Source organism: Aequorivita todarodis, assembly GCF_028561335.1.
Classification (GTDB): Bacteria; Bacteroidota; Bacteroidia; order Flavobacteriales; family Flavobacteriaceae; genus Aequorivita; species Aequorivita todarodis.
The window spans coordinates 1-192,179 of record NZ_JAQQTG010000051.1 but is presented as its reverse complement, the minus strand read 5'-3'; the positions used below and the strand labels follow the sequence as shown (position 1 = coordinate 192,179).

Annotated in this window: 176 protein-coding genes, 2 tRNA genes and 2 pseudogenes; 64 read left to right on the top strand and 116 right to left on the bottom strand. The window is 40.6% G+C overall.

Annotation, left to right across the window (positions count from 1 at the left end):
- Nucleotides 1–560, bottom strand: a pseudogene (locus POV26_RS15315) (hypothetical protein); the annotation flags it as partial.
- 1,119 nt (nucleotides 561–1,679) lie between these two features.
- Here POV26_RS15315 and POV26_RS15310 point away from each other — a divergent pair.
- A complete protein-coding gene (locus tag POV26_RS15310; RefSeq protein ID WP_272857341.1) occupies nucleotides 1,680–2,921 on the top strand; it encodes a peptidase U32 family protein in 1,242 nt (413 codons plus the stop codon).
- Nucleotide 2,922: 1 nt separating this feature from the next.
- Entirely contained in the window at nucleotides 2,923–3,153 is a 231-nt protein-coding gene (locus tag POV26_RS15305; RefSeq protein WP_272857337.1) for a ferredoxin, read from the top strand.
- A 4-nt stretch (nucleotides 3,154–3,157) separates the two neighbouring features.
- Here POV26_RS15305 and POV26_RS15300 read toward each other — a convergent pair whose 3' ends face one another.
- The 6 genes from POV26_RS15300 to POV26_RS15275 all read right to left on the bottom strand — a co-directional run bounded on the left by POV26_RS15300 (nucleotide 3,158) and on the right by POV26_RS15275 (nucleotide 12,990).
- On the bottom strand, nucleotides 3,158–4,039 hold the full coding sequence (locus POV26_RS15300; RefSeq protein ID WP_272857336.1) for a DMT family transporter: 882 nt from the start codon (nucleotides 4,037–4,039) through the stop codon (nucleotides 3,158–3,160).
- Nucleotides 4,040–4,137: 98 nt separating this feature from the next.
- Nucleotides 4,138–6,288: a Tex family protein gene (locus tag POV26_RS15295; protein WP_272857335.1), complete on the bottom strand. Its 2,151-nt coding sequence runs from the start codon at nucleotides 6,286–6,288 to the stop codon at nucleotides 4,138–4,140.
- 569 nt (nucleotides 6,289–6,857) lie between these two features.
- Nucleotides 6,858–7,310: an IS200/IS605 family transposase gene (gene tnpA / locus POV26_RS15290; RefSeq protein ID WP_272857334.1), complete on the bottom strand. Its 453-nt coding sequence runs from the start codon at nucleotides 7,308–7,310 to the stop codon at nucleotides 6,858–6,860.
- A 258-nt stretch (nucleotides 7,311–7,568) separates the two neighbouring features.
- On the bottom strand, nucleotides 7,569–9,707 hold the full coding sequence (gene metG, locus POV26_RS15285; protein ID WP_272857333.1) for a methionine--tRNA ligase: 2,139 nt from the start codon (nucleotides 9,705–9,707) through the stop codon (nucleotides 7,569–7,571).
- Between the two features lie 188 nt (nucleotides 9,708–9,895).
- Nucleotides 9,896–11,515: a DUF1501 domain-containing protein gene (locus POV26_RS15280; RefSeq protein ID WP_272857332.1), complete on the bottom strand. Its 1,620-nt coding sequence runs from the start codon at nucleotides 11,513–11,515 to the stop codon at nucleotides 9,896–9,898.
- 8 nt (nucleotides 11,516–11,523) lie between these two features.
- Nucleotides 11,524–12,990 (bottom strand): DUF1800 domain-containing protein, encoded by a 1,467-nt coding sequence (locus tag POV26_RS15275; RefSeq protein ID WP_272857331.1) that lies wholly within the window; start codon nucleotides 12,988–12,990, stop codon nucleotides 11,524–11,526.
- A 488-nt stretch (nucleotides 12,991–13,478) separates the two neighbouring features.
- On the opposite strand from POV26_RS15275, the gene POV26_RS15270 reads away from it, so the two are divergent.
- A complete protein-coding gene (locus POV26_RS15270; RefSeq protein ID WP_272857330.1) occupies nucleotides 13,479–14,399 on the top strand; it encodes a S66 peptidase family protein in 921 nt (306 codons plus the stop codon).
- Between the two features lie 27 nt (nucleotides 14,400–14,426).
- The gene (locus POV26_RS15265) at nucleotides 14,427–14,789 is read left to right on the top strand and encodes a YraN family protein (RefSeq protein WP_272857329.1); all 363 of its coding nucleotides are present in this window, start codon (nucleotides 14,427–14,429) and stop codon (nucleotides 14,787–14,789) included.
- 114 nt (nucleotides 14,790–14,903) lie between these two features.
- Here the strand turns inward: POV26_RS15265 and POV26_RS15260 are convergent, their stop codons facing one another.
- The gene (locus tag POV26_RS15260; protein ID WP_272857328.1) at nucleotides 14,904–15,716 is read right to left on the bottom strand and encodes a helix-turn-helix domain-containing protein; all 813 of its coding nucleotides are present in this window, start codon (nucleotides 15,714–15,716) and stop codon (nucleotides 14,904–14,906) included.
- A 323-nt stretch (nucleotides 15,717–16,039) separates the two neighbouring features.
- Here POV26_RS15260 and POV26_RS15255 point away from each other — a divergent pair, with 323 nt between their 5' ends.
- Complete coding sequence (locus POV26_RS15255) at nucleotides 16,040–17,167, top strand: helix-turn-helix domain-containing protein (protein WP_272857327.1); 1,128 nt, start codon at nucleotides 16,040–16,042, stop codon at nucleotides 17,165–17,167.
- 83 nt (nucleotides 17,168–17,250) lie between these two features.
- On the top strand, nucleotides 17,251–18,366 hold the full coding sequence (locus POV26_RS15250; RefSeq protein ID WP_272857326.1) for a virginiamycin B lyase family protein: 1,116 nt from the start codon (nucleotides 17,251–17,253) through the stop codon (nucleotides 18,364–18,366).
- A gap of 30 nt (nucleotides 18,367–18,396) precedes the next feature.
- Here POV26_RS15250 and mfd read toward each other — a convergent pair whose 3' ends face one another.
- Together mfd and POV26_RS15240 are read right to left on the bottom strand one after the other, a co-directional pair.
- Entirely contained in the window at nucleotides 18,397–21,777 is a 3,381-nt protein-coding gene (gene mfd, locus POV26_RS15245) for a transcription-repair coupling factor (protein ID WP_272857325.1), read from the bottom strand.
- A gap of 69 nt (nucleotides 21,778–21,846) precedes the next feature.
- Complete coding sequence (locus POV26_RS15240) at nucleotides 21,847–22,644, bottom strand: tryptophan-rich sensory protein (protein ID WP_272857324.1); 798 nt, start codon at nucleotides 22,642–22,644, stop codon at nucleotides 21,847–21,849.
- A gap of 146 nt (nucleotides 22,645–22,790) precedes the next feature.
- Between POV26_RS15240 and POV26_RS15235 the strand changes: the two genes are divergently transcribed.
- Nucleotides 22,791–23,216 (top strand): tellurite resistance TerB family protein, encoded by a 426-nt coding sequence (locus POV26_RS15235; protein ID WP_272857323.1) that lies wholly within the window; start codon nucleotides 22,791–22,793, stop codon nucleotides 23,214–23,216.
- 103 nt (nucleotides 23,217–23,319) lie between these two features.
- Here POV26_RS15235 and fbp read toward each other — a convergent pair whose 3' ends face one another.
- Entirely contained in the window at nucleotides 23,320–24,324 is a 1,005-nt protein-coding gene (fbp, locus tag POV26_RS15230; RefSeq protein ID WP_272857322.1) for a class 1 fructose-bisphosphatase, read from the bottom strand.
- Between fbp and POV26_RS15225 the strand changes: the two genes are divergently transcribed.
- From POV26_RS15225 to POV26_RS15210, 4 genes are all read left to right on the top strand, one after another.
- A complete protein-coding gene (locus tag POV26_RS15225; protein WP_336375906.1) occupies nucleotides 24,307–24,981 on the top strand; it encodes a GNAT family N-acetyltransferase in 675 nt (224 codons plus the stop codon). The two genes, fbp and POV26_RS15225, sit on opposite strands and share 18 nt — an antisense overlap.
- 68 nt (nucleotides 24,982–25,049) lie before the next feature.
- Nucleotides 25,050–26,309, top strand: a complete 1,260-nt coding sequence (locus POV26_RS15220; RefSeq protein WP_272857321.1) for an aspartate kinase — start codon at nucleotides 25,050–25,052, stop codon at nucleotides 26,307–26,309.
- Between the two features lie 114 nt (nucleotides 26,310–26,423).
- Nucleotides 26,424–28,274 carry a lysophospholipid acyltransferase family protein gene (locus POV26_RS15215; RefSeq protein WP_272857320.1) on the top strand — a complete coding sequence of 617 codons (1,851 nt, stop codon included), beginning with the start codon at nucleotides 26,424–26,426 and terminating at the stop codon, nucleotides 28,272–28,274.
- Nucleotides 28,275–28,297: 23 nt separating this feature from the next.
- Nucleotides 28,298–29,050 (top strand): DUF5995 family protein, encoded by a 753-nt coding sequence (locus tag POV26_RS15210; RefSeq protein WP_272857319.1) that lies wholly within the window; start codon nucleotides 28,298–28,300, stop codon nucleotides 29,048–29,050.
- On the opposite strand, the gene POV26_RS15205 is transcribed toward POV26_RS15210, so the two are convergent.
- The 18 genes from POV26_RS15205 to porW all read right to left on the bottom strand — a co-directional run bounded on the left by POV26_RS15205 (nucleotide 29,047) and on the right by porW (nucleotide 42,261).
- On the bottom strand, nucleotides 29,047–29,430 hold the full coding sequence (locus POV26_RS15205; protein ID WP_272857318.1) for a DoxX family protein: 384 nt from the start codon (nucleotides 29,428–29,430) through the stop codon (nucleotides 29,047–29,049). The genes POV26_RS15210 and POV26_RS15205 overlap by 4 nt on opposite strands.
- Before the next feature lie 6 nt (nucleotides 29,431–29,436).
- Nucleotides 29,437–29,853, bottom strand: coding sequence for a VOC family protein (locus POV26_RS15200; protein ID WP_272857317.1), 417 nt, complete (start codon nucleotides 29,851–29,853; stop codon nucleotides 29,437–29,439).
- A 65-nt stretch (nucleotides 29,854–29,918) separates the two neighbouring features.
- Nucleotides 29,919–30,200, bottom strand: coding sequence for a TM2 domain-containing protein (locus POV26_RS15195; protein ID WP_272857316.1), 282 nt, complete (start codon nucleotides 30,198–30,200; stop codon nucleotides 29,919–29,921).
- A 42-nt stretch (nucleotides 30,201–30,242) separates the two neighbouring features.
- Nucleotides 30,243–30,629 (bottom strand): VOC family protein, encoded by a 387-nt coding sequence (locus POV26_RS15190; RefSeq protein WP_272857315.1) that lies wholly within the window; start codon nucleotides 30,627–30,629, stop codon nucleotides 30,243–30,245.
- Between the two features lie 26 nt (nucleotides 30,630–30,655).
- Complete coding sequence (locus tag POV26_RS15185; protein ID WP_272857314.1) at nucleotides 30,656–31,597, bottom strand: 2-hydroxyacid dehydrogenase; 942 nt, start codon at nucleotides 31,595–31,597, stop codon at nucleotides 30,656–30,658.
- A gap of 3 nt (nucleotides 31,598–31,600) precedes the next feature.
- A complete protein-coding gene (locus POV26_RS15180) occupies nucleotides 31,601–31,966 on the bottom strand; it encodes a cupin domain-containing protein (RefSeq protein ID WP_272857313.1) in 366 nt (121 codons plus the stop codon).
- Between the two features lie 2 nt (nucleotides 31,967–31,968).
- Nucleotides 31,969–32,493, bottom strand: a complete 525-nt coding sequence (locus tag POV26_RS15175) for a hypothetical protein (protein WP_272857312.1) — start codon at nucleotides 32,491–32,493, stop codon at nucleotides 31,969–31,971.
- A gap of 71 nt (nucleotides 32,494–32,564) precedes the next feature.
- Complete coding sequence (locus POV26_RS15170; protein ID WP_272857311.1) at nucleotides 32,565–33,098, bottom strand: hypothetical protein; 534 nt, start codon at nucleotides 33,096–33,098, stop codon at nucleotides 32,565–32,567.
- Between the two features lie 129 nt (nucleotides 33,099–33,227).
- Nucleotides 33,228–34,103: an ATP synthase F1 subunit gamma gene (gene atpG / locus POV26_RS15165; protein WP_272857310.1), complete on the bottom strand. Its 876-nt coding sequence runs from the start codon at nucleotides 34,101–34,103 to the stop codon at nucleotides 33,228–33,230.
- 79 nt (nucleotides 34,104–34,182) lie between these two features.
- On the bottom strand, nucleotides 34,183–35,763 hold the full coding sequence (gene atpA, locus POV26_RS15160) for a F0F1 ATP synthase subunit alpha (RefSeq protein ID WP_272857309.1): 1,581 nt from the start codon (nucleotides 35,761–35,763) through the stop codon (nucleotides 34,183–34,185).
- Between the two features lie 69 nt (nucleotides 35,764–35,832).
- Nucleotides 35,833–36,369 carry an ATP synthase F1 subunit delta gene (gene atpH, locus POV26_RS15155; RefSeq protein ID WP_272857308.1) on the bottom strand — a complete coding sequence of 179 codons (537 nt, stop codon included), beginning with the start codon at nucleotides 36,367–36,369 and terminating at the stop codon, nucleotides 35,833–35,835.
- 50 nt (nucleotides 36,370–36,419) lie between these two features.
- A complete protein-coding gene (locus tag POV26_RS15150) occupies nucleotides 36,420–36,920 on the bottom strand; it encodes a F0F1 ATP synthase subunit B (RefSeq protein ID WP_272857307.1) in 501 nt (166 codons plus the stop codon).
- Nucleotides 36,921–37,028: 108 nt separating this feature from the next.
- Nucleotides 37,029–37,220 (bottom strand): ATP synthase F0 subunit C, encoded by a 192-nt coding sequence (atpE, locus tag POV26_RS15145; RefSeq protein WP_272857306.1) that lies wholly within the window; start codon nucleotides 37,218–37,220, stop codon nucleotides 37,029–37,031.
- Nucleotides 37,221–37,299: 79 nt separating this feature from the next.
- Nucleotides 37,300–38,460 (bottom strand): F0F1 ATP synthase subunit A, encoded by a 1,161-nt coding sequence (atpB, locus tag POV26_RS15140; RefSeq protein ID WP_272857305.1) that lies wholly within the window; start codon nucleotides 38,458–38,460, stop codon nucleotides 37,300–37,302.
- 101 nt (nucleotides 38,461–38,561) lie between these two features.
- Nucleotides 38,562–38,951 (bottom strand): DUF6168 family protein, encoded by a 390-nt coding sequence (locus POV26_RS15135; RefSeq protein ID WP_272857304.1) that lies wholly within the window; start codon nucleotides 38,949–38,951, stop codon nucleotides 38,562–38,564.
- A 7-nt stretch (nucleotides 38,952–38,958) separates the two neighbouring features.
- Nucleotides 38,959–39,177: an AtpZ/AtpI family protein gene (locus POV26_RS15130; protein ID WP_272857303.1), complete on the bottom strand. Its 219-nt coding sequence runs from the start codon at nucleotides 39,175–39,177 to the stop codon at nucleotides 38,959–38,961.
- 11 nt (nucleotides 39,178–39,188) lie between these two features.
- On the bottom strand, nucleotides 39,189–39,665 hold the full coding sequence (locus POV26_RS15125) for a bactofilin family protein (protein ID WP_272857302.1): 477 nt from the start codon (nucleotides 39,663–39,665) through the stop codon (nucleotides 39,189–39,191).
- A gap of 49 nt (nucleotides 39,666–39,714) precedes the next feature.
- Entirely contained in the window at nucleotides 39,715–42,261 is a 2,547-nt protein-coding gene (porW, locus tag POV26_RS15120) for a type IX secretion system periplasmic lipoprotein PorW/SprE (RefSeq protein WP_272857301.1), read from the bottom strand.
- A gap of 193 nt (nucleotides 42,262–42,454) precedes the next feature.
- Here porW and POV26_RS15115 point away from each other — a divergent pair, with 193 nt between their 5' ends.
- The gene (locus tag POV26_RS15115; protein ID WP_272857300.1) at nucleotides 42,455–43,495 is read left to right on the top strand and encodes a ferredoxin--NADP reductase; all 1,041 of its coding nucleotides are present in this window, start codon (nucleotides 42,455–42,457) and stop codon (nucleotides 43,493–43,495) included.
- Between the two features lie 156 nt (nucleotides 43,496–43,651).
- On the opposite strand, the gene POV26_RS15110 is transcribed toward POV26_RS15115, so the two are convergent.
- From POV26_RS15110 to POV26_RS15070, 9 genes are all read right to left on the bottom strand, one after another.
- A complete protein-coding gene (locus POV26_RS15110) occupies nucleotides 43,652–43,885 on the bottom strand; it encodes a DUF2442 domain-containing protein (protein ID WP_272857299.1) in 234 nt (77 codons plus the stop codon).
- A complete protein-coding gene (locus POV26_RS15105; RefSeq protein ID WP_272857298.1) occupies nucleotides 43,866–44,099 on the bottom strand; it encodes a DUF4160 domain-containing protein in 234 nt (77 codons plus the stop codon). Before POV26_RS15105 ends, POV26_RS15110 begins: the two co-directional genes overlap by 20 nt.
- A 130-nt stretch (nucleotides 44,100–44,229) precedes the next feature.
- Entirely contained in the window at nucleotides 44,230–45,264 is a 1,035-nt protein-coding gene (locus tag POV26_RS15100; RefSeq protein WP_272857297.1) for a glycosyltransferase family 9 protein, read from the bottom strand.
- A 53-nt stretch (nucleotides 45,265–45,317) separates the two neighbouring features.
- Nucleotides 45,318–45,926, bottom strand: a complete 609-nt coding sequence (locus tag POV26_RS15095; protein WP_272857296.1) for a DUF4254 domain-containing protein — start codon at nucleotides 45,924–45,926, stop codon at nucleotides 45,318–45,320.
- Nucleotides 45,927–45,982: 56 nt separating this feature from the next.
- On the bottom strand, nucleotides 45,983–47,017 hold the full coding sequence (locus tag POV26_RS15090; protein ID WP_272857295.1) for a DNA adenine methylase: 1,035 nt from the start codon (nucleotides 47,015–47,017) through the stop codon (nucleotides 45,983–45,985).
- The gene (locus POV26_RS15085; protein WP_272857294.1) at nucleotides 47,017–47,475 is read right to left on the bottom strand and encodes a PIN domain-containing protein; all 459 of its coding nucleotides are present in this window, start codon (nucleotides 47,473–47,475) and stop codon (nucleotides 47,017–47,019) included. Before POV26_RS15085 ends, POV26_RS15090 begins: the two co-directional genes overlap by 1 nt.
- The gene (locus tag POV26_RS15080) at nucleotides 47,468–47,695 is read right to left on the bottom strand and encodes a UPF0175 family protein (RefSeq protein WP_045080429.1); all 228 of its coding nucleotides are present in this window, start codon (nucleotides 47,693–47,695) and stop codon (nucleotides 47,468–47,470) included. The genes POV26_RS15085 and POV26_RS15080 overlap by 8 nt, the downstream gene beginning before the upstream one ends.
- Nucleotides 47,696–47,796: 101 nt before the next feature.
- Nucleotides 47,797–48,441, bottom strand: coding sequence for a hypothetical protein (locus POV26_RS15075; RefSeq protein ID WP_272857293.1), 645 nt, complete (start codon nucleotides 48,439–48,441; stop codon nucleotides 47,797–47,799).
- The gene (locus POV26_RS15070; RefSeq protein ID WP_272857292.1) at nucleotides 48,438–49,391 is read right to left on the bottom strand and encodes a DUF6427 family protein; all 954 of its coding nucleotides are present in this window, start codon (nucleotides 49,389–49,391) and stop codon (nucleotides 48,438–48,440) included. The genes POV26_RS15075 and POV26_RS15070 overlap by 4 nt, the downstream gene beginning before the upstream one ends.
- A gap of 41 nt (nucleotides 49,392–49,432) precedes the next feature.
- Between POV26_RS15070 and POV26_RS15065 the strand changes: the two genes are divergently transcribed.
- A complete protein-coding gene (locus tag POV26_RS15065) occupies nucleotides 49,433–49,660 on the top strand; it encodes a DUF6341 family protein (protein WP_272857291.1) in 228 nt (75 codons plus the stop codon).
- A 62-nt stretch (nucleotides 49,661–49,722) separates the two neighbouring features.
- Here POV26_RS15065 and purD read toward each other — a convergent pair whose 3' ends face one another.
- A complete protein-coding gene (gene purD, locus POV26_RS15060; RefSeq protein ID WP_272857290.1) occupies nucleotides 49,723–50,994 on the bottom strand; it encodes a phosphoribosylamine--glycine ligase in 1,272 nt (423 codons plus the stop codon).
- Between the two features lie 276 nt (nucleotides 50,995–51,270).
- Between purD and POV26_RS15055 the strand changes: the two genes are divergently transcribed.
- Together POV26_RS15055 and POV26_RS15050 are read left to right on the top strand one after the other, a co-directional pair.
- Nucleotides 51,271–52,581, top strand: a complete 1,311-nt coding sequence (locus POV26_RS15055) for a phenylacetate--CoA ligase family protein (RefSeq protein WP_272857289.1) — start codon at nucleotides 51,271–51,273, stop codon at nucleotides 52,579–52,581.
- A 13-nt stretch (nucleotides 52,582–52,594) separates the two neighbouring features.
- A complete protein-coding gene (locus POV26_RS15050; RefSeq protein WP_272857288.1) occupies nucleotides 52,595–53,779 on the top strand; it encodes a glycosyltransferase family 4 protein in 1,185 nt (394 codons plus the stop codon).
- Here POV26_RS15050 and POV26_RS15045 read toward each other — a convergent pair.
- From POV26_RS15045 to POV26_RS14985, 13 genes and pseudogenes are all read right to left on the bottom strand, one after another.
- Nucleotides 53,776–55,128, bottom strand: a complete 1,353-nt coding sequence (locus POV26_RS15045; RefSeq protein WP_272857287.1) for an exopolysaccharide biosynthesis polyprenyl glycosylphosphotransferase — start codon at nucleotides 55,126–55,128, stop codon at nucleotides 53,776–53,778. The genes POV26_RS15050 and POV26_RS15045 overlap by 4 nt on opposite strands.
- A 6-nt stretch (nucleotides 55,129–55,134) precedes the next feature.
- A complete protein-coding gene (locus POV26_RS15040) occupies nucleotides 55,135–56,121 on the bottom strand; it encodes a UDP-glucuronic acid decarboxylase family protein (protein WP_272857286.1) in 987 nt (328 codons plus the stop codon).
- A complete protein-coding gene (locus POV26_RS15035; RefSeq protein ID WP_272857285.1) occupies nucleotides 56,118–57,431 on the bottom strand; it encodes a UDP-glucose dehydrogenase family protein in 1,314 nt (437 codons plus the stop codon). The genes POV26_RS15040 and POV26_RS15035 overlap by 4 nt, the downstream gene beginning before the upstream one ends.
- A 66-nt stretch (nucleotides 57,432–57,497) precedes the next feature.
- Nucleotides 57,498–58,718, bottom strand: a complete 1,221-nt coding sequence (locus tag POV26_RS15030; protein ID WP_272857284.1) for an O-antigen ligase family protein — start codon at nucleotides 58,716–58,718, stop codon at nucleotides 57,498–57,500.
- A 275-nt stretch (nucleotides 58,719–58,993) separates the two neighbouring features.
- Nucleotides 58,994–59,740 (bottom strand): WecB/TagA/CpsF family glycosyltransferase, encoded by a 747-nt coding sequence (locus POV26_RS15025; protein WP_272857283.1) that lies wholly within the window; start codon nucleotides 59,738–59,740, stop codon nucleotides 58,994–58,996.
- Nucleotides 59,741–59,778: 38 nt separating this feature from the next.
- Nucleotides 59,779–61,248 carry an IPT/TIG domain-containing protein gene (locus POV26_RS15020; RefSeq protein WP_272857282.1) on the bottom strand — a complete coding sequence of 490 codons (1,470 nt, stop codon included), beginning with the start codon at nucleotides 61,246–61,248 and terminating at the stop codon, nucleotides 59,779–59,781.
- Nucleotides 61,249–61,342: 94 nt separating this feature from the next.
- Nucleotides 61,343–62,038 (bottom strand): sialate O-acetylesterase, encoded by a 696-nt coding sequence (locus tag POV26_RS15015; RefSeq protein WP_272857281.1) that lies wholly within the window; start codon nucleotides 62,036–62,038, stop codon nucleotides 61,343–61,345.
- A gap of 2 nt (nucleotides 62,039–62,040) precedes the next feature.
- Nucleotides 62,041–62,196: pseudogene (locus POV26_RS15415) on the bottom strand (DapH/DapD/GlmU-related protein); the annotation flags it as partial.
- 338 nt (nucleotides 62,197–62,534) lie between these two features.
- Nucleotides 62,535–63,617 (bottom strand): glycosyltransferase family 4 protein, encoded by a 1,083-nt coding sequence (locus POV26_RS15005; RefSeq protein WP_272857279.1) that lies wholly within the window; start codon nucleotides 63,615–63,617, stop codon nucleotides 62,535–62,537.
- Nucleotides 63,618–63,632: 15 nt separating this feature from the next.
- Nucleotides 63,633–65,465: an asparagine synthase (glutamine-hydrolyzing) gene (asnB, locus tag POV26_RS15000; RefSeq protein ID WP_272857278.1), complete on the bottom strand. Its 1,833-nt coding sequence runs from the start codon at nucleotides 65,463–65,465 to the stop codon at nucleotides 63,633–63,635.
- Nucleotides 65,453–66,727 (bottom strand): O-antigen ligase family protein, encoded by a 1,275-nt coding sequence (locus POV26_RS14995; protein WP_272857277.1) that lies wholly within the window; start codon nucleotides 66,725–66,727, stop codon nucleotides 65,453–65,455. The genes asnB and POV26_RS14995 overlap by 13 nt, the downstream gene beginning before the upstream one ends.
- On the bottom strand, nucleotides 66,693–67,694 hold the full coding sequence (locus tag POV26_RS14990; RefSeq protein WP_272857276.1) for a glycosyltransferase family protein: 1,002 nt from the start codon (nucleotides 67,692–67,694) through the stop codon (nucleotides 66,693–66,695). The genes POV26_RS14995 and POV26_RS14990 overlap by 35 nt, the downstream gene beginning before the upstream one ends.
- On the bottom strand, nucleotides 67,684–68,829 hold the full coding sequence (locus POV26_RS14985) for a hypothetical protein (RefSeq protein ID WP_272857275.1): 1,146 nt from the start codon (nucleotides 68,827–68,829) through the stop codon (nucleotides 67,684–67,686). Before POV26_RS14985 ends, POV26_RS14990 begins: the two co-directional genes overlap by 11 nt.
- A gap of 186 nt (nucleotides 68,830–69,015) precedes the next feature.
- On the opposite strand from POV26_RS14985, the gene POV26_RS14980 reads away from it, so the two are divergent.
- The 4 genes from POV26_RS14980 to POV26_RS14965 all read left to right on the top strand — a co-directional run bounded on the left by POV26_RS14980 (nucleotide 69,016) and on the right by POV26_RS14965 (nucleotide 73,771).
- On the top strand, nucleotides 69,016–69,696 hold the full coding sequence (locus tag POV26_RS14980; RefSeq protein WP_272857274.1) for a class I SAM-dependent methyltransferase: 681 nt from the start codon (nucleotides 69,016–69,018) through the stop codon (nucleotides 69,694–69,696).
- A gap of 98 nt (nucleotides 69,697–69,794) precedes the next feature.
- The gene (locus tag POV26_RS14975) at nucleotides 69,795–71,609 is read left to right on the top strand and encodes a heparinase II/III domain-containing protein (protein WP_272857273.1); all 1,815 of its coding nucleotides are present in this window, start codon (nucleotides 69,795–69,797) and stop codon (nucleotides 71,607–71,609) included.
- A 64-nt stretch (nucleotides 71,610–71,673) separates the two neighbouring features.
- Nucleotides 71,674–72,603 (top strand): T9SS type A sorting domain-containing protein, encoded by a 930-nt coding sequence (locus POV26_RS14970; protein ID WP_272857272.1) that lies wholly within the window; start codon nucleotides 71,674–71,676, stop codon nucleotides 72,601–72,603.
- A 40-nt stretch (nucleotides 72,604–72,643) separates the two neighbouring features.
- The gene (locus tag POV26_RS14965; protein ID WP_272857271.1) at nucleotides 72,644–73,771 is read left to right on the top strand and encodes a fibronectin type III domain-containing protein; all 1,128 of its coding nucleotides are present in this window, start codon (nucleotides 72,644–72,646) and stop codon (nucleotides 73,769–73,771) included.
- A 57-nt stretch (nucleotides 73,772–73,828) separates the two neighbouring features.
- Here the strand turns inward: POV26_RS14965 and POV26_RS14960 are convergent, their stop codons facing one another.
- From POV26_RS14960 to POV26_RS14905, 12 genes are all read right to left on the bottom strand, one after another.
- Nucleotides 73,829–75,124, bottom strand: a complete 1,296-nt coding sequence (locus tag POV26_RS14960) for an MOP flippase family protein (protein ID WP_272857270.1) — start codon at nucleotides 75,122–75,124, stop codon at nucleotides 73,829–73,831.
- Nucleotides 75,111–76,259 (bottom strand): glycosyltransferase, encoded by a 1,149-nt coding sequence (locus POV26_RS14955; protein ID WP_272857269.1) that lies wholly within the window; start codon nucleotides 76,257–76,259, stop codon nucleotides 75,111–75,113. The genes POV26_RS14960 and POV26_RS14955 overlap by 14 nt, the downstream gene beginning before the upstream one ends.
- A gap of 10 nt (nucleotides 76,260–76,269) precedes the next feature.
- A complete protein-coding gene (gene wecC / locus POV26_RS14950) occupies nucleotides 76,270–77,481 on the bottom strand; it encodes a UDP-N-acetyl-D-mannosamine dehydrogenase (RefSeq protein WP_272857268.1) in 1,212 nt (403 codons plus the stop codon).
- 1 nt (nucleotide 77,482) lies between these two features.
- Nucleotides 77,483–78,607: a non-hydrolyzing UDP-N-acetylglucosamine 2-epimerase gene (gene wecB / locus POV26_RS14945; protein ID WP_272857267.1), complete on the bottom strand. Its 1,125-nt coding sequence runs from the start codon at nucleotides 78,605–78,607 to the stop codon at nucleotides 77,483–77,485.
- Nucleotides 78,608–78,666: 59 nt separating this feature from the next.
- On the bottom strand, nucleotides 78,667–79,629 hold the full coding sequence (locus POV26_RS14940; RefSeq protein WP_272857266.1) for a hypothetical protein: 963 nt from the start codon (nucleotides 79,627–79,629) through the stop codon (nucleotides 78,667–78,669).
- Between the two features lie 11 nt (nucleotides 79,630–79,640).
- Nucleotides 79,641–80,504, bottom strand: coding sequence for a dTDP-4-dehydrorhamnose reductase (rfbD, locus tag POV26_RS14935; protein ID WP_272857265.1), 864 nt, complete (start codon nucleotides 80,502–80,504; stop codon nucleotides 79,641–79,643).
- Between the two features lie 125 nt (nucleotides 80,505–80,629).
- On the bottom strand, nucleotides 80,630–81,190 hold the full coding sequence (gene rfbC / locus POV26_RS14930) for a dTDP-4-dehydrorhamnose 3,5-epimerase (protein WP_272857264.1): 561 nt from the start codon (nucleotides 81,188–81,190) through the stop codon (nucleotides 80,630–80,632).
- 2 nt (nucleotides 81,191–81,192) lie between these two features.
- A complete protein-coding gene (gene rfbA / locus POV26_RS14925; protein WP_272857263.1) occupies nucleotides 81,193–82,050 on the bottom strand; it encodes a glucose-1-phosphate thymidylyltransferase RfbA in 858 nt (285 codons plus the stop codon).
- A gap of 66 nt (nucleotides 82,051–82,116) precedes the next feature.
- Entirely contained in the window at nucleotides 82,117–83,127 is a 1,011-nt protein-coding gene (gene rfbB / locus POV26_RS14920; protein WP_272857262.1) for a dTDP-glucose 4,6-dehydratase, read from the bottom strand.
- A 2-nt stretch (nucleotides 83,128–83,129) separates the two neighbouring features.
- Nucleotides 83,130–84,830, bottom strand: coding sequence for a DUF6909 family protein (locus POV26_RS14915; protein ID WP_272857261.1), 1,701 nt, complete (start codon nucleotides 84,828–84,830; stop codon nucleotides 83,130–83,132).
- A 17-nt stretch (nucleotides 84,831–84,847) separates the two neighbouring features.
- A complete protein-coding gene (locus POV26_RS14910; protein WP_272857260.1) occupies nucleotides 84,848–86,350 on the bottom strand; it encodes a GH3 auxin-responsive promoter family protein in 1,503 nt (500 codons plus the stop codon).
- Nucleotides 86,351–86,356: 6 nt separating this feature from the next.
- On the bottom strand, nucleotides 86,357–87,220 hold the full coding sequence (locus POV26_RS14905; RefSeq protein ID WP_272857259.1) for a M23 family metallopeptidase: 864 nt from the start codon (nucleotides 87,218–87,220) through the stop codon (nucleotides 86,357–86,359).
- 118 nt (nucleotides 87,221–87,338) lie between these two features.
- Between POV26_RS14905 and tatA the strand changes: the two genes are divergently transcribed.
- Nucleotides 87,339–87,530, top strand: a complete 192-nt coding sequence (tatA, locus tag POV26_RS14900; protein WP_272857258.1) for a twin-arginine translocase TatA/TatE family subunit — start codon at nucleotides 87,339–87,341, stop codon at nucleotides 87,528–87,530.
- A gap of 100 nt (nucleotides 87,531–87,630) precedes the next feature.
- Here tatA and POV26_RS14895 read toward each other — a convergent pair whose 3' ends face one another.
- The 3 genes from POV26_RS14895 to POV26_RS14885 all read right to left on the bottom strand — a co-directional run bounded on the left by POV26_RS14895 (nucleotide 87,631) and on the right by POV26_RS14885 (nucleotide 91,567).
- A complete protein-coding gene (locus POV26_RS14895) occupies nucleotides 87,631–88,608 on the bottom strand; it encodes a DUF4837 family protein (RefSeq protein ID WP_272857257.1) in 978 nt (325 codons plus the stop codon).
- Nucleotides 88,609–88,629: 21 nt separating this feature from the next.
- Entirely contained in the window at nucleotides 88,630–90,195 is a 1,566-nt protein-coding gene (locus POV26_RS14890; RefSeq protein WP_272857256.1) for a lytic transglycosylase domain-containing protein, read from the bottom strand.
- A gap of 187 nt (nucleotides 90,196–90,382) precedes the next feature.
- A complete protein-coding gene (locus POV26_RS14885; protein WP_272857255.1) occupies nucleotides 90,383–91,567 on the bottom strand; it encodes a phosphoglycerate kinase in 1,185 nt (394 codons plus the stop codon).
- Nucleotides 91,568–91,716: 149 nt separating this feature from the next.
- Here POV26_RS14885 and POV26_RS14880 point away from each other — a divergent pair, with 149 nt between their 5' ends.
- Nucleotides 91,717–92,871, top strand: coding sequence for a DNA polymerase III subunit (locus tag POV26_RS14880; RefSeq protein WP_272857254.1), 1,155 nt, complete (start codon nucleotides 91,717–91,719; stop codon nucleotides 92,869–92,871).
- A gap of 142 nt (nucleotides 92,872–93,013) precedes the next feature.
- On the opposite strand, the gene POV26_RS14875 is transcribed toward POV26_RS14880, so the two are convergent.
- The 4 genes from POV26_RS14875 to POV26_RS14860 form a co-directional block, all read right to left on the bottom strand.
- Complete coding sequence (locus POV26_RS14875) at nucleotides 93,014–93,859, bottom strand: class I SAM-dependent methyltransferase (protein WP_272857253.1); 846 nt, start codon at nucleotides 93,857–93,859, stop codon at nucleotides 93,014–93,016.
- 79 nt (nucleotides 93,860–93,938) lie between these two features.
- Nucleotides 93,939–95,810 (bottom strand): tRNA uridine-5-carboxymethylaminomethyl(34) synthesis enzyme MnmG, encoded by a 1,872-nt coding sequence (mnmG, locus tag POV26_RS14870; protein WP_272857252.1) that lies wholly within the window; start codon nucleotides 95,808–95,810, stop codon nucleotides 93,939–93,941.
- A 114-nt stretch (nucleotides 95,811–95,924) separates the two neighbouring features.
- Complete coding sequence (gene ybeY / locus POV26_RS14865; protein ID WP_272857251.1) at nucleotides 95,925–96,341, bottom strand: rRNA maturation RNase YbeY; 417 nt, start codon at nucleotides 96,339–96,341, stop codon at nucleotides 95,925–95,927.
- Complete coding sequence (locus tag POV26_RS14860; RefSeq protein WP_272857250.1) at nucleotides 96,334–99,711, bottom strand: DUF4175 family protein; 3,378 nt, start codon at nucleotides 99,709–99,711, stop codon at nucleotides 96,334–96,336. Before POV26_RS14860 ends, ybeY begins: the two co-directional genes overlap by 8 nt.
- Before the next feature lie 162 nt (nucleotides 99,712–99,873).
- Here POV26_RS14860 and gltX point away from each other — a divergent pair, with 162 nt between their 5' ends.
- Nucleotides 99,874–101,412: a glutamate--tRNA ligase gene (gene gltX, locus POV26_RS14855; protein ID WP_272857249.1), complete on the top strand. Its 1,539-nt coding sequence runs from the start codon at nucleotides 99,874–99,876 to the stop codon at nucleotides 101,410–101,412.
- Here the strand turns inward: gltX and POV26_RS14850 are convergent.
- Entirely contained in the window at nucleotides 101,409–102,068 is a 660-nt protein-coding gene (locus POV26_RS14850) for an outer membrane beta-barrel protein (protein WP_272857248.1), read from the bottom strand. The two genes, gltX and POV26_RS14850, sit on opposite strands and share 4 nt — an antisense overlap.
- 82 nt (nucleotides 102,069–102,150) lie before the next feature.
- Between POV26_RS14850 and POV26_RS14845 the strand changes: the two genes are divergently transcribed.
- Nucleotides 102,151–103,143, top strand: coding sequence for an SPFH domain-containing protein (locus tag POV26_RS14845; RefSeq protein WP_272857247.1), 993 nt, complete (start codon nucleotides 102,151–102,153; stop codon nucleotides 103,141–103,143).
- 81 nt (nucleotides 103,144–103,224) lie between these two features.
- Here POV26_RS14845 and POV26_RS14840 read toward each other — a convergent pair whose 3' ends face one another.
- From POV26_RS14840 to POV26_RS14825, 4 genes are all read right to left on the bottom strand, one after another.
- Nucleotides 103,225–103,485 (bottom strand): DUF6327 family protein, encoded by a 261-nt coding sequence (locus POV26_RS14840; RefSeq protein ID WP_272857246.1) that lies wholly within the window; start codon nucleotides 103,483–103,485, stop codon nucleotides 103,225–103,227.
- A 5-nt stretch (nucleotides 103,486–103,490) separates the two neighbouring features.
- Nucleotides 103,491–103,937 carry a hypothetical protein gene (locus POV26_RS14835; RefSeq protein WP_272857245.1) on the bottom strand — a complete coding sequence of 149 codons (447 nt, stop codon included), beginning with the start codon at nucleotides 103,935–103,937 and terminating at the stop codon, nucleotides 103,491–103,493.
- A 1-nt stretch (nucleotide 103,938) separates the two neighbouring features.
- Nucleotides 103,939–104,316, bottom strand: a complete 378-nt coding sequence (locus tag POV26_RS14830; RefSeq protein WP_272857244.1) for a YtxH domain-containing protein — start codon at nucleotides 104,314–104,316, stop codon at nucleotides 103,939–103,941.
- Nucleotides 104,317–104,483: 167 nt separating this feature from the next.
- Nucleotides 104,484–106,163, bottom strand: a complete 1,680-nt coding sequence (locus tag POV26_RS14825) for a glutamine--tRNA ligase/YqeY domain fusion protein (RefSeq protein WP_272857243.1) — start codon at nucleotides 106,161–106,163, stop codon at nucleotides 104,484–104,486.
- 108 nt (nucleotides 106,164–106,271) lie between these two features.
- Between POV26_RS14825 and folB the strand changes: the two genes are divergently transcribed.
- Nucleotides 106,272–106,628, top strand: a complete 357-nt coding sequence (gene folB, locus POV26_RS14820) for a dihydroneopterin aldolase (protein ID WP_045080382.1) — start codon at nucleotides 106,272–106,274, stop codon at nucleotides 106,626–106,628.
- A gap of 57 nt (nucleotides 106,629–106,685) precedes the next feature.
- Nucleotides 106,686–106,756: transfer RNA gene (locus POV26_RS14815), tRNA-Cys, on the top strand.
- A gap of 116 nt (nucleotides 106,757–106,872) precedes the next feature.
- On the opposite strand, the gene POV26_RS14810 is transcribed toward POV26_RS14815, so the two are convergent.
- Together POV26_RS14810 and rnr are read right to left on the bottom strand one after the other, a co-directional pair.
- Nucleotides 106,873–107,619 (bottom strand): LysE family translocator, encoded by a 747-nt coding sequence (locus POV26_RS14810; RefSeq protein WP_336375905.1) that lies wholly within the window; start codon nucleotides 107,617–107,619, stop codon nucleotides 106,873–106,875.
- 12 nt (nucleotides 107,620–107,631) lie between these two features.
- Nucleotides 107,632–109,839: a ribonuclease R gene (rnr, locus tag POV26_RS14805; protein WP_272857242.1), complete on the bottom strand. Its 2,208-nt coding sequence runs from the start codon at nucleotides 109,837–109,839 to the stop codon at nucleotides 107,632–107,634.
- Between the two features lie 223 nt (nucleotides 109,840–110,062).
- Between rnr and POV26_RS14800 the strand changes: the two genes are divergently transcribed.
- From POV26_RS14800 to POV26_RS14785, 4 genes are all read left to right on the top strand, one after another.
- Nucleotides 110,063–110,302: a DUF2007 domain-containing protein gene (locus tag POV26_RS14800; protein WP_272857241.1), complete on the top strand. Its 240-nt coding sequence runs from the start codon at nucleotides 110,063–110,065 to the stop codon at nucleotides 110,300–110,302.
- Nucleotides 110,303–111,052: 750 nt separating this feature from the next.
- Entirely contained in the window at nucleotides 111,053–111,484 is a 432-nt protein-coding gene (rpiB, locus tag POV26_RS14795; protein WP_045080378.1) for a ribose 5-phosphate isomerase B, read from the top strand.
- Nucleotides 111,485–111,493: 9 nt separating this feature from the next.
- Nucleotides 111,494–112,423 carry a cation diffusion facilitator family transporter gene (locus tag POV26_RS14790; RefSeq protein ID WP_272857240.1) on the top strand — a complete coding sequence of 310 codons (930 nt, stop codon included), beginning with the start codon at nucleotides 111,494–111,496 and terminating at the stop codon, nucleotides 112,421–112,423.
- Nucleotides 112,424–112,438: 15 nt separating this feature from the next.
- Nucleotides 112,439–112,879: a GNAT family N-acetyltransferase gene (locus POV26_RS14785; RefSeq protein WP_272857239.1), complete on the top strand. Its 441-nt coding sequence runs from the start codon at nucleotides 112,439–112,441 to the stop codon at nucleotides 112,877–112,879.
- A gap of 69 nt (nucleotides 112,880–112,948) precedes the next feature.
- Here POV26_RS14785 and POV26_RS14780 read toward each other — a convergent pair whose 3' ends face one another.
- The 6 genes from POV26_RS14780 to rnpA all read right to left on the bottom strand — a co-directional run bounded on the left by POV26_RS14780 (nucleotide 112,949) and on the right by rnpA (nucleotide 117,971).
- On the bottom strand, nucleotides 112,949–113,320 hold the full coding sequence (locus tag POV26_RS14780; RefSeq protein ID WP_068762074.1) for a hypothetical protein: 372 nt from the start codon (nucleotides 113,318–113,320) through the stop codon (nucleotides 112,949–112,951).
- A 67-nt stretch (nucleotides 113,321–113,387) separates the two neighbouring features.
- Nucleotides 113,388–114,212: a sterol desaturase family protein gene (locus POV26_RS14775; protein WP_272857238.1), complete on the bottom strand. Its 825-nt coding sequence runs from the start codon at nucleotides 114,210–114,212 to the stop codon at nucleotides 113,388–113,390.
- Between the two features lie 12 nt (nucleotides 114,213–114,224).
- Complete coding sequence (gene dinD, locus POV26_RS14770) at nucleotides 114,225–115,064, bottom strand: DNA damage-inducible protein D (RefSeq protein ID WP_272857237.1); 840 nt, start codon at nucleotides 115,062–115,064, stop codon at nucleotides 114,225–114,227.
- Between the two features lie 65 nt (nucleotides 115,065–115,129).
- Nucleotides 115,130–116,752, bottom strand: a complete 1,623-nt coding sequence (locus POV26_RS14765; RefSeq protein WP_272857236.1) for a S41 family peptidase — start codon at nucleotides 116,750–116,752, stop codon at nucleotides 115,130–115,132.
- Between the two features lie 51 nt (nucleotides 116,753–116,803).
- On the bottom strand, nucleotides 116,804–117,619 hold the full coding sequence (locus tag POV26_RS14760) for a DUF4349 domain-containing protein (RefSeq protein ID WP_272857235.1): 816 nt from the start codon (nucleotides 117,617–117,619) through the stop codon (nucleotides 116,804–116,806).
- On the bottom strand, nucleotides 117,606–117,971 hold the full coding sequence (rnpA, locus tag POV26_RS14755) for a ribonuclease P protein component (RefSeq protein ID WP_272857234.1): 366 nt from the start codon (nucleotides 117,969–117,971) through the stop codon (nucleotides 117,606–117,608). The genes POV26_RS14760 and rnpA overlap by 14 nt, the downstream gene beginning before the upstream one ends.
- Nucleotides 117,972–118,124: 153 nt before the next feature.
- On the opposite strand from rnpA, the gene POV26_RS14750 reads away from it, so the two are divergent.
- Nucleotides 118,125–118,667, top strand: coding sequence for a transposase (locus tag POV26_RS14750; protein ID WP_272857233.1), 543 nt, complete (start codon nucleotides 118,125–118,127; stop codon nucleotides 118,665–118,667).
- Nucleotides 118,668–118,708: 41 nt separating this feature from the next.
- Here the strand turns inward: POV26_RS14750 and POV26_RS14745 are convergent, their stop codons facing one another.
- From POV26_RS14745 to POV26_RS14735, 3 genes are read right to left on the bottom strand one after another with little or no spacing between them, the layout of a single operon-like run.
- Nucleotides 118,709–120,544 carry a M1 family metallopeptidase gene (locus POV26_RS14745; protein ID WP_272857232.1) on the bottom strand — a complete coding sequence of 612 codons (1,836 nt, stop codon included), beginning with the start codon at nucleotides 120,542–120,544 and terminating at the stop codon, nucleotides 118,709–118,711.
- Entirely contained in the window at nucleotides 120,541–122,211 is a 1,671-nt protein-coding gene (locus POV26_RS14740; protein WP_272857231.1) for a S8 family peptidase, read from the bottom strand. Before POV26_RS14740 ends, POV26_RS14745 begins: the two co-directional genes overlap by 4 nt.
- 17 nt (nucleotides 122,212–122,228) lie before the next feature.
- Nucleotides 122,229–123,089 carry an MBL fold metallo-hydrolase gene (locus tag POV26_RS14735; protein WP_272857230.1) on the bottom strand — a complete coding sequence of 287 codons (861 nt, stop codon included), beginning with the start codon at nucleotides 123,087–123,089 and terminating at the stop codon, nucleotides 122,229–122,231.
- A 139-nt stretch (nucleotides 123,090–123,228) separates the two neighbouring features.
- Between POV26_RS14735 and POV26_RS14730 the strand changes: the two genes are divergently transcribed.
- Both POV26_RS14730 and POV26_RS14725 read left to right on the top strand, forming a co-directional pair.
- Entirely contained in the window at nucleotides 123,229–125,097 is a 1,869-nt protein-coding gene (locus tag POV26_RS14730; RefSeq protein WP_272857229.1) for a cation:proton antiporter, read from the top strand.
- 37 nt (nucleotides 125,098–125,134) lie between these two features.
- A complete protein-coding gene (locus POV26_RS14725) occupies nucleotides 125,135–125,362 on the top strand; it encodes a hypothetical protein (protein ID WP_272857228.1) in 228 nt (75 codons plus the stop codon).
- A gap of 34 nt (nucleotides 125,363–125,396) precedes the next feature.
- On the opposite strand, the gene POV26_RS15410 is transcribed toward POV26_RS14725, so the two are convergent.
- The 3 genes from POV26_RS15410 to lepA all read right to left on the bottom strand — a co-directional run bounded on the left by POV26_RS15410 (nucleotide 125,397) and on the right by lepA (nucleotide 127,778).
- Entirely contained in the window at nucleotides 125,397–125,624 is a 228-nt protein-coding gene (locus POV26_RS15410) for a type II toxin-antitoxin system PemK/MazF family toxin (protein ID WP_419180023.1), read from the bottom strand.
- Between the two features lie 96 nt (nucleotides 125,625–125,720).
- Nucleotides 125,721–125,945: a hypothetical protein gene (locus POV26_RS14720; RefSeq protein ID WP_272857227.1), complete on the bottom strand. Its 225-nt coding sequence runs from the start codon at nucleotides 125,943–125,945 to the stop codon at nucleotides 125,721–125,723.
- Between the two features lie 36 nt (nucleotides 125,946–125,981).
- Nucleotides 125,982–127,778 (bottom strand): translation elongation factor 4, encoded by a 1,797-nt coding sequence (gene lepA / locus POV26_RS14715; RefSeq protein ID WP_272857226.1) that lies wholly within the window; start codon nucleotides 127,776–127,778, stop codon nucleotides 125,982–125,984.
- 218 nt (nucleotides 127,779–127,996) lie between these two features.
- On the opposite strand from lepA, the gene POV26_RS14710 reads away from it, so the two are divergent.
- The 3 genes from POV26_RS14710 to POV26_RS14700 all read left to right on the top strand — a co-directional run bounded on the left by POV26_RS14710 (nucleotide 127,997) and on the right by POV26_RS14700 (nucleotide 132,210).
- Nucleotides 127,997–130,417: a TonB-dependent receptor domain-containing protein gene (locus tag POV26_RS14710; RefSeq protein ID WP_272857225.1), complete on the top strand. Its 2,421-nt coding sequence runs from the start codon at nucleotides 127,997–127,999 to the stop codon at nucleotides 130,415–130,417.
- Between the two features lie 78 nt (nucleotides 130,418–130,495).
- Nucleotides 130,496–131,488, top strand: coding sequence for a tRNA dihydrouridine synthase DusB (gene dusB, locus POV26_RS14705; RefSeq protein WP_272857224.1), 993 nt, complete (start codon nucleotides 130,496–130,498; stop codon nucleotides 131,486–131,488).
- Between the two features lie 65 nt (nucleotides 131,489–131,553).
- A complete protein-coding gene (locus tag POV26_RS14700) occupies nucleotides 131,554–132,210 on the top strand; it encodes a ferredoxin reductase domain-containing protein (protein ID WP_272857223.1) in 657 nt (218 codons plus the stop codon).
- A gap of 16 nt (nucleotides 132,211–132,226) precedes the next feature.
- On the opposite strand, the gene POV26_RS14695 is transcribed toward POV26_RS14700, so the two are convergent.
- Nucleotides 132,227–133,432, bottom strand: a complete 1,206-nt coding sequence (locus POV26_RS14695) for an ABC transporter permease (RefSeq protein ID WP_272857222.1) — start codon at nucleotides 133,430–133,432, stop codon at nucleotides 132,227–132,229.
- 1 nt (nucleotide 133,433) lies between these two features.
- Complete coding sequence (gene rbfA / locus POV26_RS14690; RefSeq protein ID WP_272857338.1) at nucleotides 133,434–133,829, bottom strand: 30S ribosome-binding factor RbfA; 396 nt, start codon at nucleotides 133,827–133,829, stop codon at nucleotides 133,434–133,436.
- Between the two features lie 107 nt (nucleotides 133,830–133,936).
- Here rbfA and mce point away from each other — a divergent pair, with 107 nt between their 5' ends.
- Both mce and POV26_RS14680 read left to right on the top strand, forming a co-directional pair.
- On the top strand, nucleotides 133,937–134,350 hold the full coding sequence (gene mce, locus POV26_RS14685; protein WP_272857221.1) for a methylmalonyl-CoA epimerase: 414 nt from the start codon (nucleotides 133,937–133,939) through the stop codon (nucleotides 134,348–134,350).
- A gap of 112 nt (nucleotides 134,351–134,462) precedes the next feature.
- Nucleotides 134,463–134,536, top strand: a tRNA-Ile gene (locus tag POV26_RS14680).
- Between the two features lie 535 nt (nucleotides 134,537–135,071).
- Here the strand turns inward: POV26_RS14680 and POV26_RS14675 are convergent.
- On the bottom strand, nucleotides 135,072–135,659 hold the full coding sequence (locus POV26_RS14675; protein ID WP_272857220.1) for a riboflavin synthase: 588 nt from the start codon (nucleotides 135,657–135,659) through the stop codon (nucleotides 135,072–135,074).
- A 56-nt stretch (nucleotides 135,660–135,715) separates the two neighbouring features.
- Here POV26_RS14675 and pdxA point away from each other — a divergent pair, with 56 nt between their 5' ends.
- From pdxA to POV26_RS14630, 9 genes are all read left to right on the top strand, one after another.
- Entirely contained in the window at nucleotides 135,716–136,777 is a 1,062-nt protein-coding gene (gene pdxA, locus POV26_RS14670; RefSeq protein WP_272857219.1) for a 4-hydroxythreonine-4-phosphate dehydrogenase PdxA, read from the top strand.
- 81 nt (nucleotides 136,778–136,858) lie between these two features.
- Nucleotides 136,859–137,404 (top strand): YceD family protein, encoded by a 546-nt coding sequence (locus POV26_RS14665; RefSeq protein ID WP_272857218.1) that lies wholly within the window; start codon nucleotides 136,859–136,861, stop codon nucleotides 137,402–137,404.
- A 9-nt stretch (nucleotides 137,405–137,413) separates the two neighbouring features.
- The gene (gene rpmF, locus POV26_RS14660; RefSeq protein WP_111843057.1) at nucleotides 137,414–137,611 is read left to right on the top strand and encodes a 50S ribosomal protein L32; all 198 of its coding nucleotides are present in this window, start codon (nucleotides 137,414–137,416) and stop codon (nucleotides 137,609–137,611) included.
- Nucleotides 137,612–137,782: 171 nt separating this feature from the next.
- A complete protein-coding gene (locus POV26_RS14655) occupies nucleotides 137,783–138,781 on the top strand; it encodes a beta-ketoacyl-ACP synthase III (protein WP_272857217.1) in 999 nt (332 codons plus the stop codon).
- A gap of 33 nt (nucleotides 138,782–138,814) precedes the next feature.
- Nucleotides 138,815–139,300: an acetyl-CoA carboxylase biotin carboxyl carrier protein gene (gene accB, locus POV26_RS14650; RefSeq protein WP_272857216.1), complete on the top strand. Its 486-nt coding sequence runs from the start codon at nucleotides 138,815–138,817 to the stop codon at nucleotides 139,298–139,300.
- A gap of 75 nt (nucleotides 139,301–139,375) precedes the next feature.
- On the top strand, nucleotides 139,376–140,728 hold the full coding sequence (gene accC, locus POV26_RS14645; protein ID WP_272857215.1) for an acetyl-CoA carboxylase biotin carboxylase subunit: 1,353 nt from the start codon (nucleotides 139,376–139,378) through the stop codon (nucleotides 140,726–140,728).
- 158 nt (nucleotides 140,729–140,886) lie between these two features.
- The gene (locus POV26_RS14640; protein ID WP_272857214.1) at nucleotides 140,887–142,026 is read left to right on the top strand and encodes an NAD(P)/FAD-dependent oxidoreductase; all 1,140 of its coding nucleotides are present in this window, start codon (nucleotides 140,887–140,889) and stop codon (nucleotides 142,024–142,026) included.
- Nucleotides 142,027–142,079: 53 nt separating this feature from the next.
- Complete coding sequence (gene mtgA / locus POV26_RS14635) at nucleotides 142,080–142,799, top strand: monofunctional biosynthetic peptidoglycan transglycosylase (RefSeq protein WP_272857213.1); 720 nt, start codon at nucleotides 142,080–142,082, stop codon at nucleotides 142,797–142,799.
- Nucleotides 142,796–143,254, top strand: coding sequence for a 3-oxoacyl-ACP synthase (locus POV26_RS14630; protein WP_272857212.1), 459 nt, complete (start codon nucleotides 142,796–142,798; stop codon nucleotides 143,252–143,254). Before mtgA ends, POV26_RS14630 begins: the two co-directional genes overlap by 4 nt.
- 8 nt (nucleotides 143,255–143,262) lie before the next feature.
- Here the strand turns inward: POV26_RS14630 and POV26_RS14625 are convergent, their stop codons facing one another.
- On the bottom strand, nucleotides 143,263–145,497 hold the full coding sequence (locus tag POV26_RS14625; RefSeq protein ID WP_272857211.1) for an FUSC family protein: 2,235 nt from the start codon (nucleotides 145,495–145,497) through the stop codon (nucleotides 143,263–143,265).
- 165 nt (nucleotides 145,498–145,662) lie between these two features.
- Between POV26_RS14625 and POV26_RS14620 the strand changes: the two genes are divergently transcribed.
- On the top strand, nucleotides 145,663–146,658 hold the full coding sequence (locus POV26_RS14620; RefSeq protein WP_272857210.1) for an NADP-dependent oxidoreductase: 996 nt from the start codon (nucleotides 145,663–145,665) through the stop codon (nucleotides 146,656–146,658).
- An 18-nt stretch (nucleotides 146,659–146,676) separates the two neighbouring features.
- Here the strand turns inward: POV26_RS14620 and cls are convergent, their stop codons facing one another.
- From cls to POV26_RS14575, 9 genes are all read right to left on the bottom strand, one after another.
- Nucleotides 146,677–148,134 (bottom strand): cardiolipin synthase, encoded by a 1,458-nt coding sequence (cls, locus tag POV26_RS14615; protein WP_272857209.1) that lies wholly within the window; start codon nucleotides 148,132–148,134, stop codon nucleotides 146,677–146,679.
- Nucleotides 148,135–148,229: 95 nt separating this feature from the next.
- Nucleotides 148,230–149,174, bottom strand: a complete 945-nt coding sequence (locus POV26_RS14610) for an ABC transporter ATP-binding protein (protein WP_272857208.1) — start codon at nucleotides 149,172–149,174, stop codon at nucleotides 148,230–148,232.
- A gap of 117 nt (nucleotides 149,175–149,291) precedes the next feature.
- Nucleotides 149,292–149,687: a hypothetical protein gene (locus tag POV26_RS14605; RefSeq protein ID WP_272857207.1), complete on the bottom strand. Its 396-nt coding sequence runs from the start codon at nucleotides 149,685–149,687 to the stop codon at nucleotides 149,292–149,294.
- Nucleotides 149,688–149,689: 2 nt separating this feature from the next.
- Complete coding sequence (locus tag POV26_RS14600; protein ID WP_272857206.1) at nucleotides 149,690–149,854, bottom strand: hypothetical protein; 165 nt, start codon at nucleotides 149,852–149,854, stop codon at nucleotides 149,690–149,692.
- Between the two features lie 50 nt (nucleotides 149,855–149,904).
- Entirely contained in the window at nucleotides 149,905–150,924 is a 1,020-nt protein-coding gene (gene pheS / locus POV26_RS14595) for a phenylalanine--tRNA ligase subunit alpha (protein WP_272857205.1), read from the bottom strand.
- Nucleotides 150,925–150,980: 56 nt separating this feature from the next.
- Entirely contained in the window at nucleotides 150,981–151,352 is a 372-nt protein-coding gene (locus POV26_RS14590; RefSeq protein ID WP_272857204.1) for a helix-turn-helix domain-containing protein, read from the bottom strand.
- A 10-nt stretch (nucleotides 151,353–151,362) separates the two neighbouring features.
- Nucleotides 151,363–151,659, bottom strand: a complete 297-nt coding sequence (locus POV26_RS14585; protein WP_272857203.1) for a type II toxin-antitoxin system HigB family toxin — start codon at nucleotides 151,657–151,659, stop codon at nucleotides 151,363–151,365.
- Nucleotides 151,660–151,795: 136 nt separating this feature from the next.
- Nucleotides 151,796–152,836, bottom strand: a complete 1,041-nt coding sequence (locus POV26_RS14580; RefSeq protein ID WP_272857202.1) for a PDDEXK nuclease domain-containing protein — start codon at nucleotides 152,834–152,836, stop codon at nucleotides 151,796–151,798.
- A 50-nt stretch (nucleotides 152,837–152,886) separates the two neighbouring features.
- Nucleotides 152,887–153,243: a hypothetical protein gene (locus POV26_RS14575; protein ID WP_272857201.1), complete on the bottom strand. Its 357-nt coding sequence runs from the start codon at nucleotides 153,241–153,243 to the stop codon at nucleotides 152,887–152,889.
- Between the two features lie 167 nt (nucleotides 153,244–153,410).
- Here POV26_RS14575 and POV26_RS14570 point away from each other — a divergent pair, with 167 nt between their 5' ends.
- Nucleotides 153,411–153,959 (top strand): CvpA family protein, encoded by a 549-nt coding sequence (locus tag POV26_RS14570; protein WP_272857200.1) that lies wholly within the window; start codon nucleotides 153,411–153,413, stop codon nucleotides 153,957–153,959.
- A gap of 63 nt (nucleotides 153,960–154,022) precedes the next feature.
- On the opposite strand, the gene POV26_RS14565 is transcribed toward POV26_RS14570, so the two are convergent.
- The 8 genes from POV26_RS14565 to POV26_RS14530 all read right to left on the bottom strand — a co-directional run bounded on the left by POV26_RS14565 (nucleotide 154,023) and on the right by POV26_RS14530 (nucleotide 163,452).
- Nucleotides 154,023–154,805, bottom strand: coding sequence for a tetratricopeptide repeat protein (locus tag POV26_RS14565; protein ID WP_272857199.1), 783 nt, complete (start codon nucleotides 154,803–154,805; stop codon nucleotides 154,023–154,025).
- Nucleotides 154,806–154,852: 47 nt separating this feature from the next.
- Nucleotides 154,853–156,625 (bottom strand): BatD family protein, encoded by a 1,773-nt coding sequence (locus POV26_RS14560; RefSeq protein ID WP_272857198.1) that lies wholly within the window; start codon nucleotides 156,623–156,625, stop codon nucleotides 154,853–154,855.
- A 172-nt stretch (nucleotides 156,626–156,797) separates the two neighbouring features.
- Nucleotides 156,798–157,703 carry a tetratricopeptide repeat protein gene (locus POV26_RS14555; protein WP_272857197.1) on the bottom strand — a complete coding sequence of 302 codons (906 nt, stop codon included), beginning with the start codon at nucleotides 157,701–157,703 and terminating at the stop codon, nucleotides 156,798–156,800.
- Nucleotides 157,684–158,733: a VWA domain-containing protein gene (locus POV26_RS14550; RefSeq protein WP_272857196.1), complete on the bottom strand. Its 1,050-nt coding sequence runs from the start codon at nucleotides 158,731–158,733 to the stop codon at nucleotides 157,684–157,686. Before POV26_RS14550 ends, POV26_RS14555 begins: the two co-directional genes overlap by 20 nt.
- A 2-nt stretch (nucleotides 158,734–158,735) precedes the next feature.
- Complete coding sequence (locus tag POV26_RS14545) at nucleotides 158,736–159,740, bottom strand: vWA domain-containing protein (RefSeq protein WP_272857195.1); 1,005 nt, start codon at nucleotides 159,738–159,740, stop codon at nucleotides 158,736–158,738.
- Entirely contained in the window at nucleotides 159,730–161,403 is a 1,674-nt protein-coding gene (locus POV26_RS14540; RefSeq protein ID WP_272857194.1) for a DUF4381 domain-containing protein, read from the bottom strand. Before POV26_RS14540 ends, POV26_RS14545 begins: the two co-directional genes overlap by 11 nt.
- 44 nt (nucleotides 161,404–161,447) lie before the next feature.
- On the bottom strand, nucleotides 161,448–162,311 hold the full coding sequence (locus POV26_RS14535; protein ID WP_272857193.1) for a DUF58 domain-containing protein: 864 nt from the start codon (nucleotides 162,309–162,311) through the stop codon (nucleotides 161,448–161,450).
- Between the two features lie 136 nt (nucleotides 162,312–162,447).
- Nucleotides 162,448–163,452 (bottom strand): AAA family ATPase, encoded by a 1,005-nt coding sequence (locus POV26_RS14530; protein WP_045080334.1) that lies wholly within the window; start codon nucleotides 163,450–163,452, stop codon nucleotides 162,448–162,450.
- 276 nt (nucleotides 163,453–163,728) lie between these two features.
- Between POV26_RS14530 and POV26_RS14525 the strand changes: the two genes are divergently transcribed.
- The 7 genes from POV26_RS14525 to POV26_RS14495 all read left to right on the top strand — a co-directional run bounded on the left by POV26_RS14525 (nucleotide 163,729) and on the right by POV26_RS14495 (nucleotide 170,307).
- Entirely contained in the window at nucleotides 163,729–164,487 is a 759-nt protein-coding gene (locus tag POV26_RS14525) for an SDR family NAD(P)-dependent oxidoreductase (RefSeq protein ID WP_272857192.1), read from the top strand.
- Between the two features lie 37 nt (nucleotides 164,488–164,524).
- Nucleotides 164,525–164,914 (top strand): four helix bundle protein, encoded by a 390-nt coding sequence (locus tag POV26_RS14520; RefSeq protein ID WP_272857191.1) that lies wholly within the window; start codon nucleotides 164,525–164,527, stop codon nucleotides 164,912–164,914.
- A gap of 53 nt (nucleotides 164,915–164,967) precedes the next feature.
- Nucleotides 164,968–166,104 carry an ATP-binding protein gene (locus POV26_RS14515; RefSeq protein ID WP_272857190.1) on the top strand — a complete coding sequence of 379 codons (1,137 nt, stop codon included), beginning with the start codon at nucleotides 164,968–164,970 and terminating at the stop codon, nucleotides 166,102–166,104.
- 57 nt (nucleotides 166,105–166,161) lie between these two features.
- Complete coding sequence (locus POV26_RS14510; RefSeq protein WP_272857189.1) at nucleotides 166,162–167,301, top strand: SPFH domain-containing protein; 1,140 nt, start codon at nucleotides 166,162–166,164, stop codon at nucleotides 167,299–167,301.
- Between the two features lie 139 nt (nucleotides 167,302–167,440).
- Nucleotides 167,441–168,532, top strand: a complete 1,092-nt coding sequence (locus tag POV26_RS14505) for a TFIIB-type zinc ribbon-containing protein (RefSeq protein ID WP_272857188.1) — start codon at nucleotides 167,441–167,443, stop codon at nucleotides 168,530–168,532.
- Nucleotides 168,529–169,254 carry a metallophosphoesterase family protein gene (locus POV26_RS14500; RefSeq protein WP_272857187.1) on the top strand — a complete coding sequence of 242 codons (726 nt, stop codon included), beginning with the start codon at nucleotides 168,529–168,531 and terminating at the stop codon, nucleotides 169,252–169,254. The genes POV26_RS14505 and POV26_RS14500 overlap by 4 nt, the downstream gene beginning before the upstream one ends.
- 63 nt (nucleotides 169,255–169,317) lie before the next feature.
- Nucleotides 169,318–170,307, top strand: a complete 990-nt coding sequence (locus tag POV26_RS14495; protein ID WP_272857186.1) for an acyl-ACP desaturase — start codon at nucleotides 169,318–169,320, stop codon at nucleotides 170,305–170,307.
- Between the two features lie 146 nt (nucleotides 170,308–170,453).
- Here POV26_RS14495 and amaB read toward each other — a convergent pair whose 3' ends face one another.
- From amaB to POV26_RS14480, 3 genes are all read right to left on the bottom strand, one after another.
- Complete coding sequence (gene amaB / locus POV26_RS14490) at nucleotides 170,454–172,013, bottom strand: L-piperidine-6-carboxylate dehydrogenase (protein ID WP_272857185.1); 1,560 nt, start codon at nucleotides 172,011–172,013, stop codon at nucleotides 170,454–170,456.
- Nucleotides 172,014–172,248: 235 nt separating this feature from the next.
- Entirely contained in the window at nucleotides 172,249–172,785 is a 537-nt protein-coding gene (locus tag POV26_RS14485) for a 3-hydroxyanthranilate 3,4-dioxygenase (RefSeq protein WP_272857184.1), read from the bottom strand.
- 64 nt (nucleotides 172,786–172,849) lie between these two features.
- Nucleotides 172,850–173,359 carry a CAP domain-containing protein gene (locus POV26_RS14480; RefSeq protein WP_272857183.1) on the bottom strand — a complete coding sequence of 170 codons (510 nt, stop codon included), beginning with the start codon at nucleotides 173,357–173,359 and terminating at the stop codon, nucleotides 172,850–172,852.
- Between the two features lie 201 nt (nucleotides 173,360–173,560).
- Here POV26_RS14480 and POV26_RS14475 point away from each other — a divergent pair, with 201 nt between their 5' ends.
- From POV26_RS14475 to pbpC, 5 genes are all read left to right on the top strand, one after another.
- Entirely contained in the window at nucleotides 173,561–174,625 is a 1,065-nt protein-coding gene (locus POV26_RS14475) for an isoaspartyl peptidase/L-asparaginase family protein (RefSeq protein WP_272857182.1), read from the top strand.
- Nucleotides 174,625–174,924 carry an antibiotic biosynthesis monooxygenase family protein gene (locus POV26_RS14470; protein ID WP_272857181.1) on the top strand — a complete coding sequence of 100 codons (300 nt, stop codon included), beginning with the start codon at nucleotides 174,625–174,627 and terminating at the stop codon, nucleotides 174,922–174,924. The genes POV26_RS14475 and POV26_RS14470 overlap by 1 nt, the downstream gene beginning before the upstream one ends.
- A 201-nt stretch (nucleotides 174,925–175,125) precedes the next feature.
- Nucleotides 175,126–180,741, top strand: a complete 5,616-nt coding sequence (locus tag POV26_RS14465; RefSeq protein WP_272857180.1) for an alpha-2-macroglobulin family protein — start codon at nucleotides 175,126–175,128, stop codon at nucleotides 180,739–180,741.
- 210 nt (nucleotides 180,742–180,951) lie between these two features.
- On the top strand, nucleotides 180,952–181,521 hold the full coding sequence (locus tag POV26_RS14460; RefSeq protein ID WP_272857179.1) for a hypothetical protein: 570 nt from the start codon (nucleotides 180,952–180,954) through the stop codon (nucleotides 181,519–181,521).
- A 3-nt stretch (nucleotides 181,522–181,524) separates the two neighbouring features.
- Nucleotides 181,525–183,894 carry a penicillin-binding protein 1C gene (gene pbpC / locus POV26_RS14455; RefSeq protein ID WP_272857178.1) on the top strand — a complete coding sequence of 790 codons (2,370 nt, stop codon included), beginning with the start codon at nucleotides 181,525–181,527 and terminating at the stop codon, nucleotides 183,892–183,894.
- A 74-nt stretch (nucleotides 183,895–183,968) separates the two neighbouring features.
- Here pbpC and POV26_RS14450 read toward each other — a convergent pair whose 3' ends face one another.
- Both POV26_RS14450 and POV26_RS14445 read right to left on the bottom strand, forming a co-directional pair.
- Nucleotides 183,969–185,180 (bottom strand): T9SS type A sorting domain-containing protein, encoded by a 1,212-nt coding sequence (locus POV26_RS14450; protein WP_272857177.1) that lies wholly within the window; start codon nucleotides 185,178–185,180, stop codon nucleotides 183,969–183,971.
- Nucleotides 185,181–185,206: 26 nt separating this feature from the next.
- A complete protein-coding gene (locus POV26_RS14445) occupies nucleotides 185,207–185,491 on the bottom strand; it encodes an NHL repeat-containing protein (RefSeq protein ID WP_272857176.1) in 285 nt (94 codons plus the stop codon).
- Between the two features lie 338 nt (nucleotides 185,492–185,829).
- Between POV26_RS14445 and POV26_RS14440 the strand changes: the two genes are divergently transcribed.
- The 4 genes from POV26_RS14440 to POV26_RS14425 are packed head-to-tail and all read left to right on the top strand — an operon-like array spanning nucleotide 185,830 to nucleotide 192,014.
- On the top strand, nucleotides 185,830–186,318 hold the full coding sequence (locus POV26_RS14440; protein WP_272857175.1) for a GbsR/MarR family transcriptional regulator: 489 nt from the start codon (nucleotides 185,830–185,832) through the stop codon (nucleotides 186,316–186,318).
- A gap of 11 nt (nucleotides 186,319–186,329) precedes the next feature.
- Nucleotides 186,330–187,469, top strand: a complete 1,140-nt coding sequence (locus POV26_RS14435) for an efflux RND transporter periplasmic adaptor subunit (protein ID WP_272857174.1) — start codon at nucleotides 186,330–186,332, stop codon at nucleotides 187,467–187,469.
- A gap of 5 nt (nucleotides 187,470–187,474) precedes the next feature.
- Nucleotides 187,475–190,633 carry an efflux RND transporter permease subunit gene (locus POV26_RS14430; protein WP_272857173.1) on the top strand — a complete coding sequence of 1,053 codons (3,159 nt, stop codon included), beginning with the start codon at nucleotides 187,475–187,477 and terminating at the stop codon, nucleotides 190,631–190,633.
- Nucleotides 190,620–192,014: an efflux transporter outer membrane subunit gene (locus tag POV26_RS14425; RefSeq protein WP_272857172.1), complete on the top strand. Its 1,395-nt coding sequence runs from the start codon at nucleotides 190,620–190,622 to the stop codon at nucleotides 192,012–192,014. Before POV26_RS14430 ends, POV26_RS14425 begins: the two co-directional genes overlap by 14 nt.
- Nucleotides 192,015–192,179: the final 165 nt, after the last annotated feature.

The window sequence follows — 192,179 nt, the reverse complement described above, 5'->3', positions numbered from 1 at the left end:
CCCAGGTCAAGGTCGGTGGCCACGCCATCCTCATCGTTGTAGGTAAGGATACCGGTCGTAGGGTCGAAAGTAACGGAAGTTAAGGTTTCCAACGCATCAATGATTGAATATAGATCTATAATGGTGTCATTTCCATCTTCATCTGTATACACCAAGGTATTGTTGGTATCATCATACTTCAAAAACGTAAGCGTTTCCTCAAGTTCATTATCTCCTGAAGCTATAATTCGTTTCCAACTATTTTGAAACCAATAATAGTATCCCGGTCTAATATGGCTATTGTTAGTAGTATTAAACACCAAAAGACTTTCCTCGTTCCCATTTGTTATGGTTGTTTGATCGCTTGTGTCTGTAAGCCCTATCCTAGGAATCATAATTCCTCGGTTTGAAGCTACAACATCCAATTGTGTCGATTCATTCGGCATTGGAGTACCTACTCCCAACTGACCATACATACTATAGGTTATACCTAAAAGTGCAATAAATAGTAATCTTAATTTCATATTGTTACTGTTTTGAATGTATTGTTTGTTTTTAAAATATTTTCCTATTTTGAACATTAGGGTTGTTACTCAATAATTCCTTTTTTGTAAAAAAGTTCCAACTGTCAGACATTAATGGAATGGTTTACTGGAAGTAGAATCATTTATAGTTAATAATTAAATTCGTTCGTTATACAATAATTTTTCAATAACTTGTTGAGATCTTCCTTTCTATGCCTTACATTTTATTTGAAGAATACCATTTCTCCCGGTAAAATTTATTCACTGTACTTTATTTCCATTTCTATTGTATCTTTGTCCAGTACTGTGTACATAATGGGTTGCTTTTAAATTATTTACGCTTCGCAACTCAAATATCGGCAACCCGTTTTTTATCTCTATAAAAAGTTAAAATCAGTTTATCATATTATTACCAACTTTTAAAACTGAAGATATTAAAGTCAATCTTATAAGGAGATGATTTAATTAACCAGAATTCGCACATCTATAAGTGTGTATTTCTGATTGCAAAGCTATATTAGAATCATTAGTTTTTGTTAAAACTCCCTTACCATCCTTAGACTTTCATGGCATTATTTCCGAAAAAATGTGTTTTTATAAAACGCTTATTCTACTGTTATCCAGTTCTTTAATAGAGGTGTAGAGACGAGGTTGAATAATGGCACTAATCAGACATTATAAAGAGTAGTTTTTAACATTTTCCGGTTAAATGACGAGAAATTGGTCGTATAGCAATCGGTAATTTGTAGAAATACTTACTTTTTAGATTTTATTTCTTCCGAAGAAAATAAAATGATAAAAGAGGCGAAAGAAACAATCGAAAACTCCGATACCCTAGAAACCCTATTTTGAATATTTTGAGGAAAAGATACCGTACTGGAAGATAAAAATGGGACTTTATTTAAGCGTGCAAACTTAGGGCAGCAAACCGCTGTTGGCGCTCTTCTTCAGAGAAATCAAAACAGGGGCAGCGCCTACAACGTTTATGCTCCCCTTTTTTGAGGTGTTTTTCGCAACAATCTATTTTTAGGGTCCGCTTTTTTTCCTTTTTCTTCTTTCCCATATTATGCAATTGACTATCAGGACGCAGTTAAAGGTTATCAAAACCTAACAAATATCATATTTTATAAAGAAGGGATGCCCGACTTTTGTGGCAATTTTCAATTTTTAAAGCAAATGACTTCCTCCGGAAAAATAGAACTGATGGCTCCGGCCGGTAATTTTGAATCGTTACAGGCCGCGTTGGACAATGGTGCGGATTCGATATATTTTGGGGTCGAGCAGCTTAATATGCGGGCCCGGGCGAGTATCAATTTCACGATTGCCGACTTGCCCGAAATTGCGAAACGCTGCAAAAAGAAAGGCGTGCGCACCTATCTTACGCTGAACACCATTATTTACGACCACGACCTGTCGCTGATCAAAACCCTATTGGATGCCGCAAAAGCAGCAGATTTAACTGCCGTAATCGCGATGGACCAGGCCGTGATTGCCTATGCCCGGCAAATTGAGATGGAAATTCACATTTCAACCCAAATAAATATTACCAATATTGAAACGGTAAAATTCTATTCGCTGTTCGCCGATACTATGGTGATGAGCCGCGAGTTGAGCCTTCGGCAAATAAAGAAAATTACAGAACAGATAGAAAAGGAACAGGTAAAAGGACCTTCCGGCAATTTGGTGGAAGTGGAAATTTTTGGCCACGGCGCGCTTTGTATGGCCGTTTCGGGGAAGTGTTATTTGAGTCTGCATTCACACAATTCCTCTGCAAACCGTGGCGCCTGCAAGCAGAATTGTCGAAAAAAATACACGGTAATCGATCAAGAAACGGGCTTTGAGATTGAACTGGACAACGAATATATGATGTCGCCCAAAGACCTTTGTACCGTAAATTTTCTGGATGAAGTGATTGAAACGGGCGTAAAAGTCCTCAAAATTGAAGGTCGTGGCCGCGCCCCGGAATATGTGGCGACCGTAACCAAAACCTATCGCGAAGCTATTGACTCGTATTACGACGGAAGCTATTCCGAAGAAAAAGTGGAACAGTGGATGGCCGAATTGGCCAAAGTGTATAACCGCGGATTTTGGGGCGGCTATTATCTGGGCCAAAAGCTAGGCGAATGGAGCAATACCGACGGCTCGCAGGCCACGCAGAAAAAGGTGTATATTGGCAAGGGCGCGCATTATTTCCCAAAAACCAAAATCGCCGAATTCAAAATTGAAGCCTTCGATTTAAACTTGGGCGACAAAGTTTTAGTTACCGGGCCAACTACCGGCGCCAAAGAGTTTGAGCTTTCGGAAATGCTTGTAAATGATGAGTCGCTTTCCACGGCAAAAAAAGGCGATTCCTGCACCATTCCCACGCCTTTCCGCGTGCGGCCTTCCGATAAACTTTACAAAATAGTTGCTACATAAAATGGTGGTAGTAACCCTGCAACGGAACAAGTGCATTGGCTGCAACTATTGCGTAGAGCTGGCGCCGACCTATTTCAGAATGTCGAAAAAAGACGGAAAAACCGTTTTGTTGCACGCCGAGGAAAAACGGGGTTTCCACACCCTAAAAGTTACAGACAATGAAGCCTTGGAAAGCTGTGAGCAGGCCGCCAAGGCTTGTCCGGTGAAGATAATTTCCGTGAAATTGCTATAGAGGTCTATGCCTTTGCTTTTCGGGCAAAGGAAAGCATTGGCTTCTCATAAAAAGTGATGCGGATTCCCAGTAAAAGAATGACGCCCCCCAAGAGCATTTGCCAGGTAATTTCCTCAGAAAGAAAGACCCAAGCCAGCAAAGCAGTAAGCGCAACCTGCCCCAACAAACTCACCGAAACCCGCGTGGCCCGCATATGTTTGGTAGCATAGCCCAGCAGCAACCACGCCAGCAATTGACAGACAAGCCCCTGTGTTAAAAACACGGCCCAGCCCGTAGCGTTATACCCCAAAAATGGTTCGTTGTTCAGATAGGTCATGCATGCCAAAATGACTGCCGAGGTCACCGTGCTCAGGGTGATGAAAGGAAACACTTCCATTTCATAAAGCACGTATTTGCTCACCAGCATATAAACGGCGTAAAACATACCCGATAGGATGGCAAACACAAAAGCAAGGTCGAAGTCGAGATCCAAAAAGAAATGGAATCCCACTAAGGTAACCATTCCGAAAAGCGCCACAAGCGTGCCCAGCCAGAAATTGGAGGTAGGTTTGTTCTTCAGGAAAAAGAAGGCGCCCAGCCCTACCCAAACGGGTGAGAGATTGGTGAGCAGGGTAGCTTGGGTTGCCGTGGAAAGTTGAATGGAAATGTTCCAAACGGCCACATCGAGCGCAAAGATGATCCCGCAGACCACGGTGAGCCAAAACATTTTTATGGAGGGGATCTTAAATTTTCCCGTGAGCAAGGCTGCGGGTAGTAACAGTGCCCCCGCTACGGCCATACGGTAGAAAGCCGAAACGAGCGGTGGGGCCGTTTCCAGTTTTACAAGTACCGGAAAGATGGAAATACACACAATGCCTATTACGAGCGCTATTCTGGGCTTGGTCATACGGCTGGAATTAAGCGGTTTAAAAAAGTGCAAAAGTATGCCGAAACCACGATTGGCACGGCATAAATTTGAATTTTAAACAAAAATTAACGCAGGAGTTATTGGTGCAGTTTTAATTGGATCCGCTTTCGATCCACGTCCACATCCAGCACTTTTACGACCACTTGCTGGTGCAGATGCACGTGCTCATTGACGTCCTTAACGAACGTGTCGGAAAGGTTGGAAACGTGGATGAGCCCGCTTTCCTTGATCCCAATGTCCACAAAGGCCCCAAAATTGGTGATGTTATTCACAATTCCGGGCAGCAATTGGCCTTCCCGCAGATCGTTGATGGTTTTTATGTTTTGGTTGAAAGTGAAGACTTTGGCTTCCTCGCGAATGTCAAGACCGGGTTTTTCAAGTTCCTTTATAATATCTTTTAAAGTGGGTAGCCCAGTTTTTTCTGAAATGTATTTTTCGAGATTTATTTTCTGTAGCAGCGCCTTGTTTCCTATCAATTCTGAAATTTTCGCCTTTTCATCTTTCGCCATTTTCGAAACAACTTTATAGGTTTCGGGATGCACCGAAGAATCATCCAGCGGATTTTTTCCATTTTTTATCCGAAGAAATCCAGCGGCCTGCTCAAAGGCTTTTTCGCCCAAGCGCGGTACACTTTTTATTTCTTCCCGGGAATTGAATGCGCCGTTTTCCTCGCGATATTTCACAATATTCTCCGCCAGTTTTGGACCGATGCCCGAAACATAACTCAGCAGCGGAACGCTCGCGGTATTTATGTTTACGCCCACGGCATTTACACACAATTCCACCGTTGTATCCAGCGAACTTTTAAGTTTTGACTGGTCCACATCGTGCTGATATTGCCCAACCCCGATGGATTTAGCGTCGATCTTTACCAACTCCGCCAGCGGATCCTGCAATCGGCGACCGATGGAAACCGCGCCGCGCACGGTAACATCGTAATTTGGGAATTCATCTCTCGCAATTTTTGAAGCCGAATAAATAGATGCGCCGGCTTCGCTTACCACAAAAACCTGTATCGGATTTTTAAAGTGGATTCGTTTTACGAATTGTTCCGTTTCGCGCGAAGCTGTTCCGTTTCCGATTGCTATTGCCTCAATTTTATGGGCATCGGCCAGCGAACTTATCTTTTTCATCGCAGTGGAAGTATCATTTTTTGGCGGATGCGGAAAGATGGTTTCGTTGTGTTGCAGGTTTCCCTGGGCATCGAGACAAACCACTTTGCAGCCTGTTCTAAAACCTGGGTCAATGGCCAAAACCCGCTTTTCACCCAAAGGCGATCCCAACAAAAGTTGCTTTAGGTTTTTTGCGAAAACGTTGATGGCGGTTTCATCTGCCTTGTCTTTGGCGGCAGTTAAAATTTCATTGGAAAGCGCCGGAAACATTAGGCGTTTGTAGCTATCTTCAATAGCGAGATTTATCTGTTTTGAAGCCGCATCGTTAGATTTTAGAATGCGATCTTTAATTTTTGAAAGTATCCGAAAATTGTCATCCCGATGCATATCGGGATCTATTTTATTTCGAATAAATCCTTCGGAAGTTGCGCGCAGAATTGCCAACAATCTATGCGAAGGGATTTTGTTTAACGCTTCATTCCAATCAAAATAATCGCGGAATTTTTGGGCTTTTTCATCATCTTCAAATTTCTTTACCACTTTGGTGGAAATGGTTGCGAAACGTTCCAATTGATTTCGAAGCATATTCCGGATATCGGTTCGCTCATTAATCCATTCGGCAATAATGTGTCGCGCGCCTTCCAAAGCTTCTTCTTCGGAATGTATTTCGTCTTTTATATATTTTGAAGCTAAAGTTGAAATTTCAGAAGTATTGAAACTTCGGGACTGGCTCATTAAAATTTTCGCCAAAGGTTCCAAACCGTTTTCGCGAGCTGTATCTGCCTTTGTTTTTCGCTTCTTTTTATACGGCAAATACAAATCTTCCAACGCAATCATGTCCGTTGCTTCTTCAATTTTCTTTTGAAGTTCGGCGGTCAAAACTTCTTGCTCTTCCAAGGATTTTAAAACGGCAATTTTTCGCTTCTCCAGAGCTTCAAACTGCTCTTTGAATTTTACGATTTCGCCAATTTGAACCTCATCGAGATTGCCCGTCAGTTCCTTTCGGTATCGGGAAATGAAGGGAATGGTGCAGTCTTCGTTTAAAAGTTTTACGGTGTTTTCAACGCTTTTTTCGGGAAGCTGGGTTTGGGAGGATATAAAGTTTATAAGAGCCACAGAAACTGAAATTATGGGGAATGGATTTGAATAAATTTATGACAAAAATAAGGATTCCAGAGACTATATGACCTTTAATGATATTTCTTCGGAATAAAAAAAGTGTATCGCCCTTTCAGGGCTTTTAAGTTTTGTGAACATCTTTACTACAAACGATGGGCGAATGCCCATCGTTATGGCACGTCGCCCTTTCAGGGCTTTTGGATTTGGCATTTTCCTTTCATAACGATGGGCATTAACCCATCGTTCAGGCATATCGCCCTTTCAGGGCTAAGGCACAGAAAAAGCAAACTCTTCTATCCGATAAGGCGGATACGCATTGTGGAGTTATATCCCTTCCGAGGCTGAACTTTCATTTAATAAGCATGAATAGATTCATAACCTAATACCAGCCCTGAAAGGGCAAAATCCCACAACAAAAGGCAGAGCACTTTTGCAAGGCACACTCAAAAACCCAAGCCCTGAAAGGGCGATACCCCCGAACAAGGGGCGCAGCCCTTTGGAGCAGAAGGAAGAGGTAACCGCATCCAAGCCCTGAAAGGGCGAAATATCAAGTCTCGAACAGCATCCTAATCCCAAACATAACGCTCATCATAATCAACTTTATACTTCTTCAAAAATGCTCGGAACTCATCTTGATAAGTCTTTTTTCTATGATGTTCATGCTGATTGGCGATGTAAGCAATTACAGTATCTACCTGAGAGGGATTTACCGAAAAAGCGCCATAACCGTCTTGCCAATAAAAGTTTTCATAAGCTTTTCCCTTTGCTTTGATCCATTTGGAAGAATTTGACTTTACAACCTCTACCAGTTTCATTAAAGCTATCTTTTTGGAGAGCTTACAGAGCATATGGACATGATCGGTATAGCCACCTACTTTTATAACTTGGGAATCAAGATTATTACAGATTCCACCGAGATAGCTATGTAGTTCTTCCTCCACCGGAGGATAGATCATTGGGGTTCGATACTTAGTGCTGAATACGATGTGGATGTAATTTTTTACGAGTGATTGTCCCATATTGATTCGTATTACGGCCCTTTCAGGGCTTTGGTTCTTATGTGTGCTTAGCGATGGGCTTTGTTTGCCACAGTCGAGGGGCTGCGCCGCAGTCGATGGGCTGTGCCGCAGTCGATGGGCTGTGCCGCAGTCGATGGGCTGTGCCGCATCGTTGAGGGATGACGCCCTTTCAGGGCTAGACCATAATCCCAAAATTCCTCCTATATCGAAGCTCTGCAAGGGCGATATCATCTACCTAACCAAGGGTATCCCTTTAGCTTAATTTATAGTCGCCCCATTGGCAACCCCTTCTTCCCCCGGATTCATAAAAACAAGTTTCCCGTTAGCATTTTCAGTCATTAAAATCATTCCCTGACTTTCTACACCACGAAGCGTGCGTGGGGCAAGGTTTGCCAAAACAGTAACTTTTTTACCGATGATTTCCTCTGGTTTAAAACTTTCCGCAATACCGGAAACTATGGTGCGAACGTCAATTCCTGTATCGATTTTTAAAACCAAAAGTTTGTCCGCTTTAGGCATTTTTTCGGCTTCCAAAATTGTTCCCACTCGCATATCGAGTTTAGCGAAATCATCGTATTGGATTGTTGGCTTCTGCGAGGCTATTTCAGCCGAAGCAGTCTGTCCGTCGTTTTGTGAAACGTCACTTGATTTATCAGTTACTTTTTCCACTTTATTATCCATTTTGGTTTGTTTCAATTTTTCTAATTGGGCTTCAATCTGCTCGTCTTCTATTTTGCTGAAAAGCAATTCGGCCTTTCCAATTTTGTGTCCACCTCTGCCTAAAGGCATCTCCCCCGAAGGGGGAGAAAGTGTGGCTATATTTTGCCACGTAGGTTGTATTTTTAAGGCTTGGAAATTCAACATATTTTTCAACTTTTCTGAAGTAAACGGCAAAAACGGTTCGCTTAAAACTGCCAAGGCCGAAGCAATTTGCAACGCAACATACATTACGGTTTTTGTGCGTTCTTCATCTGTTTTTATGGTTTTCCACGGCTCTTCGTCGGCAAGATATTTGTTCCCGAGGCGGGCGACGTTCATCAATTCTGCCTGCGCTTCGCGGAAACGGTAACGCTCAATTGAACTTGCAATTACCTCGGGATATGCTTTCAATTCATTTAAAGTCTGCTCGTCAATTTCTGAAAAAGTTGCTGGTTCCGGAACAATTCCGCCGTAATATTTATCGGTCAAAACTAGTACGCGGTTTATAAAATTTCCGAAGATGGCAACCAATTCATTATTATTTCGGGCTTGAAAATCTGCCCACGTAAAATCGTTATCCTTTGTTTCCGGGGCGTTTGCGGTTAAAGTGTATCGCAACACATCCTGCTGGTTCGGAAAATCCTCCAAATATTCGTGCAGCCAAACCGCCCAGTTTTTACTGGTTGAAATTTTGTTGCCTTCAAGATTCAAAAATTCGTTCGCGGGAACGTTTTCCGGTAGAATATAACTTCCCTCAGCTTTCAGCATCGCAGGGAAAATAATACAATGGAAAACGATGTTGTCTTTCCCAATAAAGTGAAGCATTTTTGTTTTTTCGTCCTTCCAATAATCTTCCCAATTTTTGCCTTCACGCGCCGCCCATTCCTTAGTAGAAGAAATATAACCGATGGGCGCATCAAACCAAACATAAAGTACTTTTCCCTCCGCTCCTTCCACCGGCACGGGAATTCCCCAGTCCAAATCGCGGGTGACGGCTCGCGGACGCAGACCATCGTCGATCCAACTTTTGCATTGGCCGTAAACGTTGGTTTTCCAATCTTTTTTATGGTCCACAAGTATCCATTGCTTCAGAAAATCTTCGTATTCGTTCAAAGGCAAAAACCAGTGTTTTGTTTCTTTTAAAATAGGTTTATTCCCAGAAATGGTGCTTTTTGGATTTATTAGTTCCGTAGCGTTTAAACTGGAGCCACATTTTTCGCATTGGTCGCCATAGGCTTCTTCATTTCCGCATTTAGGACAAGTTCCCGTGATATATCGGTCTGCTAAAAACTGATTGGCTTCTTCATCGTATAATTGTTCGGTAACCGCTTCGGTAAATTTTCCGCCTTCATATAATTTTTTGAAAAATTCCGACGCCGTTTTATGATGGATTTCCGCAGAAGTGCGCGAATAGTTATCAAAGGAAATTCCAAAATCCTCAAAGCTTTTTTTGATGATTCCGTGGTATTTATCCACTACTTGCTGTGGCGTAACTCCTTCTTTTTTTGCTTTAATGGTAATTGGCACCCCGTGTTCATCACTGCCGCAAATAAAGGCCACGTCTTTATTTTGAAGTCTTTGGAAACGTGCATAAATATCTGCTGGCACATAAACCCCTGCCAAATGACCGATGTGAACGGGGCCATTGGTATAGGGCAAAGCGGCGGTAATAGTATAGCGTTTTGGGTCTTGATCCATATCTTTTTTAAAACCTGGGTTAATTAATTTGGAAGGCACAAAAATAGGGATTTTATCTTCGGAAACAATTGCCCTGTTTTACATTCCTTAGGTTGTTGGAGAGATAGGATTTTCACTGATGGAAAATTTCAAAATAAAAAAGCTTCCCAAAATACAGGAAGCTTTTCATTAAAAGGGCTTATGAAATATTACCTGATCTGTATGGATTTACTATAAAATTGTCCTCCGGTTGAAATACGGTAAATATACTGTCCATAGGAAAGACGTGTCTTGATTTTTTCCTTAACATCTATACTGTGCTTTCCAGGATATAATATTTTGTTTTCCAACGTGCCTACTTCCCTTCCCATCATATCATACAACCTGATGTCCACATTTGCCGTATTGGGCATGTTTATTTCAATAAGGGTGCGGTCGTTTTGGTAAATGGGTACATGCACAAACCGAGTAGTGTTACTAAAATCGGTATTTGAAAGCGCCTGACAGGTGATTCCCATATTCAAAGTTTGATAGTTTTGGTTAAGCAAAATGGAACTTACCACAGAAGGGTCCAAACAAAACCACTCCGTTAAAACCGTGGAATACACATCACGGAAATCGGTTGTTGGTATTAGATTGTCATCAGCGTCCCATTCGGTAAGGTTTGGGTGGTTGCCCACAAATCCATTTCCGTCAAGCCCCGCACCAAATAACATAACTGGGGAAGCGGCGCCGTGGTCGGTACCGTTTGAGCCGTTTTCATAGGGCCTGCGCCCAAATTCTGAAATGGTCATGGTCAAAACTTTGTTGTCCATTCCCGTGGCTGCAAGGTCATCATAAAAATCCTTGATGGAATCTGAAAGATCTTCAAGCAATGCCCGCTGGTCGCCTACTTGGTTGGCGTGAGTGTCAAAACCATCCAAGGTAACCATAAATACTTTGGTGCCCAGGTTTCCCTTTATCAATCTGGCAACAATGGCCAACTGTTTTGCAAGGGCTTCATCACTATAGGAAGAGCTGTTGCTTGAAGCCATATAGGCATTATTGATTACGGAGGAATACCGAACGGTTGTGTTTGTAGTGGCGCGCATGAACAAGAGTTTATCACCGTAAACACAATCCGGTAAATTAGTTACATCGTGCTGAACCCCATTTTGTGCCACATTGGCCAATTGTTCGGTATTGGCCACAGAAAAGGCATAGTTACTGTCGTTGCCTTCAAAAATAAGGTCTCCAATGCTTCCTATTTGTACCGCTGGTGGAATCTGTGGCGGATTTATCAAATAATCTGGATAGAGATCTTCATAGTAACGGCCCCACCAACCCGTATTTTCCACATTTATATCATCTGTGGAAGCCCAGATTGCTGCGGACCGGAAATGGGATAGATTTTGCTGCGGATAGCCCACTCCGTGGATCACCTTCATTTTTCCATCGCCCCAAACAGATTCGAGACCGCCCATATAGTTTGGAATGGCAAAATCTGCGTTTAAATTTATCAAATTGTTTTGTTGATGGCGAATGTTAGGTCGCAAATTGGCATAGGTTGCATAGTCATAAATTGGAACGATGGTATTGAGGCCGTCATTTCCACCTTTTAGACGGACAATGACCAAAATATTTTCGTTTTCACTTGCTGCCAAAGCTACCGAAAGCGGGGATGGCTTGGAAGCAGTAACAGAGGCATGGCCCAACATGATGCCGCCGGCGCCGGCCAAACCCAAAGCCTGAATAAAAGAGCGCCTGTTCCAGGTGGAATGCTCTTTATCGTGAATGCTTTTTTCGACTTTTGAAGTATTTTTTTGGGGGATAGTATGATTTTTACACATGTGGTTGCTTATTTAAGTTGAAATTCGGGCATTCTTGCAATATGTTTCAGAAGAATTAGGATTTGATAGGGAGCGCTATTGAAGTCTAAATCCCAAATACCCTGATCATAGTAATTCTGTGGCACTTCCCATTTAAAAATGTCAGTTGCAATATCATAATCTGAAAGCGTATATAATTCCTTGCACATGAAATGATCCACAAGAGTTTTGGTAATAAAGTATGGATCCTTGCTATTGTTGGTAAGTGTCTTCGCAAAGTCCACAAAGATGCTGTCGTAACCATTTTGGTCCAGGTAGTCTAAAAATTCATCTATTAATGCCCAGCGACCGGTAAGTGTTGAGGCGTTTATCCATGATTCATCACGTTGCCAGCCAGCTACATCAACGGGATCGTAAATTTCCTGTCCCACAAGCCCCGTGTAATAGATTAGGGCATTGAGTATGGTGTCATTGTAATAAAAGTCTGTTTCTTTCAAAAAATTCAAAACCACATCAAAAGGGCTTTTAATTACAACGCCCACGGCATGCTCATCAAAAAAATGTTGGCTCTTGAATAGTTTTTTCAACATTGGAACCATCTCAAAATTACTGTTGACCAGCGTTTGCGCTAATTCTTGGATAATGGTCGGCCCAATGTTGTCCGTAGCTGGACTCACAAAAAATTTGTAGAGCTTTTCACATATATAATATGCAATTTCAGAACCTCTTTCCTGAAAAAGAATGTTAACAACATCATCATAGCCCCAGTTTCCGGTTTGTCCAAAAATGGTCTTTACACCATCGTCAAAAGTCTCGGGGTTAAAATATATCTCGCCATTTTCTTCCGGCCAGTCGTTATAGCCCGTTAAAGCTCTTGCCGATTCGGTTATATCGTTTTGGGTATAGCCATTTCCCTCACCCAATGTAAAAAGTTCAAATTGTTCTCGGGCGTAGTTTTCATTGGGGCTGTCTTTTGTGTTTTCAACACCATTCAGAAAAACAAGCATTGCCGGGTCTAGCCCAATGGCCCTGGTAAATTCCTTAAAATTTCCTAAGGCGTGTACTTGTATTGTATGGTAATACTGAAATGCATAGGGGGCATGAAAATAGACTCCAAAACGGGTTACGAAGTGGTTCATCCAAAAGAACGCAAGCCTCCCACGAAGGTTTTCCTCCAGAAGATCTTTGGTAGTCTGTAACCGCCATTGGTCAAAAAATTCGAAGTTCTGGGTCTCGTAATCAGAAAAATCATCGTTGGAATAATAACCCCAATATGGCGCCGGGGTTGGCGGCATATTGTGTGCTGTATCTACAAGTGAGTTAATGAATTGTCCCGGGGTCAGCGAGAGTGCAGCATCCACATCATCTTGTGAAGCCCCAAAACCTAAGCGGCGGTACACGTGATTAACCTTACGTGTATCCCACGGATTTTGGGAAGATGGCTCATAGGGAGCAAGTGTGGATGTATTGCAAGTGGGGGTAGCAATTATTTCCATTCTAAAAAGTTTTCATTAGGTTTGGCGCCAAATGTATGTATTTAATCCAATTAACAGTACCATTCAACTGATTTTTTAACTCAATATTTTGATTATTAGTATTTTGGGGAAACAAAATTCGTGAACGATTATTCCTACCAGTAAAAATTAAGCGCATTTTTAATCTATTTTAAATGGAATTTGAAAAGTGATCCAGCAATTTAAAAAATATAATATATCGCTGATATATAGACACTTACAAAACATAGATTTCGTAAATTGTTTAATCAAATCAAACCTTCGATTTATGAAATGCGCAATGCCATCGGCCATATGACTATATTATAAACGCAATGGCAATAAGATCAATTTATTAGCATTGTAACTGCATTGCTAATGTTAAGTTTGTTGCTCTAAATTTGTAGATTATCTATTTTTTATCCGTAGTTCGTTATAATTTTAATTCAAAAGTCAAGTTTTCAATAATTTAAAAACTTTCAATCAGATTTATGGGCACACCTCCATTTTTACAAAAGGGCGATACGGTTGGCATCGTTTCCACCGCACGGAAAATTTCAAAAGAAGAACTAACGCCCGCGCTTAAATTACTTGAAAAATGGGGATTGAAAGCCGTTTTGGGAAAAACCATCGGCACCGTGGAAAACCAGTTTGCAGGCAGTGACGATTTGCGCACTTCAGATTTTCAGCAAATGCTGGACGGCCCAAAAGTGAAAGCCATTTGGTGCGCGCGTGGCGGTTACGGCACGGTGAGGATTATCGATAAACTTGACTTTTCGGCTTTCAAAAAAAACCCGAAATGGATTGTTGGCTACAGCGATGTTACGGTTTTGCACTCGCATATCCATAATTTTGGAATCGAAACATTGCACGCGCAGATGTGTTTGGAGATTGAAAATAAAACAGAGGAAGCCAGGGAATCCATTCGGAGAGTTTTGTTTGGGGAAGCATATACTTTAGATTTTACAGGAAACGGTCCCGCAATAAATGCGGGAGCCCAAAATATAAAAGGGGAATTGATTGGCGGAAATCTTTCGGTACTTTATTCGCTTGTTGGAAGTACTTCGGAAATGAACACCGATGGCAAGATTCTTTTCATCGAAGATTTGGACGAAATGCTCTACCACGTTGATAGAATGATGATGAATTTAAAGCGAAGTGGTTATCTGAAAAATCTGAAAGCGCTTATCATTGGCGGAATGACGGAGATGAAGGACAACAAGGTTTACTTCGGAAAAACCGCTGAGGAAATAATCGTGGATTTGGTGAAAGAATACAATTATCCAGTGATTTTAAATTTTCCCGCTGGGCATATTGCGGATAATCGGGCTTTGATTTTGGGAAGGGAAGTTGAAATAAATGTTCAATCTTCAACTATCAATATTCAATTTTCAACCTCAAGAAAATCGTAAATCGGCAATCATAAATCGTAAATCAAAATGGCCTCACACAACGAACTCGGAAAAATAGGGGAAGAAATAGCCGCGCAATATTTGCTTCGCAACGGTTATAAAATCCTGCGCCGAAACTTTTATTTTGACAAAGCCGAAATAGATATCATCGCCCAAAAGGAAGAAGGCACGGTTGTCATCGTTGAGGTAAAAACCCGTAACAGCGATTTCTTTGGCGATCCGCAGAGTTTTGTAACCCCTTCAAAAATCAAGCTTTTGGTAAAGGCCGCCAATGAATATATCGTTTCAAACGAACTAAATGTGGAAGTACGGTTTGATATAATTGCTATTCTAAAAAACCAAAAAGTAGAAAAGCTGGAGCATTTTGAAAATGCCTTTTATCATTTTTAATCCTGATTCAAACCCAACTTTGACAAAGTTTTAAACTTTGTCAAAGTTAATTCGCAGAAGGTCTCAAAGCCCGTAGCGCTTTATCGGCCGAAGAAATCCCTTCAAAAGTCTAAATCACATTATTTCTTTCGTGCCTTCCCTTTTCAAAAACTCCTCAATTTTATAGAGCAAAATTATCTGCAAAATCATTGCAGGAATCAAAAAGGCAAGCCCCAGCCATCCCATAAAAACTATAACAAATAGGATTCCGCTCACAACTTCAAAACCACCGGCTATTCCCGGGATTTTACCAAAGGGATTTTCCAATCGCATCACAGCCAAGCCAAAAATAATACTGCCAATTCCACAGAAAATGGATTGTATAGTTATAACATATTCGGTGTAAAATGGTTCAAAGTAGAGTGAAGCCATATCGTACCCGTAAAATAAAATGGTAGTGCCAATTAAAAAGAAAGCGCCGATTTTCAACAAATAATTATTGAAAATTTTGCCGCTCAAAACAAAGCCCCATAAAAAATAAATAAACGTCAGCATCACTATAAATTTCATACTGATGTATGCGGCTTTTGGAATTATCAATTCATCTTCCTGAAATCGGGCATAGTCCACGGCAAATTCCACGAAACCGGAAAGGAAATAAATGATACCGCAAATCCATGCCAATTTTATGTAAAAAATAGAAAAACCAATATCTTTTAAATTGAAATTTTCAAAAGGGGAAGTTTCGGATTCTTGCAAGTTTTCCAAATCTTCGCCCAAGGCATTCAAAATTGTTTTCAACGTAAAACTTCGGGGCGTTACTTCGCCAGCTTCAATACGTTGAATGGTCCGCACGTTAATGTTGCACTGCTCCACAAGTTCTTCCTGTGTTAAGCCTTTTTGCTTTCGGAGTTCTAAAATTTTTCGACCGAGTTCTGGTTGTTTCATTTGTCTATCATATTTGTTTCTAAAATGTCAAATGGAACATCCTATTAGATATTTTGCCGTTGATTAGAAAAAGTTAGTGGATGTTTCATTTTCTAAAAATTTATGAAGCAATAGTACGATGGCAGTAAAGATAGTGCAATATTTTCAAGTGAATTTCACCCGACATTTACCCGACACTTTGAAATTTTCCTCTTATAAATCACATCTAATCAATTTAATACCGATATAAATCATTTTCTTTTTTCTGTCATTTTTAGGTACGGCTGTACCCAAATACACCTTTTTTAAAAGCTACCGTTTATCTTTGTGGCAACGTGAAGTTTATGGAAATTACCTTCAAACTTATAGACCTAATTATTGTTATTGGCATTTGCCAAGGTATTTTCCTTTCGTTAACACTCCAGCGAATTTCCAATAACAACCAAAAGGCAAATAGCGTGCTTTCCTATTTAATCGCACTTGCAACGCTAATGCTTATCGGCAGGTTTTTCTATTTTCGTTTTTTGACTCCTTGGGTTTTTCAATGGAGCATTGCGGTGGATTCCTTGGTTTTTCTCTTTGGGCCACTTATCTTTTTGTATGTAAAAAGGCTTCTGTTTAAGAAAGAGAATACGTATTCGCTGTCGATAATTCATTTTCTTCCCTTTATTGGAATGCTTTTTTTCGCTTTCTTCTATATCATAAATTACACTCCAAAAGCGTATTACGAATTTTTTTTAAAGGGAAATCTACTGATGTATTTCAGGATTATTTCAGTAATCATGATTGTATTTAATATGTTTTATGTGCTGAAATCTTTTCAGTTGCTCGCAAAATTCAAACAAACGGAAAAGGAGGTTTTTTCCTTTGAACAAAGTCCCATTGTCTATCTCAAATTTTTTCTCTTTTCTGTATTAGCGTGTTTACTGGCTTGGACTTTCAGTTTGTTGAACACAACTATATTCAACAAAACCATTCCTTTTATTGGTTATGATAGTATTTGGGTGGCAATTCCATTGTTTATTTATGTAATAGGATATTTCAGTTTAAAACAGCCGGAGCTTTTTAGGATTTCAGAAGAAAAACAAAAAAGCAGTTCAAAAAAAGAACGTCTTCCCGAAGCCGAAGCTCAATTGTTAAAAACCAAATTGGACAGTTTAATGATCAATGAAAAGGTTTTTCTGCAAAGCGATTTGACCTTGGCCGATGTTTCTGAAATGCTCCAAACCTCAACAAACAATGTTTCCTGGCTTTTAAACCAGGTTTACAAAACCACCTTTTATGATTTTATAAATCAATACCGCGTTAAGGAGTTTTTAAAAAAAGTGGAAAACAAAGAACACCTAAAACACACCATTTTGGCTCTTTCCATGGATGTGGGCTTCAATTCAAAATCTACCTTTAACAAAGCCTTCAAAAATACGATGCACGAAACTCCCAGCAATTATATAAAAAAACAGTTGGCTGCATAGGTTTTGCGTTCGGCTGTACGCAAACGGTCGATTCCTGCTTATTCTGAAAATAGATTTGTAGTAAACTTTAAAATTTTCAGATTATGAAAAACCTATTCCTTTTTACCGCAGCCTTTTTATTCGGGCATTTATTTTTAAGCGCACAAACGGTTACCACCTTTACCGAAGGCACCCCAGACGATGCCATTGTTTTGGATAATGATGGAAACATTTACTGTTCCAATTATGTAGGCGATACCGTTTTTAAATTCTCCCCAACTGGAGAAGCAACCGCGTTCATCACAGGTTTGAATACCCCAAACGGACTGGCTTTCAATTCCAATCAGGAATTGTACGTGTGTGACGGCCAGGGAGATAAAATATACAAATATGACCTTGCCGGGAATCTTTTGGCAACCTATCCAGTTTCGGGCCATCCTTCGGGAATTGTAAAATCCTTCGATGACGATTCCATGATTTTTACCCTTTACTTAGGAAATCTTATCAAAAAGATTGCCCCCGACGGAACCATTACCACTGTTTCCTCATCCACAGAATTGAGTGGTCCGGTAGGAATTGTGTATGACGAAAACGGAAACCTATTCGTTGGAAATTATACAGACCGAAAAATCTTCAAAATAGAAGAAAATGGCGATCTGGAATATGTTGCGCAACTTCCATCCGAGGGAGGCCCATATCCTAATTTGGGGTTTATTAGCTACGGTCAAGGAAAGCTTTGGGGAACTATTATGGGCAACCATAAAATTTATTCCATCAATCCCAATGCGGTTGATGATTACACCTTATTTGCTGGCAGCATTCGGGGAAATAATGATGGCGATATTTCAGTTGCTACTTTTAATATTCCCAACGGAATTTATTTTGATGAAGGCGCTGGCACCATGTACATTACGGATTTCGGAAGCAAAAACTTGAGGATTATTTCAGGAATAACTTTGGGAAACGATGAATTTTCGGAAGCAGAAAATCATCTAATTATAGCCCCAAATCCTGCAAAAAATTATGTTGAAATTCAATTTTCGGGCAAGCAGTTCGCAACTTTTGAATTGAAGGTTTACGATGCTACGGGAAAATTGGTCTATGAAAATAAGCATCAGGAAATTTTCCATAAAATTGATACAAGCAGTTGGACAAATGGACTTTATCTATTAGAAATAACCACGGAAGAAAGTACGCTGCGAAAAAGATTGCTAAAATAAAAAATAAGGGCCGAAGCTCAGTTTCGGCTCTTATTCAAACTTTTCTAAAGCGGTTAGGGCCTTATCGACAGATGAAATTCCTTCAAAAGTAAGCAACAATCGCAAGCCATTTCGGGTTTGTTTTTCCTTCATCGTTACTTTTTGGGGATGGGTTTGTACGTATTGCAGCACTTTGGTAAAAGCATCGCTTTGGTAAAAAGCACTTTGCTGATCCGCCACAAAATAACCGACCATTTTTTTCTGTTTCATCACAAGGCGTTCAAGACCCATGGAAATGGCAATCCATTTTATACGCACGCTGTTCAGCAAATCCTCGGCCTGTTTTGGCAACTCGCCAAAGCGGTCCAAAAGTTCTTTTTCAAATTTCTGAAGTTCGGCTTCAGTTTTCAGCTCGTTCAATTTGGTGTACAGATTTAGCCGTTCGGTAATGTTGTTTACGTAATCATCGGGGAACAGCAATTCGAAATCGGTATCGATCGTCATTTCCTTTACGAAATTTTTCTTCGGCCCTTCCGTTTCATCGTAAAGATTTTTGAATTCTTTTTCTTTCAGTTCCTCAATGGCTTCGGAAAGGATTTTTTGATAGGTTTCAAAACCTATTTCGTTGATAAACCCGCTCTGTTCTCCGCCCAATAAATCGCCCGCGCCACGAATTTCCAGATCCTTCATTGCGATGTTTATCCCGCTGCCCAATTCTGAAAATTGTTCCAGAGCAGTGATCCGTTTTCGCGCTTCGTCCGTCATCGCCGAATATTCCGGAGTGATGAAATAACAGAACGCTTTTTTGTTACTTCGGCCCACACGACCCCGCATCTGATGGAGGTCTGAAAGCCCAAAATTATTGGCATTATTAATAAATATTGTATTTGCATTTGGAACGTCCAGTCCACTTTCAATGATGGTTGTGGAAACGAGAACATCGAATTCATTGTTCATAAACCGAAGCATTAAATCCTCCAATTTCTTTCCGTCCATTTGCCCGTGACCAATACCTATTTTCGCATCGGGAACCAACCTTTGAATCAATCCAGCGACTTCTTTTATGTTTTCAATCCTGTTGTGGACAAAGAAAACCTGTCCACCGCGCGAAATTTCATAGCGAATGGCATCGCGAATGCTTTCTTCCCCAAAACGAATGACGTGCGTTTCTACCGGATAACGGTTTGGCGGTGGCGTGGTAATTACCGAAAGATCACGGGCTGCCATTAAACTAAATTGTAACGTACGTGGAATGGGCGTTGCGGTTAATGTGAGCGTGTCCACATTTTCTTTGATGGTCTTTAATTTATCTTTTACGGCTACTCCAAATTTCTGTTCCTCGTCAATAATCAAAAGGCCCAAATCCTTAAATTCCACCGATTTGTTGACCAATTGATGCGTGCCGATTACGATATCGAGTTTTCCGTCTTTCAGTCCGTCCAAAACGGTTCTCCGCTCTTTTGCGGTGCGGAAACGGTTGAGATAATCAACGTTTACGGGCATTTCTGCAAGCCGTTCCGTAAAAGTTTTAAAATGCTGAAAGGCCAAAATGGTGGTCGGCACCAAAACGGCAACTTGCTTTCCATTGTCAACCGCTTTAAAAGCTGCGCGAATAGCGACTTCCGTTTTCCCGAAACCTACGTCGCCACAGACCAAACGGTCCATGGGGCGTTCGTTTTCCATGTCTTTTTTTACGTCTTCGGTCGCCGTGCTTTGGTCCGGCGTATCTTCATAAATAAAAGACGATTCCAGTTCGGCCTGTAAATAACTGTCCGGATCAAATGCAAAACCTTTCAGCGTACGACGTTTCGCATATAATTCAATTAAATTAAAGGCAATTTCCTTTACGCGAGTTTTGGTTTTTTGTTTCAGTTTTTTCCACGCGTCGCTGCCCAATTTGTAGATTTTGGGCTCCTTTCCATCCTTGCCGTTATATTTTGAAATCTTGTGAAGACTATGGATGCTGAGGTACAAAATATCGCGTTCGCCATAAAAAAGTTTGATGGCCTCCTGCATTTTTCCTTCCACTTCAATTTTCTGCAAGCCGCCAAATTTCCCAATCCCGTGGTCAATATGGGTAACGTAATCGCCCACTTCCAGATTGGTAATTTCCTTTAAAGTAATCGCTTGCTTTTTGGCGTAACCATTTTTCAGTTGAAATTTATGATATCGTTCAAAAATTTGATGATCGGTATAGCAAACTATTTTTAAATCGTCATCGACAAAACCTTGAAACAGTGGAAAGACGATGGTTTTAAATTGTTCCACATTTTGTTGGGCATCTTCAAAAATGTCGTGAAAACGTTTTGCCTGTTGCTCGCTACTGCAGAAAATGTAGTTTTTATAACCCTTTTCAGTATTGTCATTCAAATTTTCAATCAGTAAATTGAATTGTTTGTTGAATGATGGTTGTGGTTTTGTATTAAAATTTATGTAGGCGCGCGATTCATCGCGAGCAATAGACGAATTTTTTAAATGAACCGTTGTAAATTCGGAAAGTTGTGTTTTCAATAATTCCGAAGTACAGAACAATTCCGAAGGTTTTGCGCGTTTTACTTCAGAATTAATTGCTTCAAATGCTTCAGTTGCTTTTTTGAAAAGATTGTCGATGGCACTACTAAAAAGTTCTTCATTTTTTAGAAAAACTACGGTTTTGGACGCGATATATTTCAGAAAACTTTCACGGTTTTCATCCACCATTTTATTTTCCACATTTGGGATGATTGAAACTTTTTTAACCTGTTCCAACGAAAGCTGTGTTTCCACATCAAAAGTACGAATACTGTCAACCTCATCGCCAAAAAATTCAATTCGGTACGGTTCGTCATTGCTAAAACTGAACACGTCCAAAATCCCCCCGCGCACTGAAAATTCGCCCGGTTCGGTAACAAAATCGGTGCGTTTGAAGCGGTACTCAAATAAAACCTCGTTTACAAAATCGATGGAAAGTTGGTCGTTTACTGCAATTTTCAGTGTGTTTCGCTCCAATTCCTTTCTGGTAACGACTTTTTCAAAAAGCGCTTCGGGATAGGTTACGATCAGCGCAGGTTTTTTTCGGGAATTGATTCGGTTTAAAACCTCGCTTCGCAGCAAAACATTGGCGTTATCAGTCTCTTCAATTTGATACGGCCGCCGATAACTTCCAGGATAGAAAAGCACATTTTGGTCACCCAACAAATTTTCGAGATCGTTTAAATGGTAAGCCGCTTCTTCTTTGTCATTAAAAATTAAAAGAAAAGGCAATTCTGAAGTGCCAAAAACCTCAGCAATTACCAATGAAACCGAGGAGCCGACCAGGCCTGAAACGGTTATATCGCTATTGGAATTTTGTGGATTGTCATCCTGAGCTCGTCGAAGAAGAGCAATGGCATCCCCCAGTTTTCGTGTTTGCGAAGACCGTGAATAAAGTGAAGTAACGAGTGTTTTGCTCATTGGGCGGCAAAGGTAAATCAAAAACCAATTATCCTACAAGCTATTAAAGCTGATAAAAAAGTGAAGTATCTATTTCCTAAAATATTCCCTGCATTTGTTTGCCGGACTGGTTCCGCGATTTTTAAATGCGTGATAACCGCTACTTACAAAAAGCACTGCCGAAACTGCAATGGCTGCATAGGCAACGGTTTGGCTCACGTCCCAATTGGCAACAGCAATCGCTGCCAAAGCCCAAGCACCCACTAATGCGAACTCACGCATATTGCGTTTCCAAGTAACGGCAAGATTTATTATTCCTGCTATTACAATCATAGTTACGGCCCAGAAAACTTCACTGTAACCCCAAGCACTCCATTCGATACTTGTTAAATATGCAGCGACATTTGCAATGCTGGCAACAGTAACCCAACCACTGTAAAACACAAAAGGCCACCAAAGAAAAGCAATGACGGATATTGGCGCGTCCCAAAGCTCCATCCGGTTGTTCATCACAATTTTTAAAAGTGAAAAGAGCAGTACAAAAATGGCAAGGATGGAATATTCCATAAACCCGTACAGCCAAAAAGTAATCCACAAAACATTGGCAACACAGGAAAGCACGAACCACCAACCTGTTTTTAGAATAAATTCATCATCGCGTACTTTTGTGAAAAGGCTTCTGCTTTGGTAAATTACAAAGCCCAAAAGCAACAGATAGATCAGTCCCCAAATGGCAAATGCATAACCCGCCGGGGTAAAAAGATTTTTGTTAGCGTCAGAAATTTCGCCAATGGTCGTACTGTTTATGGCTCCCGTATTGGAAAGATAGTTTACGAAAACCGTTGCCGTAAAGGCAATGATATTTGCGATTTGTAATGTCTTTTTCATAAAAATATTTAATTCACTATAAATTTATGGTTTTGCGAGTGAATCTTTTGGCAATTAAGAAAATTTTAAAACGGTGCGTTTTTCAAAAGAAATAAGGCTTCAAAAATGAATTACAAACTTTATATTTGTAGCATAAAAACCAAATTATGTCATTTACAGATTTATTCGAAAGTGGGGAGCATTCCCGAAATTTAGGGCACTTTGCATCTATTGCAAATATGGCTTCCATTGATGGGGAAATAGGGCCGGAAGAAGAAAAAATGTTGAAGCGTTTTGCGCGCAAGCTGGATATTGAGGAAACTGAATACAATGAGGTTTTAAAAAATCCGGGCAAATATCCAATCAATCCACCCAATGATGCCGAAAGACGTTTGGAGCGGATCCACGATCTTTTCGAAATGATTTTTGCCGATAACGAAATTGACGACCACGAACGTTTTTTAATCGAAAAATACGCGATCGGCCTTGGCTATACCGCTGAGATTGCGCAGGATTTGATAAAAAGGTCTATCGCCATATACAGCGGCGGCCTAAGCCTTGAGGATTACCGGTATTTGCTGAATAGAAAATAAAAGCCCCCTAACCCCCGAAGGGGGAACTCTTACTCGAACCCAATAAAAATGCTCCAAATGGAGCTTTTTTATTATTTACAATTATGGAATTCCCCTTCGGGGGTTAGGGGGCCTTCATAAATTCCTCCGCCTTTTCCACCATTTTTTTACTGCCAGCGAAAAAGGGAACCCGTTGATGCAATGAAGTTGGCTGAATTTCCAAAATCCGTTCAAACCCATTACTGGCCTTTCCTCCCGCCTGTTCGGCAATCATTGCCATAGGGTTGCACTCGTACAAAAGACGCAATTTTCCGTTTGGATCTTTTGAAGTATTTGGATAAATATAGATGCCGCCTTTTATCATATTTCGGTGGAAATCGGAAACCAAGGAACCTATATAGCGCGAAGTATAGGGACGATCATCCTCTTCTTTTTGGCAGTATTTAATGTAATCTTTCACGCCCTGTGGAAAGTGAACGTAATTGCCTTCGTTTACGGAATAGATATTTCCGTTTTCGGGAAAGCGCATATTCGGGTGCGAAAGGTAATAGGTGCCAATGGCAGGATTCAAAGTAAAACCATTAACCCCGTGGCCCGTGGTGTAAACGATCATCGTTGAGGTACCATAAACAATATACCCAGCAGCCACCTGATTAACTCCCGGCTGCAGAAAATCCTCGATTGTTACGGGAGTTCCCGAAGGTGTAATTCTTCTGAAAATAGAAAAAATGGTTCCTACGGAAACATTCACGTCTATGTTTGAAGAACCGTCCAACGGATCCATCAACACCACATATTTATTGTCGTTTTTCTCGTTTCGGCCTTTTATGGTGATAAAATCGTCTTCTTCCTCGCTGGCAATTCCGCAGACAATTTCACGATTAGTGAGCGTGTTGATGAAAACTTCATTTGCAAAAACATCCAGTTTTTGTTGGTCCTCGCCCTGTATATTGCTGTTCCCGGCGGTTCCCAAAATATCGACCAATCCGGCTTTGTTCACCTTGTGGTTTACCACTTTTGCCGCCAAACGGATGGAATTGATTAATCGGGAAAGTTCGCCCGAAGAATATTTGAACTCGCTTTGGTTTTCAATTATAAACTCGCCGAGGGATTGATTTATTTTTGCCATGGGGTTGAAGGGATTCCTGAATTTGTGGCAAATATCGGGATTTTTAAGAAATTGAACCGATATTTGCGCAGGGAAAACCATCCCGATAGCTATCGGGATGAAATCGAAATAGAAATAGAAATCGAAGATGAAGTTGAAGTTGAAGTTGAAGTTGAAGTTGAAGTTGAAAAAATTATGAAAGTAAGAGAAGCCGTTAAAGAAGATATGCCGCAAGTCTTGGAACTTATAAAAGAACTTGCCATTTTTGAAAAAGAACCCGATGCGGTGGAAATTTCCGTGGCAGATTTGGAGCGCGAAGGTTTTGGCGAAAATCCACTGTTTACGTGCTTTGTTGCAGAATCGGAGAGTGAAATTTTTGGCGCGGCTCTGGTCTATTTTCGCTTTTCAACTTGGAAAGGACGCACCCTTCATTTGGAAGATTTAATAGTACAGGAATCCGAACGCGGAAAAGGCATCGGCGAAGCGCTATACAAAAAAGTAATGCAATTTGCCTTCGATCGTGGATTGAAGCGTGTTGCATGGGACGTTTTGGACTGGAATACCGGGGCCATCCGTTTTTACGAACGCAGCGGCGCCAAAGTGTTGAGTACTTGGCGCGTTGTTCATATGGACGAAAAGGGATTAAGGAATTATATTGAAAAATCAGGTGTAAAATAAATTTGACCACGAATACACGAATGTTATTATAAAAATTTATTCGTGTATTCGTGGTAAACTTTTTATTTATGAAAATATTCAAATTCGGAGGGGCCTCAATTAAAGATGCCGACGGCGTAAAAAATGTTGCCGAAGTACTGAAAATTACCAACGGGAAAAATTTGGTAATCGTGGTTTCGGCAATGGGAAAAACTACCAATCTGCTCGAAAAAGTAGTTGCGGAATACCTAAATGACGACCGCGCCAAATGCAAGGAACACGTTTCGGAATTTAAAAACTATCACCTCGAAATTTTAGAAGGTCTTTTTGAAAATAGGAACCATCCCGTTTTTGAAGATGTTTCGAAACTGTTTGGGAAAATGGCTTCTTTTTTAGACGTGAACAAATCCAAAAACCACGCCTTTGTGTATGACCAAGTGGTAAGTTTCGGCGAAATGGTTTCCTGCACGATCGTCTCCGCATATCTTTCCGAAACTGGTTTGAAGAATGAATTATTGGACGTTCGCAAGTGCATCAAGACCGATGCAAACTACCGCGATGCAAACGTGGATTGGGAAGCCACCCAGAAAAAAATCCTAAAAAAAGTAAGTCCATCCGGCATTACAATTACACAGGGATTTTTGGGTTCCGAAACCACAAATAACTTTACCACTACCCTCGGTCGCGAGGGCAGTGATTACACGGCGGCAATTTTTGCATACTGTCTAAATGCCGAAAATGTTACCATTTGGAAAGACGTTCCCGGCGTATTGAATGCCGATCCGCGCTATTTTACCCAAACCCAATTGCTAAACCACATAAGCTACCGCGAGGCGATTGAGCTTGCATTTTACGGCGCTTCGGTGATTCACCCAAAAACGCTACAGCCATTGCAGCGCAAGGAAATTCCACTTTTTGTAAAATCATTTCTAAACCCGACCGCGCCCGGAACCTGTGTGGGGAAAGGCGTTACGCTGGATCCACAGACTTCGTGTTTTATCCTGAAAAAGGGTCAGGTTTTAATTTCACTTTCTTCGCTAGACTTCTCGTTTATGATGGAAGACAACATTGGCGATGTTTTCAAATGGCTGCATAAATACAAAATGAAAGTGGAGATGATCCAAAATTCAGCCATTAGCTTTTCAGTCTGTGTGAACGATAAATTCAACAATTTGGAGGCTTTGCTGGCGAAGCTTCGCGAAAAATTCAGCGTAAAATGTAACGAAAATGTAACGCTTTACACCATTCGCCATTTTAACCCCGCTGAGATAAAGGCCCTTGCGGAAAACAAAAACGTGCTTTTGAAACAGGAAAGCAAGGAAACGGTACAGTTGGTAATTAAGGAATAAGCCCTACTTACCCATAAAGGAAGAGATTGGACGAAACATGCCCATAAACAGAAAACAAACCCACAACGAATATCTTTCGCTATATTTGTTGGATACAAAAAACCGAAATATTTCATGGGATTAGTTAATGCAAAGGAAGTTGCAAAAGCCATAAACGTCGATAAATTCGGGTTTCTGGGTACTTTTGTGGGCTGGTCCTTGATGAAAATTCTGAACATTACTACGCTCAACAAAATTTACGATAAAAACAAGCACCTTCACGATCTGGAATTTATCAATGCCCTGATCGACGCGTTTGAAATAAAGTTTGAAATCCCAGAGGAAGATCTCCGGAGAATCCCGAAAACAGGTGCTTTTATAACCATTTCGAACCATCCGTTGGGTGGAATTGACGGTATCCTTCTTCTGAAATTACTGTTGGAGCAACGCCCCGATTTTAAGATCGTTGCCAATTTCCTTCTGCACAGAATAGAACCCCTGAAACCGTATGTAATGCCGGTAAATCCCTTTGAGGATAGGAAAGATGTAAAATCGAGCATCGTCGGTTTTAAATCTGCGCTGAAACATTTGCAGGAGGGCCACCCCTTGGGCATTTTCCCTGCTGGCGAAGTTTCAACGTATCGGGATGACAAATTATTGGTTGACAGACCGTGGGAAGAAGCCGCAATGAAATTGGTTAAAAAAGCCGAAGTACCCGTTGTTCCCATCTATTTTCACGCTAAAAACAGCAAGCTTTTCTATCGTTTGGCGAAGATGAGCGACACCTTGCGGACCGCAAAATTGCCTTCGGAATTGCTTACCCAAAAAGAGCGTTTGATAAAAGTGCGGATAGGCAATGCCATTTCGGTGGAAGACCAAAAGGAGCACGAGGCACTGCCTGTTTTTACCGAATTTCTTCGGAAGAAAACCTATATGCTTTCCAATGCTTTTCAAAAGAAAAAATTGCTGGACAACATCCCGAAAACGTTGAAATTTCCCAAACCGCCGAAGAAAATTGCAGGTCCCATTCCGCTGAAAGCAATGGAGGCTGAGATTGAAAAGCTTCGGGAGGATGACAAACGCCTGCTTATCAGCAAAAATTATGAAGTGTTTTTGGCGCGGGCCAATACCATTCCTTATATACTTCAAGAAATAGGGAGGCTGCGCGAAATTACCTTCCGCGAAGTTGGCGAAGGCACCAATAATAGCACAGATTTGGACAAATTTGACAGCTACTACCACCACATGTTTTTGTGGGATAATGATGCGCGAAAAATGGCGGGAGCCTATAGAATGGGGCTTGGTTCGGAGATTTTTCCGCGCTTTGGAATTGATGGATTTTATCTTCAAGATCTGTTTCGTTTTGAGCCCGAATTATATGAAATGATGAGCAAGTCCATAGAAATGGGCCGCGCTTTCATTATTAAGGAATACCAGCTTCGCCCGATGCCGCTTTTTCTTCTTTGGAAAGGAATCGTCCACACAACCCTGCGCTATCCCGAACACCGTTATTTAATTGGCGGCGTAAGCATCAGCAACAAGTTTTCGGAATTCTCCAAAGGTTTGATGATCGAGTTTATGAAATCAAACTATTACGACCCCTATGTGGCGCAATACATCAACCCAAAGAAGGAATACAAGGTAAAACTGAAAGATGCCGACAAGGATTTCATTTTTGACGAAAGTGAGGCCGACCTCAATAAATTCGATAAAATAATTGACGAGGTGGAGCCGGGAAGCCTTCGTTTGCCGGTGCTTATCAAAAAATACATCAAACAGAATGCAAAGGTTGTGGCCTTCAACGTAGATCCGCTTTTCAACAATGCGGTGGACGGCTTGATGTACATCCGAATAGCCGATTTGCCCGAAAGCACTGTAAAGCCTGTAATGGAGGAATTTCAGGCTGAACTTGAAAAAAAATATTCCGATAGAAATGGCGACAGTGCCGATTCGGAAACTTCAAACGAAAAAGTAAATCCCGATTAATTCGATTCTAAAAACTGTTCGATATGGCGGCAAAAACTATTGATGAGGTTATAGCGCGATTGGACAATATTATCGAAGTGGAATGCGCCAACAATTCCTGTATGGCGTATTTCCCCATTCTTTACAGAAAAGTTACCGTTCGCATCAAAGAAGGAATCCGCAACAATGAATTCGAAAACAATCCACGAATGGAAAAGCTGGACGTGCTTTTCGCGAACAGATACATAGCTGCCTACGAATGTTTAGGCAATAATCAACCTTTTACGAAAAGTTGGAAAAACGCATTCGAAGCCGCGAAAACAGGAAAACTGCTCATTATGCAGCATCTGCTTTTGGGTATCAATGCACATATAAATCTGGATTTGGGAATCGCGGTTGCGGAAACCATTGGCGACGATGGCGAACTGCTGGATTTTGAGAATGATTTCAACAAAATCAATGAAATTCTGGGTTCGATGATCGCGAATGTGGAAGCGAAAATTATTTCGGTTTCCCCATTATTTGGTTTGCTGGATAGGTTTGGGAAAGGCCGCGAGGATAAACTGGTCAGTTTTAGTATAAACGTGGCGCGTGATGGGGCTTGGCTTTTTGCGAACCAATACCATATTTCGCCAAATAAAGCGGATGAGCTGAATAGCCGCGATACAATCATTGCCAAACTCGCAGAAAAACTGATAACCCAAAAAAGTTGGCTGCTGAAATATTTGGTAAAAACCATTTACTTTTTTGAAAAGAAAGATGTGCCGCAAATTGTGGCTGTGCTTAAAAAAGATTAAAACAGTATTAAATTTCCGCCGTGGGTGGCAAAAATTACGAAGGCGCCAAGAAACAAAAGAAGGTCGTAATGCCAACCGTAGCCTTTGTCTTCGTAAAAACCCGTTTTCCAAACAAAGATTTTTTTGTACATCGCGCCCAACATGGCGCCCATAAGTAGCAGCGCGCCAATTTGCGTAAAAATTCCAAAGGCGATGGAAATGGCGCCGATTATTTCAGCCAAACCCAAAATGGTAGTTGCAGCGGGCGACATGCCGATGCTCTCGCCGCGTTCCTTTGGTTTCTGCACGTGGCTCTTCCCGCTGGAGAAAAAGACGATTGCAATTATTATCCGAAGCAATAAAAGTGCAAATCCCGCAAGAAAGGCTGTGTCAAAATTCATCTTTTTCTATTTTGATTCGAAAGGATTATAGCTTCCAAAGCTCCAAATATTTCCTTCGGGATCTTTACAGCTGTAACCGCGGCCGCCATAGTCTTCATCCTTAATGTCCATCACTATTTGGGCTCCATTCGCTTTTGCTTTTTGATAATGTTCATCAACATGCTCGATTATAAAATAAGGCGTTTGAGTGTTATAGCCGTCAAGGTTTTTGGGAAGGTTGAGCATTTTACCGAATGCGGTGTCGGGATTGAATGGATTTACCATTACCAAAGCCTTGCCCAATATTAGTTGTGCGTGAAATATGTTGCCGTTGTCGTCTTTATAAACCCCGTGCTCCTTAAACCCGAACGCCTTTTTCAAAAATGAAACCGCGGCATTGGCATCGCTATAAATTAAATTGGGGATTGCGCCGTAGTTGCTCATGTATCTTACTTTTAATGTGATAAAACAAAAAAGCCTTTGAAAAAATTTCCAAAGGCCTATATTTTTTAAAACCATCCTTTTTTACCTACTTGATAGGTTTGGTAAAATTCCTCATCGCTTTTGGTAAGGTAGATAATGCCCTCTATCAGGCCGATAATGCTTCCTATACCACAGGTTACAATAGTAATTACGATCTGAATAATGCCCTCTTGGGTGTAACCCAAAATAAATTTGTGAATGCCAAAGCCTCCAAGTAAAATACCCAGAATGCCCGCCAGAACTTTCTTGTTTTCTTGCTGATATGGTTGTGAGGACTGATTCCAGTTTTCGGTTGTTTGTTGTTCCATTTTTTTTGATTGGTTTAAAAATTAGTTTAAATGTAATTAAATTTATAGAAATGCTTCGTCCACCGGTTCCCAAAGTTCAATTTTGTTTCCATCGGGATCGAGTATCCAGCCGAATTTTCCGTAATCATAGGTCTGCATTTCGCCCACAATTGTTACACCTTCTTCTTTCAAAACTTTTAGTAATTCTTCCAAGTTTTCCACCCGGTAGTTAACCATAAATTCTTTTTCGCTTGGCGAAAAGTAGTTGGTATCTGCATCAAATGGGCTCCATTGCGTTGAGCATTTATTGCCGTTTTCGTCCTGCCACCAAAACGTACAGCCGTAATTATCAGTGTTCAGTCCCAAGTGGTTTTTATACCATTCCTTGGTTTTATCGGGATCTTTGGTCTTAAAAAATATGCCGCCAATTCCAGTTACTCTCTTTTTCATAATATTGCCCGCGCAGGCGGGTATCTTTAGTTTTGAAATTTTTGAATTATTTTTTCGGCAATCACTTTTGCCAGTTTTTCCTTGCTTTCCACCGTCCAACCGGCAATGTGCGGACTTAAAATTACATTGTCCATCGCGAACAGTTCTTTTAAGGAATTCGGAAGGTGATCAGAATCGAAAAGCGTTTCAAAAGAACCTTTTTCAAATTCCAAAACATCCAATCCCGCACCGAGAATTTTTCCAGCTTTTAATGCCGAAACCAAATCGGCCGTGACCACACTTTTACCGCGGGCGGTATTTATGAGCCAAAACGGTTTTGAAAACGAATTGATAAATTCTGAATTTACCATTTTGTCCGTCAACGGCGTCCACGGGGTGTGAAGGCTCAATACATCTGAGTTGTGCTGAAGTTCTTTAAGCGAAACCTGTTTTGCGTTTTCATCGCCCACATTTTCTTTTATATCGAAACAAATTATCTCGCAGTCAAAGCCGCGAAGTTTTTTTGCGAACGCTTTGCCCATATTGCCGTACCCGATGATTCCAACGGTTTTTCCGTCCAGTTCTATCCCGCGGTTGGATTCGCGGTTCCAAAGGCCATTTTTAACTTCGCTGTCGGCTTTGTTTAGGTTGTTGAATAGCGAAAGAAGCATCCCGAGCGCATGTTCGCCCACAGCGTTTCTATTGCCTTCGGGCGCGGCGATTAATTTAATCCCCAGTTTTTCGGCATATTCGGTATCGATGCTTTCCAGACCGGCGCCAACTCGGGCAATAAATTTCAGGTTTTTGGCTGCATTGAGAAATTGTTTGTCAATGTTGAAACGGCTTCGGATCACGATTCCATCGTAATTCGAAATAATTTCCTCTATTTCAGCTTTTGAGGCTTTGTAGTTTTCATCATTTGAAAACCCTGCGCCCTCAAGCATTTTCAACAATAATGGATGGTTGCTATCGAGGTGAAGAATTTTCATATTTTATATTTTTGGGTATTCGGAAACGGTTTTTTCCGAAGTTACATTCCCAGTGTGTTTTGTGGAAAGCTTTTCAAAAAGAAGGACGTGCACCTCTTCGCCGTTTTGGGTTTTCGGGCAATGCTCCACACCTTTTGGAACCACGATCAGTTCGCCTTCGGCAATGATTTCAACTTTATCGCGAAAGTGCATTTCCAACGTTCCCTTTTGCACAAAAAACAATTCATCTTCTTCCTCGTGCTTGTGCCATACAAATTCGTCCTTCAACTTCGCCAAAAGCACTTGCATATTGTCCACAACGGCTATTTGGTGCGGGTGCCAATATTTTTTAAAAGTTGAAAACTTTTCTTTTAGATTGATAGTCTGCATAACTATTCGTGTTGGTTTGGATTCGCCTGCGGATATGGAATCATTTCCTTTTCCGAAAGATTAGAAATTTTGAAATAATGCTTTTTTCCTTCAAACCAATACTCCAAAACAGCTTGATTGTTTTCCAACTTAAACGGAAATGCTTTGGATGGAGTATTTTGGGCTTCTTTCATCGGGTCGGCATCCATAATAACATCGCGTTGGGACTCGTTTTTAAGATAGCCCACAAATTGTTTTGGCTCGTTTATATTGCCTTTTGCCTCAAGAATATGATTTCTGAAATATATATTCTGAATAACCACATCGGGTTGGATTTCGCTGAAGATGATGTGCACGTTGGTGCCAGATCCGCCGTCCTTTACGCCCGCAACCCAATTTTGGTAATATGCTTCGGAAATTTTAAAGGGAGGATTTTGTTCAAAAGACGTTTTTGGACCGTCTGCTTTTGCTCCGCCACAGTTTGAAAAACTAAGGAGAAAGAAAGGAACGGTCAAAATAATAGCTATCGTTTTCATATTTGTTTTCATTTACGAAATTTACGAATAATATGGAATAATAAACCTGACCGGTTTTAAAAACCTGTCAGGTTTGGATATAATCAAAATTTAAAACCGAGACCCAAAAACCCTGCAATGCCATCAGCTGCATCTACGTTTAACGTAATATTCCGGGCATTGAAATAGGGCAGCAGCAACTTTAAATATAATTTTTCGCCAATGCGATAATGCGCGCCGGGACCAATGTTATAGATGGTCAAGGCACTGTTTTCAATATATCCCTGCGTTTGGTCCTCGAACCCGAAGCCGTAACCCGCCTGTGCAAAAACGTTCCACTTTTCCTTGTTTACAAAGTAATAATGTATGGACGGAACAAAACCGTATGAATGGATCGTTACGCCGCTATTATCCTTGATTAACGTGTTATTTGAAGTGAAAAAACTTCCGGAAAGGGAAACCTTATCGGAAACGAAAAACTCAAAACTGGCCAGCCCGATGGCTCCAAAATCATCTTCATTATTCGTTGTCGTTGGATAGGGTGAAACCGCAACTGAAAGAATCATTGTCCCTTTTTGGTTTTGGGAAACTGAAAGGAATGGAATTATAAAACAGATGAATAATGCGAGGGTTTTCATTATTTGGATTTAAAATGAAGATACTTAAAAAATTGCAATAAAAAACCCCAAAGGTCTTTGAGACCTTTGGGGTTTGAAATTATTAATCTCAACACAAATTAATGCGCAGATTGCTTCGTTCCTCGCAATTTATCCCGCCAAGGCATTGGCGCCACCAACAATCTCAAGGATTTCATTGGTAATTGCAGCTTGACGCGCTTTGTTGTATTGTAGTTTCAACGCATCGCGAAGTTCGGTTGCGTTGTCGGTTGCTTTGTGCATCGCGGTCATACGTGCGCCGTGTTCGCTGGCCACACTGTCGCGAAGGGCTTTGAACAATTGTGTTTTCAAGCTCTTTGGAATCAACGCCTCAACAATTTCTTCCTTTGAAGGTTCAAAAATATAGAAGGTTTCACTGGTCTTTGCTTCTTGGCCTTCAATGGGTTTGGGAGGCATAATTGGCAAAAACTGCTCGGTCATCACAATTTGCGTAGCTGCATTTTTGAAATTGTTGTACACCAAAACAATCTTGTCATATTTCCCTTCGGAAAAAAGACCCATCAGTTTTTCGGCAATTTCAGAAGTATTCTCAAAAGAAAGATCGTCAAAGATAGCGTTGTTGTTTTCAAGAATAGTTCCGGTTTTTTTCAGAATATCATTTCCCTTTTTCCCAAGGGTCATAAAATCCACTTGCTTGCCGCCGTAGGTATTGGCCGCCAAATTGCGGGCTTCCTTAATGATATTGCTATTAAAAGCCCCCGCCAAACCACGGTTACTGGTAATGGCAACCACCAAGACTTTGTTTACCTCGCGCTGGTCTGAATATTTGCTGCCGGTATCGGCATCAAGGGTGGCGCTTAGGTTTTGCAAAAGTTCGGTAAGTTTTTCAGAATAGGGGCGCATTGCCGTAATAGCATCCTGGGCCTTCTTCAACTTTGCGGCAGAAACCATTTTCATGGCACTGGTAATCTGCATCGTTGAGCTTACGGATGATATTCTGTTTCTAATTTCCTTAAGATTCGCCATGTTCTATTATTAACTCTGCGTTCTCTGCGTCTTTGCGGTAAAAGATATCACCGCAGAGACGCAAAGGTCGCAAAGAGTTTTACTTTTTATATTTCGCTGAAAGATCTGCTGCAACAGATGTCATTACATCAATTGCCTCATCTGTAAGTTTACCTGCTTTCAAGTCATTTAGCGTGTCTCTGTGCTTTGCGTTGAGCATTTCAAGGTAATCTCTTTCAAATTCCTTTACTTTTTCAACAGGCACGTTACGCATCAGGTTTTTTGAACCTGCATAGATAACTGCAATTTGATCTTCAACCGTATAAGGATCGTTTTCAGATTGCTTCAAAATTTCTACGTTACGTTTTCCTTTTTCAATTACATTTAAGGTTGCAGCATCTAGATCTGAACCGAATTTTGCAAACGCTTCCAATTCACGGAAAGCTGCTTGATCCAGTTTTAAGGTACCTGCTACTTTTTTCATCGATTTAATCTGCGCGTTACCACCTACACGAGATACCGAAATACCCACGTTAATAGCTGGACGAACACCCGCGTTGAACAAATCTCCATCCAAGAAGATCTGACCATCGGTAATCGAAATTACGTTTGTGGGGATATACGCCGAAACATCGCCCGCTTGTGTTTCAATAATAGGAAGTGCAGTCAATGAACCGCCACCTTTTACCATTCCTTTCAAGGATTCGGGAAGGTCGTTCATTTCTTTCGCAATATCATCATCGTTAATGATTTTTGCGGAACGCTCCAACAGACGGGAGTGAAGGTAGAAAACGTCTCCAGGATACGCCTCACGTCCCGGTGGACGACGAAGCAAAAGCGAAACCTCACGGTAGGCTACCGCTTGTTTTGAAAGATCATCATAAACGATAAGTGCCGGACGGCCCGTATCGCGGAAATATTCTCCAATGGCAGCACCTGCAAAGGGAGCGTACACCTGCATTGGCGCAGGATCTGATGCGTTTGCTGCTACGATAGTGGTGTAGGCCAATGCACCTTTTTCTTCCAAAACCTGCGCAATGTTCGCTACGGTTGAAGCTTTTTGCCCCACGGCAACATAGATACAATATACAGGCTCGCCTGCATCGTAAAATTCTTTTTGGTTCAAAATGGTATCGATACAAACGGTAGATTTACCTGTTTGACGGTCACCAATAACAAGCTCACGCTGGCCACGGCCCACGGGAATCATTGCATCGATAGACTTAATACCTGTTTGAAGTGGCTCGGTTACCGGCTGACGGTAAATTACACCTGGCGCCTTACGCTCCAGCGGCATTTCGTAAGTTTCACCAGTGATAGGCCCTTTACCGTCGATAGGCTGGCCCAAGGTATTTACCACACGGCCCACGATGCCTTCGCCTACTTTAAGCGAAGCGATACGCTGGGTACGCTTTACGGTGGAACCTTCCTTAATTTCTTTTGAAGGTCCCAAAAGTACGATACCTACGTTGTCTTCCTCAAGGTTCAATACAATACCTTCAAGACCGCTTTCAAAGGCTACCAATTCGCCGTACTGGGCGTTTGAGAGTCCGTATGCACGCACAATCCCGTCGCCCACGGTTAAAACAGTTCCTACTTCGTCCAGGGAAGCGGTAGCTTCAAAGCCTGTAAGTTGTTGCTTTAATATTGCTGATACTTCAGCTGGTTTTACTTCTGCCATAATATTGCCCGCGAAGGCGGGTATCTTTTGGTTAAACTTTATTGCCCGCGATAAATCGCGGGCCTACAATTATATTGATTTACTGAATTCTCTTTTTAAATTTCCTAACTGGTTTGCGATGCTCGCGTTGTACTGAATATCGCCAACGCGAAGAACGAATCCTCCTATTATTGCCGGGTCAACTTCGTTTTTAAGTGTTACCTTTTCGCTTCCGGTCAATTCTTTTATTTTGGCCATCACTTTGCTTTCCAATTCTGAAGAAAGGGGAACGGCCGTAATTACGGTCGCAACTTTAACGCCTTGTTCGTCATTGTAAAGGTCGATATAGCTTTTGGCCACATTCCCCAATAATGAAGTACGTTTGTTAGCTACCAAAATATTGATAAGCGAATGCGTAGCCTCAGATTGTCCACTAAAAATTTTCAACAAAGCCTCTTTTTTGTCATTGGCCTTGATTATCGGACTTTGAAGCACATTCTGCAATTCGCGGCTGCCTTCAATGGTGTTGTAAACAGATTGCATATCACCAAAAACAACAGCTTCTGTGTTGTTTTCGTTTGCCTTCTGCAAAATTGCTTTCGCGTATCGTATCGCTGCTCTGCTCATATCAATGCCCGCGCAGGCGGGTATCTTTTATATGGTTATTCTAAGTTTTCTTAGTTTAATTTGGCGTCGCCCAACATTTCGTCAACAAGTTTCAATTGCTTGTCCTTATCGGAAAGTTCGTGTTTTACTACTTTTTCGGCAATTTCCAAAGAAAGCTCTGCCACTTGTTGTTTCAATTCTGCGATTGCCGATTTCTTTTCGCTTTCAATAGCTGCCTGCGCCTGTGCGATGGTTTTATCTGCTTCGGCCTTAGCCTCCTCTTTTGCGTCTGAAATCATTTTTGCCTTTATCTCACGGGCTTCTTTCATCATTACCTCGCGCTCTGCACGGGCTTCCTGCAATAATTTTTCGTTGTCTGCCTGAAGGTTCTGCATTTCCAATTTTGCTTTTTCAGCGGAATCCAATGCGTTCTTGATTCCTTCTTCACGCTCATTAACGGCGTTCAGGATTGGTTTCCAAGCATATTTTCTCAATAAAATAAGTAACAAGACAAAGATGATTATTTGCCAGAAGAAAAGTCCGAATGAAAAGTCGTTAACTAATTTTTCCATATCAATGGCCGCCGAGGCGGGTATTTATTTAATTTAACTTTATGCTCAATTTTAATTTTAACAAACAGCCGTAACCAACCGTCACGGCCGTTTGTCAATTTTTTTTGATTACCCAGCGAAAATCGCGGCGAAACCAATACCTTCAATAAGCGCCGCTGCAATAAGCATTGCTGTTTGAATTTTTCCGTAAGCCTCAGGCTGACGTGCGATAGCTTCCATAGCTTTCCCACCGATCATACCGATACCGATACCGGCACCGATTACTGCTAAACCTGCTCCTACAATACTTGGAATTGTCATAATATATATATTAAAAATTAAACACTCAATTTAACTGTGAAAGACTTCGACAAGCTCAGCCTTGCACCATTTTCATTTATTATAAATGTTGGATTTCGCCTTCGTGCGCTTCGTGCTCTGCGTGCGTTTCGCTTGCAAAACCGAAATACAGCGCGGCCAACATTGTGAAAATATATGCTTGTAGCAATGCTACCAATAATTCAATAAGGGAAATGGCAAATGAAAGCCCGAAGGACAACGGTCCGCCAATCCAGCTTTTGAAAATAAATATCAACCCGATCAAGCTCATCAATACCACGTGGCCCGCCGTCATGTTTGCGTACAAACGGATAAGCAGGGCGAACGGCTTAATGAACAATCCTAAAATCTCGATGGGAACAAGAATGATGTAGATCAAAATTTTTCCGGCCCAAGGCATTCCGCTGCCCAATGGGTCAAAAATGTGCTTCCAGTAATCTTTGGTTCCGGTGAAAGTGGTTATCAAGAAAACGATAATTGCCAAAGCTGTGGTAACCGCAATGTTTCCAGTTACGTTTACACCCAGCGGCGTAAGGCCGAACATATTCAAAAACCATATAAAGAAAAATATGGTCAACAGGAACGGCAGGTATTTTTTGTATTTGTGCTCGCCGATGTTTGCGATTGCAATATCGTCGCGAATGTAAAGCACGATTGGCTCAAAGAAACGGCCAATTCCTTTTGGGAGGCTTCCGTTTTTGGCGTAGCTTTTTGCAAGGCTTCGGAACAACCAAATAAGCAAAAGACCGACCACGAGCATCATAACAACGCTTTTGGTTATTGAAAAATCCAAAGGGCGAACGTTTGTTGGATGGTCGCCGTGTTCCGCATCATAATTTAATGTGCCTTGGGCGTCTGTTCTATAGATTTTTTCGTGATGTAGGGCGTAGTATTTTCCGTTTGACTCAACAATTTCGTCGCCGTGGCCAAATTCAGAGGACATAAACGTATGCAGTCCTTCGTCCCAAATAATTACAGGAAGTGGGAAACCGTAGTGATGCGTTTCGCCAGTTTCTTCATCGGTGGAACCAAACAGGTTGAAACTATGGGAGTCCAACAAGTGATGGTTTATAAATTCCTTTATTTCTTCTTTTTTGGTTTTATTGCCCTCTTTCCCCGGAGCAATTTCCTTCACGTCCATGCCGTGGTCTTGGGCTACGGCAGAAAAAGAACCAATAAACAATAAGACTGAAAGTATTCTAACCAATGTTTTTCTTTGCATCTTTGAACAAATAACGGTGTCCTTAAAATCGGTGCAAAAATACATTTCTTTCTGAGAAAGAAAAAACTATTTTTTGTGTTTTTTTCTTCGGAAGAAATCTGCTAAAAATCCTGATTATTAAGCTGTTTTGAAAGAAATGCCACTTCCAAAATCAAACAGGTGGCGTAGGGAACAAAAAAAGCAGCAAATTCCGTAGTTGACATCGTTCCGTCTTCCTTATAAAAAGGATAGAAAACCAAAAAGAAAACCAGGAATTTAAGGCCGCTGCCTGCAAGAAAAATAAAGCCTGTGTGGGAGGATTTCTTGTTGAATTTTGATTGGATGAAGATTAAAATGGTCGCCGCCATGGCGTAATTCAATATATAGGAGAGTACAATGCTATCCGCAAAAATGGGCAGTTCCAAGTTTTGAAGTATAAATAGGTGTAGCGCAAAAACCCCCATTATCACCAATAAAAGAACCGTCAAAAATTTGAGAGTAGTTTTTTTCATTAAAAAATCAGGAATTCAACTTATTGGTCTGTTTTATGACCAAAAACAAGGAAGCGCCAACGCCAACGAGCGTGCAAATGATAAGAAAAGCTTTTCCGCCGTCGGAATACTTGCCGTCCAGCCATTGGCCCAGTTTCACAAAAAGATAGATGATAACGCCCATCTGTATGCCGATGCCGGACAGAATGGCCCATCGTTTCAATCCATTGTCTTTTTTATCGGCCATTTTAGAAAGATTTAATCGTCAAGATCGGTCTCAACGGCAGTTTTTTTAATACGCTGTTGCCGATCGAAGGGATGTGCTTTTGTGCCTTCAGCGGTAGCTTGGTGTGAAGCGGAAGTGCTTTTTGGCTTCCCGTCCTGCATCACGCAAGAAGCGTTCATTGTGGCTCCAGGTTCAACAGCCAATTTGCCCACGGTTACATCGCCTTCAATTACTGCTGTTGCTCGTAACGATAGTGTTCCGGAGACCTGAAGGTTGCCCTCAAACCTACCTTCTATATCGGCGTTTTCACAAGTAAGTGTGCCTATAATAACACCCGTTTTACCCAAGACTACTTTAGATGGAGTTTTTACATTGCCTTCAACAATACCATCAATTCTAAAAAATCCGGTGGAGGAAACATCGCCTTTTAGCTTGGTGCCTTCGTTGATCCTGTTTTGGGCAGAACCCGGTTCGGCAACAATTCGTTTTTCTTTTTTGTCTGAAAACATAGCAGTTGGTTTTAAAGGTTACTATTCTGTTGTTCGGTTTGTCAGTTGGCTATTGTTGGGGCTGCTCCTTCTGTAAATATTCGTCCAGATTTTTATGGATTTGAATGATTTTATAGTTGGGGGACGAAATTTCGAAATATGGATTTTTGACCTTATATTTCTTATTCTCTTTTAAAACTTCCCCAAATCCACGGGCGCCCAACTTGGTTTTCAGGCCGTGAACGATTACAAATTTGGTCTGTGGGTCGTAATAATCAATGCTGGTAACCATATCTGTATAATAGTAATCGGCAATGGCCTTGTCCAATTGTTCTTTCAATTTTTGGGCAGCTTCATCTTCCTCATTTGTGAATTTATAAACCAGTTTCCAACTGTCGGATTCTGCATCGGGAACAAAATCCGTCGCAGCAATTAAAGGAAGGACATTGCTGTATATTTGCTGCGCCTGCTTGCCTTCTTCAGTACTCGGATAGTTAAGTGAAACGAAATTCAAGGCTTTTTTATAGGCCTCAAAACCTTGTTGGCGGCCAATGGCGGTTGCTTTTAGCAATTCAAACTTTGGAATAATATCATTGCCGTTGTAAACCATCATATATTCATCGCATTTTTGGATGACCTCGGCATATTTTGCAGCTTCAAATTCTTTATAGAGCTCTTTGTATTTAAATTCTGGGCTTGACTCATCCGTAGGCAACTGCGAATTTGGATTGCGGAGAATTTCAGCATAACGCGTATCGGCGTGGTTGGTTAGAATATCATTTCGGTATTTATCGGCTTCGGAAGGATTTTCCAAAATTTCATAAATCTTAACCAAATTGTATTTTGCTGGCACCACCAATCGCGCTTCGGGATTGTAGGTAAGCAGTTTTTCGAGCCTATTAGCGGCCAGGTTGTATTCCTTAAATTTTTCTTTGTAAATCAAGCCTAATTGGTAGTATGCAAAGTTCCTGTCTTTTGCCAAACTGTCTATTGCTTTTTCGTCAGTAGGTATTCTGCTGATGTAGGTTTCCGGCTTGTATAGTTCGTTTTCTGCTATCGGCGTTACGGCCACCACCTCCTCATCCTTAGTGATCAGGGAACTTTGCTTGCTGGAAAGCCTCCAGTTGTCCTCCAATTTTCTGTCGCCCCAAATTTTTCGGAACTCCCCTTTTCCGTAAGCTACTGTGGAAGTATTGTAAAAATAGAATGTGCTGCCGCCTTTGTTTGGGCCCGAAACGGTCTTACCCTTTTCGTAAAACTCCTTGTTGGCGATTTTCTGCTCTATTTTAACAGCTTCCAACGAATCCTTTATTGCTTGTTCCTTCAATTTTGAAGTGTAATCCGTGAAAAAGGCAAGCTGTTCCGCCTCGGTCATTTTGGTCAATTTAAGGATGCTGTCATTAGTAGCAGCAATGTCTTCGTATTTTATTACATCGTCAAGGTTTTCGCGCTTCTTCGTTATGCGGCGCCATTGGCGGCTATTTTCTTCAAGAAATGTTAACGTACTGTCGTAATAAGCTCCTGCATTTTTATATTCGGCATTGTCAAAGTTTATTTCTGCAAGGGTTTGATAATTTACTGCCTGAAGAACTTTGTCCTGTTTAAAGGCCTTTATGGATTTGTTGTAGTATTTAACGGCCGTTTCAATACTGTCGCTATTGCGGTAATAATCGCCAAACTGATTGTAGATTCTGTCCAGGAACGGACGGTTTTCACGGTTTTTTTCGAGATCCCGCAACAGTTCCAAAAACGCGGTTCGGTCTCCTTTTTCGTAATCGAAATTTTTTCCCTTTTCCAAATAAGCATTGATCAGATAGGCCCGGGAAGTCTTGCGGTTCATTGCAATAACCTCATCAAAAGCAAGGTTGGCACTGTCCTTCTCGCCAAGGCGGTTGTAAAGTTGGCCTTTTATGAAGGTGTATCTTCCCTTTAATTCTTTATCCTTTACATTTTCGGAAGCCATTTTTATGTATTCCAACGCAGGCTGCAGCGAATCCAGGTTAATGAACGCCTGTGCCATCATTGCGGCGCCATCGGCAATTTCTTCTTCACTCAAATCGGCTGTCTCAAACATTTTTTTGAGATTTTCTATAGCGAATTCCTCATTTTTTAGACGGATGTTGGTTTTTGCCTTCCACACTTTCGCAACGTTAATGTTGTTGCTGGTAGGATAGCGGTCCAAAATAAAGTTGAAGGCATCCAAAGCAGGAATAAAACGGCCGTCGTAGTAGCGCGCTTTTCCAAGCAACATATAAGCCTCGTCTATCTGTGGGTTGTATTCCTTGCCGTCAATGTACATGGAATGTTTTTGGATTGCCTTTGCGGCTTTCTCCTCGGCACGGTTGAATTCGGAATTTTTAGAGGCACCGGGGGTTTTTGTCTCTGCTTCCTCAATATTGATGCGTTCTACGGGAAGGATTTCCCAAAAATTATCGCGAAAACCATACGCCAGTTGCTCCTTTCCGTCCGCAAACGCCATATCGCCATTGTAAAGCGTATTAAATTCGGTAGTTACTGCGTGGACATTGCGGTTTAAAAAGGTGTTTTTTTTGCGTGAACAGGCTGCCAAAAAAACAACAGCCAGAATAAATAATGTAATTTTATATGTGCCCTTCAAAATGCTTTCAGTTTATATAATATTGTAACTTAAAAGGTTCTATTTTAGTATGTAGAATCGCTAAAGAGCGGTAAAAATACATTTCTTTTTAATATCTGCTTAATGAAACGCCCAAAAAATGCTTCACTTTAAAGCTTTTGAAGCTTTGTTTCCTTGATTTCATTTGTACTTTTGCAAAAAAATAATCAAGATCATGAGCGAGTTCCATACGCTTACCGTTTCCGAAGTAAAAAAAGAAACTCCAAATTCCGTTTCCGTTACTTTTAAAGTTCCCGAAAATCTAAAAAATACCTTTGCATTTAAGGCTGGGCAATATATTACCATAAAACATCAAAAAGACGGCAAGGAGCTGCGCCGGGCGTATTCCATTTGTAGTTCACCCAAGAGCGGCCTGCTGAAGGTTGCCGTGAAAAAGGTGGAAAAAGGAGCCTTCTCAGAATATGCAAACAAAGACCTGAAAGCGGGCGATACGCTGCAAGTGATGCCGCCCACGGGAAAATTTATTTTGGAGCCAAATCTTAAAAATTACGTGGCCTTTGCCGCAGGAAGCGGGATAACTCCCGTGCTTTCGTTGATAAAAAGCACTTTGGAAGAAATGCCCCAAAGTTCGTTTTTACTTATTTACGGCAATCAGAACAAAAAGGAAACCATGTTTTATGACGAAATCGTTCAGTTGCAGGATAAATTTCCGGAGCGGTTTGATGTTGAATTTGTCTATAGTCGAGAAAAGTGGGACGATGCGCAATTTGGAAGAATAGGTCGCTCCCTGGTTAATTTTTACCTGAAAAATAAGTACGGGCAGATAACTTTTGAAGCCTTTTATTTGTGCGGCCCCGAACAGATGATTGACGAAGTTTCCGCAACCTTGAAGCACAACGGAATCAATTCAAAACAAATACATCACGAGCTTTTCTCTACTGCCGAAAAAGGGCTTTTGGTTGAAAAACACGACGGCAATACCAGCATTACGGTAATTCTTGATGACGAAGAGGAAGTTTTTGAAATGCCGCAGACCAAAAGTATTCTTGAAGCTGCGCTGGACGAGGGTTTAGACCCACCCTATTCCTGTCAAGGCGGAATTTGCAGTACCTGTATCGCCCGCCTGAAAGAAGGAAAGGCCGAAATGCGCAAAAACCAAATCCTCACCGAAGCCGAGATTGCGGATGGTTTGATACTTACCTGCCAAGCGCATCCTACAACTGCGAAAGTTGTTGTGGATTATGATGATGTGTAGCTTCGGCTCAGCTCAGCTACCAGAACCAGGTCATTGAGCGAAGTGGAAATGATTCCTTTGATAAAAATGCATGTTTGTTGAAAGACTAGTTCAAAATTCCATCGAGATAGCTATCGGAACCAAAAAAACTTGGAGTATTTTTAGGTGCTAAAGATTTTATTTTTTGAATTCAAAGAAGCCCCTAAAACTTAAATCCTCATCAAGGGTTGGCCAATGTATCCCGAAAGGAGAAAGTTCGTAGTCGTTTTTCTCTTCCTCGCTTGCATTTTTCAACTTTGGAAACCAGGATAATGGATGGTCTAACTTCTGTCCATCGAGGGTTTCGATACATATTTTTGAGTCTGTAAACCAGAGTCTTTTAATTTCTATATTATTTTCTAAAGTGTTCATTCCATTTTTGAATTATAAGCTCCCTATTTTCCTCAATTAAAGCTTCAGCCAATTTAATATCTCTGTTTTTTAAGCCCTTGTTTGAAATTAATTTAATTTCTTCAACTGCAAACCTTGCCTCACCGTCAGCATTTCTAACGTGTATATGTATTGGAAGATGTTCGTTTGAATAAAAGAAAAATCTAAGACCGAAAACGATAAATAAGGTCGGCATACCCATTTGCTTTAGTGCAAGTTAGTGAATTTATCCGAAATCATCTTTGAAAATCCAAAAGACCCAAAGGTTTTCCTCCTCCGGCGGACAGGTTAAAACCTTTGGGGTCTGAATACGATTCAATAATCAGTTATACTAAGATTTCTTTAATTTTTGAAACAACCGTTTCAGGTGAAATAGTCTTCATCACTTCTTCGTACCCTTTCGGAAATTTATTTCCATAAACAGAAGTGGGAATCAACGGATATTCTTTGCGGTCTGAAAGAAGTTGATTGCTTTCCGGCTGGTTGAAGGGTACAAATCCGGCAAACGGATGCGTGACACCCCAAAGCGTAATTACCGGCACACCGAACATAGCCGCCAAATGCCCGTTGCCGCTATCCATGGATACCATCAAATCCAGATTTGAAATCAGCGCGAGTTCTTCCTCAAAAGTGAGTTTTCCGGCCACATTGGTCACGTTGGCGAAAGGATTTTCAAGTTGTTGAAGTTGCTTTATTTCCTTCTTTCCGCCACCAAAAAGAAATATACGGTATTTGTCGGTTTTATCCAATTCGCGGATTACTTCAGCCATTAAGCTTAAAGGATACATTTTGCTTTGATGGGCGGCAAAGGGAGCAATGCCGATGAGTTTTTTTGGTTCTACGCCAATCAGGCCATTGAGTTTTGGCGTCAACCGTTTTTTGGGCGGGACGGTAAATGTGTTTAAGTTTAACGGAAAACCGAGCTTTTCAAAAACATCCGCATAGCGCTGGTGTGTAGTTTTTAATTGTGAAATATTTTCGCCTTTGGCAGCAATCAACTGTTTCTTTTCTGAGCGGCCTTTATCGATAGTCGCTGTTTCTAAACCCTTAAATTTTAAATATTTCGTGATTATTTTGGAACGAATTACGTTGTGAAGGTCTGCTACGGCGCCAATTCCCAAATCATTTGCTTGGTTTGCCAATTTAATCAATCCGAAGCGTTTGTGTTCGCCATATACATCAGCTTCCAAAAAATCGAGGTTGGGAATTTCTTCAAAAAAAGGTTTGAAAAATGGGCGGGAAAGCACCGTGATTTTTAGTTCGGGATAGGTTTGCGCCAAAATGCGAAGTACGGGAACGGTCATTGCCACATCGCCCATGGCGGAGAGGCGGATTACCAATATGTGTATGGGTTTGGCCATTGGAATTTTAAAAACCTAACAGGTTTTGAAAACCTGTTAGGTTTAAAATAATATTATTTCTTTCCGCGAAGCACCGGGTTTAGCTCGTCATCGTTGTACATTTTCATCTGCTTATAGACTTTCATATACTTTCTGCCGTGGGCAATATCGTCCAACAATTGGTTGATGGCGGTGCTTAAATCTACTCGTTGTTCCAAAAGCACGTTCAATTTTGCTTTACAAGCCATTTGGTGCTCTTGGGAAGCATCGGTTCGGGTAGCCTCTTCGTTCATATGATAAATTTTCAGTGCCAAAATTGAAAGCCTGTCAATGCCCCACGCGGGACTTTCGGTGTTGATGGTTGCATCATCCTTCACCTTTACGTCCTTGAATTTCTCAAGGAAATAGCTGTCAATGTATTCCACCATATCGGTGCGGTCCTGATTGGAAGCGTCTATTTGGCGCTTGAGTTTCAGTGCCGCTACCGGATCAATATTCGGGTCGCGGATGATGTCTTCATAATGCCACTGAACCGTATCTATCCAGCATTTTCGGTATAGCAAGTGTTCAATCAATTGACTGTCTTTATCGTACGGATTGCTGAAAGGTTGGTCCACGGTATTCACCTCGTGGTACTTATTTATAACTTCTGCGAAGATTTTGTTGGCCTTGTCTGAGAACATTATCTATTGTTTATTGTTATTTTTTATTTGTGTCTTCGGCTCCGCTCAGACACCGATCATTGAGCGGAGCCGAAATGCTTTTCTAAAATATGCAAATACTCAAAAGTTTCGGTGGCTTTGTGGTTTCGGTTTTCGGTTTTATCTGCTTTAAAACGTTGGTATTTTTTGGTTTTCAACGTATATTTTCCGAAGCGTTCCATCACCTTTTGCACTTCCTTTTGGCCCATCAATCCCTCGTTGTTGTAACTCAGAAAAATGTAGGGAAATTGTGCGTTTTCAATCAATTCCGCAAAACTTTTCAGTACTTCGCCGGTTTTGCACCAATCACTTTTATAGTAATCGCGCAGGCCGGTTTTGCCCTTGGGTACAAAGGTATCATATTTTGCGATAGTATTCAGCAAATGATAGTTGGCGCCGTACTGGCGGGCGTTATAGGGCGGATCCAGATAAAGGATGTCGCCTTTTATTTCCTTGATAAGCTGAATGGCGTCCTTTTGGAAAATTTGGTTTTTTTGCAAGGGCAAGACTTCGGAAAACAGATCTTTTTCTATCAGTGCGGGTTGAATTACCATCGTTTTTGCCGCCGATCTTTTTATGTGCTTTAGATAGGCTCCATAAACCGAAGCTGTATTAGCCACTTTATCGGCACTTTCAAGTAAAGAGGCGAGCAGGAAAAAATATTGGTCTTCCGTAATTGTTGAAGCTTCTTTCCAATTTTCTATTTGAATACGAACAGCGTCAATTTTCTGCCCGTTTTCTGAAGTAAAATAGTTTCTTTTAGCTTTTCCTCCTTCGGAATAATTTTCAAAAATGAAGCCTTTTTTGCCTTTTAAAGCGTTCAATTCATTTAGGAATGCTTCGTAATCGAATTCAAAATTATTACCGATATAGTTTCGGTTCAGCACATAGCTGTAATATTCCACATCGTTGGCGATTACCTGTTTTACGTGTGGCTTAAAGTTTCGGCCAACGATTCCGGTGCCTGCAAAAAGGTCGCAAAATGTTTTTTGCGAAAGCCCATTTCCGCAGGTTTCGGTAACCGTTTCAAAAATGAAGGAGGAGAGTTTGTGTTTGGAGCCTATGTAGTTCATTAAGGCAGTTCTTTTGCTTGGCCAAGAGCTTCCGTTTCAAGTTCAAGAGAAATTCGGAAATCTGTTTGCTTTAATTTTTTCAAGATTGGTTTTATTGAAGGAATAACCCCCTTCAGTTTTGCTTTTACTACTCCAATAGTTCCAGTATAGGATATTCCCAAATGTTCAGCCATTTTTCTATCCTTTAGGTCATCTAAAATAACTGTGCTGGTTTCAATTTCCAAAGCTAAAGCTATTGCACTGGATTCGCCCTTGTCTATTTGAACTTCTAAAATAGCCTGACGATAGTAGTCTGTTGCCGATTTTATAATTACCCATGCTGGCAGTGGCTCTCCGAATTCTGACGCCACTTCAGGTGTAGTTATTACTTCCCCATAAACTTTCCGCAAAATATCCAATTCCCCAATGTTTGTAAGTATAATAAAACAGCTGGTATCGGAAATAATAGTTTTAGGCATTGGCAACATCCTTTGCTAAATCTGAAGCGGGATAATTGAAGATGGAAACATTGTAATGCCCCAGAAGTTCGGCAAAAGTGCGTTTTGTTAGGCCTGCCATTTCAGCTGCCTGGCCCAACGACAACTTACCATTTTCATAAAGGCGAGATGCCACGAATATTGCAAGTTCGCTTGGCCCTATATCAAGGCCGTCAGGTATGTTTAAAGATAATGTTTTCATATTTCAAAGATAGTGAAATTCTTGTTGCCAATCTGGTTTAAAAAGAGTGCTTAAATTTTCAAAAATGAAATTGGAGAGTTTGTGTTTGGAGCCTATGTAGTTCATTTGGAAACCCAGATAATATCGCTTAAAGTTTGCTGTCCGTCAACAAAAGTAAATGATTGCAACTGCTCCGGCCGGAAAGTAGCAATATATTTTTGAATAGCATTTTTTAGCAAACCGATTTCAGCCTTGAGTTTCCAATGCTCCCCATTTTCAGCATAAACCACGATAAAAAGTCGGTTTTTAAAATGGTGCCGCTTTTGGCTGCTTTGGTTTTTGTAGAACCATTGGATCAGTTCCCCTTTATGGCTTTGGGCGTATTCTAAGGTTTTGTTGAACTGTTTTGGAAAGACCGAAGTTTTATGGTCAAAGGGAATTCCGAAGAGATAAAAATCCTTTTCGGAATCCTTGGTTTCGGCTACCTTTTCCACATTTTCAGTTTCAGAAAAAATATGTTCCACCGCCACGGCGCTCCAGAAATTGTACCAGCGGTTGGCGGTGTAATTGAACAAACTTCGTTTATCGAGTTTATGTTCTGCAATTGCCTGCTTCATTTTCAAGATTAACCCCGCCCACTCCTGTGTGCTGTAAATAAAGTTGGTATAGCGGTCCCATTCATCATTTTGTTTTTGGCCCCAACTGTAATGATACGGAAGCCTGCGCTTTAGTTCTTTTTCAATATTTTCGAGATTCACCGCAATCATAAAAACAGAAATACAAACGGCAAAACGACCACCAGCCAAAGCATGATTTCCTTAAACCAAAATTCGGCCATATCCTTTTCCACATAACGATCCGTTTCAAATCCTTCAATATAATTGGCTGCAATAATTGAAATGGGAGCCAAGACAAAAAGAATTTCGGCCCCCGTTTTTTCCGGGCCCATTATGGCTACAAACAAACTGGTTATGCTTACATATAATAACAGCAGATAATTGGATTTTTCCTTTAAGGAAACTGCGGAAAGCCTTAAAATTCGGTACACCCCCGTCCAAATATAAAAAGCGAGAATTACGGTAACAGGTACTAAAACGGAAGCAAAATGGTATTTTGAAAAATCGAAACTTATAGGTTCCCTCCAATTAAAAAACCATGCAAACGAATCATATACAAGCAGTTGGACTGCGGTATTTATGATCAAGACAGCAGCAAAACCCGTGAAAGGAACGAGCATCTGCTTATAGTCTGAATTCGGCTTTTGTATTATGGCAATCCAAAGTGGGATAAAAAACAACAGGCTCCAAAAATAGAACAGGGAGGCGAGGGTAATCCAAATACTGGCATCGAGAATTTTTTTAGAAGAATTTTTATCACTTCTCAAACTCATTATCCTTCGCAGGGCAAGTATGAGAAACGCATTGGCCAAAAGTATTTTATGCTGAAGAAAAATAACCGGCAGCATTACCATAAAACAAGTAAAAAAGAAGATAGCGAAGGTATTGGTTTTGGTTAGATGGTTTTTTCGGATAATAAAATCCAAAAGCAACATAATCAACACACTAAGAACTATAAAAGCACCATGGACAAAAAGCAAATAAGGGGTAATGACCACCGCAGATCCTGAAATTGCGCCAAATAAATAGCCCGCAACAATAAAAACACTGAGAATTAAATAATTTAAAGGAATGGATTTTCCAAAAAAGCTTGTCAGCATACGGGGTATTTTTATACTTTTGTCTTCTAAAGATTAAAGATATGACTTGGAAAGGTTTTTGGGAAGGAATAGCTTCCCTTTTTGAAAATGTTCTTTTTATCCCTTACGATGCTTTGATGAAAGTAGAGCTTGATAGTTGGTGGCTTGCAAACATTGTTTCCTGGGTATTCTTACTTACCGGTGCTGTCGCGTTCATTTATTGGATGCGTAAGCTTAAAGAATTTAACGAAAGCACTGAAAGCAATTATACATTCGACGAAACTCCTTAAATTGGAGCTGCCCCGAATTTAAAAAATATTCAAGATTGCCTCCTCCCCTTTAGGGCTGGTGGTCAAAGATCAAAACCGATATCCTTACGATACTGCATCCTATCAAAACTTAGTTTTTCTATGTTATGATAGGATTTTTTTAGTGCCTTTCTGAAATCATCATCCAAGGAAGTTATTGCCAAAACACGGCCGCCATTGGTACGGATTTTGCCGTTTTCGAATTTTGTGCCCGCGTGAAAAACGATGGAACCTTCCACATTTTCCAACCCTAAAATTTCCTTCCCTTTTTCGTAAGCTTCGGGATACCCACCCGATACAAGCATTACTGTAGCAGCACTTCTTTCGTCAATTTCAATAGTTACAGTGTTGAGTTTTTGATGATATGCAGCTTCCAATAAATCAACCAAATCGGTTTTAATGCGCGGCAAAACGACCTCCGTCTCGGGATCGCCCATCCGTACATTGTATTCTATCACGTAGGGTTCGTTATCCACTTTTATCAACCCGATGAAAACAAAACCTTTGTAATCAATTTGCTCTTCTGAAAGACCGTTCACGGTTGGTTTCACGATTCGGTCCTCAATTGTTTTCATCAAAACTTCATCTGCAAATGGTACCGGGGAAACGGCGCCCATTCCGCCGGTATTTAAACCTGTATCGCCTTCGCCAATGCGTTTGTAATCTTTTGCCGTGGGAAGGATTTTGTAATTTTTTCCATCGGTTAGTACAAAAACGCTTAACTCAATTCCGTCCAAAAATTCCTCGATGACCACTTTGGAACTCGCTTCACCAAACTTGCTGTGCGTAAGCATGTTTTCGAGCTCCTGTTTGGCTTCTTCTAAATCCTTCAAAATCAAAACACCTTTTCCGGCGGCCAGTCCGTCTGCTTTCAAAACATAGGGTGGCTTTAATTTTTCCAAAAATGCCTTTCCGGCTTCCAAAGATTCCGCGGTGAAACTCTCATAGGCTGCCGTAGGAATGTTGTGCTGCATCATAAACTCCTTTGCGCGCTGTTTACTGCCTTCCAGCAAGGCTCCGTGTTTTGAGGGACCAATTAGCATTACGTTTTTTAATGCCGAAGTTTCGGCAAAATAATCGGCTATTCCGTGCACCAACGGGTCTTCGGGACCAACCACTACCATTTCTATATTATTTTCAACAACGCATTTTTTCACCGCCCCAAAATCGGTTACCTTTAGATCCACATTTGTTGCAATGGAAGCTGTACCCGCATTTCCGGGCGCTACGAAAAGTTTTTCGCAGCGGTTGCTCTGCGCAATTTTGTATGCAAAAGTATGTTCGCGGCCGCCGGAACCCAGGATGAGTATGTTCATTTTATAGCTTTTTGAAACCTACAAGGTCTTAAAGACCTTGCAGGAAGTTTTGTTTCGGTGTCAAAAATAATTCATTTTAAGGCTAAAACAAGGCAATAGCAAATAAAAGGTCCCGCAATTCAGCGGGATTTCTTCAACTAACATTTTCCGACAGGTTTTATTCTAAAACTTTCGGAAAATGAGTTTCAGTAAATTTGTACCTTGAACCGCTAATTTATTTGAAGCGAATTTGTCTTTGGAAAAATTTGTTTTCGATTTAAAAATTAAAGTAAGCTTTTGAGACTTTTCGATATTTCCCTTTTTCTGAAACGGTTTCCCATTAAAAGGGCCAAGGAGGAATTGCTTCAAATTTCTGAAATTAAGGAAGCGGACTACGAGGCATTTTTGAATGTGAAAAAGGCCGAAATTGCAACCTATCATTTAAAAAATAATCCTTTTTATCGCCAGAAAGTGAAGGGCGATTTTTCAACTTGGGAATCGCTGCCTATTTTGAAAAAAGCAGATTATCAAATTCCGCTGAAGGAACGGCTTTCAAAAGGCTTTTCGGAAAAAAATGTTTACGTAAACAAAACCTCGGGTTCCAGCGGCAATCCCATCCGCTTTGCGAAGGACAAGTATAGCCACGCCATCACTTGGGCTTACCATATGGAGCGGTTCGGGTGGTTCGGGATAAACTTCAATACTTCGTTCCAGGCGCGGTATTACGGAATTCCGTTGGATACAATTGAAAACAAAACCGTAAAGCTAAAGGATTTTCTGGCCAACCGCCATCGGTTTTCGATACTTGATCTTTCTGAAAAAGCATTGGACGACATGTTGGAGGTTTACAAAAGGAAACCTTTCGATTATATAAACGGTTACACCAGCAGCATCGTGCTTTTTGCGAAGTATTTGAAGGGGAAAAACATTGTTTTAAAAGATGTTTGCCCCTCATTGAAAGTCTGCATCGTCACTTCCGAAATGCTTTTTGAGGCTGATAAAATTTTGCTTGAAAAACAACTTGGGGTTCCCGTAGTCAATGAATACGGCTGCTCAGAGGTGGGCGTCATTGCGTTTACCAATTTAGAAGGCGAATGGGAAGTAGATTCCAAAACGCTCTTTATGGAAATTTTGGATGAAAACGATAAGCCGCTTCCCTTGGGAAAAGAAGGGCGAATAGTCATTACTTCCTTGCACAACAAGGCACATCCGTTTATTCGTTATGAAATTGGCGACTACGGTGCCTTGAGCGAAAGAAGCACTCCCAAAAAGCCTATCTTGAAAAAACTATTGGGCAGAACCAACGATTTTGCCATACTTCCAAGCGGAAAAAAAGCTGCGGGCATGACTTTTTATGTTATCACCAAAAAAATAATGGAGGAGAGCGGAACCATGAAGGAATTTAAAGTGATACAAACAAAGATGGATACCTTTGAAGTAAATTATGTGAGCGAAGAGGCATTAACGGAGGAAAAGAAAAGCTTTATTGCAGAAACACTTGAGCAATTTTTAGAGCCGGGTTTAACTTTTAACTTCAACCGAAAGGAACAACTGGACAGGACCGAAAGTGGCAAATTGAAGCAGTTTGTTTCGTTGGTTGAAAATTAATCACAATCAAAGCGTGCAAAAGGAAATTCTTTTAATAACCAACTATTTTCCTCCCGAAAAAGGTGCGGCGGCCAACCGAATGCACAGTATAGTAGAAGGTTTGGGCAAAGCTAATTATTCGGTACGGGTAGTTTGTCCGTTGCCCAATTATCCCAATGGAAAAATTTTTGAAGGTTACCGGGGAAGGGTATCAATTTCAGAAAATACCTTTTTTGGAAAAATATCGCGGTTGTGGGTCTGGCCCAGCAATTCTGCCAATAAATTTGTACGGTTGCTTTCAATGCTTTCGTTTTCGCTGAGCTTGGTATTTTTCTTCATTTTCAACAAAACACCAAAAAAGATATTTATTCAGTATTCCCCCGTTTTTGTGGGCTTTACTGCGGTGGTGTTGGGGCGGTTGTTTTCAAACCTGCCTGCCGGCAAGGCAGGAAAAATAATTCTGAATGTTTCAGACCTCTGGCCGCTGGCGGGGCTGGAAATGGGGATTTTGAAAAAGGGTTGGTACTATGCACTCTTGTTGAAAATGGAGCGTTTTTGTTATCGAAATTCAGATTTAATAATTGGGCAGTCTGAAGAAATTCTTCAACATACTTCAAATTTTGAAAAAGAAAAGCCTTCTTTTTTGTATCGAAACATTCCAAATTTTGATGCCCCTACACTAAAAGAGAAACCCACATCCAAAGAAATCAAAATCGTTTATGCGGGGCTGCTGGGAATGGCGCAGGGAATTCTTGAAATATGCAAACGGATTTCATTTCCGGAAAACGTGAGTCTTCACCTGTATGGCGCGGGGCCCGAGGCCGAAAAGCTAAGGGGGCTGCAAAAACAAAACATCTTTTTTTATGGCGAATTGGATAGGGATTCGCTTCACAAAGCACTTCAAGAATATGATATTGCCTTTATTCCGTTAATCAATAGAATTTATGGTTCCGTCCCTTCAAAAATATTTGAATTTACACGGTTGGGACTGCCGGTTCTTTACTTCGCTGGAGGGGAAGGTGGTCAAATTATAAAAACGGAATCTTTGGGATGGGTTGTTCCCGTAAACGATTTCTCAGCATTGCAAGGTTTTATTGATACCCTTTCAGAAAAAGAATTAGAGCAGTTTCCGAAACAAACGGTTCAGAAAAAAGCCATTGCAGCCTTTAATTTTGACAGGCAGTTTGAAGCCTTTATCACTTCAATTGAAGCTGTTTAGTACGCCTTTTCTTCACCACGAAGCGCGTTGAAGATGGTTTGGAAGACAATCTTTATATCGAGAAAAAGACTCCAGTTTTCGAGATAAAAAATATCGTACTTCACTCTATTGATAATATGGCTCTCGCTTTCCACCTCACCGCGGAAACCGCTTACCTGGGCCAATCCCGTGATTCCCGGTTTTATAAAATGGCGCACCATAAACTTGTCAATCCGTTCGGCGTACATATGGGTATGACTTACCATATGGGGTCTTGGGCCCACAACGCTCATTTCGCCCTTAAGAACATTGATAAACTGCGGCAGCTCATCGATACTCGTCTTGCGGATTATGCGCCCAACCCTCGTTACACGCTCGTCTCCTTTTCTTATTTGGTGTAAGTGTGCCATTGGGTTTGGTATCATACTGCGAAATTTATAACAATAAAATTCTTTATAATCCAGACCATTCCTTTTTTGCTTAAAAAACACTGGACCTTTAGATTCAAGTTTTATAAGTATTCCTAGCAAAGGTGTTAGCCAAGATAATATTCCGATTATTATTATAAGTGATAGTACAATATCAAAACTTCGTTTTAAAAATTTATTAAAGGGCTCGTCTATAGGAATTTTTCGCAGGGACAGGATGGGAAGAACCCCATAATAAGTGAAATCCAGTTTTTTGCTATAAATCTCTTTGTTGTCCGGAAGGAATTTTAGGATCTTGAGGTTGTTGTCCACAAAATCAATCAGTTTTATAAGGTCTTTATTCCCAATTTCCGCTACGGAGGAATAGACCTCATCTATCTCTTCTTCCAAAATATAATCCATACATTCCTCTATGGAAACTTTATTGGGCCCTTTTAAATCAAAAGTCTTATAGAGCTTATAGCCATACACCGGGTTATTGGTAAAAAACTTCCGGAGCAGATCTGTTTTTTGGTTTAGGCCAATTATAACAACCTTACGGACGTTTCCGCCCAGATGCAAACGGTATTTTTTGAGAAGAAAGAAAACGCCCAATTTCACAATGGTAATGCAGCCCATCACCAAAAGAATGTATTTAAATATCGTGGATGCCGAGGTGGACAACTCGTTATAAAAGCCGAAAAAGGAAAAAACAATCAGTACAAAAATAACGCCCTGTTTTCCTACCAAGGACATTATTTTTGAGAGATGGGTAAAGCGATATATTTCATAAAAACCCGATCGCAACGAAAGCAATACCCAAGCAACGGTCAAAAAGACAATATAATTGAAATACGGAAAAGGGGTTCCGAAAAATTCAAAGGCAAGATAATGGATAAGGAAAAGATCTATTCCATAAGAAATAGGCCGCAACCATCCCGAATATCTTCCGCTTTTAAACATTATTTTTTATCTATTGTGCTTTGAAAAATCTTTATGTTCGCTTTTAAAAAGTTCCTCTTTTGATAGGTTTTTAAAATATTCAAAGGTTTTTTTCATTCCTTCCTCTCTCGAAACTTTCGGTTCCCAGCCTAATATTTCCTTTGCTTTGGAAATATCCGGCTCGCGCTGCATAGGGTCATCCTGTGGCAGCGGCTTGAAAACTATTTTTTGCGCTGTTCCCGTTAACTTGATTATTTCCTTTGCAAAGTCAAGAATTGTAATTTCTTCGGGATTGCCAATGTTTACCGGGAGCGGATAATCGCTTAGCAACAAACGGTACAATCCTTCCACCTCATCGTCAACATAGCAAAAAGAACGCGTTTGCATTCCATCCCCGAATACGGTTAAATCTTCGCCTCGAAGTGATTGCCCAATAAATGCCGGGATTACGCGGCCGTCATTCAGTCTCATCCGCGGGCCGTAGGTATTGAAAATACGCGCAATGCGGGTATCCAAACCGTGGAATCTATGATACGCCATGGTAATGGATTCCTGAAAGCGCTTTGCCTCGTCATAAACCCCGCGTGGGCCAATGGTGTTTACGTTTCCGAAATACTCTTCAGTTTGCGGGTGCACCAATGGATCTCCATAAACCTCGGAAGTAGAGGCTATCAAGATACGGGCGTTTTTCTCCTTAGCCAATCCCAAAAGATTGTGCGTTCCCAAGGAGCCTACTTTTAGGGTTTGTATGGGTATTTTAAGATAATCTATCGGGCTTGCTGGGGAAGCGAAATGAAGAATGTAATCTATCTTTCCCGGCACGTGTACAAATTTGGTAATATCGTGGTGATAGAACTCAAAGGCTTCCAACTTAAAAAGATGGGCAATGTTTTTAAGATCGCCCGTAATAAGGTTGTCCATCGCAATAACGTGGAAATCTTCGGCAATAAATTTATCGCAAAGGTGCGAGCCTAAAAATCCAGCGGCACCGGTAATTAGGACGCGTTTCTTCATAAGTTTACAGACTTTCTTCCCACGGAAACATAGGTAAACCCTTCTGTTTCCATATCATTTACATTGTATAGGTTTCTTCCGTCAAAAACAACTGGATTTTTCAACAATTGTTTCAATTTGTCATAATCTGGTGTCCGGAATATACTCCATTCGGTGCAGATTAACAAAGCATCAGCGCCATCAAGCGCGGCGTACATAGAATCTGCATAATTCAATTTATCGCCAAAACGTTTTTGAATATTCGGCATCGCTTCGGGGTCAAAGACTTGGAGATTTGCACCTTTCTTCAGCATGGCTTCCATCATATCTATGGACGGTGCTTCGCGAATATCGTCTGTTTCGGGCTTAAACGCCAATCCCCAAACGGCGATCGTTTTTCCTTTTAAATCGTTTTTGAAATACTCTTCAATTTTAGGCAGCAAGATTGTTTTTTGTGCCGAATTGACTTCGATTACGGAATTCAAAATCCTGAAATCGTAGTTTTCATCTTTTCCTGCTTTTTTTAGTGCTTTCACGTCTTTCGGAAAACAAGAGCCGCCATAACCGATTCCCGGGAAGAGGAAACGTTTGCCAATACGGCTGTCGCTGCCCATTCCGATACGGACCATATCTACATCGGCGCCTACTTTTTCGCAATAGTTGGCTATTTCATTCATAAAAGTAATCTTTGTTGCCAAGAAAGAATTGGCCGCATATTTTGTAAGCTCGGCGGATTTTTCGTCCATCACAATGATTGGGTTTCCCGAACGCACAAATGGACTGTAGAGTTTTTGCATTAATGCGGTCGCTCTTTCACTACTTGAACCAATAACGATTCGTTCGGGTTTCATAAAATCATCAACTGCGAAGCCTTCCCTTAAAAACTCGGGATTGGATACCACGTCGAATTCGCAGGAAGCATTTTTGGCGATAACGCGGCGCACTTTTTCCGCCGTGCCCACGGGTACGGTACTTTTGTCCACGATTACTTTGTAGGTCTTTATTTTTTTTCCAATTTCTTCGGAAACATTCAAAACATAGGAAAGATCTGCTGATCCATCCTCATCTTCAGGTGTTGGAAGGGCCAGAAAAATGATTTCGCCATGTTCCAGGCCTGCTTCGAGCGAGGTGGTAAATTTTAAGCGGTTTGCCTTAATGTTTCTTTCAAAAAGCACATCCAAATGCGGCTCATAGATTGGCACTTCGCCGTTGCGCATTTTTTCTACTTTTGCCTTGTCTATGTCAACACATATTACTTCATTTCCTGTTTCGGCCAAACAGGTTCCCGTTACAAGGCCTACGTAGCCTGTTCCTATTACTGAAATTCTCATACACATGCCCGCACAGGCGGTTATCTTTTAATTTAACGATTGCAAAAGTACAATTTGCAATTCTTTTTATATCTTTTTTATGCTGTTGTTTTCCGCGGGTTTCGCAGTTGTCATTAGCACGATCAGAATGAAGCCTACATAATAAGCCCCAATCTGTCTGTAAAATAAATTTTCGACCAAACAGTACATTATCAATACTGCCAACATGGCCGTGGGGAAAAATTGTTTTCGCGTTGAAAAAATACTGACAACAATAAAGGCCACAAAAAGCAACAAGGCTATAAAGCCCGCGCTTAGGTAAAAATCCAAAAACTGGTTGTGGGTATTATAACGTTCCGAAACAAATTTTTCCCTTTTCTTTGGATTGGAAATTTGGGTTTCGTAGCAAGAAACCAACTTCTCTTTTGTGGTGTCGAAACCCATGCCCGTTAAAGAAAACCCTTCTTCGTCAATTATGTTTTGAGCACACTTCCAAACCACTGCCCTTAATTCATACGTCATCGATTTTTCAATAAAGGCAGGAGGGGTTTGATGGCTTTCTTGGCTGAACTGAATGCTTTTTTCATTTTTAATAATAAAGAACAATCCCACAACCGCTGCGATTGCACCTATGGCAATTATAGCCTTCCAGATTTTCCGTTGGCCATAAAACTGTCTGATCAATAGCAATACAAACAACGAAACAACGGCAATTTTTGAAGCGATTAAGATAATGAACAGTGCATTTACAAAAATATTGGCCAAATAATAATTGTTGTTTGGATGGTATTTTTTTTGAATTGCCTGAAAGGAAATCAAAATACTGAAAGTGCTGAGAAGCCCAAGATAAAGCCTATCAATCAATAGTGATTCTATTACCTGCGGAGAATCGCCGAGGGCAAAACTTCCCGTAGCGTCGGTTATTAGCACAAAATTATAGACCGAAAAAATGATAGCTGCCAAGGATGAAAAAATAATGGCGCTGTTGATTTTCCTGACATCGGCCACCGGAATGTAAAGGATGGCCAGGCCGACTGCAATAAGCACTTTTTTGATGATATTGAAATCATCCTGCAACCTACCGCTTCCAAAAGAGTCAATCAACAAATAGGCAAAAAGGCCGAGGAAAATAGCTATAGGCAGCGATTTGAGCTTTTTGAAATCTTCCTTTTTAACAATAAAAGGGAAGGCAACCACCAAAATTGCCATAAGAATATTGGGCAAGGCCCGAATGTAATTATCAAAAGGGATAATGAGGTATAGCAGCAGGAAGGCATAAGGGTATATGGCAGCGAGCAGGATCCTCATGGGGGAAAATTTGTGTTTTTTTAAATTTTAGGGGAAGATAGAAAACTCTGGGCAAATTTTAGAGGGTAGCGGGGAGTTATTAGTGTTCAGTGTTCAGTGTTCAGTGTTCAGTGTTCAGTGTTCAAAATTAAGAAATTCCAAAATACAAGCACCAAATTCCAAATAAACTCAAAAACACAAATAACATATCCAGAATATCTTTGCGTTCTCCGCGACTTTGCGGTAAACTAAGAAGGATAAACGAGTAGTCAGTAGCGGATTGAGAAAGCTTTGGATTATTTTGAAAATCGCTCTTTTAAAACCAAAAAAATAAATTTCGAATTTCCTACCAAATAGCGTTTCCACATACGTCTTGGCTCCTGTGCAAAGCGATAAAACCATTCCAGGCCTGCATTTTGCATCCAGGAAGGGGCGCGTTTTGTTTTTCCGGCAATTACATCAAAACTGCCGCCTACGCCCATAATCAGGTTTACGTTTTTTAGGATGTCGCGATATTTGTAGAGAAAATTTTCCTTGATGGGTGAGGAGATTGCCACAAACAGCATTTGGGTGCCGCTATCTGCTATTTGTTTTGCTATTGCCTCTTCTTCGGAAGGCGTAAAGTACCCATTGCGATATCCTGCTATAATTTCAGGGCTGTAGATTTCGGAGTATTTTTCAACCACTTCTTTTACGATTTCTTCCTTAGCGCCAAAAAGGAAGATTTTGTTGTTGTTTTTATGCGCCATTTCCACAAGGCTGGTCATTAGGTCTATCCCAGCAACACGCTCTTTAAGGGGTTTCCCTAAAAACCTTGATGCCCAAACAACGGATTGACCGTCTGCATTGATAATATGGCATTGGTTTACGCTGTGGCGCAGTTCCAGATCCTTTTGCATGGCCACAACTTTTCCGGCGTTTACTACAACGTGATGCACTTGTTCGCCGGCATGAATTTTTTCCTGCACCAGAGCAAGGGTTTCTTGCATGGAGAGGTTGTCTATGGTGGTGTTTAGGATTTTTATCCTTTTATGGATACTCACAATTAATTTTTAGCGAGCAAAGATAGTATTTATTAAACCTAATTGTTTAAGTAGATGCCTTCAAAATCTTTATGTTGATTTTGCTGATCGAGCGGAGTAGTTGCTGATGTGCCAGTAGTAAGATTTAATTTATAAAGGTACTGTTCATTATAAGCCTCTTCAAGTAATGCAAAAATACTATTTGAAGATAGGGAATAATCTATATTTTTAACATTTCTGACTGAAACAGTAGCTAGTGGTGATAAAATATTTCCAGAGCCTTTGTCTATCTCAACAATTTCATGCTCCTCTCCTCCTAAATCTTTTACCCCAAATATTCTTTCAGTTTTAGTTATGAAAATTTTGGAATAAATTTCGGAAACATTAGAAGTGTAAAGTGTGGAAGTCTGTACATTAAACCTCATAAAAATCGGTTGACCCGATTCATTTTTTGTGAAAAAAACCACCTCATTTGTTGAAGGCAAAAATCCTGAGTTTTTTATGTCATAAATAAAATCTGTTGGAAATTCATAAATTGTTGAAACATTGGAGTTATTTAAATTGGCAGACCTTATTTCATAAATATCATCAATACTATCATAATAACGATATATGTAATATATTTTATTATTATGGGCAGCTAAAATACTACCATCATAATCTGCACCATCGCTTAGAGTCCAACCAGTTATTTCTCCACTAGTTAAATTTACAATCGTGCAAGCCTTGCCATATGGCGATCCTTGACCGTAACGGGTAGTGTATGTATGTACAAAGATATTTCCTTCCCTGTAAAAATTTGAAGAAAGGTAGGAATAGCAAGATTGATTATGGAGTAGTGCAATTTCATCCAGTAATTCTCCTGTGTTAATATTTAAGTTATGTATTTTTAAAACATCACAATCTGCACCTTCAATAGGCAAATAGCCATACAATTTATCGAGCTCTTCAATAATTTCAATTGCACCCACAGTTGTTGATATATCTTCATAAGAAATTACTATTTCTCCAGAAGTGGCTCCTTGGGGAACAATGGCCACGATTTCAGTTTCGGTAACATTGGTAGTTTCACCTTCAATACCATTAAAAGAAACCAGATAAGTAATTGCAGGGTTAATATTTTCGCCCACAAATGTAACCTCATCTCCTGTAAAGGCCGTAGTAGGGGAAAAACTGGTGATTATCAGCTGTGGTTCTTCAATGATTACAAGTTCACCAACATTTAAACTTTTACCATCATATTTTATTACAATTTCACCTGTAGTGGCATCGGTGGGAACAATTGCTTTAATTTCTGTAGGGAAGTTTTGAACCTCTGTTGACGCAATTCCATTAAAAAGTATAGTATATTCTTTTGAGACATCAATATTCTCCCCTACAAAAGTTATTTCATCTCCAGCCATTGCAGCTATAGGAGAATAACTAGTAATGATAAGGTTTTTTGGAGTTTCCTGAGTAGGATTTTCATCATTATTGGAGCACCCAATTACCATGAAGATCATCATTAAATATTTGAAAAGTGATTTCATACGTAGAAGTGATTTCTAAAAATTAAGTCTCTTTGAAATTTACAAAAATTTATATAAGTGTTTGAGCTAAACTTTGAAAATTCTTTTTAGGTACTTAGTCGATCCCATTTTCAACTATAAATTTAACCAACTTCTCCCCAATATCATTCAAAGCCTCTTTGTTATAATGAACTGGGTCCCTTAACCATTTTCTGTCAATAAAATCCTTGGTTTCATTATAACCTATATAGGTGTGTTCATCTTCTTCGGCTACCTCCTCTTGAATTTTTCGAACAACAGCATATCCTTCGTCACATTCCTTACAAGTTGCATGTCTTCCAGTTTCAATGATAATAAAGGGCAAAGCAGAACCGTATCTCTTTCTAAATTTTGAAATTAAGCTTTTTAAATCTCCTTTATATTCGGCAGCAGTTAAACTACCTTTTCCTATAGCTTCTCCATCATTTTCTCCCTGAGACCAAATAATAGCGGCAATATTTTTTTCTTTATTGTAAGGAGGATAAATAATAGAAAGTCGTTTATCTATTTCATCAAAACATTCATTTAATAAAGAGCCCGTAGAGCTCCAGTTTCCCCAACTATTTGTTTCCGCTTTTGCGTTGAGTGCACTTCCCGCTTTTGCACATTGTATAATATATACTTCATTACCTGTTAATTTTGTATAGTTATAGGCAAGTGTATCCTTTAATGGGACCGCATTGCTCTGTCCCGCAAGCGCAATCATAACTTTGGGCTTCGAACAAGAAGCAGAAAATAAAAGGAAAAAAAATATGATCCATATTTTTTTCATTTTCTGTATTTTATGAGTTTGGCAGGAACACCGCCCATTATTGAAAAAGGCGCGACATTTTTTGTTACCACAGCACCCGCTGCAATAATAGACCCTGTTCCTATCTTAATTCCTGGCATTACCACTACATTTCTTCCTAACCAAACGTCATCGGCTATAATTGGTGGGTTAGGAGGCGTTTCGCCTTGATGTATCATAGGAATTTCAGTGTTTTTGTAGTTATGGGAAGTACTTAACAATGAAACATTTGGGGCGATCATTACATTATTCCCGATATACCCACCTTGGATAAATACGTTTTCGTTTATATGGCAATTATACCCAATTTTCATATGCTTGCCATTGGAAAGATATACGCCGTATTCCACAAAACTATTTTTATCATAAGGCATAAGATTTAAGATTTTTGAAATATACCAAACACGCAAAGCCCTTGTAAAAGATGCAAATCTTGAGTGTGGCAAGTTGTAGAAAATGCCGTAATAAATTGCCAACGTCAGTTTTTTGTACATACTTTAATAAGTTGATCCAACAGTTTTTGCATAACATGTTCGGTTTCGTATTCTTTGGCGGTTTCATAAGCCGCCTTTCTCATATCCTCTTTTTCTTGTGGGGAAAAATTAAGATATTTTTCAATACACTTGGCTAATTCGTCAATATTTCCGGGTTCAAATAATATTCCGTTTCGGTTATTTTCAATGTATGTCTTTAATCCCGCTATATCGCCGCCAATTACGGGCGTTTTGCAGCTCATTGCTTCAAGGCCAACAAGGCCCAAGCTTTCCGCTTCGCGCTTTGTGGGAAACACCAGAACCTCCATTTTATTGTAAAGGTGAACCAATTGTTCCTGATTTACAAGCCCCAAGAATTCCACATTCCTTTCAAGGCCCAAATTGGCAATCAAGGTTTTCATTTCAGTTTCCTGAAGCCCTTGTCCTGCAATTATAGCTTTGAAAGAGACGGCCTTATCCTTTAATTTCTTTAAAGCTTTCAAAAAATCGTCCCACCCTTTGCCAGCATCAATTCTTGAAATCATTCCCAAAATCGGGATTTCATCACTAGTTTTTTCCATCGGATAAAATCTTTTGGAATCTATACCGCCTGAAGGAGAAACGAAAATTTGTTCCGGTTTTAGAAATGGATAATTTTCCATCATCATATCCTTAAAATAGACGGAAGGGGTTACCACTAAATCTGTCTTTTTGATGATATATTTATTCAATACATCAATTTTTCTTCCTTTCGAATGGGTAACATCATCCCCGTGGACATTTATTACCAAAGGTTTTCTTTTCTTAAACAGAAAAAACAAAAATGCAAGTACCGGGGCATTGTGCGACATAAAATGAACATACAAAAGGTCGTATTTTTTGAAAACAAAATTGTATAAAATGGAGCAATAGTAGCTTAAATATGAAATTGCTTTACTCAAATTATTTGACCGTTTCCCTTTTATTACCGATACTGCTGAAAAATCAACTCCCATTTTCTCCAGTTGTAACCTAAAGTTCTTCACAAACACGCCAAAAAGCGAATCTTTTGAAGAAGGGTACATATTTGAAATCAGGAATATTTTCATCTTCGGCATTTAAAGTTAACGGTTATCCTGCAACCAATAATAAATACTCAACAAAAGGAATATCTGCTTTTCGCGGTTGTACCCTTTTACATGTTCGTTCAAAAGTTTGTTCAGGGCATCGGTGTTAAAAATTTCCGTGAAAATTCCAGGTTTTAAGAGCAGTTCCTTGATTTGATCGTTATGGTTTTTGAACCATATTTTTGTGGGCGATTGAAAAGCAAACTTTTTCCGATTGATAATACGCTGGGGTAAAATTTTCTTTGCGTATTCTTTGTGTATAATTTTGGTCTTCCTTATTGCCAACCTTTCCCATGCTGGTAGGGTTTCTATATATTTTATTAATTCCGTATCCAACATGGGGACCCTACATTCCAAGGAAAAGTTCATGGTAATTTTGTCGGTATATAGCAAAAGATCATCCGGAAGGTTCATTCGTACATCAATGGCCATCATCCGCTCTGCAGCGGTTTTTTTAAGTTTGCAATTAAGAACTTCATAAAAATACGATATTAAACCAAGTGCCTTTTCCTCCTTTACACGCAACAGCTTCATTATATCGTCTTGATTAAAAATGGAATACACGTTCAAAAATCGTTGTACATCGTCTTTTTCACCCAAAGCACTTACCGAGCGCAGAATACGTTCATTCTTCACACCAATATATGGGATAATTTTATTTGAGGAATAAATAAGTCCGCGCGGAATTTTTTCTGAAATAACCTCACCTTGATATCTTTGATAGCCTCCCAAAGGTTCATCGGCACCCTGGCCGGTAAGTACAACTTTTACATATTTGGAAGCCAATTGCGAAAGATAATACATTGGGATGACTGAGGTGGTAGCTAAAGGCTCCTCGATAATCCGTGTAGTTTCCTTAAAAATGGAAAGAAAGTTGTCGAAATTTATTTTAGTTGAAAAATGTTCCAGTCCCAAAATTTCTGCGGTTTCCTTTGCCGCATCTATTTCATCTTCTTTGTGGATGCCTTCAAAACCAACAGTAAAAGCTTTAAGTTTTTTCTCGGAATGTTTCTGGGCCAATGCCGCGACTACTGCCGAATCTATCCCACCGCTCAGCAAAACACCTATCTCCACATCGGCCATTAATTGTCTTTTAACAGCGTTTTCAATATGGGTTTCATAACTTTTCAGGGCATTCCCCTTATTAGTATTTACCTTTATTTGATGTGCTTTAACAAAGTATTTTTCTGAATACTGCAATATTTCCGAAGCCAAATCCACTTCAATATAATGACCCGGTCTTAATTTCTGGATGTTTTTGTGCAACGTTAAAGGCGAAGGAAGATACCGCAGGCGGAGCAATGTGGGCAGATTATCAAAATCAGGCTCTGAGTTTTCCTGTAAATTTTTTACAGGTCGAATTTCAGAAGAGAAAACAAAGCTTTTTTCATCCTTAAAGTAATAAACTGGTTTCACGCCAAAATGGTCCCGGGCCAGATAAAGCTTTTCATTTTCAATATCCAAAAAGGAAAATCCAAAAATTCCGTTTAAATCTACCACACTATCAATACCAAATTTTCTCAGATAGTAAAGAATGGTTTCGGTATCGGAATGGCCTTTAAAATCTACCTCGGGAAGTTTTTCCCTTAAATCGAGATGGTTGTAAATTTCGCCATTAAAGGTAATGGCGAATTTTCCGCACGAGGAAATCATAGGCTGACGGCCGGCTTCGGAAAGTTCAACGATGGCCAACCGCACAAGACCCAACCAAATGTCGTTCTGGGCAACTTTAAAGCATTCAATTTCAGAAGCGTCAGGTCCTCGGTGCTCAATGAGTTTAAGAGTGCCTAAGTTATACGATTTGTTTATTGATCCAATTATTCCACACATAAGCGCTCTTTTGCTTCGTTTTGATTAAGTTTTAAGCTTTTCCCGGAATACCAAAGAACAAAGAAAGAATAGAAAAACGCAAAAATGAAAACACCTTTGCTTATTCCGAAAATGCTTTCTGAAAATGAAAATAGCGTTATTATTATGAAAAAGCTCATCGCTTCTCCTTTTAAATTTGTTTTCCAAAGAAAAAACAGTAATGCCATACTATAAATGAATATTCCTAAAATACCGTTTGAGACAAGAAACTCCAAATATTGGTTGTGTGCGTTATAGTGGTTGTTGAGAGCTATGGTGAAGTTTCCCTTGCTATAGGATAGATCGTAAAGAGCTTGGGCATCCCCTGTTCCTATTCCCAAAACCCAATTTCCACGCTCCTTGAATTCTGAAAGAATGGCTATCCAGCGCGGGTACCTATCCAACGTTACATTTCCTTGAGTGTCAACGACCATGGCAAACTTGGAGCCTAAATAGTCAAATTTTATGGAAAGTATTGCCAATAATGCTACAAAGCCAATTAAATAAAATATTTTTTTTAATTCGAGTTTTCTGAATATTGTTACAGCTATCATCACAATTAAACAGATAAGGCCAATCCGGCTACTGGTTTCTATCAAAAAAAGAAAGAAAGGCGCAAGCAGCAGGATAAGTTTCAGTTTATTCTTCCTTAAATGGATGAATTCTGGCATTCTTATAACCCCAAGAATAAAAATTACCAACATTACGGCAAAATAGCTCGGATGTCCATCCAACGGTTTTAAGGCATTCCAGCCATTATATATCCATTTAAAAAAATATCCTGCCTGTACCCAAGGCGTGGCATTGGTCAAAATGGATTCAATAATATATGCCCAGCAAATTACCATTCCAATAAAAAGCCCAGTACCAAATGATATATAAATTCTCTTTAGGTTAAAATCTTCTCGTTTATGGGAAAGTATTATGAACGGGATCAAAACCAAGGTCAAGGTACGTTCCATGTCCCTAAGTGCATCTTTTACGTTGGTCGAAAAAACCCAACCCAAAATGAACAACAAATACAAAGCAACTAAAAAGTAAAAAGCAATTTTGTTTTTTTTTAGGTTTTGTAGGCGCACTTTGGGACTTAGCAAGAAAATTGATGAGGCCACAAAAAACCACAGTACAATAGTGTTCAAATTATCCCATAAGGGCAGGGTGGCGACAAATAGATAAGTGCTGGTCTCAAAAAATATCCGCCTTGGCGTATTATTGTTCCAGTAACTTTTTATACCTTTTATCATACGTATTGTTAATGGCTATTTTTTTTAGGGATTGGAGCAATTCCATATATTCTTCCGGATGTATGCTTTGAATTTTTTGGTGTACTTGATCCAAGTTATCAAAAGATGCAAATAGAGGATAATCGTTGCTTAAAAGATTTGCCAGTGGAATGTGCCTTTCAGTAAAAAAAGGAAGCTGGAAACTCAAAAAATCAAACACTTTAATAGGAAACGTCAGATCGTCATACATATTTCGTGGTCGCGTGTGGAGTGCATAGGCTATATTATTATTCTGAATAAAGGCAGCAATTTCTGCACGCGGTATTTTTGAAGCTTTAAGTGTTGTTCCCTGAACTATTTCGTTAATATTTAATGCACCGGAAAGCACAAAAAAATTATAGTTTTCACGATATTTTTGGGCAAAAGCAATAAAATTTTCAAACCCCGAGTTTTTATAATCTATACTCCCCAAATACAAAAGCCCCAGTTTTTTTGTAAAATCTGGGAGAACCACATTTTCCGTAATGTCATGGGTCCCAGGTGGCAAATCAGAAAAGGGGCGTTTAGGGAAAAATTTGTTTCTCTGAAAAAATACTTCGCCCATTTCCAATGTAGGGAATACCATAGAAGTTGAGACCCAAGTAAGATAAAAATTGCTCAACTTATTTAAGAAATATGTTATGTTTTTTCGGAAACCACGATAATCTTCTGGAAAAAGCTCAATATAAATATCCCGGATAAAAACGATTACTTTCCGGGAATTGAACTTTAAAAAGAATAGCGGCAATATGTCTATTAAGCCAATTCTATTGGTGGCCGATTCTATATAACACATATCACGTTTCTGAAATATCGATTTTAGCTTATTCTCTTCTGCTATTATTTGGCCTCCCTCTTTATTAAAAGCTTTTTTAAACAAATTGATTCTAGTAATTGGGCCGCCGGTAACTTTCTTCAGGTTTGGAACAATGTATAAGCTATTCTTCATTATCTATATTTTGAGGTAGATACTTTCTTCCGCGAACCTCTGTTTCAAGTATTAAAAAAGGAACCAATAAATAAAACACGTTCGTAAAATAATGGATAGAAAGTAGATTCGTAAAAACAACCAAAGCTATAAAACCAAGTTTTGCCTTCATAGAAGGGATTCTATAAATGAGATATATATGTGCTATCAAGAATAAAAACAGTAGCAAGAATCCACCTCGGTGATAAATATAATAAAATCCGTTGTCTATTTCCTGAAAGGTGAATTTTCCACTAAAAAACTGTGCTATTTTGTTTTCACGATATACCGTTGTATTTGCCCCAAAACCTTCCCCTATAATTTTTTCGGTCCACGTGAAATTTTCTGTCAGCAAAGCCGTGTTTAAATCCTGTATGCGGATTTGCAAACTCGCATACTCCCAAGGTTTTAAAACATAGGGCAATTTTTCCTTAATTGCCTCCGGGGCATACTTCGAGTTAAAAAATGCTACGGAAATAACCACCATTAATGAGAAACCGATAATAAACCCTGGTTGAAAAAGTTTCCTTATATTTATTATTATTAACAAGAGCAAGACTCCAGCGGTAACAAGATTCATCAAGTTTGACGTAAGAAACAAATATACCAATGCAAGCAGCCAAGATATGCCAAGTTTCAAATCAAAAGCCATTCTGTTGTATAGATAATAAAACCCGATAAGAACTATTGGTATTATGGACGGTCCGTAAACGCGCCCCCCTTTTCCGGTTATATCCTCGTTCCAAAGACTGGGCACAAACCCCAGGTAGATAAAAACATAAACAATGCACACCACTGCGTTTAAAACAAAGAGCAAACGCAGTATGTTGAGATCCTTAACATTTACTAGGAACAAGTAGAAAATAAGCCCATAAAACTGATATTTTATATCAATCGTGGCGTTTGGATGTTGATTTATCAAGCCCAATATTAAAAAAGGAATGTAAAAGCAGGCTACCACTATAACATAATGTGGAACTTTTAGTTTTCCCTTTTTTGTGATTACCCAAGTCCCGCCTATCAACAACAATAAACAAGCTGCCATTAGGCTACTTAAGGTAAGCGTGCTAATGGACAGGAAAAGTATAATCAATAGTATTTGATAAATATATTTCAATTCAAAAATTTGAGTTTATATCAAAAAAGATTTTACGTTCGCAAAGCTACTGTTTTTTAAATTTTATAATAAGAAGTGAATATAAATTCGTAGCATTATTATAGCTTTGCCAGCATAGTACAATATCTTTTAAGGAGTTTAATTTTAGATTTAAACTGAAATAAAAATAACCAACCATGATATATTATGTCATTCATTAACGATCTTGCCAATTACAATAATCAAAAATCTTTAGCCAATAAATTCAGAAACAAAAGATTTCATTTTTTTGAAAGTCAATTAATAAAGCTGGATAATGGAAAAATTATTACGATCCTCGATGTGGGTGGTACAGAGTCCTTCTGGGTAAACAGGGGCTATCATGAAAAACCAAATGTGAAGATTACACTTCTAAATCTTACCAAATTTGAGACCCATTATCCCAATATGATTTCGGTAAAAGGAAATGCCTGTGATCTGTCTGAATATAAAGAGGATGAATTCGATCTTGTTTTTTCCAATTCAGTTATCGAACATCTTTACAATAATGAAAACCAAAAACTGATGGCGCAGGAAGTACAACGTGTGGGGAAAAACCATTATATCCAAACTCCCTACAAATACTTTTTTGTAGAGCCCCATTATTTGTTGCCCTATTTTCAGTTTTTGCCCAAAAAAGCCAAGATTTTTATTTTAAGCAAAACAAAGCTTTCCAGGGGCACAAAAATTTCTACCGAAGAGGCAAAGGACCAAGCTGAGCAAATAGTGCTAGTATCAAAAAAGCGGATGAAACAGTTGTTCCCCGGGTCAAAGATATATAAAGAAAAGTTCCTGGGAATGACAAAGTCGTTGACGGCATATTCTGTAAAGAAATCATCAATTTCTTAGAAAACTCTATTTAAATATGAAGCTTTATATTATCAGGGAATACAGCATCTTAGTAAAGTAAAATATCTAATTTTACCGTTTCTAAATCCTAAGAAACAATGAGAATATTCTGCCTATCCATTTTCTTTTTAATTTTTTTATTATCCTGTTCAGCTAACGATAAAGCAGAAAGATTAAAAGATACGGCCATTAAAATAAAAATAGACAGCACTAATTATGCAATCAGTTTATACGATATTTCAAAAGCGATCGATTTTGAGGAAATACCTAGAACGGTTCCGTATGATTCCATACAAACAAAGAAATATGCTGATTTGATTTTAAAGGATTCCATAGTTGTTCTACATTCCTTTAAACCCCAATACATTCCGCTTGAAAAAATTACTTGGACAGAAAATCCATTGAATAACAAAACATGGCAAGCATATTACGAAAATCTATTTTTTGTATCCATCTTGAACCACACCTATCACAGTTATGGTGCTAAGCAATACCACGAAAAAGCGAAAGCCTATGTTTTAAGTTATGTAAAAGCGCATAATTCCCTTGCAGAAAAAACCTCAGATCAAACTTGGGAAGAGGGTGCTATTGGTCATAGAACCGGACATCTGATGCAAACAATCTATAATGAACTACAACAAGACAATCCTGACACCGAGTTTATCCAAAAAGTATTTGACCACATATCTCTGAATGCCACTTTTATGCTAGACCCTGCACATTATGAGCAAAACAATCATTCATTGATAATGGACAGAAGCCTTTTGGCGTTGGCAAAAATAACCAAATCCAATCCGTCACTTCATGCAGCTATTTACGAGCCTACGGTTGCCCGTGCGTTAAAAAATATTGATTATATAATTGATGATAGCGGCTTGGCAAAGGAACACGCAACAACATACCATATTTATAACCACAATCTGGATAGAAAAATTATAGAGCTTATTGAAAAAGAAGACATCAACCCTGCTTTTCAGCTTAAATTACTGAAAAAGAACGATGTACTCCTTCAACTGGTAAAACCAGACCTCACTTTTCCTATTTGGGGAGATAGTGGCATTGAGTTTTTAAATGCACATTTGGCAGAGAGTTTTGGCAATGACCAACGTGTTTTGAACGTCATGGCCGGAAAAAGATTGCCGTCCATGGTTAATTTTGAGAACAATATTGCCACTTTGCGAACCCAGGCCGATGATAGCAGTTATGTAGCGCTTTTTGCAAATTATTATTCCCGCACCCACAAACACAATGATGATTTACAATTCATATTTCAAACACTTGGAGTTGATATTTTAACAGATCAAGGGTATTATGGCTACGAAGATACCCACAGACCGTTCTTAATGTCAGTCTTTGCCCACAATTCAATAGCTATAAATGACAGTGACTATGTTTTAGGGAAAGAGGGTCAGTACTCTAAACTTACGGAATACCTTAGAAGCGACGACATTGAGATTGTTTCTGGCGAGCATACTATGTACGACTCTATTATCGTTAAGCGGAAGCTGTATTTTATAAAACCAAATGTTATCGTGCTTCAGGATTGGGCAGAATCCAAGGACGCAAATCGTGTTAAGAGCATAAGCCAACAATTTAATTTTGGAGAAAAAGCCAATCTTGATGTTGCTATTTCAGAAAACAGTGCAACAGTTTTGTTTCCAAAAAACATTAAAGCCATTGTAAAATCTTTTACTGATCATGATAAGATAACCACCAAAGAGGTTTCCCGATCTCGGATTCAGTACTCAATCATTCCCATTCCACAAGTAAAAGTACGTAAAGAAGGCGATAGGTTAACTACGGTAATTGAAGTACAGTCAGATTTATATAAAAATGCTGTTTCCAATATCCAGATAAAGGACGGCATAATTCATTTTTCAAAAGATGGAAAAAAATTTAATTTAGCTTTGTAACTCACAAAAGATGCATTCATTAGTATTAAAGTATTTTGTATATTGATACTAAAATTTAAGTGTTATGAAACATCAGTACACAATTCTTCTACTCTTATTTCCTTTTTTAATATTAAAAGCACAAAACACCTATGTGCCCGATGACAATTTTGAACAACGATTAATTGTTTTGGGTTTAGATGACGTACTAGACAATTACGTAATAACAAGTAACATTTCAAATGTGTTTACGTTGGATCTTCAAAATCAAAATATTAGTGATTTGACTGGCCTTGAGGATTTTTCTAGTTTAGTTTGTTTGGATTCTGGCAATAATCATTTTTCCATTATTCCTTTGCACCCCAATGTTAATCTATCTTGTTTGACCTGTAGTAATAATCAATTAACAGAATTAGATTTAAGCCAACACACAAATTTAACTGAACTTTCTTGTGCAAATAATAATATTACAAATTTAGATTTAAGTCAAAATACAAGTTTAAGGTATTTAACTTGTGGAGATAATTCCTTTCCTGAACTTCAGTTATCAAACCATCCAAATCTTAGGGAAGTCCGACTTTTTGGTCAAAATACATCTCTAGAAAATGTCGATATAAGAAACGGTAATAACACTATAATCCAAGAATTTGCTATAATAAACAGCCCAAACCTACCATATATTTATGTTGATGATTGTGGCTATAGCACCACAAACTGGACAAGTATAGATCCAACCACAATCTTTATTGAATTGGAAGGTCAAACCGAATGTACTTTAGGAATTGAAGAACAAACTTCTTCGGATATCAAATTTTATCCAAATCCCGCAAAAGATTTTTTATATATAGATTCTCAATTTCCTTATGATTTAGTTAGTATTTATTCTTTAACAGGTAGTCTTATAAAACAATCATCAAATTCCAGAATAAATGTTTCTAATTTGTCTAAGGGTTTATATTTTGCAAAGATTTCTATAAAAGGTAGAACTATTACCAAAAAGTTTATGAAATTATAATGAAAACAGAAAAAAAATTAAACTACTGCTATCATTCGCTTTGTTATTAATTGTATTAGGTTGTAATAAAGACGATACAGACGACAATCCAGATCCCATTAACAATGCTCCAAGTGATTTTGAAATATCTGTTACCGATATAACTCCAAGCTCTGCCAATTTAAATTGGACGGCTTCCACAAGTGTTGAGCCAACAACAATGGTGTATGCTGTCTATTTGAATGATTCCTTATTAGCAGAAAACCTTACAGAAACCTTTTATGATTTATCCAATTTAGATGATTCAACAAATTACACTGTGAAAATAGAAGCAGTTAATGAATTTGGCATAGCACAAGCAACAACTGTTTTTACTACCGCTGAATTAAACAATTTGCGACTCAAGGAATATCTCTATGAAGATGGGAGAAGTATAAAAATCCAATATAACGAAGATGACCAGGTAAATCTTAAATATATGTTTGATTTCCTGCAAACCATATATACATATACAAATGGTAAAATTATTTCAGAAAATCGTTATAACCAAACTTGGGGCAATGTATATGTTGACTACACTTATAATCAAAATCAAGAGTTAGTCCATTTAAAAACCAGTGAATATTATTTCTATTCAAGCGATCATTACACCTACAATTTTGATTCCACAACAAATTATACCTATACGCATCGACGCTATGTAGATTATGATACGTATACTTATAATTATAGTGTAAATATTATTCTAAACGACGATGGAAATATTGTAAATTATGAAGAGTTAAACTTAGATACATCTGAATTATTAATTACGACTTTTGAATATACGAACGGGAATATGACTAAATTGGTAACACCAGATGGTAACGTTTTGGAAATAGTTTATGACGATAAAAAAAGTTTTCATACCTATAAAAGTAGGTTTCCTCAATACCCGAAACCGATAGGGGAGATATTTGATGCAACTGGACTAATATATATTGACAGTATTCCTGTTTATTCTAGGGCCAAGTTTATTCCTCAATTTTATGATTACGTAAATAAGAACAACCCGCTTGAATATAAGCTAGACGGACAAGTAAAAACTACCTTCGAGTATGTATATAATGAAGATGATTACCCAAGTAGCCTTAAAGCTAATTTCCAAGACGGCACTTCAACGGGAGTGGTAAATCTTAACTATGAATAAATTTAATCGAATTCTATATTTTCTAAAAACCAATTGAAAGACAAAAAAGATATTTTATTAAGAAAAAGCCTTTTTAATTTCACGAATATACAATTTTGGAATCACCGCTTTCGAAAATTCCAATAAAGAAGCCCCAGTCAACCGTTTTACCAATATCCACCAATTGGGGATGTACAGCGCAATGATCCCCGCCAGCATCGCGTATGCCACAGCTTCGGTGGAATATTGTACTCCAATAAAAATAAAGGCCGGCATTACCAAAAGGGAAAATACATTCCATAGCAAGGAAAGATCGGTCCTGCCCGTGGCAATTACCAAACTTCCAATTGGGTTGCCAATACTGCGTATGTACATATAAGCCGAGAGGATGCGAACTAAATCTACAATGTTTCCGTATTCACTTCCGTAGAGTATTTGCACTATTATTGGAGCAAATATAAATACCAATAGATACACAAAGAAATTTACAGAAGAAACAATGTTTATCAATTTTAAATACTTTTCCTTCAAAACTTTGAGGTCATACTGATAAGTTGCCAATAAAGGGTTTGAAATTTTTGTAATAATGGGGTTAATAATCTGTGCAGGCTTAAATACCAATTGTTTTGCCAAGCTATAACCACCCAATAATTCTGGGCTAAACACTTTTCCAATGATTATAATGTCCATATCACGGTTGAAATAATTGACCAATTGACTGCCCACTTCAAAAACCCCAATTCTTAAAAACAGCAGAGATTCCTTTAGATTAAAATGAAATAATATTGGATCATTTATCCAACCCCTTAAAAAGAAGAATATATTGGGCAAGGCATATTGAATAAGTGCAGAAATAACCAAAGCATAAATACCAAAGCCTTTTACCGCCATAACTATAGCCACAACAAGCGATATAATAGAGCTTATCAGTTCCGCCAAGGCAATTATCTTAAAATTCAAATGCTTTTGTTCAACAGTCCTATATTGGCTTCCCAGACCCGCAAATATTACTGTTGTGGACATAATAATAATTAAGCTGCTCAATAATGCACTGTCATAAAAATCAGCAATAAAAGGCGCTATAATTACAATAATCAAAAAGACCAAAATCCCGAAAACTAAGTTTATCCAATAGAGACTTGAGTATTCTTTTTTTGAAATTTCCTGTCTGTGAAATATTGCCGATGTAAGGCCCATATCCATGAAAAGCGTCAAAATTCCTAAAACAAACAATACCAAAGCCATTAACCCAAAATCTTCCCTGTCTAAGAAACGTGCTAATATTGATAATCTTAAAAGAGAACATACAGCGACGCCAATAGTACCCACAGACGTCCACTTTACTCCCTTTATCAGACCGCTATTTTCTTTCATTATGCGCAATTAGCTTTTCAAATAGAGAAACAATATTAAGGGTATTATTCTTTAAGTTGAATTTTTCAATTATAATATTTCTTGGGTCAATAAACAATGATTTTATATCAGTAAATGCCTGTGCCATTGCATCCACATCCCTTTCTTCAACTAAAATTCCATTTTTGCTATTTTCAATTATTTCCGGAATACCTGAATGAAAGGTTGAAATACATGGAAGATCCATGGCCATTGCCTCCATCAAAACCGTTGGTAAACCTTCGGTATCGCCATTAGCGGCAGTTACGCTGTGATGGACAAAAAAGTGGGCGTTTTCCATCAATTCCTTTACCCGAAACCGATCTATCAGGCCCTTAAAAACAATATTATTTTCCAGGTTAAATTTTTTTGTGAGTGAGACCATTTCATCATAAAGTGGTCCAGTACCACCGAATATTAATACATCATTACTCCCGGTTTTATCTAGATATTTTCTAAAAGCCCTAATGGTATATTGATGCCCTTTTTTTTCAACGAAATTGGAAATCTGCAAAAAGGTGGCTGGTTCATTTTTTTTAAAATTCCTAGGCAAACTTCTTTTGAAAAATTCCAAATCCACTCCAAGATAATCTACTTTTATTTTTTCAGAAGGAAGTCCAATGTTCAAAAGATTGTTTTTTATTGCCTGCGAAACTGCTGTTCCAAAGACCAAGGGGTTTTTGAAAGCATTGCGCAGACCTTCGCAATAAGTTTGATCTGTCAATGCCTGGGAGGCATCATATCCGTGAAAGGTTATTATTGTGGGAATAGGGCTTTTTTCAAAATAATTTCCCAGCCGAAAAAAATGCGTTCCAAAATGGCAGTGAATGATATCTGGATTAAATTCTGCAACAAAATTTTCGAATTTTTGAGAAAAACTTGTGCTGAAGAAAGTATATTCAATGCCAAGTTTTCTTTTAAAAGCAGAAAGAATATAGTTTAAATCCTTCGTTTCCCTATAAATGGTTACATTATCAAAAGGGAAAAGTTCTTCATTTAATAAAGCGCAAGCTACAACTTCTACTTTATGCCCATGCTCCTGAAATGCTTTTATCTGATTATAAACGAAAGTCATGGAAGGCGTTAAGAAGCCATGACAAGTTACCAGTATTTTCATTTATTGTTTTTTACAGTTGTCCAATTCCACAGAAATCAATAACAAGTTTTTCGTTTTCAAACTCCAGACTTTTAAATTCTTTATGAGCAACTAAGAATACTATAATGTCAGCATTTTCTTCAACTTCATTTATTTGAGTCAAAATATATTTTTTATGTTTATTCAAATTTGGTTCAACAAACAAAATTTTAAATTTATCTGTATATAATTGTTCAGCCACTTCAAGTGCTGGGGATTCACGTAAATCATCAATATTCGGTTTAAAAGCCAGACCCATACAGGCTATAATTGCATCCCTGCCATTTTCCATTTTAAATTGAAGCGCAGCATTTTTCACTTTTTCTATAGCCCATTCCGTTTTGTAATTATTGATCTCGCGCGCCGAACGAATTATTTTTGATTCTTCCGGAAATTCGGAAACAATAAACCACGGATCAACGGCTATACAGTGACCGCCAACGCCTGTTCCTGGTTGTAGAATATTAACTCGGGGATGTTTGTTTGCCAAACGGATCAATTCCCAAACGTTGATGTTTGCCTTATCGCAAATCATGGAAAGCTCATTGGCAAAAGCTATCTGTACATCTCGGGAGGAATTTTCGACCAACTTACACATCTCAGCGGTTTGCGAATTTGTTTTGTGAAGTTCCCCTTTCACAAAATGCTTATAAAACCAAACTGCCTTTTCGGTGGATTCATCATCTATCCCACCAATGGCACGATCGTTTTGTTCCAGTTCGTAAATTACATTTCCGGGCAAAACGCGCTCTGGACAATAGGCAATAAAGATTTCACCTTTTAAGTCTGGTCGTTCCTCAAAAATCAGTTCTTGAACTTTTTGGGTTGTTCCAACTGGGCTGGTAGATTCCAGGATGACCAAAGCACCTTTCTGTAGTGTAGGAATAATATTTCTTACGGCACTTTCTACATAAGACAGGTCAGGCACGTGATTGTCCTTAAATGGGGTGGGTACAGCTATTAAATACACATTGGCCTTTACGGGCTTTGATGCGGCCTTTAAATAGCCTTCTTTAACCACGTAATGCACCAAGCCATCGAGTTCGGGTTCTACAATGTGAATTTTGCCTTCGTTTATGGTATCTACTACGTGTTGGGAAATATCAACACCCGTTACATTCAATCCTTTACTGGCTATTAAGGCCGCCGTGGGCAAGCCTATATAGCCAAGGCCCATCATTACCACCGTGGGTTTATTTTCCATTTTATAACGCTTCAATAAAATTTACAATCCGTTCTGCTGATTTTCCATCTCCGTAAGGGTTGTGCAACATGCTCATGCCCTTGTAATAATCAGCATCTGTCAATAATTTTTCGGTTTCTTCAACTATTCTTTCGGTATTTGTTCCCAATAAAATTACGGTGCCTTCCTCAACCGCTTCGGGGCGCTCGGTTGTGGTTCTGGTTACCAAAACCGGTTTTCCCAAACTTGGTGCTTCTTCTTGTATTCCACCACTATCCGTAATGATTAGATATGATTTTTCCATCAACCAAATAAACGCGGGATAGGCCAATGGAGACACTAAATGTATATTTTCGATTCCCCCGAGAAGTTCATTTACAGGTCCTATTACGTTCGGATTGAGGTGAACGGGATATATAATTTCCACATCGGGATTATTCTCTGCGATAGTTTTCAATGCAGCACAAATACTGATAAGTCCATCTCCGTGATTTTCTCTTCGATGGCCTGTTACGAGTATTATTTTTTTTTGAAAATTTAAAAGGGTTTTTAAATTTTCAATTTCCACATCCTTAAAATTTTGGGCATTTACCTTTTCAATTCCGCAGAGCAGGGCATCGATAACGGTGTTTCCCGTAACCAAGATGTTTTCTTCTTTAGTGTTTTCAGCTAAAAGATATTTCTTGGAAAGTTCGGTAGGCGCAAAGTGATAATCGGCAATTTTTCCGGTGAGCTGACGGTTGAATTCTTCGGGGAATGGATATTGCCTGTCAAAAGTCCGTAAGCCAGCTTCTACATGGCATATTTTTGCACCGCTGTAAAAAGCGGCAATCCCAACAGCCATTGAGGTTGTGGTATCTCCGTGAACATACACGTAATCTGGCTTAACCTCATCTAAGACGGGTTTCATGTTTTCGATTATGGTGGCTGTTAGGGAGTAAAGATTTTGGTTTGGCCGCATTAAGTCCAGATCAAAATCCGGGATTATTTCGAAAAAATCCAGAACCTGATCCAGCATTTCGCGATGCTGGGCGGTAACGCAGACTTTAGTATTAAAATTTTCATTCTTTAAAAATTTCTGGACCAAGGGAGCCATTTTTATGGCTTCGGGGCGGGTTCCAAAAACTATCAGATTATTTTTCTTCATTAAATTTTTCTTTGAAAGAAATAGTCGACATACTATACACGGTAAACAGATTTACTATTTTAGGGTGTTGCTGCGTATTTTTTTATTTTCTTGAAAATATATATAATTAGGAACAACAAGGAGAACAACAAGACAAAAAGGAGCGGGAATTTAATTTTATTTGATATTTGAAGAATTTTTTCCGGCCTCAAGTTATAATCGGCACTTACCTTTTTAATGGGTGCAGAATAGTCAATGGTTTCCATTTTTAGTTGTACAAGATCCTTCACCAATTGTTTTTTTCTGTCAATTAAATTAAAAAGGTCGGTTCCATTATTGATAGCAACATTTGCGGTCATGGTACTCAAATTATAATTTGCCTTTAAAAGAGAATCTATTTGCGCTATCATTAAGTAATGCTCTTCAATATCGAGCTTATTGTTTTCCCTATAAATTGATTTATAATCATTAAAATGTTCGTTAGAATTTAAAAACCCAAATAAATCATTTATAATTTTTTCGGGCGAATCATTTCCGCTAATAGAAACTTTCATACGATGGTACTTATAATACTTACTAGTGGAGAGATCTTCCGCATATTTCGAAAAATCTTGTTTTTCAGCTATTAGCCTTAATACATCGTAATTTCTGTATGATTTTGATACAAAATTGTAGATATCCACTATTGGCTCTAATTCAATCGCATTCAATTTGTGGTAATTGCTGCCAAATATTTTTTGCAGGTATAAGGTATCATTTTGTGCAATTTTTAAATTAATAGCCTTTACTCTGCCATATAGATAATCGACACTCTCAAAATTGGGAATTATTATAATCTCATTGTCGTAGGCTTCAACAGAATTATAATCTTTGTAGTAGCCATATCCAAAACCAATAATTATTAAAATAATCAATATAACAAAATATCTTTTCAGAAAATCGAGAGCCTGGACAAATGCTATTGCCAAGCTCTTGAAAAAATTGTTCGATTTCTTTAATAAATATCCCAAATCAATCTCCTCCGATGAATTCTGCTGTGCCATAAAAACTATTATTAAAAATTAATGACTGTCTTTTTTATTACAGATTGTAAGCTTTCCCGCCAATCTATATAATTTAATTTTAACTTATTCTGTGCCTTTGTGTTATCCAAAACACTATACTCGGGCCGTGCGGCAAAAGTACGGTAATGGTTGGTTTTTGCAAGATTTGCATCTTTTAATTTTTCGGTTTGTTTAAGTATCTCCTCGGCAAAGCCGAACCAAGTGGTTTCACCGCCATTGCTATAATGGTAAACGCCGTAATCCTTGGAATCTTGTGCAATTATTTGCAACAGGGCTTTCGCCAAATCATTTGCATTTGTGGGCGTTCCCGTTTGTTCGGTGGTAATAGTGAGCGGTTTTCCTGCTTCGGCATGTTTTAAGATGGTTTTGAAGAAATTATGCCCGTATTGCGAATAAAGCCACGAAGTCCTTAAAATAAAGTGTTTTTCAGTAATTTTCTGGGTGTATTGCTCTCCCTTTAGCTTGGAAGCCCCGTAAACATTGATGGGGTTTGTAGGGTCGGTTTCCAAATAGGGTGTTTGTTTTTTTCCATCAAAAACATAATCTGTGGAAATGTGAAGCAAAACAACATCATTCTCTTTACTTGAAATCGCTACGTTTTTTACGGCTTCGGCATTGATGGCAAAAGCTTTTTCAGGTTCACTTTCCGCATTTTCAACGTTGGTGTATGCTGCAGTATTGATGCAATGTGTAAAGGAATTTTTGCTGAAGAAATCTAGAAGCAAGTCCGAATTTTCTATATCGAGTTCTTCCTTTGAAACGAAGACAAATTCAAGGTCGGGAAAACTGGCAGCTGCATCTTTTATGCATCTTCCCAATTGTCCGTTTGCGCCTGTTACCAGTATTTTTTTCATATCCCCTAAATCCCCAAAGGGGACTTTTACCCTGTCATTATAAAATTACTATCTAAATAAAATAAAGCAATTTCCATTATATATAACTCAATTGTTGCTCCCTTCCGCTTGGGAAGTCCCGATAGCTATCGGGAGGGAATGGACTTTACTGCTTCCTCAAAACCGGGAAGTTCCAAATCTTTTGCTGAAATAATAAATTCTTCCTTTGGAAGATACCAATCCAAGGCTAAGGTTGCGTCATTATAGATGATTCCGCTTTCCGAAGCTTTATCGTAATAATTATCACATTTATATGAAAAAATGGATTGCTCCGAAAGTGTAATAAAACCATGTGCAAAGCCTCTCGGCACAAAGAGTTGCAGGTGCTCCATATCGTCCAAAACAACGGAAAAGGATTTTCCGAAAGTCGCAGAATCTTTCCGAATATCCACAACAATGTCCAAAACCTTCCCTTTTACAACGCGAACCAACTTGGCCTGGGCCATTTCACCCCTTTGAAAATGGAGCCCTCGCAAAACGCCTTTTGAAGAAACCGATTGATTATCCTGCACAAAATCAACATTGAGTCCAGTAGTTTTTTCAAAAACCTTTTGGTTATAAGTTTCATAGAAAAGTCCGCGCTCGTCCCGAAAAACGTTCGGTTTCAGTATAAAACAATCTTTTAATGGTGTTTTTTGTAGTTCCAAATCTAATCCAGTTGAAGTAAATGTTTTCCATAGCCGCTTTTCAGTAAAGGTTCGGCCAAAGCCACTAATTGTTCTTTTGAAATATAACCCATTTCATACGCAGCTTCCTCGATGGCGCCAATTTTCAGGCCCTGTCTTTCCTCAATAACCTCAACAAATTGGGCAGCCTGCATCAAAGAAGCGAAAGTTCCGGTATCCAACCAAGCAGTACCTTTGTCCAGTATGCTGACGCTCAGTTTTCCCTTTTTTAAATATTCGTTGTTCACATCGGTTATTTCCAGTTCGCCACGGGCGCTGGGTTTTATGTTTGCCGCAATTTCCACAACGCTATTGTCGTAAAAATAGATTCCGGGAACTGCATAATTGGATTTTGGGCTTTTCGGCTTTTCCTCAATGGAAAGCGCTTTTCCGCCTTTATCAAATTCTACAACGCCATATCTTTCGGGGTCTAAAACGTGGTATGCATAAATCACGCCGCCGTCGGGATTGTTGTTTGATTGCAACAATTCCTTTAAACCAGAACCGTAAAAAATATTGTCGCCAAGTATCAATGCCACTTTATCATTTCCTATAAAATCCTTTCCAATAATAAAGGCTTCCGCAAGGCCGTTTGGATTTGCCTGTTCAGCGTATTGAAAATTACAGCCCAATTTTTTACCATCGCCCAAAAGTTGTTTAAAAAGCGGCAAATCCTGCGGGGTGGAGATAATCAAAATATCGCGAATGCCCGCATACATAAGTGTTGACAGCGGATAATAAATCATCGGCTTATCATAAACCGGCATTAATTGCTTGCTCACGGCCAAGGTAATTGGGTGCAAACGTGTGCCCGAACCTCCTGCTAAAATTATTCCTTTCATTCTGTGTTTATTTTGCCCCGATTTTACGAATAATCGCAAAAAATATTCGTGTATCCGTGGTTTAAATTACAATCTATCTCGGTTCTTTAAATACCAAGCAATCGTTTTCTGAATTCCCGTTTCAAAATTTTCCTTCGCCTTCCAGCCCAGCCCGTTTTCTATTTTTGAAGCGTCAATGGCGTATCTAAAATCGTGGCCGGGACGGTCTTTTACAAAAGTTATTTGTTTTTTATACGAAATTTTCTTCGGAAGCATTTCACCCAATAATTCACAGATAACATTCGCAATATATAGGTTTTCGCGTTCGTTGCGGCCGCCAATGTTGTAGGTTTCGCCGAGCTTTCCGTTTTCCAAAGCCAAATAAATGCCGCTGCAATGGTCCATCACATAAAGCCAATCGCGCACGTTTTTTCCGTCGCCGTAAATGGGGATGGGTTCTCCGGAAATTGCCTTGCGAATAATGGTTGGAATCAGTTTTTCCTTATGCTGGTTTGGCCCATAATTATTGGAACAATTGGTGGTTACAACCGGCAATCCATAGGTGTGAAAATAACTGCGCACAATAAAATCTGATGAAGCCTTTGAAGCACTGTACGGACTATTCGGAGCATAAGGGGTTTCTTCCGTAAAAAGTCCCGTTTCTCCCAACGTACCATAAACTTCATCTGTGGAAATGTGCAGAAATCGGGCATTCTTGAATTCATCTTTCAAATCATTCGGGCCGTTCATCCACGTTTTATAGGCACTTTGAAGCAAATTGAAGGTGCCCACTATATTTGTTTGAATAAATTCCGAAGGCCCCGAAATGGAATTGTCAACGTGGCTTTCCGCAGCAAAATGGACTACTTTTTGAAACTGATGTTCGGCAAATAAATTTTGAACCAATTCAGCATCGCAAATATCTCCTTTTATGAAGGTGATTTTATCTGAAACTGCTTCCAAATTCTTCAAATTTCCGGCATAGGTTAGCTTGTCCAGCACGAAAATTTCGTCTTCTGAATTTTTAAGGACGTATTCCACATAATTGGAACCTATAAACCCTGCGCCTCCGGTAATCAGTACTTTATCGTTTTTCAAAATTAATTTTTAGAAGTGTCTAAAATCTGTTTTAACATCTTTTCGGTAATCAAATAGGTCGGTTTTACCCCTGTGGTGCCCAAGCCGCCCGAAGCCAAAGTGCTTCCGGTTTCCAATGGATTATCCGAAGCGTAATAGGCGTAGCGCACCTTCACTTTTGGGCTAATGCTGCGCCTAATTTTGGAAGCCGCCTGAATCGCTTTTTGATAATGCGCGCCTTCCATTTCCAGCCCGATCACATTCCACGTGGAATTGTGAAAAAACTTAAGCACATCCCTATTTTGGAGCGAAGTTCCCAAAACCGAAATCATGGTTCCGGTATAAACCTTTACATCATCATCTTTAAAGAGCGATTTGTCTATTTGGTTCTTGAACGGATAATTGTCGGCAGTGCCCTCAAAAACGTGGGCGGACGGAATCATGATATCGCCCTTTCCACCTTCCAAAATTCCTGCCTTTCCCATGATGGAAACAGACACGACGTTTAAAAAATGGCGGTTTTTATTGCTGTCCACAAACGGTTTTAGCAGCTCATCCATCGTTTCGTACGCCTGCTCGCCAAAGGCGTAATCCATCACGATAATCACAGGTTTTTTTGAATCGTCAAGTTCTGTCAAGCCTTCTGAGTAAGGGCTTTCCTTTATTTGGGCGGTATCTATAATCTGAATATCGATATTTGTCCCACTTTGGTCTTCAAGAAAAATCATCCCTTCTGCCAAAGCCGTTTTCGTAACTTTTTCACGCAGTTTTATGTTCGTGGGGCTGCTCAAGGCCTCAAAAACTTCCAAGGATTTCTTTTTTGAAAATTCTGCCGCAAGTGCCTTCGGGCCGTAAAGACTGTTCATCACACTGTGCATATTGGCACTGATGATGTGCAGCGGTCGCTCCAACAAACCATTGTTTTGAAGCGTCTGTTTAATGTGAAACGCCCACAATTCACCGTGAATGTGATGGCCCAAACGCTCCCGCAGTACGGGGCTGAAAGTAATTATGCGTTTGTTGTCCGCAATAACCTCGTCTATGGCAAGTTTGCCCAAATAGTAGATTATGTTAAAGAAACGGTTTTCGTTCTTTTCACTTGCAAAAAAGGGATATACGCTTTTAACTTCTTCAAAAGTTCTTCCCAGGAAATTTGCAGTGTGCGTAAGCGCCACTTCCTTTTCTTCTTGTGAAAGTTTGCCTTTTTTTAGAACTGCCTGCTCCAGTTTTTTCCAATCGCGAATCACTTCCCCGCTCTCATTTATGAGCACTTGCTTCATAATTTTATGCGATTCAATAAAAAGAAACGTTAAGTGCGTAAGTATATCATAGATTTCCGAACGGCCGCGGGTGATTTCAATATTCATCTGTTCCGAATCTATCCGGTAACAGTTTCGGCGGCGTTTTAGCGGAATTATGGGCTCGAAATGCGAATTTTTATAGCCCTCATCACTCGTTAAATTGATAAACCTGCATTCCTCTATTCCGTAAGGCAAACGGTCCATAACATATAATAGGCCTTGCAATTCAATCTTGTCTTCCTTTATGGAGCCGTAAATCTCGGGGCGAAGGGTTAAAAGGGATTCCCGTAGCGTTTCTCCCGAAACGCCCATAGGTTTATAAAACCCACGGTTAAAGAGATGGCGCATGGTGATGTAAAGTCGCTCAATGGCCTGCGTGCTCTCTTGGGCACGTGTTCTGGTATGTGATTTCAATTTATTCATTGGGTGCAAAGATAACACTAATTTTGGGGCTGTATTTGAAGTAATGCATCTGCAATTTTACGGTCGTTGGAAAGGCGCGGTACCTTGTTTTGGCCACCCAGCTTGCCTTCAGATTTCATAAATTCTTGGAAACTGTCCTTTTTAAGTGAAGAAATTTTTAAGGGTTGAAGCACTTTCCCTTCTATTAAATCGAAATAATAGGAGTTTTGCCGTTGCATTTCGGCATCCAAAAACTCAGCGACCTTTTGAAGGTCATCGGGAGCATTTTCAAACTCTATAAGCCATTCGTGGTACGGCAGTTTTTCTTCGGAAGGCGTTATCTCTGGCGCCACGGTGAATTCGGTAATGGAAAAATTGAATTTTGAAATGGCTTTGTTCATCGCCTCTTCCACCTCTTTGCCAATCACGTGCTCGCCAAAGGCGGAAATGAAATGTTTTATTCTTCCCGAAACAATTACGCGATACGGTTTTGTTGAAGTAAATTGGACAGTATCGCCCAAATTATAGGCCCAAAGTCCGGCGTTGGTTGAAATTATCATCACGTAATTGACGCCAGTTTCCACTTCACCAATGGTCAATCGTTTTGGATTTTCGTCAAAAAAACTACTTGCTTCCACAAATTCATAAAAAATTCCCGAATTCAAAAGCAGCAACATTCCTTTTTCCTTTTGGCTGTCCTGAAAGGCGAAAAAGCCTTCGCTGGCCGGAAACAGCTCGATGCTGTCCACTTTTCTTCCTATTAAATTTTCAAATTTGGCGCGATAGGGCTCATAGTTTACGCCGCCGTAAATAAACAGGTTGAAGTTTTTGAAAAGGTCGCCCACTTTCTTCCCGGTATTTTGTTGAAGTCTTTCAAAATACATCTGCACCCACGATGGTATGCCGCTGATAACGGTCATATCCTCATTTTTGGTTTCCTCGACAATAGCGTCCACTTTGGTTTCCCAATCCTCGATGCAGTTGGTTTCCCAGCTCGGTAAACGGTTTTTTTGAAGATAGGCGGGCACGTAATGTGCCACGATTCCGGACAGCCGACCTAATTTAATACCGTTCTTTTCCTGCATTTCGGGGCTTCCCTGCAGAAAAATCATTTTGCCGTCCACAAAATCTGCGTTTCCGGTTTCGTTAATGTAGCAAAGAATTGCGTTGCGCGCAGCCTCTATATGGTGGGGCATGGATTCCTTGGTAAGCGGAATATATTTTGCGCCCGAGGTTGTACCGGAAGTTTTGGCAAAATAGAGCGGCTTGCCGGGCCACAATATGTTTTCTTCCCCTGAAACCACGCGATCTACATAAGGTTTCAATTCTTCGTAATCGCGAATGGGGACTTTCGCCGCAAAATCTTCAAATGAAGTTATGTTTTTAAAATCGTGGTCTTTCCCGAAAGCAGTATTCTTTGCTTCTGTAATTAATTTTTCAAAAACCTTTTGCTGGGTTTCAACGGGATTTTTGGCCCACTTTTGAATTCGGAGCGCGACAATTTTCGAGAATATTTTAGCTGAAACGGATTTTAGGGACATAGGGTATCAATCAAAATCGATGAAACTGGTAGGGTTGATGGGGTATCCATCGCGCCAAAGCTCAAAATGAAGGTGCGGGCCCGTGGTTAATTCGCCTGTATTTCCTACGATTGCGATCACTTCGCCTGCCTTTACGATTTCGCCCTGTTCCTTGGTGAGCATAGCATTGTGTTTATAGACCGAAATTAGGCTGTTGTTGTGCTTTAGAATAATAACATAGCCGGTAGCAGCCGTCCATTCCGCAAAAATAACAGTGCCTTCCGCAACAGCTTTTACCGGTGAATCCTTTGCGGTTACCACATCTACGGCATAGTGTTTTGTTTTGGAATCATAAGGTTCTGAAATGGTTCCCTTAACAGGGGCGAACAAGGCATATTCCTGTACTTGGGGCGAAATAAGCGGATTGTATTTATCTTCCTTTGCCACTTGTTGGCGCAAAAGTGAATCTTTTCTGGAGGTTCTAATCAAAACTGAAGGATCGGTCTTGGCTACCTCAATGATAGAATCTTTGTTGAATTCTACTGTTTTTACATCGCCCGTAAGCACTTTTTTAATTGAAATAAGATACTGCTCATTAATATCGAGCATCTTTTGTAACGAATCGGTTTGATAGGCCAACTGCGTGGCTTTCTTTTTTAAGGTAGTGGACGAATACCCGGGAATGTACTCGCGGAGCGGTGTAAAGGCAATGATAAAGGTAGTTGCCAAAATAAGAAATAGCGCAAAAAGGGTGCTGAAAACAAATACGTTCAATCTGTTGAGCTTAAACGAAAAACGCTCTTCGAAGGTTTCTTCGTTTAGAACTACCAATCGGTATTTGTGCAATAACTTTCTTTTGAACCGTTTGGTGCCTTTTTCCTTGTTTGTCATATTGCGCAATTCCTTTTTGCAAATATAAAATAAACTAAAGCCATACAAGCTAAAGTTACTGTCAAAACGTTGTATCTAAACATTTCTTGTTACCTTTGCGTAATTAAATTTAGAAATTATGAACGCATTATTTATTCCCTTAGGTGTAGTTGGCCCTTGGCAGATTGTATTGATTGTAGTAATTGTATTACTGCTTTTTGGCGGAAAGAAAATTCCAGAGCTTATGCGCGGTCTGGGTAGCGGCCTTAAGGAATTTAAGGATGCTTCCAAAGATGATCCTACCGATAAAAAAATTGACGATACTAAATAGTTTTCGTTTAGCTATTTACGAAAGGCCCCTTTCAATTTTAAAATTGAAAGGGGCCTTTGTTTTTAAACCTTACATAATTAAAAGGGTTATTGTTTATGGGTCATTCCAGCTTGGCCGTATTCAATATAGACTCCAACTCAAACTGAAGATCTCTTTTTGCTGCGCTGGGGGCATATGTAAAACCTTCCAGGATTAAATAGCGGTTGTTTTTTTCGTCCCGAATAGCATAGTTTATAAAGGGGCCGCCCATCCAGGCGTCTTTCACTTCCCAAGTGCCTTTGGTTTTGTAGGCAAATCTACCGTCTATTTCTGTTTTGAAAATATACGGAGCATAGGCATCTTCAGTAATAAACTGACCATCATCCTCAACCGGCAGCAGTTTGCTTCCTATGGAATCGCGGATTTTAATAATATCGCCAACTGCGGTACTGTCGTCTTTAATCATAGTTAGAGGGACTTCATACACCAGAATATTGGTGGTTCCGTCTTTCAAATCCTTTCGCATCCAAAAGAAACTGTCAGTGGCTTTAGCTATTCTATACGCACTTGGAATTTGCAAACTCACGCCCATTACCTTTTTCAAAGAATCGTTTTTCATCAATGAAATAGCGGTCCTGCGCTGTCTTTCCTTAATTTCGGAAGCGTGAAATGCTTCAATTATTTTTGGAGCATTCTTATTGATAAGCTCCACAAGTTTTTCTTCGGAAGTAGCCTTTATGACCGCTCCCGTCTGTGGTTTTGCATATTCGTCTTTGGCTATGGTAACTTTGTCCTCATCGCTAAGAACAACATATAAAAACAGCCTATTGCTTCGCGCGAAACCAGTAAAAGCTTCCGGCGGCATTTGGTTCATGGAAAATAGCGGCTCGTCTTGGGGGAGGCCATCTACAGGTGCGGCAAAATTATTTCGAATTGCTTCACCCACAATGCCGTTCCATAAATCGTTGGGTATGACAATCTGAAGGGAGTTAATATTTCCTACGGAATCCGGAAGAAGGGTCTTATCTCTTTTTCCGCCGTTATTGCAAGAGGTAAATGCAAAAAACAACGAAAACAATACAACGTAAATGGGTTTCATTAAAAGGATGTTTTTGCGGAACTATCCTTTATAAATTTTTAGTTTAGTTCCGGGCTTTAAGTTAGTGCCACTAATATCGTTCCATTTTTTGATATTCTGTACCGAAACTCCAGGAAATTTTTGCGAAATGCTCCATAAAGAATCGCCACTGCGAACAGTGTAAGTTCTTTCTGAGGAACTACTGCTTTGGGAAGGTGCGCTGCTCGCAATATCCTGTGAGCTCTTTTTGGGGTAGATAATTAAGTTTTGACCTACTTTAACGGTATTGCTTCGCATACTATTCCAGTTTTTTATTTGGCTCACGCCCACGCCGTATCTTTCCGCAATTCTGCCCAAATAATCGCCTCTCTTTACACGGTAGCGGATTTTTTCGGGTTGTTCATACAATTCGGGCATTGTTTTTTCCGCTTCTTCTTGCTCCTCCTGCACGAAAGAGTAAATGGCCTCCTCGTTGTTCACAAAAGTACCAACGGCAGTAAGCGGAAGGCGCAACATATAATTTTCGTCTTTAATAACCGGAATGATTCCCAGTTTATAGGAAGGGTTCAAAAACTCCAATTCTTCTCTGTCGAGATTGGTGAGTTTGGCCACTTGGTCCAGCGTTATTTGCTGTTTCACTTTAATAGTGTCCGTAGCAACGTAAGGAATTCTTGCGCTTTGCTTTTTAAAACCATGTTCCGTTGCATATTCAAAAATGTACATAGTTGCCAAAAATGCAGGTACATAGCCAGCGGTTTCACGTGGAAGATATTCGCGGAGGTTCCAATAATTTGTTTTCCCGCCTGAACGGCGAATAGCTTTTGAAACGTTCCCGGGCCCTGAATTATAGGCTGCAAGTGCCAAATCCCAATCATTGAAGCTATTGTTAAGACTTTTCAGATATTTACAGGCCGCTTCCGTGGCCATAATTGGGTCTGAACGTTCATCAACATAGGAGCTTACATCCAAACCAAACATTTTGCCCGTAGGGTACATAAATTGCCATAGACCCGTAGCGCCAACTCTTGATTGTGCGCGTGGATTTAGCGCCGATTCTATTACGGCCAAATATTTTAACTCCAGTGGAAGATTGTTTTTGTCGAGCTCCTGCTCAAACATTGGGAAGTAATATTCGCTCAAGCCCATCAAACGCTCTAGGGTTCCTCTTCGGTTTTTAAGGTATTGTTTGATCACACTTTCCAAAGAAGGATTGTATTCAACTTTAAAGGGAGTGCGGGCATCGAGCTCTTTGAGGCGTTGTTTCAAAACTTCGGTAGGAAGTTCATCATAGTCAACCATTCCATATTCTTGATTTGTAACGCTGTTATATACATCTTCAAAAAGATCGGACTTATAGAGTTCTTTCAGCCAAAGACTGTCCTTTTTTCTGGCCAGGGCCATGTCCTTCAAATCGAATATAACCGTGTCTTTAATGCCTGTAGCGACCACAGTAGAAGGCAATTCTTCAGCAATTTTAGAAACTTTTATTGAGTCAACCACTTGAACTTTTTTAGTGTTCAGTTTTTTGACATTCTTTTTACCCTGTTGGGCAAAACTCATACTGCAGGCCAGCAACAGCATAAGGGGGAGGATTTTGTTCAGTTTCATCAGCTTATTTATTGCGTTTGGGGATTAAGGCAAATTCGCCTGATTAATACTTTTTTATTAGGAAACAGGGGCAATTGCTTAGGAATTGTAACGCCTTTTCAAATAAAAAATTTTATCAAAAATAATGATTTTGCAAAATTATGCAAATTTTCAATCCAAAAGACTAATATACAGATATTTAACGTTTCTACAACAATGCTGCTATTCCAGGCAGGGTTTTGCCTTCAAGCATTTCGAGCATTGCGCCTCCGCCTGTGGACACATAACTTACCTTATCTGTAAGATTAAATTTATGTACCGCAGCAACGGAATCGCCGCCGCCCACCAATGAAAAAGCGCCATTCTGGGTGGCTTTAGCTATATTTTGCCCCAAAGCTTTTGTTCCCTCGGCAAACTTCTCCATTTCAAAAACGCCTACGGGTCCGTTCCACAAAATGGTTTTGGACCCGGTCAATACTCCTGCAAAAATTTCGTTGGTTTTTGGACCCACATCTAACCCCATCCAACCGTCTGGAATATTGTTGATGGTTTCAATTTGAGTATTGGCCGTCTCGGAAAAAGCATCGGCTATTACAGCATCAACGGGTAAGTGGACGGCAACGTTTTTCTTTCTTGCTTCCTCCAAAATTTCAAGGGCAAGCCCTTGCTTGTCTTCCTCAACCAGCGAATTTCCTATCTTCCCGCCTTGCGCTTTTATAAAGGTGAAAGCCATTCCGCCGCCAATAATCAAATGGTCAATTTTATCGAGTATATTTTCAATAATGGTAATTTTTGAGGAAACCTTCGCCCCGCCAATAATTGCGGTAACGGGCTTTTCGCTGGTTTCCAATACTTTTTTCACGCTTTCAACCTCTGAGGCAAGTAGCAAGCCAAAGCATTTGTTTTCCAGAAAAAAATCTGCAATAATCGCGGTTGAAGCGTGCGCGCGATGGGCCGTTCCGAAGGCGTCATTCACATAAATATCGCCAAGTTTTGACAATTTTTCGGCAAAATGGCGGTCGCCTTTAGTCTCTTCTTCATAATAACGAAGATTTTCCAGTAAAAGAATTTCACCGGATTTTAAACTTTCCACAGCTTCAGTAACTTTTGGGCCAATACAGTCGTCAACAAACTTCACTTGTATCCCGAGAATATCGGACAACGGTTTTACGATGTGCTTCAATGAAAATTCCGCTTCTCTGTTTTTTGGTCTTCCCAAGTGCGACATCAAAATACAGCTGCCGCCGTCTTCCAAAATTTTCAAAATAGTGGGTTTGGCAGCACAAATGCGGGTATCGTCAGTTACTTTGAAATCGTCATCCAACGGCACGTTAAAATCTACGCGGATCAATGCTTTTTTTCCTTTAAAATCTATATTGTTTACTGTTTTCATCTTCAAAATTTTATCGTGCAAATATACTTCTTTTGATGTTTATTCGGCCCCGTGTTTTGGAGACATTAAATCGTATTTTCAAGACAGGCCAATAAACCCCCAAAAGATTTCGCCCGCGAAAAAACCCGTAAAATTGTTTAGATTTGCGGATGGATTTTTCACAAGTAATAGGGCAAAAACACTTAAAGGCGCACCTTTCAAAAACCATTGAAAATGGCCGTATCCCGCACGCACAGCTATTTTCTGGGGTTAACGGCAGCGGTTTGTTGCCAATGGCAATCGCCTATGCTTCCGAAATTTTGTGCAGCCAATACAAAAAAGAAAGTCCTGAATATTTGGCTTGCAAAAGCAAGGTCGCCAAATTAGCCCATCCAGATCTGCACTTCGTCTATCCGGTAAACACAAGTGATGATGTAAAAAAGAATGCCATTTCGGATAATTATGCCGAAGGATGGCGCAGTTTTGTCCTGAACAATCCGTATGCCTCTCTTTTTGAATGGTTGCAGAGCATCGGCATCGAAAAAAAGCAAGGAAACATAAGCAAATTTGAGGCTGAGAATATTTCGAAAAAATTATCGCTGAAAGCTTATGAGGGCGGCTACAAAGTGATGATTATTTGGATGGCGGACAATATGAACGGCGAGTGCGCCAACAAAATCCTTAAATTGGTTGAGGAACCCACTGAAAAAACCGTGCTGCTTTTGTTGACCGAAAAAGAGCAGCAAATAATCACAACCATTCGTTCCCGTTGCCAAAAACTAACTTTTCCGCTACTTTCTGAAGCCGATATTGCAGAAAGTTTGATTAAAACCCGGCAAATAAAAGAACCATTGGCGCTCCAAACGGCCCGAAGATCGCAGGGCGATTATAACAAAGCCCTGCAATTACTGGAAGAAACTGGAGAGGATGAAGTTTTTGAGAAATGGTTTATCAGTTGGGTACGCACCGCTTTTCGGGCAAAAGGCAACAAAACAGCAATCAATAATCTACTGGATTGGAGCGATGCACTTGCCGGACAAGGACGCGAAACGCAAAAGAAATTTTTATCGTATTGTATCGAGGTGTTTAGGCAAGCGCTTTTAAAAAATTACGAAACGGATGCACTTTTGTTTTTTGAAACGAAGGACAAAACTTTTTCATTGCAAAAATTTGCGCCCTTTGTGCATCAAAATAATATTTTTGAAATCAACTCGGCTTTGGAGGATGCGTCTTATCACATTGAACGAAACGGGAATGCCAAAATAATTTTTACGGATCTTTCTATAAAATTAACCCGCCTAATTCACAAACCAGAATTGGTATAATCAATTTTTATATTGTTTTAAATAAAATAGACTGCGTCTATTTTAACCCTGCTTTTTAACTTTGATTTGTCAAAGACTTTTGGAAAAGCCAAGGGAAAGTTCCATTTTCACTACTAACTGCCTTAAAAGCGCTAAAAATAGCTTATTTCACTTTTCTGAAACAATAACTATGGGAAGAATATTCTTTCGTATGCTTAGCTCTTAAATTTGATTTAAAACCTATCCAAATTGCTTTTAGCGAAAATTTGTTTCCTGTTTTATATTTTTCGGAAAGTAAACTCACATAGAAAGAATCAAATAGCATTGGATCAACTTTTTCAAGTTCAAAATTTCCAGCAAAAAGCCTTTTGATAGCATCTTTTGAAAAATGCCAAAGATGGCGCGGCACATCAAAAGCAGCCCAAAATTTTCCGTAATGCTTCGCGTCGAAACTTTTGAAATTTGGAACTGCGATAATTAAGGTACCATATGGTTTCACTAAAGCTGCCAATTTTGAAATCGTTTCTTCCAAGTTTGGAATGTGTTCCAAAACATGCCAAAGTGTAACCACGTCAAATTGCTTTCCTTCAAAATCATTTAAGGAAGCTTTCAAGTCAATGCCTTTTTCCAAAGCTAATTTCGCGGCATTTTTGTTTGGCTCCATTCCGTGAACCTGCCAACCTTTTTCTTTTGCAACTTTTAAAAAATCTCCAGTACCGGCACCGACATCCAACAAAGAACCAACTTCCCCATGCTGTTGTAAAATCAATTTAGCCTTTTTTTGAAGGGACCATTTTTTAACCAATTGGTAAAGGCTCAAAAACAAACCGCGCTTTTCATCAGTATGCGAAATGTATTCCTGGCTCTCGTAATATTTAGGCAGTTCTTCAGCCTTAGGCTGCGGAAAGGTTTTCAGAAAATCCAAATCGGTATCGTGTACCAACTCAAACGTTTCTCCGGAAACCAAGTAATCCTTAACCGATAAATATTTCTTTTCGTGATTTTGCAAGCAGAAAGGTTTAATTTATTAAATAGATTTAATGAAGCTCCGGGATCAGAAGGAAAGTGTTCCACGTGAAACAATGGCCCTAACGCCCCATATACACCAAAAGAACCGAAACATCATTTGGTGAGACACCACTTATTCTTGATGCCTGCGAAACGGTTGCGGGTTTAATTTTTGTGAGTTTTTCACGGGCCTCAAAGGAAAGCGACTTTAATTTTGAATAATCAAAGGAAGCGGGGATTTTTAAACCTTCCAGCCTATTTAATTTGTCTGCATTGTTCTTTTCCTTATCAATATACCCTGAATACTTAACTTGGATTTCGGCTTGTTCAATCATTTCAGTGTCCAAACCGTTTTCCTCAATATACTTTTTTACCGAAGGAATCTTCTTCATATCCTCCATCGTTACTTCAGGCCGAGAAAAGAATTTGAACATCTTGTCACTTTGATCTACCAAGGCAGATTCACGCGCAAGAAATATCGGGTTGATTTCTTCCGGAGCTGCACTGGTTTCTTTAAAAAATTGAACAAAAGCACTTGCCTTTTCTTTCTTCTTTTCCATTTTACGCATACGCTGTTCACTTGCCAATCCAATTTCAAATGCCTTCGGCGTTAACCTAAAATCGGCATTATCTTGTCGCAATAAAGTTCTGTATTCCGCACGCGAAGTAAACATTCGGTAGGGTTCTTCCGTTCCCTTGGTAATAAGGTCATCAATCAACACGCCTATATAAGCCTCATTCCTTTGAAGTATAAAAGGTTCCTTTTCACGAACTTTTAAATGTGCATTTATTCCTGCCATCAAACCTTGGGAAGCTGCTTCTTCATAGCCTGTGGTACCATTGATCTGTCCGGCAAAATACAAGCCTGAGACCACTTTTGTTTCCAAAGTGTGTTTCAATTGCGTTGGCGGAAAATAATCGTACTCAATAGCGTAACCGGGGCGAAAAAACTTCACGTTTTCAAAACCGGCAACTTGACGCAAGGCTTTAAACTGAATATCCTCCGGCAAGGAGGTTGAAAATCCATTAATATAATATTCTACCGTGTCCCATCCTTCTGGCTCTACAAAAAGTTGGTGCCTGTCCTTATCCGCAAAACGATTTATTTTATCTTCAATGGAGGGGCAATATCGTGGGCCAATACTCTTGATTGCACCGTTGAACATTGGCGATCTGTCAAAACCTTCGCGTAAAATATCGTGAACTGTAAGGCTCGTGTGGCTCATATGACAGGACCGTTGTTGCATTAAGGGCTTGGTTTCATCCGAAAAGGAGAATTTCTCCGGCGCTTCATCCCCCGGCTGTTCTATCATTTTAGAAAAATCCAAGGAACGTCCGTCAACTCTTGGAGGAGTTCCTGTTTTCATTCTTCCTGCTTCAAATCCCAAATCAATTAAATCCTGGGTAATTCCTGTTGAAGCCTTTTCACCAGCACGTCCTCCTCCAAATTGTTTATCCCCAATATGGATCAACCCATTTAAAAAAGTGCCATTTGTAAGTACAACGCTTTTTCCTTTAATCTCCAGACCAAGGGAAGTTCTTACACCGTTAATCTTACCATTTTCCACTATAATTCCAGAAATCATTTCCTGATAAAAATCAAGGCTTGGGGTTTGTTCAAGCATCAGCCTCCAAGTTTCGGCAAAACGCATACGGTCGCTTTGGACCCTTGGACTCCACATTGCCGGCCCCTTTGATTTGTTGAGCATCTTGAACTGAATGGCCGACTTGTCAGAAACGATACCACTATAACCGCCCATCGCGTCGATCTCCCGCACAATTTGTCCTTTGGCGATGCCACCCATAGCAGGATTGCAGCTCATTTGTGCAATTGTTTGCAAATTCATAGTAACCAATAGGGTTTTCGAGCCCAAATTTGCCGCAGCAGCTGCAGCTTCTGAACCTGCATGACCAGCGCCAACCACAATTACATCATACTCTTTTGGAAACATAAAATCATTTTAATTGTTCCACGTGGAACATTTGTTTTTATCAAATTTTTTTAGGGACGCGAAATTACAATAAATATCTAACTTTAAGGTAATTAAGTAGCTGAAATTATAGTTTTAAAGTGTGGCAAGCTTTTTAAGAGCCTCATCCTCCTTTGAACGCATAGCATCTTCCTCTAAAACAGTCTTATCTTTATAGCCACAAAAATGAAGTATGCCATGAATCATAACCCGATGCAATTCATCTTCGACATTTGTTTTGAAATCTTTCGAATTTTCGGCAACACGTTCAACGGAAATGTAAATTTCGCCATTAATTTGCTTTCCGGCCTTATAGTCAAAACTGATAATATCAGTTAATGTATCGTGGCCCAAAAACGTTACGTTCAGTTTATGCAGATATTCGTCATCACAAAAAACATAAAGTACTTCACCCTCTTCAAATCCTTCTGAAATGATGATTTCGGAAATCCACTTTTGGATTTTCATCCGGCTTTTTAACTCAAAATCAGTTTCAAAATTAAACTCAATCATTACCTTCCTTAAAATATTCCTGAACCTTGTTTTTGTAATCTTGGCGCAAAGGTAAGGCCTCACGGTTCAAAATTTCAGTTGTGTTGAAGTATTTTTTTATGTCTTCGGGAGAAAGTTGTGTATTGTTCTGAAAATCCCTTCTATTCGTTCGGGACTCCCTTCGGCTTTCTTCTCCTTGCTCAAGATCGGCTTTGTCAAGTTTCAACAATTCATATTTAAGATTGAGCATTTGCTGAAGCGTATTTTGATTAAACCCCTTGTCCAGCAACTGCTGCTCTATGCCTTCCATTTTCTTTAATATCTCTCCGCCATTTCCATTTAAACCCTCCTTGCTCAACCTATCCTGAAGTTGATTTCGCAGCTCTTGTTGTTGTTTGTATATCTCGAATAGCTCGCCATTTATGTCCTCGCTGTTTCCCTGGCCATCCTTTTCCCCGCCTTTTTCATTTCCTTTCTGTCCGTCCCTGCCATTCTCACCATTTTGGCCATTTCCATCACCGCTTCCATCACCTTCACCCTCGCCTTTTTCTTTACCTTTTTTTCCGTTTTTTCCTTTCTCCATTCCTTCTTTCATCTTTTCGCCAAGGCCTTCCTGTTTTTGAATAATATCAGGCAATTGAAATCCGGAACCCGGCATTGGATTTCCCTTACCAGAACCAGAACCCATGGACATCTGCATCTGCATTTGCATGTTGCTCAAAATATCACTTAGTATGACCGCCAAATCATTTGCCCCTGTAATTGTATATTGTTGATTTCCAATGCCTTGTCTTGTTTCATTTTGCGCCAATCGCTCCAATGATTTGTCAATATTATATTGGATTTCAGTAAGAGAGGTATTTATTTGGGACCCGATCATTGGTTGACGAAGCGATAGCGCAAATATACTGTCGTCTATATGTTCAAAATTTATTTTAAGGTCGTTTTGAATATTCAATTTCTTTCCGAATATAGGATTGCCGTATTCAATTTTTTTGAAAGCTTCCATCAAATCCTCTTGTTGAAAAGAAAAAACAACCAAATTATCCACAATCTGACGTAGCATTTTTACATCTTCCTCTATGGTTTCCATTTGTCCAGCCTGCATCTGCATTTGCATACCTTTGCTCATCTGTTTCATTTTCTGTCCAGCTTTCTTTTGGTTTTTACCAGCCTCGTTCGGCTTTTGTTCCCCAAGTTTATCGGTAGCTTTTTGCTGTTCCTCATCAATCTGTTGCTCGGCCGGTTTATCTTCGGGAATGTCCAAGGGCTTCTTTAAACCTTGGTTCTCCTTCTGAAGCTCTCCCATCTGCTTTTTATATTCTTCAAACTTTTCGTTTAGCTCCTCTTGGGCCTCCTTTGTGTTTTCATCATCAGGTTTATCAGCTAACTTTTCTTGCTCTTCGCCAAGATCATAAAGTTCCTCGGCAAGTTTTTCGGCTTTCTTTTCAACGTAATATCTTTTGGTCAACTCTAGCAATTGCTCAAGATTTTTCTCTTGGTTCTTGTTCTGTTTTGAAAGCTTTTCAAGCTTCTCGGTCAATTCCTCCTTTTGAATTTTGTCCTGCAACTTCTCAAGTTCATCCAACAATTTTTCATTCTTCTTAAGTTGTTCCTCATTTTCTTCCAATCTTTTTTGAAGATCTTCCTTGAAAGGATCTTTCTCCTTGTTTTCCGGTTGGAAATTTTCGAGTTCCTCTTTCATTTCCTTTGAAAAATTCTTCATCATTTCCTCCTGCTTTTGCTGGCGCTGGATGAAGTTTTCGAGCTTCTTTTTGTCGTTGTAATTAAGTTCGTTCTTTTCTTTTTGGGTTCGCGAAAGTTCTTCCAAAGTTTGCTTTCGGTCTTTTAATTCTTCCAACGATTTATCCAACCCTTTAATCGCTTCCTGCTGATTTTGAAGCTGTTCTTCCTCTAATTCATTCTTCGTTAATTTTCTGAAAGAATAAATTCCAGACTTCGAGGATTTATAATTGTGAATGGTATCGTTATCAAAAACCTCAAAATAATATTCATAAGCTACGCCTTCATCCAATGGAAGGTTCCCGGGAAAAGTATAAGTGAATTGATCAAAATTGGTCTTATTCAATGGTAAAGCCTGTGTTTTAGCCTGCTTTTCATCGCCTTCGGGAAAATAGACCAGCCGAAGTTTTGTAAGCCCGTAATCGTCCGAAATCTGGCCCAAAAAGAAAATCCGTTGCGTATTTGTACTGTCCTGCTTTGATTGCACCTCAATTTCGGGGAATTGATCCTTTACTACATTCAGCGTGAAGGCAAGGTTTTCATAATCCTTCAGTTTTTCGTTAGAAGTGGTAATGGCGTAATCAAGTTTGTCATAAATTCCTTTTTCAAAATTAAAGTTTTCACCTTTTGCATCGAATGAAAAGGAAGTATCGGTGGTTTTTAGAGTAACTGCCTCTGTATTTTTAGTAGCGACATTCCATTTTACCCGCGTTCCTTCGGGAATGGTAGCATTTCCGGTACTTTTAAGGGTTTCATCTCTTTTCCCCGTATAGGAAGGATAATCCAAAATCATTTCAAAATTGAGCAATGAAGGGGTTTTTACAACATCCAAGGTATATTCCCGGGAAGTCACTTTATTTGCCTTTAAGCTGAAATCGATAGATTCCATAGGTTGTTGAAACGTATATTCAAACAAACCTGGCGCGGTCTGCTGCATATAATAGGTTTCAGCGTTGTAATTGATGCTTGCATTTTCGGGAATCGCAGTGCCTTCGGTTCTAATTTTTAAATTGAAGGGTTTGTTTTCTACTGCATTCAAATCGTCGTTCATCACAATAAAAGTGAAGGGTGCGGGCGGCTCAAAGGCAGTGTCGTAATGTACCACACGTTTATAGCTGCTCGAAAAAATATCCATTCCGCCCAAAGCGCTAAACAATAAAAATATCAATACCGGAATGGCCGCGTATTTTAAATATTTTGCGTTCTTTTTAAAATTTACGGCACTTTTGAAAGGTACTGGCTGCAGTTCGGTAGCTTTTTGGTCAATGCTTGCTGCCAGCAATTCGCTCTCGCGCCGGTTTTGGTTTAGCTGGATTACGTTGAGCAATTTATCGTTTACCTGCGGAAAATGGTTGCCAATGATTTTTGAAGCTTCTTCATAATTAATTCCCTTTTGAAGTTTGAAAAGTTTGGCAAGCGGAAAAGCGATAAACCGAACAAACAAGCCCAGTTCCACGATTACAAACGCCCAAAACAGCACTCGCCTTCCCAACGGATTGAGCCAAAGGAAATATTCAACGAGCAGCGTTATCAACAAATACAGCAGCCCAATGGCGAAGAAAAGGATAGCTCCTTTTATAAGCTCATTGGTGTAGTATTTCTTGATAAATTCCTCCAGTTTTTGCTGGATGATGTTAAAAGTGCTCATAATTTTTTTCCCGTGTATTCAAAACTTCTAAAATACAATAATATTTTGTGCTAACCACGCCACAAAGATTGCTCCAAAAAAGGAAAAAACCACCCTGTGCAATAACTTTAGAATGCGGCTTCTAAATTGTACCTTTGCCAATTCATAAAAAGAATGCAGATTATGTCTCAAAAAGTTCGGGTTCGTTTTGCCCCAAGTCCAACTGGACCACTACATATCGGCGGTGTTCGCACTGCTTTGTTCAATTATCTATTCGCAAAAAAACACGGCGGCGATTTTCTACTGCGAATAGAGGATACCGACCAAAACCGATATGTGGAAGGCGCCGAGGCATATATTATTGAAGCTTTGAATTGGCTGAATATACCCTACGACGAGGGTCCGGGCAAAGAAAAAGACTGCGGCCCATACCGCCAAAGCGAGCGTAAAGACCTATATAGACAATACGCCGATGCGTTGATAGATTCGGGAAATGCGTATTACGCGTTTGATACTTCCGAAGAACTTGACGCGCACCGAAAAGACCACGAGGCAAAAGGAAAAACCTTTATTTACAATTGGCACAACCGTTTAAAACTGAAAAATTCGTTGGTTTTTTCTTCGGAAGAAACCCAGCAGAAAATAGCAAATGGCGAAGAATACGTAATCCGTTTTAAATCGCCCGAAGATGAAACGCTTCATTTAAACGATATAATCCGCGGCGAGATGCAGGTGGAAACAAGCATTCTCGACGATAAGGTTCTCTTCAAAAGCGATGAAATGCCAACCTACCATTTGGCAAATATTGTGGACGACCATTTAATGAAAATTACCCACGTGATCCGTGGTGAAGAATGGTTGCCATCTTTAGCGCTTCACGTTTTGTTGTATCGCGCTTTTGGCTGGGAGGCGCCACAATTTGCGCATTTACCGTTGATTTTGAAACCAACTGGCAATGGAAAACTCAGCAAACGCGATGGTGATAAAATGGGTTTCCCGGTATTTCCTTTGGAATGGAAAACCGCGGAAGGAGATGTGTTTTCAGGTTATCGCGAAGACGGCTATTTGCCCGAGGCTGTTTTAAATATGCTCGCTTTTTTAGGCTGGAACCCCGGAACGGAGCAGGAAATTTTCAGCCTGGAGGAATTGGTTGATGCTTTTGAGTTGGAAAGAGTCAACAAGGCAGGGGCAAAATTCGACCCCGACAAAACCAAATGGTTTCAGCACCAATATTTCCAAAAGATTGATGACGCAGTATTGGCAAGCGAATTTGAAAGATATTTAAAAAAATTATCGGTGGAGAGACAGGGCAATGCCCTGTCTCAACCACCAATAGAAACAATAATAAAAATCGTTTCCATTTTAAAAGAACGCGCCACCTTCGTGAGCGACCTTTGGGAACAGGGAAGTTTCTTTTTTGAAGCCCCAAAAAATTATGATGCAAAAGCCGCTGAAAAAGCCTTCAAAACTGAAACACCGGAATTACTTCAGAAAGTGGTTTCTATTTTAAAATCTTCCGAAGAATTTTCCGCAGGAAACCTTTCGGAACAAGTGAAAGGTTGGATTACTTCAGAAAACATAGGCTTCGGAAAAGTGATGATGCCGCTCCGATTGGCGCTCGTAGGAGAAATGAAAGGTCCCGAAGTGTTTGATATTCTTTCAATTTTAGGAAAAGAGGAAAGCGTTTCCCGAATTGAAAAAGCGATTGATTTTATTGGCTAAAAGTAAATCACGCCTGACACAATAATGGTGGAGCTATTGCCTTTAAAGTTATCGTTTTCCAGATCATTTCCATTTAATTCGCCCAACATGTTTGTAAGGCCGTATTGATATTGTGCGCCTATTCTGAAATGCTCCAAACCGGTGGTAAGACCCGCGGCAAGCCGGACGTTGAACCTGGAAATATCCTGAATATCCTTTGCCGTAAGTGTATTATAGCCTGTTAAAACATAATTTTCATATTCGCCCCTGTCAAGTTTCATTTTTCCATTTATGCTGAAAACTGGGCCAAATTCAACGCTCAAATGCTTCATGACAATGTTATAACTTCCCATGAAATTGATTTGCGCTCCCTGAATGGTGTACCCAATATTTTGGGTATCCGTTCCCAAGGGGCTACTTCCTTCCACCCCAACGGACTCGCTTTGGAAACTAATTCCATATATTAAATCAAAATCATTTCTAAAACCGCCACGAGTAGTAAAACCCGCTATGAAACCCTCTTTCTGCTGGGTTACCAAATCATCTGTCTGAATGTCGAAGAAAGATATTCCGCCGTGAATTCCCAGAAAATTATAGCCTTCATAGTTGCGCTGGGCAAAGGCTTTCTGAAAAAAGAAAAGACAAAAGAAAATAAAAATTAGTTGTTTAAAATTCATAGTCGGGGATATTTTGAGGGCGTGAAAATAGGTTTTATTTTTTGTATCTTCCACAACGTTTAATCATTAATAATTAAAAATTATGGGAGGGTTTATTTTTGTACCGCTGCTGATTGTTGGCTTTTTTATTCTATTGGCAGGATTTTTTACCGTAAAACAGCAAACTGCCGCAATAGTAGAACGCTTCGGAAAGTTCCAAAGTATAAGACATTCGGGATTGCAGTTAAAAATTCCGTTGATCGATCGGATTGCGGGACGTATCAATTTGAAAATCCAACAGTTGGATGTAATTGTTGAAACCAAAACGAAGGACGATGTTTTTGTCCGGTTGAAAATTTCGGTACAGTTTCAGGTACTACAGCAGAAGGTTTATGACGCTTTTTATAAGCTTCAAAACCCACACGACCAAATCACTTCCTACGTTTTTGACGTAGTTCGCGCCGAAGTCCCAAAAATGAAACTCGATGATGTTTTTGAAAGAAAAGACGACGTGGCAATAGCCGTAAAAGCTGAATTGAACGAAGCGATGAGCACCTATGGTTACGATATCATCAAAACGCTGGTTACAGATATTGACCCGGACATACAGGTAAAAGCAGCAATGAACCGTATAAACGCAGCCGAGCGTGAAAAAGTAGCCGCTGAGTTTGAAGCCGAAGCCGAGCGTATAAAAATTGTGGCAAAAGCCCGTGCAGAGGCAGAGAGCAAGCGTTTACAGGGGCAGGGTATTGCCGACCAGCGCCGTGAAATTGCACGCGGTTTGGAAGAAAGTGTGGATGTGCTGAACAACGTGGGCATCAATAGTCAAGAAGCATCGGCATTGATTGTGGTTACGCAACATTACGATACGCTGCAATCCATTGGTGAGGCAACGAATACGAACCTTATTCTTTTACCGAATTCGCCACAGGCCGGTAGCGACATGCTAAACAATATGATTGCCTCCTTCGTGGCGAGCAACCAAATTGGGGAAGAGATGAAAAAACAAAACATTGAAAAAGGAATTGTGCCTAAAAAACGACCAAAACGCCAAGCACCGCCAAGACCGGAGGAAGGAGAAGATTTGAATTATTAGCAACTAAGCACCCATAAAAACGAAGCCCTCCTAAAATTTAGGGGGGCTTTGTTTTCCAATCAATCGAAGTTTAAGCAAGATTTATAAATGCTCATCATCTTCGTATTCTTTTTTCTTCACTGGTTTTATGCCAATAAGTTTGTCCACTACCTTTAAAACGAAAGCTTTTTTTACAATAGAAGCTACCGTGCTTGCAATCAAATTTATTGGGGAAAAAGTTTCACTAATGGTTTCCTTGCTTTGGTGAATGCCCAGTTTTACTTCTTCCAGGTCAATCTGCGATTTAAGCCGAAGGTATTTCAAATCGCGGTCTATTTCTTCAAAAGTAGTATATCGCTTCATAAATGTTATTTTGAAATATCTGCTTTCTGTAAAGCCTCCTCCTTAATGGTTTGTTCGTACTCTCCTATCTCCTCCTCCACTAACGTTTTGGGATCCAAATCATCGTCATCATATAATACGCCGGAGAATTTGTGGAGCATTTTCCGCTCTATAATTTTTCTTCCGAAGATAAACATGAAGATTAAAATAATTCCATAAAAAGCGCCAATCAACAAAAAGCCAGCGTAAACGTTTTCAAAAAAAGAGGCCAGCCAAAATGCTGCGCCAAGCGACAGAAAAAGAAGTACAAAGAGAAACAGACTTCCATAAACCAAAAGGTTTACAAGGGAAATACTCCCTTTCATTACAGATTTAAACAGGCGGAGTTTGTAGTACTCCGCCATGCTCAAACTATAATCTTCTATTCTGTCCGTAACCTTGTGCAGGCTGTCCGTTAGGCCTTTAAATGCCATATTATGCAGTTACTTTTTTGGCAGTTGCTTTTGCTTTGTCCACTTTGGAATCAATTTGAAGTTTTGCGTTTTGTTTTCTTAAAGCTTCCAATTTGTCTTCCATTGCCAACAAAATATCGTCAGCTTTATAGCTTGCTGAGGATAAAGTTTCATTCAGTTTTTGCTCAAAGCTATACTTAGCTTGCTGTGCTTTTTCGCTTAATGTGTGGCTAGTTTCTTTAATTTGCTTGTTCAATTTTTTTTGGGCTTTCTTAGCTTCTTTGCTAAGTTTATCTCTTGTTTTTGAACCTTTGTCCGGTGCATAAAGTATTCCCAATCCCGCTCCAATTGCGGCTCCGGTTAATAATGCGATAAGGGTTTGACCTGTATTTGATGCCATTGTTTTTTGTTTTATTAGTTAATAATTTCAAAGATAGACAACGGCTCTTTGGTTTGCTGTTAACAACCGGTTAATAGTTAATTTTCAATCCATAAATTTGTCATAAAAAGAAGAAATTATTGCCAATTTCTCTTAAAAAAACAAATATTTCTGGCTATTTATGTTAATTATTCCGCCAATTTGGCCCAAGAGTCACGCAAGGGAACGGTACGGTTGAAAACCAATTTTTCAGAAGTCGAATCCCTATCAACCACAAAATATCCCAAACGCTGAAACTGGAATTTATCTTCGGGGTTGGAGTCTTTCACACTTGGCTCTGCATACCCGGTTATTACCTGCAAAGAGTCTGGATTTATGAATTCCATAAAATCTTTCTCTTTGTGGGTATCGGGCGAGGCTTCGGTGAAAAGGCGATCGTACAAACGCACTTCAACTGGCAAGGCGTGTTCAGCAGAAACCCAATGGAGCGTACCCTTTACTTTTCGTAAGGATGCTTCGGAACCGCTGCCACTCTTACTTTCGGGATCGTAGGTGCAGTGTATTTGGATAATGTTTCCTTCGGAATCTTTTACTACACTTTCGCCCTTAATGATATAGGCATTCTTTAAACGCACCTCTTTTCCAAGAGTCAATCTAAAAAACTTACGGTTTGCTTCCTCAAGAAAATCATCCCTTTCAATTAAAAGTTCTTTTGCAAAGGGTACTTGGCGACTTCCGGCAGTTTCATCCTCTGGATTGTTTTCGGCTTCAAGCCATTCTGTTTTTCCTTCGGGATAATTGTCTATTATCAACTTCACGGGATCCAAAACCACCATGATGCGCGGCGCTTTTTTGTTGAGATCTTCACGAACGTTGAATTCTAAATGCGACACATCTATCAAATTTTCACGTTTTCCAACGCCAATACTGTCGGCAAAATTTTTAATGGAATCCGGCGTATAACCTCTTCGGCGCAGCCCGGAAATGGTGGGCATTCGCGGGTCGTCCCATCCTGTAACAACGCCACTGCTTACCAACTGCGCAAGTTTTCGTTTGCTGACAACCGTGTGACTTAAATTTCTACGGGCAAATTCGCGCTGTTTTGGGCGCAATTTCTTGGGATCGACTACTTGGTCCAAAAACCAATCGTAAAGCTCTCTGTGCGGCAGAAATTCAAGCGTACAGAAAGAATGAGATACTTGCTCAATATAATCGCTTTCGCCGTGGGTCCAATCGTACATGGGGAAGATTTTCCAATCGGTTCCCGTGCGGTGGTGGTGCTTGTTGATGGTTCGGTACATCACCGGGTCGCGCATCAACATGTTCGGCGATTCCATATTTATTTTGGCACGGAGCACGTGCTCGCCTTCCTTGGTTTCACCGTTTTTCATTTTTTCGAACAAATCCAAATTCTCTTCAACGGAACGGTTTCTGAACGGGCTTGGCTTTCCGGGCGTATTCGGCGTTCCCTTTTGTTCCGCAATAGCTTCCGAAGTTTGGGAATCTACATACGCTTTTCCATCCTTTACCAGTTGAACCGCCCAATCATACAATTGCTGAAAATAATCAGAGGCATAGCATTCGGTAGCCCATTCATAGCCCAACCAGGAAATGTCGCGCTTTATGGCGTCCACAAATTCCTGTTCTTCCTTTGCAGGGTTGGTATCATCAAAACGAAGATTTACCGGGGCGTTGTAACGCTCGCCCAAACCGAAATTCAAACAGATTGAAGAGGCGTGGCCAATGTGAAGATAGCCATTGGGTTCCGGCGGAAAACGGAAACACAATTGTTCCTTTGTATAGCCCTTGGTAAGGTCTTCTTCAATAATGTGTTCTATAAAATTCAGCGGCGCGGCTTCGTTACCCATATACATATTTTTTATGAAGTGCAAAGGTAACCAATTAACTGAAAAAGAAACAGGTTTCCACTGAGCCCAACCCAACATTCTCTTATTATCTTTGTCAAAATTATTCTTATGGGAACCATCCGCTTAAAAAATATAAAGATTTACGCCTATCACGGCTGTTTAATTGAAGAAGGACAGATAGGCTCCGATTATTTGGTAAACCTTTCGGTAAAGGCAGATTTAAAGAACGCCTCCGAAACCGACGAACTTGCCGATACCGTGGATTACGTGATGCTTCAAAAAATTGTGAGGGAAGAAATGGCGGTGCGAGCCAAGCTTTTGGAACACGTGGCAAAGCGCATTATCGACTCCATTTTATTAAAAGTTGAAATGGTGAACGAAGTGAAAGTTACCGTAGCCAAAAGGAATCCACCCATTGGGGGCGATGTGGCAGAAGTGAGCGTGACGATGAAAAGGAAAAGGTAATTTGCTTTTTAAATAGGATTTTTAAGTTTAATTTTTTTACATTTGCAAGCCTAATAGGGCATCGTGGCCGAGTGGCTAGGCTCAGCTCTGCAAAAGCTGCTACAGCGGTTCGAATCCGCTCGATGCCTCTTAAAACCTTCAACTTTATGTTGAGGGTTTTTTATTTTTAAAAAAATTCAAAACGGTTCTTCCGAAGCTTTCATATTAAATAGTGATTCAAAGGCTTCCAAATTTTACAGTACTTTTATAAAGGTTCCTCAACCGGCGGAATCGGCCTTTCTACCGGATGTTTTTGCCCGGGAATTTTCTCCAGCCCTGCTTCCACACCCTTTGGAAAAATACCTTGGATCAGCAATAAAACACCAAAGGCCAATATTAAAATGCTTACCCACTTCTTGGTCCTGAAAATAAATCGTGGGGTCATTTTGTTTTTAAGTTTTTTCGCCAAGAGCATTTTTAAAAGATCGGTAAGAAAAAAAGTTGCCAATACGGTGGAAATAAAAAGAAAAACACCGTTATCTGAAGTAGTGAGCGCGTTTGCCATAATCAAAGTGCCAATCCAGCCAGCCAAAACGCCGAAGTTTACAAAATTTAAAAGGAAACCTTTCAGAAATAATCCGCCGAGGTTCTTTTTCACTTTTACGGCGTAATGCTCCCTTACAATTTTAAAAATTGATTTGTTGGTGCGTATGTATGAAATGATACCGTAAGCGATGAGAATGGCACCTCCAAAAATGAGCAGACCCGGATCGTGTTTTACCTTTTCTAAAATTCTGTTGGTGCTGAAAAAAGCAATCAGTATAAAAATTACATCGGCGAACAGCGCGCCGAGATCGAAGAATATAGCCGCTCTTATGCCTTTGGTAATGGCGGTCTCGATCAATGTGAAAAAGACGGGACCCACGGCAAAGGCCAATAGAAAACCGTAAAATGCTGCGTAGAGTAAACCGTCAAACATAGTAGGGTAAAAATACAAATTACTTTTACCCACAATGGTAAAATTTTAATTTTTATAATCCTTTCGGTGGCCTAACATCGTAAAATCCAAATGCTTTTTCACTAAATCTGCATTCTTCACTTTTACATAAACTTCATCACCAAGTTGGTACACATTTTTCGTGCGTTGGCCAATGACGGCATATTCCTCTCTGTCAAATTCGTAGCGATCATCGTTCAAATCCTGTAAACGGACCATGCCCTCGCATTTGTTTGATATAATTTCAACATAGATTCCCCATTCTGTAACTCCTGAAATTACTCCCAAAAATTCCTGATCTTGGTGATCCTGCATATACTTCACCTGCATATACTTGATGCTATCGCGCTCTGCATTGGTGGCTAGATTTTCCATATCGCTGCTGTGGCCGCATTTTTCTTCGTATTCCTCTTCCTTAGCAGATTTTCCTCCGTCCAAATAATGCTGCAGCAATCGATGCACCATCACATCGGGATAACGGCGGATTGGCGAAGTGAAATGTGTGTAATAATCAAAAGCGAGACCGTAATGGCCTATGTTATGGGTTGTGTACATTGCCTTGCTCATACTGCGGATGGCGAGTGTATCAATTAAATTCTGCTCTTTTTTGCCCTGTACATCCTTTAAAAGTTTGTTCATGGATTGAGCGGTGGAATAACGGTCCTTGGTGTTCAGTTTATAGCCGAAACGCTTTATTATATTTTCCAAAGCGGCAATCTTTTCATCGTCCGGTTCGTCGTGAACCCTGTAAACAAACGTCTTTTTAGGTTCCTGTTTTCCTATAAATTCGGCAACACTTCTGTTTGCCAAAAGCATAAATTCCTCAATCAGTTTGTTGGCATCCTTGCTTTCCTTGAAATAAACTCCTTCGGGATTATTATTTTCATCGAGAATGAATTTCACTTCCACTTTATCGAAAGAAATGGCACCGGCACGCATACGTTTTGTCCGCAACGTTTTTGCAAGACGGTCCATTTCCAGAATGGCCTCGGCAATTTCTGGTTTAACCGTATATTCCTTATCCGTGATTGAAATTTTTGAGGGAATTGTATGTGTTTCATCCTTCGGATTTTCAATTATGTGCTGCGCCTCTTCATAAGCAAAGCGGGCATCGCTGTACGTTACGGTTCTTCCGAACCATTGCTTTTTTACTTCCGCTTTGGGCGTTATTTCGAAAACTGCAGAGAACGTATATTTTTCTTCATTGGGCCGAAGCGAACAAGCGTTGTTTGAAAGAATTTCCGGGAGCATCGGCACTACCCTATCAACCAAATAGACCGAAGTTGCGCGTTCGTATGCTTCGTCATCCAGTTCGTTACCGGGGGTTACGTAATGTGAAACATCTGCAATATGGATTCCTATTTCGAAATTTCCGTTTTCCAGTTTTTCAAAGGAAAGCGCATCGTCAAAATCCTTTGCGTCCTTTGGATCTATCGTAAATGTGAGAACGTCGCGCATATCGCGACGTTTTTTTATTTCTGAAGCTTTTATGGAAGTGTCAATTTTATTGGCAAAATCCTCCACTTCCTTTGGAAATTCATACGGAAGACCGTACTGCGCCAAAATGGAATGGATCTCGGTATTGTGTTCGCCCGGCATTCCGAGTACTTTGATTACCCTTCCGTAAGGAGAATCGGCTTTTTCGGGCCATTCCTCCATTGCAACCAATACTTTTTCACCATTTTTTGCACCGTTTATTTTATTCTTCGGAACAAAAATATCGGTGTACATTTTATAATCGGTAACGTCCACAAAGGCAAAGTTTTCCTGCACTTGAATGGTACCTACAAATTCGGTTCGTTTTCGCTCTAAAATTTTGGTTACTTCTCCTTCGGTCTTTCCGCCCTTTTTGCGTTTAAAAACATACACTTCAACAATATCGCCGTTTAAGGCTTTGTTCAGGTTTTTGCTTTTCACATAAATATCGTCCTCCAAATCCTCGACGATAATATAACCTTGGCCTCGGCCGGCAATATCCACTCTTCCGGTATAGTAATTTTGTGAAGGGGTAAGTATATATTTGCCGCGCTCAATTTCCTGTATGCTTCCCTTGCCCTGCAGATCCTTTAGTTTTTTCACTATTTGGTTTCTGCTGCTGGGGTCGTCAAGTTGCAGTTTTGCGGCAATTTGTTTGTAATTGAATGCTTGTGAATGATCTTTCCGAAGAATGTTCAGTATGGTTTGGGAAAGATTTTCAATTTTATTGTTTTTCTTTTTTCTTTTATTTTTTGGCATAGTTGTTTTTGTAATTGGCGTAAAAGTACTACTTCTCAAAGAATGACGTGTTTACATTAGGAAAGATTTAGTACCTTGGTAATAGTTATTGGGTTATTAAGTTATTAGTTATTTGAAGGTTACGTATTAATAACTCAGTAACTCAATAACTGTGAGTTCATTTCTAAAAAAATACATTGTTTAATGTAACTTCATATCATTCCAAAACATAGAAACAAACACAATGAAGCACTTTAAAACCATAGCTATTTTTTCATACCCTGCGGAATATGCGGTGCTTCAGCTTTTGTTTGACCAGGCGGAGATTCGGTACATATTTCAAAATGAAACCATGATCAGCGTTTTTCCGTTCTATTCCAACGCCGTTGGCGGGATTCGGCTGCAGGTTCATATAGAAGACGTTGCAGAGGCTGAGGAAATTATCAAAAATCTAGACCATCCTTCCAATTTGAAAATAGTTTAAAAATGACGTAAGACTTTTTGACGTAAGACATAAGACTATTTTTTTAGTCCTACGTCTTATGTCCCTTAGTCCTAAGTCATTTTTTTAATGTTATCAACAACTATTTATACATCATTTCTTTTTTTGAAATTTTTAAAATAAAAAATGGTGATGATGATAGGGTGTTAATATGTACAATAACTTTTTGAGGTTTTGTTTTGAAATGAATTTATTGCCATTTAATAAAACGTTGTTAACATATATTTAAGATTTAAAAGCCTTGGAAATAACGAAATAGCAGAAGTAGTTAACAATGGTGGATAACGTATTTTGACAACTAAAATCTTATAAGTTTTTATAGAAATGTTGTTTGAAACGAAAGAAATGTTGCTCATAAATTGCAAGTAAAAAATGGTTTACTTTTTTTGAGTTCTGTAAATTTTAAACCTATTGTAAATAATCCCCACACTTGCAATTTTACTTGTCGAAATTCCATTAACAAATATCAACAAGGTTGTTAACTGAATGATGACGGTAGCGTTAAGAAATCGTTATCAATTGATTTTCAGCTAAGAAAATATAAATCCCCAGCACTTCGGGGAATTACCCCCAACCCCTAAAGGGGAGAAAATAATTATTAGAAACTCAAGTAGAAGTTTTAATATGACTCCCTTTAGGGTCGGAGTATTACATCTCCTTTGCTTCTTTATTTTAAGTGTAGTAAGAAATTTTCTGCTTCTTAAATCATTATCTTTGAAAAAAATATTAGTTATGAAAATCTCCATCGGCAACGACCACGCAGGTACTGAGTATAAATTTGAAATCATTTCCTATTTGGAAAAAGAAGGACACACCGTTATCAACCACGGAACCGATAGCGAAGCAAGTGTGGATTACCCTGATTTTATACATCCCGTCGCTGCGGATGTTGAAAACGGAAAAGTGGATTTAGGAATCATAATCTGCGGAAGTGGAAACGGTGCAAATATGACCGCCAACAAACACCAAAAAGTGCGTTCCGCACTTTGTTGGACCAAAGAAATTACTGAGCTCGCCCGTCAGCACAACGATGCCAATATTTTAAGCATTCCCGCACGTTTCACAAGCAAACCACAAGCTGTTGAAATGGTAAAAACTTTTCTTAAAACCGAATTTGAAGGCGGCCGCCACAAAAATCGCGTTGAAAAAATAGCCTGTTCATAACCCAATAAAATGGCGCATAACCACGCACATTCCCCTAACGATTCGCATGGGCATTCGCATCCCGATTTAAAGGGAAGGAAGCTGTTGCTTTCCATTCTTTTGAACATAGGTATTACCGTGGCACAAGCAATCGGCGGGGTAATTTCCGGGAGTTTGTCGCTGCTTTCGGACGCGCTTCACAATTTTAGCGATGTGCTTTCACTGGTTGTGAGTTACATTGCCGATAGATATTCAAAAAAAGATGCTTCGGTTACCAAAACCTTCGGCTACAAACGTGCGGAAATTATTGCGGCATTTGTGAATTCCGCCACTTTGATTGTAGTGGCAATTTATCTTATTTACGAAGCTGTTCTTCGTTTTTTCAATCCCCATACTATTGAAAGTGGCCTGGTTATTTGGCTGGCTGTTTTGGGTATTGTTTTCAATGGTTTCAGTGTTTTACTTCTTTTTAAGGATTCAAAAAGCAATATGAACATGCGCTCCGCCTATCTGCATTTGTTTACCGATATGGCAGCTTCCGTGGCCGTTTTGATCGGCGGTCTGCTTATGAAATATTACGAATGGTTTTGGGTCGATAGCTTGTTGACCGTTTTGATTGCACTTTATTTATTGATAATGGGTTACGATTTGTTGAAAAGCTCTTTTAAGGTTTTGATGCTTTTTACTCCCGATGACTTAAATTTGGAAGTAATTAATAAAGCTGTTTGCAAAATTCCCGAGATAAAAAATATGCACCATATCCATATTTGGCAATTGAATGAGCAGGAAACACATTTGGAAGCGCACGTGGAATTTCACGAGGACATAACCTTAACCCAGTTTGATGAGGCTTTAACCAAGGTAGAGGAAATGCTGTATCACGACTTCGGAATAAACCACGTAACCATCCAGCCCGAACACCAAAAGGACGACCCAAAGGATATTATTGTGCAGGATTGATTTATTTAAAAAACTATGGAAATTGAAGTAAAGAATTTCGGTGAATTGAGCACAAAGGAATTGTACGACGTTTTACAATTGCGGAGCGAGGTTTTTGTGGTGGAGCAGGATTGTGTATATCAAGATATTGATGGAAAGGACGAACGTGCCTTGCACATTATGGGGTGGGAAGACGGTAATTTAGTAGCCTACGCGCGCTGTTTCAAAGCGGGTGATTATTTTGACGAAGCTGCCATAGGAAGGGTTTTGGTGCGTGAAAACTACCGAAAACTGGGCTATGGCCACGCCATCACCAAAGCGTCAATAGAAGCCATTAAAACAAACTATAAAGCCGATAAAATAAAGATATCGGCCCAAGTGTATTTGGTAATTTTTTACGAAAGCCACGGGTTTAAAACCATCGGCGATCGTTATATGGAAGATGGCATTCCGCATATTGCGATGCTTAGAGTTTAAAAAATATTTCCTCCTCTTTTCCCTTTAGGGTTAGGGTAAAAAAGGAGGAAATTTTCAAGTATAAACTGATTACAGTTTAATAAGATTTTTCTCCAGATTAAGGTCTTTCAGCATTTCGTCCGTAAACTTATAATGCCCTCGGCGGGTAATGATTTTAAAACGCTGGTTCCGCATACGAGTCAACGTATCCAAAAACTGCCATTTGGATTTTAGCAATCGCGGTTTTTCAGATTTTAGACTGATTTCAAAATAGTGCTTTATCCCGGCACGATCTGCTACTATGTCTGGAGTAATTACCACATCGCTATCTTTTTTGTGATAGGATTTTGGGGTTTCATAACCTTCCACATCGGCCTGGATGTGTTCAAAACCCCGGTTCTCTAAATAGGCCACAGATTCCTTAAGAATCTCCTTGTTTTCGTCTCTTTCTGATTGTACCATAAACGCTAAGATACAACAGCATTGATAAACAGGCGGTTAACTTTATGTTAACTAAATAATGATAGTGTTAAAATCGTTTTTTATAACGAATGGATCCGTCAAAAGGAAGTTTCAGTTGTTGCAAAATATTTTTATCATCGCGATGGTCGGCAATGTCCAGTCCGTATTTAATATCCGCAGTTTTTCCGTACACAAACGTTCCGAAGAGGCGGTCCCAAATTGAGAACATATTTCCAAAGTTGCTATCCGTCCACGGCATTTGATAATGATGGTGGAATTTGTGCATATTCGGGGTTACAATTATGTAGCTGAGCGCTTTGTCCAGTTGCTTTGGAAGCGAAATATTGGCGTGGGTGAAATAGGTAAAAAGCACGCTCAAAATTCTGTAAAAAAGATAGAAAGCAATTGGCATTCCCATAATCACAACGGCAATCAAAGCAAACGTTTCCCGAATAATAAAGTCGAAAGGATGGTGGCGCGTGCCCGTGGTCACGTCCACATTTTTATCACTATGGTGCACGGTGTGCAGCCGCCACATCCACTTTACTTTGTGAAGTAGATAGTGCACGAAATACTGCGCAATCAAATCCAAAACCAGGATGGAAAGCAGTAATTCTAACCAAACAGGCCCATCAAAAAGATGTAGTAATCCAAAATTTGAATTGTTTAACCAAAGAAAAATACCAACGGTCGCAATCCCGAAAACCACGTTTATCAACATCACAAAGGCCAGCAGGATTAAATTGGTTTTTGCGTGCCGCCATTTGTTGTATTTGGTAAAAACGAGTGTGTAATACCCTTCAAGAATCCAGAAAATGGTAAGCACAAAAAACACCCAACCTGCTTTCATCCAAACGGGCATAGTTTCGAAGAAGGTTAGGAAGGAGTGCATTGTTAAATACAATTACTTCAATTTATCAGGATTTTTACCAAGCTTTTTAGATTCTGAAATTACCCTACGTTCCAATTTTTTAATATCCTCTTCGGCTGGCAATTCCTCAGGTTTTATGCCTCTACTAAGTAGAATTTTTCTAACGGAACGATTATTGGTTATATGCTCAGTCGATATTTGTCTTTCGTTTTTTAAATTTTTGTCTTTTGTGTTGAAAACAGTAATCTCTGTTGCAAAATCTTTGGCTTTTATCGTGATTGTTGGTAGAAAATCGGCTAATGCCCTTCCTTTGGGAACATTGAGTTTATTTTTCATTTGTTGTGTGGTCTTCCCAAAAAGTGCTTGATCCCCCTTACTTCTTATTAATCCAAAATTTTTATCATTCCCCGTCTGCTCATAAATGAGCTCGGATAACTCTTTCTCAGAGAGCGTTAATTTTTGTCTTGCTTGAAGTCTTTCCCAATCTTTGATTCTTTTTTCAATTTCTTCAAATTTTCTTGTTTGTATTGCAAAATAATTCTGTGCAAAAGCAATTTGCTCTTTTTTAGGATCTCCATTTTGGGCAATTAAATAGCAAGCATACCTTGTGAGCATTATATCATCAATTTCTCGCTCACTCCCAGAACCGAGTTGTACCATTTTGTTGACGTCAACAAAATGGTCTAAAATATCATTACCCGTGGCTTCACAAGATATTTTAGCCTTGGTAATGACCTTTTGAAAATTTCTCCATTCTGAATAACCCAATAAATGTTGAATATCTCTTGCAAACCAAAATTCTATTCCATTCTCTGTAGTTTGTGAGTGGTCTTCAAAATTATTTGATAAGGATTTTATTATATCAGATTTCATTTGATGAATTTAAATAATTATATGGTTTTTGAAAAGATGTTCAATCAATATTTTGAGCGTATTTATCACTTCAAAATTTTCCTATACCTTCCTTCATCATTCAAAACAGCAACCGCCTCCAAAATCTCGGGATTGTGCTCTATTTGGTAATTGTACAAACCTTCGCGATAGAAATAGCGCTTTAAAATTTCATCGGTCAACAACGATTCTATTTCTACTTTTTTATCAACGATAGCTTTGTCTTTGGCATTATCAATTGCAGCCATAAGCTGGTTGTAACTTGCTGAAATATCCTTGCTCATATCGTCATCTTCCGAGATTTTTAAACCTTCGGCAAACTTCTTTTCGGTTTCGGTTTCGTATTCGAAATTGTTGTCTTTTAAAAATTTCAGAAAATCCTGAAAATCGGCTTCGGTAAACTTAAAATTTTTCCAGTCTGTCATTTGATGGCTGTAGTAATATTTTGTTGCAAAATCGAAAATGGCGTTGTCCTTTAGCAAAGCCGTGGTTATAGGGCTAAAAACCGCAGATTTCAATTCCACATCGGGCAAAATCCCGCCGCCATCGTAAACCGTTCTTCCACCTTTGGTCTTAAAGGCGTTGTATTCCTTGGCATCTTTCCGGATGGGGTCGCCGTTTTCGTCACGGTGCCAGTAGTCAAGGGCCTGTATGCAGCGGCCGCTGGGGGTATAATAACGCGAAATGGTTACTTTTAACTGTGTTCCGTAAGTCAATTTTTTTGGACGCTGTACGAGCCCCTTTCCGAAACTTCGGGCGCCCACAATTACCGCACGGTCCAAATCCTGCAATCCGCCCGAAACAATTTCACTGGCCGAAGCGCTTCTTCCGTTTACCAAAACTACAAGTGGAATTTCAGTATCTACGGGGTCGCTTTTGGTCTTATAGGTTTGGTTGTATTTTTCAATAACCGATTTGGTCGTGGTAATCACTTCGCCTTTATCCACAAATAGGTTTACCACGTTTATGGCTTCATTTAGCAAGCCGCCTGGGTTTCCGCGTAAATCCAGAATGATTTTTTTTGCGCCCTGCGACTTCAAATCAACCAGCGCAGCTTTGGTCTCAATAGTAGTTTTTCGGTTGAACTGTGAAAGCACAATGTATCCAATGTCGTCATTTATCAATTTGTAAAAGGGAACCGCTTTTAAATCCACCGCCCCTCTGGTGATGGTTGCAGTGGCTGTTTTTCCTTGTCTTTTGTAAGTTACATCAACGGTTGAGCCGGGTGCGCCTTTTAATAATTCGCCGGCGTCGTCTTCCAAATCGGCAATATTTACGTTGCCTATTTTTACGATTTCGTCCCCAGCCTTCAATCCCGCTTTATCGGCAGGGTAATCCTTGTAGGGCTCCACAATTATAATTTTATCCTTTCTGCTCTGCGCGGTGGCACCAATGCCCGTATAAATACCGGAATTGTTGATTTTGGCATCCTCTACTTGCTGTTCGTTCCAATAAACGGTGTATGGGTCCAAATCTTCCAACATGCCTTTAATGGCTTTGTCCATAAGCGTTGCGGGCGTTACTTCGTCCACGTAGTTCATGTTCAATTCTTTGAAAAGTGTGGTGAAGATTTCAATCTGTTTGGCAATTTCAAAAAAGTCACTTTTGAAACTTACGGTAGTAAAAAAGATACCGACGGCGATGATGGGAACTATTATTCTTTTTTTCATTTTCTGAAAATTTAATTTAAAAGGAATCTCCAAAACTTGGAATTTGGAGTTTTAGTTTTTGGGATTTTTTGGTTTTCTCTTCTTCAGAAATATACGAAGAATGATAACAACTATTATTGCAACGAGGAATAAAGGCCAAAGGTATAAAATGCCCAAGAAAAATACCGAAATGCCGTTCCATCCGCCCTGCAGCGCGTTTTTCATTTTTTGCCCGTAGGATTGGGTGATGCCGGTTTCCGCAGTGGTTTTATAAAATTCAATGTTTACGGTGCTCATTGAAACCTGGCTTTGCAGATACTGCAATCGCCCTTGTTTAGCTTCAATTTCCTCACGAATGTTGGAAAGTTCGCGTTCTATTTGCAACATTTCCTCAACTTTATTCGCTTTTTTCAGCAGCTCAAGATAGCGTTCCTCAAGCACGCGCTTTGCTTTTAAACGCGCTTCCAAATCCACAAATTCTTCGGAAACGTCCTGCCTTGAAATATCTTTTTGGTCGAAATAGGCAACACCTTCAGAAATGCCGTCGATAAATTGCTGAAAATTTTTCGTGGGAATGCGGACGGTCATATTTTTATAAATACGGTTGTAGTCTTTGCCGCTGTTGTCGCTTTGCACCAAGCCTTTGTATTGCGAAGCAAGCTGAATAATTTTTTTATGGGTCGCCTCCACATCTTTGGTTTCAAAAGCGAGACGAGCCGTTTTGATTATTTTTTGTTCCTGGATCTGGGTATTTTGAGAAATATCCTCCATCTCCGGACTCATTTCATAAGATGCCGATGGAGCTTCCAAAGTTTCAAAATCTTTATTTGCCCCTCCGCCAGAGCAACTTAAAACAAACAATAAAAGTAAAGTGCTAACTATTTTCATATCCTAATTTTTTAAGCAGCTTTACCATTGCTTTGTCAAGTTCGGCGTACTGCGGTTTGACTTTTCCCAAAAAGAGAAATAGCATCACAAATTTCTTGCCGTGAATTTCTTTAAGCAAGTGTTTGTTAAGCCGATAGGCTTCGCGAAGCTGTCTTTTAACGCGGTTTCGTTCCACGGCCGATTTAAAATTCCGTTTCGGAACTGCGAAAGCAGCGAGATGGTTTTCCAAGTTTTCCTTCGGAAGAAAAAATACTTTTATGGGAAATTTGGAATGTGTTTTCCCTTCCAAAAACAAATTTTCAATTGTCTTGGCGCTTTTTAGTTTTTGGGTTTTGGGAAATTTTTGGTTCATAATTTTGTGTAGGCGCGCGATTTATCGCGCGCCTTTTCGCATAATCGCGCGCCTTTCCGTATAATCGCACGCCATTTCTGCGCATCGTCAATCCTCAATTGTAGTGATAAATTTAAGAAAATGGGTTACATTTAGTTAAATAAAACATTTATTGTGAAACACAAAGATGGTTCATTCAGATTAAAAAATTGGGATTATTCCAATATTGGATTATATTTTTTGACAATTTGTACCAAGAAGAAAGAACATTTTTTTGGAAATATTGAAAATGATATAATGGTTTTAAATGAAGCGGGCTTAATTGTGGAATCAAATTGGCGTAATATTGAAACACAATATTCAAATATTGAAATTGCCGATTTTGTGATTATGCCGAATCATTTGCATGGTATTTTGATAATAGATGGTTTAAAACATATAAAAACCAACGATTTCGCCATTGATGAAAAAACAGGAGGGATTACAGGAAATAAAAACCCCATGTTGCATCAGAATATTTCAACTGCGGTTCGTTGGTTTAAAGGAAAAACAACGTTTGACTGTAGAAAAATAAATACAAAATTTGGTTGGCAGGCAAGATTTTACGATCACATCATCCGAAACCAAACATCATTTTTAAAAATTCAGGATTATATTCAAAACAACCCGAAAATGTGGTATAGAGACCGGAATAATGAAGCAGGTTTAAAAATGTAGGCGCGCGATTAATCGCGCGCCTACAAGATTATTGGTTTAAATTATTTTACTTCCCAAAGATTATTTTCAGGATTAATATCCGCCATTCTTCGCGTGGCATCTATCATCATATTTTTTACTTTTTTACCGTTCTTTATTTCAAAAGTATAGGTCGGGTATGCCCACGGCCAATCTTCCAAAACGGTGCGCTTGAGTTCAGTGAATGGGTTTGGCTTTTCGCCCCACATCATCCGCAATGGAATGTAGAACAATTCCTGCGAACCGTCTTCATAGGTCACGTAAAGGTCTATGGGCATTGGCATCAAGCCGATTCTCTCCAAAGTTACCTTTGTGCTTTCACCTTCGCTTTCCACAGCTTTTATTCCGTAATCGATGGTGTTTGTGGTTTGCGTCCAATCTGTTAGGTACCAATCCAACTCAAAGCCCGAAACCTTTTCCGCGGTGCGGATAAAATCATTTGGTGTGGGGTGCTTAAATTTGAAATCGGAATAATACCGCTTTAGTGTTTTTGAAAGGTTTTCTGGTCCGATAACGTATCCTAACTGCGTTAAAAATACCGAACCCTTGCTATAGGCATTTATGCCGTAGGAACGATTGGTAGCGTATCTGTCGGCATGGGTAGTGAGGGGCTGTTCCGCGCCGCTTGTGGCCATATAGAAATAACTTCTGTAGGAACCGGCGTGCGGATTTGGTTTGTTTTCCTCCATTACATAATTCATGGCCTCATCTGAAATGTAAGAAGTAAAACCTTCGTCCATCCACTCGTGTTTGCTTTCGTTGGTAGCCAAAACAAACTGAAACCAGGAATGTGCAAGCTCGTGGGCGGTTACACCTACAAGGCTTCCAAACTCACGCCCACCCGTAATCATGGTACATATGGCATATTCCATTCCGCCGTCGCCACCTTGTATTACGGAATATTGCTCATAGGGATATTCCCCAATGTGCTCGTTGAAAAATTCCATCAATGCCGCCGTTTTCGGTTGCAGGTTTTTCCAGTTCTCGGCAATTTCAGGATCGTTCTTGTAGAAGAAATGAAGGGTTACACCATTAGGCCCGGGATAGGTATCGTGTACATATTCATCATCTGCAGCCCAAGCAAAGTCGTGTACATCGGGTGCCAAAAAGTGCCAAGTATATTTTCCCTTTTTAGGTTTCATCCACTTTTGACCGGGAACGGTGTATCCGTGACCTACTTCGGCGGGATTTTGAAGATAACCGGTTCCGCCAATGGTATAATCGGCGTCTATGGTTATGGTAACGTCATAATCGCCCCAAACGCTGTAAAATTCGCGGGCAATGTATGGGTCAGCGTGCCAGCCTTCAAAATCGTATTCGGCTATTTTTGGGTACCATTGCGTCATCGTTAAGGCAACGCCCTCAGAACTGTCACGCCCCGAACGTCGGATCTGCAACGGCACTTGCGCGTCCCAGTTCATATTAAACACGGTGCTTTCGCCCGGCAAAATAGGTTTGTTCAGCAATACCTGCATCACTGTACCTTTAATGGTATAATTTGCGGCAACGCCATCCTGTGTGAAAAGCGTTGGTTTAATGTATCCAATTTCCGAAGGGGATAGTTTTGAAATCCTATCCATCACGCGGCTATCCGGATCTGCGATGGTCCGCGAACGCACGTCCATTTCGCTGCCCGGCTGGAATGCGTTGAAGTAAAGATGATAGAAAACCTTTGTCAAGGTATCGGGAGAGTTGTTCGTGTATTTCAACTCCTGCGTGCCTTTATATTGAAAGGTTTTCACGTCCATATCGACGGTCATTTTATAATCTACTTCCTGCTGCCAATAGCATTTGTTATTCTGCGCAAATGCCGAAAAGGATATTGCTATAAAAAAGAAACCGGTTAGAAGCTGCTTCATAAGTTGGCCATTTTATCTGCCATAATTAGGGCGTTGTACATATTTACCATTTTCCCCGATTTTGAAATATTAGCGAAGGAATCGGTATTTGATGGGTCGCCGCCCAAAACCACCTGGGTGTTGGTTGAAAGGCCGCTATCCATTAAAATTTGCTTTACTTGTGCTGCGGAAAGGTTTGGGTAATAGGAACGGATCATTGCGGCAACACCCGCAACTTCAGGCGAGGCCATAGAGGTCCCCTGCAGGAATTGATAGGTGTTTAAAGGCGTAGTTGCCCAAATTTTCACGCCGGGCGCAAATACGTCAACGTTGGTTTTTCCGTAGTTTGAAAAATTTGCGACCATTTCACTGCCATACTTAAAGTTTAGCGCGCCCACGGTCAAAAAGGAATCTGCCATTTCGGAACCATTGTCAAATTGATCGTTTGGATATATGTTTACGGTGTCAAGATCCAAACCGTCGTTCCCTGCAGCGTTAACAATTAATACGTCTTTTTCCGCGGCATATTTAATGGCATCGTAAACCCAATCAGCGTGCGGTGAGTAATATTTTCCGAAGCTGGTGTTCAGCACTTTGGCGCCGTTGTCCACCGCATAACGGATTGCCAACGCGATATCCTTATCGTACTCATCACCATCAGGCACTGCGCGCACGGCCATTATTTTAACGTTGTTTGCCACGCCGTCCATGCCAATGCCGTTGTTGCGCTGTGCGGCAATAATACCTGCAACGTGCGTACCGTGCTTTACATTTTCACGTGTTGGGTCTGGCCCGGCCACATTGTTGTCTCCGTAAATATTGTCGGTAATGTCTTCTGGGTCATCGCCCAAAACGCCACGGAAATCTTTGGTCATATTGAAATTGTTTTCCAATCTTCCATCAAAATATTCCAGGCCTTTATTAAGTTCTTCCAAAACTTCGGGTACGGAGTCGGCAAAATTCAGCATTTGGTTCAGCATTGCGATTTGCTGCTGCTCTTGTGGCGATGGATTTTTTATTGCGGCAAGGTCTTCCTGCGTATAGTCTTCCTTTCCAAGTTTTTTGGCCATGGCCTCGTGGGTGGGCTGCAATTGTGAAAGAATCTGCTCGTAGCGCGATTTGTTCCCGGTTACTTCGGCCAATTCCTTTTCGTATTCGGCTTTTGCTTTTTGGTACATTGCAAAGTCCTTTCGGTCTGCGGCGCTGATTGAAGCTTCACTCTTTCCATCAAATTTAGGCTTGAATTTTCTGATGATGCGCACATACTCCATGTTTTCACCGGTAATGTCGCCAAGGAAATTCCACCCGTGGACGTCGTCTATAAAACCGTTGTTGTCATCGTCAATACCGTTGCCGGCAATTTCCCCCGGATTGGTCCAGATTACGTTTTTTAGGTCTTCGTGGTCAATATCTACACCACTGTCTATTACACCCACGATAACCGTTTCTCCCTTGCGTTTTTTGATGATTTCGCTGTACGCTTTGTCAACGCTCATTCCGGGCACGGTGTCGGTTACAAGGTCCATTGCTGGCCAGTGTTTTAACTGTTCCTCGGTTAGCGGCGTAATTTTTAAAGGGTTGGAATCGATATTCTGAATGGGAGTGGCGACAATGGCAGCACCGCTGCCGCAGCCTGCCAAAACAGTTGAGATGGCAACTGCGAATAGTGTGGTCTTAAAAAGATTCATTTTTTTTGAAATAAGTGTTAATTAAAAAATTCGTTAAGTGATAAGGTTTCGTTTAATCGAACGCCCTTATCGGTATTTTTAACCGTTATTATCGGGTTGTGGGCATCGTGCTCCAAAAAAAGATAGAAGTTATTTTCAGCGGCTCTGTTCAGAAATTTCTCCTTTTCGGGAAGTGTAAGTAAAGGTCGCGTATCATAACCCATCACAAAGGGAAGCGGCAAATGGCCTGCCGTAGGAAGCAAATCTGCCATAAAAACCAGGGTCTTTCCTTTATAGTTGATGTGTGGGATCATTTGCTTGTCGGTATGTCCATCCACAAAAAGAATTCCAAAGTCCATTTCATCGGGCTCTGCAAAATCTGATTTGGGCTGCGATACAAATTTCAATTGTCCGCTTTCCTGCATCGGCAAAATATTTTCTTTTAAAAAGGAAGCCTGCTCCCTTCGGTTTGGTTCGGTGGCCCATTGCCAATGGGCTTTGTTGCTCCAAAAAGTCGCGTTTTTAAAAGCCGGTTCATAGCCTGTACGGTCCTTGTTCCACTGCACGCTGCCGCCACAATGGTCAAAGTGGAGGTGCGTCATAAAAACATCGGTAATATCGTCGCGGTGGAAACCGTATTTTTTGAGCGAATCGTCTAAATTGAAATTTCCCCACCGGTAGTAATATCCAAAAAATTTCTCGCTTTGCTTGTTGCCCATTCCCGTATCGATCAAGGTAAGCCGATCGCCGTTTTCAATAAGAAGACAGCGCGCGGCAATATCTATCATATTGTTGGCATCGGCTGGATTGGTTCTGTTCCAAAGGGTTTTTGGCACGACCCCGAACATGGCGCCGCCATCGAGTTTAAAATTTCCGGCTTCAATAGGGAATAAATTCATAATCAGAAGAAATGAGTCGCAAATTAACAAAAGCGTTACATTCCGTGCACTGAAGTATAAATTAATTATACTATTTTTAACAATTCATTAATATTTCGTGGAAACGAAAAATCTTTAATTTACCGAAAACCCTTTTTTAATGGTAGAACTTGCAGGAATTATTATTTTAGGAATTTTAGCCCAATGGGTTGCTTGGAAATTCAAAATCCCCGCAATTTTACCTTTGATTCTGATCGGTCTATTGGTAGGCCCGCTTTCCACCTTTATGTCTGCCGATGGCGCCCAATGGCTTCAGCCTATCTGGAATGGTGAAAAGGGGCTGTTTCCCGGGGAAAATCTTTTTTATTTTGTGTCGCTTGCCGTTGGGATTATTCTGTTTGAAGGAGGGTTGACCCTTAAAAGAGATGAAATCTCGAAAGTTGGGCCTGCTATCGGGAAGCTTATAAGCATTGGGGCCGCAATCACTTTTATTGGCGCAGGAATTGCCGCACATTATGTTTTCGGGCTTAACTGGCGTATATCTTTTCTATTTTCGGCACTGATAATTGTAACTGGACCGACGGTAATTACTCCAATTTTAAGAAATATTCCGCTTAAAAAAGATGTTGCGGCCGTTCTCCGGTGGGAAGGAATCCTTATTGACCCAATCGGTGCACTTGTGGCCGTACTGGTATATGAGTTTATTAGCGTTGAGGGCGATTCAGGCTATACAAAACAGGCGTTGCTGGATTTTGGAAAAATTGTTTTAATAGGCATGGCTTTTGGAATTTCGGCAGGATATGCACTTTACTTTTCCATAAAAAAGAAACTTGTGCCGCATTATTTGTCCAATGTGGTTTCGCTTTCCTTGGTTATGGCGGTTTTTGTGATCAGTGATCTCTTTGCGCACGAATCGGGGCTTTTGGCGGTGGTGGTCATGGGGATGTTTCTCGGCAATAGCGATTTGCCAAGCCTAAAGGAGCTTCTTTATTTTAAGGAATCGCTCAGTGTGCTGCTGGTTTCCATACTTTTTATTCTGCTTGCGGCAAATATAAGCGTGGAAGATCTCTTGTTGGTCTATAACTGGAAAACCGCAATTTTACTGGCCATTGTTATTTTTGTGTTGCGGCCTATGACGGTTTTTGCCAGTACCGTGGGCTCTTCGCTCAAAACCAATGAAAAACTGTTTATAAGCTGGGTCGGGCCTCGCGGGATTGTTGCCGCGGGTATTTCCTCGCTTTTCGGAACCCAATTGGTTTCAAAGGGGGTTGTTGGAGCAGAATATATTACACCTTTGGTTTTTGCCGTGGTTTTGATAACCGTAATTATAAATGCCACAACCGCGAGGGTCATGGCAGGTTGGATGGGGGTCTATTTAAAGAAATCGGAAGGGATCATCATGGTCGGGGCTTCCAAAGTGTCTCGCTTAATTGCTACCTACCTGCATAAAAACAACCGCCATGTGGTTTTGATAGATTCCAACCAATTAAATATCAACAGGGCAAAAGAGCTCGGTCTGGAAGCTTTTACAGCGAATATTTACGCAGACGATCTAACCGATAATATTGAACTTAACGATGTGGGTTACCTATTGGCAATGACCGGCAGCGATGAGATCAACAAACAGGCCATCAACCGCTTTGGAAAATATTTTGGCGAGAACGGAACCTTTCGTTTGATGACTTCGGAAGAAATGCGCAACCGCAACAGCCTTTCGGCAAAGGAACTTTTTTCATACACCCACGATTATACACGTTTTATGGAAGTGGCGCAGGATTTCCCGTCCATACAGGAAATTCCGGTGGGGAGCCACAACCAATTTTTGCGGGTGTTGAACATTATCGGCGAAAATGAGAACGCCATTCCACTTTTTCTGAAACGTCCCAACGGCTTTTTGGATCTTATTACCGCACCAACGGAACTGGAGGTGGAGGAAGGGAGCAGTTTGGTTTATTTGGGCAAACCGATGGATTTTGAAGATGTTGTGAACGCCACACGTTCAGAAAATGAAGCAAAAGAGAAAAAATAATTGTGCAATAAAAACGTTTTGATTAAAACTTTTTTTGATGAAAAAAACTTCCTTGATTATAGCAATAGTTTGCGGCCTATCCATTTTTTCCTGTAAAAAGGATGACAGCATCAGTTGCACCACCTGTTCTTCGCCCGAAACGTCCGATTTTCAGGTTTGCAAGGAAAATGATGGTAATGCATCCGTTAACGGTCAAAACACGGGAACGCCCTATGATACCTATATTTCTGGATTGGAACAGGCTGGGGCGAGTTGTGGGAATTAACCATTGTATTTTGAGGCTATAATCCAATTCATTTTTAAGAATGAATTTGGAATAACAGGGCAGGACTTTCATTTACCTTTAAAATATCCACAGAACTTATTTGCCCTATTTTTCCTAAAACCAAGGTCTCGTCAAGAGTTGCTATTTTGGAAATTTTTATGGTGGAAATTTGTTTTAATCCGTTTTTTGAACTGGGCTCAAGAACAATATCCCATTGTTCACTGTAAATGATGTTTGAAGCAATACAAAGAAACAACAACATCTGCTCCTCTGCTTATCAAGACAAGAGCGGGTCTATTTTTAGAACCCGATAAATCTGTAAAAGGGAATTTGACGAGTACAATATCTCCCTTTTTTATCAATACTTTTCTTTAATATCTTCTATGGTATAAGTTAGGCTGTCTTCTTTCAAAAAATCAAAAGAGGTTGAATTTTCCATCAAGGTTTCCATTCCTTTTTGCAATTGCTCCTCTTCATATTTCGCGAGCAGGAAAGAGGCGTATTCAGCAAGAGCGAGTATCTTCTCTTTCGGAAGTTTAGAAAGCGTGCTTATCGTTTCTTCTATAAGATTATCTTTTTTCATTTCTCAATTATTCTATAAAATGAAAATATAAAATAATTAATCATTCAACTTCAGCACGGCCATAAACGCTTCCTGCGGAATTTCCACATTGCCCACTTGGCGCATGCGTTTCTTTCCTTTTTTCTGCTTTTCCAGCAGTTTTCGCTTCCGCGATATATCGCCACCGTAACATTTTGCGGTAACGTCTTTTCGTAATGCTTTTACAGTTTCTCTGGCAATGATTTTGGCACCGATGGCCGCCTGAATAGGAATGTCAAACTGCTGCCGCGGGATAAGCTGGCGCAATTTTTCGCAGATTTTCTTCCCAATATCATAGGCATTATCGCGGTGAAGCAAGGCCGAAAGTGCATCCACAATATTTCCATTCAACAGCACATCTACTTTAACAAGGTGCGACTGGCGCATGCCTATGGGCGAATAGTCAAAGGATGCATAGCCTTTTGAAACGGTTTTCAATCTGTCGTAAAAGTCGAAAACGATTTCTGCCAACGGCATGTCAAAAGTAAGTTCAACCCGTTCGGTCGTTAGATAGGTTTGGTTCGTAATTTCGCCTCTTTTTTCAATACAGAGCGACATCACGGAACCCACAAAGTCGGATTTTGTGATGATTGTTGCTTTAATATAGGGCTCTTCCACCCGGTTCAATTTTGAAGGGTCCGGCAAATCGGAAGGATTGTTCACCAAAATGGGAACATCCGGCTCCTTATTGCTGAATGCGTGATAGGAAACGTTCGGAACGGTGGTAATCACCGTCATATCAAACTCTCTCTCTAACCTTTCCTGGATAATTTCTAAGTGGAGCATTCCCAAAAACCCGCAGCGGAAACCAAAACCCAGGGCAGCGGAACTTTCGGGAATGAAAACCAAGGAAGCATCGTTCAACTGCAATTTTTCCATGGAGCTTCGCAACTCTTCGTAATCTTCAGTGTCCACAGGGTAGATTCCGGCAAAAACCATCGGCTTAACGTCTTCAAAACCCTCAATCATATTTACGGTCGGATTTTTTGAATCGGTAATGGTATCGCCCACTTTTACTTCTTTGGCTTCTTTTATTCCGGTAATTAAATATCCTACATCGCCGGTTTTAATTACATCTCTTGGAAATTGTTTCAGCCTTAAAGTTCCCACTTCATCTGCATAATAGCTTTTTCCGGTAGCCATAAACTTGATGTGCTGTCCTTTTCGTATTTCACCATTAAGAACTCTAAAATACGTTTCAACCCCGCGGAAAGGATTGTAAACCGAGTCAAAAATCAAGGCCTGTAACGACTCCTCCGGGTTGCCTTTTGGCGGTGGAATACGCTCGATAATGGCGCTCAAAATTTCTTCAATGCCAATGCCGGTCTTGGCGCTTGCGGGAATTACCTCTTCAGGCTTGCACCCCAACAGATCCACAATATCATCGGTCACTTCCTCTACGTTTGCAGAAGGAAGATCTACTTTGTTCAAAACCGGAATTATTTCCAAATCATTCTCCAAGGCCAAATAAAGGTTTGAAATGGTCTGCGCCTGTATGCTCTGTGCCGCATCAACAATGAGTAGCGCCCCTTCGCAGGCAGCGATGGAACGGGAAACTTCATACGAGAAATCCACGTGGCCGGGGGTGTCTATCAAATTCAGCGTATATTTTTCGCCTTTGTAAACATAATCCATCTGGATGGCGTGACTTTTAATGGTAATGCCACGCTCGCGCTCCAAGTCCATATTGTCCAGCAATTGGTCTTGTTTTTCGCGATCGGTCACGGTGCCGGTGGCATCCAAAAGGCGGTCTGCCAAGGTGCTCTTTCCGTGGTCAATATGGGCTATAATGCAAAAATTGCGGATGTTCTTCATAAAAATTCCTTCTCGTGCTTACAAGTTGCAAATATAGATTAAAAGAGTGATTTTAAATATTTTGATTAAAACACTTAAAATTAATGCTTCATGATAGTTTTTGTTTAATATTTTTTTAACATATTTGTACTGTAAAGCTGTAATTCAGCTATTTTTATTTGTTTTCTCCCCAGAAAGAATCATAGTAACCGGTGTCGCCCCAGATATCTACTTATGTTATGACAAGACTTTTCATGCTTTTGTGCTGCCTGCAGGGCGGTATTTTGTTGGCGCAGGACTTCTCAGTTTCTGGAAGAATAACTAATGCAGAAAATGCGCCTTTATCTTTTGTAAATGTGCTGGTTTATGAGGCCGAATCGGAAACGCCCTTAAAAGGCACTACTACCGACGATGACGGTTCTTTTATTCTGAAAGGTTTAAAGGCCGGAAACTATACCTTTAACTTCAGTTATATTGGTTTTGAGGATCACAATGAAGCCGTCGAACTTTCCTCGAACAAGGATTTCGGCAAAGTCATTCTTAACACAAGTCCTGAAATGCTGGATGAAACCGTTGTTACCGCAAAATTGCCAACGGTTAAGAAGACTCCCGGGAAATTGGTTTTCAACGTTGAGAATTCTTCCTTTTCTGTTGGGAGCACTATGGACCTTCTTAAAAAAACCCCCGGCGTTGTTGTTATTGGAGAGGATATTCAAGTGAAGTTTTCTTCGCCCATAATTTACATCAATGGCAAAAGGGTCTATCTGTCTTCTTCCGAAGTGGCTTCGCTATTGCAGAATATGGATGCCGCTTACATAAAATCTGTTGAGGTCATCACGAATCCTTCTGCAAAATATGACGCCGATGCAGGCACGGTGCTGAATATTGTTACCTCAAAAGCTATTTCCATTGGCTATAAGGGTTCCGTTGACGCAACTTATGAACAGGGCATTTACCCAAAGTACAAATTTGGAACGTCGCACTTTTACAAAAACAATTGGCTGAACGTTTACGCCAGTTATACCTACGGAAAAAGAAAGGAATATAAGGAAGATGATGGCTATGTCAGGTTTTTTCAACCGAATGAAGTTGATACAAAATCTATTTGGGAAACAAATTTTGACCGAACTACCGAACATGAAAACCACAACGGAAACGTTGCCTTGGATTTTACGCTGAACGAAAGGAATTCAATAAGCCTTACTTCAAACATTTCCGCCTCTCCGAGAATTGACTACAGCAATAACGGAAAATCTTTAATTTACAATCCGCAACGGCAACTGGACTCAACGATCACCACCTTGAGCAACGTAAATTATGAAAAAAACAATCTTACTTTTGCCTTAGATTACCATAGAGAGCTGGATGATAAAGGATCGACGCTTTCCGCCTCGGCAAATTATATATATTACGATAATTTGCAGAACCAGGGCGTGAGTTCTGATTATTATTTGGCAAATGATGATTTTTCGGGAAACAATAGTTTTTACACGGAATCTAAACAGAACAACAACATTTTTACGGGCCAAGCCGATGTTTCAACAGGGCTTTGGGGCGGAACTCTTGAGGCGGGGCTCAAATTCAGCAATGTAAACACAGAGAGTGTTTTGGATTTCTTCGACACCGAAAACAATACACAGGTGTTCAATAATGCGCTGTCTGACAATTTCAACTATACGGAGAACATTTACGCAGAATACATAAACTTTGAAAAAGAGTGGGAAAAATGGAGCCTTACCCTTGGCCTTCGTGGCGAATTTACCGAAATTGAAGCGGATTCGCGCGCTTTGGGGCAGGTGAACAACCAAGACTATTTTGATATTTTCCCCTCCGCCTCTTTTCATTATACCATAAATGAGAACGACGGCATTGGGCTAAGCTATAGCAGAAGTATTGACCGCCCGCGGTATCAGAGTTTGAATCCCTTCAAATATTTCATTACCGAACGGGATTACAACAGCGGCAACCCAAACTTGGTCCCAGCGGTAATCGACAAAGTTACTTTGACCATTGACCACAAAAGCAAGTTATTTTTTGAGCTTTATTATGAAAATGTTGAAAACAGTTTAGACGTGCTCACATTTCAAAACAATAATAATAGCACGTTGGAAAGAATTGATGCCAATTTGATCCGGAGTTATCAATACGCTTTTGACGTTACTTATTTTAGTTCGCTCAATTCGTGGTGGTGGATGCACTTTAACACCTCTACCTTTTATTTGGCCAATGAATTTTATGCGTTGCAAAGTGCTGAGGAAAAGTACACCAATGACACTTTTGGGCAATATCTATTTCTTACCAACCATTTTACACTTTCCAAGGATCGTACTTTTACGGCAGACCTGACGGGGAAATACATTTCAAATTTTGTCTTTGGAAACCGATATTTCAAGAATCAGAGTTTTTTGAATATTTCTGTAAGAAAGGATTTTTGGAACAAGCGCGCAAGCTTGACAGTAGGCGTGGATGATATTTTTGACACCTTGAAGGATATGGCCTCCACCTCGCGCTATTACAATCAGGACAATCATTTTTACGCAAATCTGGAATACAGGGTGTTCCGTGTAGGTTTCAAATATAACTTCGGAAATGCACGCCTTCGCGACAATGCCAAACAGATAAAAACCGACGAGGGCGATAGATTGGAGAGTAGCAATTAGCTTCCTTTGTTTCAATCGAAATCTTTTAAAATCACATTTTGCTGATATTTACTACTTTTGCAGTTCAAAAAGAAAGAATTGCCGAAAATAGGAAACATACAATTGCCAGATTTTCCATTGCTGCTCGCGCCGATGGAAGACGTTAGCGACCCGCCGTTCCGCGCCCTTTGCAAGGAACAGGGCGCCGATGTGGTTTTTACCGAATTTATCTCTTCCGAAGGGCTTATACGCGATGCCGCCAAAAGCGTGATGAAACTGGATATTTACGAAAAGGAACGTCCCGTGGGCATCCAGATTTTCGGCGCCGTTTTGGAATCGATGCTGCGCAGTGTTGAAATCGTGGAGGCCAGTGGCCCGGATATGATTGACATCAACTTTGGCTGCCCCGTAAAAAAGGTAGTTTCAAAAGGTGCGGGTGCCGGAATTTTGAAGGATATCGACTTGATGGTAAGCCTAACCGAAGCCATGGTAAAGCACACCAAGCTTCCCGTTACCGTAAAAACCCGTTTGGGCTGGGACCACGATTCCATAAAAATCGTTGAGGTTGCCGAACGCTTGCAGGATGTGGGCTGCCAGGCACTTTCCATCCACGGACGTACCCGTGCGCAGATGTACAAAGGCGATGCCGACTGGAAACCCATAGCCGAGGTAAAGAACAATCCGCGCATGCACATTCCCATCTTCGGAAATGGCGATGTTGACACGCCCGAAAGAGCCATGGAAATGCGCGACAAATACGGTTTGGACGGCGCCATGATTGGCCGGGCAAGTATTGGCTATCCGTGGTTTTTTAAGGAAGTGAAGCACTATTTTAAAACAGGCGAACATTTGCCGCCCCCAACAATGCCGGAACGTGTGGATGCCGCCAAACGCCACCTGCAAATGGCGATAGATTGGAAAGGCGAAACTTTAGGCGTTTTTGAAACCCGCCGCCATTATACCAACTATTTTAAGGGCATTCCAAACTTCAAGGAATACCGAATGAAAATGGTAACCAGCGATGATGCTTCCTCGGTTTTTGAGGCTTTTGATGAAGTCTTGGAAGCTTTTGGGGATTATGAGTTTGCTTAAGGGATTAAGCACTTTAATTGCCTTTTTCCGTAAATCCTTGTTATCTTTGAAGTTCAACTTTCGCAATGAATAAGCTTAAAATCCTCAACACCCATTTTATTACTTATAATGTAAAACGCTTTGTATTAGAGAAGCCCGAAGGATTTAAATACACCCCCGGACAATCGGCACATATATCCATCAATCTGCCAGAGTGGAAGGACCAGCTTCGCCCGTTTACATTTACCTCTTTGCAAAGCTGGGATTATTTGGAATTTATCATAAAAATATACGATGACCACGAAGGCGTGACTTTCCAAATGGGCAAGTTGAACACAGGCGATGAACTGTTGCTTCACGATGTATATGGTACAATCCATTATAAAGGTCCGGGAATATTTATTGCCGGAGGAACGGGCATTACCCCTTTTATAGCGATTTTCAGGGCGCTTTTCGAGAGTGGAAATCTGCGCAATCTTGCACTTTTGTATTCAAATAAAACCAAGGATGACATTATTTTGCACGATGAACTTACAAAGATGTTGGGGCCGGCCTATAGAAATGTATTTACCCAAGAAGGGGTTATCGGTTTCCGCGAACGCAGGATTGACCGTAAGTTTCTGATAGAGACCATTGGCGATTTTAGCTCCCGTTTTTATGTTTGTGGCCCTGAGATTTTTACGGAAGAAGTCTGTAAAGCTTTAATAAGTTTGGGCGCAGACCCGGAATATCTTATAATTTGAGTATTCGAAAAAAAAATTAAACCAGCAATTTCTCCCGAACCCTGCTTGAGGCAATTTTTGAGGCAAGGACCCCCAAAACACTTATAGTGGCAAAAACAATCACGATGTTGATTAATTTCAATTGAACGGGATAGGGCAAGGTGCTTGTTATGGAAACAAATTCAAATTTCAATTGTGCCAACACCGCAAGAATCCCTAAAAAAATTCCCAGCAATCCGCCCAGCAAGCTCATCAGCGTTCCCTGCAAAAAAAAGATACGTCTAATTTCCTTTAAAGACGCGCCCATATTATACAGCGTTTTTATGTTTTTCCGCTTGTCCAATACTATCATAATAATGGAGCCAATTACATTGAAAAGCGCAATAATAACGACCAAGGTAGCGATAAGATAGACCGCCAGATTTTCGGCATTCAGCATTTTGTAGAGCGCATCATTTTGCTGGATTCGGTTTTTTATGAGAATATTTTTTGGGAATATCTCCCCAATTTCCCTGCGCACTTTTTCTTCGGAAGTGCCCGGTAGCAGCTTTATTTCAACGGAAGAAATTTTTGTGCTGTCCAGTGAAAGTAAATTTCGGGCAAAGTCCAAATCAGAAAAAACATATTTCGCGTCCAGATCCTCATTTATTTGATAGACCCCGGAGACCACGGCATTTTCTTTTGTGAACGCATCGGAAGGATCGAGCGCACTTAATTGTCCCGTTCCCGGTTTTGGCACATATATTTCCAACAGATTGGAATAATCGTTCACGCCCATTGAAAGTTTGGCAATGGTGGAAAGGCCAACGACCACTTGATGTTCGTGGGGCACGAACCATTCCCCAAAATACATGATACTGTCCAATTGGGTCACTTTTCCATAGCGGGAATCCACGCCTTTTATGTAGGCGATGTGGTTTTTTCCTTTGTAGTGGAGAAAAACACGCTCCTCAATTATTTCTGAAAAGTTTTGAATCCCTTCAATTTTTTGAAGCTGTGCTTTTTGTACTTCAGAAAAAGGAATCGTTTTTCCGCTTTCGGGCAGAATTTTTAAGTCGCTATCAAATTCATTGGTAAACTGGAGACTGAAATCCTTTAAGCCTGAAAATCCCGAAAGCACTATAAATAAAGACATCGCACCCACAACGACGCCAATAGCGGCGATGGCCGTAATAATATTGATGGCATTATTACTGCTCTTTGAAAACAAATAGCGCTTGGCGATGTAGAGCGAAAAATTCAAGTTATGACTTTTTTCGTTTCGGAAGCAAATCTGGATTTTTCAGCGGATTTTCTTCGCCTTTTACGGCTTTGTCAATCTTTTCGATATATTCCAAAGAATCGTCGTTATAAAAAGAAAGATCGGGCATTTTGCGCAGCTGGTGTTTCGTTAATTGGGCAATTTGGTGTTTTATGCCCGGTTTTAGTTTATTGAGTTCTCCCACAATGGTTTCGGCTTTATCTGCGGGAAACACGCTTACATATACCTTCGCAATGGAAAGGTCCGTGGTTACGCTTACCTTGCTTACCGAAATAATAATGCCCGTTTGTCCTGCTTCGCGAAGCATATTTTGAAGGACGTTCGCGAGGTCGCTTTGCAGAACCCCGGCAATTTTCTTTTGTCTGTTGCTTTCTACCATACTGCAAAAATAGGACATAAAACCATACCGAATGTTAATGGAGCCACAAGCTTGTTGAAATTCAATGGAATTAAGTTTGTATTTTTGGAACATTCAATACATTTTACATGGAAAAAATAGAACACATAGGGATTGCGGTGAAGAATATTTCAGAAGCGAATAAAATTTATGAAGCTTTATTGGGAATTGCCCCCTATAAAAGTGAAAAGGTAGAAAGTGAAGGTGTTGAAACCTCCTTTTTCCGCTGCGGCGAAAGTAAGATAGAGCTTTTGGAAGCCTCAAATCCTGATAGCCCGATTGCAAAATTTATTGAAAAAAGAGGGGAAGGAATTCACCATATAGCTTTTGCGGTAAATGATATTAAAACGGAAATGGAACGACTTAGAAATGAAGGTTTTATATTGTTAAATGATGTTCCAAAAAAGGGAGCAGACAATAAGCTGGTGGCCTTTCTTCACCCAAAGTCCGCAAATGGGGTATTGGTAGAGCTTTGCCAAGAAATTGAGAATAACCAAAAATAGTTTTGCTGTATTTATAAAGTGTTTTACATTTGCAATCCTATAATTTATCCAAAGACCGTGGGTTTATAGCACATACATGGTAAGTGGATATTTGAAATTTTGAAAATAAGAAGGTCCCATAGCTCAGCTGGTTAGAGCACCTGACTCATAATCAGGGGGTCCATGGTTCGAGCCCATGTGGGACCACTTTTTAATGTTGATTCATTCCTTATATATAAGATTTTTGTTGAATCTAAATGATAGTGGCGAGTCCCTATATATCGGGATGCACGGAGCGTTAACACAGAGTTTATCTGGAGCGAAGCCGAAGGGCTCAATATAAACTCAGCCAAAGTGGGTCCGTGCGCTGTGCTGGGCCTGTTGAAGTACGGCACCATTTTATTTAACTGATTATTTGATTATCCAATTATAATCCGATTAAATGACAATTTTCACGATTAAAATGAGTTATTAACCATTCAATAACTCATTTTTTATTTGAGGATAAAAAAAAATTATTACTTTAGGCGCATAAATACGATCCCAAATCGTTAATGAATAACTATGACATCACTTATTTATAATGTTATAATTCTTGCTATCCAAACTACTTCTGGTGGTCAAGGTCCTCCGCCACCTTCCCAGAATCGAGGACCTGAATTACCAATAGACGACAATTTATGGGTCCTGCTCATTGCAGGTATTTTATTGGGAGCCTATATATTTTATAAAAGAAGCCGGGTTATAAATAAGGCTTCATAAGGTTTTTCACGTACTTCCCAATAATATCAAATTCCAAGTTTACTTCGCTTCCGGCTTTAATTTCCTTAAAATTTGTATTCTCAAAAGTGTAAGGGATAATCGCGACACTAAATTCTCCTTTTTTAGAATTTACCACCGTTAGGCTAACGCCATTCACCGTAATGGAACCTTTTTCAACCGTGCTGAACCCTGAATTTTTATATTCAAAAGTAAAAACCCAGCTACCGTTTTCGTCTTCCACTTTTTTACAAATTGCCGTTCCATCCACATGGCCCTGCACGATATGGCCGTCCAGCCTATCACCCAGTTTCATGGCTCTTTCCAGGTTAACCAAAGAACCTTTTTCCAAGGTTTTCAAATTTGTTTTGTCCAAAGTTTCCTTAATGGCAGTAACCACATAGACAGAATCCTTTAGTCCCACAACGGTTAAACACACTCCGTTGTGCGACACGCTTTGGTCTATTTTCAGTTCCTGTGCTAACGGGCTCTTTATTTCTATCTGAAGATTTTCACCCTCTTTGGCAAGATGGGCTATTTCGCCAACGCTTTCAATAATTCCTGTAAACATTGTAGTATTTAGTTACATTTGTACTGCAAAAGTAACAATTAAAAGAGCCAAACATAATGAGCATAGAGGACAAAATAACAGTCGGCATTTCAATAGGCGATATCAACGGGATTGGAAGCGAGATAATTCTGAAAACGTTTGAGGATTCGCGCATGCTGGAGTTTTGTACGCCCGTTATTTTTGCTTCGGTAAAACTGATGTCCTTTTTCAAAAAACATTTTGAAACCGATATCAACTTCCACGGAATAGATAAAATAGAAGATCTTGTTCCAAAGAAAATAAACGTGCTGAATGTTTGGAAGGAACACGTTGATGTTGCCTTTGGCGAAGAAAATGCGACAGGAGGCGAATATGCCATTAAATCCTTGAAGGCTGCTGTTGCCGCGTTAAAGGATAAAAAGATAGACGCTTTGGTTACCGCCCCCATCAACAAGAGCAACATTCAATCTGAAAGTTTCAATTTTCCTGGGCATACCGATTATTTGGCGCAGGAACTAAAAGGTGAAAGCTTGATGCTCTTGATTTCTGAAAACCTGCGGGTTGGGCTTTTAACGGACCACGTGGCCGTAAAGGATGTGGTAAAAAACATTACCCGGGAACGAATAGACAAGAAGATCAATACCATTTACCATACATTAATTGAAGATTTCGGAATTGAAAAGCCAAAAATCGCCGTTTTGGGCATCAATCCCCACACGGGCGATAACGGAGTGATTGGCGATGAAGACGACACTATTTTGCGCCCCGCTCTGGACAATATTCGCAATAACGGAAAAATGGTTTTCGGGCCTTACGCGGCAGATAGTTTTTTTGGATCCGGGAATTATAAAAATTTTGACGCCATAATCGCATCCTATCACGATCAGGGCTTAATACCCTTTAAAACACTTGCTTTTGGGAGGGGGGTAAACTTTACCGCTGGGCTTGATCGCATACGCACCTCGCCGGACCACGGTACCGCCTTTGATTTGGCCGGAAAAAATGAAGCCAATTTTGAATCCTTCCGAGAAGCGGTTTTTAGCGCCGTTTCTATTTTTGAAACCCGTGAAGAATACAAGGAAATCAGCAAAAATCCATTGCAGACTACACGAAAAAAAAGCTACTCAAAAAAGAAATAGAAAAATTAATTGCTATTCAAATAATTTTTTATCTTTGCACCCGCCTTATCCGTAAGGTTAAGGTCTTAAATAGGTGTGAAAATGAAGGATTTGAAAGAGTTTACCATCCCTTTCGTAGGGCTGAAATTAGGAAAACACCAGTTTAACTTTGAATTAAAAAAAGCGTTCTTTGAGCATTTTGAGTATGACGAATTTAATGACGCTGCCATTAATCTCGACGTACTGCTGGAAAAAATGAGCACGTTGCTGGAGTTCACATTAACATTTGATGGAACCGTAAACGTTGCTTGCGACATTACAAATGAGCCCTTTGACCAGGAAATTTCGGGTTCTTATAAATTTGTAGTAAAATTCGGGGAGGAATACAATGACGAAAATGAAGATTTGCTCATTTTGCCCCACGGAAGTTACGAAGTGAACATTCAGCAATATATTTATGAATCTGTTGTGTTGGCCATGCCTTCGCGAAGAATTCATCCCGGGGTAAAAGACGGAACATTAAAAAGCGACATACTCGACAAACTTGAAGAACTAAGTCCGAAAGCGATAGGTGAAGAAGCAACGCCCGAAGACGAAAATACCGATCCCCGATGGGATTCATTAAAAAAACTATTAACGGATAAATAATAAAAAGCAATGGCACATCCTAAGAGAAAAATCTCGAAAACCAGAAGAGATAAGAGAAGAACGCATTACAAAGCTACTGCCCCTACACTTGCAATAGACCCAACAACGGGTGAGTCGCATTTATTCCACAGAGCACACTGGCACGAAGGAAAAATGTACTACCGCGGTCAAGTTGTGATTGATGCAACTGAGCAAGTAGAAGCTTAATTCTATACATTTTAATGAAAAACTCTCACGGGAACGTGAGGGTTTTTTTGTTTTTTCACTTTGCGAAAAGTCAAAAACAACTTAATAAGTGCCGAATTTCAAGTAAAATTTAGTAATTTTCACTCTTTTTAAAAGATTTTTGGTCTTTTTTGTGAATTTTAATTCAGCTTTATGAATACTATCACGGCAGCTATTACCGCTGTAGGGAGTTACGTTCCAGATTACGTTCTCTCCAACAAAGTTCTGGAAACTATGGTAGATACCAACGATGAGTGGATTACTACCAGAACCGGAATCAAGGAACGAAGAATATTAAAGGATAAAGACAAAGGCACCTCCTATCTTGCTATCCAAGCAGCTAAAGACCTTCTCCAAAAAAGCAATACAGACCCTGCCGAAATTGATATGGTTATCATGGCAACCGCAACGCCAGACATGCCAGTAGCAGCCACGGGAGTTTATGTGGCTACGCAAATTGGCGCCGTAAACGCTTTTTCATATGATTTGGTTGCCGCCTGCTCCAGTTTTCTCTTCGGAATGTCAACCGCGGCCCGATATATAGAATCCGGAAAATATAAAAAAGTACTACTTATTGGCGCCGATAAAATGTCGTCAATTATTGATTATACCGATAGAACCACCTGTATCATTTTTGGCGATGGTGGCGGGGCCGTTTTGTTTGAGCCAAATACCGAAGGACTCGGCGTGAAAGACGAATACCTTCGAACCGATGGCGTAGGAAGACCTTTCCTAAAAATTGATGCTGGCGGGTCGTTGCTTCCCGCATCCATTGAAACTGTTAATAACAAACAACATTTCGTGTTTCAGGAAGGAAAAACAGTTTTTAAATTTGCCGTTTCAAACATGGCCGATGTCTGCGAAAAAGTGATGAAAAACAATAACCTTACCGGTGAAGATGTGGACTGGCTGGTGCCGCACCAGGCCAACAAACGTATTATTGATGCCGCTGCTTCCCGCATGAAATTGCCCGATGAGAAGGTAATGATGAACATCCACAAATACGGCAATACCACTTCTGCAACCTTGCCGCTTTGTTTGGCCGATTACGAAAAACAACTTAAAAAAGGAGATAATTTGATATTCGCTTCCTTCGGGGGAGGCTTTACTTGGGGCGCCGTTTACTTGAAATGGGCCTACGATTCAAAATAATTTTAAACAACCCAAAAGACTAAACTGTATATTATGGATTTAAAGGACATTCAAAACTTGATCAAGTTTGTGGCAAAAAGCGGTGCCAGCGAAGTTAAACTTGAAACGGAAGACATAAAGATCACGATTAAAACAGGATCTGAAGACGGGAAAGGTGAAACAACGTACATTCAGCAAATACCTGCAATGTCGCAGCCACAGGTGCCAGCACAGCCCCAAACTGCCGCCGCACCTCAACAAGCCCCACCTGCTGCGGAAGCCCCTGCAACGGATTCCAAATTTATAACCATCAAGTCGCCCATCATAGGTACTTTTTATAGAAAACCATCCCCAGACAAACCTGTTTTTGTTGAGGTGGGAAGCACCATCAAAACGGGCGATGTTCTGTGTGTGATTGAGGCTATGAAACTTTTCAACGAAATTGAAAGTGAGGTTTCCGGTAAAATCGTAAAAATTTTGGTTGACGATTCCTCTCCCGTAGAGTTTGACCAACCCCTATTTTTAGTAGATCCATCGTAAATATAAATCTCAAATTCCAAATCCCAAATTCCAACTTTGGAAGTTGGCGCTTGTAATTTGTAATTTCAAAACAGTATGTTTAAAAAGATATTAATTGCAAATAGAGGTGAGATTGCGCTGCGAATCATTCGCACCTGCCGAGAGATGGGCATTAAAACGGTTGCAGTTTATTCAACCGCAGATGCAGAAAGTCTGCACGTACGCTTTGCAGATGAGGCTGTGTGTATTGGCCCACCGCCCAGTAACTTGAGCTACCTTAAAATGTCCAATATAATCGCTGCCGCGGAAATAACCAATGCAGATGCGATTCATCCCGGCTACGGATTTCTTTCCGAAAATGCCAAGTTTTCAAAAATCTGCCAGGAGCACGGCATTAAATTTATTGGCGCTTCCCCAGAAATGATTGACCGCATGGGCGATAAAGCTTCTGCCAAAGCTACGATGAAAGCGGCTGGAGTTCCCACGGTTCCCGGGAGTGACGGCATTATCGAATCATATGAAAAGTGCGAAAAGCTGGCCGAAGAAGTCGGTTATCCTGTTATGCTGAAAGCTACCGCAGGAGGTGGAGGAAAAGGAATGCGCGCCGTTTGGAAAAAGGACGAACTTAAAAAAGCGTGGGATAGCGCCCGTCAGGAAGCTGCCGCCGCCTTTGGAAACGATGGAATGTATATGGAAAAACTCATTGAAGAGCCACGCCATATCGAAATCCAAATTGTGGGCGATAGCACAGGTAGAGCTTGCCATTTAAGTGAGCGCGACTGCTCCATTCAGCGTCGCCACCAAAAACTTACAGAGGAAACGCCCAGTCCGTTTATGACTAAAAAGCTGCGTACCGATATGGGCAACGCCGCCGTAAAAGCTGCCGAGTACATAAAATACGAAGGTGCCGGAACTATAGAATTTTTGGTAGATAAACACCGAAATTTCTATTTTATGGAAATGAACACCCGTATTCAAGTGGAGCACCCAATCACCGAACAGGTTATCGATTACGACTTAATCCGCGAACAGATTTTGGTTGCCGCCGGTGTTCCAATTTCAGGAAAAAATTACACACCCCAGCTGCACGCCATAGAATGTAGAATAAACGCGGAAGATCCTTATAACGATTTCCGTCCTTCGCCGGGTAAAATAACGGTTTTGCACGCCCCCGGAGGCCATGGGGTACGTTTGGATACGCATGTATATGCGGGCTATACTATTGTCCCGAATTACGATTCCATGATCGCAAAGCTTATCACCACCGCACAAACCCGTGAGGAGGCAATAAACAAGATGAAGCGGGCTTTGGACGAATTCGTAATTGAAGGCATAAAGACTACAATCCCGTTCCACCGCCAATTGATGGACGAGCCGGATTATGTGGCTGGAAATTACACCACTGCCTTTATGAATACGTTTAAAATGAACGAACCTGAGGAAGAATAAATTTCAAATTCCAAAAATAAAGCACCAAATTCCAAAATCAATTATTGGAATTTGGTGCTTTTTTAGTTCAGCGTTATTTTGAAGTTCAAAAAATTCCCCCTTCCAAGGGGGCAAGGGGGATGTTTTCCTAAGTATATTTGTTTCTAAATAGCAGTAAAATGAATCTTTCATTCTGGGAACATAAAACCTGGCTTTCAAACATCGATTACGCCATAATCGGAAGCGGAATTGTGGGCTTAAGTTGCGCGCTTTCGCTTCGGAAAAAATTTCCCAAAAGTAAAATTGTAGTTTTTGAAAGAGGAATTCTACCCAGCGGTGCCAGTACCAAAAATGCCGGTTTTGCCTGCTTCGGAAGTATTTCTGAAATTCTCGAAGATTTAAAAAATCATTCTGAGGAAGAGGTTGTCCAACTCGTAAAAAACAGGGTAGAAGGGTTAAAATTGCTTCGGAAGACTTTGGGTGACCAACAGTTGGATTACCAAGAATACGGCGGCTACGAACTTTTTACAAAGGAAGACACCGAGCTTTTCGAAAATTGCAAATCAAAGATTGGCTACGTAAACCAATTGCTGAAACCAATCTTCAAAGCCGAAGTTTTTTCAGAAAAAGAAAACCATTTCGGCTTTAAACATATTCAGCCAAAACTTATTTACAGTGCATTTGAAGGACAGATTGACACCGGAAAAATGGTGCTCGGGCTCATAAAAAAAGCTTCGGAAGAAAACATTTTGATACTGAATTCTTCGGAAATCACAGACATTTCAGATAACGGTGAAGCTGTTTCAATTCAACTAAATTCGTCCGAAACACTTCGACAAGCTCAGTGTGACATACGGGTGAAAAAAGTATTTATCGCCACAAACGGTTTCGCGAAACAGTTTTTGGATGAAGATGTGAAGCCAGCAAGGGCACAGGTTTTGGTTACCAAACCCATTGAAAACCTTCAAATAAAAGGCACATTCCATTTGGATAAAGGGTATTATTATTTCAGAAATATTGACAACCGCATCCTTTTCGGCGGCGGCAGAAACCTCGATTTTAAAACCGAGGAAACCACCGAAATGCAATTGACGGAATTGGTGCAAAACAAGTTGGAGGAATTGCTTAAAACCGTAATTTTACCACGGCAAAACTTCGAGATTGAAAGACGGTGGAGCGGCATTATGGGAATGGGAAAACAGAAAAAACCGATTGTTGAGGCAGTTTCTGAAAACGTATTCTGCGGCGTGCGTCTCGGCGGAATGGGCGTCGCCATTGGCAGTTCAATCGGGAAACAATTGGCAGAATTAACTAATTAAATACATTTCCCGTTCCCTCCCCCTTTTTCGGGGGAGGGTTGGGGAGGGGGCTTATGATAAAAAAACTATTCAAATTTATTTTTAAACTCATTCTTTGGTTTATTGGGCTTACGGTTTTGTGGGTACTTATCTACAAATTCGTCCCGGTACCTTACACGCCTTTGATGGCAATCCGCTCGATAGAAGGAGATAAAAATTACGAAACCCGCCACGAGTGGGTGCCGATTGAGGAAATTTCCCCGTATCTGCAACTGGCGGTAATTTGTGCCGAGGACCAGACATTTTTAAGTCACAGCGGTTTTGACCGGGAAGCGATTGAAAAAGCATTGGAAAACAACGAAAAGGGAAAGAAGCTTCGCGGTGGCAGCACCATCTCGCAGCAAACCGCAAAAAATGCGTTTTTATGGCCGGGACGTACTTGGTTTCGAAAGGGACTGGAGGCTTATTTCACTCTTTTGATTGAAACGCTTTGGAGCAAGGAGCGTATTTTGGAAGTATATCTCAACAGCATCGAAATGGGGCCCGGAGTTTTTGGGGCCGAGGCTGCTTCGCAATATTGGTTTAAAAGATCGGCTAAAAATCTTCGGGCAGAAAATGCCGCCGCGATTGCCGCGATTTTACCGAGCCCGCAGCGCTATAAAGCCAATCCGCCGGGACCTTACGTGGCACGGCGTACACAATGGATCGTGCGCCAAATGCGATATTACGGCCCTTTTGTGTTGGAAAAACAGGAACCGAAGGAAGATAAAAAGAAAACGAAAAAGAAAAAATGACCGCAGTAGAAATTAAGACCGAATTGCTGCAACACTGCCAAAAACAGGTTGACAACCGTTATTCCAAAATAAAACAGACCATTGCCGATATCGAGGAATCCTTGCTTGAGGAATCCAAAAGCAGCAGTGGCGACAAACACGAAACCGGCCGGGCGATGCTCCAGATAGACCGTGAAAATGCCGGAAAACAGTTACAGGAAATTGAAAAAATCGTGCAGCTACTAAAGAAAATTGATGTGAACGCAACTTCAGACTATGCCCGCTTGGGAAGCTTGGTCTATACGGATAAATTTACCTATTTCATCAGTATCTCCATAGGCAATGTTACCATTGGCAAGTCGGACTATCTTTGTGTTGCGCTAAATTCTCCCGTGGGGTTGCTTCTTTCGGGCAAGAAGAAAGGTGATGAATTCAGCTTCAATGGAAATGGTTATAAAATTACGAACGTGAAGTAAATATTGGCCTAAAACTCAATCTCCCTCAAAAGTTTCGGCATTTTTTCGCTCATTGCCAAAAGCCATTTCAACTGTTCCCGCACCAAATGGGCTTCTTCAATTTTTGAATGAAAGCTATCAGATGTTGAGTTTTTTTCATCTTCGGAAAACGGAATGCTTTTCCCAAAGGTGGCCTCAAAAATATCTTCCACACTCTCCGTTTCGGGTATTTGTTGTGTAGGAAATTCTTCCTTTAAAATAGACTCGGCCCTCTTGAGATTTTGAACAATTCTCTCGGAAACCAAATTGAAATTTTTTGAAGCAGGCGTGGTCGGATTATTGAGAATATAGGTGCTCAACGACGCCAAGGACGAAAGGAAAGTGTGGTTTAAAACCACGATTTCGTAAACCTTGTCCAGACTCTTCTGTCTCGATTTGGGCTCCTGCGTCATTCTTTGAAAGGCCGCGCTGAGGTCTGACATTTCCAAAAAGGACTTCTTGCGGGCCACTTTGTATTGGTCGGGAACGGTGCCTTTGATGTTGTAATAACCGATAATTTCTTCCAAATAAACCCGGTAGGCCTTAACCGTTTCCAGTAAGGTTTTTTGCATACTTTGTATTTCCCACGCGGGCCAGAGCAGCAGATTTCCCAAGGTGGCCAATCCTGCGCCAATAATGGTATCTGTTACCCGATACTGGATAACGTTAAAAATATCGGGCCGCATCAACGCATAAATAAAAACCACACTCAGCGTAATAAAAGTTGCTCCGGCTTTATAGTTGCGCTGCACCATGGAAAAGGCAATAACGAGCGAAGCGATTGCCAAAATACCGTAAACCGTTTGGTTTTGCGTAATCAAAACGATGCCCACGGCCAGTGCGCCGCCAATCAAGGTTCCGATGGTCCGTTCTTTGGAACGTGTTTTTGTCAGGCCAAAAGTGGGACGCATAATTACAATCAAGGTAAGTAAAATCCAATACGGATTTTGGAGGGAAAACAAAATTCCCACCCCATAGCCAATCATTGTCATCACCGCCAACCTAAGCGAATGCTTGAAAATAGGGGAGCGCAGATTGAAATTTTCTATCAGTACCTCAAGGTCATAGTTCTCTTTGGTCAAAAACCTGCGGGAATCTTCTTTTTTGAGGGTTGAAATTTCGCGTTTTGCGGGATTTAAGAGCAACCATTCTATTTTTTCTATTTTCTTAATTTGCTCTTTTTGATATTTGAAAAGATTTCTGAGCAGCAATAGATTTTCATCGTAAATTTCATTGGAAGCCGCTGCATATTCAGAAATATCGTCCTTGATTCTTTTTGCGAACATTTCTATTTTGGAACTTTTCCGAAGTTTTTTCGGCGTAGCGATATTGTCGGCAATAATGTTCAGCCTCTGGCTCATGGCAAAAAGCAACTCCTGGAAATTTGCCAATTGCGCGGGTTTCTTCCTAAAAAATTCATCCGTTTTTGCATAATTCACGGGGTTTGCCATCGCCAGTTCCAGCATATCTACCAACTGTACAAAAATGAGCAGGCGCTTTCCCTCGTAATCAGATTTTCCCGAGCCGGTCCTGCTCGAAATCAAAATGTCGCGCAGGGTTTCGTGGGTGTTGGTTAGTTCGGTTTTCGTGTTTAATAATTTCTTCAAAAGCGGTGTCCTGTCAGCGGTTTCGGCCACCAATTCCCCACGTGTCCTTAAATAGTCTGCCGTTAGCTTTATAGTTTTTGAGAGATAATATTCCGTGGGTGCCTTCGGAAAAATAAAATGCCGAAGCAAGGCAAGAGCCGCATACCAAAGCCCGCCGATACCGATTAACAGCATCCGCTCATAGGGTTGTATAACGTCTGAAAAATTTGAAAAACTCAGAACCAGGGCAAAAAGCCCCGAAAAACTAATAAGCGAAGCCCGAAATCCATAAATGGAAAGATAGGAAATGCCGAACATCAAAATGCCCAAAATTGGAAAGACCAACCACAGCGATAGGTGCAGATAGCCGCCAATTAAGCTTACAATCATGGCCAGCAGCGTAGCCAGCAAGATTCCAGTAATTTTATGCCGAATACTGCCGCTGACATCGCTTGGCGATGCAAGCATGGCTCCCACGGTTACGGCTATTCCCATATCCAGCGCATCCAGTTTTACACCCGCCACAATGGGAAGGGTAAGTGCGATCCCCAAAAGAATGGCCTTGGAGAAATCTGTACTGTTTACAAACTCTGAAAGGTCTTTTAGTGAGGTGGCTACTATGTTTTTTGGAAATTTCAAAAGCAGTTGGTTTCAAAAGCTGCAAAGATATTGCGCCCAAAAGCGAAGTTCGTTAATCTTTTCAGAAATGTAAGTGTGTTATACTTTTATTAAATGTAAGACGGCCGTATGGCGAACGCCTTTTTAAACCTTAAATTTATACACATTCTAAAAAAATTTGCAGCTATGAACCAAGTAATTTTACTGAAAGACCGTCCAAAAGGGAAGCCGTCATTAAAGGATTTTGAATTTACCGAAGAAGAAAAACCGCAACCAAAGGATGGCGAAATTTTGCTGAAAACGAAATATGTTTCCGTTGACCCGTACCTCCGCGGACGGATGCGCGATGAAAAATCATACATCCCGCCTTTTGAAGTTGGAAAGCCTTTGGAATCGGGAATTATTGCTGAGGTTATAGCATCAAAAAACAAGAATTTTGAGAAGGGCGATTTTGTAAACGGAATGCTTCAATGGAAGCAATTTCAAACCTCCAACGGGAATGGATTGAATAAGGTAGATGCCGAAAGGGCGCCCTTAAAAGCCTATTTGGGCGTTTTGGGACTTACTGGAATTACCGCATATTTAGGTCTCGACAAAATAGGAAAACCCCAAAAAGGCGAAACGCTTTTGGTTTCCGGCGCCGCCGGCGCCGTGGGGAGCGTTGCCGGGCAAATAGGAAAAATAAAGGGCTGCCGCGTGGTGGGGATTGCTGGAACGGAGGAGAAAATAGACCGTATTCAAGAAAAGTTCGGCTTTGATGCAGCAATCAATTACAAAACCACCGACAATATGAAAAAAGCTATCGCAGAAGCCTGTCCCGACGGGGTTGATGTGTATTTTGACAACGTGGGCGGCGAGATACTGGATGCCGCCTTGGCAAATATGAATAAATACGGCCGGGTGGTAAACTGCGGCGCCATTTCACTTTACAACAAAACCGAAACCCCAACGGGACCACGGGTTGAAACAACGCTCATAAAAAACAGTATTTTAATGCAGGGCTTTACAGTCCGCGACTTTGTAAAGGATTTTGGTCCCGCGCAAAACCAATTGGCCAAGTGGATGGAGCAGGATAAACTGAGCTATTTGGAAACGGTAGTGGAAGGTTTTGAAAATATTCCGCAGGCTTTTATCGACTTGTTTGACGGGAAAAATAAAGGAAAGATGATCGTTGTGGTTTAATTGTTTCTTAAGAATTTTCTAAAGCAACGGAGAACAAAGTCCCGCCAGTTTTTCGGTCAACTGGATCATTTTGGATCTTTCGTTCCATGCTTTCGCATCAATTTTTGTTGCAGTTTTTAGGTCGTTAAAAAACGCTTCACGAAGTTCATTTGCTATTTCGGTGTCATAAACAATTGCATTTACTTCAAAATTGAGGTCAAAACTGCGAATATCCATATTGGCCGTGCCCACCATTGCAAGCTGCTTGTCAACGACCATAGTTTTGGCGTGAACAAAGCCTTTTTGATACAGATATATTTCGGCACCGGCATTTAAAAGCCTTCCGTAGTTGGAACGCGCGGCGAAATTTACCAATAACGAATCTGATATTCCGGGAACGAGCAATTTAACCTTTATTCCGCTGGCAGCAACGATTGCTAAACTATCCATTATACTTTCTCCGGGGATAAAATAGGGCGTGGTAATCAACACTTCTTCCTTTGCCAGATTGATAGCCTGCAATAGCGTTTGATGAATAAGAGGTGAGTATGAATCTGGACCGCTGGCTGCAATTTGAACGATTTTTTTTGAATTCGATTTCAGTTGTTTAAAATCTGGAAAGAAATTGTTGTCGGGTTTTAATTTTTTCCCTGCACAATAATTCCAGTCGCCCATAAAAACATATTGAAGCGCGGCAACGGCAGGGCCTTCAATCCTTAAATGTGTATCGCGCCAGAACAAAGTGTTTTTTCCGTCCTCATGGTTAATGTACTTATCGTTTACATTTATACCGCCTACAAAACCGATGCTTCCATCTATCACAATAATCTTACGGTGGTTTCTGTAATTCAGTCTGTTTGCGAGGGCAATGAGTATTATTTTATAAAATGGAAATACAGCTACGCCGGCATCCCTAAGCTTTCTCAGTTGTTTTTTTCGAATTTGCCTACTCCCAAAATCGTCGTAAATAAAGCGGACCGCAATACCCTCTTTCGATTTTTCAACCATCAGATCCATTATTTTTCGGCCAATTTCATCGTTGTCAAAAATGTAATATTCAATGTGAATATGGTGCTTGGCATTTTTGAGGGCTTCAAGAACTTCGGGAAATTTGGTTTCTCCGTTAAGCAGCAATTTCACATTGTTATGTTCTGTTATTGGGCTAAGTGCTTTATTGAGCACTAATGTTGCAAGTTTTTTAAAGTTTTTGATCCCGTTGGTTTCCGAAGTCAATACTTCATTGGAGATTCTTCGAATACGTTCCTCAAGTTTTTTCTCTAATTCAATATTATTGATTAGGTTTTTGCTGTACATTTTCCGCTTGCGGTAATTAACGCCAATGGAAAAATAGAAGATGATGCCAATAAAAGGCACAAAAACTATAAGAAGAAGGTATGCCAAGGTTTTTGTAGTGCTTTGGGTATCATAAACTACTCTCAGACAGACCAAGACGACAATGAAGGCATATAAAATTTCGGCAATCAGGATCCAGTTCATTTTGAAACGGCTTTAAGGGCTTTCGTTATAAAAGTACATTTTTAACCCTTCGCGACGCCCAACAATTATATGTTTTTGATTTTGGAATAAGTAACTCAATTCTGTTTCAGAAACAATACATTGTTTGTTTTCAATGGTTTGCTATGGTTGAAATAGATTTTTCGATTGTTCCAAATACATTCAATGAGATAGTGATCCCCTTTGAAATAGCTCTTTTTTACGGCTGCTTCAAGCGGTGTTTTTTCTTCGGAAATTTTTAGTTGATGTGGGAAAATGATGATTTCTTCTGAAGAAACTTCCGAAGAAATAAGACTTTTCGGAAGCAGATTTGCTTCGCCAAAAAATCCTGCCTGATATTCCGTTGCAACATTTTTATAAATGAATTCCGGCGTTCCGAACATTTCTTTAGAACCGTCTTTCAGCATTAAAATTTGATCCGAAAACGCCAAGGCTTCTTCGCTGTCGTGGGTGGCGGTGATGCAGCTGATATTTTTCTCTTTTAGATAATTGAAAATTTTCCGCTGTAGTTTATTTTTTCTGAAAACATCAATATTGCTGAAAGGCTCGTCCAGTAAAAGCACTTTGGGTTCGTTTGCCAATGCCTTTGCCAAAGCCACGCGCTGCTTTTGGCCGCCGCTTAGGTTTTTTACCAATGTATTTTTGAAACTTTCCATTTCAACAACTTCCAGCAGCTGCTCAATTCGTTTTTTATCTTTTTCCTCATCCAAACCGGAAAGATGCGAACCCAGGTTTTCAGCAACGGTTGTGAACGGCATAATGTTGAATTCCTGTGCCACAAGTTTCATAAATGGTTCGCCGGGAATGAGCGCTTTGGTGGGGCCGAGCAGTTTTTTTCCGTTGTAGAAAATGGAACCGTTTTCTAAATGAAGTAAACCATAAATCAAATGTAAAAGTGTAGATTTTCCACAACCGCTTTCCCCTAAAATACTGAGGTGTTCTCCGGGTTTCAGTGTAAACGAAACATCTTTTAAAATGGTTTTTTCGGAATAGGCGAAGGAATCGATTTCAACTTTTAGCATCGCAAAAAATTATTAAAATTCTGTTACCCCAGCCCTAAAGGGAGCAGAATTTTTGAAGCATGGTTTAATTTGAAATTTTACCCTTTCGGGCTGTGGGATAAAAATTTCAATATGAATTTATTTCGCCAAAATTCCTTCGCTTTCCAAAACGGGAAGCGCGGTCACTTTTTCTTCTGAAATACTATTGGGCCCAAATGTGAATTTTCGCTCAAAGAGTTTGTTTTCGGCGAAAAAGGTAACCAAATATTCATTGGTAAAACCCAAAACCTCTGTTGGGATAAATTCAACTTTCACTGAAGTTTTTGGCTTTATATTTCCCAGACCGTGGCGCAGGGTTGAGGTTTTTCTATCTTCACTTTTTCCACGGGATAGTACCAAAACCGTTTCAATCTCATCCTGTCGGTTATTCACCAGATAAATGTACCACTGCTGTTCAGTAAAATCCTTGTCCCATTCCTTTACGGCCATGATATGCACATTTTCGGCTTTTGGGATTTCTATATCTTTTCGCATAATCAATCGTCAATTTTCCACATAATCCAAACCGCCAAAAGGGCAATGACAGATACGCCGAGCAATATGGCGCCAATTACAATTTTAATGGCCGCAATTACGAAAGTGAGGTAGGCTACTACAATGGCGACGATTACCAAAAGGGCAATAACAAGATATTTTTTCATAGCATTTTCGTCTTAAATCTTATGTCTTTCAGCGCAGCGGTCTTAGGTTTTTACAACACGCTTTTAAACTGTTCCAAAAAGCGCACGTCATTTTCGGCAAACATCCGGATGTCGGGAATTTGGTGCAGCAACATCGCAATGCGGTCTATGCCCATCCCGAAGGCAAAACCCGAATAGATTTCGGGGTCTATGCCACAGTTCTTTAGCACATTTGGGTCAACCATGCCGCAGCCCATAATCTCCAGCCAACCGGTGCCTTTGGTAATGCGGTAATCGGTTTCGGTTTCGAGCCCCCAGTATATATCAACCTCGGCGCTGGGCTCGGTAAACGGAAAATAGGAGGGACGCAAACGGATTTTAGATTTTCCGAACATTTCGGCAGTGAAATATTGTAGCGTTTGTTTCAAGTCTGCGAAGCTTACGCCCTTGTCCACGTATAAACCCTCCACTTGATGAAAAAAGCAGTGTGAGCGCGCTGAAATGGCTTCGTTTCTATACACACGGCCGGGCGAAATGGTACGGATGGGCGGTTTGTTGTTTTCCATATAACGAACTTGTACAGATGAAGTGTGCGTGCGCAACAAAACATCGGGGTTGGTTTGGATAAAAAACGTGTCCTGCATATCACGCGCCGGGTGATACTCGGGAAGGTTCAAGGCGGTAAAGTTGTGCCAGTCGTCTTCAATTTCGGGCCCTTCGGAAACATTGAAGCCAATACGCAAAAAGATGTCGATAATTTTGTTTTTTACGATGGAAATAGGGTGGCGTGAGCCCAGGGGAATCACCTCGCCCGGACGGGAAAGGTCGCCATAAACGCCTTTAGCTTCGGTGCTGTTTTCAAGCGCTTCTTTAAGCGAATCCACTTTTTCTTGCGCGGTGTTTTTAAGGGTGTTTATAACCTGGCCATACTCCTTTTTCTGCTCGTTTGGCACATTTTTAAATTCGGCGAAAAAGTCGTTCAGCAATCCTTTTTTACCCAGATATTTTATGCGGAAGTTTTCTATTTCTCCTTTGTTGGTGGAAGAAAAGGCTTGTACTTCGGCTATGTGTTTTTTTATGGTTTCTATCATTTTATTTTTTTTGCCACGAACCTGCCGGCAGGCAGGCTCACAAATAATTTTCTCGATTATTTTTGTTCAAGTTGATAATTATTAACTAAGACGGAAGCTGAAATATTAAGAATACGTTCCAATTCCCTAATCATATCTACTGTCAATCTTTTTTTGCGATTCATAATTTCAGATACACGACTTTTCCCACCGATTATGCCTACTAAATCTTTTTGGCGCATATTCAATTCTTCCATTCGTATTTTTATGGCTTCAATTGGGTCCGGGGCTTCAATTGGGTAATGTTCGTTTTCGTAATTCTCAATGAGCAATGAAAGAATTTCTGCTTCGTCTCCTTCCTTCGTATTTATGGGTGCATCGAAAATTATATCCAAACGCTGAAGCGCATTTCGGTAATCTTTTTCAGATTTAATAGGTTTTAATTCCATAATATTTTATCTAAATGGTATCTGCGTCGATTTTGTCATAATCGTTGTGTGTTCCAATAAAGCGAATAAATGCCCATTGTTTTTCAAAATTGAACTTGACTACTAACCGGTAGGAATTTCCTTTTATGTTGAATACAACTCGCCCATTTTTTAAAATACTTGCTTGTAGGTAAGTATTTTTCACATCATTATGCGATAGCCAATTTGCGTTTTTAGCCGTATCGTACCAAGTTTTGAGATATTGCTCAGAATCCGCGTTGTTTTCCCAAAATTCACGGAGTGTACTTTTGGCGATTATTCGTTTCATTCTTTTAATTAGGGACAAAGATATAACAAGTTCTCAAATAATGAACTATTCGCATAATCTAATCTATCACCTCCTTCTCCAAAAAATACTGAACAATAGCCTCTTTCATTAAAAAGCTTTGTTCTTCAATATTTTTTTAGTCATTTTTAGTGTTTAATTTTCCCATTAACTCATTTTCCAATTCTTCAATACTGGGCAATTTTGTTTTTATATTTTCGGGTATCGCATCCGTTAGTTTGTATTCACTTATTCCCATTGGTTTATTTATATCCCTTAAAGTATATTCGGCTTCTATTTTGTCTTTTTTCTTGCACAAAAGAATGCCGATGGTTTGATTGTCTTCGGGTTTTTTGATTTGACTATCAACAGCCGATAAATAAAAATTGAGTTTCCCAGCGTATTCCGGTTTAAATTTACCAGCTTTAAGCTCGACTACAATATAGCAGCGTAAATCTAAGTGATAAAACATCAAATCTATAAAATAATCGGTTTCACTGACTTCAATTTTATATTGTCTCCCCAAAAATGCAAACCCTTTGCCAAGTTCCAATAAAAATTTTGTAATATTTTTAACCAATTCATCCTCGATAGCTCTTTCTAGCGCATCGTTCTGTAGTCCAAGAAAATCAAAATTATAAGGATCTTTTAGTGCTTGTTCTGCTAGTTTTGATTGCGTAGCGGGTAATGTCTTTGGAAAGTTCGTTATAGCGGCCCCCTTATTGAAAAATAATTTATTAGTTATTTGTATCTCCAAAGTATCTCTGTCCCAACCGTTTTTTATTGTTTCATTACAATAAAATTCGGCTTCGTCAATATCCTTAGTTTTTGAAATTATCAATCGGTTATGGCCCCAAGGTATTTGTGCCACGCTTTGTGGCACAAATTGATATTTTTCGGAATAGAATTTATACCATTGTCTAATTGCATATAAATTCCTCCTTGAAAATCCTCTCATTTCTGGGAATTCATTTTTTAGTTCAATCGCAGTTTGCTCAATAAACTTACTTCCCCAATCTGTATTTTCTTGCCTCTCTGTTATGTCTTTTCCAATTTCCCAATATAGTTCCAGTAATTGGGAATTAAGGGATAGCGCAACTTTGGTTTGAGCCGCATGGATTTTGGATTTTAAATTGTGTATCCAATTATAATAGTCTTGCTTGTCTATTTTTTTGTCCATACCATTAAAACTCTTTATTCTCGAATTAGAAGTATTCTCAAATAAATATATTAAGCAATCACCTCCTTCTCCAAAAAATACTGTACAATAGCCTCTTTCATTAAAACGCTTTGTTCGCCGGCCTTAAGCGGTGGCAGTTGTTCCAAAACCTTATAGTGCGGCCAGCTGTCTTCGTCGTAGTAGTCAAATTCGTAGTATCCGTAGGGCTCCAAAAGACGGCAGATGGCAATGTGCATCAGGTTTAGTTTTTCGTCTTTTTTGAACTTTCGGTGTAGTTGGCCAAGCTCCTGCAGGCCAATTATGTAGATAATCGCGTCAAGGTCCAAAACCTCGCCATCGGCAAAACGGTTGCTGAGCATTTTTACCACTGCTTCCCACCGTTCCTTTAATTGTTCGTCGCGTGCCATTTTATTAATTAGAATTAGTGCCCAAAGATAGGGGTTTAAAATTTCAAATTAAATCAGTTTAAATTGCAAAAGTCAAATTCCAAATTCCAAAAAACAGCAAATGCCCCGAATTTGGAATTTGGTGCCCGGAATTTGGAATTTCTTATATTTAATGAAATTTTTAAAACATGAACACCATAGACATCGTCCTCGGCATTATATTCATCATCGCCTTTTTCGTGGGTTTTAAAAAAGGATTGCTGCGGTCGCTCGCTTCTTTAATCGGGCTGGTGGTTGGCGTTTACAGCGCAATGTTTTTTTCTGACTATGTAAGGGTTTATATTGAAAGATGGTTTGATTGGAGTGCAGATTTGAACAGAATTGCCTCATTCTTAATTACTTTCTTTCTCGTAATGTTTCTTTTTAGTTTATTGGGAAGACTTTTGACCAAAGTTGCCGATTTTGCGATGCTGGGTATTTTCAACAAACTTTTGGGTGGGGTTTTCAATGTTTTGAAATTTGCATTTTTAATAAGTGTGATTTTTATGTTTGTAAACGCATCGGAAAATTATAGGATTCTAACCCAAGAAAAACGCGATTCCTCCATCCTTTATACGCCTGTTGCGGCTATTGCTCCCGCCATTTTGCCAACCATTATGAAAGAAGTGGATGAACTTGAACTTTACGAGCCTGAAATGGAGACCCCGCCCGAGAAAGCGGACGATAGTATAGAATAAATTGGGATTTCCTTCATTTCTTTTTATGAAGAAGATAAAAATGAAGAAATTTTACTTAAAATCCTAAAGCTGCTTTAAGTCGGTAGCAGGAATCCAACCGTCCTTGCCATCGGCCAGACCGATTCGAAACCAGTTGCCGTCCTGTGCCAAAATCTGGACTTTTGTTCCTTCGTGTAGGGTAAAGGCAACGTTACTACCCATGGAAGGCTCGGTCTTTACTTCTATTTCGCTTGCAAAAATAACTGCGGGTTGGTTCCTTGAGTAATCGCCGTAAGTCAAAAATGCCATCGTCAACGACGCAACCAATAAAAACCCTGCAAACATGGAGCCCACAAAAAGCAGGCGTTTTCTTTTTTCCGAAAAAGCGAAATAATAAAAAAGAAACAATGCTACAAAAAGAACAGAAAAAGCAACGGCCAAAGTAGCCCATCCGTTATAGGTAAAAACGCCGGATATATTCTGATACCATTTTGAAAAGACCGTCTGTGGCAAGGGTTCTATGGAATCTATCCGTGCATTTTCAGCAAAGGCAAGGTTGTTTTTAATGTCCTGGTCGTTCGGGGAAAGCTGCAGCGCCTTTTCGTAATAATAAATACTCGGGCCAATGTGGTTCAGCTTATACTGCGCATTTCCCAGATTGAAATACAGTTCGGCAGAATGTTCGCCGTTGTCCAAAATTTTCATCCAGGCATTGATGGCCTGTTGGTATTTTCCGTTTTTATATAATTCCTTTCCTTGCTCAAAAAGCGTTTCATTTTGTGAAAAAGAAGAGAAAGAAACGAAAACCATCACAGAAAATAGAAAAATTTTCCCTCGAATCTTTTTATATATTTTAAACATTTTCATACTGTACATTTTCTAATCCCTAATCCCTAATCCCTAATCCCTAATTCCTAATCTATTTGTTTATCAATGTTTGAAATTACTTCCACCGCCTTGCTGTAATCCTGCTGTACGGATGCTGTTGAAGACGAAGCATATCGCGCAAATTCGCAGCTTTTCAACAAACTGATGAAACTTTCCACCGTTGGTGCTTCCACATTTCGTTCGAGCAACATTTTCGAGATAAGACCCTTTTCCATTTCCGAAGTTTCAATATTCAGCTTCGCCTTTAAATAATTGTGAAGCGCGCGCTCTAACGACTCATAAAAAGCAGTTGGGTTTTGAATGTTCCGTTTTGCTTCCGAAAGGTATTTTTTGGCAAGTTTGTTCGCGCGGCGCAACTTGTTTCCTTCCACATCGTTCAAACGCTCTTTGCGTTTTTTTCCTGCAAGGATGAATAGGGGAATCAACAAGAACGGCCCGCCCAAAAGCGACCAAAATAATGGCGATTTAAAGAAACTTTCTTCTGCAATGGGTTTTAGATTGGCGTCCAATTTTATGTATTTGAAATTATCCTTTGAAAGCACAACTTGCTTTTTCGCATCGTTGGAATTGGTATTGGCAGTAGCCGAACTTATGGGCCCATTTTCAACTTCAATGGTAAATTCTTTTGAAGTAATGGTTCTGTATTTTTCAGTTTTCGGGTCGAAGAAAGAAAAGGTAATCGGGTTCACCGGATAGGTTCCCTTAAACTGCGGAACAACAGTATAGGAATCCGTTATGCTGCCTGACATTCCGCCGATGGTCGTGCTTACGCTTTCGCTGTGCTCGGGCTCATAAACTTCTATGGTGTTTGGAAGTTTTACCGTGGGAAGGGTGAACAATTTTAAATTCCCTTTACCAGAAACTTTCACGTCCAATTGAAGTGATTCGTTGGCGTTTAGCTGGGTTTTATTGGTGTTTACATCAAAAGTGAAATCGCCCACGGCGCCGTTGAAACCATCGGGTTTTCCTTCCAAGGGAAGCGGTTTCACATTAATGGTACGCTTTCCTGCCGAAATGGTTTTGTTCACACGTTCCATCACTCTTCTGCCAAATATATCGCGGCGGTTGCCCTGCACGTCTATGGGAATATCCAGCGTGAGCGGTTCTATTTCCAGTTCGCCTGTTTTTTGCGGATAAAGTACGGTGGTTCTTAACACCACGTATCGATAATCCTGGCCATTGTATTTGCCTTCGTAAACCTTAAAATTGTTTTGATTGTCAATATTCTGGCTCCAAAAATCGGCGTATTTTGGAGTGTCAATCTCCCGCCATTGGCTGGTAATGCTTACATCGTGCGAAACATAAAGTTTGTAGGTAACCGTAATTGCTTCGTTTAGGTATGGATTGGCTTTTGAAACTTCAGCAACCAAATGTACATTCTCACTGGCTACGTAATCGGCATTGTTGCCGTCTTTTGGCACATCGACTGCGGCGGTTACTTCCACCTCAACGGGAAGGGTTTTATAAGTTTCGCCTTCTATTTCAATCGTGGCTTGTGCAATTGTGATTTTTCCGCGGGTTTGCGGTGCTAAAAAATAGGAATACGTTTTTGAAAAACTTCGTTTGCCGTTTATCCACGAATTACTGATGGATTGATTTGGCCCACCAACTACGCGGAAACCATCAAAACTCGGTGGTCTAAAATTGTCGCCATCTTGGTTCATTTCAAAATCAACGCGCAACCGCTCGTTTATTCCAAGTCTTTTTTTGCTCACCTTGGCATCAAACTGAACCTGTGCAGTGGCCAGGCCAGTACCAAACACTACTAATATTAAAAAAATTAAATGTTTCATTTTCATTATTATAATCAAAAATAATCAGTTGAAACGACTTTGTTTTATTCCAATCTGGGGAGGCGCAGGGCCTCTCATTTTTGGGAGACGCACGGCCTCCGTTTTGGGGAGACGCACGGCCTCCGTTTTGGGGAGACGCACGGCCTCCTATTTTTGGGAGACGCACGGCCGTGCGTCTCTACCAATCTTTATCCGTTCTCACTTTTGCGCCTTTTTGTTTTTCGGCATTTATCTTTTCCTGCGTTTTTTTCTCTTCGTTGTTCATTGCTTCCAACAGACTTTTTACTTGTTGCGGTGAAAGTTGTCCGGGCACGGGTTGCTGTTGTTGTGGCTTGTCGCCCTCTTCGTCCTTTGGCTTGTCGGGATTGCCTTGGTCCTTATCTTTATCGCCTTCTTTCTTATCCTCGTTTTGGTCGCCTTTGTCCTTTTCGTCTTTCTCGTCGCCTTTGTCGCCCTCGTTATTTTTATTGTCCTGGTCCTGTTGGTCTTTTTTATCCTGGTCTTGGTTCTCCTTGTTTTGGTCTTTGTCGTCCTTATTATCGTCTTGGGGCGGTGGCGGATTTTTTTCTAACATATCCTTCGCCAATGCTAAATTATACCGCGTTTCATCATCATTTGGATTGTTGCGAAGTGCATTTTTATACGCTTCCACAGCTTCGGTATATTTTTTTTCGTTCATATACGTATTCCCGAGATTGTGAAAGGCTTTGTGCTTTTCGGCTTTGCTGGTTGCGGTGGTTGCTGCTTGTTTAAAACGAAGCATGGCCTCGGCATTTTTCTCTTTTCCGTAGTAAGCGGTGCCCAAATTGTACTTTGCAGTTTCGCTTTTTGGGTTGAGGGAAATCGCTTTTCGGTAATCTGCTTCGGCAACGGAAAATTTATCCTTTTGAAGTGCTTGCTGGGCCTCACTCAAATAATTCCGTGCAGCTTTCAGCTCCTTTTTTTGCTCCTTGGTAGGTTGTGGTTGGGCAAATGAATTCAACGAGAAAAAGGCAGCGCACAGAATTATCGCAATTTTCCGCGTAGCATTTTTCTGAAAAAACATTCTATCCACAAACATCATTTTATTGCTTTTCCTTTTCATTAAACAAATTCAACTTTTTGAGCCAGGCTGTTTGACGTTCCAAAAGGAACACATCCAAAACCAGCAAAAATAATGCCCCAGCCAAAAACCACTGGAATTGGTCCTTAAAATCGGTAAATTGCTTGGCCTCAAATTCCTTTTTGTCCATTCCGTTTAAAATGGCTTTAACTTGATCAACAACTACTTTGGTATTTGAGCCGTCAATATACTCACCATTGGCGGTTTTGGCAATCTCTTTAAGAGTTTCTTCACTTAAACGGGTGATTACCTGCTCGTTATTTTGGTCGCGTTTGTAATATTGAAGCACGCCATTTTCTTTGATAGGAATTGGGCCGCCCTCCAAAGTTCCCACGCCGATGGTAAAAATACGGATGCCTTTTTCCGCAGCTTCCTCGGCAATTGTCGAAACATTGCCCTCGTGGTCTTCCCCGTCTGAAATGATGAAAAGCACGCGATTGGTCTGGTCTTCGTCGTCATAAAAAGTTTGTGCCAATTCAATGGCTTGGGTAATGGCGGTTCCTTGTGAAGAAACCATATCGGTATTCATTCCACTTAAAAATAATTTTGCGGATGAAAAATCTGAAGTGATGGGAACCTGCGGAAAAGCGCTCCCAGCGTAACCAATGATTCCGATTCTATCGCCTGCAAGCCCGTTGATTATTTGGGTAATGAGCTGTTTTGCCTTTTCCAAACGGTTGGGCGCAATGTCTTCCGCCAACATACTTTTTGAAACGTCCAACGCAAAAACAATGTCAACGCCTTCACGCTTTACCGTTTCGAGCTTGGTGCCTATTTTAGGATTTACCAATGCAAAACTTAAACAGGCAATGGCCAAACAAAGCACCAAAACTTTTAAAATAGATTTAAAGAGTGAACGGTTTGGGCTCAATTTTTTCAGCAGTTCTTTATCAACAAATCTTTTCTGAACCGTTCTTTTCCAAACCAAAAGCAATAGAAAAACCACCACTATCACCGGAATGGCGAAGAGAATGTAGAAGTATATGGGTTGATCTAAAACTATTTGATCCATTTCTATAAAAATCCTTTAAATATTGTAATTCGCAACAAAAACTCAAACCCAACCAATATTAATGCGAAAATGGCCCACGGGCGGAACATTTCGTCATAATGGGTGTATTTGAATTCTTCGATATCGGTTTTTTCCAGTTTGTTTATTTCTTCGTAAATCTGCTCCAGTTTGGTGGTGCTCGTTGCCCGGAAATATTGTCCGCCGGTTTTTTCCGCAATTTCTTTCAGCAACGCCTCGTCAATTTCCACTTGCACATTTCCGTATTGAAAACCGCCGTCGGGACGAATACCGATGGGCGACATCGCCATTCCGTTGCTTCCCAAACCGATAGTGTAAACTTTTATCCCAAATTCCACGGCAAGCTCGCTCGCAATTTTTGGGTCGATGAATCCAGTGTTGTTTACCCCATCGGTCAACAAAATAATCACTTTGCTTTTGGCGCGGCTCTCTTTTAAACGGTTCACGGCCGTTGCCAAACCGGAACCGATTGCGGTTCCACCTTCAATGGTCGTGTTGTAGGTTATGTTTTTTAGGGACGAAAGCACGATGGTTTTATCGCTCGTCAACGGCGTGCGGGTGTAACTTTCGCCTGCGTATTCCACTAATCCAATGCGGTCGTTGGGACGTGCATTAATGAACCGTGCGGCCACTGTTTTCAATGCTTCCAAACGGTTTGGTTTTAAATCGCGCGCCAGCATACTTGCCGAAACGTCTATCGCCATCACGATATCGATTCCGCGTGTGGTTTTTGTTTTTGTGGATTCGTCAACGGTGCGTGGTCGCGCCATTGCAATAATTAAAGCTGAAAGCGCCAAAAGACGAAGCGCGAAAAGCAACGGTTTTAATCGCGCCAACCAGTTTTTGCCAGATTTGAAACCGCTGACACTGGATATTTTCAAAGAAGCCGTTTGCTGTTTCCGCTTCCATAAATACCATAGCACGAGCACCGGAAGTAGGAGGAACAACCAGAAAAACTGTGGATTTACAAATTCGAAATTACTGCCCATCTTTCTCTGAAATTTCAAGCTCTATGGAAGCTTCAATTCGTTTTTTTATTTCTTCTGCGTATTTGCCATCGTCCTGATACACAATCAAAACTTCCTGCAAGCCGTTCTGCTGAGCGAATAGTAAAAGTTCATACGTGCTTTTCTCTTTTAAAACTTTAGTATCTGAAACCTGCACGTTGAATTCGCCGTAGGCTTTCAATCCTTTTATGCCCTTATCTGTTTCAAAATCGTCGCGTTTCACTATTAGATTTTTCGCGCCACTTTGCTCTAAATCATCCAAAACCGCATCGAGTGCCGTTTCGAGGGCAATGTCCTGCTTTTGGCTGAACTGTGTGGTTGAAACCATAATGTAAAGTGGGGAATTCATTTCGCCATATGTGAAGAAATCCCGTCCCATCACCGCACTTTTATCGGCATTTGTGGTGGGAGCTTCCGCTCGGACGAGCACTTCGGGGGTTTCCAAAATTACCGCCGGATTGCCGTATTCGCTCTTTATCCATCGGCCTTCGGCGAGCTCGCGGAGGTCATTGCCCAAAACCTTATCCTTTAAGTTGTCGAACCCGGTAGCGGCACCGTAAATAATTCCTGCCAAAACAATCGCAGCAAATACGCCCGAAATTCCCAAAATCCATTTTCTGCGCTGGCGTTTTTTCTGAAGTTTTTCAAGGTATTCCTGATTAGCCAAAAGCTCTTCCTCGGTAGGTTCGGGAACGGCTTCGTGGGTTTCGTTGATGATTTCCTCAATGGTTTTTCTATCCACTTCGGCTTGCCCCGATTCTTGGTTCATTTTGGCAAATTTCACCAAATCGGCACGTTTGAAAATTGCATCCAGCTTGCGGATGGTTTCCAAATCGAAGTCGAAATTCCCCGCGTCTTTGTGCATCATCAATCGCGTGATCAGCTCGTCGCTCGTGCTTTCCAAAGCGGCTTCGTCCACTTCGCGGTCCAAATAACGTTTTACGATTTCAGTGAGGCTGCTGTAATATTCCTTGCTTTTGTTTTCCTTTAAAAGTTGGCTGTTGTCCAAAGTTTTTAATGCGACGATTGCTTCTTCGTAGGGCGGCAATTGCTTTTCGGCAGCTTCTTTTCGTTTTTTTCTTCGGAAGAGATAAATGGCAATTGCAATAATTAAAAGTATCGGAACCAACCAATAAAGAAGCGACAACCAATCAAACGGGGGGCTTTTCACTTCCACCGCCGGTTTTATGTCGAACATTTTCTGTTTGGTCGTATCAACGGGAACATCGGCCACTTCAACCTTTATGGAATCGGTTAAAAAAGGTTTGTTGTTAATGAGAACGCGCTGCGGCGGAATGGTGTAATGGCCACTGTCAAATTGCGTCAATCCGTATTTTTTGATTAGGCGCAGTTTGGAAGCTTCAAAAGTGGTATCGGTCTTATAAGATTCAATCATTTCCAAAGGCGCAAAAGTCTGCTCTTCGGGAAAAACCACAACATCCGTTGAGTCTGCCTGTACGTTTATGGTGTAAAGTATTTCCTCGCCGATCTTGATTTTTGTGGAATCAATAGAAGAAGTTACTTGTGAAAAGGAGCTGAGAGAGCAAAGAAAAAAGAACAGAGAAAAAAGAAAATAGCGGTTCTTTTGAAAACCAAATGGCTTCAATCTTTCAAATTTTATAATATGGATTTTATTTTTTTTCAATTCAAATTTTGATTTCTTTTAAATGCGCGCGATGAATCGCGCGCCTACCTGCGTTTGAAATATCCCAACAATTTTTTTACATAACTTTCGTCAACCCTTGTGCTCAATGCGCCTGCGCCACTTTTTGTAAACGATTCATTGAAATAATCCACCCTTTCGCGATGGTAACTGTAATATTGGTTGCGCACACTTTTTGACCCTGTATTTACCAGTAAAAGTTCTCCGGTCTCTTGGTCTTCCATCTGCACCATTCCCAGATTTGGTATGTTTTCCTCGGCTTTATCGTAAATTCTTATTCCCGTAACATCGTGCTTTTTGGCGGCGATTTTTAAAGTGTCGCGGTAACCGTCCGCAATAAAATCTGAAAGCACAAAAACAATGGCTTTCTTCTTCATTACGCTGCTTAAAAATTTCAAGGCGTTGGCAATATCGGTCTTGTTACTTTTTGGCTTGAACTCAAGCAATTCACGAATAATCCGAAGTACGTGCGATTTGCCCTTTTTCGGAGGAATGTAAAGTTCAATTTCATCTGAAAAAAGAATCAGTCCCGTTTTGTCATTGTTTTGCATTGCTGAAAAAGCGAGCGTTGCGGCAATTTCGGTAATGATTTCATTTTTGAATTGTTCCTGCGTTCCAAAAAATTCGGAACCGCTAATATCCACCATCAACATCAACGTAAGTTCGCGCTCTTCTTCAAAAACTTTTACAAAAGGCTCATTGTAGCGGGCCGTAACGTTCCAATCGATATTCCGGACGTCGTCGCCAAATTGGTACTGGCGCACCTCGCTGAACGTCATCCCGCGACCCTTAAACGTACTATGATACTCGCCACCAAACACGTGGTCGCTCAACCGCCGCGTTTTGATTTCGATTTTCCGTACTTTTTTAAGAAGTTCCTTTGTATCCATGAGACCCCTAACCCCCGAAGGGGGAATTGTTTGCGGTTAAAAGTTTGTTTGAAATATTATTGAACATTATTTTGATTTTTTCCCACCTAATAATTTTTCACAAGAGTGAGAGTTCCCCCTTCGGGGGTTAGGGGGCTTACGGCACCTCTATAACATTAACAATCTTGTTGATGATGTCTTCGGAAGTGATGTTTTCGGCTTCCGCTTCGTAAGTGATGCCGATACGGTGGCGAAGCACATCGTGCACTACGGCGCGAACATCCTCCGGCACTACATACCCGCGACGGCGGATAAAGGCGTAACATTTAGCGGCAATGGCAAGGTTGATACTTCCACGTGGTGATGCGCCAAAATTGATAAGCGGCTTTAAATCCGCAAGCCCAAAATTCTCGGGAGTTCGTGTAGCGAAGATGATATCGAGAATGTATTTCTCAATCTTTTCATCCATATAAACTTCCCGAACGGCAGCCTGTGCCCGCAGAATTTGATCGATGGTCGCCACAGGATTGATTTGCTCGTAAGCGCCTTTTAGGTTTTGGCGGATGATGAGTTGCTCTTCGGCAATCTGTGGATATTTTATTACCGTTTTCAACATAAAACGGTCCACCTGTGCTTCGGGCAGCGGATAGGTTCCTTCCTGCTCAATTGGGTTTTGGGTTGCCATTACCAAAAATGGCTTGTCGAGGGTAAAAGTGGTTTCGCCAATGGTCACCTGCTTTTCCTGCATCGCCTCCAAAAGCGCGGATTGTACTTTTGCGGGAGCCCGGTTAATTTCATCCGCAAGTACGAAATTGGCGAAGATGGGACCTTTTTTTATGCTGAAGTCATTCACTTTCATATTGTAAATGAGCGTTCCCACAACATCGGCGGGGAGCAAATCTGGCGTAAACTGTATTCGGCTGAAAGTACCGTGCACCGCTTTTGCAAGTGTGTTGATTGCAAGGGTTTTCGCAAGTCCGGGCACACCTTCCAAAAGGATGTGGCCTTGGCCCAAAAGCCCAATCATAAGCCGTTCCACCATATGTTTCTGGCCTACGATTACTTTGTTCATTTCCATAGAAAGTACATCCACAAATGCACTTTCCCTTTCAATTTTTTCGTTTAATGCCCCAATGTCAAAGGTCGAATTTGTATTTTCCATACCGTATTTAGATTCAATTTAAAGCCTTTATAAAAAGACGGTGCAAATTGAAAATTTATTGATTAAAAGCCTGTTAACAATTGGTTAAATTAAGAAATAGCGAAACCTAAACTTTTCTTAGCGATTTTGGGCATTTGTTAAGATTTTTAATATTGACAAAAAAGCGGGTTTCAAATATTTCAGAAATAGTACTTTTAGGGAAAGTTAATTGTTAACAGTTAAGAGAGATGCGTTCGGTTAGAGGCTTTAATAAAAAATAACAATAAATAATAAAAAATGAACAAAACAGCATTTATAACCGGAGCTACCTCTGGCATCGGAATGGCAACGGCAAGACTTTTTGCAAAAAATGGAATGAAATTAATTCTCTGCGGAAGAAGGGAGGAACGGCTAAAAAGTCTTTCCGAAGAGCTATCGAAGATAACGGAAGTGCACACTTTAAAGTTTGATGTACGCAACAAGGAAGCGGTATTCGCTGCGGTACAATCCCTTCCGGAGGAGTTCTCAACAATTGATATTTTAATTAACGATGCCGGCAACGCCCACGGAATGGATGCCATTGACGAAGGAAGCATTGACGATTGGGACGCGATGCTGGATATAAATGTGAAAGGCCTACTTTACGTTAGCAAAGCAATTCTTCCAAAAATGATGGAGCGCAAAAGCGGCCACATAATAAATATTGGCAGCACTGCAGGCAAGGAAGTCTATCCAAAAGGCAACGTGTATTGCGCAAGTAAACATGCTGTGGACGCCATAAATCAAGGAATGCGATTGGATTTGAACGGAAAGGGAATAAAAGTGGGAGCCATAAACCCCGGATTGGTGCAAACAGAATTCAGCGAGGTACGGTTTAAAGGCGACTCTGAAAAAGCCGAAAAAGTATATCAAGGCTACACCCCCTTAAAACCTGAAGATGTTGCGGATATAATCTGGTTTGCCGTAACCCGCCCGCCGCACGTGAATATTGCGGATTTGACCGTGATGTGCTTGGATCAGGCTTCTTCTACTATTGTGAATAAAGTTACAAGTTGAAAGTTGCAGGTTGCAAGTTTACCTAAAATTTTACCTTATGGCTAAAATAGAAAGATTTGAGGATTTAGAGATTTGGCAGTTGGCCAGAGAAATTTGTAAAGATGTTTGGAACATAATTCAAAATACTTCTTTGCAAAGGGATTATAAGCTTCGGGAACAAATAAATGGTGCATCGGGATCCATAATGGATAATATTTCTGAAGGTTTTGAAAGAGATGGAAATCGGGAATTTATTAATTTTTTAAGTATTGCTAAGGCTTCCTGTGGCGAAACAAGATCACAATTATATCGTTGTTTGGATAGAAACCATATTGATGAGGAAACTTTCAAAAGAATTTCTGAAAAAGCCATTTTAAATAGTAGAAAAATAAAATCATTTATGATATATCTGAAAAACTCAGACAGAAAAGGTTCAAAATATGATTAGAAAAATTAACTTTTAACCTGCAACCTGCAACCTGCAACCTGCAACCTTGAGCGATGATCAACAAACGCCTACTTATCAAAAACCTGCTCGCCCATAACGACGAGAGCAGTTTCTATGATAAAAAGCGAAAAATAGACCTTGGCACCAAAGAAGGAAAGGCGAAATTTCTGAAACACATATGCGCGCTCAGCAATAGCAATCCGGCAAATAATTCCTTTATCGTAATTGGCGTTGAGGATGAAACCAACGAGATTCGGGGTGTCGATTTTTTTGACGACAGCAAGATCCAAAACCTCGTAAACGCCTATCTTACCAATGCGCCGCTGATAATTTATGAAAACGTCGCATTTCCAAATCTGCCTTCAGATAAGGTGGTGGGCTTGGTAACGATTCGCCCAAACGGGAAAATTACTTCGCTGCGCAAAAACATTTGGAAATATTGGGGCGGCTCCATTTTTCTGCGAGATGGCAGTATTTCAATGCCGAAGGATTTCGATATAGAGATAAAGGATGTGAATTCCGAAATCGTAAAATCCATCGAAAACGCAGCCAAAAACAATATAGAGCTCACACTGGACGGGGTGATGGATTTTATCAACCATCGCCACAAAGATTTGGAAAGCCACTACAAGGTTTTTAAGGAACAATTTGTGGTATGTTGGGCTGGAAATCCAAAAAGGGTAAAGGAAAATTTATATTATTCGCGGGTCGATATTGAATTGATAAACGAACAAGTTCGGCTATTTTATTCGGCTTTGGATGAAATCAGCATTGCCTATACAGACGATTATTTCAAAACTGTGGAATATGTGCATTTGGGATTGAACGAACAATTTAAATACTATCCGTTGGAAGAAGTAACCATTCATTTCAAAGAAAATGGTTCCTATAATATGGATTCAAAATTGATTTTTGAACCGCCACAATTCAATAAAAAGACGCTATTTCACATCTATAATGCAAACAATGCAGTTTTGGAAAAGCTGAAAAAGAACATTCCCCTCACCGCTTCGGAAGAAAAAGATCTGCGGAATTTGCCATCAACCTACCTTATTTGCTATTTGAACGATTTTGAGGAAGCCAAGGAAAAATTGCAGGAAGCCAAGGAATTTTTAAGGGAATACGACGCCGAAGCCTATCAGCTTTTAAAGGAATCGCTGCGCATTTTGCGGAAGGTGAGTTATAATTAATCCAATGTTAAACCTATTTTTATATCTTTAAACTTCAATTTTTAAAATTTTGGAACTATGGGCATTTTCGACACAATAAAAGAAAAACTAAGCAATGAATTTATTGACATCATCGAGTGGCTGGATTATACGCCAGATACTATTTGTCATCGTTTTGAACGTTACCAAAACGAAATAAAAAATAACGCAAAACTCATCGTGCGCGAAGGGCAGACCGCGGTTTTTATAAACGAAGGACAATTGGCAGACGTTTTTAAGCCGGGAACCTATACGTTGAACACCCAAAACCTTCCTATTTTAACCACGTTGAAAGGTTGGAAATACGGGTTTGACAGCCCATTTAAAGCGGAAGTATATTTCGTGAACACCCATCTTTTTACCGATGAAAAATGGGGCACCAAAAACCCGATTACGCTAAGCGATGACCGTTTCGGTTTGGTTGAAATCCGTGCTTTCGGAACCTATGCATACCGGATTAACGATGCCGGAAAATTTATTGTTGACATTGTTGGGACCGACAATAACTTCACCAATTTCGAAATAAACGAACATTTAAAAAGCCTTATCGCCACACGATTTACAGATACTGTTGGCGAGGCAAAACTTCCCATAGAACTGTACGCGGCAAACACTACCGAGCTTTCCGAAACCTGCAAGGAAGTGATGCAGCCGGAGTTTAACAGCGTGGGAATTTCTTTGGAAAAATTCTTTATTGAAAACGTTTCCATGCCCGAAGACCTTAAAAAGGAAATCTTCGAATACAGCCGAATTGACAAGTTGGATCTTGACAAGCTTACCAAATTCAAAACTGCAAAAGCTATTGAAGCTGCCGCGGCCAATGAGGGTGGAACAGCTGGAGCCGGAATGGGCATGGGAATGGGCTTCGTGCTCGCGCAACAAATGGGCGGCATGATGAATCCACAAATGGGCCAACAGCAAATGCAACAACAGCAGCCACAGGGCGGAATGATGCCGCCGCCAATGCCTGCCGCAGTCCAATATTTTTACGCCGCCAATGGCACACAGGCCGGTCCGGTGAGTTTTGAGCAGTTGCAATCTTTGTTCGCAAGCAGAACGGTGAACAAAGACACTTTAGTTTGGAAAGCCGGTTTGGCAGAATGGACACCGCTTCAGCAAATTGAGGAATTGAAATCGTTTTTGGGTGGAAATACCCCACCGCCACTTCCACCGCAATAGGCCTCCCTCCCGTCCCTCCAGAGGAGGGAAGCTGATCTGCAAGGTTTTGCCGACGAAGGAGGCTGCCTTGTAGGTCTAAAGAGAAAAACCTTCCTGCAAGGTTTTCATCACCTTGTAGGTCTAATTACCTTCAACTTTAATGGAAGAAATTTCACCAAAAAAATCTGAACTCAAAAAATCCTGCGTCAACTGTGGCGCAGAGCTTACCTATGCGCCGGGAACAACTGAGCTGAAATGCGATTATTGCGGCCATACCGAGACGATTGCCCCTTCCGAAAATGGTTTTGAGGAATTGGAATTAAAACCCTACCTCGAAAAAATGGGCTCGCAAAAACACAGCGAGGAAATCACGATGCTCCACTGTAAAAATTGCGGTGCCAACCAACATATTGAAGAAAATTACAAATCGCTTTCCTGTATTTATTGCGGCTCGCCCTTGATTATTGAAGATGCCTATAAAGAAGAATGGATACTTCCGGGTGCGGTTTTACCATTTCAAATTGATCAAAAAAAAGCATTTCAAATTTTTAAAAAATGGGTCGATGGACTTTGGTTTGCGCCAAACAATCTAAAAAGAGCCGCCCTCGATCCCGAAAAAACGCGAGGGCTCTATGCACCGTATTGGACGTTTGACGCCCAACTTTATGCAGATTATACAGGCCAGCGTGGCGAATATTATTACGTAACCAAAACGGTGGGAAGCGGTAAAAACAGGAGAACCGTACAGGAAAGAAAAACGCGTTGGTATCCTGCCTCGGGAAGCGTTTCGGGATTTGTTGACGATACTTTGATTAAAGCCTCCAGCCAAAAAACGGGGGTTATTCCGCAGAAAATAGCGCGGTGGAATTTGCAATTGTTAAAACCTTTTGATAGCGGTTATCTATCTGGCTTCGTTACTGAAAAATACACGATTCCGTTATTGGAAGGCCACGACGAAAGCAATAAAATAGCCGAACAGATTGCAGACAGTTGGGTACGACGCGATATTGGTGGCGACACCCAGCAAGTTTCGTCAATAAATATGAAACTTTCCGATGAAACTTTCAAACATATCTTGCTTCCGGTTTACATAAGCACTTATAGGTTTAAAGGAAAACGCTACAACTTTTTTGTGAACGGACAAAGTGGCGTAATTTCTGGAGAGAGACCTTATTCCTTTTGGAAAATATTCTTTTTGGTGTTTACCATTATTTTGGCAATTGTAATTATTTACTTATTTTCTTCAAAATGAGAACAGTTGTAATCGGCGATATTCACGGAGGGTTTAGGGCGTTAAAGCAATTATTGGAAATGGTAAATCTTCCGAAAGGCACACAATATATTTTTGTGGGCGATTACGTGGATGGCTGGAGTGAATCGACCGAAGTGGTTTCCTATTTGATTGATTTTTCAAAAAAAAATGATTGCATCTTCATCCGCGGAAATCACGACGAATTGCTTTATAAATATTTAAAATTCGGTGAAAGAAACCCGATGTGGCTCAGTCAGGGCGGGGAGAGTAGCGTGGAAAGCTATTCGAAAATTTCCGAAGAGGAAAAGAAAAAGCATCTTCAATTTTTTGAAAATTTGGTGAATTATCACATAGATTCTCAAAACCGCCTTTTTCTGCATGCGGGTTTTACCAATCAGCATGGGCCGCAAAGTGAGTATTACCCAAATATGGTCTATTGGGACCGGACCCTTTGGGAAATGGTCTGCGCGATGGATTCCTCCATTTCCGAAGAAGACGATAGATACCCAAAACGGCTGAAACTTTTTAAAGAAATTTATATCGGCCATACACCTGTAACCCGTGTTGGGTTTGACAAACCCGCAAATTTCGCCAATGTTTGGAATGTGGATACGGGCGCGGCTTTCAAAGGAAAAATTTCGATGCTCGATGTGGATTCGAAGGAAATTTGGCAGAGCGAGCCTGCTTATAAATTATATCCCGAAGAAAAAGGCAGGAATTAAGACTTCTTTATTACAAATTCCATCTTTCACTTGCTATCTTTGTAATTCCTCTAAAATAACACCATGGCGCTTAAAAATATCCGTTTGGAAGTAATGCAGACTGTTGAAAAGAAAATCGACAGTTATATTGACCAATATTTGATTCCCGTTGATGAAATTTGGCAACCCACTGATCTATTGCCCAATTTTCAAAAGGAAAATTATATGGATGAGGTTATCCAAATCCGCGAAGAGGCCAAAGAATTGGGCTATGATTTTTGGATTGTTTTGGTGGGCGATATGGTTACGGAGGAAGCCCTGCCAACCTACGAAAGTTGGTTGATGGATATGGAAGGCGTGGACCAGCACGGCCGAAACGGCTGGAGCAAATGGATCCGCCATTGGACGGGAGAAGAGAACCGCCACGGTGATACCTTGAACAAATACCTCTATTTATCCGGAAGGGTAAATATGAAGGAAGTTGAAAAAACCACGCAACATTTAATCAACGACGGTTTTGAAGTTGGTACTGGTCGCGACCCTTACCGAAATTTTGTTTATACGAGTTTTCAGGAATTGGCAACGAATGTTTCACACAACCGTGTTGGAAAGATTGCAAAGAAAAAGGGCAATAAAATGCTCGCGAAAATGTGCAATATTATTGCAGGCGATGAAATGCGCCACCACTTAGCATATCGCGAATTTGTAAAGACTATTTTTGAATACGACGCCAGCGAAATGATGATTGCCTTTCAGGATATGATGCAGAAAAAAATCATTATGCCGGCCCAAAACCTTCGCCAAAGCGGCGGAAAAATGGCTTCAGCATTTGACGATTTCAGCAACGCGGCACAGCGTTTGGGCGTTTATACCACATTTGATTATATTGATATTCTTGAAAAATTAAATGCCCATTGGGAAATTTCAAAAATCAGTGGCTTGACCGATGAAGCTGAAAAGGCACGGGATTATCTTTTGAAATTACCTTCGCGAATGCTTCGTATTGCCGAACGTATAAAAATTCCGCAGGATGCCAACCGTTTTAAATGGGTTGAGCCAAATGGGGTGTTGTAAGCCCCCTAGCCCCCGAAGGGGGAAAGGCCCCTCCCGACCTCCCCGAAGGGGAGGAGATTGTAACTCAAGAAAAAACCTCACAGGTCTCAAAGACCTGTGAGGTTTATTATTTTTATTTATAACAGTAGGAATTCCCCCTTCGGGGGTTAGGGGGCTATTTCAAACTTAATTCCCTGCGCCAAAGGAAGCTCAGTGGTATAGTTGATTGTATTTGTCTGCCTGCGCATATAGATTTTCCAGGCATCGCTTCCGCTTTCGCGGCCGCCGCCGGTTTCCTTTTCACCACCAAAGGCGCCGCCAATCTCGGCCCCGCTGGTGCCGATGTTTACGTTTGCTATCCCGCAATCGCTTCCTGCGTGCGAAAGAAAACGTTCCGCCTCGCGAAGGTTGTTGGTCATAATTGCGGAGGAAAGTCCTTGCACAACACCATTTTGAAGTTCGATGGCGTTTTCAACATCGCCGCTGTATTTCATTAAATACAATACGGGGGCAAAGGTTTCGTGCTGCACGATTTCAAAGCTGTTTTCGGCTTCGGCAATGGCTGGTTTTACGTAGCATCCGCTTTCGTAGCCTTCGCCTTCCAAAACGCCGCCTTCAACAATAATGTTTCCACCTTCTTCCACAACTTTTTCAAGTGCTTGGTTGTACATTTTCACGGCATCTTTGTCGATAAGTGGCCCAACGTGGTTCTTTTCGTCCAACGGATTCCCGATGCGAAGTTGCTTATAGGCATCAACCACCGCATCCTTCACTTTATCATAAATGCTTTCGTGAATAATCAATCTTCGGGTTGAGGTGCAACGTTGTCCCGCAGTTCCCACAGCGCCAAACACAGCGCCGATAACGGTCATTTTTATATCTGCATCCGGAGTCACGATAATTGCGTTGTTTCCGCCAAGTTCCAGTAATGATTTTCCGAGACGGGCAGCAACAGCCTGCGCAACAATTTTCCCCATTCTAATGGAACCGGTAGCTGAAACCAAAGGCACGCGCTTATCGTTGGTCATCATTTCGCCAACTTTATAATTGCCGTTGATTAGGCAAGAAATCCCTTCCGGCAAATTGTTGTCTGCAAAAACTTTTGCAGCTATTTTTTGGCAAGCTATTCCACAAAGCGGTGTTTTTTCCGAAGGCTTCCAAACGCAAACATCGCCGCAAATCCACGCCAATGCTGTGTTCCAAGCCCAAACGGCTACGGGAAAGTTAAATGCTGAAATAATCCCCACAACGCCAAGCGGATGATATTGCTCGTACATTCTGTGACCGGGACGTTCACTGTGCATCGTCAAGCCGTGAAGCTGACGGGAAAGACCGACTGCAAAATCGCAGATGTCAATCATTTCCTGTACTTCGCCAAGCCCTTCCTGATAGCTTTTTCCCATTTCATAGGAAACCAATTTTCCGAGCGGCTCTTTCAGTCTTCTCAACTCTTCACCAAATTGGCGCACGATTTCGCCACGTTGTGGAGCGGGTTTCAATCGCCAGTCTTTAAATGCTGAAGTGGCGCTTTGCATTACTTTTTCGTAATCTTCTTTGGAAGTGGTGCTCACTTTTGCGATGAGTTGGCCGTCAACGGGTGAAAAAGATGAAATTTCCTCCCCGTTTGAAAACCATTCATTTCCAGTGGAAGTTCCTTGGTTTACGTCCTTAATTCCTAATTGTTCCAATGCTTCCTCGATACCGAAGCTAGTGGTTGTTGCTTGCATATATAGTTGTTTTTTATTCCCCCGAAAGGGGGAATCCAATGATTGTTTTATCTCCGTCTTTCGGTTTTCCACTTGGGATAGACTTAGACGGATTTTTTTATTAATTTTATAAAGATTCCCGCCTCCGCGGGAATGTTGCAAAGGTACACAATGCGCTGAAGAAAGGAAAATGAATATCCTCAAGATTAAGGATTATCTTTTAAGGGAATCGGAGTTCGTTTCCCCCTTTTGGGGGTTAGGGGGCCGTAAACCGTGGATCGGCTTCCATCACCGTTCCGCATTTGTTACAAGTTCGCAGGTCTTTGCTTCCGTAGAAATGTTTGAAGTGTTTTAGAAAATCGGTTTCAATATCGCTTAGCGGGAAGTAAACTTCATATAATTTGTTGTTGCAATTGTCGCAAAACCAAAGCAGGCCGTCTTTTCCCTCAAGGTCGGTTCGTTTTCTTTCAATAACCAAGCCTATTGAACCAGCACTCCTACCGGGAGAATGCGGCACCTTTGCGGGATGCAGATACATATCGCCAGGGCCTAGTTCCATCACTTTTTTCTCGCCATCTTCCTGGATTGCAATCTGAATATTTCCCTCAAGTTGATAAAAAAGTTCCTCGGTTTCGTTGTAGTGATAGTCCTTTCGGGCATTGGGACCGGCAACTATCATTACGATATAATCGTCAGATTCAACATATAAATTCTTATTGCCCACTGGTGGTTTCAGCAGGTCGCGATTTTCCTCAATCCATTTATTGAGGTTGAAAGGTTTTTTAATAGCCATTGCCGTATTTTTAACTGTTACGTAAAAATACGGCAATTTAGACTAATAGAAAAGGGATGTGAGGTTACTTTCTATAAAAGAGTTGTGTGAAATAGCTTCGGCCTTTGGCGCATTTCATTACACCAAATCCAGTGTGGGTGTAATTTCCTTCAATAATGGCTTTGTGTCCGGGGCTGTTCAGCCAAGCATTTACAACGGCCTCGGCGGTTTCATAGCCATAGGCAACGTTTTCGCCTACTACTTCGGCGTTATCGTGATATTTTATTCCTTCGGAACGATAGCCAAAATTATCGTGGTTTATCTGCTCCTTTTCAATCATATACTCGGTGTGGTCCACGGCAAAGGCGGAGGCATACTGGGTATCCATTTTGAGTGCGGAAAGGCCCAATGACGCGCGATGGTCATTAACCAGGCTTAAAATTTCAGAAGACATTTGGCTGTCGTTTCTTTGGGCCAAAGCCAAATCGATGTCGTACTTGGCGGCTTCAACTTCAACAGAATCCTCTTTTGAACACGAGGTAATTACTAGGCATAGCAATGCCATTGCAAGTAGGTTGCTTTTTAGTAGGTGCATAATTTGGGGGACACCAGATTTGGGGCTTGATGTCGATTCAAATATATTAAAAAATATTTAAAAAAAGCACTTTAACGAATAAATTGCGCACTTTATCGGATAAATGGTATATATTTTGAAATTTGGAAGCAATTAAAATTGTGCAATGTACCGTAAACAGTATATTTCACGTATATTTAGGAGGACTTTAAAATTATCGGTATGGTTAAAATTTTAACATATTTCGTTGCCATTTTTCTTCTTTTCGGATGTAAAAACGAAGAAAAATCTACTTCTGAGAGGGAAAAGATTTCAGAAAATGCAACTCAAAAGGAAGAAAACTTTGGAATTGTCATCCACGGAGGCGCCGGAACTATTTTGAAGGAAAATATGAGCGATTCCTTGGAAGCAGCCTATAAGGCTAAGCTGAAAGAAGCAATTTCCGTAGGCTATGAAATTTTGAAAAATGGTGGCAGCTCTTTGGATGCCGTTACGCATACCATTAATATAATGGAAGATTCGCCCTTATTCAACGCGGGGAAAGGTGCCGTTTTTACGCACGAAGGCTCCAACGAGCTTGATGCATCCATAATGGACGGCGCTACGCTGAATGCTGGGGCAGTAGCGGGCGTGAAGCACATCAAAAACCCAATCGATTTAGCGCGGGATGTAATGCAAAAAAGCGAACACGTAATGCTGTATGGCGCCGGCGCGCAAGAATTTGCAAAAGGTTTGGGCTATAAAATGATGGATACTTCTTATTTCTACACCCAAAATAGATACGAGTCTTTACAACGGGTTTTGGAAAGAGAAAAAGCCCAAAACGAAAAGAAGATTTCCTTTGAAGATTCTTATATAAAAAGCTCAAAATTCGGGACCGTGGGTTGTGCAGCCTTGGACAAACACGGAAACCTTGCCGCTGGAACTTCAACGGGCGGAATGACCAACAAACGCTGGAACCGTATTGGCGATGCACCAATTATTGGCGCTGGAACCTATGCTAACAATGCAACTTGCGCCGTTTCATCAACGGGTTGGGGCGAGTATTTCATTCGCTCTGTTGTTGCCTATGATATTTCTGCCTTGATGGAATATAAAGGAATGACTTTGCAGGAAGCCGCTTCCGAAGTTATCCAGAAAAAAGTCCCAGCCCTTGGTGGCGATGGTGGCATTGTTGCAATTGATAAGGATGGAAATGTAGCGATGGAATTCAACACTGCGGGCATGTATCGCGCCACGATGAATTCCGAAGGGGAATTAATTATTAAAATATATAAAGAAGAATAATGGAGCCCTATTACGCTGTAATTTTCACTTCCGTCCAAACTGAAAACATTGAAGGCTATGCTGAAATGGCAGATTTAATGGAAACTTTGGCAAAACAACAATCCGGATTTTTAGGAATTGAAAGTGCCCGAAATGCAATAGGAATCACGGTGAGTTACTGGCAAAATCTTGAAAGTATTAAAAACTGGAAAGCGAATCTTGAGCATTTAACTGCCCAGAAAAAAGGTCGGGAACAATGGTATTCGTATTATAAAGTGAGGGTTTGCAAAGTGGAACGGGATTATGAATTTAACGCTTGAAGGGGCATAATTTTTTGACAATCTGTTAATTCCATCCCAAATGTTAAATTCTAAAATACGATTCCAAAACAGTTAAACGTTACAAATTTAACCTCCCACCCATAAAACGTATTTAAGTATTTTTTTCAAACAAAACGATTTGGTTTTTGCTTTGCTGCCCAATCATTTTGCCTTATTTTTAAATGCTTTTAACCATCAAGTATGAAAAATCTTCTAAAGTTCCTGCCCGTTGTATTGTTGCTATTCGTTTTTTCCTGCAAAGACAAAGACAAACATTCAGAAACCGACAACCTCTTTAAATTCAAGGAATACATTTCCTATAACACCTACGGAAACCAATCCATCACGACGGATATTCGGGTTGAATTGATGAAACCCTTGGAGCAATTCGAGCTAACCCAGGAACTTTCCGCCGATGAATATTTAAAAATTTCGCCATCAACGAAAGGGAAGTTGGTTGTCGAAAACGGCAAAACCCTAATCTTTCAACCTGCGGAATACCTAAAACCGGACACGGAATATACGGTAACGGTAAAACTGGATAAATTTTACGAAGACATAGCAAAGGAGTTCAAAACCTATACTTTCAGCTTTCACACCATTACGCCCAATTTCAAAGTCGATTTGGGAAAACTTCAAAGCTACAGCAAGCAATGGCAATACGTTGAAGCATCGGTTGAAGTATCCGATGTTATTTCTTTGGAAAAAGCGAAGCAGCTTGTTTCGGCTTCGCAGGATGGCAAAAAGTTGAAATTGAAATGGCCTTCGGAGGCTGCCGATGCGAAATATTTCAACTTTACCATCGATAGTATTTCAAGAAAAATGGACGATTCCGAAATCGTCATCAACTGGGACGGAAAACCCATCGGTGCCGAAAACAAGGGCGAAAATACCTTCGCTATTCCCGGACAGAACAATTTCACGATTGTTGACATTAGCAGCACCTTGGCTCCGGCTGCTCTTTTGAGCATCAACTTTTCCGACCCGTTGCTGGAAAATCAGGATTTTGCAGGTTTGGTTACTATTGAAAACACGCAGGATTTACGATACGAAGTCAACGGAAATGTGCTCAACGTATATCCGCCAAACCGCGTGGTGGGCGACGTAAAGGTTACGGTTTTCACGGGAATCAAAAACACCGAAGGCATCGGTTTGAAAAAGGAATTTTCTGAATTGGTTTCCTTTGAGCAACTGAAACCAGCCGTGCGGATGATTTCAAAAGGCGTCATTCTTCCCAATTCCGCTTCAACGCCGGTTTATTTTGAAGCGGTAAATCTTTCAAAAGTAGATGTTCGTGTCATTAAAATTTACGAAAACAACATCCTTCAATTTCTTCAAAGCTATAATTTGGACAATACAAATACCTACGATATTAAGCGGGTTGGCAGACGAATCGCCAAAAAAACCATAGACCTTAAAAATGACGGTTTGGGAAATGATGATAGCTGGAAAGCCTACGCCGTCAACCTTTCGGAATATTTTAAGGCAGACCCGGGCGCCATTTACCAATTGGAACTCAGCTTCAATAAAGATTACATTACTTATGATTGCGCCGAAACTACTTCGGAAGACGAAAATACCGAGGAAAACGAAGACGAATATTACAATGATTATTACGAAGAAGACCCTTATTACGCCAGCGATTCTTCCGAAGATGAAGAAATCCGCGAAGAGCGTTATTGGGATAACGAAATCTACCGTTGGCGAAGTTACAATTACAACTGGGAACAGCGCGACAACCCGTGCCATCCCGCGTATTACAACGAAGACAGAGTTGTAACCGCAAATATTCTCGGTTCAGATTTGGGATTGATTGTGAAAAAGGGCAACAACCGTTCGTATCATTTTATTGCCACAAATTTGATAACCGCAAAGCCGGAAGGAGGCGTAAAAGTGAAACTTTTCAATTATCAACAGCAACTTATTGAAACTGTTACGACCGAAGGCGATGGAATGACACTTTACGATGGCACCAAAAATGCCGCGTTTGCGGTCGCCCAAAAAGGAAACAATTTTGCCTACGTAAAACTGGAAGACGGAAATGCCCTTTCCATGAGCAATTTCGACATTTCGGGAAAAGAACTTCAAAAAGGTTTAAAAGGCTACACCTACACAGAACGCGGCGTGTACCGTCCCGGCGACAGTATTCACTTGACTTTTGTATTGAACGATAACGCAAACCCGTTGCCCAAAAACCATCCCGTAACCCTTTCGGTAACAGACGCCCGAGGAAAATTGGTTCAACGAAGCGTGTTAAACACAGCCAATTCCGTAACGGTGGTTCCCCCTTCGGGGGCTAGGGGGCTTCGGTCTTTCTATTACTTCCCAATCGCCACGGACCCCTCCGCCCCAACCGGAAACTGGAACGCAACCGTAACCGTTGGTGGCGCGCAATTTTCGCACACTTTAAAAGTGGCGACAATCAAACCGAATCGTTTAAAAATAAAACTCGATTTTGAAGATGAAATCCTCGATGCAACCAAACCCGTAAAAGGAACTGCCAGTGCCATGTGGCTTCACGGTTCGCCTGCGCGGAATTTAAAGATTGATATGACAGCCACCCTTCGCGCGAGCAATTCCGCTTTTCCGAAGTTTCCAAAATACAATTTTATCGACCCAATCCGAACGTTTTCCGAAGTGGAAATCCCCGTTTTGGATGCGCAACTTTCTTCGGAAGGAAGCACTTCTTTCAGCCAAAATCTGGAAGTTGGAAAAAATGCGCCCGGAATGTTGAAAGCTACGTTTTTAACGAAAGTGTACGAAGGCGGTGGCGATTTTTCGATGGATATATTTTCGAAAGATTTAGCCCCATTCTCACATTTTGTAGGTTTAAAATCTCCCGAAGCGGGCCGTTACGGTTCCTATTTTACAGATGAAAACACAACTTTTGATGTAGTTTCAGTGAATGCGCAGGGCAAACCCGCAGCGAATCGGGAACTGGAAGTGAAAGTATTTCAAATTGAATGGCGTTGGTGGTGGAATCGTGGTTCGGACAATCTTTCAACCTATGAAAATTCAACCGTGCACCGTCCTGTAAAAGAATTCACCGTAAAAACCGATGGCAGCGGAAAGGGAAAATTCACCGTAAATATTCCCGAAGAGGAAGGCGGCAGATATTTAATTCGGGTCATCGATAAACAATCTGGCCACGCAACCGGGCGCATCACTTATTTCTACAGAAATTGGTGGCAGCGTCCAAGTGACGGCGATGCGGAAAGTGCGCGGATGCTGCTCTTTTCAGCAGATAAGGAAAAATACAATGTTGGCGAAGAAGCGTTTATAACCTTTCCTTCGGGAAGCGACGGCCACGCGCTGATTAGCGTTGAAAATGGCACTGAGGTTTTGGCAACGCATTGGATTGAAACCAAAAAAGGCGAGACCAAAGCCGCGATAAAAATCACAAAGGAAATGGCGCCGAATATTTATGTAAATATTTCGCTGCTGCAGCCGCACAGCCAGACCAAAAACGATTTGCCGATACGGCTTTACGGCGTTATTCCGCTTTCGGTGGAAGATCCTTCAACGGTGCTCCATCCGAAAATTTCGATGCCTGAAGTTTTAAAGCCTGAGAAACAATTCACCGTAAAAGTTTCCGAAGAAAACAACAAACCAATGACCTATACTTTGGCAGTTGTTGATGAAGGACTGCTGGATTTAACGCGCTTCGCCACGCCAGATATTCACGAGGCTTTTTACAGTCGCGAGGCTTTGGGCGTAAAGACTTTTGATATGTTCGATTACGTAATTGGTGCCTATTCCGGCAGTGTCGATAATATTTACGCAATCGGCGGTGGCGATGCCGCTTTGGGAGCGAAAAACAGAAAAGCGGACCGATTTAAACCCGTTGTAAAATACCTCGGTCCATTCGAACTCGCCGCGGGAAAAACCGCAACCCATACTATAATGATGCCAAATTACATCGGCTCCGTTCGCACGATGGTTATTGCGGGCGATAAAACCAAAAGCGCGTACGGCAGTGTTGACAAAACCACGCCCGTCCGAACACCTTTAATGGTGCTGGCCTCGCTTCCGCGGAAATTATCACCGGGTGAAACCGTTACGCTTCCGGTCACCGTTTTCGCGATGGAAAACAAAGTGAAAACCGCCACAATTACAGTAAAAACAGGCGATGCGCTAAAACCGAAAAACGGTACTTCTAAAACTATTTCGTTCAGCGGACCAGGCGAACAGATTGTGAATTTCGAATTCGAAGTGCTTCCAACGAAGGAATTCCAAACCATTGAAGTAACCGCTTCCGGTAATGGCGAAAAAGCGAGCTACAAAGTGGAAATTGACGTGGAAAACCCGAACCCCATTTCTCAAAAATCCACCAATTATACTTTGGACGGAAACGCTTCCCAAACAATCAGTTTTGAAACTTTTGGCGTTCCGGGAAGCAATGCCGCGATGCTTGAATTTTCGACTTTGCCGCCGATGGATTTCGGAAAACGGATGGAATATTTAATCCATTATCCCTACGGATGCATTGAACAGACTACTTCTTCGGCATTTCCACAACTTTATTTGGCGGATGTTTTCGATATTACTTTCGACAAAAAACAGAAAATTGAGAAAAACATAAAAGCTGCAATTGAGCGATTGGGAAGATTCCAAACCCCAAACGGCGGACTTGCATACTGGCCGGGCGAACGTGAAGCTGATGAATGGGCAACCAATTATGCCGGCCATTTTATGCTTGAAGCGAAACAAAAAGGATACGCTTTGCCCATCAGTTTTATGAGCAATTGGTTGCTTTATCAGCAAAACACGGCGCGCCAATGGCGGAACAGTTATAAAGTTTACAATTCAAGTTTAACGCAGGCTTACAGACTTTATACCTTGGCTTTAGCAGGAAAACCGGAGCTCGCCGCAATGAACCGCCTTCGCGAAAGCAAGGAATTGAGCAATGATGCCAAATGGCGATTGGCCGCGGCTTATGCTTTGGCGGGCAAAAAGGAAGTCGCACAACAGATTGCGCAAACGGCAAATATCAATTTCGTACCGCAGAAATATGATTATTACACGTACGGTTCACCTTTTAGAAATAGGGCTATGGCTTTGGAAACCTTGGTTTTATTGGGAGATTCAAAACAACGTGATTTGGCGATTTCCGTAGCGAAAGATTTGTCATCGCAACGTTGGTACAGTACCCAGGAAACATCGTATGCTTTAATGGCGATGGCGAAAATGGTTGCCAAAAACGGAGGAAAGGCGATGGAGCTTATCTTTACAAATGGCGGAAAAACGGTTGAAGTGAAAACCGACCGCGCCATTGCGCAGCGCGACCTTTCTTTTGTAATGGTAAGCAATTCCGTTTCGGTGACCAACAAAAAAGGAAATGTGGTTTACGTTACGCTTTCGCAACGCGGGAAACTTCCGCTCGGAAAAGAACTTGCCGAAAGACGCAATCTATCCATAAAATCTGAATATTTGGGAGGCGATGGAAAACCAATTGACGTCACAAAATTGCGACAGGGAACGGAAATCATCGCGAAAGTGAGTGTTACCAACACCTCCAACAATTGGATTAACAACGTGGCCTTGGCAAAAATCTTTCCAAGCGGTTGGGAAATAGTAAACACCAGTTTCTCCGAATTGGGCGGTGGCGCAAGTGGAAACGCGCGTTATACGGACATTCGTGACGATAGGGTAAATTTCTTTTTCGATTTAAATAGAAATGAGACGAAAACCTTTAGTGTGAAATTGAATGCTTCCTATTTGGGAACCTATTATTTGCCGGGAACGCAGGTAGAGGCGATGTACGACAACTCGTATTATGCGCGGAATAAGGGGATGTGGATTACGGTGGAGCAATAGGCCTCCCTCCCGTCCCTCCAAAGGAGGGAAGGTTTGGTGTCCATCAAATGAACGAAAAAGCTCCTTCCCCTTTTTCAGGGGAAGGTGGCATTTCAAATCGCCCAAAAGCGATTTGAAATGACGGAAGGGGTTTTTGCTATAACCGTAAATTTTATATGAATTTTGCTACTCAACCGGCATATTTTATAGAAATCAAATTATTATGAGTTTATGAAAATGGATTTCAGAATACTGAGCTTATTGTTATTATTCAACTTGATTTTTGGTTGCGGTGAAACAAAGCAAAAAACGCGTTCAGAAATTTATTCTGAAAAAACTGCTGAACTAATCAATGATTTATTAAAAGAAGAAGAAAACCAAATTTGTGATTGCATTTTAGAACCTAATAACCAATCAATGGCACAAATTTACAAAAGTGAAGTACCAGCTTTTGAATTTGAAAATTATATTATTGAAAAATTTAAACTTCAAACGACCGCAGGCATTGATAGTTTATATGGGATTAATGAAAAGTTGATTTTGAATCCAGATTTAATTACTGGAGGAATAAAATTTGTTACGCAGAAAGAATATGATTCCATATATAACAAATATGACTTTGAAGAAGCAAGAGAAGTTCTTAATGAAACCTATCCCAATTTATGCTATTTCACAAAACCAATTTTTGATAGAGATTTTAAAAATGCATTATTTGATATCCATTATGAAACATCCGATCTATGGACGCCTCCGCCAAAAGTTAAAAATATTCAAGGAGTTTGGGAATATGATAGGAATTAATTAATGAAAAGAATTCTCCCCATCCTAAAAACCCACAAAATAAAACTAAGCCTCCTGCTCATTTTATTTGTAACCTGGCTCTTCTGCCTCCCCTCCCCACTTTTCAACGTTCCAACAGCCACCGTTGCCGAAAGCAGCAGCGGACAAATGCTCGGCGCACGAATTGCAGACGACGGCCAATGGCGTTTTCCACAAATGGATTCCGTGCCGGAGCGGTTTGAAAAATGTATTCTTTATTTTGAGGACGAGCATTTTTATTGGCATCCCGGTTTTAATCCAGTTTCAATTTCAAAAGCACTTTGGAACAATCTTACCAGCGATTCCCGTCGCGGTGGGAGTACGATTACACAACAAGTAATCCGTCTTTCCCGACAAAATAAAGGCCGAACCTATCTCGAAAAAATTATAGAAATTTTTCAAGCCACGCGTTTGGAAGCAGGTTACAAAAAGAAATCTATTCTGAATTTATATGCTTCGTATGCCCCATTTGGGGGAAATGTGGTCGGGTTGGAAACCGCGTCGTGGCGGTATTTCGGGATTCCGGCCAGCGAATTAAGTTGGGGACAATCTGCTGCTTTGGCCGTACTTCCGAATGCGCCATCCCTTATTTTTCCCGGGAAGAATGAAGCAATTTTAAAGAAGAAAAGAGATGCTTTATTGCTGAAACTTTTCAAAAATGAAGTGATTGATGAAACCACCTATCAATTGGCTTTGGAAGAAAACCTTCCCGGAAAACCCTTGCCGCTGCCCGAATATGCGCCCCATTTGACTGAAAAAATAAGAAAGAAACATCGGGGAAAACGCATTGAAACTACGATTGATTTTTCGCTTCAGCAGAAAGTGAACAATATTGTAAAAGAGCAACATTATATGTTGGCGCAAAACCAAATCCACAACCTCGCCGTTTTGGTTTTGGACGTTAATACGCGGGAAGTTTTGGCCTATGTAGGCAATTCCCCAACAACTCGGGAACACAATAATTTTGTGGATATTATCGAAAAACCACGAAGCACGGGCAGTATTTTAAAACCCTTTCTTTTTACCTCAATGCTCGATGCCGGAGAGATTCTTCCGAATACATTAGTGGCCGATATTCCAACGACCGTAAACGGTTACACGCCCGAAAATTTCGATAAAAAATTCAACGGGGCAGTTCCGGCAAGTGTTGCGCTTTCGCGTTCGCTGAATATTCCGGCAGTGCGGATGTTACGGGATTTTGGGTTTCAGCGGTTTTATAATGTTTTGAAAAAAACCAATCAAAAAGCAATTGATAAACCCGCAGATTATTACGGCTTATCGTTGATTTTAGGTGGCGCGGAAAGCAGTTTGTGGGATATTACGAAAGCGTATGCGGGAATGGCTTCAACCTTGAATTTTTTCAACAATTCTTCCAGCGAATACCGTAAAAATGAATTTGTGGAACCTGTTTATGTGAAGAAGCACAATGAAGTTGATCCGATAGCTATCGGGATTGGAAAAATTCAACAAAAATCTTCCGTTTGGAACGCAGGAGCGATTTACGAAACCTTTGAGGCGATGGAAAAAGTGAATCGCCCAAGCGGCGAGGAAAACTGGGAATTTTTCACCAGCAGCCAACCATTGGCTTGGAAAACCGGAACGAGTTACGGGTTTAAGGATGCGTGGGCCGTTGGCGTTACGCCAAAATTCGCAATCGGCGTGTGGGTGGGAAATGCAGATGGCGAAGGCCGCCCCGGACTCACGGGAATTCAGGCTGCGGCCCCGGTTCTGTTCGATGTTTTAAATGTTTTGCCACAATCCGGATGGTTTAAAATTCCCTATGATGAATTGGTTGAGGTAGAAATCTGCGCAAAAAGTGGCCATCTTGCTGGACTCTTCTGCGAAGAAACTAAGAAAGAATGGATTCCAAAAAATGGCGCGCGAACAGAAGCCTGCTCTTATCATCAAACTGTATTTTTAAATGCTTCAGAGAATTACCGGGTAAATTCTTCCTGCTATCCACTTTCGGAAATGAAACAGAAAAACTGGTTCGTGCTGCCGCCGGTAATGGAATATTATTACGCACAACTTCACCCCGAATACAAAATCCTGCCGCCCTTTGCGCCCAATTGTTTGCAGGAAGGCGAAAAGTTGATGGCTTTTATATATCCGAAGAAAAACGAAACCGTTTTACTTCCGAAGAACTTTGATGAAAATGTAAACGAAGTAATTTTCAAGCTGGCCCATCGTTCACCGGAAACTACCGTTTTTTGGTATTTGGATTCAAAATATATCGGTAAGACCGAAACCTTTCACGAGTTGGCCATTTCGCCTAAACCTGGAAACTATATTTTAACGGTTGTGGATAGTGAAGGGAATGAAGCGAGCGAGAATATAGAGATTAAAAGAATTTGACTCTAATAAATGGACATAAGACGTAGGACTAAATTTGTTTTAGTTTCTACTCTGTCTTATGTCCTTTTTAAAAATTATTGCTTCACAAATCGAACAACGCTCGAATGATTGTCAGAAGTAAGTTTTACCAAATAGGTGCCGGAAGCCAAAGCAGAAACATCAATTTGTCCCGCTTTTTGAATTTCCGAAGTGTAAACATTTTTGCCCAAAACATCAAAAATAGCAACTTGATAGTTTGAAGAGGCATCGCTCAATTCAATTGTAATTTTCTCTTTTGCAGGGTTTGGGTACAAGCGGAATTCCACATTTTGAAAGTCTTCGGTTCCTACGGTTCCATCATTTAGAAAACGGGCAACAACAAATTCTGAGTCAGCACCACTTACCGTATAGGAATGCCCGGCCACTACAATTTTATTGTCTGCCTGAAGCGCAACAGCTTCTCCATAATCCTCACGGCCATCTACGTCAAGGCTTACCATTCCACCATTTCCGAAAGTTGAATCCAGGTTTCCATCTGTAGTAAATTTTACCATGGCCATATTATATTCGCCATTAAATACAGTAAATCCAACTAAAATAGGTTTGTCATCAGATTGTAACACCATGTTTGTACAATAATTGGCGCCGTCCACCAATCTGGCGGTAGCAACTCCGTCAGTGCCATAGGAAGTATCTAAACTACCATCGGTATTTAGTCTTGCCACAAATAAATCATGTCTTTGTTGGGCGTTTGCGATCCATTTATGCCCACCAATCAAAATTTTCCCATCGCTCTGAATGGTAACTCCTTCGCCAAAATCGTTCCAGTCGCCTACATTAAAAATTACCTTGCCATTTGTTCCAAAGGAATTGTCAACTGAACCATCTGCATTAAGTCTTGCTGCGGTAATTTGAAAGCGATTACCGTTATTCAATGCAAATCCCGAAATTACAATTTTTCCATCATCTTGGATGGCCACATCATCAGCGTAACTTGAAGCATTATCATACGTAAGAACAACCCATCCGTTCACCCCAAACGTAGTGTCTAAGCTGCCATCTGTATTGAATTTCGCCACTGTGTAATTGTCATCCTTATAACCGACCATCAATATTTTTCCATCATCCAACAAGGCAATGGCTTCCGAGGCTTCCGTTTCTGTGGTTTCAATCCTTGAAATACCAGCTGAACCAAAGGTATTGTCAAAGCTGCCGTCTTCATTAAGGCGTACCAGGGCGAAATCACCTGAAACATCGTCCCAAGTACGGCCCCCTAAGAGTATCTTCCCGTCGGGTTGTTGTGCCATATCCATCACAAAAGATTTGACGGAGCCTACAGGAAAACGTAATGTGCCCCCGTTACCGAAGGACGAATCAAAGAACCGTCTGTATTATATCTGGCAATAGCCATTTGATAGGTTGAAGGGGTACCTGCATTACCGGCAACTAAAATTTTTCCATCATTTTGAACCATGGTGGCTTCTACAAAATTGTAGTTTGGGAATATTGCGGTGGTAACAATGCCATCTGTTCCAAATGTGGGGTCAAGCGTGCCCGATTGGGCCTGGGTAAGAGCTGTTGCTCCTAAGAGGAATACTAAAGTAAAAAGTTTGTTCATAATATTTAGGTTTTAAAAAATTTTTGCCGAAGGTATCATTTTTTTGTTACTGTACTATATGATAAATATCAGTAATACCTGAAAGTCAAAGGGATGATAAAATTGAAAAATTCGAAAAAGCCAAAATATTCTGATACTCAAAATACGCTTTTGGAATTTTAGTCATAATATTCAGATTCTTTCATCATTTTGAAATCATTCTATTGCGAAAGTCGAAAATGTGTTAAATAGATAGGCCATAATTTATTTAACATAAATTTAATATCGAATTGGTTCGGATTTGCCCGAACCAATCGTATTTTTACCGCTTAAGTTTTTGAATTACTTATTTCAAGATTGTGAACAGAAAAGAAAAGTTAGTGGAAAGATTGGGCGTACACCTTGAAACCAAGGAACAAATTGCCCCATTGGCGGCCCGCATACTCGCAAAACTTATTTTGATCGGAAAAAAGGGAATTACCTTTGAGGAATTGGTGTGCGATCTGGGCGCGAGTAAAAGTACTATTTCTTCGCATCTAACCAATTTACAGGCAACCCAGCGCATTACTTATTTTACAAAACCCGGCGATAGAAAGAAGTATTTTATCCTTTCGCCCGATGCCATGATAAATTCCATGACGGAAATGTTGAAAACGTGGGAAATAGAGAGCCAACTTCACCGCGAGGTCATGGAGTATAAAGAGGAAATCAATGAATCCCTTCCCGAAGATTCCGAGGAGAGATTCGATCTGGAATTCCACACCCAATATCTGGAGTTTTTGGACCGCGCAACCTCTGCCGTTAAAAAACTTCAAAAAACACTTGCCGAAAAACATACAAACGACTAATCAAATCAACAATGAAAAAGAAAAATTTCAGCTATTCACTTCCCATAGTTTTTGGGTTTCTTCTATTGTTTTCCGCCTGCGGCAACGATAAAAGTCCAGGGCAGCAAGCACAAGGCGGCGCTCCTCCGGCCATGCCGTATCCCATAATTGCGGTGCCCCAAAAAACGGTTACCGCTTATAAATCGTATCCGGCAAAAATTGAAGGCGTGGTAAACAGCGAGGTAAGGCCCAAAATTCCGGGCTATATTACCGATGTTCTGGTAGAGGCGGGTGATAGGGTAAAAAAAGGGCAGTTGCTTTTTAAATTGGAAACCCAATCCTTAAGTCAAGATGCCGCTGCGGCATGGGCCAATGTGAACGCCGCCCAGGTGGAAGTTGATAAATTGAAACCCTTGGTGGATAAAAATATCATCAGCAGCGTACAGTTGGAAACGGCCAAGGCTAAACTGGCCCAGGCCCAAAGTGCGTATAACAGTATTGCGGCCAACATTGGATATGCCAATATTAAAAGTCCCGTGGACGGGATCGTCGGCTCCATAAACTTTAGAAAGGGAGCGCTGGTAAGTTCGCAGGATCCGGTTCCTTTGACCAATGTTTCTTCCATTGAAAAAGTATATGCCAATTTTTCCATGGATGAAAAGAGCTTTTTGACGTTTGTGCAGAGCAGTAAGGGAGCGACCATGGAAGAGAAAATCAAGAATCTTGCAAAAGTGAAATTGATGCTTGCCAATGGCGAGGAATATGACAAGGAAGGTACTATTGAAACCATTTCGGGAGATATTGACCCACTTACGGGAACGGTCGCTTTTCGCGCGTCGTTTGATAATGCCGAGGGGATTCTTCGCAATGGAAGCACGGGTACCGTTAAAGTTCCACAGGTGTTTACCGATGCCACGGTAGTACCTACCATTTCTACCTTTGAGCGACAAGGAAAAACCTTCGTTTACAAAGTGCAGGGAGATACCCTCGTGGCAACCGCCATTGATGTTGTTACTGAAGCCAATAAAATCTATGTAATAAACGATGGTGTCCAAAAAGGCGATAGTATTCTGGCCAAGGGACTGAACAAAGTGAGGGAGGGCGTTAGAATAAAACCCCAGCCCACCGCCATAGACAGTATCCTCAATTCATTTAACACAGTTTTCAATTAACAGCTATGTTCAAAACATTTATAGAACGGCCTGTTCTTTCCACGGTAATATCAATAATTATTGTAATCCTGGGTATCCTTGGGCTGCAGAACTTGCCAGTTACGCAATATCCAGATATCGCGCCGCCCACGGTACAAGTTAACGCTTCATATCCGGGAGCCAATGCAAAGACTATTCTGGAAAGCGTCATAATCCCCATTGAGGAACAGATCAACGGCGTGGAGGGAATGACCTACATTACTTCGAGCGCAAGTAATACCGGAAGTGCCAGTATCCAAGTATTTTTTGAACAAGGCTACGATCCTGACATCGCGGCCGTAAACGTCCAGAATCGTGTGTCTCGGGCAAATTCCGTGCTTCCGGCTGAGGTAATCCGCTCCGGGCTTACCGTTACCAAAAAACAAAACTCTGCCTTGCTTTATGCAGGACTTTATTCAACAAATCCCCAATACGACGATACATTTCTTCAAAATTATTTGAACATCAACGTGCAGCCGGCATTGCAGCGTGTAAACGGTGTGGGGGAAGTAAACGTTTTTGGAGGGAAAGACTACGCCATGCGGGTATGGTTAGATCCTGCAAAAATGGCAAATTACGGGTTGGTCCCGCAGGATGTGGTAAATGCCATAGGCGAACAGAGTCTGGAGGCAGCGGCAGGATCCTTGGGCCAAAATGCCGGGGAATCCTTTGAATATGTTTTAAGGTATAAAGGTAGATACAAAACGTCCGAAGAATATGAAAACATCATTATTAAAGCCCAGGAAAATGGAAGTTTGCTACGGGTAAAGGATGTAGGAAAGGTTGAACTTGGCGCATTTTCATATTCCTCAATTTCACGTTCCAAGGGGTATCCGGCCATTAGCTTTGGGGTGTTTCAAACTCCCGGCTCCAATGCCCAGGAGATTATTGAAAAAATATACGCCGAACTGGATAACCTGAAAAAGGATTTCCCCGAAGGCGTTGATTACATAGTAAACTACGACACCAATAAATTTTTGACCGCCTCTATTGACAAGGTAAAAACTACCCTTATTGAAGCATTTTTATTGGTGTTTTTGGTGGTTTTCGTTTTCCTTCAGGATTTACGGTCCACCCTAATTCCTGCCATTGCGGTACCAGTATCTATTATCGGTACGTTTTTCTTCCTCGGCATTTTCGGTTATTCCATCAACCTGCTAACGCTTTTTGCCTTGGTACTGGCCATTGGGATTGTAGTGGATGATGCCATTGTGGTAGTGGAAGCGGTGCACGCAAAACTGGAAGAGGGCGCCCAAAGTGCCCGAAAAGCATCCATCTCGGCCATGGATGAAATTGGCGGGGCTATTGTTTCGATAACCTTGGTAATGGCTGCCGTTTTTATTCCCATCACTTTTATTAAGGGGCCTTCGGGGGTGTTTTATGAACAATTTGGCGTAACCCTTATCATCGCCATCTTAATTTCGGCTGTTAATGCCTTGACCTTGAGTCCTGCACTCTGTGCCATTTTCCTTAAACCCGAATCCGAAGAACATAAAAAGAAAAACCTTTTACAGCGTTTCTACATAGCCTTTAATACGGCATTTAATGCAACCAGGGAAAAATATACCCGCTCTTTGGGCTTTTTGGTACGGCACAGATGGATAACCGTAGTAATCCTTGCAGCGGCAGTACTTTCCATATTTTTTATTGATAACACCATTCCCAAAGGATTTGTTCCATCTGAGGACCGTGGGGTAATTTTCATCAATGCCGAATTGCCGCCCGGGGCATCCCTTGACCGAAGCTACCAGGTGACCTTGGACCTTTACGAAAAAATGAAGACCATTGAGGGAATTAGGACTGCCACGGTCATAGCGGGGCGGAATTTCTTCTCTGGCCAGGGAAGCTCCAACGCTATGGGCTTTATTATCCTTGAACCTTGGGAAGACAGACAAACCGACGAAACTTCAGTGGACGGCATCACTGCCAAGCTTTTTCAGGCCGCAGCATCCATAAGCGATGCCAAAATTATCTTTTTTACCCCTTCCAGCGTTCCTGGTTTTGGTAGTGCCGATGGTTTTGAAATGCAACTGCTAGACAGGGCTTCCGGCGATTTAACAGTCTTTGACGAAACCGCCGATGCCTTTGTAAATGAATTGATGCAGCAGCCCGAAATAGGGTATGCCTCAAATCCGTTCAATACAAATTTCCCCCAACTGCAAATGGACATTGATGTGGCCAAGGCAAAAGAGGCAGGAGTAACGGTAAGAGATATTTTAGCAACTATGCAGGGATATATCGGGGGAATTTATACGGCCAATTTCAGTAGGTTCGGAAAACAGTTTAGGGTATTTGTTCAGGCCTTGCCCGAAGATCGTATAAACCAAAGCAGCCTTAACACTATGTTCGTAAAAACTCCATCGGGACAAATGTCGCCAATTTCACAATTTGTTACTTTGAACCGGATTTACGGGCCTCAGGCCGTTACGCGTTTCAACCTGTTCAATTCGGTTACCATAAATGGATCGTCCAAACCTGGGTTTTCATCGGGTGACGCAATTGCCGCTATCAATAGGGTTTCGGAAAACCTGCCCAATGAATACGATGTGGCGTTTTCTGGTCTTACCAGGGAAGAAATTGCCTCCGGCGGGCAAGCGACCATTATTTTTATCCTGAGCATAATTTTTGTTTATTTCCTTTTGGCAGCCCAATATGAAAGCTATCTCTTGCCGTTCTCGGTAATATTGTCATTGCCCGTGGGCGTTGCGGGCGCATATATTACCACGTGGATGTTTGGGCTGGAAAATAACATCTATTTCCAAATAGCCCTCATTATGCTAATTGGACTATTGGCCAAGAACGCTATTTTGATTGTTGAGTTTGCCATTCAAAGAAGACGGCACGGAATGGGGCTGGTGGAAGCGGCGATTGAAGGCGCCCGGGTAAGGTTGCGCCCAATTTTAATGACCTCCTTTGCCTTTATCTTTGGGTTGATGCCCCTGGTTTTGGCTGCTGGGGTTGGAGCCGCAGGAAACCGCTCCATTGGAACCGGCGCGGTGGGTGGATTGCTGATTGGGACGGTTTTAGGGGTTTTTGTTATCCCCATTCTCTTCATATTCTTCCAATGGCTCCAGGAGAAGATTACCGGAGCTCCTGCTGAAAATTTAAAAACTATTGAAGAAAACATTTCCAATGAAAAAGAATAGCATATATAAAATAATAATCTTGGCGAGCCTGCCATTTCTTCTGGTTTCCTGCTTTGCCGCAAAGGATTATGAACGGCCGGAAGTTGTAAACGAAGCAAACTACAGAACCGAAAACCTGCCGCAGGATACCCTGAGCATCGCGAGCCTTTCGTGGAAAGAATTGTTTACCGACCCTACCCTTCAAAATTATATAGAGGAAGGCCTGAAAAACAATATGGACATTCGTGTGGCGCTTCAGCAAATACGCATAGCCGAAGCTTATGTAAAACAGGGCAAAGCGGGCTACTTTCCTTCCTTGAACGGAAATGCGAGATATACCCATCAAGAATTGCCCAAGAATAATCAATTTGGAAATATTTCTTCCATAGACCAATATGAATTGAGCGCCGGCCTTTCATGGGAAGCCGATATCTGGGGAAAAATCCGCAGCAATGAAAGAGCGTTTCAGGCTTCATACCTGCAAACCGTGGCGGCGCATCAGGCGGTAAAAAGTAGGTTGATTGCCAATATTGCTTCAACGTATTATCAGTTGCTTTCCTTGGATGAACAGATTCGTGTTACTGAGGAAACCATCGAAACCCGCTCCAAAGGTTTGGAAACCACCCAAGCTTTAAAGGAAGCGGGTAACGTTACGGAAGTAGGCGTAAAACAAACGGAAGCGCAGCTTTATACCGCCCAGGGAATTTTAATCGATTTAAAAAACCAGGCGCGTTTGCTGGAAAACACCATGTCTATTTTACTGGGAAGCGCCCCGCATGACATTGCCCGCGGAAGTCTGGAAAACCAGCATATCGACATACCCTTAAAAACCGGCATTCCTGCCCAATTGTTACGAAACCGGCCCGATGTAATGGCCGCGGAATACAGTTTGATGAACGCCTTCGAACTCACGAATGCGGCGCGTGCAAATTTCTATCCATCATTGACGCTTTCGGCAACGGGTGGATTCCAGAATATTGAGATTGACAAACTTTTCAGCGCCAATTCCCTATTCGCAACGATTATTGGTGGGTTGACCCAGCCTATTTTCAATAAGCGACAAATCCGTACGCAGTACGAAGTTTCGCAAGCGCGGCAGGAACAGGCATATTTAGATTTTAGATATGCAATCATCAATGCCAGCAAGGAAGTTTCGGATGCCTTGTACAGTTATGAAGCAGCCACAGAAAAAATAGAGGTTAAACAAAAGGAATTTGCAGCCTATAATCTGGCAACGGACTATTCCGAAGAACTTTTGAATAATGGTTTTGCAAATTATTTGGAAGTTTTGAACGCACAGGAAAACGCGCTCAATTCAAGTTTGAACCTCATTGCCGCAAAGAATAACCAACTTCAGTCCATCGTTGATTTATACGAAGCTTTGGGTGGCGGTTGGCGATAGTTTTTTCATAATTGTTGGAATAGGCCCCGAAGGTTTTCAAAACCTCTTATGTTTGGTCATTAAATGATTTGTCCAAAAATACGATTATTTTAGGCTTTTAAATTAAAGGAATAAGATCAGGTTAAGGTTGCCATTTAAACCTAGACAACAACAATACTATGTATG

Coding starts and splice junctions, on each gene's coding strand:
- POV26_RS15310 (WP_272857341.1), top strand. CDS start 1,680: ATGACTTCCTCCGGAAAAATAGAACTGATGGCTCCGGCCGGTAATTTT.
- POV26_RS15305 (WP_272857337.1), top strand. CDS start 2,923: ATGGTGGTAGTAACCCTGCAACGGAACAAGTGCATTGGCTGCAACTAT.
- POV26_RS15300 (WP_272857336.1), bottom strand. CDS start 4,039: ATGACCAAGCCCAGAATAGCGCTCGTAATAGGCATTGTGTGTATTTCC.
- tnpA (WP_272857334.1), bottom strand. CDS start 7,310: ATGGGACAATCACTCGTAAAAAATTACATCCACATCGTATTCAGCACT.
- metG (WP_272857333.1), bottom strand. CDS start 9,707: ATGGATCAAGACCCAAAACGCTATACTATTACCGCCGCTTTGCCCTAT.
- POV26_RS15280 (WP_272857332.1), bottom strand. CDS start 11,515: ATGTGTAAAAATCATACTATCCCCCAAAAAAATACTTCAAAAGTCGAA.
- POV26_RS15275 (WP_272857331.1), bottom strand. CDS start 12,990: ATGGAAATAATTGCTACCCCCACTTGCAATACATCCACACTTGCTCCC.
- POV26_RS15270 (WP_272857330.1), top strand. CDS start 13,479: ATGGGCACACCTCCATTTTTACAAAAGGGCGATACGGTTGGCATCGTT.
- POV26_RS15265 (WP_272857329.1), top strand. CDS start 14,427: ATGGCCTCACACAACGAACTCGGAAAAATAGGGGAAGAAATAGCCGCG.
- POV26_RS15260 (WP_272857328.1), bottom strand. CDS start 15,716: ATGAAACAACCAGAACTCGGTCGAAAAATTTTAGAACTCCGAAAGCAA.
- POV26_RS15255 (WP_272857327.1), top strand. CDS start 16,040: ATGGAAATTACCTTCAAACTTATAGACCTAATTATTGTTATTGGCATT.
- POV26_RS15250 (WP_272857326.1), top strand. CDS start 17,251: ATGAAAAACCTATTCCTTTTTACCGCAGCCTTTTTATTCGGGCATTTA.
- mfd (WP_272857325.1), bottom strand. CDS start 21,777: ATGAGCAAAACACTCGTTACTTCACTTTATTCACGGTCTTCGCAAACA.
- POV26_RS15240 (WP_272857324.1), bottom strand. CDS start 22,644: ATGAAAAAGACATTACAAATCGCAAATATCATTGCCTTTACGGCAACG.
- POV26_RS15235 (WP_272857323.1), top strand. CDS start 22,791: ATGTCATTTACAGATTTATTCGAAAGTGGGGAGCATTCCCGAAATTTA.
- fbp (WP_272857322.1), bottom strand. CDS start 24,324: ATGGCAAAAATAAATCAATCCCTCGGCGAGTTTATAATTGAAAACCAA.
- POV26_RS15220 (WP_272857321.1), top strand. CDS start 25,050: ATGAAAATATTCAAATTCGGAGGGGCCTCAATTAAAGATGCCGACGGC.
- POV26_RS15215 (WP_272857320.1), top strand. CDS start 26,424: ATGGGATTAGTTAATGCAAAGGAAGTTGCAAAAGCCATAAACGTCGAT.
- POV26_RS15210 (WP_272857319.1), top strand. CDS start 28,298: ATGGCGGCAAAAACTATTGATGAGGTTATAGCGCGATTGGACAATATT.
- POV26_RS15205 (WP_272857318.1), bottom strand. CDS start 29,430: ATGAATTTTGACACAGCCTTTCTTGCGGGATTTGCACTTTTATTGCTT.
- POV26_RS15200 (WP_272857317.1), bottom strand. CDS start 29,853: ATGAGCAACTACGGCGCAATCCCCAATTTAATTTATAGCGATGCCAAT.
- POV26_RS15195 (WP_272857316.1), bottom strand. CDS start 30,200: ATGGAACAACAAACAACCGAAAACTGGAATCAGTCCTCACAACCATAT.
- POV26_RS15190 (WP_272857315.1), bottom strand. CDS start 30,629: ATGAAAAAGAGAGTAACTGGAATTGGCGGCATATTTTTTAAGACCAAA.
- POV26_RS15185 (WP_272857314.1), bottom strand. CDS start 31,597: ATGAAAATTCTTCACCTCGATAGCAACCATCCATTATTGTTGAAAATG.
- POV26_RS15180 (WP_272857313.1), bottom strand. CDS start 31,966: ATGCAGACTATCAATCTAAAAGAAAAGTTTTCAACTTTTAAAAAATAT.
- POV26_RS15175 (WP_272857312.1), bottom strand. CDS start 32,493: ATGAAAACAAATATGAAAACGATAGCTATTATTTTGACCGTTCCTTTC.
- POV26_RS15170 (WP_272857311.1), bottom strand. CDS start 33,098: ATGAAAACCCTCGCATTATTCATCTGTTTTATAATTCCATTCCTTTCA.
- atpG (WP_272857310.1), bottom strand. CDS start 34,103: ATGGCGAATCTTAAGGAAATTAGAAACAGAATATCATCCGTAAGCTCA.
- atpA (WP_272857309.1), bottom strand. CDS start 35,763: ATGGCAGAAGTAAAACCAGCTGAAGTATCAGCAATATTAAAGCAACAA.
- atpH (WP_272857308.1), bottom strand. CDS start 36,369: ATGAGCAGAGCAGCGATACGATACGCGAAAGCAATTTTGCAGAAGGCA.
- POV26_RS15150 (WP_272857307.1), bottom strand. CDS start 36,920: ATGGAAAAATTAGTTAACGACTTTTCATTCGGACTTTTCTTCTGGCAA.
- atpE (WP_272857306.1), bottom strand. CDS start 37,220: ATGACAATTCCAAGTATTGTAGGAGCAGGTTTAGCAGTAATCGGTGCC.
- atpB (WP_272857305.1), bottom strand. CDS start 38,460: ATGCAAAGAAAAACATTGGTTAGAATACTTTCAGTCTTATTGTTTATT.
- POV26_RS15135 (WP_272857304.1), bottom strand. CDS start 38,951: ATGAAAAAAACTACTCTCAAATTTTTGACGGTTCTTTTATTGGTGATA.
- POV26_RS15130 (WP_272857303.1), bottom strand. CDS start 39,177: ATGGCCGATAAAAAAGACAATGGATTGAAACGATGGGCCATTCTGTCC.
- POV26_RS15125 (WP_272857302.1), bottom strand. CDS start 39,665: ATGTTTTCAGACAAAAAAGAAAAACGAATTGTTGCCGAACCGGGTTCT.
- POV26_RS15115 (WP_272857300.1), top strand. CDS start 42,455: ATGAGCGAGTTCCATACGCTTACCGTTTCCGAAGTAAAAAAAGAAACT.
- POV26_RS15110 (WP_272857299.1), bottom strand. CDS start 43,885: ATGAACACTTTAGAAAATAATATAGAAATTAAAAGACTCTGGTTTACA.
- POV26_RS15105 (WP_272857298.1), bottom strand. CDS start 44,099: ATGCCGACCTTATTTATCGTTTTCGGTCTTAGATTTTTCTTTTATTCA.
- POV26_RS15100 (WP_272857297.1), bottom strand. CDS start 45,264: ATGGCCAAACCCATACACATATTGGTAATCCGCCTCTCCGCCATGGGC.
- POV26_RS15095 (WP_272857296.1), bottom strand. CDS start 45,926: ATGTTCTCAGACAAGGCCAACAAAATCTTCGCAGAAGTTATAAATAAG.
- POV26_RS15090 (WP_272857295.1), bottom strand. CDS start 47,017: ATGAACTACATAGGCTCCAAACACAAACTCTCCTCCTTCATTTTTGAA.
- POV26_RS15085 (WP_272857294.1), bottom strand. CDS start 47,475: ATGCCTAAAACTATTATTTCCGATACCAGCTGTTTTATTATACTTACA.
- POV26_RS15080 (WP_045080429.1), bottom strand. CDS start 47,695: ATGAAAACATTATCTTTAAACATACCTGACGGCCTTGATATAGGGCCA.
- POV26_RS15075 (WP_272857293.1), bottom strand. CDS start 48,441: ATGATTGCGGTGAATCTCGAAAATATTGAAAAAGAACTAAAGCGCAGG.
- POV26_RS15070 (WP_272857292.1), bottom strand. CDS start 49,391: ATGCTGACAAGCTTTTTTGGAAAATCCATTCCTTTAAATTATTTAATT.
- POV26_RS15065 (WP_272857291.1), top strand. CDS start 49,433: ATGACTTGGAAAGGTTTTTGGGAAGGAATAGCTTCCCTTTTTGAAAAT.
- purD (WP_272857290.1), bottom strand. CDS start 50,994: ATGAACATACTCATCCTGGGTTCCGGCGGCCGCGAACATACTTTTGCA.
- POV26_RS15045 (WP_272857287.1), bottom strand. CDS start 55,128: ATGTTTAAAAGCGGAAGATATTCGGGATGGTTGCGGCCTATTTCTTAT.
- POV26_RS15040 (WP_272857286.1), bottom strand. CDS start 56,121: ATGAAGAAACGCGTCCTAATTACCGGTGCCGCTGGATTTTTAGGCTCG.
- POV26_RS15035 (WP_272857285.1), bottom strand. CDS start 57,431: ATGAGAATTTCAGTAATAGGAACAGGCTACGTAGGCCTTGTAACGGGA.
- POV26_RS15030 (WP_272857284.1), bottom strand. CDS start 58,718: ATGAGGATCCTGCTCGCTGCCATATACCCTTATGCCTTCCTGCTGCTA.
- POV26_RS15020 (WP_272857282.1), bottom strand. CDS start 61,248: ATGAAATCACTTTTCAAATATTTAATGATGATCTTCATGGTAATTGGG.
- POV26_RS15015 (WP_272857281.1), bottom strand. CDS start 62,038: ATGAAAAAAATATGGATCATATTTTTTTTCCTTTTATTTTCTGCTTCT.
- POV26_RS15005 (WP_272857279.1), bottom strand. CDS start 63,617: ATGAAAATATTCCTGATTTCAAATATGTACCCTTCTTCAAAAGATTCG.
- asnB (WP_272857278.1), bottom strand. CDS start 65,465: ATGTGTGGAATAATTGGATCAATAAACAAATCGTATAACTTAGGCACT.
- POV26_RS14995 (WP_272857277.1), bottom strand. CDS start 66,727: ATGATAAAAGGTATAAAAAGTTACTGGAACAATAATACGCCAAGGCGG.
- POV26_RS14990 (WP_272857276.1), bottom strand. CDS start 67,694: ATGAAGAATAGCTTATACATTGTTCCAAACCTGAAGAAAGTTACCGGC.
- POV26_RS14980 (WP_272857274.1), top strand. CDS start 69,016: ATGTCATTCATTAACGATCTTGCCAATTACAATAATCAAAAATCTTTA.
- POV26_RS14975 (WP_272857273.1), top strand. CDS start 69,795: ATGAGAATATTCTGCCTATCCATTTTCTTTTTAATTTTTTTATTATCC.
- POV26_RS14970 (WP_272857272.1), top strand. CDS start 71,674: ATGAAACATCAGTACACAATTCTTCTACTCTTATTTCCTTTTTTAATA.
- POV26_RS14960 (WP_272857270.1), bottom strand. CDS start 75,124: ATGAAAGAAAATAGCGGTCTGATAAAGGGAGTAAAGTGGACGTCTGTG.
- POV26_RS14955 (WP_272857269.1), bottom strand. CDS start 76,259: ATGAAAATACTGGTAACTTGTCATGGCTTCTTAACGCCTTCCATGACT.
- wecC (WP_272857268.1), bottom strand. CDS start 77,481: ATGGAAAATAAACCCACGGTGGTAATGATGGGCCTTGGCTATATAGGC.
- wecB (WP_272857267.1), bottom strand. CDS start 78,607: ATGAAGAAAAATAATCTGATAGTTTTTGGAACCCGCCCCGAAGCCATA.
- POV26_RS14940 (WP_272857266.1), bottom strand. CDS start 79,629: ATGGCACAGCAGAATTCATCGGAGGAGATTGATTTGGGATATTTATTA.
- rfbD (WP_272857265.1), bottom strand. CDS start 80,504: ATGAAAAAAATACTGGTAACAGGCGCAAACGGACAATTGGGAAGATGC.
- rfbA (WP_272857263.1), bottom strand. CDS start 82,050: ATGAAAGGAATAATTTTAGCAGGAGGTTCGGGCACACGTTTGCACCCA.
- POV26_RS14915 (WP_272857261.1), bottom strand. CDS start 84,830: ATGAATAAATTGAAATCACATACCAGAACACGTGCCCAAGAGAGCACG.
- POV26_RS14910 (WP_272857260.1), bottom strand. CDS start 86,350: ATGTCCCTAAAATCCGTTTCAGCTAAAATATTCTCGAAAATTGTCGCG.
- POV26_RS14905 (WP_272857259.1), bottom strand. CDS start 87,220: ATGACAAACAAGGAAAAAGGCACCAAACGGTTCAAAAGAAAGTTATTG.
- tatA (WP_272857258.1), top strand. CDS start 87,339: ATGAACGCATTATTTATTCCCTTAGGTGTAGTTGGCCCTTGGCAGATT.
- POV26_RS14895 (WP_272857257.1), bottom strand. CDS start 88,608: ATGAAACCCATTTACGTTGTATTGTTTTCGTTGTTTTTTGCATTTACC.
- POV26_RS14890 (WP_272857256.1), bottom strand. CDS start 90,195: ATGAAACTGAACAAAATCCTCCCCCTTATGCTGTTGCTGGCCTGCAGT.
- POV26_RS14885 (WP_272857255.1), bottom strand. CDS start 91,567: ATGAAAACAGTAAACAATATAGATTTTAAAGGAAAAAAAGCATTGATC.
- POV26_RS14880 (WP_272857254.1), top strand. CDS start 91,717: ATGGATTTTTCACAAGTAATAGGGCAAAAACACTTAAAGGCGCACCTT.
- mnmG (WP_272857252.1), bottom strand. CDS start 95,810: ATGTTTCCAAAAGAGTATGATGTAATTGTGGTTGGCGCTGGTCATGCA.
- ybeY (WP_272857251.1), bottom strand. CDS start 96,341: ATGATTGAGTTTAATTTTGAAACTGATTTTGAGTTAAAAAGCCGGATG.
- POV26_RS14860 (WP_272857250.1), bottom strand. CDS start 99,711: ATGAGCACTTTTAACATCATCCAGCAAAAACTGGAGGAATTTATCAAG.
- gltX (WP_272857249.1), top strand. CDS start 99,874: ATGTCTCAAAAAGTTCGGGTTCGTTTTGCCCCAAGTCCAACTGGACCA.
- POV26_RS14850 (WP_272857248.1), bottom strand. CDS start 102,068: ATGAATTTTAAACAACTAATTTTTATTTTCTTTTGTCTTTTCTTTTTT.
- POV26_RS14845 (WP_272857247.1), top strand. CDS start 102,151: ATGGGAGGGTTTATTTTTGTACCGCTGCTGATTGTTGGCTTTTTTATT.
- POV26_RS14840 (WP_272857246.1), bottom strand. CDS start 103,485: ATGAAGCGATATACTACTTTTGAAGAAATAGACCGCGATTTGAAATAC.
- POV26_RS14835 (WP_272857245.1), bottom strand. CDS start 103,937: ATGGCATTTAAAGGCCTAACGGACAGCCTGCACAAGGTTACGGACAGA.
- POV26_RS14830 (WP_272857244.1), bottom strand. CDS start 104,316: ATGGCATCAAATACAGGTCAAACCCTTATCGCATTATTAACCGGAGCC.
- POV26_RS14825 (WP_272857243.1), bottom strand. CDS start 106,163: ATGGGTAACGAAGCCGCGCCGCTGAATTTTATAGAACACATTATTGAA.
- folB (WP_045080382.1), top strand. CDS start 106,272: ATGGGAACCATCCGCTTAAAAAATATAAAGATTTACGCCTATCACGGC.
- rnr (WP_272857242.1), bottom strand. CDS start 109,839: ATGCCAAAAAATAAAAGAAAAAAGAAAAACAATAAAATTGAAAATCTT.
- POV26_RS14800 (WP_272857241.1), top strand. CDS start 110,063: ATGAAGCACTTTAAAACCATAGCTATTTTTTCATACCCTGCGGAATAT.
- rpiB (WP_045080378.1), top strand. CDS start 111,053: ATGAAAATCTCCATCGGCAACGACCACGCAGGTACTGAGTATAAATTT.
- POV26_RS14790 (WP_272857240.1), top strand. CDS start 111,494: ATGGCGCATAACCACGCACATTCCCCTAACGATTCGCATGGGCATTCG.
- POV26_RS14785 (WP_272857239.1), top strand. CDS start 112,439: ATGGAAATTGAAGTAAAGAATTTCGGTGAATTGAGCACAAAGGAATTG.
- POV26_RS14780 (WP_068762074.1), bottom strand. CDS start 113,320: ATGGTACAATCAGAAAGAGACGAAAACAAGGAGATTCTTAAGGAATCT.
- POV26_RS14775 (WP_272857238.1), bottom strand. CDS start 114,212: ATGCACTCCTTCCTAACCTTCTTCGAAACTATGCCCGTTTGGATGAAA.
- dinD (WP_272857237.1), bottom strand. CDS start 115,064: ATGAAATCTGATATAATAAAATCCTTATCAAATAATTTTGAAGACCAC.
- POV26_RS14765 (WP_272857236.1), bottom strand. CDS start 116,752: ATGAAAAAAAGAATAATAGTTCCCATCATCGCCGTCGGTATCTTTTTT.
- POV26_RS14760 (WP_272857235.1), bottom strand. CDS start 117,619: ATGAAAATAGTTAGCACTTTACTTTTATTGTTTGTTTTAAGTTGCTCT.
- rnpA (WP_272857234.1), bottom strand. CDS start 117,971: ATGAACCAAAAATTTCCCAAAACCCAAAAACTAAAAAGCGCCAAGACA.
- POV26_RS14745 (WP_272857232.1), bottom strand. CDS start 120,544: ATGAAGCAGCTTCTAACCGGTTTCTTTTTTATAGCAATATCCTTTTCG.
- POV26_RS14740 (WP_272857231.1), bottom strand. CDS start 122,211: ATGAATCTTTTTAAGACCACACTATTCGCAGTTGCCATCTCAACTGTT.
- POV26_RS14735 (WP_272857230.1), bottom strand. CDS start 123,089: ATGAATTTATTCCCTATTGAAGCCGGAAATTTTAAACTCGATGGCGGC.
- POV26_RS14730 (WP_272857229.1), top strand. CDS start 123,229: ATGGTAGAACTTGCAGGAATTATTATTTTAGGAATTTTAGCCCAATGG.
- POV26_RS14725 (WP_272857228.1), top strand. CDS start 125,135: ATGAAAAAAACTTCCTTGATTATAGCAATAGTTTGCGGCCTATCCATT.
- POV26_RS15410 (WP_419180023.1), bottom strand. CDS start 125,624: ATGTTGTTGTTTCTTTGTATTGCTTCAAACATCATTTACAGTGAACAA.
- POV26_RS14720 (WP_272857227.1), bottom strand. CDS start 125,945: ATGAAAAAAGATAATCTTATAGAAGAAACGATAAGCACGCTTTCTAAA.
- lepA (WP_272857226.1), bottom strand. CDS start 127,778: ATGAAGAACATCCGCAATTTTTGCATTATAGCCCATATTGACCACGGA.
- POV26_RS14710 (WP_272857225.1), top strand. CDS start 127,997: ATGACAAGACTTTTCATGCTTTTGTGCTGCCTGCAGGGCGGTATTTTG.
- POV26_RS14700 (WP_272857223.1), top strand. CDS start 131,554: ATGAATAAGCTTAAAATCCTCAACACCCATTTTATTACTTATAATGTA.
- rbfA (WP_272857338.1), bottom strand. CDS start 133,829: ATGGTAGAAAGCAACAGACAAAAGAAAATTGCCGGGGTTCTGCAAAGC.
- mce (WP_272857221.1), top strand. CDS start 133,937: ATGGAAAAAATAGAACACATAGGGATTGCGGTGAAGAATATTTCAGAA.
- POV26_RS14675 (WP_272857220.1), bottom strand. CDS start 135,659: ATGTTTACAGGAATTATTGAAAGCGTTGGCGAAATAGCCCATCTTGCC.
- pdxA (WP_272857219.1), top strand. CDS start 135,716: ATGAGCATAGAGGACAAAATAACAGTCGGCATTTCAATAGGCGATATC.
- POV26_RS14665 (WP_272857218.1), top strand. CDS start 136,859: ATGAAGGATTTGAAAGAGTTTACCATCCCTTTCGTAGGGCTGAAATTA.
- rpmF (WP_111843057.1), top strand. CDS start 137,414: ATGGCACATCCTAAGAGAAAAATCTCGAAAACCAGAAGAGATAAGAGA.
- POV26_RS14655 (WP_272857217.1), top strand. CDS start 137,783: ATGAATACTATCACGGCAGCTATTACCGCTGTAGGGAGTTACGTTCCA.
- accB (WP_272857216.1), top strand. CDS start 138,815: ATGGATTTAAAGGACATTCAAAACTTGATCAAGTTTGTGGCAAAAAGC.
- accC (WP_272857215.1), top strand. CDS start 139,376: ATGTTTAAAAAGATATTAATTGCAAATAGAGGTGAGATTGCGCTGCGA.
- POV26_RS14640 (WP_272857214.1), top strand. CDS start 140,887: ATGAATCTTTCATTCTGGGAACATAAAACCTGGCTTTCAAACATCGAT.
- mtgA (WP_272857213.1), top strand. CDS start 142,080: ATGATAAAAAAACTATTCAAATTTATTTTTAAACTCATTCTTTGGTTT.
- POV26_RS14630 (WP_272857212.1), top strand. CDS start 142,796: ATGACCGCAGTAGAAATTAAGACCGAATTGCTGCAACACTGCCAAAAA.
- POV26_RS14620 (WP_272857210.1), top strand. CDS start 145,663: ATGAACCAAGTAATTTTACTGAAAGACCGTCCAAAAGGGAAGCCGTCA.
- cls (WP_272857209.1), bottom strand. CDS start 148,134: ATGAACTGGATCCTGATTGCCGAAATTTTATATGCCTTCATTGTCGTC.
- POV26_RS14610 (WP_272857208.1), bottom strand. CDS start 149,174: ATGCTAAAAGTTGAAATCGATTCCTTCGCCTATTCCGAAAAAACCATT.
- POV26_RS14605 (WP_272857207.1), bottom strand. CDS start 149,687: ATGCGAAAAGATATAGAAATCCCAAAAGCCGAAAATGTGCATATCATG.
- POV26_RS14600 (WP_272857206.1), bottom strand. CDS start 149,854: ATGAAAAAATATCTTGTTATTGCCCTTTTGGTAATCGTCGCCATTGTA.
- pheS (WP_272857205.1), bottom strand. CDS start 150,924: ATGATAGAAACCATAAAAAAACACATAGCCGAAGTACAAGCCTTTTCT.
- POV26_RS14590 (WP_272857204.1), bottom strand. CDS start 151,352: ATGGAATTAAAACCTATTAAATCTGAAAAAGATTACCGAAATGCGCTT.
- POV26_RS14585 (WP_272857203.1), bottom strand. CDS start 151,659: ATGAAACGAATAATCGCCAAAAGTACACTCCGTGAATTTTGGGAAAAC.
- POV26_RS14580 (WP_272857202.1), bottom strand. CDS start 152,836: ATGGACAAAAAAATAGACAAGCAAGACTATTATAATTGGATACACAAT.
- POV26_RS14575 (WP_272857201.1), bottom strand. CDS start 153,243: ATGGCACGCGACGAACAATTAAAGGAACGGTGGGAAGCAGTGGTAAAA.
- POV26_RS14570 (WP_272857200.1), top strand. CDS start 153,411: ATGAACACCATAGACATCGTCCTCGGCATTATATTCATCATCGCCTTT.
- POV26_RS14565 (WP_272857199.1), bottom strand. CDS start 154,805: ATGAAAATGTTTAAAATATATAAAAAGATTCGAGGGAAAATTTTTCTA.
- POV26_RS14560 (WP_272857198.1), bottom strand. CDS start 156,625: ATGAAAATGAAACATTTAATTTTTTTAATATTAGTAGTGTTTGGTACT.
- POV26_RS14555 (WP_272857197.1), bottom strand. CDS start 157,703: ATGAAAAGGAAAAGCAATAAAATGATGTTTGTGGATAGAATGTTTTTT.
- POV26_RS14550 (WP_272857196.1), bottom strand. CDS start 158,733: ATGGATCAAATAGTTTTAGATCAACCCATATACTTCTACATTCTCTTC.
- POV26_RS14545 (WP_272857195.1), bottom strand. CDS start 159,740: ATGGGCAGTAATTTCGAATTTGTAAATCCACAGTTTTTCTGGTTGTTC.
- POV26_RS14535 (WP_272857193.1), bottom strand. CDS start 162,311: ATGGATACAAAGGAACTTCTTAAAAAAGTACGGAAAATCGAAATCAAA.
- POV26_RS14530 (WP_045080334.1), bottom strand. CDS start 163,452: ATGGAAAATACAAATTCGACCTTTGACATTGGGGCATTAAACGAAAAA.
- POV26_RS14525 (WP_272857192.1), top strand. CDS start 163,729: ATGAACAAAACAGCATTTATAACCGGAGCTACCTCTGGCATCGGAATG.
- POV26_RS14520 (WP_272857191.1), top strand. CDS start 164,525: ATGGCTAAAATAGAAAGATTTGAGGATTTAGAGATTTGGCAGTTGGCC.
- POV26_RS14515 (WP_272857190.1), top strand. CDS start 164,968: ATGATCAACAAACGCCTACTTATCAAAAACCTGCTCGCCCATAACGAC.
- POV26_RS14510 (WP_272857189.1), top strand. CDS start 166,162: ATGGGCATTTTCGACACAATAAAAGAAAAACTAAGCAATGAATTTATT.
- POV26_RS14505 (WP_272857188.1), top strand. CDS start 167,441: ATGGAAGAAATTTCACCAAAAAAATCTGAACTCAAAAAATCCTGCGTC.
- POV26_RS14500 (WP_272857187.1), top strand. CDS start 168,529: ATGAGAACAGTTGTAATCGGCGATATTCACGGAGGGTTTAGGGCGTTA.
- POV26_RS14495 (WP_272857186.1), top strand. CDS start 169,318: ATGGCGCTTAAAAATATCCGTTTGGAAGTAATGCAGACTGTTGAAAAG.
- amaB (WP_272857185.1), bottom strand. CDS start 172,013: ATGCAAGCAACAACCACTAGCTTCGGTATCGAGGAAGCATTGGAACAA.
- POV26_RS14485 (WP_272857184.1), bottom strand. CDS start 172,785: ATGGCTATTAAAAAACCTTTCAACCTCAATAAATGGATTGAGGAAAAT.
- POV26_RS14480 (WP_272857183.1), bottom strand. CDS start 173,359: ATGCACCTACTAAAAAGCAACCTACTTGCAATGGCATTGCTATGCCTA.
- POV26_RS14475 (WP_272857182.1), top strand. CDS start 173,561: ATGGTTAAAATTTTAACATATTTCGTTGCCATTTTTCTTCTTTTCGGA.
- POV26_RS14470 (WP_272857181.1), top strand. CDS start 174,625: ATGGAGCCCTATTACGCTGTAATTTTCACTTCCGTCCAAACTGAAAAC.
- POV26_RS14465 (WP_272857180.1), top strand. CDS start 175,126: ATGAAAAATCTTCTAAAGTTCCTGCCCGTTGTATTGTTGCTATTCGTT.
- POV26_RS14460 (WP_272857179.1), top strand. CDS start 180,952: ATGAAAATGGATTTCAGAATACTGAGCTTATTGTTATTATTCAACTTG.
- pbpC (WP_272857178.1), top strand. CDS start 181,525: ATGAAAAGAATTCTCCCCATCCTAAAAACCCACAAAATAAAACTAAGC.
- POV26_RS14450 (WP_272857177.1), bottom strand. CDS start 185,180: ATGGCACAACAACCCGACGGGAAGATACTCTTAGGGGGCCGTACTTGG.
- POV26_RS14445 (WP_272857176.1), bottom strand. CDS start 185,491: ATGAACAAACTTTTTACTTTAGTATTCCTCTTAGGAGCAACAGCTCTT.
- POV26_RS14435 (WP_272857174.1), top strand. CDS start 186,330: ATGAAAAAGAAAAATTTCAGCTATTCACTTCCCATAGTTTTTGGGTTT.
- POV26_RS14430 (WP_272857173.1), top strand. CDS start 187,475: ATGTTCAAAACATTTATAGAACGGCCTGTTCTTTCCACGGTAATATCA.
- POV26_RS14425 (WP_272857172.1), top strand. CDS start 190,620: ATGAAAAAGAATAGCATATATAAAATAATAATCTTGGCGAGCCTGCCA.